Source organism: Limnohabitans sp. T6-20 (genome assembly GCF_003063505.1).
In the GTDB taxonomy this organism is placed as follows: Bacteria; Pseudomonadota; Gammaproteobacteria; order Burkholderiales; family Burkholderiaceae_C; genus Limnohabitans_A.
Window position 1 is genome coordinate 230,687 of record NZ_NERW01000003.1, and the last position, 230,686, is coordinate 461,372.

Below are 230,686 nucleotides of genomic sequence, written 5' to 3' on the forward strand. Positions count from 1 at the left end.
GTCCCATCGCTCTATGTCTTACCTCTCGGTTCAACGCTCCGCTGTTGTCGCCGCCTTGGCCCTTGTGGTCAGTGGCTGCTCCATTCTTGAAGAAGACAAGATTGACTACAAAAGCGCAGCCAAAGCCCCAACACTGGAGATTCCCCCAGACCTGAGCCAATTGCGCCGCGACTCACGCTATGCCATTGAAAGCAACTCAGCCACAGCCTCTGGCTTCAACAGCGCCAGCGCACGCGTTGCAGATGCAGGCACCGCAGCCAACAACTTGGGCGACGTGCGCATGGAGCGCCAAGGCAACCAGCGCTGGTTGGTGGTGGCACGCCCAGCCGACAAAGTGTGGGAACCCCTGAAAGAATTCTGGACCAGCAATGGTTTTGTCCTGATCACCGACTCGCCCGACGTGGGCATCATGGAAACCGACTGGGCTGAAAACCGCGCCAAGATTCCGCAAGACATCATCCGCAAAACATTGGGCAAAGTGCTCGATTCGCTTTATTCGTCAGGTGAGCGTGACAAATTCCGCACCCGCGTGGAGCGCAATGCGCAAGGCGGCGTGGAGATCTACATCACCCACCGCGGCATGGTCGAAAACTACACCAGCGCTCAAAAAGAGCAAACCATCTGGCAACCCCGCGCCAGCGACGCTGAGCTCGAAATCGAATTCTTGCGCCGCCTGATGGTGAAGCTGGGCGCCACGCCGGAAGCCGCCAAAACAGCCAGCGCCGACGCGACACCTGCGGCCTTGACTGCCGTGACAGCTGTAGACGGCCAACCAACCATTGTGCTCAACGACACCCTGGACCGCGCATGGCGCCGCACAGGCGTGGCCTTGGACCGCACGGGCTTCACTGTTGAAGACCGCGACCGCACCAAAGGCATTTATTTCGTTCGCTATGTGACACCCGGCTCCAACGACAAAGAGCCAGGCTTCTTTGCCCGCATGTTTGGCAGCAAAACAGAAGTGGCACCTTTGTCACGCTACCGCATTGCGCTGACCGACAAAGGCAACGCCAGCATGGTCCGCGTGCTGGATGCCAATGGCCAACCCGAAACCTCAGGCAATGCCGAGCGCATTTTGAAGCTGTTGGCCAACGAATTGCGTTGAACCTGGGCTGGCCTGCCAAGGCCAGCAGGGGCCAAACGCAACCCATAAAAAAACCCCGCCATGCGGGGTTTTTTTATGCGTCCCCGGCAAACACCGGGAATGCGCTGGCCAATTACTTGGCTGCAGAAGCGTCAGCAGCAGGAGCGGCTGGAGCAGCAGAAGCGTCAGCAGCAGGAGCGGCAGCAGCAGGAGCTGGAGCAGCAGGAGCAGCGGCTTCTTCTTTTTTGCCGCAAGCGGACAAAGCAGCAGCAGCGATGATGGCGGCCAAAACGAGGGACTTGTTCATGATGATTTTCCTTATAGGGGTTGAAAAACAATTTCCGGAAATTGTCGAAACAACCATGACGGTTGTTCTGACCGAGACAAAAGCACTCGAGCTCTTCTGCACTCAGCGCACGATTATAGCGTTTTCCCTAGTGAGTCCCCAAACGAGCGCACGAACCTGACGCGAAACCTTCTAACCACTGCTCAGGCAGGGAAATTCTCAAGCGGTTTTAGCCATGAAGCAGACATCCAATCGAGCAAAGCTTCACAAGCTGCATCGCTCAACATGGCGCATGAACCCGCAGAAAGAAAGCGGTTATCGGCCAATTGACGCAAGATGCGCGCATCTTTACCACCAACGCGGAAGCTTTCGCTGTTGATGAACACATGCCGATCGTCGTACATCATTTTGGTGCGTCGATCCAACTGAACACCCGCCGACAAATCAGGCTCGTTCTCTGATGTTTCAAACCAGACATTCGATTTGGGCTCGGTCAGGTATTCACCCAGCAAGCTGTCCAGCAAATGCGGATCCTTGAGTGCTTTATCGACCACTTGGCGTGCAAAGCCAGACAAAGCCTGCGGAATGGCAGCAGGAGACGACACCGCTGTTTGTTTGGGATCACGGTACAGCGCATCACCCAACCCCTCAAAAGACTCATCGGCCAGGCCCAGCAAAAGCTCCCGCGCCAACTCGCCCTCTTGGGGTGCACGAAAGCCGATGGACCACGTCATGCATTCGCCAACGGCGACGCCATCGTGTGCGTATTTGGGTGGCAAATAAAGCATGTCACCCGGATTGAGCACAAACTCTTCTTCGGCCTCGAAGTTCTGCAAGATTTTGAGCGGCACGCCCGATTGCAGCGTCAGGTCCTTGTTGCGGCCAATGCGCCAACGGCGTTGGCCATGGGCCTGGAGCAAAAACACGTCATAACTGTCAAAGTGCGGCCCCACACCACCGCCATCGGTGGCGTAGCTGATCATCAAATCATCCAGCCGCGCATCGGGCACAAAGCGAAACTGCTGCATCAGCGCATGCACGCCGTCATGGTGCAAGTCCACGCCTTGCACCAAAAAGGTCCATTTTTTCTGGCTGAACGGGGGCAAGCTGCGCTTTGCCAATGGGCCATGCTTCATCTTCCAGCCCTTGTCCGAATCCACAATCAGCCGCGACTCCACGCCTTCTTGCCCTGCCAGTGCCACCAATTCCGTGCGTCCGACACAGGGCACAAAACCGGGGATGGCATTGTGCACCAGCAAAGGTTTTTTTTGCCAATGGCGCTTCATGAATTGGCTGGCCGTCAAGCCGCCTAGCAGGGCCAAGGGTTGTTCTGTGTTCATCTCGGGTTCTCGCATCTCAAAGCCAAGGCGGCCAAAAAGTGGCCGCCAAACTGCGACAATTGTCCTATGGAAATCAAGACACCTTCTGTGGTCGCACTGACCTGGACACTCAAAGACACCCTGGGCGAAGTTCTGGACACCCTGGACGAGCCTGTGGAATTTTTCATTGGCGGCCAAGACCTGCTGCCCAAGATCGAGGAAGCCCTGCAAGGCCACGAACGTGGTGCCAAGGTCGACCTGCACCTGGAGCCTGAGGACGCCTTTGGCGACTTTGACGAAAACCTGCTGTTTTTAGAACCGCTGGCCCTGTTCCCTGAAGGGCTCGAGCCCGGCCTCACGATCGAAGGCACCGCTCTGCCCGAGGGTTGCAACCCCGACGCACCACGCAATGCCCTCTACACCGTGACCGAAATCTACCCCGAGCACGTGGTGCTGGACGCCAACCACCCGCTGTCGGGCATTGCTTTGCGTTTGCACCTGAAGGTCGAATCGGTGCGCGAGCCGACCGAGGCCGAAGTCGGCAGCGGCAGCTGCGGCACAGGCTTCTTCAAGATCGAAGTGGGCGATGAAGGCATACCCTCTGGCCCCACCTTGCACTGACCTGTCAGCCCCAAGCCCTGAGACTGCTCAAACCATGACCCAAGCCATCGAAATCAAAGTTCTGGACAAACGCCTGCACGAGTGGGGTCTGCCCAAATACCAAACCCCACTGGCCGCAGCCATTGACCTGTTTGCCTGCATCGAGCAGCCCCTGCAGCTCAAGCCCCAGGAAGCGGCCGTGCTGATCCCGTCGGGCATCGCGCTGCACATGGACTCGCGGGACTTTTGCGCCGTGATCCTGCCTCGCTCGGGGCTGGGCCACAAAAAAGGCTTGGTGTTGGGCAACAGCGTCGGCCTGATCGATGCCGACTACACCGCCCAATGCTTCATCAGCGTCTGGAACCGCAACCCCGCCAGCAGCAACGAAATCATCACCATCCAACCCGGCGAACGCATTGCCCAAATGATGTTCTTGCCCGTGGTGCGGCCCGAGTTCAAAGTTGTCGAAGCGTTCAGCACCACCAGCGAACGCGGTGGCGGCGGATTTGGCTCAACGGGCGTTTAAATGACGTCTAAAGCAAGGGGCATCTGAGCCCCCACCTACAGGCTCTGGGCATTTCAACATGCCAGCGCCCCCTCGGACATCAAATCGGGCGCAAAGCCTGTGACATCACCTTGCTGACCGGGTTAATCAGATAAGACAGCACCGAACGCTTCGCGACCACCAAGTCCACTTGCGCTGTCATGCCGGGGCGCACTTCCATGCGCTGGGCTTTTTCGCCATCAAAATCTTTGCTCCCAATCTTCACATGCACGCGGTAATACGGCTGTGGGCCACGCTGGGTTTCCTCGTTCAGCGTGTCAGGGCTGACATAAATCACCTCTCCCCGAAAGCCGCCGTACACGGTTGAATCAAACGCATCCAGCTTCACGTTCGCCGTTTGCCCCACTGTGACAAACGCAATGTCGGCCGGATACACCTTGGCCTCCAAAATCAAGCCGCTTTGTGTCGGCAGCAGCTCCATCACGATGTCACCTGCGCGCACCACACCGCCCAACGTGGTCACCCGAATGCTTTTGACCAAGCCACGGCTGGGTGCGGTCATATCGGTTTGCTCCAGCAACTGAGTGCGGTCGTTCAGTGCCTCGCTCTGCGCATTCAGGTCCTCTTGCGCTTTGGTCATTTCGGCCTGAGCATCCTGGAAAAACTTGTTGTGACGTGTCGTGATCTGGGCCTCCACATCGGCAATCTGGCGGCGTGACCGCAAGATATCGGCCTGACTCACGTCACCCGTTGCCTCCAGTTTGCGGATCATCTCGCCCTCTTCCACCAAAACAGCCCGGACCTTGCGCAGCGCCTGAATGTCCTCAATGAACGCTGTATTGCGGCGGTTGTACAGGTTGATCTGGTTTTCGATCAAGGCCGGATAAGCCTTCATCTCTGCATCAAAGCTCAATTTTTGGCCATACACCTCAGCGCGCAAACGGGCCAGCGTGATGCGCAGTGCCATCACTTTGCCCTGCGTGTCGTCCAGCGCAGCCCGTACCCGGGTTTTTTCAAAACTGGCCAGCAACTGCCCTGCTTGAACCTCGTCGCCTTCTTGAACCAGCAATTCACGCAGCACGCCACCATCCACCGCCTGAATCACCTGGGTGCGGTCACTCGCGATCACCTGACCTTGGGCACGCTTGACCTGATCGATCTCGGTCATGCCCGCCCACACCGTCATGATCACCAGCCCCACCATGGCCACCCACAAAGTCAGCCGAACCGAAGAGTTCGAGGGCATGTCCGCGTCTGATTGACTCATCATTTTTTTGTTCATACTTCCACCACTGCATTGGCCACAGCCATTTGAGCCGGCCGTTTCGACGCAGAATCCGCCTGCGCCTGAGAGTTCTGGCTCAATTGCGCCAACACCGCGTCACGCGGACCATCCATCACGATCTGACCACGCGACACCACCAAGACACGGTTCACCACAGACAACACACTGGGCTTGTGCGTCACCAACAGCAAAGTGCTGGAAGCCAACTGCGGGCTGACCAACGCATTCAGGCAGCGCATCTCAGTGCCGCCGTCCATGGACGCCGTGGGCTCATCGAGCAACATCACCTTGGGCTGCGCCAGCACCATGCGGGTAAACACCAGCAACTGTTTTTGGCCGCCAGACAAACCCCTGCCCCCCTCAGAAATGGGCAAATCAAGCCCCATGGGGTGCGATGCCACCTGGTCCAGCAAACCCGTCTGCATCATGGCCGCCTTGATCGCGTCATCGCCCGGATTGGGCAGGCCGATCAGCAAGTTCTGGCGCAATGTCCCCTCAAATAACCGGTGGTCTTGCTGCACATAGCAAACATGTCGGCTCATGGTCTCGCGCGCCACATGGGACACATCCAAACCGTCAATCAGCACACGCCCCTCGGTGGGTCGGTACAAACCAGCCACCATGCGCAGCAAAGTGGACTTGCCTGAACCCACGGTCCCCAAAATACCAATTCGCTCGCCCGGCGACACCACCAAACGCTTGATGGCCACCGCAGGCGGTGCCTTACCATAAGCAAACGACACATCCTCCAACAAGTAATTGCCGCGCAACACCGAAGGCGTCAAGGGCTGCACACCGGGCGTCGTATCGGTCTCCAGCTTGTACAAACCCTCCACCCCATTCATGGCCACACGCGCATGGGCATGCTGAACCATCAAACTCGGCAGCATCATCACAGCCGACAAAATCCGCCCACCCAAAATCGAGCAAGCAATCAAACCACCCTGCGTGATCACGCCCTCGATGACCAGCACCGCACCCAGCGAAATCAGCAACACAAAACTGAACTGCTGCATGCTGGCCATGAAGTACTGCAAACTGTCACTGGTGTGGCGCATCTTCAAGTCATTGAAGATCGTCTTGTTGCACAAATCAATCCACTTGGACAAGAACATCCAGCCACCGTGCGTGGACTTGATCGTCTCGGCACCTTCGACCGTCTCGACCAACATGCCGGTTTTCATGTTGACTTCTCGCTGCCCCTCTGCGGCCATGCGCTGCACCTTTCGGCGGAAGGCCAGACCCACCACCAAAGCCGCCACACCCAACACGAGAGGCACCACCGCCATCAAAGGCGACGCGATCCAAGAAATCACCAACAGAAAAATCACGGCAGCAGGCACGTCCACCAAGGCAAACAACGTCGAAGCGGTATAAAAACTGCGCACCTGTTCATAGCCACGCAGCTGCGAAGCCAGCGAGCCCACCGAAGCCGGCATCTGATCCAGCCTGACCGACAGCAAACGCTCAAAAATCTCGCGCCCCAAGCGAATGTCCAAGCCGACCACCGCACGGTCCATCACCTTGGAGCGGGCCCACTTCATGAGCCACTCGAACAAGATCAACATCAAGACACCGCCCAACAAAGCCACCAAGGTCTCGGTGCTGCGTGTCGGTATCACCTTGTCGTAAACCTGCATTGAAAAGAACGACACCACGACAGCCAGCAAGTTGACCATCACCGAAGCCAAAATGGACTCCGAAATCGGCCCCCTGAATGACTTGAGGCCCTTTTTCAGTTCCCCTTCAAAATTGGTGACAGCCCCTACAGCTCCAGCATCAGGCGGCAACAAACGCAACACACACGCCAGATCCGCAGCCCCCACATGCATCGCCTGCTGTCCCGGCAACTCCAGCAACCACTCATCGCCGTGCAAACCCTGGGTCAACATGCCCCAGCCGTGCGAACGGCTGAGCACCAGCAAAGGCAAGCGCTCACGCAATGGTTTGGGCAAACTGCGTGCCCCCACCCACCCGGCCTGCAAACACACCTGCTCGGCCAACTCGGGGGTCAGGGCCACTGCCTGGCCGCCCGTGACCGTCAGCAAGGCACCCTGCAACTTCACCTCATCCAGCGCAAACCGCTGCTCACGCGCCAAAGCCCCCAAGGCCTCGCGCAATTGATTCCAAGCCAATTCATCCATGATCATTGCATCCAATTTGTTTGATTTGGCAACTCTCCGCCGCGCAAACGCCAGCGGTAATAAGCCAATGTCGTTGCGTTGCCCGACTGGGCCAAACGCAACTCCGCCTGTGTCAGCTCCTGCACCGCATTGAGCACCTCCAGCCAGCTCTTGAGCCCGCCAAAATAAAGCCGCTCATAAGAGGCCAGGACATCACTCGCACTGCCGATCGTCGCCACCAAAGAAGCCCGGCGGTCAAACTCACGCTGCAAAGACGTCCAGTCCAACAGCAACTGTTCGCGTTTTTCCTGACGCAAAGTGTCCACTGCCTCCAGGCGCGCCTGCAAGCGCGCACTTTCAGCGGCGGTCTGGGTCATGCTGGCCAAGCCTGCACCCGGTGTGTAGTTGAGCCCCAGGGTCCATAAACTCCGATCGCTCGTGCTGGGCAGATCGCCCAAACGGCGCTGGTAACTCAGCACCAACTTGGGGAAACGCTCGGCCTTTTGAACAGCCAATTGATCAGCTGCGGCAGCAGCATCCAGCTCGGCTTTGCGCACAGCGGGGTGCTGATCCAGCCGCTGTGCGGACACAGCGGCCGACTGCCCACGTACCCAATCGGCCAAATGCTCTTGCATCAACGGCGTCATCAAAGCCGGCAAGGCCGCCTCTACGGGTGCACCCACAATTTGTGCCATGCGCTGGGCCGCGATCTGAGCAGACACATTGGCATCGGCCAAATCGGTCTGCGCACGCCCCACCCGCACGGCCAGCAACTTCAACTCCACATCAGAAGACAAGCCTGCCGACACACGCCGCTTCATGATCCCTTGGTAACGGTTCAGTACATCCAGCGTGCGCTGCGTGACTTGACGGTTCGCCTCAGCATCCAGCAAAGCGGCCCACACATCCACCAAACGCAAACCCAGCTCGCCCTGCACCACATGCACCTGTTCTAAGCTGGACTGGTCCAGCTTCTCGGTGGCGGCCACGCGCGATGTCAAAGCCCCACCCGACCACAGAGGCTGCTGCACGGTCAAAGTGGAGCCGTTTTGTGCTTTGCTGATCGGCCCTTCGGTGCTCTGGGTGCTGAAAGACAAAGTGGGCCAAAACGCCCACTTGGCCACATCCACATCCAGCTTGGCACCACTGGCCTGAGACTGCGCCGAACGCACCGAAGGGTGCGCCTGCAGCGCGCCCACCAAAATCTCATCAAACACCTTGTGCGCAGGTGTGGGTGCAGCAACAACCGCAGGCAACACCGCCGCCACCTGGCGCGCACCTGGCTGTGGCGCGGAGGGCTGAGCCAGAGCCAACGAGACGCCGCCCCAGCACAGCAGCGTCGCGCCCCAAGGCAGCAAGGCCCGAGACCCTTTTTGCAAATCAAACATCCTTGACCTCTCCGTCAACTCACGGCGCGCCTCGCGCTGTTTGTCTGCGCAGAAAAGCTGTCCGTCAAAAAATATCGCAAACAATCTAAACCAAAATACCGCTAATTTAGATCATTTAAAAACAATAACAACCTCTATAGTATCAAAAATAACGACACCTTCGTATGTATTTCCAACAAAATCAGCAAACCGTCTCAAAAAATGAACAAATATTGCCGAATTCAGACGCAAAAAGGCCTGCGCAAGCGAACAGGTGCAAAGCCCACTCGTGCGGGCCAACGGTGAAAGGCTCACCCGTTCGCCCGCACAGACCGGCTTACAAAGGCTTTTGCAATATCTGCTGGTCAATCAGCAACTGCGCGGCCAAACCATTGGCAGCGGCATACACGTCATAAACCTGCCCGTTGTCCGCCACCTGTTGGCCCGCCTGCTGCCACTCGTCGGCCCGCAACACCAGGGTGTCGTCGGCGTCACCCGTTACCAGCAAGCGACCTGCAACAGCACCTTGCAACACATCACTCAGCGTTACCTTCAGGCTGTTGGCACCGTGGCCAGACAAGTCCACTTGGCCAATACCCAAGTGCACCGCTGCCAAGCTGGCAAAGTCCAGGTTCAAGCCCGAGCCCCACAAATCAATGTGAGCGCCCAGGCCTGCCACGGTCTCTGCTGAATAAGCCAAGCTGCTGTACTCAAAGCCCGCATCCGACACCAGCACATTGCTGCCATCCGTGGCCGTGGCCGCGGTGCGACCGGCTTCGATCACGCCCGACGCCGGGGTGCGCACCACGCCATCGCTGACCAAGTTGATGCTGCTGATGCCCCAATCGGCCAAGCTGCGCACTTCGCCCGCATCACTCACACCGTTTTGGTTCGCGTCTTGCCACACATTGAACTCGGCAAACTTCGCGTCTTGCGCGTCAAACATGCCGTCGTGGTTGCTGTCAAACGCCTCGGCCAAGCCCGACAAGTCGGTGGGCGCTTTGCCCTGCGCGTCCAAGCCATTGGCATAGGTCGTGGCGTATTGCGCAAAGGCATATTGGCTGTTGTCGTGCACCAAGCCGTCGGCGTATTTGTCCCACACCAACACGCCGTCTTGCGCACCGGCCCACTTGGTGGTGTCCAGATGACCGTCACCGTTCACGTCCATCGTCACTTGGCCGTAGCTCAGCACGCCGTCGCGGTTCAGGTCAATGACCACGGGGAGAACTTGCAACACCAGCATCTCAGGCGAACTGTCCGCCACGTTGTAAGTCCAATCGCCAGCAATTCCAACGGCAACGTGGGTATTGGCAGAAACCAACGTAGAAGACCAATAGCGGTTGTTGTACCAACCCGTTGTCGGAATCGTGTTGGACAAGGCCACCAGCTCAGCCTGTGTGGGCAACACAAAGGTGTACCCGCCAGACAAGAAAGTTCGTGCATCGTCTACGCCTGCCGTGACCGTGGTGTCCACCGTGTCAGCGCCTCCGTTGAACAAGGTGTCCAACAAAGCGTGCGTGGTGTACATGGTGTTGTTGTTGGAATCACCTGTACCGCTGAAGTTCTTGACTGCAAAGTAGTTTTTGCCGTTTTGAACCCACTGGTAATCCAGCGACATGGTCACACCGTTGACGGTCACATTCCCGCCGGTAAAGGGCACAGGATCGTTGTTGGTCACATTCACCCCGCTTCTGACCAGAACCTGGGAATTGCCGCCTAAAGATTGTGCGTAAACGGTGTAATTGGAACTGCCATTGCTCACGGTACCCGCATTGATCCAGTCACCCAGATCAGGCGACAAAACCACTGTGTCGCTGGATAAGCCATCCACCACCAGCTGGTGCGCGTTGGTTGTCGAGCCCAGTGCCTGAGTATTGGCCGTGGCCGTCAAATCGTCCACCCAAGCACTGCCGGTGGCCTGCCCAGTCCGACCACCGTAGCCAAACATCCACCCCGCTTTGTTGGCGGTCTGCCAGCCACTGATCGTGGCTGTGGCAAAAGAGCTGCCATCGACCAGCACCGTCACCAAACCGGTATCTGACACGCTCACGTTGGTCGTGTGCTTGGCGTCCAGCGTGATGTCTGCCGTCGAAACACCAATTTGTGTGCCGTTCCAGTAAATGTGAAGTTTTTGGTCTGGCGCAAACACATTTAAGCCACCGTACTCGATCGACAAGCCTTTTGCATAGCCTTGCTCGAAATTACCCAATGAAGCCTTGTCACCAAATGAGAAATTCAGTCCATCGCCAGATTGGCTACCTACTGTGTTCATGGCGAAATTAAAGCCAGCGCTGATGGTTGTGACCGCAGTGCCCGCAGCAATGGCGGTGTAATCCAAGTTTCTGTAACGACCAGAATTCGCCGCAGAATAAAGCACATCTTCCAAATCAGCATCACCAGAGTTGCTGCCATCGGCCAATGCCCAGTCGTTTGAAGATCCAGACCAAACCCTAGAGATGCCAGCGGGCGTTGTCTCAAAACTCAACACACCAGAGGCACGCGTGCTGCCCGTCACATTGGTCCAAGTGTTGCCATCGGCACTGACTGAACCGGTGCGAATCAGGTTGAAGCCCGCCATGTCCTTCACATCGCGCCCCATCAAGGTCAAGGTGTTGGCCGCCGTGTCGGTGGCCAGGTCAATGCGCTCAATGCTCTCGATGCGGCTGTTTTCTTCCTGGCCCATCGCACCTGCATTGCTGATGGTCGTCAGGTCCAACGCTGCACCAACGCTCAGGCGGATCGTGTCAAAGCCGCCACCACCACTGACGAGGGCTTTGGGGCCGCCCGCTGTGTTGTTGGCCAGGTTGCTCACGTCGCTGGCTGTGAGCACGATGGTGTCGTTGCCCATGCCTGCATAGAAACGGTCCACACCGCCGCCACCCGTCAAGGTGTCGGCTGCCGCTGAGCCAATGACAGCCTCGGCAGACGCCGTGCCCGTCACCGTGCCGCCGCCTGACACCGCTGCGGTTTCCCACTGCGTGCCACCCAGCACGAGGCTGTAGCCCGCTGCGTTGGAGCCCACCAACAGGTCAGCCATGCCGTCACCGTTGATGTCGCCCGCGCCCGAAACCCTGTAGCTGTAGAGACCGCTGGTTGGCCCGCTGATCCGGAAACCACTGGCTGCAGCGATCGAGCCATTGCTATCTATGTTCACGGTGGTACCACTGGCATTGCCATACACCACATACGCGCCAACAGAGTTGTTGTCGTTACCAATGATGAAGTCGCCCAAACCGTCACCGTTGACGTCACCGGCACCAGAAACCCACAAGCCAAAGTTCACCAATTTGGCCGACACGATACGGAAACCAATGCCGGAAGCAATGCCCGCCGTACTGTTAATCGCCACGTCCGTGCCACTGGCGTTGCCATAAATCACATACGCCGTGTTGTCGTATTCAGAGCCCACAATCACATCCGCCAAACCGTCGCCATTGACGTCACCCGCGCTCGAGGCTCTGTTGCCAAAGTTAGAGGTGCCTTTGTCAGACGTGATCTTGAAACCTTTGCCCGCAATGGTTCCTGCACTCAGATCCACAGTGGAACCCGTCGAATTGCCGTAAACCACATAGACGATCTTGTCAGCGCCTGTCACGATCAAATCCGACAAACCATCACCATTGACATCACCAGCGGCAGAAACCGAGCGGCCTAAACCACTGGTCGAATTGCCTTTGATTTGGAAACCATCAGCTGCAGAAATAGTCCCGCTGGCCAGGCTCAGACCCGTGCTGCCCGTGCCCGCTTTGCCGTAAACCACATACGCATTGCCAGCGCCGCTTTGGTTAGTGGCACCCACAATCACGTCGGCCAAACCGTCGCCGTTCACATCGCCTGCGCCCGACACAAAACTGCCCAAATAGCTATTGGCTGCTCCTGTGATTTTGTAACCACTGCTGCTGTTGGGGATGTTGTTGCTGATATCCAGCGCCACGCCGGTTCCGCTGGCGTTGCCGTACACCACATAGGCCTCACCTGCCGAGCTGTAAGAACCCACGATCACATCGTCCAGTCCGTCACCGTTGACGTCGCCAATGCCTGAGACCGAAGAACCCAAGCTGTTGCTACCCGAGATTTTGAAGCCCTTCGTGGCAGCAATGGTGCCGTTGGGCAAGTTGATGCCCAAGCCACTGGCGTCACCATAAACCACGAAAGCCATGCCATTCGTGGCAGTCTGGGGATTCGAGCCGAGGATGTAGTCGCCATAACCGTCGCCGTTCACGTCGCCCGCACCCGACACCGAATAGCCCACATAAGTAAGCGCCGGACCGGTGTAAACCGTGGGGGCCACACTGTTGTCACCCGCAGCCGTGGTGAAGTTCAGCGTCGTCGCATCGGCAATGCCCGCAAACGTGCTGCCCGCCGCGTTTTGCACCGCGTTGTCGGTCACCTTGAGGTGGTAGCCGGTGCTCGCGGTCAAGTCTGAGGTCGGGTTGATGGTCAAGGTGCTGGTGCCCCAGCCTGTCACCAGCGTGCTGCTGGCCACATCAAAGCCTTCCACCAAAGCGCCCGTTGCGCTGTTGAACAATCGGATCGTGCCCGAGCCTTTGAGCACGACCTGGTCAAAGGTCAGCGTGAGGTCGTTGCCAAGTGACGTCAGGTAGCCATTGGCCACTGGATTGCTCGCAGCCAACATGACAGGTGCATTCGACACACTCACGCCTGCTTGCACCAAGACCTGCGTGTCGGTGGCGGTGTTTTGGTACACCGTGTAGTCGCTGGTGCCGTTGTTCACGGTGCCCGCGTTGGTCCATGTGCCTGCATGGGTGTTGAGCACCAAGCTGTCGGTGTTGCCACCGTCCACTTGCACCTGGTGGAAGGCTGTGCTGGTGCCCAAAGCCGTGCCCGACACGTTGGTCCAGGTCTTGCCGTCCGCACTGGCACTGCCGGTGTGGAACAGGTTGAAGCCTGCCATGTCTTTCACGTCTTTGGCGGCCAGCACCAGCGCGTTGGCGGTGGTGTCGGTGGCCAGGTCGATGCGCTCGATGCTTTCGATGCGGCTGTTTTCTTCCAAGCCCATCGCACCGGCGTTGCTGATGTTGCTCAGGTTCAAGCCTGCACCACCGCTCAGGCGGATCGTGTCAAAGCCGCCACCACCGCTCACAGTCGTTTTAGCGGTTTGGCCCGTTGCGTTGTTGGCCAGGTTGGTCACGTCGCTGGCCGTCAGCACGATGGTGTCGTTGCCCTGGCCTGCAAAGAAACGGTCCACACCACCGCCACCCGTCAAGGTGTCAGCAGCGGCCGAACCGATGAGGGCTTCGGCTGCGCTGGTACCTGTCAAAGTACCAGTGCCGGTCACGGCAGAGGTCACCCACTGCGTGCCGCCCAACAGCAAGCGGTATGAATCTCCGCCGTTCGAACCGAAGATCAGATCGCCCAAGCCGTCGCCATTGATATCACCCGTTGAAGCAATGACAGCCACACTGTTGGTGATCTTGAAGCCATCCGTGGCCGCAATGACACCACTGGCGTTCACATTCACAGTGGTGCCGCTGGCATTGCCATACACCACATAGGCATAGTTATTACTGCTGGACGCGCCGACGACCACATCGGCCAAACCGTCACCGTTGATGTCGCCCGCAGCCGAGACATAGGACCCCAAAGAACCCGAAGTGCCTGCAATCCGAAAGCCACTGCCCGCAGCAATACCGCCGGTGCTGTCAATGTTGACCGTGGCGCCAGTGGTGCTGCCGTACACCACATAAGCGCTGTTGGTGGCATAAGCACCAATCACCACATCACCCAGACCGTCGCCGTTCACATCGCCTGCTCCAGAAACTGCATCACTGGCAAAATAACTACCGGCTTGCGCCGTGGTGATTCTGAAACCCGCACTGGCTACGATGTTGGGGCCAATGGGGGTCGTCGTGCCAGAAGCGTTACCGTAAATCACAAACGCGCTGCTGTACCCGCCGGCTCCCACGATCACATCACCAAAGCCGTCACCGTTCATGTCGCCTGCACTGGACAAGGGTGCATAGATCAAGTCGACGTTGGTGATTTTGAAACCATCGGTCGCGGCAATGGTGCCACCGGCCAAGCTCAAACCGACACTGCTTGCACGGCCATACACCACATAGTTCACAGCGTTGCTGCCAGTACCAGGGCCATTGACCATCAAATCGGCCAAGCCGTCGCCGTTGAGGTCACCTGCCCCCGACACTGAATAACCCAACCAGTTGTTGGCAGCGCCGGTGATCTTGAACCCCTGGCTCGCCGCAATGTTTTGGCTATTGTCCAGGGCGACATTGGTGCCGGTTGAGTTGCCATACACCACATAAGCTGCGCCTGTGTTGCTGTACGAACCCACCACCACGTCAGACAAGCCGTCACCGTTGAAGTCACCCACCCCCGAAACAGAGTAGCCCAATGAGTTGCCACCCGAAATTTTGAAGCCCCTGGAGGCGGCGATGGTGCCACTGCTCAAGTCCACACCCACGCCGCTCGCATTGCCGTACACCACAAATGCACTGTTCGACACGGGAGCACCGACGATGAAGTCGTCAAAGCCGTCACCGTTCACGTCACCGGCACCCGAGACCGACTTGCCCAGGTAACTGCCAGATGAGCCGCTAAAGCCTGGACCAGCAGACACGCTGCCATCTGCCGCTGCCGTGCTGAAGTTGAAGGTGCTCTCATCGTTGATGCCGACAAAGCTGGCACCGCCTGCGCCCTTCACGGCAGTGCTGGTCACCTTGACGTAGTAGCCCGTGCTCGCATTCAAGTCGATGCTCGGGTTGATGGTCAGCTTGTTGGTGCCCCAGCCGGTGACCAGGCCACTGCTGGCCACGTCGTAAGCGGTTTCCAGCAGCGTGTTGTCGGCAGACTTGTAAATGCCGATGGTGCCCGTGCCCTGCTGCACCACCTGGTCAAACGTCAGGGTGATGTTGTTGCCCAAGGCCAGCATGTAGGCGTTGTCGCTCGGGCTGCTGTACAGCAGCACGGGCGGCACGCTGACAGCCACACCCGCTTGCACCAACACCTGCGTGTCGGTGGCGGTGTTCTGGTACACCGTGTAGTTGCTGGTGCCATTGCTCACCGAGCCCACGTTGGTCCACACACCCGCATGGGTGTTGAGCACGAGGCTGTCGGTGTTGCCGCCGTCCACTTGCAGTTGGTGGAAGGTGGTGGTGGCGCTCAGCGCCGTGCCCAACACGTTGGTCCAGGTCTTGCCGTCTGCACTGGCGCTGCCAGTGTGGAACAGGTTGAAGCCCGCCATGTCTTTGACGTCCCTGGCCGCCAAAGTCAGCGTGTTGGCTGTGCTGTCGGTGGCGAGGTCGATGCGCTCGATGCTTTCGATGCGGCTGTTTTCTTCCACACCCATGCCGCCCGCGTTGCTGATGGTGGTCAGGTCCAGCGCGGTGCCACCGGTGAGGCGCAGGGTGTCAAAACCGCCGCCACCTTGAATGGTGGCACGTGTGGCACCCGATGCGGCAGAGAGGTTGCTCACATCGCTGGCAGTCAGCACCACGGTGTCGTTGCCCATGCCTGCAAAGAAGCGGTCCACACCGCCGCCACCCGTCAAGGTGTCCGCCCCCGTCGAGCCAATGATGGCTTCGGCTGCTGTGGTGCCTGTGACCGTGCCGCTGCCGGTCACGGCAGAGGTGACCCACTGCGTGCCGCCAAGCAGAACGGCGTAGCCGGCACCCCTTGAGCCAATCAACAAATCACCCAAGCCATCGCCGTTGATGTCGCCTGCAGCCGACGCCACTTCCCCAAAATAGGTCATGGTGCCCGCCGTGATCTTGAAGCCGATGCTGGCGGCCAATGTGGCCGCTGGGTTGACCGTGATCGTGGTGTTGCTGGTGGTGCCGTAAATCACATAGGCATACCCGCTGTTGATGACGCTACTGCCAATCAGCATGTCGCCCAAACCGTCGCCGTTCACATCGCCTGCGGAGGTGGCAGACAGCCCATAGAGGCCGGCAATTTTCATACCACTGGTGGCCACGGTCAGGTTGGCATTGGCGTCGATGTTGACGGTGGTGCCGTTGGCACTGCCATAAATCACAAAGGTGTTTTCGCTTTTGAAATCGCAGATCATCACATCGCCAAAGCCATCGCCGTTCACATCACCCACACTGGAGACGGTATAACCAAACGAATTGGCTGAGGTTTCCCCCGTGACAATGCGGAAGCCATCCGTGGCTGCAATGGTGTTGCCTGCCACGCTGAAGCTGGCGCGGGTGGGCGCACCGTAGACCACATAGACATCGTTGTCAAACTTGCTGCCCACAATGACATCGCTGTAGCCATCGCCGTTCACGTCGCCCGCAGAAGCCACGGAATAGCTGAATTGCTGATTCACTGCGCCCGTGATCTTGAAGCCTGAACGCGGGTCAATCGTCCCACTGATCAAATCCACGTTGGCACCGTTGCTTGCGCCATAAATCACATACGCAGCACAGTTGTTGCTGGCGTCAGTGATGGAACTCACAATCACGTCGGCCAACCCGTCACCGTTCACGTCGCCCGCGCCGGACACACTCGACCCCAAATACGTGCCGGTTTGCCCGCTGATTTTGAAACCCACCGTCGAAGTGAAGTTGGTCGCATTCACGTCCACGTTGGACGTTCGGTTGGCGGCGCCATACACCACAAAAGCCGTGCTGTTGTTGGAAGCGCCAGCCCCGACGATCAGGTCAGCCAAGCCATCGCCGTTGACGTCACCCGCACTGGACACCGACTGCCCCATCACGGTACCGCCGCTGATTTGGAAGCCTCTGCTCGACGCAATGGTGCCGCTGACCAAGTCTGGCGGTGTGCCGGCCGCATTGCCATAGACCACATACGCCGATTGCGCGCCACTTGCACCGAGTATGAAGTCGTCATACCCGTCGCCGTTGACATCGCCCGCACTGGAGACGGCGATACCCAACAAACTGTTGGTTGCACCGCTCATCGTTGGCGTGGCAACCACACTTCCGTCGGCAGCAGTGGTGGTGAAGTTGAACGTGGTGGTGTCGGTCATGCCTGCAAAGGCGTCACCCGCTGTGTCTTTGATGGCCGTGGCGGCGATCTTGAGGTAGTAGCTGGTGCCCGCCGTCAGGTTGGCGGTCGGGTTGATGGACAGGGTGTTGCCACCCCAGCCTGTCACCAGACTGCTGCTGACCACATCAAAGCTTTCAACCAGGGAGTTGGCCGCGTTATACAACTGAATGGTGCCCGTGCCTTTGGCCGTGGCTTGGTTGAAGGTCAGCGTGAGGTTGGCCGTCAAGTCCGACAGGTAGCCGTTGTCTGCAGGACTGCTGCTGGTCAAGCCAAACACCGTCAAATTGGTCGAGGCTGTGCTGGTTACACCCGACACCGTGGTTTGCGCGGTGATGGTGCTGCTGGCTGGCAACTCGCTGCCATAGATAGAAGGCGCGCTGTTGGTGAAGGCTTGCGAGGTGGCGCTGGCGGTCAAACCGCTGATGACCACCGAGTTGACCAGTGCCGACGCGTTGAGCTGCGCATGCGTCATGCCACTCATGTCGATGGCCGAGGCGTAGATGCTCGCGCCGTTGGTTCGGTCGGTGTAGCCTGTCGCACCCGCACGTGAATTGACCACGATGCTGGACAGCGAATAGGCAGCGCCCAAGTCCAGTTGCACCCACGCATCGCCGTCGGCCGTCAGATAGGCGGTTTGAATGCCGTAGGCTTCGGCATACGTGGTGGCTAAGTCGCTGGAGCTGCCATCGTGAATGTTGCCCGCTGTGGAATAGGGACCGGCGCTCCAGTAAAACGCGTTGGCGTTGGACAGGGTCTGCGTAGCCCCCAACGCCAGGTTGGTGCCTGTGCCGGTTTGAATGGCAGACACATCGCCAATGGTCAAGAAGCCGTCTGAGGTGGCCGTGGTGTTGGCCAAGGTCTTGCGCACCATGATGTAGCGCACCTTGGTGCCGTCATACGTCCAGTTGCCCGAGCTGTCGGCCGTGACGTTGATGGTCTGACCGTTGATGCCCAGAGCCACTGTGGCATTGGCCACAGCGGTGCCGCTGACCACCAGCGCTTCGCTGCTGCCCAACACGTTGTCGGTCGACACAGCGTTGAGGGTGACGGCCTTGGACACCAGCTGAGAAACCGTGTCGGTCGCGGTCGAAAACGCGGTGGCGTTGCCGTTGGTGGAGGCGCTGACGTAGGTGCCATCAGCACCGCTGGTGCGGTCCCACGCACGCAAGGTGATGGCGTCGGTCATCGTGCCCAAGTAGGTGCCGTTGGGTTTGTAATACACACGGTTGTCGCCGTCTGCGGCCAAGAGCAAGGCATTGCTGTCGGAGGTGCCCGTGACGGTGCTCCAGTTCGTGCCGCCATCGGTGCTGACGTACAGCGTGCCGTTAGTAGTGTTCACGCCGGTGATGGCAATGCCCTTTTGCGAGGCGGCAAAGCTGTCGGTGATGCCACCCACCAGGGTGCTGACCAAGCTGCCCACAGCCCCCGTTGGCACAGCGGCGTTTTGTGCCACGCTGGACAGGCTGAGCGCTGTGTCGGCCAACACCGGCGCGGCGTTGGTGGTGTTGGTTTCAGAGGTCACTACGATGCCTTGTTGCACCAGCAGCTGGACATTCAGAACAGCGTCGGTCCAGATGTCGTAGGCAATGCCGTCGTCGTAAGCCGCACCTGTGTTGGCGGCGCTGGCACTGGTGCCTGTTTTGGTGAAGCCGGTCGTGTCAAAACCATCGCCCTTGCCCAACACCAAGGTGTCGGCACTGGTGCCTTTGATGACCATTTGATAGTTACCAGCCGCCAAGTTGGCATTGTTCAGCCAAGCGGCCTTGGTGAGCGAGGCAAAGGCTTGTGCGTTACCGATCAGGGTCTGTGCGCCGGTGTCGGTGCTCATGTCGATGAACTCCATGCCCTGAATTTTGTTCAAGGTGTAGTCGTTCATGAAGTTGAGCAAGCTCAGCGAGGTGCCTGCGCCGGTCAGGCGCAAGGTGTCGTTGCCGCCGTGGCCTTCCACATACGCCGTGGATTGGCTCAGGTAGTTGGTGATGCCGGCTTGATTCAACACAAACACGTCATCAGTTGCCGAACCAATGACCGTGTTGCCATCGCCTACCGACGGCACAGTGAACGTGCCCGCCGTGGCAGCGGCCGTGGTCAAGGCGCTGGGGGTGAAGGTTTTGGTAAGGGTCGATGACACGTTGCCCGCAATATCAACAATGCGGAAGGTGTAGGTGGTGGTCACTGTGGGCAAGCTACCTTGCATGACGGTACCCAAACCATTGGCGCCAAACAGCGACGGGCTGGTGCTGGACCAAGTGGTGCCGCCGTTGGTGCTGTATTGCACGGTTTCACCGGTGGGGCGACCGCCTGCAGTAGACACCACATAGAACGTGGTCGCACCGGCGTCACTGGTGGTGGTCCAGTCGCTGCCGCTGGTGCCGTGATCGTCACTGAAGTAGACCGCCAAAGGTGCAGCAGGCATGCCCGTATCGATTTTGATTTGCGCTGCGTTTTGGGCAGGTGTGGCCTGCACATAGCCTGCAGCATCGATCTGACGCACCTGCAGCACGCCAGCGGCATAGACGCCGTCGGCCACTGTGAAGCTGGTGCCTGTGCCCGTTGTCCAGGTCACGCCCGAATCGGTGCTGTACTGCCAGGTGGTCGTGCCGCCTTCCAGACCCGTCACGTTGATCTGGTTGTTGTTGGTGATGCCGTCAGAAGCCGTACCGGTACCAAAACCGTTGCCGGTGTCAGCCGCAAGGGCCAGGGTGCCGCCCGTAGGGGCGGTGGTGTCCACCATGTAATTCATCGGGGACAAGAACACCCGGTCAATCGCATAGTCCGAACCGCTGTTGGTCGTGCCTGCAACTTGAGAGTACAACGCCAATTTGTAGTTGCCCGCTGTGGCCACCGAGAACGTGGTGGAGAAATTTTCCCAAGTGTTGGCCGTGAGCATTCGGGCACCCTGTACAGCATCGCCCAAGCTGCTGCCCGTGCTGTACCAGCCTGTGATGTCTTGCACCACATTGTTCGAAGCATCGAGCAACTGCCACTTGAAGTTGGCCGCATTGGTGATGTTGGCGCCCAGTTGCTGTGCATCAAATGCAAAGGTGTAAGACACCCCGGTGGCAAATGCCGTGGCCGTGTTGCGGATGGCGTTGTTGCCCGTGTAGGCATCGTTGTAAACCCGGATCGCACCTGCGGTGTTGGTGTCGGTGAACACCCCCGAGGTCAATGTGGAGTTCATACCCGATTGGAAGGTCGTGCCGCCTCCTGTTGTGACCAAGGTCCAGCCAGACGAAGCTGGAACAGCCCCATCGGTGATGAGGTTTTCGGCCATGGCCGCGGTCGTCAAAGTCAAGTTGTTGCCCGTAGCGTCTTTGATGGTGCTGCCATTGAGCGACAACGCGTCAGCCGGGACGCTGATGCCATTGATGTCGGTTTGCCCTGCCAGGATGGTGTACTTGAACTTGAGCAGGGTCGAGGTCGAATTGGTTGAATCGTAAGTCGCTGTCACCAAAGTGCCGCCAATGTTCAGCGTCAGCTGTGGCGAGCCTGTCACGGTGACAGCTTCGCTCATGGTCAGTCCGATGGTGACGCCATCACCTGTATTCAAGGTGTTGTTGGACATGCCGCTGGTGCCGGTGACGGCCACAGCAGTCACGGTGGGCACCATGCTGTCGACCATCAGGCTAAAGGTGCTGGCCTCGCCCATGTTGCCACTGGCGTCCACAGCGCGCACGTTGAGGGTGTGCAGGCCTTGCGACAAGGTGTGTGCCGCGCCACTGTTTGCATAAGTGCTGACAGAGGTGCCATCTACCGCAAAGGTCCAAACGCCTGTGGTCATGTGGGCATACACAGCGCCGAGGAAAAAGTCGCCGTCGTACACATGCACCAATGAACCCGGTGTGGCTGTGCCGGTCAGTGTGGGGCGGGTGTCGTCGGTCAAACTACCGTTGGTCAGCGCCCCCGTGACCGCGCCCACGTTGTCGTTCACGTTGGTGATGGTGGCGGTGGGCAGCAACACGGTGGATTTGACCGTGGCGTTGATGGCCAAGTTGTCGATCCATGCAGACGAGGCCGTGATGCCAGCAATGTCACCGTAGAACGAGAACTTGTAATTGGCCATGGCCTGTGTGGCCCACAACGAAGTCGGAACGGTTCCGGTCACAGTGATCGGGGTATTGCCCGAACCTGAGCCATAACCCGTCAAGCCCACGCTGATGTTGCCAGCAGCGTCCATGCTGATGGTCACACGGTCTGAGCCACGCGCTGACAAAGCCGTGGCCTGTGTGACCACCTGTGCGCCGTTCCAAAAGACCGTGATGGCGCTTTCAGCAAACTTCACCGACAAGCCATCGGCAAAACCGTAGCCGTAGCGCAACTCAAAACGGTTGGTGTTGGTGCCAGAGGACACGCTGGTCATGTCCATGTCAAACGTGGTGGTGAACGCTGCCATGCGCTGGTTGGCACCAATAGCCATGACCTTGCTGAGGGCAATGTTCTCTTGGCCTACGCTGTCGATGACTTTGAATTCCAAGTCCGTATCGGACGTATCAGCATTCGTGATGGCGGTGCCTGCACCGGTGGTGGTCAATGTGGCACCAGCCCAGGGGTCGATGGCGTTGTCAAAGCTGTTGCTGTAGGTCCAGGTGCTGGTGGTGGTGTTGACCAACAGGCTCACGGTGGTGGGTTCGCCTATGTTACCGTTGGCGTCGACCGCACGCACGCTCAGGGTGTGCGCGCCGGTGGTCAATGCGGTGGACTCAACGCTCCATGCGCCCGTAGTGGCATCTGCCGTGGTGCTGGCCAACAGTTGCGTGCCTTCATACACCTTCACGGTGGCACCCGCTGTGGCTGTGCCTTTGAGCAGCGGAGTGGTGTCTGCCGAACCCGCGCCCGGGGTGACCAGGACTTCGGTGGCGGTGTTGTTGTATACGCTGATGTTGCTGACGGTGGGCAATGCCACGCTGGATGCCACGGTAGACGTGATGTTGACGTTGTCCACCCAACCCTGAGCAACGAAAGCCCCTGTCCAGCCATAAACGCCATACGCAAAACCTGTCATGTCCTGACTGGCCCATGCGCCCGATGGAATGGTGCCTGTGATCGTTTCCGTCGTGTTGCCCGCGCCCGCCAATGTGACCGTGACAACGCCAGCATCAGACACTTCGTAAGTGATGTGGTCCGGTTGACGTGACAACAAGGTGGTGGTGAGTGCCTGCGTTTTGAAGGTCGTGAGGTTCCAGCTCATCACCACGTTGGTGCCCGTGCTGGTGCTGTTGAACGAAACGATCAGACCTTTCTGGCTGGCATGCTCACGGAAGCGGAATTGGAAAACATCACCAAGACCCGTCATGTCGAAATCATGCTCGGCCTTGAAGCTGGTCACTCGCTGGTTGCTGCCCATTTTTTGATCAAGGACTTGCCACAAAGACGAGGTGTTGGCGCCATTGAGGTACTTGACCTCTTTGTCGGCATCGGTTGTGTCGGCATTCACCACATAGGCGTTGCTACCGGTGTCGGGTGATCCACTCCAGGTTGCACCTGCCATCGGGTCTGCGGCATTGTCAAAGCTGTTGCTCCAAGTCCATGTGCTGGTGCTGACCACAGCTTTGGTGGCGTTGCTGGTAGCGCCCTGCACCACTTCGGTGGCGCTGATGGTGTTGCTGCCCGCCACCAAATCGAGGCTGTTGGTGGAGATAGGAGACGTCACGGTGTACACCGTGCCATCGTTGTTGAGGGCCACCACCGAGCTGTTGACGTTGAAGGCCGCGTCCAGCTGGGCGCGGGTCATGGCCGACATGTCCTGGTTCGAGGTGTAGACCACGCTGCCGTTCAGGCGCTCAGCCCAGCCGCCTGCGCGTGCCAGCACATCGATGGACGACAAGGCATACGAAGCCCCCAAGTCGAGTTGCACCCACACATCGCGGTCGGTGCCGCCGAAAGTGCCACCCACAATTTCGATGTAAGTGGTGTTATTACCGTCGGTCAATGAGCCGCCCCCAGCTTTGGTGCCATTCGCTGAAAACGTCACGGTTGCATTGGTTGCGCGGTTGGTGGTGCCGTCCATGGCGCGCACGTCACCGATGTTCCACACAGCATTCACTTGCGTCTCGCCCAAACCCGAGCCATAAGCCATGTTTTTCAGGTCTTTGCGCACCATGATGTAGCGCACTTTGCTGCCGTCGTAGCTCCAGTTGCCGCTGGCATCGGCCACCACGTTCACGGTCTGGCCTTTGATGGTCAGGGCCACGGTCGCGTTGTTGTCGGCGGTGCCGCTGACAACCAAGGTCTCAGCGGAGCTGACCACGTTGTCGGTGGACACGGCGTTGATGGCCACTGGCTTGACCACATACTGGCTGATGGTGTCGGTGGCGGTGGAATACGAAGCGGAGGTGCCGGTGAACCATGTGACCGCACCTTCGGCTGCGCCACCAGCTTGGTCCCAAGCGCGGAATGTGAGAGCGCTCGACACCGTGCCCACATCGCCGCTGGCAGGAACAAAGTACAAACGGTTGTCGCTGTCCGACAAGATGCCCAAGGCACGGTTGCTGGTGAAGTCGGTGAACGCGGTCCAGGTGGTGCCGCCATTCAAGGTGTAGTAAAGCGTGCCCCCGGTGTTCACACCGGTGATGGCAATGCCTTTCACTGCACCGGCATCCGCATCGGTGATGCCACCCACCAGGCTGCTGACCAAGGCGCCCACAGCCGTGCCGTTGACAGGCGCAGTAGCGCCCTGCACCACAGCTGGCAAGCTCAGCACGGTATCGGCCAACACCGGCGCGTCGTTGACGGCGGTGACGGTGATGGCCACGGTGTCGGTGTCTTGCAGCGGTGTGCCTGCGCTGTCTTTGGACACCATGGTCAGGGTGTCAGCGCCGTTGTAGTTGAGTACGCCGGTGTATTTGAGGCTGGTCAGTGCCGCATTGATTTGTGTGGCTGTGCCGCTCAGGGTCAGGGTGGCTGAATCATTGGCACCGGCACTGATGGTGGCCCCGCCTGTGAGGCTCACATTCAGAGTGCCATGGCTCACGCTCAGCTGGGTGCTGGCCAGGTTGGCGTTGATGTCGCTCACGCTCAGGCCAGAGATGCTCAGAGCGGCTTCTTCGGCCACTGTCTGTGCGCCGGGCACCACGTTGACGGGTGCCGTGTTGGGCACGGCCACGGTGCTCGCCAGGCTCAGGGTGGCAGTGTCAACACCGCTGTAGAGCACACCGCCGTTGTCTTGCAGGCTGGTGAGTGTGATGACGCGGTTGCCAATGCTTTGCACGCTCGACAGATCGCTGTAGGTGATGCTGTTGACCATCGCATTGAGCAATGCGGTGGTCAGACCGGCTGAGCTGGTCAGCGTGACGGTGGCGGTGGCGCTGGTCACGCTCACCAAATACGTCATGCCGTTGGTGGCGGTGGTGCCCGTGGTGGTGTCGGTCAGGCTGAAGGTGGTGCCATCCACGGACAGTTTTTCATTCGCACCATCGATCAGACCGCTCACGGTCAGAACCAGTTTGATGAATTTTTGGGTGCCCTCCCCCATGGAGCCGCCCTGGTATGCGCTGGCACTGCCAAAGGCCGCCACGGCGGTGCCTGTGTAGTTGCCGCCCAGTGCGGTAACCGACAAGCTTGGGGCATCGTTGATGTCGGTAACCGAGAGGTTCAAGCGGTTGGACGTCGATGAATACGCCCCACTGCCGCCCAGCTTGCCCGTCAGGTCCACCAGCGAGCCCGTGGTGGCTCCGTCGGAGCCATCCCAGGTGTACTGCGTCACATAGTCGATGCTGCCGGACATGTCAGCGCCAGGCTGGAAGTAAACACGTGCGCTGCTGTCCAGCACCAGCGCGTTGGTGGCAGAGATGTTGGCGATGGTGTTCAGGTTTGTCCAGGTGGTGCCACCGTTCAGGCTGTACCAGAACGCGCCATAACCGTTTTTGAGTTGGCTGATGATGGCCAGGCCCAACACAGTGCCATCGGCGTCCAGGCCGCTCAGGCCGGACAGTGCAGAAATGGCCGTGCCGGTGGTGGTGCCGTTCACAGGTGCCGGTGACTCTTCCATGACCGTGTAGGTGATGGTGGTCGAGGTGCCCGGGGCGTCGTTGACAGCTGTGACGTTGATGGTCGAAGTCAATGCGGTCGAACTGGCGGTGCCGTCGCTGAGCACATAGCTCACGGTGCGTGCCGCCGTGGTGGGGTTTTCTGACGTGTTGCTGTACTTCACTGCACGCAGGGCCGCTTGCCAGTTGGCCAGCGTGGCGGTGCTGCCTGAAGAGGTCAGTGTCATCACACCCGTGGTGGCGTTGTAGCTGCCCGCAATGTTGCCCATGCTGGCATTGGTGAAGCTGAGCACGTCTTGCCCGGCGACGAAGCCGGCGCTGATGCTGACCGTGGCCGAAGTCAATGTGGCGTTGTCTGCATCGCTGACGGTGATGCCGGTGCTGATGGCGGTCGCCGCGTCGTTTTCAACATAGGCCAAGGTCGACCCAGTGGCCAGCACAGGCGTGTCGTTGACGGCCGTGACCGTGATGGCCACGGTGTCGCTGTCGGTCAGGCCACTGGCGTCGGTGGTGAGCACAGTTAACGTGGCCGAGCCGTTGAAGTTAGCGCTGCCGGTGTAGCTCAAGGTGGCCAAGGCCGCGTTGACTTGGGTGGCAGTGCCGCTCAAGGTGACTGTGGCCGAGCCGTTGACGCCACCACTGACGGTGGCACCACCGGCCAGGCTGACGGTCAGGCTGCCGTTGGTCACGGTGAGTTGCGTGGTGGCCACGTTGCCGTCCACGTCGGCCACGCTGATGCCGGTGATGGCCAACGCCGTGTCTTCGTTGACCGTTTGTGCGGCGGGCACGGTGTTGACCGGCGCTTCGTTCACGTTGGTCACGGTCACTGCCACGTTTTGGTTGGTGTAGGCACCGGTCACGTTGGTGGCGCGCACGGTCACGTCGTACACGTTGTTGGTGCCCGAATCAGTGGGCACCTCGAAGTTGGGCGAAGCCACAAAGGTCAGCACGCCGGTGCTGCTGTTGATGGCGAACTTGGCACCATCTGCACCCACGCCGGTGTCGATGCTGTAGGTCACGCCAGTGCCCGCTGCGGCGGTATAGACCGCTGTGCTGGTGGCGGTGTTTTCTGCAAAGCTGGCCGTGGTGGTGCTGGTAAAAACAGGTGCCGCGAGGATGGCGATGCTCAGTGCGGGACTTTGGCCGCTCTCGTTGCCTGCGGCATCGGTGAGGGTGTAGGTGAAGCTCTTGGCGGTGGCGCTGGTGGCCAGTGCGCTGTTGGGTGTCAACACGCCGGTGGTGTTGTCGTAGGTGGCAGCGGTGAGCACGCCGTCCACATACAGCTTGACGGTGGTGGTGAGGCCCGTGGGCAACTGGATGCCCGGGGTGGTGTCGTCGGTGCTGGCTGCTGTGCTGGCGGTGTTTTGCGTGCCACCCACGTTGTCCACATAGGCAGTGGGTGCTGCGGTGGGGGTGGTGGGGGCTGCGGTGTCCAACTCAAAGCTGGTGCTGCCCGTGTTGCTGGCGTTGCCCGCTGCGTCGGTGGCCACAGCGCTCACGTTGATGGTGCCGTTGCCCAAGGTGCTCAGGTCGGCATCGCTCAGTTGTACAGCCAAAGCCGTGGCACCACTGCCAATGGCGGTCTTGATCACGCTGTTGCTGCCACGGGTGAACGTCACCTTGACTGTGGCGTCTTGCTCGGCCGTGAGGGTGACCACGCCACCAGTGGCCGTGGCTTCTGACTGCGTTGCACCACCGGTCACACCGGTGCCCAAAGCCAAAACAGGCGCGGCAGGCGCGCTGGTGTCGACCTTGTTCAGGGCAATCAAACCAGTCAGGTACACCATGCCAGCGCCATCACGCTGGGTTTCGTTGCCTGCAGGGTCGAGGATGGTGCTGCCGTTCAGGCTGAGCGCGTTGTTGGGCACAACGATGCCGTCTGCGTCGGTCTGGCCAGACAGGATGGTGTATTTGAACTTGAGCGTCGAGGTGCCCGAGCCGCTGAGGTAATCGGCTTTGACGGTGGTGCTGCCAATGACCAGGTCCAGTTGCGGCCAGTTGGAGCCAGCGCCTGTGACGTTGACGATGTCATTGAAGTTGACGTCCACCGTGACCGTGTCGCCCGCATTGAGGGTGGCGTTTTGAGCGTCGGTATAGGCCACGGGGCCCACGGACGTGACGATGGGGGCGGCCACATCGACTTTGAGGTTGATGATGTCGCTGATGGCTGGGGTGCTCAGGTTGGCGTTGTTGCCTGCCGCATCCTGGATGCTGCCAGTGGCCGCGCTGAGGGCATTGACCGCCAGGCTGATGCCATTGCTGTCGTTGTCGCTGCCGCCCACGGTGTAGGTGAACGTCACGGTGTTGGTGCCCGAACCCGTGGCGTAGTTGGCGTACACGGTAGTGCCGCCAATGTTGAGCGCCACTTGCGGTGTGCCGGTGATGGTCACGGCCTCGTTGAAGGTGGCGGTGGCGGTGACCACATCGCCCGCGTTGAGCCAGCCGCCTGCGCTGGCGTCTGTGGCGCTAAGGCTCAGGTTGCTGACGGTGGCCGCCGTGTTGTCCACCATGAAGCTGGCGTTGTCCCCCACGGTGGTAGAGCCCAAGGTGGCGTTGCTGCCACCAGCATCTTTGATGGTGCCGGCGTTCAGGCTCAGCGCGTTGGCAGCGATGCTGATGCCGTTAGGGTCGTTTTGTGCCGACGTGATGGTGTAGGTGAAGGTCAGCGCAGACGTGCCCGAACCCGAGGCGTAGTTGGCCATCACGGTGGTGCCACCGATGATGAGTGCCAATTGGGGGGTTCCGGTGACGTTGACCACTTCGCTGAAGGTGGCTGTGGCCGTGACCACGTCGCCTGCATTGAGCGTGTTGTTGGCGGCATTGGTGGCGCTGGTCAGGGCCACACTGTTGACCACGGGAGGGATGGCCAGCAAGAAGGTGTCGCTGGCGTTCAGACTGCCATCGCTGGCGGTGACTCTGAGGTTCAGGTCGCTGGTGGACGTGGGTGTGCCACTGAAGGTGCGCGTGGTGGCGTTGAATGTGAGCCAGCTGGGCAAAGCTGTGCCGTCGCTCAGCGTGGCGGTGTAAGTCAGCGTGCTGTCCACATCACTGAAGCTGTTGGCAGGCACGGTGTAGCTGAAGGCAGTGCCCAAGATGGCGGTCTGATCCGGGATGGCGTTGGCCAGCACCGGGGTGTCGTTGACGGCGTTGACGGTGATGGCCACCGAGCCCGAGGTGCTTTGCGCCACACCGCCGGTGTTGCCGCCGTCGTTGACGGTGAGGGTCAGGCTGTCGCTGCCGTTGTAGTTGGCGCTGGGGTTGTAGGTCACCGCGTTGGCACTGGCCAACAAGGTGTTGATGGCGCTCAAGGTGCCGGTCAACTGCACGCTGGCGGTGCTGTTGGTGGCGATGGTCACACCGGCGCCGCTCAGCACGTTGACCGTGCCTTGCGTGACAGCCAAGGTGGCGGTGACGTTGCCTGTGCCTGCGTCCACGTCGGTGAAGCTCAGTCCTGCGATGACCAAAGCCGTGTCTTCAACGGTGGTTTGTGCTGCGGGCACGGTGATCACAGGCGCGTCATTGACGGCGGTGATGGTGATGGCCACTGTGTCGGTGTCGGTCAGTGCCGCGCCACCCGTGTTGCCGCCGTCATGGGTGAGCATGGTGAGCGTGTCGGCACCGTTGTAGTTGGCGGTGGGGGTGTAAGTCACCGCGTTGGTGGCGCTCAAGGTGGCGTTGATTTGCGTCAGCGTGCCGGTCAGGGTGACGCTGGCGGTGCCACTGCCTGCGATGGTGGCAGTGCCGCCCGTCACGGCCAGGGTGCCTTGGGCCACCGACAAGGTGACGGTCATGCTGCCCGAGAGCGCGTCGACGTCTGCAATGCTCAGACCAGTGATGACTTTGGCGGTGTCTTCGATCGTGGTTTGTGCACCAGGCACGGTGTTGACGGGTGCGTCGTTGACAGGCACCAGGGTCACGGTCAGGGTGCTGCTGGTGGAGTTGCCTGCGGCATCGGTGACCTTGTAATTGAAAACGTCGGTGACATTGGCCCCAATCGCGTTGAGGTCGGTGCTGTTGCGGGTGTAGGACCAGGTGCCATTGCTAGCCAGCGCCAGGGTGCCGTAGGTGCCCACGGTGGTGCTAGTAAGTGTGAAGCTGTCCACACTGTCCTTTCCCGTGTCGTTGGTCGAGACATCACCACTCAGGCTGGTGCTGTCTTCGGTGCCATTGGCGGTGTCGGCCACGGCGGTGGGCACGGTGGTGTCTACTTTGTAGCTGGCGTTGTCAGCCACGGCCACGCTGACCAAGTTGGCGTTGTTGCCAGCGGCATCCTTGATGCTGCCGCCGTTGAGCGTGAGCGCATTGGCAGCCAGGCTGATGCCGTTGCTGTCGTTCACCGTCGAGGTGACGGTGTAGTTGAACTTGAGCACGCGTGCGGTCGAGTTGGCCGCGTCGTACGTGGCTTGCACCACGGTGCTGCCCACGGTCAAGCCGAGTTGAGGTGCACCGGTGACGATCACGTCCTCACCCAAGTTGACGGTGGCGGTGACCACATCGCCTGTGTTGAGCCAGGTGCCCACTGCGCCACTGGCGCTGCTGACAGACAGGCTGGTCACTGCAGGCAACACGGCGTCGAGGGTGACGGTTTTGCTGGCCGTGGTGACCACGTTGTTCCCATCGGTGGCCGTGGCGGTGATGGTGTTGGCACCGGCGTTGATGACTTCTTTGTCGGCCGCGTTGGGCTGGGTAGCGGTGAAACTAGGGGCTGTACTGGTCAAGCCTGTGATGGCGTTGCTGGCGATGGTGCCTGCAGAAACAGCTGCACTCAGTTGGGCATTCGTCATGCCAGACATGTCCTGAATGGAAGCGTAGATGGTGCCGCCATTGGTACGGTCAACGTAATCCGAACGACCAGTGGCTTTGATGGTGTCGAAGCGGAAGAAACCACCTAAATCGACCTGTACCCATGCGTCAAACGAGATGCCTGTGCCAACGCCGTTGATCTCAAACGTGCCGTTGCTGCCATCGGTCACGGCCGAAGGCGAACCCTGTGCATTGGCCGATGAGGTGACGGATTTGCCCAAGGCAATGTTGTTATTGCCTTGCATGACCGTCACTTCATTGATGGTGAATACGCCGTTGCCACCCACACCCCATGAAGCGTTGCTATTGGTCAGGGTTTTACGCACCATGATGTAGCGCACCAAGGGTTCAAGTTTGAGCTCGTATGACCAGGCACCGTCAGCATCTGCAGTCAAGCTGCGCGTGGTGCCATTGATGTTGAGCGATACGCGGGCACCGGCTGCGGCCGTGCCAGTTAATGGGATGGCTTCGTTGATGAAGACCATGTTGTCTGCCGACACGGTGTTGATGGTGAGTGTGCGTCCCACCGACTGGCTGACCGTCTCGGTGAAGCTGGAGAACGCGGTGCTTGTGCCGTTGGTGGTGGTGCTGACGAACGAACCTTGGGTGCCGCTGGTTTGGTCCCACGCACGGAAGCTCAAGGCGTCTGCCGCAATGCCTTCGTAGTTGGCATTGGGCATGAAGTACACGCGGTTAGTCGCATCCGCTTTGAGCAACAAGGCATTGCTTGTGCTCAGTGCGGTGGTGTTTTCTGTCCAGGTGACGCCGCTGTCGGTGGAGATATACAGCTTGCCGTTGGCGTTGACGCCGGTGATGGCGATGCCTTGTAAAGCGCTGGCATCGACATCGCTCGCGCCACCCAGCAAGCTGCTGACGGCATAGCCCACGACACCCGAGGGTGCTGCGGAGTTTTGGGCCACCGCAGGCAAGGTGAGGATGGTGTCGGCCAACACGGGCGCGTCGTTGATCGCTGCGACGCTGAGCGCCACGGTGCTGATGGTGCTTTGCGCTGCACCGCCGGTGTTGCCACCGTCGCTGGTGGTCATGGTCAGCGTGTCTGCGCCGTTGTAGTTGAGCGCAGGGGTGTAGGTGACGGCGTTGGCCGCACTGAGCGTGGCGTTGATTTGCGCCAAGGTGCCGGTGATGGTGACGGTAGCGGTGCCGCTGTTGGCAATGCTGGCCGTGCCACCTGAGACGGCTACGGTGCCGTGGGCCACAGCCAAGGTGACGGTCAGGGTGCCGGTGCCTGCATCGACGTCGGCAATGCTTAAGCCGGTGATGACTTTGGCCGTGTCCTCGTTGGTGCTTTGCGTAGCAACGGGCACGGTGTTGACCGGTGCGTCATTGACAGCATTGACCGTGATGGCCATGGTGTCGGAGTCAGTCAAGGTGCCGCCCGTGCCGGCATTGCCGCCGTCGTTGGTGAGCATGGTGAGCGTGTCTGCGCCGTTGTAGTTGGCTGCTGGCGTGTAGCTCACGCCGCCTGCAGTCGCGAGCAAGGTATTGATGGCTGTGACGGTGCCACTGAGTTGCACGCTGGCTGTACCGTTGGTGGTGAGGGTGACGCCTGTGGCTGCCTGTGCCGTCAAGGTGCCGTGGGCCACCGTCAGGGTGACGGTGATGGTGCCTGTGCCGGCATCGACATCGGTCACGCTCAGGCCGTTGAGTGCGGTGATGGTGTCTTCGCTGGTCACCAAAGTGGCGGGCAGCGTGTTGACCGGCGCATCGTTGACCGCGCTGATGCTGATGGCCACGGTGTCGATGTCGCTTTGCGAGCCGCCCGAGCCGGTGTTGCCGTTGTCGCTGGTGGTCATGGTCAGCGTGTCGCTGCCGTTGTAATTGGCCGCTGGCGTGTAGGTGACGGCGTTGGCCGTGGCCAACAGGGTGTTGATGGCCGTGACGGTGCCGCTGAGTTGCACGCTGCCGGTGCCGTTGGTGGTCAAGGTGACGCCCGCTGTGGTGGCCGCACTGGCCAACACGGTGACGGTGCCGTGGTCTACGCCCAAGGTGACGGTGAAGGTGCCTGTGCCGCTGTCCACATCGGCGATGCTCAAGCCGCTGATGACTTTAGCGGTGTCTTCGGTTGTGGTTTGTGCCACAGGCACGGTGTTGACGGGCGCGTCGTTGACGGCGTTGACCGTCAGGGCCACGCTGCCTGAACCCGACTTGGTGCCGCCCGAGCCGGTGTTGCCACCGTCGCTGACGGTGACGTTGAGGGTGTCGCTGCCGTTGTAGTTGGCGGCAGGCGCGTAGGTCACGGCGTTGGTCGTGGCCAACAAGGTGTTGATGGCGCTGACGGTGCCGCTCAGCTGCACGCTGGCAGTGCCGTTGGTGGTGAGGGTGACACCCGCGGTGGTGGCGGCACTGGCCAACACGGTCACGCTGCCGTGACCCACAGCCAAGGTGACGGTCATGGTGCCGGTGCTGGCATCGACGTCGGCAATGCTCAAACCGGTAATGACTTTGGCCGTGTCTTCGTTGGTGCTTTGTGCCACAGGCACGGTCACGGTGGGCGCGTCGTTGACGGCGGTCACGGTGATGGCCACGGTGTCGCTGTCGGTCAGGCTGCCGTCGCTGGTGAGCACGGTCAGGGTGTCGCTGCCGTTGTAGTTGGCAGCAGGCGTGTAGGTGACGCCGTTGGCCGTGGCCAACAAGGTGTTGATGGCGCTGGCGGTGCCGCTCAGCTGCACGCTGGCGGTGCCGTTGGTGGTGATCGTCACACCTGCGCTGGCGAGCACCGTCACGGTGCCCTGCCCCACGCTGAGGGTGACCGTCATCGTGCTGCTGCCCACATCCACATCGGCAATGCTCAGGCCGGTCACGGCCAGGGCCGTGTCTTCGGCGGTGGTCTTAGCGCCAGGCACGGTGTTGACGGGTGCATCGTTGACGGCATTGACGGTGATGGCCACCGTGTCAGTGTCGGTCAAGGTGCCGCCTGAGCCGGTGTTGCCACCGTCGCTGGTGAGCAGGATCAGAGTGTCTGCGCCGTTGTAGTTGGCGCTCGGGGTGTATGTGACTGCGTTGGAGGCGCTCAGGGTGGCGTTGATTTGCGCAGCTGTGCCAGTGAGGGTCACGCTGGCGGTGCCGCTGCCCGTGATGGTGGCGGTGCCACCGATCACGGCCAAGGTACCGTGGGCCACGCTCAAAGTCACAGTCATGCTGCCGGTGCCTGCGTCCACGTCAGCGATGCTCAGGCCGGTGAGAAGCAAGGCCGTGTCTTCGTCGGTGCTCATCGCAGCAGGCACGGTGTTGACCGGCGTATCGTTGACGGCGGTGACGGTGATGGACACCGTGTCACTGTCGGTCAACACGCCACCGGTGCCGGTGTTGCCACCGTCGTTGGTGAGCAGGGTCAGCGTGTCTGCGCCGTTGTAGTTGGCAGACGGGGTGTAGGTGACCGCGCTGGTGGTGGCCAGCAAGGTGTTGATGGCGCTGACGGTGCCGCTCAGCTGGACGCTGCTGGTGCCATTGGTACTGAGGGTCACACCCGCAGAGGTGGCGGCGCTGGCGAGCACCGTCACGGTGCCCTGCACCACGCTGAGGGTGACGCTCATGCTGCCGGTGCCTGCGTCCACGTCAGCAATGCTCAAGCCGGTGATCACCAAAGCCGTGTCTTCGGCCGTGGTTTGTGCCGCGGGCACGGTGTTGACCGGCGCGTCATTGACGGCGCTGATGCTGATGGCCACGCTGTCGGACGCGCTGGAGAACGCACTGCTGCCACCGTTGGTGGCGGTGCTGACTTTGCTGCCCGTGGTGCCGCTGGTTTTGTCCCAAGCAACGAAGGTCACGGCGTCGGCTGTGCTGCCGTTGACGTTGGCCGCAGGCTTGTAGTACAGACGTGTGGTGGTGTCAGACGCCAAGAGCAAAGCACTGGTGCTGCTGACCGCGCCCACGGTTGTCCACGTGGTGCCCGAGTCGGTGCTGTAGTACAGCGTGCCGTTGGTGGTGTTGGCGCCTGTGATGGCGATGCCTTGGACAGCGCCGGTTTCGGCATCGCTGATGCCGCCCACCAGGCTGCTGACGAGGTTGCCCACCGTGCCCGCAGGGGCGGCTGCGTCTTCACTCAGACTGGTGAGGGTGAGCACGGTGTCGGTCAACACCGGGGCGTCGTTGGTGCCGGTGAGAGTTACTTCGACGATTTGGCTGGTGCCGTCGGCACTGACGGCGGTGAAGCGGTCTTTGTAAGTCTGGCCCGCCACAAACTCGTTGTGGGCGGTGCCCATGGAGTAAGTCCACGCGCCGTTGGTGGCCAGCGTGAAGGTGCCGTAGCTGTTGCTGCCCGCTGTACCCGCTTGCGCCACAAAGGTGATGGCGCTGTCGACGTCGGTGATGGTCAACGTGCCGCTGGTGTTCAGGGCTGCATCGGTTTCGGTCAATGCACCGGTGGTGACGCCGCCAATCACAGCTGCGTCGTTGGTACCCGTGATGTTGACGGTGACCGACTGGCTGGTGCCATCGGCACTCACCGCCGTGAAAGTGTCGGTGTAGACCTGACCGGCCACAAATTCGTTGTGTGCGCCGTCCATGGCGTAGGTCCACACGCCTGCGCTGCTGAGCGTGAAGGTGCCGTAGCTGCCTGCGGTGGCCGCTTGCGCGGCGAAGGTGGTGGCGCTGTCGACGTCGGCAATGCTCAAGGTGCCGCTGGTGCTGAGGGCTGCATTGGTTTCTGTCAAGGCTTTGACGATGTCGCCGGTGATGACGGCCGCGTCGTTGGTACCTGTCAGCGTGACGGTGATGGTTTGGGTCGTGCCGTCGGTGGCTTTGGCGGTGTAGCTGTCGGTGTAGGTTTGGCCGGCCACCAGCTCGTTGTGGGCCCCATTCATGGTGTAGGTCCACGCGCCTGCACTGTCGATGCTGAACAGGCCGTAGCTGTTGTTGCCCGCGATGTTGGTTTCGACCTGGAAGGTGGCTGCGCTGTCCACATCGGTGATGCTGAGCGTGCCGGTGGTGTTTTGAGCCGCATTGGTTTCGGTCAAGGCCGCCGTGCTGACGCCGGTGATGACCGCCGCGTCGTTGCTGCCGTGGAGGGTGACGGTGATGGTCTGGGTGGTGCCGTCCGCAGACACCGCTGTAAAGCTGTCGGTGTAGTCGGTGCCTGCCACGAACTCGTTGTGGGCCGAGCTCATGGCGTACGTCCATGCGCCTGCGGTGCTGAGCGTGAAGGTGCCGTAGCCGTTGTTGCCGGTTGTGCCCGCTTGCGCGGTGAAGGTGGCTGCGCTGTCCACGTCGCTGATGGTCAATGCACCGCTGGCACTTTGCACCGCATTGGTTTCGGTCAAGGTGGCGGTGGTGACGCCGCCGATCACGGCCGCATCGTTGGTACCGGTGAGGGTGACGGTGATGAGCTGGTTGGTGCCGTCGGCGCTGAGGGCAGTGAAGCTGTCGGTGTAGGTCTGGCCGCCCACGAACTGGTCTTGCGCCGAGTTCATGGTGTACGTCCACACCCCTGCGCTGGTCAGGCTGAACTTGCCCCAACCGCTGCTGCCAGCGGTGTTGGTCTGCGCTTGGAACACAGCTTGGCCGACACCGTCTTGGTCGGTTATGGTCAGCGTGCCGGTGGCGGATTGCGCGACATTGCTCTCGGTGATCGCACCGGTGATGGGGCCGCCGATGACCGCGGGGTCGTTGACGTTGGTGACGCTAACGGCCACGGTTTGGTCGCTGTAGCCGCCCGCACTGTTGGTGGCGCGCACGGTGACGTTGTAGACGTTGTCGGTGCCCGCGTCCGTAGGTGCTTCGTAATTGGGCGAGGCGATAAAAGTCAGCGCGCCGGTGCTGGCGTTGATGCTGAACCTCGCAGCGTCTGTGCCACTGAGGCTGTAGCTCAGGCTGCTGCCCGCTTGGGTGGCTTGCGCGGTGTAAACCACGGTAGCGGCGGCCGTGTTTTCAGCGAACGTGGCGGTGGCCGCACTGGTGAACACGGGCGCTGCCAAGATGTTCATGCTCAAGGCGGGGCTGGCTGCGCTTTCGTTGCCTGCGGCGTCCGTCAGGGTGTAGCTGAACGTGTGTGTACCGGTGCTCAGCGCTGCTGTGGGCGTGAGGGTGCCTGAGGTGCTGTTGTAGGTCGCGGTGGTCAACACGCCGTCCACATAGAGCTTGGGCGTGTCGGTCAGGCCCGCACCCACTTGCACGCCGGGCGTGGTGTCGTCGGTGGTGGCTGCGGTGCTGTTAGCACTCGTGATGCTGCCCACGTTGTCGTTGTAATACGCGGGGACCGAGGGTGCGGACGGCGCTTGGGTGTCGAGTGTGAACGTGGTGACCCCTGCGTTGCTGGCGTTGCCTGCGGCGTCGGTGGCCACAGCGCTGACGCTGATGCTGCCGTCCGTCAGTCTGGCGCGCTCTGCGCTGGACAAAACCACGGGCACCGCGGTGCTTCCGTTGCCGAGCACGGTTTTGGTGAAGCTGTGTGTGCCGTCACTGAAAGTGACGACCACGGTCGCGCCCTGCTCTGCCGTGAGGCTGACCACGCCGCTGCTGGCAATGGCCTCTAGCGCTGTGGCGCCGCCGGCCACGCCGGTGCCCAAGGTCAACACCGGCGCGTTAGGCGCTGCGGTGTCGAGCGTGAAACTGGTCAAACCTGCGTTGCTGGCGTTGCCGCCTGCATCGGTGGCAATGGCGCTGACGCTGATGGTGCCGTCGGTCAGTGTGGCGAGATTCGCGCTGCTCAAGTGCACAGGCACGGGCGTGCCGCCGTTGCCCGTCACCGTGACGGGCACGCTGTGCGAGCCGTTGGTGAACGTGACCACCACGGTGGCACCCGCCTCTGCAGTGACCAGCACCACGCCATCGCTGGCGGTGTTGACCGTGGCTTCAGCCGCGGTTGCGCCGTTAGCAACGCCAGTGCCCAAGGTGAGCACTGGAGCCACAGGAGCCGCGGTATCGACCACGTAGCTGGCGTTTTCGCCCATCGTGATGTGGGTCAACACAGCGGGGTTGCCAGCAGCATCTTTGAGGGTGCTGCCGTTGAGCGTCAAGGCGTTGGCTGCGACGCTGATGCCGTTGGCATCGTTCAAACCAGCCGTGATGGTGGCGGTGAAAGTGAGTGCCGCGGTGCCGGTGCCGCCTGCGTAGTTGGCTTGCACGGTGGTGCCGCCGATGTTGAGAGCGAGCTTGGGCGTGCCGCCAGTCGTGTCCACCGTGACGGCTTCGCTGAAGGTCACGGTGAAGGTGACGGTGTCGCCCTCGTTCAGCGTGGTGCCGCTGATACCGGTGTTAGCCGTGATGGCCGGCGCACCGCTGATGGTGGGCAGCGCGTTGTCGAGCGTGACGGTTTTGACGGTCGAGGTGCCTGTGTTGCCCACGCGGTCGCTCACACTGGCGGTGATGGACACGTTGCCGTTGGTGAAGGCGCTGATGTCGGCCTTTTGTGCGGTGCTCAACGCCCAGGTGTTGTTCAACACCGTGGCGGTTTTGGTCAACGTGGTGGTGCCGTCGGTGACGGTCACGGTGACGGTCTGGCCGTCTTCTGCGCCTGTGGTGGAGCCGCTGACCACGAAGTCGTTGTCTTCAGCAGCGTTGACCGTGTTGTCGCCCGCCAAGGTGGCGTCGATGGTGATGGTGGGAGCGCCCGTGTCGACCAGCGTATAAGACGTGCTAGCGATGGACGAGGTGGCGGTGCCGCCAATGTAGGTACTGGAAGTTGCATCCCAAGCGGCACCAATCACGCTGTCGAGTTGAACCACGACTTGGTAGGACTTGCCGCTCACGAGCTGGCTGGTCCAAGTGCTGCTGTTGGGCAATGTCCAAGCGTGGGTGGTCGCATCAATCGTTGGCAAACCGCTGGTCAATTCAACAGGCGTGCCGGTGGTGGGCACAAAGCTGATCTTGGCGATGTGAAGCCCAGTGACCGAGTTCCAAGCGTTGCTGGACACAGTGCCGCCTATGCTCATGGCCGCCAATTCAGCGGCGTTGATGCCGTTGGTGGCACCCACATTGGTGCCGCCGAAGTTAACCGTGGTGACGGGGTCGGCGGGGAAGAAGGTCCAGTCAGACGCGCTGGTATAGCCTGCAAATTCAACACCGCTGAGCGAGCGGAAAGCGCCCGCATCGATCTTGGCGTAGTACTGCTGACCGACCACAAAGTTGTTGGTGGGGTCAATGGTGACACTGGCATGGTCAATGGTGACGACCCCGTCGATGACAACGGTGTGATCCACATCGATGGTGGCGACAAGCACATCGTCAGCCGTGTTGTAGAGCTTAATTTTCTTGCCTGATACGGCCACCACATCTTGGTTGAAGACGAGCTTCAGATCAGCCACAGACGCGATCGCATCACTCACCTTAGTGAGCACAGTCAACGGGGTGTTGTCAAAGTGCATGGTGCTGGCGACACTCGGCGTGTCGTCGCACAAACCATAGGCGTTTTCAGCGACGGCTTGGAAGCTGAAATCGGCTTTGACGGTGTTGATGGCAGTGGGTGTGAAAGTCCATGTACCGGCCCCTGCATCAACCGTGGCAGTGCCCAAACGGGTGCCACTGACGGTGTCGTAAACGGCAATGACTTCACCTGCAGCCAGCGTGCCCGTGAAGGTGCCGCTGAGTGTGGGGGTCGCGTCATCGCTGTAACCGTTGTTGATCGAGATGTCGCCCGTCACAGTACCCACGTTGTCGGTGACGCTCGCCAGCGTGACGTGCGCTTGCGGCACATCGGCCACAGCATGCAAACCGGCCAAGGTGCTGACCACGCTGCCGTCGTCAGGGGTGCTGGCCAAAGCGGCGAGCACACGCGTCAAATTGGCGGTGGTGACGCCTGTCACGCCCAAGAGCGTGAGCTGTGCCACGGTGTCGGCATCAGGGGCGGTGGGCGCGATACCCGCAGCCATGTTCATGACCATTTTCGCGGCGTCGGCCAAGGCTTGTACCTCGGCCACCGTGTTGACATCGGCAACCGATTTGAGGTCGATCACGTCGGCCAACAAACTCACCTGAGCGGCGCTGTCCACGCCCGTCACGCCAATGGCGGCGTATTGAGCGGCGGTGGGGGCTGTGGCGTTGTTGTCGGTGCCGTCGGCGCTGGCGAGGATGGCGTTGTAAGCGTTGACCAGCGTTTGAATTTCGGCTGGTGTATCGACCGACAAACCAGTAACGTTGGCTGAGGCCAAGGCGTCGTTGATGGCATTGAGGTTGCCGGACACAAAGTCGGTCACGCCTGCGTGGGCGTAGTCGGTGGCTGTGGGTGGAGTGCCTGTGGCTGAGCTCAAACCTGCGGTGTTGGCCTGCGCAAACGTGCTGATGGCCGTGACGGCAGTGTTGATGGTGTTGACCAAGGTCTGCAGCTCGGTCTGGCTGTCCACACCGGTGCCATCGTCGTTGGTTGCCGCGATCGCGGCCTGGATGGCTGCCAGGTTTTCGGCGGTGACACCTGTCACGCCCAAGGCCTGCAACTGCGCCACAGAAACGGTGGCTGTGCCTGCGGCGTTGGCCATGACAGCTGTGACGGCGTTGGCCAGAGTTTGCACTTCGGCCACGGTGTCCACATCGGTGCTGACTTTGGTGCCGATCACGTCGCCCAACAGTGTTTCTTTGACACCTGTGGTGATACCGGTCACACCGATAGCAGTGTATTGCGCGGCCGCGGGATCGGTCACATTGGCATCTGCTGTTGCGCCGTTGGCTTCGGTCAGGATGGCGTTGTACGCATCGACGATGGTCTGCACTTCGCCACGGGTGTTGGCCGCTTCGCCGTTGACGGCGGCGCTGGCCAGCGCGTCTTGAATGGCGGCGAGGTTGTTGGCATCGACACCGGTGACGGCTGCGGCCGTGAAATGGTTGAGCGCCGGGCTGGTGCCCGTGGCGGCGACCAAACCGGAGGTGTTGGTTTCGGCAAAGGCGCTGATCACATTCAGCGCATCGCTGGCAGCATTGGCCGCTGCGGTGATGACAACCTGCACTTTGTCCAAGCTGTCGGTTTCGCTGCCGCTGTCGGTTTTGGCAGCGATAGCGGCCAACACTGCGGGCAGGTTGTCGGGCGTGACGCCGCTGAAACCGGCTTTGGCGAAGTCGCCTTCAGTCAAAGCAGGCGTACCACCGGCGGCCACGCTTTGGATGGCGTTGGCGATGCGGGCCAGATCGTTGATCTTGGCCACGGTGTCCACTTCGCTGGTTTGCAAGCCACCCACGATCTCGTTGAGCAAGGCCAGGTTGTCTGCGTCGGTGGCCGCGTTGCCGATGTTCGCGCCAATGAGGGCGTATTGCGCAGCGGTCGGATCGACAGTGGGCGTTGCGTCAGCGGTGGTGTCGCCCGCGGTGTTGGTCGTGTCGTTGGCTTCGCCCAGGATGGCGTTGTAAGCGTTGACGATGGCTTGCACCTCGGCCGAGGTGTTGGCCGCAGCACCGTTGACGACGGCACTGGCCAGCGCATCTTGAATGGATGTCAGGTTGTTGGCATCGACACCTTTCACTCCTGCCGCAACGAAGTCCGCGGTCAAAGGTGCCGTGCCGGTGGCCAAAGCTTGGCCCGTGGTGTTGGTCTCGGCATAGACCGAGATCACGTTGAGGGCAGCCGTCTGCGCAGCCGCTGCCGTGGTGATGACGGCTTGCACCTTGCTCAGACTGTCGGTTTCTGTGCCGCTGTCGGTTTTGGCTGCGATGGCGGCCAGCACGGCCGGCAAGTTGTCGGGCGTGACGCCAGACAGACCCACTTTGGCGAAGTCGGTTTCTGTGAGCGCAGGCGCAGGTGTGCCACCGGCCACCAAAGTCTGGATGGCGTTGGCAATGCGGGCGAGTTCGTTGATCTCAGCCACGGTGTCCACATCGGCGGCTTGCTTGCCCGCGACGATGTCGCTGAGCAGGCTGAAGTTGTCAGCATCGATTGCAGCGGCACCGATGTCTGCGCCCACAGCGGCGTATTGCGCTGCGGTGGCGTTGGGCGTGGTGGCTGCGGTGTTGTTGCCTGCACTGTCGGCTACATCGTTGGCTTGGGCCAGGATGACTTTGTAGGCATTGACGATGGCCTGCACTTCGGCGGTGGTGTCGGCCGCGTCTTTGTCGTTGGCGTTGCCCAAGATGGCATCGCTGCCCTTTTGGTTGTTGATGGCGTCGTTGACGGCGCTCACATTGTTGGCGTCTACACCTGCGACACCGGCAGCGGCGTAGTCGGCGTTCGTGGGTGCGGGGTTGTTCACGCCATCTTCGGCATAGGCGGCGATCTTATTGATCGCCGCAGTTTGCGCGGTGGCGGTGGCGGTGATAAGGGTTTGCAATTCACCCAAAGAATCGGTCTCGCTGCCGTCAGGATTTTTGGCAGCGATGGCCGCCAACATGGCAGGCAAGTTGTCCACGGTCACACCGCTCAGGCCTGCTTTGACGAAGTCGGCTTCGGTCAGCGCAGGCGCAGGTGTGCCACCCGCAGCCACGGTTTGGATGGCGTTGGCGATGCGGGCCAGTTCGTTGATCTCTGCCACGGTGTCGACGTTGGCGGCTTGCAAGCCACCCACGATGTCGTTGAGCAAGGCCAAGTTTTCAACATCGCTGGCCGCAGCGCCGATTTCGGCACCGATGAGGGCGTATTGCACTGCGCTGGCGTTGGACGTAGTGGCTGCGGTGTTGTTGCCTGTGGCGGCGTCTACGTCGTTGGCTTGGGCCAGGATGACTTTGTAGGCGTTGACGATGGCCTGCAGTTTGGGCGCGGTGTCAGCGGCTGCACCATTGACGGGCGCACTGGCCAAAGCGTCGTTGATGGCATCGATGTTGTTGGCGTTGACGCCAACCACACCCGCGGCCACGTAGGTGCCCAAGTTGGGCACTGTGCCCGTTGCTGTGACCAAGCCAGCGGCATTGGCACCGGCAAAGGTGCTCAAGTCGCCCAAGGCAACCACGGCTGCTTCGGCTGCGGTGGTGACGATGGTTTGCAACTCGCTCAGGCTGACGGTCTGGGTGCCGTCGTCGGCTTTGGCGGCTATGGCGGCCAGCACAGCGGGCAGGTTGTCGGTGCTCACACCGGTTAATCCAACCAAGGCGAAATCGGTCGCGCTCAGCGCGGGGTTGGGCGTGCCACCGGCGGCGATCAGTTCGATGGCGTTGGCGATGCGGGCCAAGTTATTAATCTTGACGATGGTGTTGACATCGGCGCTTTGTTGACCGCCGATGATGTCGCTCAACAGGTTGAAGTTTTCGGCATCGGTGGAGGCTGCGCCAATGTCGGCACCGATGAGCGCGTATTGCGCAGAGGTGGCGTTGGGCGTAGTAGCCGCCGTGTTGTTGCCTGCAGTGGCGTCCACATCGTTGGCTTGGGCCAGGATGGTGTTGTAGGCATCGACGATGGCTTGCACTTCGGCGGTGGTGTCGGCACCGTTTTTGTCGTTGGCGTTGCCCAAGACGAGGTCGCTGCCCTTTTGGCTGTTGATGGCGTCGTTGATGGCGCTCAGGTTGGCCGAGCTCACGCCCTTCACACCGGCGGCGGCGTAGTCGGTCGTGGCTGGTGCGGTGGCACCCGTTTCGGCATAGGCGGCGATCACGTTGATCGCGGTGCTTTGCGCAGCGGCTGTGGCGGTGATGACCGTTTGCAGCTTGCTCAGGCTGTCAGTCTCTGTGCCACTGTTGGCTTTGGCGGCGATGGCTGCAAGCACGGCGGGTAGGTTGTCGATGGTGACACCGGTCAGACCCAAAGTGACGAAATCGGCCATGCTCAATGCGGGCGTGGCTGTGCCATCGGCAGCGGTCAACTGGATGGCGTTGGCAATCCGGGCCAGGGTGTTGATCTCGGCGACAGTGTCCACATCAGCGGCTTGCTTGCCTGCGACGGCATCGTTCAAAAGGCTGAGGTTTTCAGGGTCGCTGGCGGCGGCCCCAATGTCCGAACCGATGAGTGCGTATTGCGAAGCATTGACTTTGTCTGTGGTGTCGGCGGTGTTGTTGCCTGCGCTGTTGGCCACGTCGTTGGCTTGGGCCAAAACGGTGTTGTAGGCATTGACGATGGCCTGCACTTTGGTCGTGGTGTGGGCGGCTTGGCCGTTGACGCTGGCACTGGCCAGCGCGTCTTTGATGGCGTTGAGGTTGGTGGCATCAACGCCAGTCACGCCAGCAGCGGTGAAGTCAGCCAGCACGGGCGCAGTGCCTGTGGCAGTGGCCAAACCGGTGGCGTTGGTTTCGGCGTAAGCGCTGATGGAAGTCAGTGCGCTGGCAGCGGCTTGGGCGGTGCTGCTCAAAATGGCTTGCAACTCGGCCAAAGAATCGGTGGCGCTGCCGTCGTTGTTTTGCGCGGCGATGGCTGCCAAGACAGCGGGCAGGTTGTCGGTGGTCACGCCGGACAGACCAGCTTTGGCAAAGTCTGCGGCGGTCAGCGCAGGCGTGGCTGTGCCGTTGGCGGCAACCAATTGGATGGCGTTGGCGATGCGCGCCAAGTCGTTGATGGCCGCGATGGTGTTGACGTCGGTGGTTTGCAGGCCGCCAACGATGTCGTTCAAGAGGTTGAGGTTTTCTGCATCGGTGGCAGCGCCGCCGATGTTGGCGCCGATCAAGGCGTATTGATCGGCCGTGGGGTTGACGCCCGGTGTGGCGTCGGGCGTGGTGTTGCCTGCGGCGATAGTGGTGTCGTTGGCCTCGCCAAGAATGGCGTTGTAGGCATCGACGATGGCTTGCACTTTGGCGGTGGTGTCCGCCTCAGAAAGACCCACTGACAAACTGGCCAGCGCGTCGTTGATGGCGCTCAGGTTGTTGTCGTTCACACCGGTCACACCAGCGTTGACGTAAACGCTCAGCACAGGCGCTGTGCCCGTGCTGGCGTTGACCAAGCCCGTGGTGTTTGTTTGTGCAAAACCGCTGAGTACGGTCATGGCGGTGGCCGCTGCACTGGCTGCATTGCTGACCACGGTTTGCAACTCGCTCAGGCTGTCCACGGCACTGCCATCATCTGTAGTGGCCACGATGGCGGCACGCACAGCGCTCAGGTTGTCGTCGGTCACACCAGTGATGCCCAGCGCTTCGAGTTGTGCTTTGGTGAGGGTACTGGTGGCACCCGCGCCCAAGGCCGCAGCGGCCATGACCGCAGACACGGCATCGGCCAGAGTTTGCACTTCGGTCACTTGGTCCACATCGACAGCGGCCAGCACATCGATGCGGTCGCCCAGCAAGTTGGCTTTGGCTGTGCTGTCGACACCGCTCACGCCTATGGCAGCGTAGTTGGCTTGGGTGGGGTTGGCTGTGGCTGCGGTGTCGGCGTTGTTCAGGATGGCATTGAAGCCATCGACGATGGCCTGCACTTTGGCGGCGGTGTTGGCTTGCGCGCCTGTGACGTCTGTGTCGTTCAAGGCGTCGTTGATGGCGGCCAGGTTTTGTGCAGTGACACCGGTCACGCCCATGGCTGCGTACTGCGCGGCGCTGGGAGATGAGGCCGTGGCCGTGTTGCCTTGGGCGGTGGCTTCAATGGCCGATGCGGCGTTGATGGCGTTGGTCACCACCTGTTGCAAGCCTGCTTGCGTGTTGAGTTGTGTGGCGTCTGTGGCGGCCAACAGGGCTGCTTGCACTGTGCTCAAGTTGGCACTGGTGACACCGGTCACCCCTAGGGCGGCGAGTTGCGCTTCATTGGCGTTGCCGTCCATCACGGCTTGCACTGCGTTGGCCAGCGTTTGCACTTTGAGCACGGTATTCACATCCGTCTGCCCCTTGCTGTCGATCACGTCGCCCAGCAAAGTGACCTCTTCGGGTGTGTTAACCCCCGTCACGCCGATGGCCGCGTAGTTGGTTTGCGACGGATGGGTGGCGTTGTTGGCGCTTCCCGTGGCGTTGTCCAAGATGGCATTGAAGCCGTCGACGATGGCTTGCACTTTAGCTGCGGTGTCGGCCTGGCTGCCTGTGACATCCGGGTCATTCAGTGCGTCGTTGATAGAGGCCAGGTTTTGTCCAGTCACGCCGGTCACGCCCAGGGCATCGTACTGTGCGGCGCTCGGTGTGGTGGCGGTGGCGCTATTGGCTTGTGCGGCCGCTTGAATGGCAGCCAAAGCGCTGAGGGCTTCGCTGACCACGGTTTTAAGGCCAGCCTGGGTGTTGAGTTCAGTCGCGTCAGTGGCTGCGGCCAAAGCGGCTTGCACGGTGCTCAGGTTGGCAGGCGTCACGCCGGTCACGCCCAGGGCTTCAAGTTGCGCCTGAGTGGCAGTGCCGTTCATCACGGCTTGCACGGCGTCGGCCAGGGCTTGCACTTTGGCAGTCGTGTTGACGTCAGCCTGCGTTTTACCGTCCAACACGTCGCCGAGCAAAGAGGCTTCTTGGGCGGTGTCCACACCGTTGACGCCAATGGCTTCGTAGTGGGCTTGGGTGGGGTTGGCCGCGTTGTTGGCTGTGCCGTCGGCGTTGTTCAACACGGCGTTGAAGCCGTCCACGATGGCTTGCACCTTGGCGGCCGTGTTGGCTTGCGCGCCGGTGACGTCGGGGTCGTTCAAGGCGCTGTTGATGGCGGCCAGATTTTGATCGGTCACACCGGTCACCCCCATGGCGGCGTATTGCGCAGCGGTGGGCGTGGTGCTGGTGGCGTTGTTGGCTTGTGCGGCGTTTTCAATCACCGCCAAGAAACCAATGGCATTGTTCACCACCGTCTGCAAACCTGTGGCGGTGTTGAGTTGGGTGGCGTCGTTGGCAGCAGCCAAAGCGGCTTGCACCGTGCTGAGGTTGGTACTAGTCACACCTGTCACACCCAAAGCGGCGAGTTGTGTCTCAGTGGGGTTGCCGTTCATGACGGCTTGCACCGCGTCGGCCAAAGCTTGCACTTGGCCCACGGTGTTGACATCGGTTCTGACTTTGGCGTCGATCACATCACCAAGCAAAGAGACTTCTTGCGGGCTATCGACACCGTTCACGCCGATGGCCGCGTAGTGGGCTTGGGTGGGGTTGGTCACCGCGTTGGTGCCACCGGTGGCGTTGTTCAAGATGGCGTTGAAGCCGTCCACGATGGCTTGCACTTTGGCCGCGGTGTCGGCTTGGGCGCCGGTGACGTCGGTGTCATTCAAGACATCGTTGATCGAGGCCAAGTTTTGCGCGGTCACGCCGGTCACGCCCATGGCGTCGTACTGAGCGGCACTCGGTGTGGTGGCGGTGGCGTTGTTGCTTTGCGCTGCGCCCTGAATGGCGGCCAGTGCGTTGGTGGCGTCGGTCACCACTGCTTGCAAATGCGCTTGGGTGTTGAGCTCGGTCGCTTCGGTGGCGGCCGCCAAAGCGGCTTGCACGGTGCTCAGGTTGGCGGGCGTCACTCCGCTCACGCCCAGGGCTTCAAGTTGCGCTTGCGTGGCGTTGCCGTTCATCACGGCTTGCACGGCGTCGGCCAAGGCCTGCAGCTTGGCCACGGTGTTGACGTCGGTGCTGGCTTTGCCGTCAAGCACGTCGCCCAACAGGCTGAGTTCTTGCGGGGTGTCCACACCATTGATGCCAATGGCGGTGTAGTCGCTGGCCAAAGGATCGGCCGCATTGCCCGGCACGCCGTCGGCGGTGCCCAAGATGGTGTTGTACGCATCGACGATGGTTTGCACTTTGGCCGCTGTGCTGGCTTGGGTGCCGGTGATTTCTGCGTCGTTCAAGGCGCTGTTCAAGGCGGCCAGGTTTTGTGCGTTGACACCTGTCAGCCCCAGGGCTTGGTATTGGGCCAGACCAGGATTTGTGTCGGTGGCGTTGTTGTTTTGCGCGGCCGATTGGATGGCCGACAGCGCGCTTTGGTAAGCGGTAACGGCACTGTCGACGACGCCTTGCAACTCGCTCAGCGAGTCGGTGCCCGTGCCACTGTCTGGCTGGGCCGCAATGGCGTTGAGCACCGCACGCAAGTTGTCAGTGGTGACGCCCGTCAACCCCAACGATGCCAGATTGACTTCGGTCAGTGCAGGCGTGGGTGTGCCACCGCTCGCCTGCGTTTGGATGGCGTTGGCCAAGTTCGCAAGCGTGTTGATCTCGGCGATCGTGTCCACGCCAGCGGTGGTTTTAGAGCCCACGATGTCGTTGAGCAAGGCGAGGTTTTCGGCATCGGTCGCAGCCGCGCCGATGTTGGCGCCAATGGTGGCGTATTGGGCAGCGGTGGGGTTGCTGGCGGTGTTGACGTCGCTGGCATTGCCGTTGGCTTCAGTCAGCACAGCGTTGTAGGCGTTGACGATGGCTTGCACTTTGGCCGCGCTGTTGGCCGAGACGCTGTCGTCCGCATTGCCATCGGTGGCGTCTGCCCCAGCTTGGGCTTTGATGGCGCTGTTGATGGCGTCCACATTGCCGCTGGCAGAGTTGCCCACGTTGCCGGTGACACCGGTCACGCCTGCTGCGGCGTAGTCGTCTTTTGTCGGCACGACCGTGCCCGTGGCCGCGTAGTCGGCGATTTTGGCAACAGCGGTGTCAAACGCATCAATGGCGTTTTTCACCACGCTGGCGAGTTCGGCTTGCGTGGCAATTGCAGTGCCGTCGCTGTTGGCAGCTGCAATGGCGGCTTGCACGGCAGCCGCATTATCCGGGGTGACGGCGGGCAGCGCCGTGCCGCTCACGCTCTGACCGGCAACCAAGGCGGTGATTTGGTCCACCGTGGGCGCAGTTTGGCCTGCGGCAGCGGTGTAAGCGATGGCGGCTTTGGCAGCGTCGGCCAAAGCTTGCAATTCGTCCACGGTGTCCACGGCGATGGGGGCTTTGCCGTCGATCACATCGCTGAGCAAAGCGGCCGAGGCGGTGGTCACGCCTGTCACACCTAAGTGGGTGTAGTCGGTCGCGGATGCGGTGTTGCCTGCAGAGGCGTTGCCATCGGTGCCGTCAGCGGCAGCGAGCACTTTGTTGTAAGCGTTGACGATGTCTTGCACTTTGGCCACGCTGTCGGTGGCGCTGGCGTCGACCGCCGCGCTGTTGAGCACGTTGTTGATGGCGGCCAAGTTGCCTGCGTTCACGCCGGTGATGCCTGCCAAGGTGTATGTGGTCAGGGTGGGTGAGGTGGCGGTGGCGTCGTTGGCTTGCGCGGCATCGCGCAAGGTGCTGAGCGCCGCGTTGAGCACAAATGTGGTGGTTGCGGTGTTGCCCACGTTGCCCGCGATGTCGGTGCTCTTGACGGCAACGGTGTAGGTACCGTCTTCGTTGACAAGGGTATTGGACAGGCTCAAGCTGGCGGTGCCTGCTGCAGCTTCGTCTGCGGTGACGGTGTGGCTGGTGGTGCGCTGCGTGCTATCAGGTGCCGTGAATGTGAAGTTGAGCGTGTCGCCCGCTTTGCTGCCGCTGGGCAAGGTGATTTGGTATTGCAGGCCATTGGCCAGCTCGGTCTGATTCACGCCGTTGACAGCTTCAGCCAGGGTGAGCACAGGCGCAGGAATGGCAGCAGGACTTCCGTCTGCGTTGTTGCCGGGGGCCTGGGTGTCGAGCGTGAAGCTCAAAGGCGCACTGACTTTGCTGCTGTTGCCCGCCACGTCTGAGGTCTTGGCCGTCAAGGTGTAAGAGCCGTTTTCTACGGCGCTGCTGGTGGGCAAGATCACCGCCGCGATGCCGCTGTTGATGTCGGCCTGAATGAGCGTGTGGCTGAAAATGCGCACGGTGCCATTGGGCGCAGTGACCGCGATCTCCAGTTTGTCGCCCACGACGGAACCTATGGGCAGCGTGACCACAGCTTGCATGCCATCGCTGAATTCGGCAGCGTTGATGCCCTGCGTGGCATTGACGCTTTCGGTCAGCACCACCGAAGGGACCGCGATGGTTTCGTCTGTGCCGTCGGTTTTTTGGCCGGGCGCTTGCGTATCTACTTTGAGATTGGGGCTCTGCGAGGTCACGCTGCCGTAGCGGTTGGTGACGCTCAACTGCGCAGCTTGCGTGCCATTAGCCAGACTGTGCACAGCCGTGCCGGGCACGCTGAGCAAGAAGGTGTTGGCCGCGCTAGCGCTCACGCCCGCTTGCACGTAGGCTGTGTACGTCACACCGCCCACCGTAAAGCTAACCGCTGAGCCGATTTGTGCGTCGGTGGTACCGGAGACCACCAAATCTTGGTTGCTCTCAGCCGCGTTGATGTAACCGTCGACCGCAAGCGGGTTGAGCGTGACGACAGGTGGGGTGCTGTTGATGATCAGCTCTTTGTTGCCCATGTCCGATGTAGTCACGCTGACTGCATTCACCTGGCCTGCAGTTACTGTGATAGACACGTCATAGGTGCCATCAGGCAATGGCGTGAAGCCGCTGACCAAGCTGGTGTTGAGGCTCCAGGTTTTGGCAGTCGCGTTGTAGCTCAAGCCTGCGGGCATGGCATTGATAGTGCCGGTGATGGTCTGGTTGTTGACAATGACTTTGATTTCGTCATTGCCCTCTAGGGCGATGTAGCTGCTGTCCAATGCGGGGTCTGTACCCACAACGAACTTGGCCGCCTTACCGGTGAGCGTGGGGGTCGCGGCATAAGCACCGTTGGTCATGACGCCATGCGTGAAGAGGTTGTCCACCGTGGGCACGTTGGGTCGGGCCGTGTTGACGAACAGATTGAAGTGGTCTTCGACCGTGGGGTTGCCCGCCGCGTCGGTGACCTGTACGCTCACGCCGTAAGTGTTGCCGTGGTTCAACGCGATGGCGTCGGCTGTGGGCAAGGTGATGGTCCAGGTGTTGGGCTGCGCGCCGGCACCGGCTTGCACGGTGGCGGCGTAAGTGATGCCATTGAGCGTGACTTGCACGCCCTGCCCCACTTCCGCATTGGTCGTGCCTTGAATGGCCACAGGCGTGGCCACGGTGGTGAGCACCACGCCGCGTTCAGCGGCACTGAATTCGCCTGTTGTGCTGGTCAACAAAGACACAACATCACCGGAGATGTTGGTGACAAACAAAGTAGGGGCTGTCGCGTCCAAGGTGAAGGAGCTCAGGCTGTCGGCGGTGATCAAGCCATCGCTCACGCGCGTAATGTGGCTAGTGAGGGTGTAGCTGCCGTCTTCGTCCACCGCTGTGCGGGGCACTGTCAGGGTCACGCTGCTTGCAGCGACTTCTTGCGAAGTCAAGGCATGTGTGACGCTGCGCAGGTCGCCATTGGGGTCTTTGAGCGACAGGGTCAGCACGTCGCCCACACTGGCACCGGCGGGCACACCCACCACGGTTTGCAAGCCGTCGAGCAACTCGGTGGCACTCACGCCGCTTGTGGCTTCGGCCATCACAACAGGGGCGGTGCTGGCCAGCCAGTTGACGGTGTTGACGAGGGTTTGCACTTCGCTCAGGGTGTCCACGGTGCTGGCGTCTCTGCCCAGCACGGCGGCGTCAATTGCGGCAAGCACGCGGCTCAAGTTGGCCGTGGTCACGCCCGACACGCCGATGGCCAGAAGGTCGTCAGCCGTCAAAGCAACGGAGGGGGTTTGACCCAAGCCCACTTGCACCACACGCTCTGCAATGCTGGCGAGGTTCAAAATTTTGGCGGCACTGTCTACGCCGGTGCTGCCCGACTTGTCCAAGATGTCGTTGAACAAGGCGCGGTTGAATTCCAGATCAATGACTTGGTTCAATCCCAAGGCCGTGATGTCGGCGTTGTCGAGGACCGCGCCGGTGCCAGCAGTGCCATCGGCCAATGCACGGATTTGTTGCACAGCATCCACCAGCGCCTGAATTTTGGCGGGGCTGTCAACCTCAGCGCCGTGGATGGCATCGGTGTCGAGCATGTCGTTGATGAGGGCCACGTTGTCGGCGCTCACACCCGTCACGCCTGCGGAGACGTATTCCGCCACGCTGGGGCTTGTGCTGGTGGCGGTGTTGTTTTCAGCCGCACCGGTGATGGCGTTCAAGGCTTGGATGATGTGGTCCACCAAAGCTTGCAAGCTGGCCTGGTCGACGGGTGCAGCGCTTGTGGCACTGCCGTTGGCGGCTTCGAGCGCGCGCAACACGGCGGCCAAATTGGCTTCGGTGACACCCGTAACCAGGTGGCTCAAATTGGCTACGGTGGGCACGGTGCCCGATGCGGCGGCCGCTGCGGCACTGGTGTAAGCCAGCACGACTTTGGCTGCATCGACCAGCGTTTGCAGCTCGGCCACGGTGTCCACATCGGTGGTCGTTTTGCTATCGATCACATCACCGAGCAACGCGGCAGTGGCGGCAGTGACACCAGTCACGCCAAGGTTGGCGTAGTCGGTGACGCTGGCCGCTGCGGTGGCGTCACCGTCTGTGCCGTTGGCTGCGGCCAGCACCTTGTTGAACGCGTTGACGATGGCTTGCACTTCGGCAGGCGTATCGGCTTTGGCACCGTCCACGACGGCCGAAGCCAGTGCGTCGTTGATGGCGGCGAGGTTGCCTGCGGTCACGCCGGTCACACCTGCGTTGGTGTAGGTGGCGAGGTCTGGCACAGCGCCCGAAGACAGGGCCAGGCCCAGTGTGTTGTTTTGCGCGAAGCTGCTGAGGGCGTCCAGCGCCAGGCCGACGCTGTCCACGGCGGTTTGCAGTTGGCTCAAGGAAGCGGTCTCGCTGCCGTTGTCGTTTTTGGCAGTGATAGCGGCCAGCACGGCAAACAGGTTATCGGGTGTGACACCCGTGACGCCGATCAGGCTCAGGTCTTTTTCGTTGAGCGCAGGCGTGGCTGTGCCTCCAGCCGCTAAGGTCTGAATGGCATTGGCGATTCGGGCGAGCTCGTCGAGCTTGGACACACTGTCAACGCCGACGCTGCTTTGCCCACCCACGATGCTGTTAAGCAAGGCCAGATTGTCCGGATCTGTAGCAGCTGTGCCGATGCTGGCACCAATGGCCGCATATTGGGCAACGGTTGGCTTGCTGCCGGTGTTGGCCCCATTGGCCTCGCCCAGGATGACGTTGTAGGCATCGACAATGGCTTGCACTTTGACGGCCGTATTGACTTGGTCAGCACCAATGGCCATGCTGTTGAGCGCGCTGTTGATGGCTGCCAAATTGCCACTGTTGACGCCCGTCACACCCGCTGCCGAGTAGACCCTTGCATTGGGGTTGATGTCACTTGTGTCATTGCTTTGCGCTGCAGCACTGATCGTGGCCAAGGCTGCGGTGTAGGCCGCCAGGGCATCGACGACAAGGGTTTGCAGCTCGGACTGGGCGTTCACCAGCGTGCCGTCTCCATTGGCCGCAGCCAATGCCGCCAAGACCAGTGCCAGGTTGTCGGGTGTCACGGGACTGACCGTACTGCCTGCGACCAAGGCACCCGTCAGCGCATTGATTTGCTCGGCTGTGGGCGCATTAGGGGCGTTGAGCACAGGGTCAACGTAGCCCAGCACTTGCTTGACCGCGTTGGCCAGCGTTTGCAACTCGGCCACGGTGTCCACATCGGTGGCGGCTTTGCCGTCAATCACGTCACTGAGCAAGGCCGCGGTGGCGGCGCTCACGCTTGTCACGCCCAAGCTGGCGTAGTCGGCGGCAGTGGCCGTTGCGGCGGCATCACCGTCGGTGCCGTTGGCAGCGCTCAGCACTTTGTTGTAGGCGTTAACGATGGCTTGCAGCTCGGCGGGCGTGTCGGCGGCAGCACCATCAACGGCGGCACTGGCCAAGACATCGTTGATGGCGTTGAGGTTGCTGGCTGTCACGCCTGTGATGCCTGCGGCCGTGTAGGTGCTCAGGTCAGGTGCAGCGCCTGTGGCAAGGGCCAAGCCGTTGCGCTGGGTCTGTGCAAAATCCGCAATCGCTTTGAGCGCAGATTGCGCGGGATCGATCACGGGTCCGGTTTGCCCGCCTGAGTCGGTTCCGCCCGATGTGGCTGCACCATCTGCAGCCACTGACGTTTGCCCTGCTGCAGCCACGCCCGCTGCGCCAAGCGCAGCCAAGGCCGGATTGATCGCCAAAACCCCCAGTGCCGTGCCACTGGCAACGGACACTTCTGCCGACCCCAAAACAGCCACAAGGCTGTCTTTTGATTCGAGCAAGGAGGACAAGCTCTTGCCTGCATCGCCGCCATCCACCACGTATTCGTAAAAACTGCCGTTTTCAGATTGACCCACCACGGCCGAAAACCCGTCGGGCACGACCTCGAAGTAACCATCAAGAATCAACTCACTGCTTTGCGCGCCCTCACCGATCGTGATTTGAAGGTCTTTGTTCACCCTTTTGACCTTGACCACTTGGGGGGCCGAGGCCCCGTCCTGACTTACCGTTTTGAGCTGGTATCGCAAACCCGACTGGGCCTTGATGTGCAAACTCTGCCCGCGCGCAGCACTGCCAGAGATAACTTCAAAAACTTGCCCGGCTTGGCCTTGAGCTTGCAAAACGATAACTTGGACAGAGGGTGTTGCCATGGAGATTCAATCGAGAAATTGGTGTCGTCTTGCTCGGGTGGGGTTCATGCCCGATTGCAAGATTTCAAGCTGATGAAGCCTGCCAATTGGTTAAATTAACAAGACTCATGAATACTTCTCGATTTTATCGCATTTATGTATTGAAGTTCACTTTTTTCAACTTAAACTGCTAAAACATAAGAACAAAACGCCAACAAATCGATAAATACAATTAAAACGATAATTACAATGCTGTTTTGTTTTTTATTTGAAAGCCAGACGCCAGCCTGACCATAGAGATGAGGCCTTTAAGCAACAAAAAAGGGGGAGGGATCGCCAGCCGTGCTGTGCGGCCAAGAAATAGACGTGTTCCAAAGCTCACCAAGAACCCCGGTTCATTGCGAACGCTGGGGCATGAAGCGTCTTTGTTGGCGTCAGAAAACGCCAGAATGAAAGATCAAATCCTGCTGGAAATGTCGGCGATCAAGCCCACAGCCAGCGTCTGCTTGCTGGCGTGCGGCATTTCGCGTGCGCCCGCCGCATCCACCAGCAGCAAGGCATTGTCGTCTTGGCCGAAAGTAGCTGGGCCAATATTGCCCACCAAGAGCGGCACGCCTTTGCGCAGGCGTTTGGCCGTGGCATGCGCCAGCAAATCATGGCTTTCGGCGGCGAAACCCACGCAAAACAATTGCCCCGACACGGCACGGGGCGAATGCGCCACCGTGGCCAGGATGTCTGGATTTTCAACAAAGCTCAGCTGGGGCGTCTGACCCGAGCCGTCTTTCTTGATCTTCTGATCGGCCGAATTCGCGGGGCGCCAATCGGCCACAGCGGCCGTTGAAATGAACACCTGGGCTGCACCCACATGCTGAGCCACGGCGTCCAGCATCTGTCGGGCTGATTGAACATTCACACGCTCAACACCTCGAGGGGTTGGCAAATGCACAGGCCCTGCCACCAGCGTCACCTGGGCACCCGCCATGCGCGCCGCACGGGCAATGGCAAAGCCCATCTTGCCGCTCGACAAATTGGTGATGCCGCGCACGGGGTCAATGGCCTCGTAAGTGGGACCAGCGGTCACCAGAACCCCCTTGCCCGCCATCAGCTTGGGGGTGAAAAATGATTCCAGTTCCTCGAGAATTTCTTCGGCTTCAAGCATGCGACCGTCGCCCGTTTCACCACAAGCCTGATCGCCCTGCCCCACGTCCAGCACATGAATACCGTCTGCCTTGAGCTGCGCCACATTGCGCTGGGTGGCTGGGTTGGACCACATTTCGCGGTTCATGGCCGGAGCCACAATCAGCGGCACCTTGTCCAGTGGGCGGGCCAAGCACATGAGGCTGAGCAATTCATCGGCACCGCCGTGCAACAGTTTGGACATGAAATCGGCACTGGCTGGGGCCACCACAATCGCATCGGCCTCGCGGCTCAGGTTGATGTGGGCCATGTTGTTGGCCTCACGCGGGTCCCACTGCGAGGTGTAAACAGGCCTGCCCGACAGCGCCTGCATGGTGACGGCCGTCATGAATTGCTCGGCCGCCTCGGTCATGACGACCTGCACCGTGACACCTGCCTTGACCAGGGCGCGGCAGAGTTCTGCCGACTTGAACGCGGCAATGCCGCCCGACAAACCCAAAACGATGTGCTTTCCAGCCAATGTGCTCATGCCGGGGAATGTAGCAGACCACAAAGTACCCAAGGTTGTGATGCGGGGGCCCCTGTAACCGAATGGGCTGCAGTGGCTCAACACACATTCGCGAGCAGGGGCTCGCTCCCACCAAAATTCAAGGACAGCGCAGCGCTGAGGCGTGCGCAGGCCGGATCGGGCGATTTGGCGAGCGAAGCGAGTTATGAGCACGACCGGCCTGTGCCCGCCTCAGCGCGGAAAACGACCGCAGACCCGGCGCGGAAACCCACAAGAAACGCGTACAGACCGAAAAAACCCCGAACCCGACTGTCTATAATCACGATTTCCACCTTCCGGGCGCTTCAGGCTCCCGTCTTGGACATGACCAAATTCGTCTTCGTCACCGGCGGTGTGGTGTCTTCCCTGGGCAAGGGAATCGCCTCCGCATCGCTCGCCGCACTCCTCGAATCGCGCGGCCTTTCTGTCACCCTCATCAAACTCGATCCCTACCTCAACGTGGACCCCGGCACCATGTCGCCGATCCAGCACGGCGAAGTGTTTGTGACCGACGACGGCGCAGAAACCGACCTGGACCTGGGCCACTACGAGCGCTTCATCAATACACGGATGAAGAAGGCCAACAACTTCACCACCGGCCAGATCTACAAAAGCGTGCTCGAAAAAGAGCGCCGTGGCGACTACTTGGGCAAGACCGTGCAGGTCATCCCCCACGTCACCAACGAAATCCAGGACTTCGTCAAGCGCGGTGCCGGTTTTGGCACCCCCGAAGCGGTCGATGTGGCCATCGTCGAGATCGGCGGCACTGTGGGTGACATCGAGTCTTTGCCATTTTTGGAAGCCGTGCGCCAACTCAGCCTGCGCCTGGGGCCCAACAACACCGCCTTTGTGCACCTGACTTACCTGCCCTGGATCGCCACGGCGGGTGAACTCAAGACCAAACCCACCCAGCACACCGTCCAAAAACTGCGCGAAATCGGCATCCAGCCCGACGCGCTGCTGTGCCGTGCCGACCGCTACATTCCAGACGACGAGCGCGACAAGATTTCGCTGTTCACCAACGTGCAAAGCTGGGGCGTGATTTCCATGCCTGACGTGGACACCATCTACAAAGTACCCCGCGTACTGCACGAGCAAGGCCTGGACGGCCTGATCTGCGACAAATTGCGCTTGAACACACCGCCTGCCAGCCTCAAGCGCTGGGACGATCTGGTGTACGAAACCGCCAACCCCAAGGGCGAAGTCACCATTGCCATGGTCGGCAAATACGTCGAGCTGTCGGACAGCTACAAATCGGTCAACGAAGCGCTGCGCCATGCCGGCATGCGCAACCATGTGCGTGTGAAGATCGAACACATCGACTCTGAAACCATCACCCCCGAGACCGTGGCCAGCCTGGCGCACTACGACGGCGTGCTGGTGCCCGGCGGCTTTGGCAAGCGCGGTGTCGAAGGCAAGATCGAAACCGCCCAATTCGCCCGCACCCACAAAGTGCCCTATTTAGGCATCTGCCTGGGCATGCAAGTGGCCACCATCGAATATGCCCGCCATGTGGCCGGCATGAAGGACGCCAACAGCACCGAGTTCGAGCCAGAAACACCTTTTCCCGTGATCGCCCTGATCAACGAGTGGAAAGATGCGGACGGCTCGATCCAGGTGCGCGATGCCAATTCCGATCTGGGCGGCACTATGCGTCTGGGCGCACAAAGCTCCGACGTGGCCAAAGGCACATTGGCGCACCAGATTTATGGCGACGTGGTCACCGAGCGCCACCGCCACCGTTATGAAGCCAACGTCAATTACCTGGACGACCTGCGCAAAGCGGGTCTGGTGATCTCGGCGCTGACCCAGCGCGAGCAGCTGACCGAGATCGTTGAGCTGCCGCAAACCGTGCACCCTTGGTATGTGGGTGTGCAATTCCACCCCGAATTCAAGTCCACGCCGTGGGACGGCCACCCGCTGTTCAACGCCTTCGTCAAGGCGGCGGTTGAACACAAGGCCAAAGCCTGACCCTGGGCGCTTCACAGGAGCCACACCATGAAACTCTGCGGATTTGACGTTGGCCTGAATCAACCCTTCTTTTTGATTGCGGGCACCTGCTCCATCGAAGGTCTGGAGATGTCCATCGAGGTGGCGGGTCGCCTCAAAGAAGCCTGCACGGCACTGGGCATCCCGCTGATTTACAAAGGCTCGTTCGACAAAGCCAACCGCTCCTCGGGCAGCACCCAGCGCGGTGTGGGCATCGATGCGGGCCTGAAAATTTTGGATGAAGTGCGCCGCCAGATTGGCGTGCCCATCCTCACCGATGTGCACGACGAGTCGCAGGTCAAGACCGTGGCCAGCGTGGTCGATGTGTTGCAGACCCCCGCTTTTTTATGTCGCCAGACCGATTTCATCCGCGCCGTGGCCCAGTCGGGCAAGCCGGTGAACATCAAGAAGGGCCAATTTTTGGCGCCTTGGGACATGAAGAACGTCATCGACAAGGCCCGCAGCGCTGCACGCGAAGCCGGTCTGCCCGAAGACAACTTTTTGGCCTGCGAGCGCGGTGTGAGCTTTGGCTACAACAACCTCGTGGCCGACATGACCAGCCTGGCCGAGATGCGCAAAACCGGCGCCCCGGTGGTGTTCGATGTGACCCATTCGGTGCAAAAGCCAGGTGGCCAAGGCACCAGCAGCGGCGGCGCCCGCGAGATGGTGCCCGTGCTGGCGCGCGCTGGTGTGGCCGTGGGCGTGGCCGGCCTTTTCATGGAAACCCACCCCAAGCCCGCCGAAGCCTGGTCGGACGGCCCCAACGCCGTGCCGCTGGGCCAGATGAAGGCCTTGCTGGAGACCTTGGTTCAGCTCGATTCCGTCACCAAAAAGAACCCCTTTTTAGAGGACAACTTCGCATGAGCGGCTATATCATCGCCCACGTTCAGGTGAGCAACCCTGTTCAGTACGAAGAGTACAAAAAGTGGTCCACCGCAGCCATGCAGGTTACAGGCGCTGAAGTCTGTACGCGTGGCGGCAAGGTGGAAGTGCTGGAGGGCGACTGGGCCCCGGAACGGATCGTGATTTTGAAGTTCCTGACTTTCGATGCCGCCAAGGCTTTTTACGACACCCCCGAATACCGCAAAGCCCGTGAAGCTCGCGAAGGTGCGGCCATCATGCGCATGGTGGCTGTCGAAGGCGTTTGACCCGCTGGCTTTGAAAACACGTTTTATTTTTAAATTGAGAGAGTTCAAAAATGAGTGCAATCGTTGATATCGTCGGCCGTGAAATCCTTGACAGCCGTGGCAACCCCACCGTCGAATGCGACGTGCTGCTGGAGTCCGGCGTCATGGGCCGCGCCGCTGTGCCGTCGGGTGCATCGACCGGCAGCCGCGAAGCCATCGAGCTGCGTGACGGCGACAAGAGCCGTTACCTCGGCAAAGGCGTGCTCAAGGCTGTGGAGCACATCAACACCGAAATATCCGAAGCGGTGCTGGGCCTGGACGCCTCCGAGCAAGCGTTCCTGGACCGCACCCTGATTGACCTGGACGGCACCGAGAACAAGAGCCGCCTGGGTGCCAACGCCATGCTGGCAGTGTCCATGGCCGTGGCCCGCGCCGCTGCCGAAGAATCCGGCCTGCCCCTGTACCGCTACTTTGGCGGCATGAATGGCAACCAGTTGCCTGTGCCCATGATGAACGTCATCAACGGCGGTGCACACGCCAACAACAACCTGGACCTGCAAGAGTTCATGATCATCCCGGTGGGCGCACCGTCGTTCCGCGAGGCCGTGCGTTGGGGCGCTGAAGTGTTCCATGCGCTCAAGAAAATCATCCACGACAAGGGCATGAGCATTGCTGTTGGCGACGAAGGCGGCTTTGCCCCCAACGTGGACAGCCACGAAGCGGCCATCCAGATGGTGCTCGACGCGATTGCCGCTGCCGGTTACACCGCTGGCGAGCAGATCGCCATTGGCCTGGACTGCGCAGCCAGCGAGTTCTACAAAGACGGCAAGTACGTGCTGGCCGGTGAAGGCGGCATCAGCCTGACGTCTCAGCAGTGGACCGACATGCTGGCCACCTGGTGCGACAAGTACCCCATCATCAGCATCGAAGACGGCATGGCGGAAGGCGACTGGGATGGCTGGAAAGTGCTGACCGACCGCCTGGCCAAAAACGTGCAAATCGTCGGTGACGATCTGTTCGTGACCAACACCAAGATCTTCAAGGAAGGCATTGAGAAAGGCATCGCCAACTCGATCCTGATCAAGATCAACCAGATCGGCACCCTGACCGAAACCTTCGAAGCCATCGAGATGGCCAAGCGCGCCGGTTACACCGCCGTGATCAGCCACCGCTCGGGCGAGACCGAAGACAGCACCATCGCCGACATCGCCGTCGGCCTGAACGCCGGTCAAATCAAAACCGGCTCCATGAGCCGCTCGGACCGCATGGCCAAGTACAACCAGCTGCTGCGCATCGAAGAAGACCTGGGTGACGTGGCCGTGTACCCTGGCCGCGCAGCCTTTTACAACCTGCGCTGAACGCCATGGGCAACCGCCTCGTTCCGATCGTGCTGATCGCCTTGCTGGCGATCGTGCAGGCCCAACTCTGGTTTGGTCGGGGCGGTGTGCCTACCGTTGCAGAGCTGGAGCGGGAGCTTCAGCAGCAAAAAGTGGCCAATGAAGAGGCTCGCCGCAAAATCGAACAACTCAGTGCCGAGGTCAACGACCTCAAGGAAGGTCTGAACATGGTCGAAGAGCGGGCACGCAATGAGTTGGGCATGGTCAAACCCAACGAAATACTGGTTCAAATCGCCAAATGATGTCCCCAACCGAGATCGCCGGCTTCGTGCTGGCCTTGGTGATGGTGGTCTGCAGCATCAAAGAGCTGCACTGGAGCTGGCCCTTGGCCATCATTAGCTCCGTCCTTTACTTTTTTGTGTTCAAAGACAGCCTGCTTTACGGCGAGGCCGGTTTGCAACTCGTCTTTGCGGCCCTGGCTTTTTGGGGCTGGTGGCAATGGCTGCGCAAAGGCGATGATGCGCAGCCCGCACTCGCCATCCAGCGCTTGTCGGCGCGCGGCTGGACCGTGGTGTTGGTGGCCAGCGCCGTTCTGTGGCCCGCATTGGCCTTGCTTTTGCAACACTTCACCGACAGCGATGTGGCCTGGTGGGATGCCCTGCCCACGGCCCTGAGCCTGGTTGGTCAAGCCTTGCTGGGCCGAAAATACATCGAAAACTGGCTCGTTTGGCTGGTGGTCAACACCCTAAGCGTGGCCTTGTTCGCATACAAAGGCCTGTGGCTGACCTGCGTGCTGTATGCGATGTTCACCCTCATGAGCATCTGGGGTTGGCGCGCCTGGCGTTGCAGCTTGCCCAACAAACCGGCATGAACGGCATTCGGCGCATTGCCATCCTGGGAGCAGAAAGCACCGGCAAATCCTGGCTGACGCAAGCCTTGGCCGGTGTGATTCAGATGCGTGGACAGGCCGTGAGCACGGTGGATGAAGTGTTGCGCACCTGGTGCGACCGCGAAGGCCGCACGCCGCAGCCGCACGAACAAATGGGCATTGCCCAAGCGCAAGCCCAAGCCGCAACACAAATCACCCAAGGTTGGGTCATCTCGGACACCACCCCCATCATGACGGCGGTTTACAGCCACATGCTGTTTGACGACGAGAGCCTGTACCCCATGGCGCTGGCTCACCAAGCGCTGTACGACACCACTTTGATCACGGGCCTCGATTTGGCCTGGGTTGCAGACGGCTTGCAGCGCGATGGACCCCATGTGCGCGGACCGGTGGACACGCTGGTACGCCAGGCACTCGACCGGGCGGGCATCGCCTACCGCGTGGTGTACGGACAAGGGCACCAACGCCTGAACAATGCGCTGCTGGCCCTGGGCTTGTCAGGCGAGGACGAGAGCGCCCGCGTGACCCGAGAAAACGCCCAATTCGCGATCAACGATGGCCGCACCGTCTGGCAATGCAACGAATGCAGCGACCCGGACTGCGAACACAAGCTGTTCACTGGGCTGCTGGCCAAGCGGTAGTTGCCAATATTCGCGAGCAGGGGCTCGCTCCCACAAAATGAATGGCGACCTTTAAGAAGGCCGCCCCTGAGGCCGAATGTGCGCTGTGGCGGCGCATGCATTTGCGAGCAGGGGCTCGCATCTGCCAGGATGCCCAGTTCACCTCAGTGAACCGCACCGCCCGACAAATCAGCGGGCAAACCGGTGAACAGGCCTGCTGCATCCACCGGGTCGAAGCGGTATTGCGCACCGCAAAAGTCGCAGCCCACTTCCACCTGGCCTTGCTCGGCGATGATGCCCTCGACCTCTTCGGTGCCCAGGCTGCGAATCATGTTGCCCACGCGCTCGCGGTTGCAACGGCACGCAAAGCGCGGGCCGGCCTCGCCGATGAAGGGCTCAAACCGGGCCAGCGGCTCTTCCCAATACAAACGGTGAAGAATGGTTTCGGCGTCCAGCGAGAGCAACTCTTCGCGCTTGAGGCTTTTGGTCAGGATCGAGATGCGGCTGAAGTCTTCGCTCTGGCCCAACACCGATTCGCGCATGAGTGAATCAGTCTTGCCGGCCAGATTGCCCTCGCCTTCGATGGGCAAACGCTGGATGAGCAAACCCGCCGCCACCTTGTCGTCGGCAGCCAGCACCAGCACCGTGTCGAGCTGCTCGGACTGCAGCATGTAGTGCTCCAGCACTTCGCTGATGTTCTCCAGCTTTTCACCCCGGTCACCAAACAGCGGCACCACGCCCTGGTAGGGCTGCTGACCGGGCAGGCGGTCTTGCGGGTCGAGCGTGATCGCGCAGCGACCTTCGTTGTTCACGTTGACCATCTGGCTCAGGGTGGCGTCTGCCGCCACTTCGCCCACCTGGGTGCAAGTGGCGCGCAGGCTCAGGTCGGGTTGCACCTCGACCACGCCCAACTTCACAGGGCCATCGCCAAAAATCTGCAGCACCAAAGCGCCGTTGAACTTGATGTTGCCCTGCATGAGCACGCCCGCAGCGGCCATCTCGCCGAGCAACTGACGCACCGGCGCGGGGTAGGCACCGGTTTCGGAGTTGGCGGCGCGACGCGCCAGGATGTCTTGCCAGGCATCGGTCAGGCGCACCAGCATGCCGCGCACCGGCAGGCCTTCGAAAATGAATTTATGGAGTTCGGACAAAGTTCAATCAACAGCCTCTAGGGGCCGATCCTCAAAAGTTAAATGTTGGCATGCATGAAAAACGGCTTAGCCAATTTTCTTCAAGCCTGCTTTGAATCGGTGGGCGTTTTCCACGTAGTGGCGGGCGCTTTGGCGCAAGCCTTCGATTTGCTCGGGGCTCAATTCGCGCACCACCTTGGCGGGGGTGCCCATGATCATGGAGCCATCGGGAAATTCCTTGCCCTCGGTCACCAAAGAGCCGGCACCCACCAGGCAGTTCTTGCCAATCTTCGCACCGTTGAGCACCACCGCGCCAATGCCGATCAGCGACTCGTCGCCAATGGTGCAGCCGTGCAGCATGACCATGTGGCCCACCGTCACGTTTTTGCCCACCTTGAGGGGTTTGCCGTGGTCGGCGTGCATCACGCTGCCATCCTGGATGTTGCTGCCTTCACCAATTTCGATGGTTTCGGTGTCGCCACGCACGGTGACCCCAAACCACACACTGGCGTCGGCCGCGATCTTGACCGCGCCCATGACCTGCGCAGAGTCGGCCACCCAAGCGCTGTCGGCCACTTCGGGGATGTGAGAATCGAGTTGGTAAATCGCCATGGGGTCTCCTGGATGTTGCCGGATCGGGGAAACCTACAATTGTAGGGAGGCTGGCGGTCTGCCCAAGGCCCCTGCTGCCATTTCCTGATTTCAAGCCCTTTTCTTGCTGTGACCACTTTGTCTTTGCGCGCCGCTGCCCTGATCCCTTGGGGCCAAACCGACCCTGTGCTGAAAGCCCAGGCCACTTTGGCCTTGGACCTGAGCTTGCCCGTGCACGCCGACGAAACCCTGCAAGCGCACAGCGCAGGCCCCGGCCGTGCGGCCCGCCCCGAGCTGGTGCCCCACACACAACTCAAAGCCAAGTCGATGGCCACGCCTGAAGGCCGCGCCATGCTGGTGCATTCGATTGCCCACATCGAACTCAACGCCATCGACCTGGCTCTGGACGTGGTGTGGCGCTTTGCGGGCATGCCCGAGGCGTTCTACACCGACTGGGTGCGCATCGCACAAGAAGAGGCCAAACACTTCACCCTGCTGCGCGAGCACTTGGTGAGCATGGGCTTTGACTACGGCGACTTTCCGGCCCACAACACCTTGTGGGACATGGCCGAGCGCACCCAGGGCGACTTGCTGGCCCGCATCGGCATCGTGCCGCGCACCATGGAGGCCCGGGGCCTCGACGCCTCGCCGGGCGTGAAAAACAAACTGGTCAGCGTGGGCGACCACCGGGCGGGCGAGATCCTGGACATCATCCTGGAAGAAGAAATCGGCCATGTGGCCGCTGGCAACCGCTGGTACCGCCACCTGTGCACGCAGCGCGGGCTGGACCCTGTCCGCACCTATGCCGAGTTGATTGCGCAATACGACGCGCCCAAATTGCGCCCACCGTTCAACATGGCGGCGCGGCGGTTGGCGGGGTTTGAAGAAGCGGAGCTGGCGGCGCTGAGCTGAATGCGTGCCCGCTTGTGGGAGCGAGCCCCTGCTCGCGAATGCTGGCTGAGCCACTGCACAGATTCGGCCGCAGGGGCAGCCTCCCACAAGAACATGGACTGCACATTTGGCTGCAGGGGCAAGTTCTCACAGAGAAAGTCCTCGCATCAGCCCCTGGGGTGGTGCTGCGCATGCAGCGTCTTGAGCCGCTCGCGCGCCACATGGGTGTAGATGGTGGTGGTGGAGATGTCGGCATGGCCCAGCAGCATTTGCACGGCACGCAAATTAGCCCCGTGGTTCAGCAAATGCGTGGCAAAGGCATGCCGCAAGGTGTGCGGCGACAAGGGTGCGGTGATGCCCGCTTCCATGGCATAGCGCTTGACCAGGTTCCAGAACATGACGCGTGACATGCCGGTGCCGGGCTTAGGGCCGCTGCTGGTGACAAACAGGTCTTCGGTCTGGCGCTGGCCCAGCAAGGCAGGCCTGGCACGGCCCAGGTAGCGCTGCAGCCATTCACGGGCTTCTTCGCCAAAGGGCACCAGGCGTTCTTTGCTGCCCTTGCCCATGATGCGCAGCACCCCTTCGTTGAGCGAGACATGCAGGGTTTTGAGCGTCACCAGTTCGCTCACGCGCAGGCCACTGGCGTACATCAGCTCCAGCATGGCGCGGTCGCGCAAGCCCAAATCGGTGTCCGCATCCGGGGCGCTCAGCAGCGCATCCACCTGCGCCTCACCCAGGGTTTTGGGCACGCGCAGTGCCTGTTTGGCGGCCAGCATGCGCAGTGTGGGATCGGCTTGCACCAAACGTTCGCGCAGCGCCCAGCGAAAGTACCGTTTGAAAACCGTGAGCCGCCGGTTGGCCGAGGTGGCCTTGGTCTGACCGTGGCGCTCGGCAAAATAAGCCTGCAGGTGGTGTTCTTGCGCGGCATCCAGCGCCAGCCTGTGCGTCAAGAACAGCCAGGTGGCAAACAAGCCCAGATCCCGGCGGTAGGCCGCCAAGGTGTTGGCGGCCAAGCCGTCTTCCAGCCAGAGGGCCTCGACAAAACGGTCGACAGACGTCTGGCTGGCCTCGTGCATCAGTCGAGCTTGAGCTTTTGCTGATCCACCACCTTTTTGTAGACCTCGAACTCGGCCTTCATCTGGGCCGCGAACTCTTCAGGCGTGTTGGCCACGATCAAAGAACCGGTGTCTTGAATGCGTTTGACCACCATCGGGTCTTGCAGGGCTTTTTTGACGCCTGCGCTGACTTTTTCAACCACTTCTTTGGGCAGGTTTTTGGGCCCGTAGATGCCGTAATAAGCCATGCGGTTGACTGGCTCGAGCCCGACTTCCTTGAAAGTGGGCACGTTGGGCAATTGCGGCAGGCGCTGGGGCGCGGCCACCACAATCGGAATCAGCTTGCCGGTCTGGATGAACGGCATGGCGGATGGCATGTTGTCAAAAATGATCGGCACCTGGCCGGCCACCGTGTCGTTCAAGGCCGGGCCTGCACCACGGTAAGGGATGTGGGTGATGAACACGCCCGCTAAGCTCTTCCACAGCTCGGTTTGCAGGTGGCCAATACCGCCCGTACCCGAAGAAGAATAAGAATATTTGCCCGGATTTTTCTTCAGCTCGGCAATGAAGCCTTTGTAATCCTTGGCCGGAAAGCTGGGGTGCACTGCAATCACATTGGGGGTGGCTGCAATGTTGATGATCGGGGTGAAATCGGTGGTGGGGTTGTAGGGGATCTTGGTGTTGATCGCCGGATTGGCGGCGGTGGTCGACACCGTGGCCATGCCCAAGTTGTAACCATCAGGCAGCGCGCGAGCGGTTTCGGTGGCACCCACCACGCCGCCGCCGCCCGCCTTGTTTTCAACGATCACGTTTTGGCCCAGTGCCTTGCCCAAAGACTCGGAAATGACACGCGCCACGATGTCGGTCGTGCCACCCGGGGCAAAAGGCACTTGCAACTTGATGGGCTTGTTGGGGTAGGCCTGCGCCCAGACCGAACCACTGGCCAAAACAGTTGCAGCCAGACCGGCCACCGAAATCAAATCACGACGCTTCATTCGAAAACTCCTGTAAAGAACAACCATCATAGGCAAGACCTTGGAATTTACCGCGGGGGAAAACCATAAAAGTATCAAAAAATCAGGTTTTAGGCCCCAAGGTGACAGCCGCCCCGGCTTGCACGGCAGCGGGCAGTTATCCTAGCCCGGTGAACTTTGCCCAACTCCTCTTCCCCGACTTTTCCCTGATTTTGTGCGGCTATCTGATTTGCCGATACACGGGCCTGAACCGCCCCGTTTGGCAATCGGTCGAAAGTCTCGTCTATTTCTTTCTTTTTCCAGTGCTGCTGTTTCACTCGATTGTGAAAAGCCCCATTGACCTGAATGCCGCGTCCAGCCTCATCGGCGCAGGGCTGAGCCTGGGCGTGTGCGCCATCGCCCTGTCTTACAGCTTGCCTTACTGGCCCATCCTGGGCAAACGATTGGACAAGCGCGACCATGCGGCCAGTGCCCAGGTGGGGTTTCGCTTCAACTCCTTCATTGCGCTGGCCTTGGCCGAGCGGCTGGCTGGGCCCGAGGGCTTGCTGCTGATCTCGATGCTGATTGGGGTGTGCGTGCCGCTGTTCAACATCGGCGCCGTCTGGCCCATGGCCCGGCACGCCAACACCGGTTTTTTGCGTGAACTGGTGCGCAACCCCTTGATCATTGCCACGGGTTCGGGCTTGGTCGCGAACCTGCTGGGCTTTCGCATCCCTCAATGGCTGGACCCCAGCGTCAGCCGCATCGGCGCGGCTTCTTTGGCGCTGGGCCTCATGGCGGCAGGCGCGGGCATGCAACTGGGCACCTTGCGCCAAGGCAAGCTGCTGGGGCTGAGCGTGTTGACAGTCAAACACCTGCTGCTGCCCTTGGTGGCGCTGGGCATGGCGCGGCTTTTCCAGCTCAGCCCCGTGCAAACCACGGTGTTGTTGGCGTTTTCGGCACTGCCCACGGCATCGACGTGCTATGTGCTGGCGGCGCGCATGGGCTACAACGGCCCCTATGTGGCCGGGCTGGTCACCCTGTCCACCTTGTCGGGCATGTGGAGTTTGCCCTTTGCGTTGGGCGTGCTGCGCTGAGCCCCCTCAAGCAACAAGCTTCCCCTGTAGGCGCGAGCCCCTGCTCGCGAATGCCGACTGCGCCACTGCACGCATTCGGCTGCAGGGGCAGCCTCCCACAAAGACCTCACACGCTCGGCCGCAGGGGCGGCCGCCTACAAAACCGGGGGCAACTTGGCGAGTGACCACGCCACCTGCTCTTGCACCACCGGATCGGGATGCACTGCATGTTCACGCAAGGCTTGTCGCAGGCTTTGGCGCTCTGCGGCATTGAGCGCATCCGTCGCCAGCGCATTGCCTGCAGCCAAGGCCAGATTGCGCAGCCAGCGGGCGTGGCCAATGCGGCGGATGGCGCTGCCTTCGGTGCGGCGCAAAAATTCGGCCTCGCTCCAGGCCATCAGCTGCGCAATACTGCCCGCGCTCAAGCCGTCACGCGGCTGCCAATCGGGCAAGGGGCTCACTTGTGCGAACTTGTTCCACGGGCAAGCCAGCTGGCAATCGTCGCAACCGTAAATCCGGTTGCCGATCAGGGGCCGCAAGGCTTCGTCGATCGGCCCGGCATGCTCAATCGTCAAGTAAGAAATGCAGCGCCGCGCATCCAGCTGGTACGGCCCCACAATGGCACCTGTCGGACACAGGTCCATGCAGGCCGTGCACTGGCCACAGTGCCCGGACACGGCAGGCGACTCGGGCAAGGCGAAATCGACAAACAACTCGCCCAGAAAAAACATGGACCCGGCCTCGCGTGACAGCACCAGCGTGTGTTTGCCCCGCCAGCCCAGGCCGCTGCGGGTGGCCAGCTCGGCCTCGAGCACCGGAGCCGAATCGGTGAACACCCGGTGCCCAAACGGGCCAATGGCCTGTGCGATGCGCTCTTGCAGTTTTTGCAGGCGCGAGCGCAACACCTTGTGGTAATCGCGCCCCCGGGCATAGACCGAGACCACCGCCTCGCCCGGCTGCGCGCTGCGGGCGGTCTCGTGGGCCACCCAGTCGGGCTGCGTGCTCTGCGGCAAATAATCCATGCGGGCGGTGATCACGCTCACGGTGCCCGGCACCAGCTCGGCGGGGCGCGCACGCTTCATGCCATGGCTTTGCATGTAGCCCATGCTGCCGTGAAATCCGGCCGTGAGCCAAGCCTGTAATCCAGGCTCGGCCGAGGACAAATCGATACCGGTCACGCCAATTTGGGACAATCCCAACTCACGCGCCCAGATCTGGATCTGGGGCCACAGTTCAAGAAGGTCGATTTGAGTACGTTGAGCAGTCACCCGCCGATTGTAGGAAGCCCCACCGAAGCCCCTTTGGCCGACACGGTCTGGGCCACCTTGTGGCCCGATGAGTCCGCCACCCAGGCCTTTGCATCTGCACTGGCCGATGCACTGCAAAGCTGGCCCGGTGGGCGTGATGCCTGCATCGAGTTGCGCGGCAATCTGGGCGCAGGCAAAACCACTCTGGTGCGCCACCTGCTGCGCGCGGCCGGGGTGCAAGGCCGCATCAAAAGCCCCACCTACGCTGTGGTCGAACCGCATCAGGCAGGCCATGGTGATGCCGCCTGGCCCATCTGGCATTTCGACTTTTACCGTTTCTATGACCCGCAAGAATGGGAAGACGCGGGCTTTCGGGACATCTTTGCCGGGCCGGGCCTCAAGCTCATGGAATGGCCCGACAAGGTGGCCGGGCAATTGCCACCGCCTGACTGGGTGATCGCGCTGGACGCGATCGACGAGGACCAGCGCCAGGTGCGCATCACCGCAGACACAGCACGCGGTCAACACTGGCTGACGGCCTGGGCCGCAGCACATCCGGGGGCAGCGCATGCGCTCTGACCGCCGCCGCATCGTCAAAGCGGGTCTGCTGGCACTCAGCCTGGGGGCCGCTCAGCTGGCCCGGGGTGCCAACATGCTGGCCGTGCGCATCTGGCCCGCACCCGACTACAGCCGGGTCACGCTCGAATCGGACACCGCGCTCAAAACCCGGCAAACCTTCATCGACTCGCCCCCCCGACTGGCGGTGGACATTGAAGGCATGGAACTCAACGCCGCCCTGCGCGAGCTGGTGGGCAAGGTGCAAGCCTCCGACCCCAACATTGCAGGCATCCGGGTGGGGCAGTTCAACGCCAGCACCGTGCGGCTGGTGATTGACCTCAAACGCCCCATCGCACCGCAGGTGTTCACCTTGCAACCCGTGGCCGCCTATGCCCACCGGCTGGTGCTCGACCTGTACCCTTCGCAAGCGACTGACCCGCTGGAGCAACTGATTCAGGAGCGGGCATCGGCCAAAGCCCCTACACAGTCCAGCGCCTTGCCCCCTTCCGGATCGGTGAACGACCCCTTGGGCGAATTGATCGCCAAGCAAGGCCAAGGCAGCGCCAAGCCAGCGCCAGCGGCGCCCAGCACCCGCAAGCAGGACTTTGAGCCCGCCCCCTCGGCCGTGATGGACAACCCCAATCACCCGCCGCGCCAAGCGAGCACCGGCAGCACCGACCGGCTGATCGTGATCGCACTCGACCCGGGCCATGGCGGTGAAGACCCCGGCGCAGTCGGCCCCGGCGGCACCCGCGAAAAAGACGTGGTGCTGAAAATTGCCCATTTGCTGCGCGACCGCATCAACGCCAGCAGCGTGAACGGCAGCCCCATGCGGGCCTATCTGACGCGTGATGCCGACTTTTTTGTGCCCCTGCATGTGCGGGTGCAAAAAGCCCGCCGCGTGCAGGCGGACCTGTTCGTCAGCATCCATGCCGATGCGTTTTTCACGCCCCAGGCCAGCGGCGCCAGCGTGTTTGCGCTCAGCCAGGGCGCGGCCTCCAGCAGCGCCGCCCGCTGGATGGCTCAAAAGGAAAACAAGGCCGACCTGATCGGCGGCATCAATTTGGGTAGCCAGGATGCCCAGGTGCAACGCGCTCTGCTCGACATGAGCACCGCCGCCCAAATCAAGGACAGCCTGCAGCTGGGCGGCAGCCTGCTGCGCGAGATCGGCGGTGTGGGCCGCCTGCACAAACCCCGGGTGGAGCAAGCGGGTTTTGCGGTCCTCAAAGCGCCGGACATTCCGAGCGTGCTGGTGGAAACCGCCTTCATCAGCAATCCGGAAGAAGAAGAAAAACTGCGCAGCGATGCCTACCAAAAGCAACTCACCGACGCCCTGATGCGCGGCATCCTGAATTACTTTTCGCGCAACCCGCCGTTGGCGCGCAATCGGTCCATTTAAGCGGCGAATAGACGCCAAATTTGATATCCAAAAAGACATCATATAAAATGTCTTTTGAATTCAAAGGCGGCCCCATGGACACCATCCTCAGCAAAAACAGCATCAGCGTCACCGAGCTCAAGCGCAACTACGCCAGCATCCTGGCGCAAGCCGACGACGAACCCGTGGCCGTGCTCAACCACAACCGCCCCGAAGCCTACTTGGTGCCAGCGGCTTATTTTGAGCGCCTGCTCAACCAGCTGGAAGACCTGGAAGACGCCAAACTCGTTCAAGAACGCGCCAACGGCCCCTTCATCGACATCAGCCCAGATGCCCTATAAGCTGCGTTTTCACGAACTGGCATGGGCCGAATGACAAAAGCTCGACGGCAGCATCAAAAGCCCGCTCAAGAAAAAACTGCTGGAAAGACTGCAAGAACCCCGGGTTCCATCAGCCGCTTTGTCGCAAATGCCCGACTGCTACAAGATCAAATTGCGCCAAGCAGGCTACCGATTGGTGTACCGGGTCGATGACGGCGTGGTGTACGTGACCGTCATCGCCATTGGCAAACGCGACAAAAGCGCGGTCTACGCCACCGCCATCACACGCATGCCCTGAGGCAGGTAGCCATCTCACACCGGGGTAAGCTTTTACAAAGCAGCCTACTGGCTCGCCTGCACGTCCCGATCAAACTGGTCCATGGCCGTGAGGGTCAAAGGATCGGTGACCAGACCGGCCGCGAACTCGGGGCGCACGGTCACGGCGTGGGCACCACAAGCGATCAGGCGTGACAGCACATCGGCCGATTTGATGCTGGCGGCCAGCAGTTGCAGGCCATCGGCTTGCACCGCCACACACGCCTCGATCAAAGACCAGACATCGCGCCCGTCGGCTTGCAGGCGGCCCACATAAGGCGCGACGTAATTGGCACCTTGCGCACGCGCCCACAGCAGTTGCACGGGGTTCGACAAGCCGGTCAGCAGCGTGGGCACGCCCCAGGCCTGCACCTCGCGCAGCACCGGCTGCCAGTCGGGGTGGCAAGGCAGCTTGATGGTCAGGCGCACACGCGCCTGCACGGCGGCGGGCAACAGCACTTCGAGCCATTGCGCGGTCTCGCCCACATCGGCGCGGGGCAATTGAAGCATCAGCTCGGGGATGCGGGCCTCACCGGCTTGCGTCACCAGCTTCAGATAGCCGGACAGACTGACCGGCAAACCGGCTTGCATGACCAGTGTGGGGTTGGTGGTCACACCCTGCACGGGTGGGCAACCCGCGGGCAAGGCCCACTGGCGGGCGTCGGCGGAATCGAGGTAAAACTTCATGGGTTGTCCTGTTTCAGGAAGATGTCTTTGTCCGGGAAGAACTGGCTGTGCAGGGGCAGCAATGCGCCACCCAAAGCGCGGGCATGCGCCCCCACCTGACCAGCCAGCAATTGCGGCTGGTGCATGCCGTCAAAACGGTAGCCAGCCAACGCGTCTTGTGTGGCGGCCATCAGGGCGGTCATGAGTGGCGCGCCCAGCGAGCCGTCCATTACCACCGCGTCCAGATCGAGCAAGGCGGCAGAACTCGCCACCGTCATGGCCAGCGCCTGACTGGCTTGGGCGATCCAAGGGGCGGTGAACTCGGCATAAGCCGCGTCCATGATGCCGTTCTGGTGAATCAACAAGGGATCATGACCAGCCCCCAGCAAGGCTTGCTCCAGCTGCCAGCCCGAGGCTTTTTGCAGCAGTTGCGGCGGCATGCCTGAACCGGCGGAGGCCAGGCCCACGGGCAAGGAACCAATCGCCCCGGCGTTGCCGCGCTCGCCGTTCATGATGTGGCCCGACAGCACCAGACCACCGCCGATGAAGGTGCCGACAAACACATACAAAAAGCTGCGCACGCTTCGGCCATGGCCTTGCAGCAATTCGGCCACGCAGGCGGCGGTGGTGTCTTTGGCAAACACCACCGGCAAATCGGTCAGGCGTTGCACTTCGGCGGGCAGGTCGATGTGTTCCCAGCGGGCCAACGCCTGCGCGGCTTGCCCGCCCATGAGGTCGGCCCATTTGTGCAGGGACAGGGGTGCTGTCAGGCCCACGCCCACGGTGCGTGCCCACAAATCGCCCATGCGGCTTTGCAGGGTTTGCAGGCCCTCGGCCATGGAGGCGAACAAGTGGTCCGGATCGGGGTAGTCGTAATGAACTTCGACGCGCTCCACCGGCTGGCCTGTGAAATCGGCCACCAGCAGCTCCAGATTGCGCCGCCCCACTTGAATGCCCACGCTGAACGCACCTTGCGGGTTGAGCGACAGGGGAACAGAAGGCTGGCCGATTTTGCCGCGCACCCGGTCTTGTTTGAGCAGCAAACCATCGTCGAGCAGTCGGCCCACGATGATGGCCACCGTCTGAGTGGACAGCTGGGTCAGGCGGGCCAAATCGGCCTTGGGGATGGCCCCGTGGTGGCGGATGGCCTGCAGCACGATGCGCTCGTTGAACTGGCGCATGCCCACATGGTTGGAACCACGCATGGCGGGCGATGTGGGCGCAGAGTTCATGGCGAATGTGGGCGTTAAATGCCGACAGGGGTCAGGCGTTAAAAATCAGACAAGAATCACGCCCTTGCAGAACAAGGCGTTGCCGTAGGCTGTGCCCTCGCCGCTTTGCACGATCAGGCTGGCCCCTTTGATTTTCTCGTAAAAGGCATAGCGCTCAACGGGCTCGACCTGTTCGGCTTTGAAACCTTCGGCCACCACCAGATCGACCACCGCCTGCTGGGCCGCCGTGCGGTGGCCGTCTGCGCTGCGGCACACGCGCATGAAGGCCGCAGGCTGCGCCACATCGACTGCCAGCGGAAACACCGACAACACGGCGCGGCTCACGCGCTCCAGGCTGTGCCCGGGAATGCGCACCACCGGCTTGCCCTGGCTCAAAAAGTCGGCGGTGAAGTTCGCGTCCACCACCGCCACCCATTCCCCATGGCCCATGGCACACAGGTGCATCAGCAGCTCGGGCGTGAGCAGCGGGTCGATTCCCTTCAGCATGCCACCGCCTCTTCTGAGCGCAGGCTGGCCGGGTCGATGGCACCGGTGATCAGGCCCACAATTTCCTCGGGGTTGGTTTCGCGGGTCAGGCGGCTGCAAATGATGCGGCCCTGGCGGAACACCCAGATGCGGTCCACCAGATCAAACACCTGACGCAGGTTGTGGCTGATGATGATCAGCGGGATGCCTTGCTTCTTCAAACCTTTGATGATTTCTTCCACGCGGGCCGTCTCTTGCACACCCAAGGCGGCGGTGGGCTCGTCCAGGATGATGAGTTTTTTGGCAAAACCAGCGGCGCGGGCAATCGCCACGCACTGGCGCTGGCCGCCCGACATGCCGCGCAGGCTCTCGGACATGTCCTGAATCTTCACGCCGGTGGTGGCGAGCATGCTGGCCGATTGCTCGCGCATGGCCTTGTGGTTCAGGATGGACAGCGGGCCCAGATTCAGGCGGGTGATCTCGCGGCCCAGAAAGATATTGGCCGGCACATCCAGGTCTTCGGCCAGCGCCAGCGTCTGGTACACGGTCTCGATGCCCTGCTCGCGGGCGTCCAGCGGCGACTCGAAGTTGACCTTGCCGCCGTCCAGCAGGATGTCGCCCGAGTTGGGCTGCTCGGCCCCGGTGATCAGGCGCACAAAGGTGCTTTTGCCTGCGCCGTTGTCACCCACGATGGCGGCGTGCTCGCCGGGCAACAGGCGAAATTGCGCATCGGTCAGGGCTTTGACGCCGCCGTAATGCTTGGTCAGTTTCTGGATTTCGAGAACAGGTGTGGATGACGACATGGCAACTCTTTCACATGGAATGGGAGCAAGCATCGCGCATTTATTCGTTCTTTGCATTAGTAAAACTACTAGGTTTACTTAGTCTGATTTTCAGTTTCTAATCCGTCCGCGGTCAGAAAAACGGTTTTCTGAACGAATCGAACCCCCACAACGGAGATAAGACCCATGATCACCAAACGCACATTCGGCCGCCTGGCCATCGCTGCAGCAGCGGCCACCCTGTTCACCTCGGCCATGGCCGCTGACGTGACCGTGGCCTACATCACCAACGGCAACACCAACGAAGGCTGGACCCTGATCAACGGCGGTGCCAAGAAAGCCGGTCAGGCCGCGGGCGTGAAATTCATCGAACTGGCGGCTGACAAAGGCGAGTTGTCCCGCCAGCTGGCCATCGTGGAAGACATGATCACCCGCAAGGTCAATGCCATTGCCATCGCCCCCGTCGATTCCGCCGGCATCGCCCCCGCCATCAACAAGGCATTGGCCGCGGGCATCGCCGTGGTCGCTGTGGACACGGGCATCACGGGTTCCAAGATCACCTCGTATGTGGCCACCGACAACATCAAAGCCGCCAATGTGCAGGGCAAGTGGGCGGCTGAGCAGATCAAAGACGGCGACACCGTGATTTATGTGACCGGTGACCAAGGCCAATCGACTGGCCAGGAGCGCAAAAAAGGTTTTGTGGACGCGCTGAATGCGGGCCGCAAGAACATCAAGATCGTTGAAGTGGCCACCACCTGGGACCAGACCATGGCCCAAAACGGTGTGGAAGCAGCTTTGCGCGCCAACCCCGGTGCCAAGGTGATCGCCTGCGCATGGGATGGCGGCGCTTTGGGTGCCAAGGCTGCGCTGATGGCGGCTGGCAAGAAGCCAGGCGACGTGAAGATCGCTGGTTTTGACGGCTCACCCGGAGGCCTGGACATGATGAAGCAAGGCTGGCAACAAGCCAACGCCGCGCAAATGCTGGCCAAAATCGGCCAAGTGGGCGTGGAAACCGCCATCGCTGCCGCGCAAGGCAAAAAGGTCGAAGCCCGCATCGACACCGGCTCCTTCCTGGTGCTGCCAGCCAACGTGGACAAGTTCGCTACCGACTCCGGTGTGGGCCAGTTCATGAAAGTCAAGGCCAAGTAAGCACATGCTCGGACCTGCGGGTCCGGGTTTTTATACCGAGAAAACTCATGAAATCCATCACCCGCCAAGAGTGGTACGGCGCACTGGTTGCAGTGCTTGTATTGGGCGTTTTGCTCACCTTCGCCTCACCCTACTTTCTGACCACCGGCAACCTGTCCAACATCCTGGTGCAGGCCTCGGTGATCGCCTTGCTCGCGGGTGGACAAACTTTTGTGATCCTGACGGGTGGCGTGGACCTGGCCGTGGGTGCCCTCACGGCACTGGCCGGTGCGGTGGCCGGTCACATGATGATCAAAATGGGCGTTGACCCTTACCTGGCCATGCCGGCTGCGCTGGCCATCGGTGCGGCGGTGGGCCTGTTCAACGGCTACCTGGTGGCCTTCGTCGGCATTCCGGCTTTCATCGTCACGCTGGGTGGGCTGACGCTGTGGCGCGGTCTGGCGTTTGATCTCACGGGCGGTTTTGACAATGCGGGCCTGCCCGACCCCTTCCCCTTCATCGGCTACGGTGATGTGCTGGGCGTGCCCATGCCCACGCTGATCACTGGCCTCTTCTTTGTCGTCATGGCCTTCGTGCTGTCGAGCACCAAGATCGGCCGTTATGTGTACGCCATGGGCTCCAACGAAATGGGCGCACGCCAGGTGGGCATCAACATCCGCTGGTACAAGCTGGGCGTTTATGTGATTTCAGGCCTCTGCTGCGCGCTGGCCGCCATTGTGCTGATGGCCCGCATGGATTCTTCGAGCGGCAAGATGGCGCAAATGTTTGAGCTGGACGCGATCGCCGCCGTGATTTTGGGCGGCACCTCTTTGTTTGGCGGGCGCGGTAGCATCTGGGGCAGTTTGCTGGGCGCGGTGCTGATCACCATGATCCGCAACGGCATGAACCTGATGGAAGTCTCGCAATTCAAGCAAATGATGGCCATCGGTGCCGTTGTCATTGTGGCCGTCTGGATTGACGTGGTGCGCCGCAAGCACTTGCTCAAGAAATAAGTACCACCCGCTGATATGACCACGCCAATTTTTGTATTGGGCGAAGCCCTGATGGACTGCATTGCCCAGCCCGACGGGCGGCTCTTGCCGCTCATGGGCGGCAGCCCTTTCAACATGACCCGCGCTGCCGCCCTGCGCGGGGCCCGCGTGGCTTACCTCAACCCCTTGTCTACCGACCTGTTTGGACAGGGCATGGCCCAGCTGCTGCAAAAAGACGGCGTGTCATTGCCGGGCGGCAGCTCGCGTCTGCCCACCTCACTGGCCGTGGTGCAAGTGACCGACGGGCAACCGAGCTACGGTTTTTACCGCGAAGGCATTGCCGACCGCGACTACAGCGTGGACGGCATCGTGGCCTTGCTGCGCCAGCAAGAGCGGCCAGGCATTTTGCACACCGGCTCGCTGCTGCTCATCCCGCCCGAGCACAACAAAATCGTGGCCATCCTGAAAGCCGCCCGCGAGCTGGGCTGGACCATCAGCGTGGACATCAACCTGCGCCCCAAAGTGGCGGGGGATCTCGCGCAATACGTGCAAGCCCTGCGCGACATCATCGCCCTGACCGACTGGCTCAAAGCCAGCGACGAAGACTTGGAGACCATGGGTTTTGCAAAAGTCGCCATCGGCGAATCGGCGCGTCTGGTGCGCGAGCTGCGCGCGGGAGCGCCAGCAGGCGCTTTGAGTCGGGTGGCCCTGACCTTTGGCGGCGAAGGCGCTTACCTCGACATCGAAGGCCAGCACCACAGCCTGCCAGTGCCCCGCATCACCATGGCCGACACCGTGGGCGCCGGCGACACCTTCTGGGGCAACACCCTGGCCGACTGGGCCTTGCTAGCCGACGATGCCGCTGCCCGCGTGGCTTCGACGCTGGAACACGCGATGAAAGCTGCGGCGATCAACTGCACCCGGCAGGGCTGTCAGCCGCCGAGCTGGGCGGAAGTGCAAAGTTTTCAGGGCTGAGGCAGGCACACAAGTCATTGGAGGGAGCGAGCCTCTGCTCACAAATGTGATCAGCGCCACTTCAGGCATTCGGCTGCAGGGGCAGCCTCCTACAACAGGCCAGGCAAGGCTCAATGCTTTTTCCAACGTCCCTTGTGCGCCATTCCTTGTAGGAGCGAGCCCCTGCTCGCGAATCTGTGCGAACCAGAAACGCGAGATTCAAGCCCAGAAGTCACACAACCCTTCGGTCGAAGCGGCCCCACATCGCCCTCTCATATCAAGCAGCCCTGCGGGCCTTCCAGGCGCCAAAAATCGCGATCAACCCAGGTACCAGAATGAGTGCCCAGATGATTTTGCTCAGGTGCGTCTGCACAAAAGGCAAGTTGCCAAACAGGTAGCCCGCCAGCGTCAGGCCGACCACCCAGATCACGCCGCCCACCACATTAAACAGCGTGAACTTGCTGCGCGTCATCTCAGACACGCCCGCCACAAAGGGCACAAAGGTGCGGATGAACGGCATGAAGCGGGCCAGCACGATGGTGATGCCGCCGTACTTTTCATAAAAGGCATTGGCTTGCAAAAAGGCCTGCCGGTTGAAAAACCGGGAGTTTTCCCACTGGAACACCTTGGGGCCAAAGTAGCGCCCAATCGTGTAATTGGTCTGGTCACCCAAAATGGCCGCCACCAGCAGCAAGCCCATGACCAGCGGCAGGCTCATCAAATCCGCCCCGCACATGGCCCCCACGATGAACAGCAGCGAATCACCCGGCAAAAACGGCATGACCACCAGCCCAGTTTCGACAAAGATGATCAGGAACAACAAGGCATACACCCAAGCCCCGTATTGCCCCACAAAGGCCTCCAGATGGCGGTCCACATGGAGGATGAAATCGACGAGTTGCAGCAAGATGTCCATGCGCCGATTATCCCCGGCCTCACGAACGACGATGACACGGCTTTGTGGGAGCGAGCCCCTGCTCGCGAATGCCTGCTTGGCCACCACCTGCATTCCAGGCCATGAAAGCATTCGGCCGCAGGGGCGACCTCCCACGAATACAAGGGCGCAAAAAGTCACCTGCCACAAGCCCTAAAATCAGGCGGTGACCTCTGAACAAAGCCCGGCTTCCGCGCGCCGCCCCATCCGCGAACTCCCCGATGAACTGATCAGCCAGATCGCCGCAGGCGAGGTGGTCGAACGCCCCGCCTCGGTCGTGCGCGAACTGGTGGACAACGCCATGGACGCAGGGGCGCAAAGCATCACGTTGCGCCTGATGGGCGGCGGCACGCGGCTGATCTCGGTGGAAGACGACGGCGGCGGCATTGCCCCGGACGAGCTGGCCACCGCCCTCAAACGCCACGCCACCAGCAAGATCGGCAACCTCGACGAGCTGGAGTCGGTGATGACCATGGGCTTTCGGGGCGAGGCGCTGGCGGCCATCAATTCGGTGTCTGAACTCACCTTGCTCTCGCGCATGGATGGTCAGCCCACCGCCTTTGCACTGGACGGCCGCACAGGCGAGATACGCCCGGCGGCCCGCGCCGTGGGCACCACCGTGGAAGTGAAAGAGTTGTTTTTCTCCACGCCCGCCCGCCGCAAATTTTTGAAAAGCGACAGCACCGAACTGGCACATTGCATCGAGGCCGTGCGCCGCCACGCCCTGGCCCGCCCCGATGTGGGCTTTGCCATCTGGCACGAGGGCAAGCTGGTCGAGCAGTGGCGCGTACACCCCGGCACTGCTGGCCTAGAACAGCGCCTGGCCGATGTGCTGGGCGAAGAGTTTGTGGCGCAGTCCATCGCCGTCGAATACAACGCCGGGCCGCTCAAAGTCATTGGCCGCGCGGGCTTGCCAGACGCAGCCCGCTCACGCCCCGACCACCAGTTTGCTTATGTGAATGGCCGCTTTGTGCGTGACAAGGTGGTCATGCACGGGGCGCGCAGCGCCTACGAAGACGTGCTGCACGGCCACAAGCAACCGGCCTATGCGCTCTTCATGCAGATCGACCCAACGCTGGTGGATGTGAACGTGCACCCGACCAAGATCGAGGTGCGCTTTCGCGACAGCCGGGCCGTGCACCAGGCCGTCAGGCACGCACTGGAAAACGCCCTGTCCGCGCCCCGTTCGCAAAACCTGAGCGATGCACCTGCCGACCAAGCCAGCGACTTCGACCTGAAAGCGCCCGCCTCCAAAGCACTGCCCGAATCGGCCAGCTGGCAGCAAGGCGGCATGGCTTTCGAGTCACGCCCCGGCCCGTCAACCTTTTCGGCCCCGAGCTACAAACCGGCCGATTTTGTGCGCCCACGCGTGGACGGCGAGCAGGCCATGGCCGATCTGAAGGCGCTTTGGCAGCCAGCACCGCATGCCGCAGAGGCAACAGGCATGTGGGAGGCCGCCCCTGCGGCCGAAGGAAATTCGCGAGCAGGGGCAAGCGCCCACATGGAAACGGGCTCGCCTGCTGCTGACGGGTATTCGCTTGCAGGGGCAAGCTCCCACACAAATACAAACACACCTGCAACACCCCTGCCCGCAGGCGACTGGCCGCTCGGCCGCGCCGTCGCCCAGCTGCACGGCGTCTACATCTTGGCTGAAAACAAGCAAGGCCTGGTGGTGGTGGACATGCACGCCGCGCACGAACGCATCGTGTACGAGCGCCTGAAAAACCAGCTCAACACCACCGACGGTGAAGGCCCGCGCATCGCCAGCCAGCCGCTGCTGATCCCGGCCACCTTTGCCGCCAACCCGACCGAAGTGGCCACAGCCGAAAGCTGCGCCGAGGTGCTGGCGCAACTGGGTCTGGAAATCTCACCCCTGTCGGCCAAAACCCTGGCCGTGCGTGCCGTGCCCACCAGCCTGGCGCAAGGCGATGCGGTGGAGCTGGCCCGCAGCGTGCTGGCCGAACTGGCCCAGCACGACGCCAGCACCGTGGTGCAGCGCGCCCAAAACGAGATCCTGGCGACCATGGCCTGCCATGGCGCGGTGCGCGCCAACCGCCGCCTGACACTCGACGAGATGAACGCCCTGCTGCGCCAGATGGAAGAGACCGAACGCTCCGACCAATGCAACCACGGCCGCCCGACCTGGCGTCAGATGACGATGCGGGATCTGGATGCGCTGTTCTTGCGGGGCCGGTGATGAAGGGCATGTCCCCAAAACTGATCGTCCTCATCCTGGCGCTGCTGCTCGGCCTGCAACCCGTCACCACCGACCTGTATTTGCCCGCGCTGCCCGCCATCACCCAAGGCTTTGGGGCGGGCATGGGCCAAGCCCAGCTCACCCTCACCGCGCTGCTGCTGGCCTTTGGTCTGTCGCAACTCGTTTGGGGGCCGCTGTCGGACCGCTTTGGTCGCAGGCCCATCCTGCTGTGGGGCATGGCCGCCTACACCCTCGCCTCGGTGGCCTGCGCGTTGGCACCCGACATGGCCTGGCTGATCACCGGTCGCACCGTGCAAGGCGTGGCCATGGGCGCTGGCGTCATGGCGGCACGCGCTGTGGTGCGCGATTTGTTCCAACCAGCCCAAGGGGCCACGGTCATGTCGCAAGGCCTGACGGGGTTGGGCATCATCGCCTGTGCCTGCGCGCCGCTGGGCGGCATGTTGACCGACTGGCTGGGCTGGCGCATCGCCTTGCTCATGCTCGCCGTGTTTGGCGCGGCCACCCTGGCCTTGCTGTTTTGGCGTTTTGAGGAAACCCTGGCGCGACCCGACCCCCACGCGCTGCGGGCCGGGCCACTCGTTCGCGCCAACCTCGACATCCTGCGCAACCCGGTGTTCCTCACCTGGTGCGCCCTGTCGGCAGGCTCCTATCTGGGCTTGTTCACCTTTTTGGCCAGCTCCTCGTTTGTCTTTGTCACCTTCATGGGCTACAGCAAAACGGCCTACGGCTTTCTCATGCTGAGCATGTCGCTGTCCTACATCGTGGGCACCTTCTGGTGCCGCTGGATGCTGCGGCGCACCAGCGTGCACCGCACCGTGGGCGTGGCGGCGGTGCTGACCATCACCGGGGGCGTGAGCATGGCGGCGTTGGCCTACGCAGGAGAGGGCCAAGACTGGTACGGCGCCTGGGCCGTGATGGGGCCGATGTACGTCTTCATGCTGGGCCACGGTGTGCACCAGCCTTGCGGACAAAGTGGCGCGGTCGCGCCCTTTCCTCACCGCGCGGGCACGGCCTCAGCCTTGAATGGTTTTTTGATGATGCTGGGCGCTTTCTTTATGGGCGGCTGGCTGGGCACGCACATGAACCGCCCTGTTTTTGCCTTGGCACACGGCATCTTGCTGTGGGCCGTGTTCATCACCTTGGTGGCTTGGACCGCAGTGCAACGTCATGGCCGGCCCTTGGGCACGGCCACCCAACCCACATGACAGTCATGACTGCCCGCAACCCCACGGACAGGCCTGTGGATGCCATCGCCATCGTAGGGCCCACCGCCAGCGGCAAAACCGCTGCCGCTTTGGCCTTGGCCGAGGCGTTGCAAACCCATGGTGGCGCAGAAATCATCAGCATCGACTCGGCTCTGGTTTACCGGGGCATGGACATCGGCACGGCCAAGCCCAGCCGGGAAGAATTGGCCGCCGTGCCGCACCACCTGATCAACACCCTCGACCCGCTGCAAAGCTACAGCGCGGCCGAATTTGCCAAAGACGCAACTTGGCTGATAAGCGACATTCGCGCTCGCGGCAAAACACCGCTGCTGGTGGGTGGCACCATGCTGTACCTCAAAGCACTGCTGGAAGGCCTGAACGACATGCCTGCGGCAAACACCGAGGTAAGGCAAGTGATTGCCCAACGCGCCGCACAGCTGGGTTGGCCCGCCTTGCACGCCGAGCTCGCACTAGTCGATCCAGCCACAGCCGCCCGACTGGCCCCCGCAGACAGCCAACGCATTGGACGCGCCCTGGAGATTTGGACGACCACCGGACGAAGCTTGTCGTCGTTTCACCAAAGTGCAAAAGCCTCGGCACCGGACTGGCACATTCCTGTCATCAGTCTGGAGCCCACCGACCGCCGCTGGCTGCATGCACGCATCGCTCAACGTTTTGACCAAATGATGGCGCAAGGCTTTCTGGACGAGGTCAAGCTGCTCAAGGCACGCGGCGATCTGAACCCCGACCTGCCTGCCATGCGCTGTGTGGGTTACCGCCAAGCCTGGCAAGGGCTGGACGAAGGTTGGAACGAGGCCGAAATCTGCGAACGCGGCATCTTTGCCACACGGCAATTGGCCAAAAGGCAAATCACTTGGTTGCGCAGCATGCCGCAGCGGTATGTGGTGCAGGCCGATGGCCAGCAACTGACCGCAACATGCGTGCAAACGGTGGCTTTTAACTTGCTGCAAGATTGAAAGCGGCTATTCCGCCTGTTACAACGCCCCCTGCAAATGCCTCCAGCCGGCTCATACCACTGAGATCAATGGTCCGTCACGGCAGCGTTTTGGCTACATCGAGATGGGCATATGGCGATTGCCGCCATTGCCTGGATCCGCTAACGGGCGCACCTGTGCTGGCAGGCAAAGTGTTGAGTGCACTCAAAGGTGTAGCGCTTGCCCCACCGCCACGCAGACTCAGCATCTGCGCCGTAGTAGGAACAGCTGCAGCCACGTTGGGCATGCTGTCTTGCAGTCGCTGGGCGGTCTGGATGACCGAAGTCAGTAAATTGGCGTAATTGGGTGCGGTGGCATAGCCAGCTTGCTGCAAAGAAGACGCAAACGCCTGGGGATCACCCAAGTTGCGCATGGCATTGGCATAGCGAGGGTTCTGGCTGATCATGCGGGCGTAGTCATTGAAGGATTCTTCGTAACTGCCATAAGCCCGGAACTGTCCACGCACCTTTTGCGCTGATCCGTTCACAAACTCGGTCGTCCATATCTCGGCCACAGGCCCTTTCCAATTGGCTCCGGCCTTGATTCCAAAAAGATTGTGCGAGGTCCGTCCGTCCGCAAACCGAATTTCCTGACGCCCCCAACCCGTTTCAAGGGCCGCTTGCGCCACCATGAAAGTAGCCGGGATTCCGCTGCTGGCTTGCGCCTGACGCGCAGCTTGGGCATGTTGGGCCAGAAACCCCCGAGGTCCGGTGGATGACAAGCCGTCTGATGCACCCGTCGAACGACTGGCGACCAACATGGGATTGACGGTGGCGGTGCTCACTCGCTCAACGGGTGTGTCAGGCTGCAAAGCTTCGGCCATGGCCATCGATTCGGTCGAAGACAAATCAATGCGTTGGTCAGGATAGATCAGGTTGGCATTGGGAATGCCGTTGTCTGCAGCCACCTTGAGAGCAACCCGGTACAACTGGTCAGCCGAGAGTTGCAGCGGTGAATTCGTGTCCTGTAAGCGTTTTTGAACCAACCCACTGAGCGTGTCACCCGGTCGCACCGTCACCGCTGAGCCCTGCTGTGCGAGCTTGGACAAGGTCTGGGAAAATGCCCCCCCATCTGCACCCAAACGCGCAGACGCTCTCGTGCCGCGGTCCGAAGATTCGGACGCAGTCGGAACAGAAGTCGTTACAGCGCGAAGAGTCATGGCATCAAGATGGGTCGGTCTGACAGGTTCCAAGGAACCCACAGATTGACGAAAATTCCACAGTCATAACCTTGATTAGCAATTTTCGCGCCCAAATAAAAAATGACTTCCACATGCAATTTGAATATCTAAGTGGTAAAAATTAACTTTCCAGCACTTTTGACAAGCCCATTTTTTGACAATGCTTTTTTTAGGTTCTCCGCTTGTCTGTAACAGTGTGTCGGGTATGGCCATTTAGTCGCGGGCTTGGCGTAAGGCTTTGATCTTGGATTGAATGGACTTGCCCTCCAGCCGCCTTTGCACCGAGCCATAAGTGGGTTTGGTGGCTTTGCGGGGTTTGGGGGGCTTGGCGTATTGGTCAAGGGTTTCGTACAAACGTGCCCAGGCGTCCACACGGTTGGCTTCTTGTGTGCGGTGTTTTTGGGCTTTGAGGATGAACACACCCTCTTGCGTCAAGCGGCTGTCGCCCGACTGCAACCAGCGCTGCTTGACGTCGTCGGGCAAGGACGAGCCCGCCACGTCAAAGCGCAGCTGGATGGCGCTGGAGACCTTGTTGACGTTTTGACCGCCAGGCCCTTGCGCCCGGATGGCGGTCAGCTCGACTTCGCTGTCGTCGATGTGCAGGGCGTGTTTCATTTTTGTAGTTTTTTCTCTGTAGGCGGTCGCCCCTGCGGCCGAATGCCTGCAATGGCTCTGGCTGACATTCGCGAGCAAGGGCTCGCTCCCAGATGGATTCCGGACCAAGCTAGGCCAAGGTCAGGTGTTGGGCGATTATTGCAGCGAACCTTTGAGGTTTTCCGGTACAGGCAAGGGAATGACGTCAATGCCTTCCTCAAGCAGGGCTTCGGTTTCTTCGCGGGTAGCTTGACCACGGATGTTGCGCTCTTCGCGTTCTCCATAATGGATCTTGCGCGCCTCTTCGGCAAATTGAGGGCCCACATCTTCTGTGTTGGCCATCACATGGCGCACCATGTTCAGCATGGCCGTTTGCATCTGCTGCAAGGTCTGCTTGTCTGAAGGCAATAGGCTGGGCAACGTTTGATCAAGCGATGCCGATGGGTTAGTGACACCTGCGCTTTGCGCGTCAGAGGCAGGCGCTGCTGACGGCACTGGGGCCACACCATGCCCCAGATTCAGACGCGGCGCAGACAGCATCTTCACGATGTCGCTGTCATTGCACACCGGACACGTGACCAGGCCTCGGGCACGTTGTGCGTCGTAGTCACCCTGCGAGCCAAACCAGCCTTCAAAGCTGTGGCCCTGCGCACATTGGAGGTCCAGGACTTTCATCGGAGGGGTTTCAGGGCAAGGTCTGCCAAGTCAACGGCCAATCGCCGCTGCGCATATTTTGCAACCAGAGCGCCCCGGTGAGGGTTTTGGCATCGGTCACCTGGCCATCACGACACCAAGCCATCAACTGACTGGGCGTGGCGGTGAAGACGTCCAGAAACTCTTCAGAGTCCAATTGACGTTCGCCCAAAGTCAGATCTTTGGCAAACCAGATTTCGATCACTTCGGTCGAATACGCGATCACCGGATGCAACACGCCCGCCCTCGCCCACTGGAGAGCGGTGTAACCGGTTTCTTCCATCAGCTCGCGCTGTGCGCACAACCACGGGTCTTCGCCTGCATCGAGTTTGCCTGCGGGGAATTCGATCATCACTTGTGACACCGGGTAACGGTACTGGCGCTCCAGCACCAAGCGCAAACCATCGGGGGTCTCCAGCAGCGGAATGACCATCACCGCGCCAGGATGGATCACGTATTCACGGGTGGCCAGGCTTTGGTTGGGCAAGCGAACGGTGTCGCGAAAAGCATGCAGGAAGTTGCCATGCAGCAATTCTTCCTGGCTCACCCGGTGTTCGATCAGATGATCGTCAGACATGCTAAACAGTGCGCAAGCAGGCGGTCAATGCTTGCGGTGCATCAGGTAGCGGTAAACAAAACCAGGAAACGCCAACGTCACAAACATGGTGCCGGTGATGGCATAAAACTCCCAGCCCTGCGGGGCGATCTGGCCACCATGGTTTTCAAGCGCCAAGCCCACGGTACCCACCACAAAATACAACAGCACCAACTCAGCCAGCCGAATGGCCAGTGACTTGGTGCTGCGGAAAGGGCCGACCAGCAAAATGCGCTGATTGGCAAACGGCAAGTTGGCAGCCAGCAAAGCCAGCGCAATCAACAAACCAATTTGCCAAGCCGTGATCATGGTTGCCCGATCAAACAGCCAACATGCGGGCAATGGCGTCTGCGCACAGCGCCATCAAAGCACCAGGAACGATGCCCAGCACCAGGACCAGCAAACCGTTCATGGACAAGACCACGCGCACATCAGCCGTGGCCGACACCGTGGTGGCGGTGACGGGTTCGTCAAAGTACATGACCTTGACGACGCGCAGGTAATAGAACGCACCGATCAGCGACATGATCACGGCGAAAATCGCCAACCCAATGTAGAAGCTCTGACCGGACACGATCAAGGATTGCAGCACCGACAACTTGGCATAGAAGCCAACCATGGGCGGGATACCGGCCATGGAGAACAGGCAGATCGCCATCACGCCAGCGTAGAGCGGGCTGCGTTGGTTGAGACCTGCCAAGTCGGTGATTTCTTCGCTTTCAAAGCCTTGACGGGCCAGCAACATGATCACGCCGAAGCTCGCCAATGTGGTCAACACATACGAGACCATGTAGAACATGGCCGAGCTGTAGGCGTTGGCCGCCAAAGTGGTTTGGCCGTTGATAACGCCAGCCACAAAGCCCAACAACACGAAACCCATTTGCGCAATGGTCGAATAGGCCAGCATGCGCTTGAGGTTGGTCTGAGCAATCGCGGCCAAGTTACCTATCAGCAAAGAGCCAATGGCCAGGAAAGACAGCATTTGCTGCCAGTCAAAGGCCAGCGGCAGCAAGCCTTCGACCAACAAACGGACCATGATCGCAAACGCCGCCAACTTGGGTGCGCCGCCAATCATGAGGGTGGCTGCCGTGGGGGCTCCTTGGTACACGTCAGGGATCCACATGTGGAAAGGTACGGCACCGATCTTGAACGCCAGACCGGCGACGATGAAGACCAGACCGAACACCAAGACCTGGTGGTTGACATGGCCCGAAGCCACCGCTTTGAAGACAGCCGACAGCTCAAGGCTGCCCGTGGCACCGTACATCATGGACATGCCATACAACAAAAAGCCCGAGGCCATGGCACCCAGCACAAAATACTTCATGGCGGCTTCGGTGGCTTGAGTGTGGTCACGGCGCAGCGCCACCAAGGCATAGCTCGACAAGGTCAAGAGCTCCAGACCCAAGTAGATCACGATGAAGTTCTGGCCCGAGATCATGAAGCTCATGCCGAGCAAGGCAAACATGCTCAAGCTGAACATCTCACCGCCACGCAACATGTCGCGGTCAGCGGCATAAGGTCGCGAGTAAACCAGCGTGACCATGACCGCAATGGTCGCAAAGCACTTGAGCCAATGGCCCATCGGGTCACTGACCACCAGACGGCCAAAACCGTAAAGTGTTTGACCCGCATCGGCATACATGGCGTGTAACCAGGCCACACCGCCCAATGACAGCAAGGTCACGGCGTAAGTGACTGTGCGCTTGGGGCTTTTCACGAAGAGGTCGGCCAGCGCAATCACGCAAGCCATGACCAGCAACACGATCTCCGGATAAATCGTCATCCAGCTGGAGGTGTCCATCATGTCTGTTCTCTCAATTCTTCTAATCAGGCTAAACGTTCAATGTCCGCTGCTCAAGGCAACTTGGACATGGCAACGTGCTTGAGCAAGTCGGCCACCGAGGTGTCCATCACGTCGGTGAAGGGTTTGGGGTACACGCCCATGTAGAGCACCGCTGCGGCCAACAAGGCCATCACCAGGAACTCGCGGCCGTTGATGTCGGTCAGCGCCTTGACATCGTCGTTGGCAACTGGACCCAGATACACGCGCTTGAACATCCACAAGGTGTAAGCAGCGCCGAAGATCAAGGCCGAAGCCGCCAGCAAGCCGACCCAGAAGTTGAACTTCACGGCACCCAAAATGACCATCCACTCGCCCACGAAACCGGCTGTGCCTGGCAAACCGCAGTTGGCCATGGCAAAGAACAAGGCAAAGGCGGCAAACTTGGGCATGGTGTTGACCACGCCACCGTAGCTGGAAATTTCACGCGAGTGCACGCGGTCATACAGCACGCCGATCGACAGGAACATGGCCGCCGAGACAAAGCCGTGCGCGATCATCTGGACAATGCCACCGGACACACCCAGCGGGTTGAAGATGAAGAAGCCCAGAGTCACAAAACCCATGTGCGCAACCGACGAATAAGCCACCAGCTTTTTCATGTCTTGCTGCACCATGGCGACCAGACCCACATAGACCACGGCCACCAAAGACAGCACGATGATGAACATGCCCCACTCGCGCGCCGCATCGGGTGCGATGGGCATCGAGAAACGCAAGAAACCATAGGCGCCGAGCTTGAGCATGATGGCCGCCAGCACGGCCGAGCCTCCGGTAGGCGCTTCAACGTGCACATCGGGCAGCCAGGTGTGAACAGGCCACATTGGAACCTTCACGGCAAAAGCCGCAAAGAAGGCAAAGAACAACAGCGTTTGCACGGTGCCCGACAACTGCAGCTTGTGCCAGGTCAAGATATCGAAGCTGCCGTTGGATGCGGTGTACAGGTAAATCAGGGCGATCAGTGTCAACAGCGAACCCATCAGGGTGTACAGGAAGAACTTGAACGCGGCGTAGATTTTGTTTGGACCGCCCCAGATGCCGATGATCAGGTACATCGGGATCAGCGTGGCTTCAAAGAAGACGTAGAACAAAATGCCGTCCAGTGCACTGAACACGCCAATCATCAGACCCGACAGGATCAGGAAGGCGGCCATGTACTGGTTGACTTTGCGGGTGATGACTTCCCAGCCCGCAATGACCACGATCACGTTGATGAACGCGGTCAAGAGCACCAGCCACAGCGAAATGCCGTCTACGCCCAAGTGGTAGTGCACATTGAAGCGCTCAATCCACGAGGCTTTTTCGACGAACTGCATGGCCGAGGTGCCGAGCTGAAAGCCCGAATACAAAGGCAATGTGACCAGAAAGCTGACGATGGAGCCGATGAGGGCCAACCAGCGCACGGCGCGGGCTTGGCTGTCACGACCGAAGGCCAGCAAGATGACGCCGAAAGCAATCGGCATCCAGATGGCAAGGCTTAACAATCCCATTTTTATATCGTCCTCAAAATCGTTAAGCGAGCCAGACGAAATACGTCATCAGCACAAACACACCCAGGATCATGACCAGGGCATAGTGGTAGAGGTAGCCGGACTGGAACCAGCGCACCACGCCAGACACCATGCCCACGACTTTCCAGGAACCATTGACGAAGAAGCCGTCGATGATGGCGCGATCGCCCACCTTCCACAAACCGGTACCCAGGTCACGCGCACCCTTGGCCAGGATGTTCTCGTTGATCCAGTCCATGAAGTATTTGTTTTCCATGACCACGATCAGTGGGCGCAAAGTGCGGGCAAAGAACGCAGGCACTTTGGGGTTGATCAGGTACATGTACCAGGCGGTCACCACACCGGCCAGCGCCAGCCAGAACGGTGCGGTCGTCAGGGCATGCTTGGCCATGGCAACGGGACCGTGGAAGGCTTCTGCCATTTCAACCATGACCGGGTGCTTGTCGGCATTCACAAAGATCACGTCTTTGAAGAAATCACCGTAAAGCATGGGTTCGATCGTCATGTAACCAATCAGTACTGATGGAATGGCCAGCAGGACCAAGGGCACGGTCACCACCCAAGGCGATTCATGGGGTTCGTGGTGCTCGTCGTGGCCGTGTCCGTGGTCGTCATGACCGTGGTGGGCATCGGGGTTCTGGTCGTAACGCTCTTTGCCGTGGAAAACCAGGAAATACATGCGAAACGAATAGAAAGCGGTCACAAAGACACCGGCCAGCACCGCGAAGTTGGCAAAGCCAGCGGCAGCCAAATGGCTTTCGTGCACAGCTTCGATGATGCTGTCCTTCGAGTAAAAACCCGAGAAGAACGGCGTACCGATCAAAGCCAGCGAACCCAGCAACGAGGTGATCCAGGTGATAGGCATGTACTTGCGCACGCCGCCCATCCAGCGGATGTCCTGGTTGTGGTGCATGCCCATGATGACGGAGCCGGCACCCAAGAACAGCAAGGCCTTGAAGAAGGCGTGCGTCATGAGGTGGAACACCGCGACCGAGTAGGCCGATGCGCCCAGCGCCACGGTCATGTAACCGAGCTGCGACAAAGTCGAATAAGCCACCACGCGCTTGATGTCGTTCTGGATGATGCCCAGAAAGCCCATGAACAAGGCCGTGATCGAGCCGATCACCATGATGAAGTTCAAGGCTGCGTCGGACAACTCGAACAATGGCGACATGCGAGCGACCATGAAGATACCGGCCGTCACCATGGTGGCAGCGTGGATCAGCGCAGAAATAGGCGTTGGGCCTTCCATCGAGTCAGGCAGCCACACGTGCAGCGGGAACTGAGCCGACTTACCCATGGCACCGATGAACAGGCAAATGCAGATCACGGTGATCAACATGCCGTCAAGGCCAAACACATACCAAGGGAAGTTGATCGCCGCCAGCTCATTGGCCTTGGCAAACAGCTCGGTGTAGTTGAGCGTGCCGGTATAAGCCACGATCAGGCCAATGCCCAGGATGAAACCGAAGTCACCGACACGGTTGACCAAAAAGGCCTTCATGTTGGCAAAGATCGCTGTGGGTTTGTTGTACCAAAAGCCGATCAGCAAATAGGACACCAGGCCCACCGCTTCCCAGCCAAAGAACAGCTGCAACAGGTTGTTGCTCATGACAAGCATCAACATGGAGAAAGTGAACAACGAGATGTAGGCGAAGAAACGGTTGTAGCCTTCGTCTTCTTCCATGTAGCCAATGGTGTAGATGTGCACCATGAGCGACACAAAGGTCACCACACACATCATCATGGCGGTGATGCCATCGACCAAAAAGCCGACTTCCATCTTGAGGCCACCGACCACCATCCAAGTGTAGAGGGTTTCGTTGAAGCGGGCACCGTCGATGACGCTCTTGAGCGTCATGGCCGACAGGATGAAGGCCACCAGCACACCCAGAATGGTCAGGGTATGCGACAGGCGGCGGCCAATCCAGTTGCCACCGAATTGGGTGCCCAAGACACCGGCCAGCACCGAGCCCACCAGGGGCGCGAGTGGCACAGCCAGCAGCGTGCTTGCGTTGAGGGTTTGACTCATATTCTTATTAACCCTTGAGCGAATTGAGTTCGTCCACGTTAATGCTGTTCTTGTTACGGAACAACAGCACGAGGATGGCCAGACCGATGGCCGATTCAGCAGCCGCCACCGTCAAGATGAAGAACACGAACACTTGGCCGTGCATGTCACCTAGGTAGTGAGAGAACGCCACGAAGTTCATGTTCACGGCCAGCAACATCAGTTCGATGGCCATGAGCAAAACGATCAGGTTTTTGCGGTTCAGGAAGATGCCGATCACGGCCAATGCGAAGAGCATTGCGCCGAGCGACAGAAAGTGTCCCAAGGTCAGTGTCATCATTTGCTTTGCTCCGCAGGTGCTGCATCGGTTTGGGCAACCCGTGCAGGGGCCGCCTGGGTCACATCCATCTTGACCAGCTGCATGCGGTCTGCTGCACGCACTTTGACCTGGATGGAGGGATCGATCGCCTTGCTGTCCTTGCGCTCACGCAAAGTCAGGGCAATCGCCGCGATCATGGCCACCAACAAGATGGAAGCAGCGATCTGAATCGGCATCAGGTATTCGGTGTACAGCAAGATACCCAAAGCCTTGCCGTTGTCCACAGGCAAAGCGCCAGCCACCATCGCAGGGGCCGAAGACAAACGGAAGCCTGACAACAGCACAGCGGCCATTTCAAGGGCCACGATGGTGCCCAAGGTCGCCGCCAAAGGGAAGTTTTTCCAGAAGCCCTTGCGCATCGTGTCGATGTTGATGTCCAGCATCATCACCACGAAGAGGAACAGCACCATCACCGCCCCCAAGTACACGAGCACCAACACAATGGCCAAAAATTCGGCATTGAGCAGCAGCCAGACGGCCGAGGCTTGCGAAAAGGTGAGCATGAGGTAAAGCACCGCGTGCACAGGGTTGCGCGCAGTGACCACCCGGAAGGCTGCAAACAGCAGCACCACCGAGAAGAGGTAGAAGAAACCGGTCTTGACGTCCATAGGTCTGTCTTTTTAAATGTTCAGGACTTGGCGGCGTTCAACGGTAAGGAGCATCGGCAGCCTTGTTGGCTGCGATCTCTTTTTCGTAACGGTCGCCCACGGCCAGCAACATGTCCTTGGTGAAGTACAAGTCACCGCGTTTTTCACCGTGGTATTCAAAAATATGCGTCTCGACGATCGAGTCCACCGGGCAGCTTTCTTCGCAGAAGCCGCAGAAGATGCACTTGGTCAGGTCGATGTCGTAGCGGGTCGTGCGGCGTGAGCCGTCTTCGCGCTGACCGGCCTCGATGGTGATGGCCATCGCAGGGCAGACGGCTTCGCACAGTTTGCAGGCGATGCAACGCTCTTCACCGTTGTCGTAACGGCGCAGGGCATGCAGGCCACGAAAACGTGGCGACAGCGGTGTTTTTTCTTCCGGGAATTGCACCGTCACCTTGCGGGCGAAAGCATAGCGTCCGGTCAGGGCCATGCCCTTGAGCAACTCCACGAGCATGAAGCTCTTGAAGAAGTCCTTGATCGAGAAGGAGGAAGCAGTCATTGTTGTCATGGTCGTGAGCCGCTTATTTCCAGATGTTCCAGGGTGAGAACAACCAAGCGCCCACCACCAGCAGCCACACCAGGGTGACCGGAATGAAAATCTTCCAGCCCAGACGCATGATCTGGTCGTAACGGAAGCGCGGGAAAGTGGCACGGATCCAGATGAACATGGACACGACCAGGAAAGTTTTCAGGCCCAACCAGATCCAGCCAGGAACCATGTTGAACAAAGTGCTGTCGATTGGAGACAACCAACCGCCCAGGAACATGATCACGGCCAGAATGGATACGAGCCACATGCTGGCGTATTCGGCCAGGAAGAAGATCGCGAAGCCCATGCCCGAATACTCGACCATGTGACCTGCCACGATCTCGGCTTCACCTTCGACCACGTCAAACGGGTGACGGTTGGTCTCGGCCACGCCAGAGATCAGGTAGACGATGAAGATAGGCAACAGTGGCAGCCAGTTCCAGGACAGGAAACCCAAACCCATGTGGGCCATTTGACCCTTGCCTTGTGACAAAACAATTTCGGTCAAGTTCATGCTGCCCGAAACCATCAAGACCACCAAGAAGCAAAAGCCCATGGCGATTTCGTAGCTCACCATCTGTGCCGATGCACGCAGCGCGCCCAAGAAGGCATATTTGGAGTTCGATGCCCAACCGGCAATGATCACGCCGTAGACCTCGATCGAGGTGATGGCCATCACCAGCATCAAACCGGCGTTGATGTTGGTCAGCGCCACTTCAGGGCCAAAGGGAATCGCCACCCAGGCGGCCAGTGCCGGCATGATGGCCATGATCGGGCCCAGACGGAACAGGCCCATGCTGGCGGCTGTCGGGTTGATCAATTCCTTTGTGAGCAGCTTGAGTGCGTCGGCAATCGGCTGCAACAAACCCATGGGGCCCACACGGTTGGGACCGTGGCGCACTTGCATGAAGCCCAGCAGCTTGCGCTCCCAGAGCGTCAGGTAAGCCACAGCACCCATCAGCGGAGCCAAAACGGCAACGATCTTCAGGAGTATCCACAACACGGGCCACACCATCGTGGCCCACCATGTGGCGGCCACCAGGTTCAGGCCACCGTTGTACAGAGCGTCAATCATGCTGCCACCTCCTGGCGTGCGTCTGCGGTCAACTGCAAAGACGGCGCACGGCGAACGATACCGTCCAGCTGGTAAATCGAAGCCACCACCGGTGCAGTCGCAGTGCCCGACATGCTGATCGCGGCGCGCGTGGCATTCGATGCGGCCAATGGCTTGGCTGTGGCACGGGCCAGCACGTCTTGCGATGTTTCAAAAGCCACGCCCGGGATGTCGAGCAAATTGGCCAACACGCGCAACACCTTCCACGCAGGACGGGTTTCAGCCAAAGGCTTGACCACGGCATGGAAACTTTGCAAGCGGCCTTCGGCGTTGACGAAGCTGCCCGAAGTTTCGGTGAACGGCGCAATGGGCAGCAACACATCGCTGAAAGCCATGTTGGCTTTGAACGGGCTGAGCGTCACGACCATTTCGGCCTGCCCCAGAGTTTGGGCAGCGGCAGCACCTGCGGCGCTGTCGAACTCAGGCTCGGTATTCAGCAGCACAGCGGCTTTGAGGCCGCCCGCCAGCATTTGACCTGCGTGCTTGCCGCCGGTTTGTGGCTGAGCACCCACCCACTGAGCACCCACGGTGTTGGCCGCTTCGGTCAGGTAACCGATGGTGGCACCGGTTTGCTCGGCAATCCAGTTGGCCAAGGCCAGCAGGCTCGATGCGTTGGCGTGGTGCGCTGCGGCATTGCCCAGCAACACGGCCTTGCGCTCACCGCCCAACAAAGACTTGGCGATGGCTTGGGCTTGCGCGGTGGCGTTGCCAGCAGCAGGGGCTGCAACGCCCTTCTCTGCTGCAATGGCTGCAGCCACATCTGACAAGGCTTGCGCCCAGCCCGAAGCATCGGACAGCACGGCTTGTGCCACAGGCATGGCCCAAGCATCGGCATGGCTGAATGCAGCTTGCGAGGTGATGACGTTCAGCTGAGCGCCATGGCGCACAGCGTGACGCACGCGCAAAGCAAACAAAGGATGGTCCTTGCGCAGGTTGGAACCCACAACCAGGACGCGCTGCAATGTAGACAACGATGCAATCGATGTGCCCAAAGTGCGCACGCCTTCGGCAGCGCCGAACTCGGCGTTGCGCAGTCGGTGGTCGATGTTGTCAGAGCCAAGACCACGCATCAATGCGCCAGCCAGGTACAACTCTTCCACAGTGCTGTGCGGGCTGACCAATGCGCCAATGCTGTTGGCACCGTGGTCACGCTGGATGTTGCGCAGGCCGTTGGCAATATATTCGAGGGCGGTCTGCCAATCGACTTCTTTCCATTCGCCGCCCTGCTTGAGCATGGGTTGGGTCAGGCGGTCTGTGCCGTTCAAAGCTTCGTACGAAAAACGGTCGCGGTCGGCGATCCAGCACTCGTTGACTTCTTCGTTTTCGAGGGGCACGACGCGCTGGACTTGGTTGTTCTTGACTTGAACAATCAGATTGGCACCCGACGAATCGTGCGCAGCCACAGACTTGCGGCGCGACAACTCCCATGTGCGGGCGTGGTAACGGAAAGGCTTGCTGGTCAAGGCACCCACGGGGCAGATGTCGATCATGTTGCCCGACAGTTCGGAATCGATGGTCTGACCCAGGAAGGTTTCGATCTCGGCGTGCTCACCGCGGTGGGACATGCCCAACTCCATGGCACCCGAGACTTCTTGTCCAAAGCGCACGCAGCGTGTGCAGTGGATGCAGCGGCTCATTTCTTCCATGGAGATCAGCGGACCGACTTCCTTATGGAAAACGACGCGCTTTTCTTCTTCGTAGCGCGATTGTGTGCCGCCGTAACCCACAGCCAAATCTTGCAACTGGCATTCACCGCCTTGGTCGCAGATGGGGCAATCGAGCGGGTGGTTGATCAGCAAAAACTCCATGACCGACTTCTGGGCCGCAATCGCCTTGTCGCTCTTGGTGCGCACGATCATGCCTTGCGTCACGGGCGTGGCGCAGGCGGGCATGGGCTTAGGGGCTTTTTCAACCTCGACCAGGCACATGCGGCAGTTGGCCGCGATGGAGAGTTTCTTGTGGTAACAGAAATGAGGGATGTAGGTGCCAGCTTTCTCGGCGGCATGCATCACCATGCTGCCTTCGGCAACTTCCACTTTCTGACCGTCGAGTTCTATTTCAACCATGGGTCTTCACCGTTGACACATCGGCACCGACCATGCAGGTCTTGTGTTCGATGTGGTGTACAAATTCGTGACGGAAATGCTTGAGCATGCCGCGCACCGGCATGGCCGCTGCGTCGCCCAAGGCGCAAATCGTGCGGCCCATGATGTTGCCGGCCACACTGTCGAGCATGTCGATGTCGCTGGCACGGCCCTGGCCGTTTTCAATGCGGTCTACCATGCGCCACAGCCAGCCCGTGCCTTCACGGCAAGGCGTGCACTGACCGCAGGATTCGTGCGAGTAGAAATAAGACAGTCGGGCCAAGGCCTTGACCATGCAACGGGTCTCGTCCATGACGATCACCGCGCCTGAACCCAACATCGAACCGCCTTCTTTGGCGATGCTGTCGTAGTCCATGGTCAGCGTCATCATCAGGTCGGCGGGCACCACGGGCGAAGACGAGCCGCCTGGGATCACAGCCTTGAGCTTGCGGCCACCGCGCACGCCACCGGCGAGTTCGAGCAGCTTGGCAAAGGGCGTGCCCATCGGCACTTCGTAGTTGCCGGGACGCTCCACGTCGCCACTGACCGAGAAGATCTTGGTGCCGCCGTTGTTGGGCTTGCCGCATTCGAGGTAAGCCTGACCACCGTTGCGGATGATCCAAGGCACTGCCGCGAAAGTCTCGGTGTTGTTGATGGTGGTGGGCTTGCCGTACAGGCCAAAACTGGCAGGGAACGGCGGCTTGAAACGTGGCTGGCCTTTTTTGCCTTCCAGCGATTCGAGCAAAGCGGTTTCCTCGCCGCAGATGTAAGCACCAAAACCATGCGATGCGTGCAGCTGGAAGCTGAACGTGCTGCCCAAGATGTTGTTGCCCAAATAGCCTGCTGCACGGGCTTCTTCGAGGGCCGCTTCAAAGCGCTCGTAGGTGTGGAAAATCTCGCCGTGGATGTAGTTGTAGCCCACGCTGATGCCCATGGCATAAGCGGCGATGATCATGCCTTCGATCACCGTGTGGGGGTTGTACTCCATGATGTCACGGTCTTTGCATGTGCCCGGCTCGCCTTCGTCCGAGTTGCACACCAGGTACTTTTGCCCAGGGAACTGGCGGGGCATGAAGCTCCACTTGAGGCCCGTGGGGAAGCCCGCACCGCCGCGTCCACGCAGACCGGATTCCTTCACGGTGGCAATCACCTGGTCTTGCGTCATGCCAGCGATGCCGGTTTCGGCGTTCGGTGGTGTGCCGTCTTTGCCCAGGATCTTGCGCAAGGCCGCATAGCCGCCACGCGCTTCGTAGTCTTTGATGCCCCAGTTCGTGCCATTCAGACCCGCATAGATTTGCGGGTTGATGTGGCGGTCGTGGAAGCAGGTTTCCACGCCCGTGGCCTGGAATTGGCTCAGGATTTGTTCGACTTTCATCAGGCGGCCTCGGCTTTCTTCAGGCTGTCGACGAGTTGGTCTAATTTTTCGTGGCTCATGAAGCTGCACATGTGGCGGTCGTTGACCAGCAGCACCGGCGCGTCGGCGCAAGCGCCCTGACATTCGCTGGGCTGCAAGGTGAACAGGCCGTCGGCCGTGGTCTCGCCCACGTGAACGCCCAACTTGTGTTCCAGATGGGCCAGTGCCTGGGCACCGCCGCGCAACTGGCAAGGCAGGTTGGTGCAAACGTTCAGCTTGAACTTGCCCACCGGCTTCTGGTTGTACATGTTGTAAAAGGTGGTGACTTCGTGCACCGCCATCACAGGCATACCTAACACCTCGGCAACGACTTGCTCGCTGTCAGGGCTGACCCAGCCGAGTTCTTGTTGCACGATCGACAGACAAGCCATGACGGCCGACTGCTTTTGATCTGCAGGGAACTTGGCGACTTCGCGCGCAAAGCGCGCTTTGGTTGACTCAGAGATCATCGGTCAATCTCTCCAAAAACGATGTCCATGGTCCCGATGATCGCGACCGCATCGGCCAGCATGTGGCCACGGGCCATTTCATCGAGAGTGGCCAAATGGGCAAAGCCCGGGGCACGAATTTTCAGGCGGTAAGGCTTGTTGGCCCCATCGCTGACCATGTAGATGCCGAACTCACCTTTGGGGTGTTCGACAGCGGCATAGGCCTCGCCTTCGGGGACATGGAAACCTTCGGTGAAGAGCTTGAAATGGTGGATCAAGTCTTCCATATTGGATTTCATGCCTTCACGCGAAGGCGGTGCAATCTTGTGGTTGTCGGTGATGACAGGGCCGGGGTTGGCGCGCAACCAGGCCACGCATTGCTGGATGATGCGGTTGGATTCGCGCATCTCTTGCACTCGCACCAGATAGCGGTCGTAGCTGTCACCAGTCTTGCCCACAGGCACGTCGAACTCGACTTTGTCGTAGGCGTCGTAAGGCTGCTTTTTGCGCAAATCCCAGGCGAAGCCGGAACCACGCAACATGGGGCCGGTCATGCCCAGATTCAGGGCACGCTCAGGCGGAACGACACCAATACCGACCGTGCGCTGTTTCCAGATGCGGTTGTCGGTCAGCAGGGTTTCATACTCGTCCACGCACTTGGGGAAGCGCTGCGTGAAGTCATCGATGAAATCGAGCAAAGAACCTTGGCGGTTCTTGTTGAGTTGCTCGATGGCCTTGGCATTCTTGATCTTGCTGACCTTGTACTGCGGCATGCTGTCAGGCAGGTCACGGTACACGCCACCTGGACGGAAATACGCTGCGTGCATGCGGGCGCCAGAGACAGCCTCGTACATGTCGAACAGGTCTTCACGCTCACGGAAGGTGTAAATCAGGATGGTCGAGCTGCCGCAATCGTTGCCGTGCGAACCGAGCCACATGAGGTGGTTCAGGATACGCGTGATTTCAGAAAACATCACACGGATGTACTGCGCGCGCATGGGCACTTCGAGGCCCAGCATCTTTTCGATGGCCAGGCAGTAAGCATGCTCGTTGCACATCATCGACACATAGTCCAGGCGGTCCATGTAGGGCAGCGACTGGATGTAGGTCTTGTGCTCGGCCAGTTTTTCGGTGGCGCGGTGCAACAAACCAATGTGCGGATCGGCGCGTTGCACGACCTCGCCATCAAGCTCCAGCACCAGGCGCAACACGCCGTGCGCGGCCGGGTGTTGCGGGCCAAAGTTCAGTGTGTAATTTTTGATTTCGGCCATATCAGTTCAGGCCTCCGTAGTGTTCTTCACGGATGATGCGCGGCGTGATTTCACGCGGCTCGATGCTCACGGGTTCGTACACCACACGGCGGCGCTCAGCGTCGTAACGCATTTCGACGTGACCCGACAAGGGGAAGTCTTTGCGGAACGGATGACCAATGAAACCGTAGTCGGTCAGGATGCGGCGCAGGTCGTTGTGGCCTTCAAACACGATGCCGTACAGGTCGAACGCTTCGCGCTCGTACCAGTTGGCCGAGTTCCACAGGTCGTTGACCGATTCCACCAGCGGCAGATCGTCGTCAGGGCACAGCACTTTCACGCGCACACGCTGGTTCAGGCTGACCGACAACAAGTGCACGGTCACGCCAAAACGTGGGCCATCGGTGCCCACTTCGCGGTAAGCGGAATAATCCACGCCCGCCAAGTCGATCAGTTGTTCAAATTTGCAGCCTGCAGCATCGCGCAGGGTCTGCATGACGCCGAGGTATTGGGCTGCTGCGACATGCACCGTCACCTCGCCCAAGGCAATGGTGATGCGGCTCACGCGATCACCCAAGGCAGCGGCCAGGGTGTCTTGCAGGTCTTCGGGGCGAATGGCGAAATCGGTCATCGTCTTCTTTCCCTCAAGCACGCGCAATGGTGTGAGTGCGGCGGATTTTTTGCTGCAACTGGATGATGCCGTAGATCAGTGCTTCGGCTGTAGGCGGGCAACCCGGCACATACACATCCACCGGCACGATGCGATCGCAACCGCGCACCACCGAATAGCTGTAGTGGTAGTAACCACCGCCGTTGGCGCACGAACCCATGGAAATCACCCAGCGGGGTTCCGACATCTGGTCGTAAACCTTGCGCAAAGCAGGTGCCATCTTGTTGCACAAGGTGCCTGCCACGATCATCAGGTCGGCCTGACGGGGACTGGCGCGGAAAACTTCGGCACCAAAGCGGGCCAAGTCATAACGCGCTGTCGCCGAGTGCATCATTTCGACCGCGCAGCAAGCCAGACCAAAGGTCATGGGCCACAGCGAGCCGGTTTTGGCCCAATTCACCACCGAGTCGTAACTCGTGGTGATAAAGCCTTCTTTCATCACGCCTTCAATCATCGCATCGTCCTTAGAGGCTGAATGGAGTTGTCATTGGATTTGTCATTCCCAGTCCAGAGCGCCTTTTTTCCACTCGTAGACAAAGCCCACGACCAGAATGGCCAGGAAAATCAGCACGGCCACAAAGCCAGCCAGACCTACTTCTTTGAGCGCAACCGCCCAAGGGAACAGGAAAGCGATTTCCAGATCGAACAAGATGAACAAGATGGCCACCAGGTAGTAGCGCACATCGAACTTCATGCGCGCGTCTTCGAAAGCTTCGAAGCCGCATTCATAGGGGGAATTTTTTTCCGCGTCAGGTTTGTTGGGGCCAAGGATGTAGCCCAAAACCTGGGGAATGATGCCGACAGCAATGCCGACCAAAATGAACAAGAGAATGGGAAGGTATTGTTCGAGGTTCATCTTGAGACTGACGGTATCACCGAATGAATAGCCCAGGCCTTACAGCCTGGGCTTTTCTGTTTGTCTGGTGCCGTCGGCGAGACTCGAACTCGCACAGCTTTCGCCACTACCCCCTCAAGATAGCGTGTCTACCAATTTCACCACGACGGCAGGATACTTTTGCCTAGGTTGCATGAGGCGCATCAAGTGATGCATTTTGCTCTCCGGACAATCCCGTAGTTTACTCCGAAAAACCTGCCATTTCCTTTCAGAAAACGGGAAATTTGTGCAGAGCAGCAAAGCTGAATGTCAGCTTACTTGGCAGGTGCCGGTGGCACGCTGTTGTCAGGCTTGGCTGCAGGAACATTGCCCGGGATTTGCGCTGCCGTGCTGCTGTCCACGGGCGCTGCGGGTGCGGTCACGGCTGCGCCTTCCAGTACGCTGCCTGTGGGGGCCGCTGGACGGGCGTTGCTGAAATAAGCCAACAACAAAGTGCACACAAAGAACACCGCAGCCAAAACAGCCGTGGTGCGTGACAAGAAGTTGGCACCACCGGTGGCACCAAACAGGCTGCCCGAACCGCCACTGCCAAAGGCGGCACCCATGTCAGCACCTTTGCCGTGCTGAATCAGGATCAAACCGATCATGGCCAGGGCCGACAACATCTGCACCACCAAAATCAAAGTCAACACCATGCTCATCTGTATCTCCAAGAATCAATAAAAAAGTTGGCCAAAGACTCAGCGCGAAGCCGTCTTCAACATGGACAAAAAGTCAGGCGCTTTCAACGCAGCACCACCGATCAGGCCACCATCCACATCGGGCTGGGCCAACAATTCGGCAGCGTTGGCAGCATTCATGCTGCCACCATACAAAATCGAAACACGATCGGCATGGGCTGTGGCCGCTTGCAACTGGGCCCGTAACACAGCGTGCACCTGCTGCGCTTGCTCTGGCGATGCCGTCAATCCAGTGCCAATCGCCCAAATAGGCTCATAAGCCACCACGATTTCACTGATGCAATGGCCGTTGGCATGGATCACCGCCGCCAATTGGCGCTTGACCACGGCTTCGGTCTGACCGGCTTCGCGCTCGGCCAAACTCTCGCCCACACACACGATGGGGGTGATGCCCGCAGCCAGTGCCCGTTGCGTTTTAGAGGCCACCAACTCATCCGATTCGGCATGATGTTGGCGCCGCTCTGAATGGCCCACGATGCAGTAACGCACCCCGAACTCATGCAACATGTCGGCAGACACCTCACCGGTGAAAGCGCCCGACCCGTGCGGAGACACATCTTGTGCCCCAAGGTCGATGGACGAAGCGGTCAGCAAAGCCTGCAGCTGCGCCAAATAGACGGAAGGCACACACAGCGCAGCTCGGCAATGGACAGCGGGCATGCCCGCCAAAATGTCGGCCACCAAAGACGCATTGGCAGTCAAACTGCCGTTCATCTTCCAGTTACCCACCATCAATTTGCTGCGCATCGACATCACCAAGTCACCACAATCTTGCCCACATGCTGGTTCGTTTCCATCAAGGCATGGGCTTGCGCCGCGCCGGATGGCAAACCACCGGCCGCTTCCACAGAAGCAAACACGCTGTGAATGACCGGCTTGATGCGGCCCGACTCGATCCAGGGCCAAACGGTTTGACGCAACGACTGGGCAATCGCGGCTTTGAAGGCCACCGGGCGTGGACGCAAAGTTGAACCGGTGATCGTCAAACGACGACGCAGTACCATGCCCGCATTGAACTCGCTCTTGATACCGCCTTGCACCGCGATGATGACCAGACGGCCATCTTCGGCCAAGGCCTCGACTTCACGCGCCACATAGTCGCCCGCGACCATGTCCAAAATCACGTTAACACCCACCCCATCGGTCAGGCGCTTGGCCTCAGCGACGAAATCGGTGGTTTTGTAGTTGATGGCGTGGTCCGCACCCAAAGCCAGACAAGCCTGGCATTTTTCGTCAGAACCCGCAGTGGCGATCACCTTAGCGCCAGCGGCTTTGGCCATCTGGATGGCGGTGACGCCGATGCCGCTGGTGCCGCCTTGGATCAACAAGGTCTCGCCCGCTTGCAAACGCCCGCGGTCAAACACATTGCTCCACACGGTGAAGAAGGTCTCTGGCAGCGAAGCGGCTTCAGTGTCAGTCAGGCCTTTGGGTACTGGCAAGCACTGGGCCACGGGTGCCACGCACAGGTCAGCATATCCACCACCGGACACCAAAGCGCAGACACGGTCTCCCACAGACAAGCCCGCAGCCGCCATGGCTGCCGCATCACCCGAGACGACCACACCAGCCACCTCGAGACCCGGAATGTCAGACGCTCCTGGTGGCACCGGGTAGTTGCCTGTGCGTTGAAGCACATCGGGGCGGTTGATGCCGCTGGCCGAGACGCGAATGAGCAATTCCCCTGCCCCGGCTACGGGGTCGGGACGGGAGCCGGGCACCAGCACTGCTGGCGCACCGTAGCTTTGAATTTCAATGACGTTCATGGTGAATTTACGCGATATCGGGTGATCACAGACCACCCGAAACCCGCGTTATTTAGCCCTGAGCAGGACGGTCCAACAAAGCTTTCATCGACAACTTGATGCGGCCTTTTTCGTCGGTTTCCATGACCTTGACTTTGACGATCTGACCTTCGCTCAAGTAGTCGGTGACCTTCTCAACGCGCTCGTGGGCGATCTGGCTGATGTGCAGCAGACCGTCTTTGCCAGGCAGCAAATTGATCAAAGCACCGAAGTCCAGGATCTTGGTCACTGGGCCTTCATAGACCTTGCCGATTTCAACTTCAGCGGTGATCTGCTCGATGCGCTTCTTGGCGATTTCAGCTTTGTCACCGTCGGTCGCAGCGATCGTGATCGTGCCGTCTTCGGAGATGTTGATCTGGCAGCCGGTTTCTTCGGTCAGCGCACGGATGGTGGCGCCGCCCTTGCCGATCACGTCACGGATTTTCTCGGGATTGATCTTCATGGTGAAGAGCTTGGGTGCGAAGTCCGACACTTCGGTGTTGGCTTCGCTCATCGCTTCTTGCATCTTGCCCAGAATGTGCATGCGGGCTTCTTTGGCCTGGGCCAAAGCGACTTGCATGATTTCTTTGGTGATGCCCTGGATCTTGATGTCCATCTGCAGTGCAGTGATGCCGTTGGTGGTACCGGCCACTTTGAAGTCCATATCACCCAGGTGGTCTTCGTCACCCAGGATGTCGGTCAACACCGCAAAGCGGTTGTCTTCCTTGATCAGGCCCATGGCGATACCGGCCACGTGGGCTTTCATCGGCACACCAGCGTCCATCATCGACAAGCAACCGCCGCAGACCGAAGCCATGGACGAGGAACCGTTCGATTCGGTGATTTCGGACACCACACGCAGGGTGTAGGGGAACTCTTCTTTGCTTGGCAACACAGCGGCCAAAGCACGCTTGGCCAGACGGCCGTGGCCGATTTCGCGGCGCTTGGTCGAGCCCATGCGGCCCACTTCGCCTGTGGCAAAGGGAGGCATGTTGTAGTGGAACATGAAGCGGTCTTCGAACTCGCCAGCCAACGCATCAATGCGTTGTGCATCGCGCTCGGTGCCCAGGGTGGTCACGACCAAAGCTTGCGTTTCGCCACGCGTGAACAGGGCCGAGCCGTGGGTGCGGGGCAGCACGCTGTTGCGGATTTCGATGGGGCGCACAGTGCGTGTGTCGCGGCCGTCGATGCGGGGCTCACCGGCCAAAATCTGGCTGCGCACGATGCGCGCTTCGATTTCGAACATCAGGCCGTCGAGCTTGACGCTGTCGAAGGCCACGCCCTCTTCGGCCAAAGCCACTTTGACCGAAGCGTAGGCTTCACGGCAAGCGTGTGTACGGGCTTGCTTGTTGCGGATTTGGTAAGCAGCGCGCAGTTTTTCTTCTGCGAGTGATGCCAGTTTGGCTTCGAAAGCCACGTCGCGGGCAGGCGCTTGCCAGTCCCACACGGGCTTGCCGGCTTCGCGCACCAACTCGTGGATTGCGTTGATGGCGATCGCCGATTGCTCGTGACCGTACACCACACCACCCAACATGATTTCTTCGGAAAGTTGTTGGGCTTCGGATTCGACCATCAGCACAGCGGCTTCGGTACCGGCGACCACCAGGTCCATCACGCTGTCTTTGCGCTGGGTCTGGCCGGGGTTGAGCACGTATTCGCCGTTGATGTAACCCACTCGGGCAGCGCCGATGGGGCCGTTGAAAGGGATGCCAGAGATGGACAGAGCGGCAGACACGGCGATCATCGCGGCGATGTCGGCGTCGACTTCAGGGTTCAAAGACACGGTGTGGATGACCACGTGCACGTCGTTGTAGAAACCTTCGGGGAACAGGGGACGGATCGGACGGTCGATCAGACGGCTCGTCAGGGTCTCGTGCTCGCTGGGCTTGGCTTCACGCTTGAAGAAGCTGCCGGGGATCTTGCCTGCAGCGTAGGTCTTCTCGATGTAATCGACAGTCAGCGGGAAAAAGTCTTGACCGGCTTTGGCGATCTTGGAACCCACGACGGTGGCCAGCACCACGGTGCCTTCCATGTCGAGCAGCACGGCGCCGCCGGCTTGGCGAGCGACTTCGCCAGTTTCCATCTTGACCGTGTGCTGGCCCCACTGGAAGGTTTTGGTGACTTTGTTAAAAATAGACATGTTCAGAACTCCTGAAAACAAAAGCACATGAGGCTGCACTGTGGGCCCGGAAGTTGACGCTCTGAACTCGATGCCATTCCACAAAACCTTGGGTTGAAAGCCTTGTGGAATGACACAGCGCGAGATCGCCCTGACAAATTCCGACTGAAAAAAAGAATAAAGCGCCTGAGCTAGTGAACTAACTCAGGCGCTTTTCATCTGGAGAGACGGTTATTTACGCAGGCCAAGCTTGGCGATCAGCGCAACGTAACGGTCAGCATCACGGGACTTGAGGTAGTCCAACAGTTTGCGGCGACGGCTCACCATGCGCAGCAGACCGCGGCGACCGTGATGGTCTTTGGCGTGTGTTTTGAAGTGAGGTGTCAGCTCGTTGATGCGGGCTGTCAGCAAAGCCACTTGGACTTCTGGGGACCCAGTGTCGTTGGCAGCACGTGCGTTGGCCTTTACGACCTCGGCCTTGATTGAAGATGCAATCATGGTATTTCCTTGTTTTCGCCGAATTCTTGAGGAATATCAGCGGGTTAATGACTTGCGCCAACGGCCGGAAAAGCCATTGGCGTGCGCTTTGCAAATCGCAAAACATGCGGATTATAGCCCGAAACATGGCCCATTCATGGTGATCTCTGAGTGGATGAACCCATGTGAATGGCGTTTCCAGCCTGAAAAACGGGATCTGACCCCAATTGATTTAATTGGGGTCAGATCCCAATTAATTCTTGACCAACCAAGCTTTGAGGCGTTCCACACCTTCGGTCAATCTGGACAGATCTTTGGACGCAAAGCACCAGCGCAGCCAGCCCGCGGCTTCGGGGGCAAATGCTTCACCCGGGGCGAGTCCCAGACCGGCTTCGGCCACCAGACGTTTGGCCGTGGCCACAGCGTCAGGATGCCCTTCGAGTTTGAAAAACGCGTACATGCCACCCTTGGCTGGGGCCAGCTGCACGCCGGGCACGGCCTGCAACAAGGGGACCAGGGTATCGCGGCAGGCTTTGAGGTGGGCCACCACGCGGGGCGTGATGTCGGCGGTGTTTTGCAAGGCCACCAGACCCGCCTTTTGGGTGAACACCGAGGCACACGAGGTGTTGAACTCGATCAGCTTGCCCATGTGCGGCGTCATGGCGGCGGGCATGACCAACCAGCCCAGACGCCAGCCGGTCATTAAAAAGCTCTTGGAAAAGCTGTGCACCACGACCAGGCGATCATCGGGCTCTGCCACGTCCAAGAACGATGGCGCGCAACCGTTGGCGGTGTCGATTTCGTAATAAAGCCGCTCATAGACCTCGTCGGCCAGCACCCAGGTGCCTGTTTGGCGGCAATGCGCCAGAATTTCGGCCTGCTCGGCACGGCTGAGCGTCCAGCCGGTCGGGTTGTTGGGCGAATTGACGATCAGCATGCGCGTGGCGGGCGTGATGGCGGCTTTGAGCGCCGCCATATCGAGTTGCCACTGGCCATCCACCGGGCGCAGCGACAGGCACTGCAAATTCGCGCCCATCACCAAGGCCTGCGCCGTCAGGTTGGGCCACACGGGTGTCACCGCGACCACCTCATCACCTGCATCGATCAAGGCTTGAGCGGCCAGCATCAGCGCATTCACGCCGCCCGAAGTGATGGCCAGCCGGTCAACCCCAATGGGACCGTGCAAGGCCGACATGTAATCGGAAACGGCCTCGCGCAACTCAGGCAGGCCCAGATTGTGCGAATAAAAGGTCTCGCCCTTTTGCATGGAATCGATGGCGGCCTGACGCACGATGTCGGGCGTCACCTCGTCTGACTCGCCAAACCAGAAAGCCAGCACATCGGGACGGCCCATGCCCGCGTTGGCGACTTCGCGGATGCGGGACTCTTCCAGATCCATGACGGCCTGGCGCATGAAAGGAGCGGTGTTTTTGTTCATGCCGCCATCGTAATGGCTGACGCGCAGCGGACGAGTCGCCTCTTGCACAGGGGTTTGCACCGCACTTGAATCAGCGCTTGCAGATGTGCCGGTCTTGCCTATGATGAACAGCACAACAAAAGACAGGGAGACCGCCATGACCACTCGGCATTTATCGTCAACGTTCGTCAGCGTGGCTTTGGGACTTGGCTTGCTGGCGGCACCGCCTGCCAACTGGGCTACAGACAACTTCACAGCCGTCACCGGGGCAGACAAGCCGGCCAAGGCCAAAAAGCCCAAACAAGCCAAAGCACCCAAGCCGCCCGTCAGCCCCAACACGGGCGAAAACAAAGCCGAGCGCGACAAACGGCTGTTGCGCGAATGTCGGGGCAAAACCAATGCGGGAGCTTGCGAGGGCTACGCCAGCTAATCGACTTCGGGGACAGATTTTCAGCTCTGTCTCAGGCTGGCTAAACCCACCATTGCGCCAAGCCACTGGCGCGCACGCTGGGTCGGTCAATGGCCGCTTCGAGCAAACCCGCTTCGGCTTCGATCAGGGTGAACTGCTGGCGTGCGCGGGTGATGCCCGTGTAAACCAGCTCGCGGCTGAGCACTTCGGCGCCGCCAGGCGGTAGCACCAGAGCGGTGTGCTCGAACTCCGAGCCTTGGCTCTTGTGCACCGTCATCACAAACGCGGTCTCGACCTGCGCCAGGCGCATGACACTCACCGAGCGCAAGGCATCGCCGTCGAGAAACCAGGCCTTGAGCTTGCCCTCTAGGTTGGGCAGCACCACGCCCACGTCGCCGTTGAACACGCCCAGCTGCGCGTCGTTGCGGGTGACCATGATGGGCCGCCCGGCAAACCAGTCGCCTTGGGGTTTGAGCAGACCTTGATCGGCCAGCGCCTTCTGCACAGCGGCATTGAGCCCCTGGGTGCCCCAGTCGCCTTGGTGCACGGCGCACAGAATGCGAAAACGCTCGAAAGCCTTGAGCACGCTGCGCACCCAGCTGGTGTGTGCCTCTGCGCCCAGCCCTGCCGGGCCGGCTTGCAAGAGGCGCAGGTAGTCGGCATACGACGGTTTGCCCGATGTGACCAGTGCCAGAGCGCAGATGGCCTGAGGACTGCCAGGTTGGAGCGCGAGCAGAGCACGGCTTGGGTGGCCGTCAGCGGCTTCGACATTCATTCGCGAGCTGGGGCTCGCTCCCACAGTTTTCTCGGACAGCACAGCACGGGCGGCAGCCGCGTCGCCCCGGTTCACGGCCAAGGCCAATTGGCCGATGGCACCTTTGAAGCGGCGGCTTTGGCGCAGCATCACGGTTTGCTGTGCCAGCACGGGGGCCGGATCGGACACCACAAAGTCGGCAGCCAGCGCCTGTCCGGCCGCGGCCTGCACAAACTGCGCAGTGGCGTTGCTGTAGCGGCCTGCCGCAGCGTCGCGGCACAGGTCGCCCAGCACAGCGCCCGCCTCGACCGAGGCGAGCTGGTCTTTGTCGCCCAGCAACACCAGCCGCGCTGTGGGTGGCAAAGCTTGCAACAAGGCATCCATCATTTCGAGGTGCACCATCGAGGCTTCGTCGACGATCAGCACATCCACATCGAGCGGGTTGGCCGCGTGGTGGCGGAACTGGCGTGTGTCGGGCCGGGCGCCCAGCAGCGAGTGCAGCGTGCGCGCAGGGCCCATGCGGGCGATCAGCGCGCTCAAGTCGAGCCCGGCATCGGCAGGCACAGGTAGGCGGGTCAGGGCGTCGTCGATCGACTGCTTGAGCCGCGCCGCCGCCTTGCCCGTGGGCGCGGCCAGCGCCACGCGCAGCGGGCTGCCGCCTTCGTGCAGCGCCAGCAGCAGCGCCAGAAAACGGGCTGCGGTGTAGGTTTTGCCCGTGCCGGGTCCACCCGTGATGACCGACAGCCGCGCGCGCAGCGCCACAGCGCAGGCCACCTTTTGCCAATCGGTGGCGGTGGGTTCTTCGGGGTTGGGCGCAAAGAAACGGTCCAGCCATTCGTGTGCGGCGGCCTCGGGCACGGCCAGGGGCTCGCCCGCACGCTGCAGCAGGCTCTGGCCCACGCGCTGCTCGTAGCCCGCATAGCGGCGCAGGTACAAAAGCGGCGCATGGGTCGGGCCGCCCAGCACCAGCGGCTGCCCCTGGTCGGGGGCATGGGCATCGCGCAGACAAGCGCCAGACAACTCGCCTTGCAAAGCGGTTTGCCAATCGGCCAGCGTCGCGGGCAGGTTCGCCCACAAGGCCTTGAGACCCTGAGCGCCCTCCACCGCTACCGCGGGCCAGCCCAGCAAGGCCACGGGCGGCTGGCAGAGGTCGGCCAACGGCAAACAGGTGTGGCCACGCCCCTCCATTTGGGCGAGCATGGCTGCGGCCACCAACAGCGCAGGGCTGGCTGAGGCATCGAGCCGCAGCAGCTGCGCTGCCAGTGCGCTGTCGATGTGGCGCAGCAAGCCTTGCCCGGTCCACAGGTTCAGCCACTGCAGGGTTTGCGCAGCGTTCAGGCCTTGAGCGGGCAAGTCCTTGAGCCAGTCCGTTTGCGCAGCAGGCACGGCCGTCGTGCGTGAGGTCTTGCGGATATTCATGACTTGCCCTCCGCCGGGCCGCCCCAAGGAGGGCAAAGCCCTCTCGGGGGGCAGTGAGTACACGCAGTGACGAACGTGGGGGTCAGCATGTTTTCACCTTTGCGTTCAGCATGTCGTCCAGACCATCGAGCAGCGCCAACGGCGCAGGCAAGGTGCAGCAGCCACCCGCTGGTCCGTCGATGCCGCGCAAGAACAGGTACACCGCGCCGCCGAGCTGCTGCGCCGGGTTGTAGACACTTCCCAAGCGGGCGCGCAGCAGGCGGTGCAGCGCCAGCATGTAGAGCGCGGCCTGCACCTCGTAGCGGTGATGAGCCATGGCGGCATCGAGCGCCTGCGCGGTGTAGGCCGCATCATCGGCGCCCAGGTGGTTGGATTTGTAGTCGAGCACCCAGTAACGACCTTCATGCTCGAACACCAAGTCGGCAAAGCCCATCAGCATGCCGTGCAGTTGCGCGTCGGGCAGCTGCGGGCGACTCACACCCGGCAGCAGGTGCTGCTGACACAGGGCATCGACCTCGCGCGCATGCAGCCGTTCCGCAGGCAACCAGAACTCCATCTCGGGCAGCAAAGCGCCCAAGGCGTTCAACGGCGCGTTCGGTCCACTCAAAGGCTGGGCGACCACGCGGCTGAGCCACTGCACCACGTCTTCGGCCTGGGCTTTGTAGCCTGCGTTCTCGCAACGCTGCTTGAGACGCAAGGCCTTTGGCTCATCGAGCGCAAAGCCGTCGGCTGCCAACCATTCGAACTGGTCGTGCAAGAAGTTACCGGCTGTGGGGCCTTTGGCAAAGGCGTGCCATGGCGCCAGAACGCCTGTGGCGGAGTTCGACGCGGGCAGCACTGCCGCGTCTTCGGGCGGTTCGTCGTCGGCCGGGCGTGGTGTGGCCATGTGCAAACTGATTTGAGCCAGGGGTTGCGAAGACAGGTCTCGCGTCAAGCGCGAAAAGCTCGCGATCGTCCACGACTTATCGATACGCTCCGTGCAGTTCAGGGCTTCGCGCAGTGCGGTGGTTTGTGCGGTTTTATGCCAGAGTGTCAGCGGCACCACTTCGGCGGCGACCTCCAACTGCACAGACAAGTCCTGGCCTGCTTCACTCACCTTCAACTGTTGCAACTTACTCAACCAATCTGAAGCTTCCAGTTCGTGTTCACCGCCCAGCAAATGGCCCGCAGCGCTGTGGTGGTTGACACAGGCCTTGCCATTGCCGCGCTTGACCGCACTCCAGCCCACCCACAGTGCATGGCGCGCACGCGTGAGCGCGACGTACCACAGGCGCAGGTCTTCGCGCAGGCGGTCGCGGTCGGCCACGCGGGTATCGTCTTTGTCAAAGTCCAGCGTCCAGTGGCGCTCGCCCTCGCCGTCATCGAGCTGCAGCACAGGCGTTTTGTGCGCTTCCATCATGCGATGGCTGTGCGCAAAGGGCAGGCACACCACCGGGTACTCCAGGCCTTTGCTGGCGTGGATGGTGATGACCTTGACCAGGTCCTCGTCGCTCTCCAGCCGCACGGTTTGCTCTTCGCTGCCACTGGCGTTGCCCGACTGGGCTTCGTCGATCTGCTGAACCAGCCAGCGGATCAAGGCCTGCTCGCCGTCGAGCTGGCTGCTGGCCGCTTGCAGCAGCTCGGCCAGGTGCAGCACATTGGTCAAACGCCGCTCGCCATCCGGCTCACCGCGCCAGCGCCCAGCCAGCTGCAGCACATGCAGCGACTGGCGCAGCGTGGCCAGCACGCCCTGGCTTTGCCAGGTCTGGTGCAGCTCGCGCATCTGCTCGGCGCGGGTGTCCAGCAGTTCGTCTTGTGTGGCCAGGTCGTACAGCTCGGCGAGCGACAAACCCACCGTGCGCGTGCCCAAAGCGGCGCGCACACGGCGCATGTCTTGCGGCTCGGCCACGCCACGCAGCCACAGGCACAGGTCTTGCGCTTCGTCGCTGGCGAACACCGAGTCGCGGTCCGACAGGTAAACGGAAGCCACGCCGCGCACACGCAGCGCGTCGCGCACGGCGGCGGCCTCTTTACCCGTGCGCACCAGCACGGCGATGTCTTTGGGCTGCAAAGGCTTGTCGCCCTTGTGCTCATCGGCAAAGCGGGCTTGCGGATCGCTGAGCCAGGCCACGATCTGCTCGGCGCACAGGGCCGACAAATGGGTCTGCGCGTCGCGTTGGCTGCGCAGGGTCGCGTCGTGGACCACGGTCATGGCGTTCACATCGCCCGCGCTCGTGCGGAAGACCTCATTGCGCCCCTTCGCGCCCACGGGCTGGAACGGCAGCGGGTCTTCATCGCCTTGGCGGTAACCAAAAGCGTCTTTCGGAATCTCAAACCAGCGGTTGACCACATCGACCACCGCCTGGGTCGACCGGAAGTTGGTGCCCAGCACATGGTGGCGGCCAGCGGTGGCGCGGCGGGCGTCCAGGTAGCTGTGAATGTCCGCGCCCCGAAAACCGTAGATGGACTGCTTGGGATCGCCAATCAGCAGCAGCGCGGTCTCGGGCCGGTTCTCGGCCGTGCGGTAGATGCGGTCAAAGATGCGGAACTGCAGCGGCGAGGTGTCCTGAAACTCGTCGATCATCGCCACCGGAAACTGCTCACGCAGCCGCTGGGCCAGGCGCTCGCCCGAGGCGAGGTCGGCCAGCGCCACATCGAGGCGCTGCAGCATGTCGGCAAAGCCGAACAAGCCACTGCGCCGCTTGAGTTCGGCCATGCGCTGCATGACATGGATGCGGGCGTGCAGGCGGGCAGCCTGCGCGGGTTCGGGCAAGGCTTGCAAATCGACAAGAAGTTGCGCATACGCCTTACTCTCTGGCGGCAAATCCACAATGTCACCATCTTTTCGGCACTCCAGAAGTCCTTCAGGCGTAAATCTGGACCAACCATTGCCCATCGCGTCTTTCAGTGCCTTGAAATCTCCATCGCTTTGAGCCCAGGACTTGAGCACTTCGAGCCACTTTTCGGAACGCCCCACCTGCAGCAGGCTGCCATTCCAGCCATGTTTTTTGACGGCCAGCTGTGCTTTGATCCAGCCCAGCAGGTTGTCAGCCTTCTCGACCCAGCCCTGCTTGAGCGCGGCCAGCTTGGCTTCGCGATCGGCCAATGCCGCGCCGAACACCTGCGCCAGCGTGCCGGGGGCAGCATCGGCCAAGGGCACAGCCATCAGGGCACGCATGTCCTTGTCGAGCGCGGGCACATCACGCCAAACGCGCTGCACCTGTGCCACCAACGGCGTGGCCATGGGGTAGAGCTGCTGACGCCAATAGTCCTGGACGGCTTCGAGGCGCAGGGCGGCTTCGTCACCGACCAGGTTTTCTTCAAACAGGCTGCCGCTGTCGAAAGCGTGTTCGCGCAGCATGCGCTGGCACCAGGCGTCGATGGTGTAGACGGCCGCGTCGTCCATGGCCTGCGCGGCCAGCGCCAGGCGGTGGGCCGCTTGTTCGCGGGGCTCGCCTTCGGGATACTCTTCTTTGACTTGCTTCAGGAACGCGTCATCGGTTTCGGCAATCCCTCTGAACACCTGCGCGGCCTCGGTCAGCCGGGCACGGATGCGGTCCGACAGTTCACGCGTGGCGGCGCGGGTGAAGGTCATCACCAGCACGTCTTGCGGCAGCATGGGGCGCTCGGGTGCGGTGCCATCGCTGCCGTGACCCAGCACCAGGCGCACATAGAGCGCGGCAATCGTCCAGGTCTTGCCCGTGCCTGCGCTCGCCTCGATCAGGTGACTGCCGCGCAGGGGGAAGGTGTGCGCGTTGAGGGCGTGGGGGGTGCTCATGCCAGCTCTCCCATTTCGTCGCTGCTGTCGTCTTCGGGCGCATCGGGCAGCAGCTCGATGCCGATCTGCTCTGCCCAGGCTTTCAAAGGCGCGTACACCGTTTGTGCCAAGCGCTCGAACTCGCCCGTGGCCAGCAGGTCCTCCACTGTGGGGTAGGTGCGGGCCAGCGCCGGATCTTTGCCCTTCTCGCCGCTTTTGAACTCGCTGCCTTCGTAGGCATCGGCCAGCGCGTTGAGGTTCTCTTTGTCTTTGAGCCACTGCAAGGCCACACCCGGCGGCAGGGGCAGCGGCCAGCGCATGCCTTCGGTCCAGGTGGTCAGCAGTTCGGTCAATTGGGCACGCGCCGCTTCGGGCTCCTGCTCGGGCACGCGCAGCACGGCGTTGCGCCCCACCACCACGCATGGGAAGGGCTGATCCATCGCAGCAGCGGCGAGCGACAGCAGCCAGATGTCGATCAGTTTGTCGGCATAGGCCAAGGGCTTTTTGGTCTTGAAGCTGGCCAGGTCGTTGGCACGCAGGTGCAGGGACAAGTGCCCGCCCTCACCTGTAAGCACATCGCCCAGCGCGTCTTGCAGGGCGACCTCTGCATGCGCCATGTCGACCAACACGCGTTCAGCGGCATGGGGGTAAGGCCCGCGCTCGCGCAAGGCGGCGTCCAGCATGGCTTGCAGACGGGCGCTGAGTTTTTGCGCCTCCAGCGTGCCCACACCCGCCAGCGGCAAAGCCCCGGCTTGGCGCAGGCGCTGCACCACCTGCTGCACGTGTGTGGGCAGTGCGTCGGCATTCAGTTCGGTGGGCACATGCTGCAGTTCGTGGTCAATCAACTGGTACAAGTCCAACCCGCCCAAACCAAACAGTTCTTCGTCGTGCAGCACGCTGCGCTCGTCGTCCAGATGCACCTGCAGTCGCTCTCGGAAAAACGCGCCGACCGGCTTGCGCAGGAAGCGCGCCAGTTGCAGCAAGGTGATGACGGGTACGCCGTTGGCGGATTCCAATACAGGCAACAAGCCTGCATAAGCTGTGGGAGCGAGCCCCTGCTCGCGAATGTATCCAGGGGCCACTGAAGTCATCGTTTCGGCCGCAGGGGCAGCCTCCCACAAAAGCCCCACCTGCGCTGCACGCCACTCTTTGGCATAGGTCTGCACACCACTGCCTTCTTCAAAATAAGCACGGCTGAAGGGTTGCAGCGGGTGCACGGTGGTCAGGTGCTTGGCCGTGTCCTTGCCCCAAAGCAGGTCGATCTCGTCGCGCAGTTGCGAGACCAGCACCGAGGGTGGTTGCTCGCTGTTGTCGCGCACGCTGCGTCCGCTCCAGCTGACATAGAGCACTTGGCGCGCTGAAAGCAAAGCTTCGAGCATGAGCTGGCGGTCGTCATCGCGGCGCGAGCGGTCGCCGGGGCGGGTCATGCCGGGCAAGCCCATCAGGTCAAAGTCGGCACGCGGGCTGCGGCGCGGGTAGTCGCCGTCGTTCATGCCCAGCAGGCACACCGCCTTGAACGGGATCGCCCGCATCGGCATGAGCGTGCAAAACGTCACGCCGCCTGCGCGAAAGCGTTGCTCCAAGCGCGGCGTTTTGAGCGCTTCGAGCCAGGCCGAGCGCGCCACGGCCAGCGGCACGGCTTCTGCAAAACCCGCCTCAGCGCTGGCGCGCACCCAGTCGTTCAGCGCCTGGTCTAGCGCAGACAGCGCGTTGCGGTCGTTGTCGTCACGCGGCTTGAACATCGCGGCCAGCAAGGCGCGGCCACGCTCAGCCCATTGCGCGGACGTGGCGTCTTGCGTGGCGGTTTGCCACCAGTCGATCAGCGCTTGCAACAGGTGCGCCAGCGACCCGGCCAGCTCGGCGTCGAGCCCACCGACCTCGGGGTATGGGGTGGCCCCGGGGGCGTCAGCCCCCACAGCATCGGCACTCACAGGGTCGGCACCGCAGGCGTAACCCATGAGCATGCGCTGCACGCCAAACAGCGCCGAGTTGTCGTCGCCGCACACCCCCAGGCCCAAGCCTGCGCGGTGCTGAGCCGACAGGCCCCAGCGGATGCCCGAGCCCGCCATCCAGCGCGTCAGCGTGGGCAAGCCCTCTTCGCTCAGACCAAAGCGAGCAGCGAGCGCGGGCACTTCGAGCAGCTCGACCAGCTCGCTCATGCGGCTGCGCTGCTGAGGCAAGGCCAGCAACCACTCGACCGCATGGATGAGTGGGCTGATGGCCTGCGCGCCCAGGTCGGCAATGTCAAACGGGATGTACCGTGTATCGCTGCGCTTGTACTGGCCAAACACAGCACGGATGGCCGGGGCCATGGTTTCGATGTCGGGCACCATGACCACCACGTCGCGGGGTGACACAGGCTGATCTCCCGGCGGGGTGTGAAACCACTGCAGCAGCTGGTCGTGCAGCACCTCCAGCTCACGCACCGGGCTGTGCGCGATTTTGAAAACAAGCGACTGCTCGCCCGCTGCCAGTGGCTGAGGCGCAGCACCACCACTCGATGGCTCCAGGTCGCGGATGCGCCGCTGCAACTGCGCCAGCAAACGCGTGCCGTCTTCGCCGGGCACATCGTCAAAAAAGTCCAGACGCGGCCACTGCGTGAGTTGCTGGGCCACTTGCAGATCGTCAAAGGCGTCGAGCTGGCGGATGAAGTCCCGGCCCTGCCGCCCCCAAGCGGCCAGCAGCGTGGGCGCGTGCAGGTGCATCTGCGCCAGCGGCAAACCGGCCAAAGCCTGGCCCCTGTAGGCGTGACGACGTCGCTCGGCCTGCAGCCATTCACGCCCGTCGATGATGTCGCCCCAGTGGTACTGACACGGGTTGGGCACGGCCAGCATCACCTGGCTGTGCGCGGCCAAGGCCGCCAGCATCTCCAGCAGTTGGCCCGGCATGTGGCTCATACCAAACACCGACACGCGCCGCGCCACCGGGCTAGCCAATGGCTGCCCCGACTGCAGGTGCGCCAAGGCCCGTGCATGCAGCGCCGGGCGAGTGGCCTCGCGCTGTTTGTCATCCAGCGTGGCCAGCACACGCCGCCACAGTTCGGCCTGCCAGAGTTGGTCTTCGGCCAGCTCGTCCGAACCTGCGGCCTTGCGCAAGACATTACGTCCAGCAGCCCAGTCTTGCAGCCAGTCGGGGCGGTAAATTTGGTATTGGTCAAACAAATCGGCCAGGCGGCTGGCCAGTTGCAGCAGGCGGTCGGGCTCGTCACCTCTCAAAAAACCCGCCACAGGCTTGAACACCGGGTCATTGAGGCAAATGGGCAACAAGGCCATCAGCCGCCAAGTCATGGGCAGTTTGTCGAGCGGCGAGTCGGGCGGCACGTTGTGAGGGCCCAGTACCTGCCGGTAGGTGCGCCACAAAAAGCGCGAAGGCAGCTCCACCCGCGTGGCCGCGCAGACGCCGCCTTGGCGTGCCAGTTCGATCTTGATCCACTCGGCCATGCCGTTGCTTTGCACCAGCACCACTTCGCTCTCCAGCGCGTGCAGCGGGCGCGCACGCAGCCAGCCCGTGAGGGTGTCGGCCAGCACCTCGGAGCGGTGGCTGTGCAGGGCGACGAAGCCAGGGGCGATGGGTGAAATGGTCATGCGGTGTTGTTCTAGGCAAGCGCCCGGCCAAACAAGCCTGAAACAGGCGCAAAGCCAGAGCGCGAAGCAACAAGAATAGCCGCAAAACAGGTGCACATGAGCCCAGCGGACAAGCGCGCTGCAGGCCACTGGACTGCTGCTTTTTTAGGCACATGTCGCCACACCAACAGGCATGCGCCTTGGCAAGCTTGTTCATGGACTTATCCACAGCTTTGGGCACGGTGTTTGGGGGCAAATTTCGGTCCACAATGGACGCGTTCCCGGCAAAATGCGCCAAAAGTGCACCGCTTGCATCCATTTAAATTTCAGACTATTTTTTACTTTGCCTGAGCCCGCCATGAAAAAATCGATCCAACTCACTGCAGCTTTGCTTCTTTTTGTTTTGCTCTTGCCGGCTGCCTTTGCCCAACGCATGTACGACGGCAGTGGCAGCCCCATAGGGCGCGTGGATGGTGAGCGTTATTACAACGCCTCTGGCCAACCGATTGGCCGCGTGGACGGCGAGCGGGTCTATGACGGATCGGGTCGGCCGCTGGGACGCATTGATGGTGATCGGGTTTACAACGCTTCGGGCAGCCCGATAGGTCGCATCGATGGCGACCGCCTTTACAGTGCCTCGGGCTCTCCCATGGGCCGCATGGATGGCGAACGACTCTACGATGGGTCTGGTCGTCCGATCGGCCGTGCGGATGGCCTGCGGCGCATGCAGATGGTCGTGTTCTTTTATTTCTTCATGTGAGCACTCCGGGGGCTTTGTCATGCGAATGACTGGCCCCGCGCCTGCCTGGCCTTAAAGTGCCCTCATGATGCATTTTTACGAACCCCACTTGGGCCACGGCCTCAAACACGACCCGTTCAATTCGATCGTGGGTCCCCGCCCCATTGGCTGGGTGTCGAGCCGCAGCGCCAGCGGGGTGTTGAATCTGGCACCCTACAGTTTCTTCAGCGCCTTCAATTACGTGCCGCCAGTCATTGGTTTTTCGAGCATCGGGCGCAAGGATTCGCTCAACAACATCGAAGCCACGGGCGAATTTGTCTGGAACCTGGTCACGCGTGAGCTGGCCGAGGTGATGAACCAGACCTGCGAGGCGGTACCGCCCGAGGTGAGCGAATTCGACCTGGCGGGCCTGACGCCCGAGCCTTCGCGCATCGTGGGCGTGCCACGTGTGGCGCAAAGCCCGGTGAGCTTTGAATGCCGCTGCACGCAAATCCTGCAGCTCGAAGACCTGGATGGCAAAAAGATCGAAACCTGGATGATTTTTGGCCAAGTGGTGGGTATCCACATCGACCAGCGTTTGGTACCCGACGGGGTGTATGACACGGCCCGTGCGGGGCACATTTTGCGCGGCGGCGGCCCGGCCGATTACTTCACCATCGGACCAGAACAGTTGTTCAAGATGTACCGCCCCGAAAGCGGTGCACGCGACCTGCCCAAATAAGGGTTTGCAGGTTCGAACGCCAGACTTGAGGCAAGGCTAGCGGGTGTCACCTGAGGCGCAGGCCAGTCGGCAGAGGCTGCTTTAATTTGGCCATCGGCCATACACACCCACCTTTCGGCTGTTGGCCTCAACCCCGAACTCAGGACAAACACATGGCCCACCCACTCACAGGACAAGTCGCATGGATCACCGGCGGCGGCAGTGGCATTGGGCTGGCTGGCGCGATGGCGCTGGCCAAGGCCGGGGCCAATGTGGTGATTTCGGGCCGCAACGCCGCCACCAACAACAGTGCTTTGGCCTCTTTGCAGGCCCTGGGCAGTGCAGAGGCTTTGCTGCTGGATGTCGCCGACAAACACGCTGTCAAGGCGGCTGCGCAGCAGATCCTCGATCGCCATGGCCGCATCGACATCCTGGTGACCAGCGCGGGCACCAATGCCACGCAGCGCAACTTCGACGTGGTCACGCCCGAGGCCTGGGACGATGTGGTGGCCATCAACTTATCGGGCCTGTTTTATTGCGTGCACGCGGTTCTGCCTGCCATGCGCCGGCAGCAAAGCGGCTTGATCATCAACGTGTCTTCGTGGGCAGGGCTTTACGCGTCCAAGCTCACCGGTCCGGCTTACAACGCCACCAAACGCGCCGTGCTGGCCCTGACCGAATCCATCAACATGGAAGAGTGCACGCATGGCATCCGCGCCACGTCGCTCTTGCCCGGCGAAGTGGCCACGCCCATTCTGGACAAACGTCCCGTGCCGCCTTCTGCCGAGCAGCGCGAATTGATGGTGCAAGCCGAGGACATGGGTCAGGCCATCTTGTTTGTGGCGCAAATGCCTGAGCGCACCTGCATCAACGAGTTGGTCATCTCCCCTACCTTCAACCGCTTTTACACAGGCGGGCTGGAGACGCCTGCCCAGCGTTGAACGCTCAAGTTACAGACATTGGCCATCATCACAGGAGTCCTGCATGTTTTCTTCTCAACGCTGGAAACAACGCCCACCTGGCTCGAACTGGGGCGACTTCGGGCCTGACGACCAATGCGGTCGCATGAACCTCTTGACGCCCGGCAAAGTGCTGCAAGGCATCGCCGAAGTGCGCACGGGGCAGACCTTTAACCTTAGCCTGCCACTGGATTTCCCGGGTGGCAACGTGCTCAACCCCAGGCGTCAGCCGCCCGTGCTGCGCCCCACCTTGCGCGGCGACAAGCCCAATATGAACTACCAGCTGTGGTGCGATGACCCGGTTTGCACCGATGTGGTGTGCGACGACTTGGTGATCATGCACTTGCAGTACAGCACCCAGTGGGACAGCCTGGCGCATGTGGGCTCGATGTTCGACGCCAATGGCGACGGCGTGCCCGAGCCGGTGTATTACAACGGCTTTCGCGCCGGCACCGATGTGGTCGGGCCCAGCAGTGGATCAGGGGCTGGTATTTTTGGCTTTCCGGAGATCACCCGCGAATCCACATCGGCAGCCAAGGCCTTGGGCATCGAGAAGATGTCAGAGCGCTGCGTGCAAGGCCGCGCCGTGATGATCGACCTGCATGCCCATTTGGGGCGCGATCGGGTGCGGGTGGGCTACGACCTGCTGATGGACATCATGCGCCAAGACAGCGTGGTGGTAGAGCCGGGCGACATGGTGTGCCTGCACACAGGTTTTGCGCAGATGCTGCTGGAGATGAACAAACACCCTGACCCGCACGCAGTTGAAAATTCTTGCGCCGTGCTGGAGGGGCGTGACGAGCGGCTGCTGCAGTGGATCACTGATTCCGGTCTGGTCGCCCTGATCGCCGACAACTACGCGGTCGAAGGCCTGCCCGCCTCACCCCGCCCCGGCAGCTGCGCAGCGTTGCCTTTGCACGAACACTGCCTGTTCAAGCTGGGCGTGCACTTGGGCGAGATCTGGCACTTGACCCCCCTAGCCAACTGGCTCCGCGACAACGGCCGTCACCGCTTTTTACTCACTGCCCCGCCCTTGCGTCTGCCCGGGGCCATTGGCTCACCCGCCACGCCGATTGCCACGGTGTGAGGGTCCGCCGCGTGATCGAAGCTGCCCATCGAGACCAATACAGGCTCAGCCTTGAATGGACTTAGCCCCGTCATGCATGAGCTGTGCGATGTTGGCAGGCCCCAAGAGCTGGATGGGGCTTTGGTGGGCCAGGTCCAAAGCGGCCTGGCTGAATTGGCCCAAGCTGATGCAGGTACAAGAAAAGGCTTGCTGGCTTTCCCGGGCATCCAGCAGTTCACGTACGGTCTCAACGCCCACGGAGGCGGCTTTCCAGCGTTTGGCACTGACCAGTGTGACGCGCCCATTTTTTTCGATTTGAAAGTCAAACGGGCCGCTGGCAAGGCGACTCACCTCGAAGCCTTGTTGGCGCAAGGCCTCTTCGACCAGGATGGAGAAATCTCGCCAACCCATGCTACGGGCTTGTTCGGTCAATTCGCTGATGCGGTCTGCCGAGATGGCGTTTCTTTGCCGCCATGCCGCCATGATACCGATCACCAAAAACGGAAAAGCGCCCAGCATGCCTGCTGTTTTGTAGGCATCGGGCAGCAAAGCCCCTGCCACCAAGGCCACGGCCAACATCACCAAAAAACTCACCCACCAAGGGGCGCGCAACAAAGCCGCAAACAGCGACCTTTCAGACATTTTGAATTTCATGGGCAATAAAATTGAAGTGCACCCCGACCAAACGGGGAACGCACAATGGACTTGAAGTCTGCGGTCGCCAGTGTAGTGGTTCACACCAACCGGGCAGCGCAGGGTGCGCAAAGCACCCCGCTTTTGACTGTCATGCCGCTACCGCAGCCCCTGACGCTTTACGAACCGCCCACTGGTTCACCAAAACAGGCAGCATCAACACCACGCCCAACAAACTGATCTTCAGCCCGGGGGCAATCAGGCACAGTGCCCCCAGGGCACAGAGCGTGCGCTCCCAGCGCTTCATCTCGGCCATGAGGTAACCACTGAGCGCTGCAGCCAGCGCCACAATGCCCAGCACGCAGCCGGTGAAAGTGACCGCAAAATCACCCCAATTGAAGCCTTTGGCCACCAGCAGCAGCGATGGCGAAAACACGAACACAAACGGCACCAGGGCCTTGGCCAGTCCGAGCCGGAAGGCCATGTTGCCGGTCTTGAACGGATCGCTGCCCGCCATGCCCGCCGCCGCATAAGCCGCCAGTGCCACCGGTGGCGTGATGTCGGCCAGCACGCCGTAATAAAACACAAAGAAGTGCGCCACCAAAGGCTCCACGCCCAGCTGCACCAAAGTCGGCGCAGCCACGGTCACCATGATGATGTAGTTGGCCGTGGTCGGGATGCCACAGCCCATCAAAATGCAGACGATGCCAGTCATGAACAACGCCGCCAACAGCGTCAACGATTTGGCATCGGCCATGAAGGCAGGCAACCAATCCATCATGAATGCAGCGATGATTTGCGCCCAGCCGGTGATGATGAAGCTGATCTTGAAGCCCACGCCGGTGAGTGTGACCACACCAATCACAATGCCCACGGTGGCTGCCGCAGCGCCCACGGCCAGCGCATATTTGGCACCTGTCTCAAACGCTTCGAGCAGCACGGCGTTGTCGATGCGGCCGATCACGCCCATCCACTTTTGCCCGACCCAGATCAGAACCACACCCAAGGCCAAAAGACCCAGCTTGATGGTCTCGCCATCACCACCCCAATCCACAAAAGCGATCAGCGCCAACAGCACATGCAGTGCAAGCAAGAGCACCCAATTGACACCCCGGTTGCCGCGCACCGAAGTGCACAGACCCACAATCATGCAAGAAGTGATGCCAGTGAATGCGGCCAAATAAGGTGTGCGGCCCGACACCAAAATGGTGATCAACAAGAACAGGGGAATCAACGTGGGCCAGCGCTGCTGAAACGATTCACGCAACTTGGGCATTTCCTCCTCTGTCAGCCCCCGCAATCCGTAGCGCTTGGCCTCGAAGTGCACCTGCATGAACACGCCAAAGAAGTGCATGAAGGCCGGAACAATGGCGGCCGCCACAATGGTCTGGTAGGACACATTCAAAAACTCGACCATCAAGAAAGCGGCAGCGCCCAACACCGGCGGCGTGATCTGCCCACCGGTGGATGAAGCGGCCTCAACCGCGCCCGCAAACTCGCGGCGATAGCCCACCCGGATCATGGCCGGGATGGTGAGCGAGCCCACCGTGACGGCATTGGCCACCGACGAGCCACTGAGCATGCCGAACATGGCCGAGCCAAACACACTGACCTTGGCAGGACCACCGGCATAACGCCCCGCCAAAGTCGAGGCGATGTCCAGGAACAACTGACCCAGACCAATGCGCGTGGCCAGCACGCCAAACAGCACAAAGTGAAACACATAGGTGGCCACCACGCCCACCGCCACACCATAAATGCCTTGGCTGGTCAGGTACTGGTGGTTGATCATCTGGCTCCAGCTCGCGCCCGCATGCTTGAGCAAGCCCGGAAAGTAAGGCCCTGCCAGCGCATAGGCTGTGAAGCCCAGGGCAATCAGCGGCAAAGGCCAGCCCATGGAGCGGCGGGTGGCTTCGAGCAGAGTGATGAACAGAACGGAGCCCATGACCACGTCCATGGTGTCCGGGTTGCCGACCCGAAAAGCCAAATCGTCAAAAACATACGGGATGTACATGACGCTGGCGGCACAGGCCAGGCCCAGCAGCCAGTCCACCAGTGGCACGCCGCCAATGCTCAAGCGACTTTTGGAAACGGTGGTGTCCGCGTCAGATTTGAAGGCCGCAAACACCAAAAAAATCAGCCCCAGCACAAAGGCCAGGTGCACACCCCGGTGGGTGGTTTCGCGCAACAGGCCAAAACCCGCCGTGTAGTAATGAAAACCCGACAGAATGATGAGCAACCATTTCACGATCACCGACGCCGGGGGCAGCGTGGGCCGAAAACGCATCTCGGGGTCGAACTTTTCTTCCAGTTCCTGCAAATCGCGCATGTCGCGCTCACGGGCTTCCGTCATAACTTTCCTTAACAGCACAGGGCGCACACGCGCCCTGTTTCAAATTCGGGGTGCACCGCACCCTGCTCAAACAACACGGGGCACAGATGCGCTCCGTGCAGCCCTTGTCACTTCAGCACGCCAGCTTCTTTGTAGAACTTTTCGGCACCGGGGTGGAAAGGAATGCCCACGCCCTTGACGGCGTTTTCCTTGGTGATGAATTTGCCTTTGGCGTGGCCCGCAGCCAGCGCATCCTGGGCGGCTTTGCTGTAAAGCGCCTTGGTGATCTGGTACACGGTCTCGGTGTCGGCCTTGGCACTGGTCACCCACTGCGCGCCCATGGCCATGGTCTGCACAGCAGGCACGTCCTTGTAAGTGCCAGCAGGAATGGTGTCGACCGCCAGGTATGGGTTGCTTTTGCGCAAGGCTTCGGCTTGTGGGCCTGCCAATGGCACCAGCTCGATGCCTGCGCCGCTCGATGCCAGCTCGGCAATGGCTCCAGCAGGTGCACCACCCACAAAGAAGAAGGCATCCAACGCACCATCCTTGAGCTTGTCACCAGCTTGGTTGGGTTTGATGTACTCGGGTTTGATGTCGCTTTCTTTCACGCCATAGGCCGCCAGCACCGTGCGCGCATTGACCAGCGTGCCAGAACCTGGCTCGTCCAAGGCCACGCGCTTGCCCTTGAGGTCAGCCACGGACTTGATGCCCGAACCTTTTTTGACCACCAGGTGGATGCTCTCGGGGTACAAATTGGCAATCATGCGCAGGTCGGTGACCTTGGGTTTGCCTTCATACACGCCCGTGCCGGTGTAAGCCCAAGTGGCCACATCCGACTGAGAAAAACCCGACTCCATGGCACCACCGGCCACGCCGTTGACGTTGGCCACAGAGCCGTTGGTGGCTTGGGCTGTAGCCACGATCTTGCCGGGCTGGCTGACCGCGTTGGCGATCATGCCGCCCACGGGGTAATAAGTGCCTGCGGTACCACCAGTGCCGATGCGGAAAAATTGCTGTGCTTGAACAGGTGCGCTCATCGCAGCAGCCAAACCCAAGACCCAAAACAGATTGCGACGCTTCATGTGATTCCTCTTTCGAGAGTTAAAGAAACTGAGAACTCAGGTGTAGCACAACTTGTGCCCGATATGATCAAAAAACAGGTGGGCATCAGGGTAGACTCTCATATCGATGCCCCTAACCCTTGAGGTCTCCCTCCTTCACTGCGGGCATTTATCGGCATAAAGGAAACCCATGCATGTGTGCGTATTGGGTGCAGGCATCACCGGCCTGAGCACCGCCTATGAGCTGACACAACGGGGTCATCGAGTCACCGTGGTTGACCGTGCGGTACCGGCAGCAGGCGCCAGTGGCGGCAACGGAGCGCAATTGAGTTACGACTACGTACAACCTTTGGCCGATCCTGGCATTTGGGCCCAATTGCCCAAACTGCTGCTATCGCCCTCTTCTGCCCTCAAGATCAGGCCCCAATGGGATATGCACCAATGGACGTGGGTGCTGCAGTTCTTGCGCGCTTGCAATGCGCAACAGTCACAACAAACCACATCACAGTTGCTCACCTTGGCTGCGCAAAGTCGGGAGGTGTTTGATGCGCTGCGCGCACGCGAAAACATCGCCTGTGACTTTTCGGCATCGGGCAAACTTGTTTTATTCAGATCAGACGCGTCCTTTGCAGCCGCACGGCAGCAAATGGTGCTGCAAAAGCAATTGGGAGGTGCCGCGCAATCGGCAGTCACAGCAGCTGAGGCGTGTGCCATCGAGCCCGCTTTGGTGCATCACCGCGAACCTTTTTCAGGCGCCATCTACACCGAAAGCGAATGCGCCGCCGATTGCAAAAAAGTCTGCGAAGCTTTGGCGCGAATTCTGACGGCCCGTGGCATCGATCTGCGCTTGGGTCAAGACTTCAAACGCTGGGTGACCTCAGGCAACCAAGTGACGGCTGTGGGCCTGGGCGATGGCGAAGAAATCACCGCCGATGCGTTCGTGCTGTGCACAGGTCATACGGTTGCAGCGCTGGCGGCCTCTGCGGGTGTGCGCTTGCCGGTGTACCCGCTCAAGGGTTACAGCATCACGGTCGCCACCGATGGGCAGGGCTTGGCACCGCAGGTCAGCATCACCGACAGCGCCCGCAAAATTGTCTTTGCACGGCTGGGGCAACGGCTGCGCGCAGCGGGCATGGTGGAGCTGGTTGGGCAGGATGCACTCGTTCAAGCCCGCCAAATTCAGACTTTGCAACAAGCCACACAAGCGCTGTTCCCGGATTGTTCGCGCTATGCAGACATCCAGCCCTGGGCTGGTATGCGCCCAGCCACACCGACGGGCTTGCCCATCATCGGCCGCCAAGCCACAGGACCGAGCAACCTCTTCATCAACGCCGGGCAAGGCGCTTTGGGCTTTACCTTGGCGTTTGGGTCTGCCGTTCAGCTGGCGAACTCGCTCAGCTGAACCGCCGCCTTGCGGGCGTCATCAATCCACGGTGACACCCGCGTTTTTGACCACCTGACCCAAGCGTGTTGTTTCTTTGCGGATCAACTCGCCAAACTGCTGAGACGTGCCGCCCACCACCGGTGTGCCAATGGCTTCCCACTTTTTCTTGAACTCGGGTTCGTTGAAGATGGCATTCAGGGTCGTGTTGAGTTTTTGCACAATGGGTGCGGGTGTGCCTGCACGCACGGCAATGCCATGCCAGCCGGTCAACTCGTAACCGGCAATGCCCGCTTCCATCATGGTCGGGACATTGGGCAACGAGGGATGCCGTTTGGCCGAAGTCACAGCAAGGGCCTTCAACTTACCGCCCTGAATGTGCGGCAAAGAGCTGCCCAGAATGTCGAACATGACCTGCACCTGACCACCGATCAAGTCGTTGAGCGCAGGGCCTGCACCACGGTAAGGAATGTGCGCAATCTTGGTGCCCATTTGGGTGTTGAAAATTTCACCCGCCAAGTGCTGTGGCGTGCCATTGCCAGCCGATGCAAAAGCGAGTTTGCTGTCCGACTTCTGGGCCATGGCAACCAGCTCCTTGACGTTGTTCACCGGCACGCTGGGGTGGACTTCGAGCACCAAGGGGAATGACGAGATCTGAATCACGGGCGCCAGATCGGTCATGGGCACAAAAGGCATGCTGCGGTAAAGCGTGGGGTTGACCGCCATGGGGCCGCTGGCCGCCAGCAGCAAGGTGTAACCATCGGCCGGGGCTTGCTTGGCCACATCGGCACTGCCCAGGTTACCGCCTGCGCCGCCTTTGTTGTCCACGATCACATTCACGGCCAAGCGTGTGCTCAGTTCGCTTTGCAGCATGCGTGCCATCAAGTCGGTTGGGCCGCCCGGTGGATAAGGCACCACGAAGCGGATGGTTTTGCTGGGGTAATTGTCCTGTGCCAGAGCGGGTAACGCGGTGGCGGCCAGCAAGGCGGTGGACAGTGCGGCTAAAAATGTGCTGCGTTTCATGGTGGGTCTCCTGTAGAAATGAGATTGCTCAAGCGGCGAAAAAAGCTTCACGCGCCTGGGCTGCGGTGCAGAGGCTGCGGCCCAGCACGCGAGCCGAATCGGCCACTTGGCGCACCAGGGCAGCGTTGTCGGGGGCGACTTGCCCGTTGTTGAGCAAGAGGTTGTTTTCAAAGCCTACACGCACATGGCCGCCCAATGCAGCAGCGGTGGTGGCGCAAGCATGCTCACCTGCGCCAAAGGCGCACATGGACCACGGCTCCTTGCCTGTGTGGGCCATGACAAAGGGCAACAGGTCTTTGGGCTCGGAGGTTTGGCCCACCGAATAACGGCCCAGCACAAACAACAGGGACCAAGGCGCATCAGGGATCACACCCTGTGCACGCAGGGCTTGCCAGCGTTGCAGATCGGCCACGTCGTACACGATGACCTGTGTCATCACGCGCTCTTGGGCCAACCAGCCAAAGAACTGCGCCAGACCGGCTTCCCTGATCTCGGGCTGATCCACTTCGCGCAGGCCCACCGACACAGCTTCGGGCTTGAGTGCGGTGACCATGGCGATTTGCTCAGGTGCCTTGTACACACGCGCCGCTTCGCTGGTGACTTGGATGATGAGTTCATCGCCCACGGCCGCCTTGACCGCTTGCTGTGCATCGCGGTAGCCCTGCACGTCCAGGCTGTGGCCCCCTTGCGCATCGCGGATGTGCATGTGCATCATGCCCGCGCCCGCATCGAGGCACAGCTTGGCGGCTTGACCCAACTCGGCCGTGGTGATGGGCAGGGCCGGGTGGTCAGGCCGCTGCTTGTAAGCGCCATTGGGCGCGACGGTGATCAACAGGGGATGCGAAAAAACAGCCATGTTTGTGCCTTATCAAGAACTTGCGGGGGAAATCAATCTTGTGCGTTCAGCGGTGGCAACTCGCCTGCCAACAGGTCCAAGCCCTGACGCAACAAACAGTCGTAGCGCTCGCGCTCGGCTTTTTGCGTTTCAGGCGTCCAGGTGAAAAAGCCCTGGCCCGTCTTCATGCCCAAGTCGCCACGGGCCACGCGCTCTTGCAGCACACGGGCGGGCTCGGCGTTCACGGCCAGGCTGGGGTACATGCTGGCCGCCGCAGCGGTGTGCACTTCCAGGCCCGCATGGTCGCGCTGCATGACCGGGCCCGCCGCCAGAAAGCGAAAACCAAAGCCAAAGCGCACCGCCGCGTCCACGTCTTCGGGCGAGGCCACGCCTTCGTCGATCAGGGCGAAGGCCTCACGCGCCAAGGCGTGCTGCATGCGGTTGGCCAAAAAGCCGGGCTTGTCCTTGCGCACCAGCACCGGCACGCTGCCACAGCCGCGCATGAAGTCGCACAGCTGCTCGGCTTCTTGCACATTCGACTGAGGGCCGAGCACCACCTCCACCAGAGGTACCAAATGCGCGGGCATGAAAAAGTGCAGGCCTAGCATGCGCTCGGCGGTAGGCAAGCCCTCTGCGATGGCGCTGATCGGGAAGCTGGAGCTGTTGCTGCACAGCAGGGTCTCGGGTGCGGCCAGCTGGGCCAAGCGAGCAAACAGCGCTTGCTTGAGCGGCAATTTTTCGGGAATGCACTCGATCAGCAGACTCACGCCGGGCCAGCTCACGTCAGCCAAATCCGCCACAGCTTGCACGCGTTCGGTGCGGTGTGCCATGCCCAAGGGCTCCAGGTTGTGGCGCACATGCGCAGCCAGGGCTTGGCGCTTAACCGGATCGGGTTCGATGACGGTGACTTGGCTGCCACCACGGGCCAGCACGATGGCCACATCCATGCCCATGGTGCCGCCGCCCACAACCACGGTGCGTGCTTGATGAGGTTTTGAAGAAAACATGAAAAGGTCGTGATCAAAAAGAAAACGCCAGTCTAGAAAGACCTCATTGCTTCGTCCAGCCGTATTTTTCTATAAACTGATCAGCTATGCTGATCAATGCACAACCCAACTGGACGCCCCGCGATCTGGACATCTTTCTGGTGCTGGCCGAAACCGGCAGCTTCAGACGCACCGCCGCGCAGGTGCATTTGTCGCAATCGGCCGTGTCGGGCGTGATTGCGCGGCTCGAAGAAGCCTTGACCACGCGCCTGTTTGACCGCACCACCCGCAGCGTGCACCTGACGGCTGCAGGCCAGGTGTTTGTCGAGCAGGCCCGTTTGCTCAGCGTACAAACGCAAGAAGCCTTGCAACGCGTGCAACACATCACGCAAATTCAGTCGGGCAAAGTCAGCCTGGCCGCCCTTCCCTCGCTGGCGGCCACGGTGGTGCCACAGGTCATGGCCCGCTTTGCCCAGCAATATCCGGACATCGAACTCCAGCTGCACGACACTTTGTCGGGCCCGGCTTTTGATTTGGTCAGAGCGGGCACGGTGGACTTTGCACTGACAGCAGCCAACCCCGACTACGCCGACCTGGACTACACCCCCTTGTCGGCCGATGGCTTTGTGTTGCTGATGCCCCTGGGCCATCGCCTGGCCAAAAGCCAAAGCCCCCTGAACTGGCTGCAGGTGACCGAGTTGACCCACATTTCGATGCCACTGCCCACCAGCGTTCGGCAATACGCCAACGCCGCCTTCATGGAGCATCGCTTGGCTTTCAAGCCCCGCTATGAGGTCGAGCACATCGCCACCATCCACGCCATGGTCAAAGCCGGGCTGGGTGTGGCGGCCCTTCCCGAATTGGCGGCGGCTTTTGTGCAACAAAGTGGTGTGGCAACACGGCGTCTGACAGGCCCTGACATCCAGCGCCCCTTGGGCGTGGTCACCCGGCGCAACCGAAGCTTGTCACCTGCCGCACAAGAGATGGTGCGCATGCTGCGGCAAGAAACCACGGCCTTGCTGCCATGAACTCACAAGACAAAGAACACAACATGCTGTCTGAAGCCGACATCTCCAACATCATCGCCATGGCTTGGCAAGACGACACCCCGTTTGAAGCCATTGCCTTGCAATTTACATTGAGCGAAACCGAAGTGATCGCCTTGATGCGGGAAAACCTGAAAGCACGCTCGTTCAGGGTGTGGCGCGTGCGGGTTCGGGGTCGTGCGGCCAAGCACCAATCCAGACAACTCAACAAAGACCGGGTGTTCAGCCATCAGGCATCGGCTGCGGCCATGGACCAGGCATTGGCGGAGGCCGACAAGGAGGTGTTCCCACTGCCCCCCTCTGCCCTCACACGCGAGTCATTGCGCTGAAAAACAAGACAGCAGGACACCCAGAACCATCAAGCCCTTTGCTGTAGCCCCGACGCATTCGGGGGATGCTGCGCATCTGCCGGGGTGGAATGTGCTTGAAAAGCAGACGAGGCCAATGGGGCGCTGGAAAGCGTTTGCACGGGTGATGAGGCGTTTTCAAACCCCGAAGGCGTGGGCAAGATCGACTGCAACACACTCAGCACATTTTGCAAGCGCGGGTCGTTGGTGTGCGCATCGTCGGTGGTGTCGTTGATACAAAAAAACTCCAACGAACCGAACTCGGCCACCAAAGCCTGCAACTGCGCTTGCTGATCACCCTCGCCAGTGGATACATACCGGTGGCGATAAGGCCGGATGCTTGCCACCCCATGCGCCAAGGCCCAGCGCAGCACAAAATCCGACACGATGGTGGGTTTGTCCCAACTGCGAAACACGGTCGACCTGACGGCTGCGAACAATTCTGGCGCCGTCTCTTCCAGTTCCAGCAAGATCGACTTGAGCATGGGACGAGGTGAATGCGCAAAAGTGCGGAAGGTGCTCTGGTACAGAGGGTCTTGCTCGCGCAGCGCAGGCGTGCCCGAGCGGGCTTTCTCGGTGAGCCACTGGATCGACAGGCGGCAGGCGTTTTCGAGCGAGGTGGCGTCCATGCGCATGGCCTCGTCAGTGACCATCGGGTCGTCAGACCAGGTCACATGAAAACCGTCAGGGTGAAACCAGTCATCGAGCTGCACCGGGGCACCGAAGAACACGTCGTCGTTGAAGTAAAAGTAGCGCTCGGACAGACCCGGAATGTGGTGAATCCAGGACTCGATGTGCCCCGAGTCAAAGGTGGGCAAAGACGCCTCGGGCATCAGGTCGCGGTGGTCCACCAGCGTCAGGCGGTCCGAGGGGCGCAACCAGTCGGGCGCCTGCGCGTCGGTGACGATGTAGACATGCCCGTGATCGGGGAAAAACTTCTCCAGCGCACGCAGGCTGTAACGCAGCTCGTGGTTGTCCCGAAAGCGCCCTTCCACATTGCTGTAGCGGGCCATGGCGGCACTGGAATCGCTGGGGAGTTGCTGCAGGGCCGCTTGGCGTTTGGCGCGCCAGTTCGAATCGTTCCCGTCAACCCACAAGTAAACGATGTCGATGGGCGAATCGTGGGGCATGTCTGCGTTGAATTTTTTGAAGTGGCTGAGTCTAGCAGTGGGGCTCAGGCGATCCGCAATGCCCTTGCTAAAGCCGTGGTTGCTCTCCATCTTTTCCCGAGCCCACCACCGCCAACCCTGCCCAATCCGTCGTAAACAGCGACGACAGCCTCTCTTGTTTCATCGCCCACAACTTGATGGCCTTGGGTGCTCCAGCGCTGGCGAGCTTGAGCGTTCCGCGTCCGTAGCGTTGATTCACCTGGTCCATCGCGTCCATCAGGCGCACGCGGTTTTCGGGCATGGTCTCGTCAAAGTCCAGCGTCAATTGTTGGTGTGTTGCGGGTTGCAGGTCCATCAGCATCACGCCCGCTTTGGCGTACTTGAAACCGGGGCGGTAGATGTGTTTCAGAATGGCGCAGGCCGCTTGGGTGATGTGGGCGCTGTCGCTGGTGGGGCTGGGCAGGGGGATGCTCGCGCTGCGGCTGTATTGGGGGTCTTTTTCTCGGAAGGGGCTGGTGCGGATGAAGGCCGAGATGAAAGCCGTGTGGCTGTTTTGGCGGCGCAGTTTTTCGGCGGCGCGGCATGCGAATTCGGTGATGGCTTCTTGCAGGTCTTGCAGTTCGGTGATGGGCTGGCCGAAGCTCCGGGTGCAGGCAATTTGTTGTTTGGCCGGGGGTTCGTCTTCAAACTCAATGCAGGGCACGCCATTGAGTTCGCGCACTGTTTTTTCCAACACCACCGACCAGCCCGCTTTCGATGCGGCCGGGTTCATGCGTTGCAGGTCGAGCGCGGTGTGCACGCCTTGCGCTCGCAGTTGTGCGCCGATCTTGCGGCCCACGCCCCAAACGTCGCCCACGTCGGTGGCTTGCAACAGGGCTGCCAGTTCTTGCGCGTTGCACGCGCCCAGGTGACAGATTTGCGCATGGTGGGCGGGGTAGCTGCCGAGCTTGCGTTCGGCGCTCTTGGCGATGGCGTTGGCCAACTTGGCCAGGGTCTTGGTGGGGCCGATGCCGATGCAGGTCGGGATGCCGATCCATTGGTGAATGCGCCTGCGAATCTTGCGCGCACGCAACACCAAGTCACCGGGGATGCCGCTCAGGTCGATGAAACTTTCATCAATGGAATAGACCTCCTGCATGTGGCCCAGGCCTGCGGCCAGCGTCATCATGCGGTCGCTCATGTCGCCGTAAAGGGCAAAGTTGGCCGAGAGGGCGACGAGTCCGACTTCTTCTTCAAAGTGCCGGATCTTGAACCACGGTGCGCCCATCTTGATGCCGAGCGCTTTGGCTTCGTCGCTGCGCGCAATGGCGCAACCGTCGTTGTTGCTCAGGACGACGAGCGGGCGGTTTTGCAGCTTGGGTTGGAACACGCGTTCGCAGCTGCAGTAGAAGTTGTTGCCGTCGATGAGGGCAAACATGGCTTGGCGCATAAAGTACTGTACAAATGAACAGTATACAGATAACCCACCCCAAAAAATCCTACCTTAGCCGTTTGAGCAGCTGCAGGCAGCTTGCGTGCGGTAGAGGACTGACGCAACTACGATGAATTTGATTCAATGCACCGATCCCAACACCGACTTGTCCCACGATGCTCTGGCCTTTCCCCTTCTTGTCGCCTTTTTTATTACCCGTCTTGTTCCTTTTTTGTGGAGCCGCCATGGCCGTTGAAGAACCGCGTTACACCGTGCTGGTCTCAGACCCACCTTTTGAGGTGCGACGCTACGCCGCCTTCACGGTGGCCCAAACGCAAATCCAGGGCGACTTCGATGCCGCCAGCCGCAGCGGCTTTCGGCGCATCGCGTCTTACATCTTTGGCGACAACCTGCAAGCCGGGCTGGGCGCGCAGCGCAAGATTTCGATGACCGCACCCGTCACCGTGGTGCCCGAAACCGAAGGTTGGCGCGTGCATTTTGTGATGCCGTCTGCCGAAAGCGTGCAGACCCTGCCCCAGCCGCTCAACCCGCAAATCGAGCTGCGCCCCGTGCCCGAGCACGACACGGTGGCGGTGCGTTTCAGCGGCTTCACCACGCAGACCAGCATTCAAGAGCAGACCGAGCGCCTGCGGGCTTGGGCCAAAACCAAAAACCTCAAGCTCAGTCCCACAGCCCAAATCGCCCGCTACGACGATCCCTTCACCTTGCCGTGGAACCGCCGCAACGAGATATTGATTGACCTGATGCACTGAAAGCGACTGGGATCAATCGCCCGGTGCGGCATGCCCCGCTGGCCGCCTGTTGTAGCCTTGGGAGATGGTCAACACAGTCTTGCAGCCGTGACAGGGCGCATTCGCAAAAAACTCATTCAAGCCCAGCTTGGAGCCTTGCCCGCACCGCGCACTGGCGACGTGCTGTGCCCTCTGTGCGAGCGCGCCATTCCGCACAGCCAACAAGACGCGCACCATCTGGTGCCCAAGTCACATGGGGGCGCGGACACCGTGCTGCTGCACCGCATTTGCCACCGCCAGATCCATGCGCTGTTCACCGAGACCGAATTGGCCCGCACCTATGCCACGGTCGAAGCCTTGAAGCAGCCCGAAGAGATGGCCCGCTTCATCTGTTGGGTGCAAACCAAACCCGACGCATTTTTTGAAAAAAGCCGCAAGAGCCAACGGCTCCAAAACCGGCGCTGAAACCTGCCCACCACCATGCCTTTATCCATGCCCACACAGCCCACGACCAGCCGGATCGAGCTGAAAGACTTTCACTTGGCGACCCGCATTGGCACCTATGCGCCCAGCGACACCGTGCCCGATTACCACGCGCTCGACTTGACCCTGTGGATCGATCCCGCTCTGGTGCTGATTGCCCAAGACGGCATGGCGCATGTGTTCGATTACGACCCGCTGGTGATCGAGATCGAACGGCTGGCGGCCGATGGGCTGTATGAAACCCAAGAGCGGCTGATGACGCGCATCGTGCAAGCCTGCGCGGCTTGCCCAGCCATCGAGGCGCTCGAGATGGCTCTGCGCAAATTCCCGGTGCGTGCGGGCAGCGGTTCTTTGGGTGTGCGTTTGGCGGTGGACAGCGCACAACTGCAGCGCATGCGAGACACCGCGCTCAGGGCGTGAGCCACTCCCAAGTGTTGGCGCTCAGCTGCGCCCTGCGATGCCCGTCGCGCGACAGCGCCAGCCAGTCCATCTGAAGCACCTGCGCACGCAGCAAGGTAAAGCTGTGTGTAGGCGCGGGGGCATTGGCCTTGGGTGCATCAGCCATGCCACTGCTTTGTGGCAACACCGCACCCGGCGGCAGTGGTGACAAATAATCACCCGCAGCCGCCGACTGTTTGACCCCTTGCCAAAGCGCCTCGACCTCGGGGCCAGAGGTGATGACCGAGCAAGTCACCCGCACCCGCAATTGCCAGCTCAAACGCGCACTCCAAAACACCAGCACCGCTGAGGCTTGAGCCTGCAGTTGGGCCACTTTGGGGCTGCGGCTGTCCGTGTAAAAAGTCAGTTGCCCGGCTACGGCATCCACCTGCCGCAGCACCACGGTGCGAGCATCGGGCAAACCGTCTGCATCGGCAGAGGCCAGCACCGGCGTGCGCCATTCGTGGTGCCGGTCCAGACTGGCTCGGCCTAGCTCTTTCCAAATTTGCGGGCCAATTTCTTCGGGCGTTTGCAGGTGAATTTTCATGATGCTGGGGTTGCGTTGGGTGGGAGCTTCAACCGAATGGTCTGACGTGTCATGCGGGCTCACAACAACACAATCTCCACAGTTCCTGTGAGCACCGGGCGGCACAAAATCTTGTAGCCATCGGCATCAAAGTTGGCGGCCACTTGGCTGGCCGTTTGGCTCAGTTGGCGGGCCGCTTCGGGTGTGGGGGCGCTGCCCAGATAGCACCAGTGCTTCACAACGTGGATTTGCGTGAGTTCACCATCGCGCTCGACCAAACCCACCGCGCCCGGGTACGGCCAGCACTCCACGCGCAGCGCCAGCAGGCTGCTGAACAGGCGTTCGCGGTGCACTTCGGGGGTTTCGTCGCCCCGGCACACACCCGCACATTGGCGAATGGCGGCCCTGAAGCAGGCTTTGCCGGTGGACAATTTTTCGAGGCCCAGTGGGCCGTAGCACAGCTTGTTTTGGTCAGCGATGGCGCGCAGCGCACCGAGTGCGGCGTGGCGGCTGGCGTACAGGCCATACAGCTCGGGCTGGCTGGCAAAGTCGATGTCACGGGCATAGACCACTTGCGGCACTTCGCCCGTCAGTTGCAGGCTGCACAGCTGTTGATTGCGGCGCAGTTTTTGGTTGAACAAGGGGTGCTGGGCCTTGATCATTTGCGCCTCCAACAGCAGCGCGCCGATCTCGCCCGCCGTGCGGATGTGGCTGATGCGCTGGGTTTGGCGCAGCATGCGCGCCTCGTCGGGCGTGCGCAGGTGCGACAGCAATCGCGCACGGATGTTGATGCTTTTGCCGATGTACAGCGGCAAGTCGCCTTCCTCGCCATGAAAAATGTAAACACCCGCCCCGGTGGGCGCGTCTTCGATGGCGCCCCGCAGGTGCTGGGGGTATTCGTAAACGCGCTCGGCCTCGAAGTCGTCGCGGCGGCGGCGTGGGGAAATGCTGGCCATGTCAGGTTCGATCAGATCAGGTGGCGTGTTGGTGGATGGTCGCCACCACCACGCCCCAGATATCCACGCTTTGGCCGTCTTTGGGCACGATGTCGGGGTAGTCAGGGTGGGCCGCTTGCAGGCGCAGGCCCTGCGGGTTCAGGCGCAGGGTTTTGCAGGTGAAGTCGCCATCGACCACGGCCAACACGATCTGGCCGTCGGCCGGTGTGATGGCGCGGTCCACCAGCACCACCGAGCCATCCAGGATGCCCACATCGCGCATGCTTTCGCCGCGCACGCGGATGTAAAACGTGGCCTGTGGGTGCTTGACCAGTTGCTGCATCAGGTCGATGCGCTCGACCTGGTGGTCTTCGGCGGGTGACGGAAAACCCGCCGCAATGCAGGCGGGCAAGGCCTGCAGCCACCAGTTTCCGGGGGGCAGGGCTTGTGGGGTGTCTGGGGCGTGCATGGTGTGGGCGACTTAAAATACTGTTTATATTTACAGTATACTGACCTCGTCATGCTTCCTGCAGTTGCCTGACATTTTTGTTGATTGACGCCCCGGGCTTTGCGGCTCGGGGCTTTTTTTGGGTCTGTCCCTTACGCCAAGTCAAAGCGCCACATACCGGCCATCGCCTTGCCAAGCAATTTGCCCCTGCGCGTGCAGCTCGGCCAGGTGCATGCCGATGGTGTTGCGCTCTGCGCAGGGCACAAAGGGCACGTCGTAGCCTTGCGGGTACAGCAGGCGGCGGCTGACCAGCTCGTCCAGGCTGTGCGGCGTTTGTAAATATCCCAGCAGTTGCGCGCTGCGCTCGTCGATCTTGCTGGCAAAGCGCTCCAAATCGGCCAAAAACTGCGCCCGATCGGTGATGACCGCTTTGTGGTGCGAGGTGGCCCAGATGCGGGCGTCCAGCTCTGCCACTTTCTTCAAGGTTTGCCGAAAGTCGCTCAGACTGGAGGTGGCGTCGCCGTAATACGGGCCAAAGCCGCTCAGGTCGATGTCGCCAATGAAGGCCAGACCTTCGCTCTCGACCACCAAGGCGCAGTGCCCCGCCGTGTGGCCCGGCAGGTGGTGCGCCCGCACCCGCACGCCGCCGCCCAGGTCCCAGACCGCGCCGTCGCTGTAAGCCGTGGCGTCGGGTCGGGGCTGGTAATGAAAATCCTTTTGCACGATGGCGTGCATGGCGTCCAGCACCTCTGCGGGGTAACCGTAGTGTTGGCACAAACCGTCCCACGATTGGGCCGCCGCCAAGTCGGCCTCGTGCACCTGCACGCGGGCTTGGGGCAGGCGGTGCAGCCCCGCCATGTGGTCTTCGTGCACATGGCCCAGGATGACCAGGTCCACCGTGTCCAGTTCGGGGCCGATGCGGTTGGCCACCTCGGGCGTGTCAAAGGCCACGCGCGTGTCAGCGCCCTGCACGATGAGCTGGTTGCCATCGGGGTATTTGCCCGATTTTTCTCCCAGGTGCACACGCACCGCTCCGAAATTCAACACCGAAGCCATGAGGGCCTTTCATGAACAGCGCCCCACCCAGAGCGCGACGAGCCACTATAGCCAGCGTGACACCCCAGTGCTGCCGCGCACGCTACAGTGAACCGCATGACCGACCTGCCCTCCCCCGCCACGCTGGCCGCCACGGCCTTGATCGACAGCGACCACCCGGACGTGATCGCTTTGGCGCGCCAGCACGCGCAAGGCGCCACCGACCGCGAACGCGCGGTGTCGCTGTACCTGGCGGTGCGCGACCAGTTTCGTTATGACCCGTACCGCATCGAGCTGTCCACCGAGGGCATGCGCGCCAGCTCGGTGATTGCCCAGGGCTCGGGTTGGTGTGTGCCCAAAGCGGCCTTGATGGCGGCGGCTTGCCGCGCCGCCGGACTGCACGCCCGGCTGGGTTACGCCGATGTGCGCAACCACCTGAGCACCGAGCGTTTGCGCCAGACCATGCAGACCGATGTGTTCATCTGGCACGGCTATGCCGAAATCTGGCTGGACGGTCAATGGGTCAAGGCCACACCCGCCTTCAACATCGAGCTGTGCGACAAGTTCGGCCTGTTGCCGCTGGAGTTTGACGGGCGAAACGATTCGATTTACCACCCGTTTGACAAAGCAGGAAACCGGCACATGGAGTACGTGAAGCAGCGCGGCACCTTTGACGACATGCCGCTGAACCAAATCGTGCACGATTTCAAAACCGTCTACCGCAGCTGGATGGCCGAGCACGACCACCTGCGAAACGCCAGTTTCCAGCAAGACGTGGAACGGGAAACCCGCTGAGGTCCAACCGTTTTCCCTCGTACAAAGGGTTAAACCACATTTGCCAATACAAATAATGGATATGATTTTGATGAATTACTCATCAAAGTCATCATGCCTAAACTATTTGCAATTTTCACTTTGGCTTTGTTGTGCTCCGCTGCTGATGCACAAAACACCAGCTGCTCGGCTGAGGCCTGTGAGGAAAAATGGGCAGGCGCTGCCACAAACAGCAACCTCAAAAATTGCGTCAAAGACGCCGTGGGTGAAGCCATTTGATGGGGCCATGGCACAACCTGCCACTGCTTCGACCAACACTGGGCATCGCTTGGCTGGCACTGGGGATTTTTTCGCAGGCTTGGGCCGATCAGCTGCAAGGCCGTGTGGTCAAAGTGGCCGACGGGGACACCGTCACAGTGCTGGATGGCCAGCGCCAACAGCACGTGATTCGGCTAGGCGGCATTGATGCGCCCGAAAAAACCCAGCCTTATGGACAAAAGTCAAAGGCCCACTTGTCACAGGCGGTGTTTGACCAAGCCGTGACCGTGGAATTTGACAAACGCGATCGCTATGGCCGCATCGTTGGCAAAATTCTTATCGGCGAGAAAGACATCAACTTGCAACAAGTGCAAGCGGGTTGGGCTTGGCATTACAAACAGTACCAGCGCGAACAGCGCCCTGAAGACCGCGTCATTTATGAAGAAGCTGAGCGCCAAGCGCGTCAAACACACGGGGGTCTGTGGCAAGGACAAGGCCCCACCCGCCCGGAGCCACCGTGGGAATACCGCGCACGCCTGAAGTCAGAACGGCAGACGGTACAAACCAGCACACCCCAGCTTGCCAGCAGCGCTCAATAGCCGCCCTACAGCGCGTCACTGCATCACAGCGCCCCCAAGATCAGCCGGGGCGAACCATCTTGCAGCTGCTGGGCAGACGGGCCTGCTCAGCCTTGATCTGCCGCACCACCTTGAAGCCATAGCCTGAGCCTTCGACATCAAAGGGCACGCCGGGTTCACCTTGGCGCTGCATCACGCCCACCACCAGCGGCTGCTGAAACTGGTGGTCTTCGGCGCGCATGAAACCGGTCTGTCCGGCCATGCTGACGCGGGCTTTTTCAAGGGCCAGCGCCACGGCCACCGGTTCGGTGCTGCCCGCTTTTTCGACCGCCTGCGCCAGCGCCTCCACCATCAGCTGCATGCGCACGTGCACATAGTCTTCGGAAGGTTTGGCAAAGCGCTGGCGGAAGGACTGGTAAAACGCCTCGCTGGCCTTGCCCGGCACATTGGGTAGCCAGTCGGCCACCGCGATCACGCGGTCTACGCCCGCATCGCCCAGTGCAGCAGGTGCGCCCAAGGCGTTGCCATAAAAGGTGAAGAACTTGCCTTCGTAACCCGCTTCTCTCGCGGCCTTGACCAGGAGCGTCAGATCATTGCCCCAGTTACCCGTGATGACCGCTTGCGCGCCACTGGCCTTGATCTTGGCAGCGTAGGGCAAAAAGTCTTTCACCCGACCCATGGGGTGTAGCTCGTCACCCACCACCTTCACATCGGGACGCTTGTCGGCCAGCTGGCGTTTGGCTTCGCGCAGCACGGCCTGGCCAAAGCTGTAGTCCTGGCCAATCAGGTAAACCGACTTGAGTTTTTTGTCGCTCTGCAAGACCTGCATCAAAGCCGTCATGCGCATGTCGGCGTGCGCGTCAAAACGGAAGTGCCAGAAGCTGCACTTTTCGTTGGTCAGCGCCGGGTCGACCGCTGAATAATTCAAGAACAGCACGCGCTTGGCCGGCTCGCGTTCATTGTGTTTGTTGATGGCATCGATCAAGGCGGCGGCATTGGCCGACGAGTTGCCTTGCAAGACCACCTGCGCACCATCGTCGACGGCCGATTTGAGGGCCGACAAAGCCTCTTCGCTTTGGCCTTTGCTGTCGTAGCGCTCCAGCACCATGGGGCGCATGCCCTGCGCGGTCTTGACCCCACCACGCGCATTGACGCGCTCCACCGCCCAGGCGATGTTGCGCACCACCGCCTCGCCCGTGTTGCCAAATGGGCCGCTCAGGCCCTCGATGAGGGCCAGCTTGATGGGGGCTGGCGATTGCGCCCAAGCAGGTGCAAAGCACAAGGCTGCAGCCAGAGAAACCAGCGCACGGCGGGAAGACATAAAGGACAAAAGCATATGAAAAACAGAACCCGCTCAAAGCGAGTTGAGACCAGAAAGGCGCGAAGTGTAACTGTCTGAAGGATGAGCGACCGTCAGAGGTATTTCCCGCCAGATGTGGGCCCTGTGAAAGGAGCTCCCTCTGAGAGGTATTTCCGTGGGGGTGTTCCCTGTGGAGAGGCAGCCCCTGCGGAGAGGCTGCCACTGTGGGAGGCCGCCCCTGCGGCCGAATGCCTGCTTGCCCTTTGCCCTTGAATGAACGTTGTGGTCAGCACACCTTCGCGAGCAGGGGCTCTCTCCCACAAGGACAGCTCAGCGAACGCGCACGCAGACGCAGACGCACGGTGGCTTAAACCAGTTCGTGCAAAGGCCAGCGCGGTTTCACATCGAAGCTGTAACGCGCCTCGGCCGTCTGCGCGCCCGACTGCAAACGCATGGCAGCCGCCATGGCGATCATGGCGCCGTTGTCGGTGCACAGGTGCAGCTCGGGGTAATGCACACGCACTTGGGCTTTGGCGCAGGCGGCATTCAGCTGAGCCCTCAACTCGCGGTTGGCCCCCACGCCTCCGGCCACCACCAAACGCTTCATGCCCGTAGCCTTGAGCGCATTCATGGATTTTTTGAGCAGCACTTCCACAATCGCGGCCTGCGTCGATGCGGCCAAGTCGGCCCGCTCGGGCGCGCCTTCGGTGTGGGCGGCGGGGCCGATCTTCTGGCTTTGGGTCAGCACGGCTGTCTTGAGGCCCGCGAAAGAAAAATCAAAGTCACCGCTGTGCAGCAAGGGGCGGGGCAACTTGTAAGCCGCAGGATTGCCCTGCTCGGCCAGGCGCGAGAGGCCTGGGCCACCCGGGTAAGGCAGTCCCATCAGCTTGGCCGACTTGTCAAAGGCTTCGCCTGCGGCGTCGTCAATCGTTTCACCCAGCAGTTCGTAGCGACCCACGCCGTCCACCCGCATCAGCTGGGTGTGCCCACCCGACACCAGCAAGGCAATGAAGGGGAACTCGGGCGGGTCGGCACTCAAAAACGGTGAAAGCAAATGGCCTTCGAGGTGGTGCACGCCCAGCACGGGCTTGCCCAAAGACGCGGCCAGCGCGCAGGCCACGCCCGAGCCCACCAGCAAGGCCCCAGCCAAGCCGGGGCCACGCGTGTAGGCCACCACGTCGATGTCACTCAATGTGGCCCCGGCCTCAGCCAGCACTTGGCGCGTGAGGGGCAACACCCGGCGGATGTGGTCGCGGCTGGCCAGCTCGGGCACGACGCCACCATAGGCTTGGTGCATCTCGATCTGGCTGTACAAAGCGTGCGAGAGCAGGCGCGGCAAAGCCTCACCCGTGGTCTCCACCAGCGCCACGCCCGTTTCATCACAAGAAGATTCGATACCCAAAATTCGCATAACAGGTAGTTTAAGCGGGGCATGGGCCATTGCTGGGGGCTTGGCGATAATCCATTGTAGGAGCGACGCCCTCGTCGCGAATGGTTTTTTGAGCCTTTCGCAACGCACGAGGAAGCTTTCGCGACGAGGGCGTCGCTCCCACATCAGCCCGACCTATCTCAAAGCCCCGACATGACCACACTCCGACTGATTTCATCCATGGCCACCAAGCCGCTGCTGGCCGATCTGGTGGCTCTGTACCAAGCGCAGACCCCTCACTTTCAAGTGCAGGTCGAGTCGGTCGGCGGCGTCGATGCGGCCAAGCGCGTGCAGGCAGGCGAAGCCTTTGACGGCGTGGTTTTGGCCAGCGACGCCATCGACAAACTGATCGGCAGCGGCCATGTGCTGACGGGCAGCCGCGCCGACCTGGTGCGCTCGGGTGTGGCGGTGGCCGTGCCTGAGGGCCAGCCCGTGCCCGACATCTCGACCGAAGCCGCGCTCAAAGCCGCTGTTCTGGCCGCGCCCACGCTGGGCTATTCCACCGGCCCGAGCGGCGTGCAACTGGCCAAGCAATTCGAAGCCTGGGGCATCGCGCACGAAATCGCCCCGCGCATCGTGCAGGCCAAGCCGGGCGTGCCCGTGGGCTCCTTGGTGGCGCTGGGCGAAGTGGCGCTGGGTTTTCAGCAACTGAGCGAAATGCTGGGTGTGCAGGGCATCACCATCGTGGGCGGCCTGCCCCCGGCGGTGGAGATCATCACCACGTTTTCAGGTTCAGTGGCTGCCACCAGCAGCCAAGCCGATGCGATGCGTACGCTGCTGGCCTTCTGGCAGTCGCCAGCCTGCGACCTACTCAAGCGCCAGCACGGTATGGCACCAGCCTGAACGCCATACCCATATAACCAGCGGTTATCTGGTTTCCAGCACAATCTCGCGCATGGGAATCAGCCACTACATCAAGGACATCGGGCGCGGCAAAGACGGGGCGCGTGCGCTCAGCCGCGAGCAAGCTGCCGACCTGATGGGCCAGGTTCTGGACCAGCAAGTGAGCGATCTGGAGCTTGGCGCGTTTTGCATCGCCATGCGCATCAAGGGCGAAACGCCCGAAGAGATGGCGGGTTTTCTGGACGCCACCCATGCCCGGCTGAACAAGGTCCGCATTGGCCAGACACCGACCGTGGTGCTGCCCAGCTACAACGGGGCCCGCAAGCTGCCGGTGCTCACGCCACTCTTGGCCCTGCTGCTGGCACGCGAGGGCGTGGCTGTGGTCGTGCACGGCGCGGCCACCGAAGACAAACGCGTGAGCAGCCAAGCGGTGTTCGCGCATCTGGGCGTAACCCCTGTGGATCGTGTGGGCCCTGCTGAGGCCGGACAAGTGCAGTTCATCCCCACCGGCGTTTTGAACGCTGGACTGGACCGCCTGCTGGCCGTGCGCCGCGTGGTCGGTCTGCGCAACCCCGGGCACAGCCTGGTGAAACTGATGAAACCCTGTGATGGCCCCGCACTGGTGGTCAGCAGCTACACCCACCCCGAATATTTGCTGTCGATGTCGGCCACCTTTGCCCTGACGGGCCAGCATGCCCTGCTGCTGCGCGGCACCGAAGGCGAGCCCGTGGCCGATGCCCGCCGCACCCCGGCCATGGATGTTTTCAAAAATGGCCAGACGGTGCGCGTGCAAAACCAACAAGAAGGCTCACTCGTGCAAGTGCCCGAACTGCCCACGACCGACGCTGCGGCCACCGCCCTTTACACCGAACATGTGCTGCAAGGCCTTTTGCCGGTGCCGGGGGCCATTGCCTTGCAAGTTCAACACATCCTGCGCGAGGTGAGCCCATGAACCATGTCCTGCCCCCCTGTGGGAGCGAGCCCCTGCTCGCGAATGGATGCGCTGACACGGCAAGCTTTCGGCCGCTGGGGCAGCCTCCCACAGAACACAAAAGCACTTCAAGCCCCATCCCCCGTGGGAGCGAGCCCCTGCTCGCGAATGACCGCACAGCAACAGCACTTCATCAAGGCCGCTGCACGCTGGTGGGCGCAGGCCCCGGCGACCCGGAGCTGCTCACGCTCAAAGCCGTGAAAGCCATTGCCAGCGCCACCGTGCTGCTGGTGGACGACTTGGTCAACGACGCGGTGCTCGAACACGCCTCGCCCAGCGCCCGCATCGTGAATGTGGGCAAGCGCGGCGGCTGCAAGAGCACGCCTCAGGCCTTCATCGACAAGCTGATGATCACCGCCGTGCAAGAAGGTGAGCATGTGGTGCGCCTCAAAGGCGGCGACCCCTTCATCTTTGGCCGGGGCGGCGAAGAAGTCGAACACCTGCGCGCAGCGGGCATTGACGTCGAGGTGGTCAACGGCATCACCTCGGGCCTGGCGGGCATGAGCAGCCTGGGCGCACCGCTCACCCACCGCGAACATGCACATGGCGTGGTGTTTGTGACCGGCCACGCCAAGCCCGGCGACACCGGCACCGACTGGGCGCAACTGGCCACCACCGCCCACCAGTCCAAGCTGACGTTGGTAATTTACATGGGCGTGAGCAGCCTGGATCACATCAGCCAAGGCTTGCTGCAAGGCCTGCCAACCCACACTCCCGTGGCCGTGGTGCAGCACGTCAGCTTGCCTGCACAGCGCCAAGCGTTGACCACGTTGGGTGAACTGGTGAGCACGGTGCAGCGCAAAGGCCTGCAAAGCCCCAGCATCATTGTGGTGGGCGATGTGGTGCAGGGGGCACGGGCTTGGCAACAGGCTAAGCCATACACAGAGGCTCAGCGAACCGCTTGACCTGATGCCGCCCTGTGGGAGCGAGCCCCTGCTCGCGGATGGTGGTTGAAGCATTTTCCCTTGATCCATTAGACATTCGGTCGCAGGGGCGACCTCCCACACAAGACAAGTACCCCACACAAGACGATCTCCGCCCCAAACGGCATCGGCAACGGGCATTCTCAACCCCGCCGCTTACACTCCTGACCCATGAATACATGGGATGCTGTGATCGTGGGTGCCGGGGCTGCCGGTTTGTTTTGCGCCGGTCAGGCAGGCCAGCGCGGCCTCAAGGTGCTGGTCATCGACCACAGCGACAAGATGGCGGAAAAAATCCGCATCTCGGGTGGCGGACGTTGCAACTTCACCAACCGTTTGCTCGACGCATCGGCACCGCAAAAGCACTTCATCAGCCAGAACCCGCACTTTTGCCGCTCGGCCCTGTCGCGCTACACCCCGCAGGACTTCATCGATCTGGTGCAAAAGCACGGCATCGCTTTCCATGAAAAGCACAAAGGTCAGCTGTTTTGCGACCACTCGGCCGAAGACATCATCCGCATGCTGCTGGCCGAGTGCGAAGCCGGGGGCGTGACGCTATGGAGCGCTTGCGCAGTGAAGTCTGTGCGGCACCACACACAAGACGCTCAAACCACGCACTACGTGCTGGAAACCGACAAAGGCCCGGTGCAAACCACCTCGCTGGTGGTGGCCACGGGCGGCTTGTCCATCCCCAAGATCGGCGCCACGGGCTGGGGCTACGAGGTGGCCACCCAGTTTGGCCTGCGCCTGGTCGAGCGCCGCCCGGGCCTGGTTCCTTTGACGTTTGACGGCGATGCCTGGGCACCTTATGCCCAACTGGCGGGCCTGGCTTTGCCAGTGGGCATTGAGACGGGTGAGAAAAAAACCCGCATGCACTTTGACGAAGACCTGCTGTTCACCCACCGCGGGCTGTCAGGCCCCGGCGTGCTGCAAATCTCGAGCTACTGGCAAGAAGGCACACCCATCCGACTGAATCTGGCACCCGACGTCAAGCTGCCCGAACGTTTGCAAGACGCCAAGCTGCGCTCCAAAAAATTACTGGGCAACGAATTGGCCACCTTGGTACCCAGCCGCTTGGCCGAAGCCTGGGTCAGCCAGGACCCGGCCTTGCAACGCACCTCAGCCGAAGTGCCCGACAAAGCCTTGAACAAATTGGCCGAAGCGCTGTCGAACTGGACTCTTACGCCCACGGGCAGCGAAGGCTACAAAAAAGCAGAAGTGACCTTGGGCGGCGTCGACACCCGCGACCTGTCTTCGCAAACCATGGAGTCCAAACAGCCCGGCTTGTATTTCATTGGCGAAGTGGTGGACGTGACCGGCTGGCTGGGGGGTTACAACTTCCAGTGGGCGTGGGCCAGCGCCCATGCCTGTGCGCAGGCTTTGCCTGCACACATCAAGACCTGAATTCAGGCCATCGCTGACACGGGTTTTGTGATGGGCTGCTTGAAGGCTTCAGCGCTCTCTGAGGCCAGCGGCAGGCCTTCGGCGCGAAAGCGCATGCAAATGTCGAACATCAATTCCGAGACCAGGCGTTTTTGACCGTTCTGCAGATCGTTGATCCAAAAACTGGTCTCCAGCGTCACCTCACTGGCTGCAACAGAGGCGATCAGCACATCTCCTGGCGGCTCTGGCAAGACGCGAGCAGACGTCTGGAGTGATTGAAAAATCAACTCCCGAGCCCGGGGGTAGTCGGCCACATCGGCAATTTTCAAAACGAAGGACACCCGAAAATCGTCGTTGCTCAGGGTGTGGTTTTGCAACACGCCCTTGATCACACTGCTGTTGGGGATCAAGCTTTCAGTGCCCACGGCGTCACGCACTACCACGGCGCGGCTACTCATCTGCACCACCCGCCCGGTGATCTTGTCGATGGTCACGTAATCGCCCACCTTGAGCGCACGCTCAAGCAGCACGTACAAGCCACTCACGAAATTGACAACAAACTCCTGCAAGCCAAAACCCAAGCCAATGCCCATGGCCCCGGCAAATGCTGCCAGTGTGGTCAGATCCACGCCTGAGCTGACCAGCACCCCCACCAGAGTGAACACAAAGAGACCCACACTGAAGAGGCGCGTCAGAATCAAGGCGTCATTGCCCTGTATCGTGCTCTGTCGTGCATAGCGCTTGAGCAAGCGGTCCACCAAGTCGGCAATTTGCCCTGCCACCGTGAGCGCCACCACGCCCATGAGCACGCCGGTGACGATGTTGGCACCCTTGAACACCTGCTCGCCAATGGAAAATTCAATGGCCTGTATCAGGGTGGTGATGGGTTGAAACAATCCAAAAAATGTCAGTACAACCACCGCGACAGCCGACCACTCAATCAGGTGCAAAAAAATTCGCAGGACCTCATGTGGGTGAAGAACATGACGGAAAAACCAACCCACCGTGCGAATGACCAGCACCCACAAAGTCAGTGAAAGCACCTTCCACAACACCATCAATTCATATGCAGTCAGGCCACGAAGCCAGCCCACACCAAAAAAACCCGACAGAGTCAGCACCGCCACCACAGCAGGGCCCATGACTTGAACAGCATGATGGACATAGCCCGACCAGCGGCCTGTCACAGTGAAACGCCCCATTGCCACATGGCGTGCGGCATAACCTGCTGCAATACTCAGCACGCACAAAATGCACTGCAAGGCAAAACTTCCCAAGGGCAAGCTCTGGTAAGCGTGATAGGCCATGGATTGGTAAAACCCGTCACCGCTCATCACCACCTGATCTATCTTCATGAAGTTCATGTCCATACGCAACGATCCAATCAGTCAATAAGTGAAGCGTCTGCCCAACTGCACAAACACGTTGTAGACATTGCCTGAGCCCCGTGCTGCACCCAGATAGATGTCACCGATCTTGCTGTCGACCGCAACGAAGGCTGTCGCGCTGTAACGAGTTCGCATCGCCTCGCCCTGAAGCCAGGCATCACCCGCTTCCAAGACGGCTCCCACGTAGGTTTTTTGCTTAAGCAAGCCTCCTTCGGTCAACCGATACATGTAAGTGCCCTGCGCATGGGCCAGCTGGTTGCCTGCCAGCTGCCCCATTCGATAGGCCCCCATGAGCTGAAAGCCTCCCAAAAACAGGAGCGTAGGAGACTGACACTTTTGGCAATCCTGGATCAGCCTCTCTTGGGCCAAATTCAAACCAAGATTAAAAAAATGCGGTCCAAAGCCGTAAGCCACTTTGGCACTCAAACGCCCTGTTGCATAAGAGTTACCTGAAATTCCTTGCTCAACACTGGCGTTCAAGTAATAACCCCGAGTGGGAAAACTCAACGAATCCAGTTGGTCGACTTGCAATTGGGTCTTCAGCCCGTTGTAACTGAAGTCACTGACTGACGCACCAGAAGAAGCCAGTATTTCGTTGTAGGTGTCCATGGTTCGGCGTATACGACCAGAAGTCAGACCCACTTTGATATTCGCTTTTCTCTCCCAGTCATAGACCAGCTGCGCATCCCAAGTCTGAAGCGTTTGGTTGAAGTAAGTGAGTTTTTGGGTGCTCAAATCGTCACGATCAATTGCAGTGCCGTAAATAGGCAACTGGTTACGGTCCCAAGCGACTCCAGTTTCCACACTCCAGCGGCTGGACAAGCGCTGGTACAAACGAGCTGCAAATTCAGACTGAGTCCCCACTCGGGCATCCAGAGAAAACTCAAGACCTGACGGGGTCAACCAAGGGCGTCGGTAGCCTAATCCCATCGTAAATTGCGTCACACCGTTGGCCTCTGCGGAAAAGCCCAAAGTGGTTTTCATGAAGTGTGGGCTGTAAGGTTTTTCCCGAACCTGAACGATCAACTTGTACTGATCACCTTGCTGCTGCTCCAAAGCGTAACTGACCAGGTCAAAGTAACCACTGGTATACAGCTCATCTATGAAGCGCTCAGTTTCGCGCACAGAAAACTCTTGCTCCAGCAGCGGTGACAACACCGAGCGAATGTAAGTCTCCGGCACATCTTTTTGACCTTTGGCTTCAATCAGCACAATGCGCTTTTCTCGCTGATCAAATGACAGTTGGTTGGCCTGTGGTTTGGCTGTGGTTTGCGCAAAATGCGATTTCAAGCCAGCCCAACGCTCGCTGACATTGGACAGCGCAGCCTGGCCGCGTTGCACGATCTCGGCAGAACGGTTGAAATCAGCAAACCCCACATCTTGCAAGGACGGTTTGACCAGCACATCCTGCGGCCGCAGCAAGTCCAGATTTCTCTTTTCATTCTGACGGATCATGATGTCGATCATCCGGTTGGCTACCTCCAGCGCATGGTTAGCCTGCTCGTTGTTGCGGTCATCCGCGCCCCCCGCCAGAAACGACGCAACGATCACGTCTGCGCCTTCCTGCAAAGCAACCTCAACAGGCAAGTTGGCCACCAGACCACCATCCACATAAGTCTCACCCTCGATCTCCACAGGTGCAAACACGGCCGGGGCGGCCATGCTGGCCCGGATGGCCAAATGCAAAGCCCCGTGGTCAAAAACCTTCATCTCTCCATCGCGATAACGGGTCGCCACAGCGCGAAACGGAATCTTCAAATCATTGAAATTGACCTGTGGCGGTACATGTGCGGTCAGGTCCTGCAGCAATGCAAGAAAGCGTTGGCCATCACTGACGCCTCGGGCAAAGTTGAGCCCGCCGTTCTTGATCCCGAACTCCAGCTCAACCGGGTATTTCTGCTGATACGCACGGGTACTCGACGGCAGCTCCAGACGATTGAGCTGATCAAGCGCAACTTTCGCGGGGTCCAGCCCACCAATCACGCGTTCAATTTCATTCGTTGATAAACCACTGGCGTATAAACCGCCGATGACAGCCCCCATGCTGGTCCCCACAATGCGTGCAATCGGAATGTGGTCGTTTTCCAATTGACGCAGAACAGCCAAATGTGCAAAACCTTTGGCCCCGCCCCCGGCAAGAACAACGACAACCGATGGTGTGGCGGAGCGCACAGAAGGTGGCGCGGCAAACGCCACTTGCCCCCAACACCAAGGGGCGATCAAACTCAAAACAAGCGCTGCAAAGCGTTGGGCACGGCTCATCCGACGATCTAAATGGTCAAAAAATGTTTTCATTTGTGTTGCATTTTAGATACTCAGACTTTTTTGCAAGACTGAGGGCACGAGGACGGCCTGCAGGACCGTTTCAACATTTGCCCAAAGATGTGCTTTTGGGCACACAAAGTCGGCAAGTCACCGTTTTGCAGGCGCTATAATCTCAGGCTTTGCTGGCAAACCCCCGTCTGCCAAATACTAGTTCGTGACGGGGAACCGCCGAAACTGGGTTTCAAGGGCCCGATCTCCCTTGTTGCTACAGCCGGCACATTTTTGGAAAATTGATTCAATGACCACCATCCGCGTGAAAGAAAACGAGCCGTTTGACGTTGCCCTGCGTCGCTTCAAGCGCACCATCGAAAAACTCGGCCTGCTGACAGACCTGCGTGCCCGCGAGTTCTACGAGAAGCCCACCACAGAGCGCAAGCGCAAAAAAGCGGCTGCTGTGAAGCGTCATTACAAACGCGTTCGCAGCATGCAATTGCCCAAGAAGATGTATTGATCTTCTTTTGCATGGCCTGAAAAGGTCTGCAAACAAGCCCGCTGGAGGACGCTCAGGCGGGCTTTGTCGTTTATGCCTCCCCACTTTCGAACATCCAGGAGCCTCTCATGAGCCTGAAAGAACAGATCACCGAAGACATGAAGAACGCCATGCGGGCCAAAGACGCTGAGCGTCTTGGCACCATCCGCTTGCTGTTGTCGGCCATGAAGCAAAAAGAAGTCGACGAGCGCATTGAGCTGGACGACGTGGCCGTGGTGGCCATCGTGGACAAGCTCATCAAGCAACGCAAAGACTCGATCGCCGCTTTTGAACAAGCCGCCCGCCAAGACCTGGCCGACAAGGAAAAAGCCGAAATGGCGGTGTTGCTGGCGTACCTGCCCGAGCGCATGTCGGCCGAAGAAGTCACAGCGGCCGTTCAGGCCATCGTGACCGAACTGGGCGCCAAAGGCCCCGGCGACATGGGCAAAGTGATGGGCGCTGTGAAAGCCAAACTGGCCGGTAAAGCCGACATGGGCCAAGTGTCTGCCGCGGTCAAAGCCGCTTTGGCAGGCTGACAGCTTGCTGCCTTATCCAGCGATCAGGCAGCCAGGATCATGGCGGAGCCCAGCACCGCCATGACCGCACCGCCCCAAGCCCCCCAAGCGGGGCTGCGGCGGTAAACCACCCACAGCAGCGGCAGCAGCAAGATGGGGGTGAGTGACGAAAAAATCCCCACAAGATTGGCCTGCCCGGTTTTCAGCGCCTGCAAGATCAAGGTCATGCCCAAAGCCATCGCCACAGCGGCACTGGCCCAGGTGTTCAACAGGGTTTTGACAACCAACGGGTTTTGCACCCGCGCCACCTGCGCACCCGCCCAAAGCAACACAAGATGCGCCAGAAAGCTGGCCGAGGTGCGCACCGCAGACGCCGCCACAGCATCCACCCCTGAAGTCATCAAGGGCTTGATCATCAAGGTCGCCACCGACTGACACAGGGCAGCCAACAGGCCCAGCAAGACACCGACCATCAAAGTGCCCTGCGTTTTCTCCCACGCGTGGGTTTCGCTCTCGCGGCGGCCCCAGACGATGGCCACCATCACGCCCGAGACCAGCAAACTGCCGCCCAGCAAGGTCCAGCCCCACAGGGTTTCGCCCAAAAAAAGCCAGGCCAAAAAGGTGGAAAAAATGGCATGCGTGGCAAACAGCACCCCACTGCGGCGCGGCCCCAAGCGGTTCATGCAAGCAAACAGTGCCGTGTCGCCGATAAAAATGCCGATGAAGCCCGACAAGGCCAGCAACGCGACGTTGGCAGCATCCAGGCTGCGCCATTGCCCGGTGAACAGCGCCAGCGCCCAGAGCAGGGTCAGCGCAAAAAACAAGCGCCAGCGGGTGAATGCGAATGCGCCCATCTGACTGGCCGCTGCGGCAGAAAACAAACTGCCCACCGCCCATGACAAGGCGGCCAGCGCCGCCAGGAGTTCAGCCTGCACAGCGCTGCGGGCCTCAGCTGCCCGCCAGCTTCATGCGGTTGACCAGAATGGAGCCCGTGGTTTTGGCCCCCATGTTGTAGGTGTCTGCGCCCACGGCCTCGATGCCCATCAGCATGTCTTTGAGGTTGCCCGCGATGGTGATCTCGTGCACCGGGTAGGCGATCTCACCGTTTTCGACCCAGAAACCGCTGGCCCCGCGTGAATAGTCACCGGTCACATAGTTCACGCCCTGCCCCATCAGCTCGATCACAAACAGGCCTGTGCCCAATTTTTTGAGCATTTCGTCCAGGTTGTCGCCCGCTTGCGTCAGGCGCGAGGTCAGCGTCAGGTTGTGCGAGCCGCCGGCATTGCCGGTGGTCTTCATGCCCAGTTTGCGGGCCGAATAGCTGGACAGGAAATAGCCCTCCACACGCCCGCCCTTGACCACCTTGCGGCGTACCGAGCGCACACCTTCGTCGTCAAAAGGTGAGCTGCCCTTGCCGCGCAGCAAGAAGGGGTCTTCTTCGATGTCGATGTGCTTGGGGAACACTTTTTTACCCAGCGAGTCGAGCAAAAAGCTGCTCTTGCGGTAGAGCGCGCCACCACTCACGGCCTGCACAAAACCACCCAACAGGCCTGCAGCCACGGGCGACTCAAACAACACAGGGCACTCGGTGGTCGCGATCTTGCGCGCACCCAGGCGCGACAAGGCACGCTCTGCGGCATAACGGCCCACGGCTTCGGGCGAAGCCAGTTCATTGGCCGATCGCATCGAGGTGTACCAGGCATCGCGTTGCATTTCGGCGTTGCGACCGGGCAGTTTGGCAATCGGTGCCACCGAGATGCTGTGGCGCGAGCTGGCATAGCCGCCCCGAAAGCCGTGCGTGTGGGCACTGAAAAAGTGGCTTTGCTGGGCCGACACCGCCGCGCCGTCGCTGTTGGTGATGCGGCGGCTGGTTTTCAGGGCCGCAGCTTCGCATTCCAGCGCCAATTTGGCCGCCTCTTCGCTGTTGATGGACCAGGGGTGGAACAAATCCAGATCGCGGTGGTTCGTTTCGATGTCGGCCTCGTCGGGCAAACCGGCTGTGGGGTCTTCGGCCGTGAAACGGGCGATGTCATAAGCGGCCTGCACGGTGCGCTCAATCGCCGCTTTTGAAAAGTCTGAAGTGCTGGCATTGCCCCGACGGTGGTCCACATAGACCGTCACGCCCAGGGATTTGTCGCGGTTGCGTTCCACATTTTCCAACTCGCCTTTGCGCACGCTGACCGACAAGCCGCAGCCCTCGGAGGCTTCGGCACCGGCGTTGGTCGCGCCCAGCTTTTTCGCGTGATGCAGGGCGATGTCCACCAAGCCTTCAAAATGGTCACGCGAATAACTGAAGCCGTCATGCGGCTGTGACGCAATAGCGGTCGATGCGGAGGCTTTTTTGGCGGTGGGTGTTTTCACGGGAATGGTCTCAAAGCAGATGGCGAACGCGCAGCTCGCAGTGGCCGCTATGATACTTGCCACCCAGCCTCTGCGCTGTCCTTGAGAACGAGTTCCCCCAGTCATGTCCCGTAAACCCAAAAAAGGCTATTTCGTCCGCGGTCAATTTGTTGCCGAAGGCAGCGAACTCGACCTGGAGTACAAGCGCGAGCTCAAAGGCGGCCTGGACGGCCCCAGCCGCACCGAACTCAAGCGCGAAAGCACCGAACTGCAAGAACTCGGCACCGCCTTGCTGACCCTGCGCAAAGACCTCATGGAAGGCTTGAACCTGCCCGACAAACTGGTCGATGGCCTGGCCGAAGCCAAACGCATCACCAACTTTGAAGGCAAGCGCCGCCAGATGCAATTCATCGGCAAGCAAATGCGTTTGCTCAGCCCCGAAACCCTGCAAGCCGTGCGCGAAGCCCTGGACATTCAGCGCCTGGGCAGCGCCAAAGACACCCAGGCCCTGCACCTGGCCGAAGCCTGGCGCGACCGCCTGATCGCTGACGATGCCGCTGTGGGCGAATGGATTGCACATTACCCGCAAACCGACATTCAGCAGCTGCGTGCCCTGGTGCGCCAGGCCCGCAAAGATGCCGTGCCGGTGACCAACACGGCGGTGTCGCAAGGCTTGGCCCCGCGCCAAAGCCGAGCCTACCGTGAGATGTTCAAACTGGTCCGCAGCATCCTGACGGACGGTGCCAGCGATGAGTCCCCTGAAAGCGAAGACGATGAGTGAAAGCCTGCATGACCCCGTCAAAATCGGCATCGTGTCGATCAGCGACCGCGCCAGCACAGGGGTTTACGAAGACAAGGGCCTGCCAGCCTTGCAAGAATGGCTCACCCGCGCCCTGCTCAACCCCATCACGTTTGAGCCGCGCCTGATCCCCGACGAAAAGGACCGCATCAGCGCCACCCTGATCGAACTGGTCGATGCCGGTTGCAGCCTGGTGCTGACCACCGGGGGCACAGGCCCCGCCCTGCGCGATGTGACCCCCGAGGCGACGCTGGCTGTGGCCGACAAAGAGATGCCTGGATTTGGCGAACAAATGCGCCAGATCAGCCTGAAATTTGTGCCCACTGCCATCTTGTCGCGCCAGGTGGCCGTGATCCGGGGCCAAAGCCTGATCATCAACCTGCCGGGACAGCCCAAATCGATTGCGGAAACACTCGAAGGCCTGAAGGATGCCGACGGCAAACCGGTGGTGCACGGCATTTTTGCGGCCGTGCCCTATTGCGTGGACCTGATCGGCGGCCCCTACATGGAAACACGCGACGAGGTCTGCAAGGCCTTCCGCCCCAAAACCGCGATCCGACCTGCACGCTGAGTCAAGGCCTGTCCGGTGAAGAAGTCCAAAGCGAACGTGCCCACACCTGTCCACCAACCAGCGCTGTCAGGCTGGCGTTTGCGCTGGTACACCGTCATTTTTGAAGCCGACACGGCCGCTGGCCGAAGCTTTGATCTGATGCTGATTGCGCTGATCCTGTGCAGCATCGGCGTGGTCATGGCCGACAGCGTGACCCACATCCATGTCCAATACAGTTTCGCTTTTGCATCGGCCGAGTGGCTGTTCACCGTCTTGTTCACGCTGGAATATCTGGCACGGCTGGCCTGCAGTCCCAAGCCATGGCGTTATGCCACCAGTTTTTTTGGTGTGGTCGATCTGGTCTCGGTGTTGCCCACCTATCTGGCGCTGTTCTTTCCGGAGTTGTATGCCCTGATCGATGTGCGGGTGCTGCGGCTTTTGCGGGTGTTTCGCGTGCTCAAACTGGCCGCTTACGTCAGCGAATACCAGTCACTGGCCAACGCCTTGGTGGCCAGCCGTCGCAAGATATTGGTGTTTTTGTCGGCTGTGCTCATGCTGGTGGTGGTCATGGGCACCATCATGTATGTGGTCGAAGGCCCTGCCAACGGCTTCACCAGCATCCCCACCTCGGTTTACTGGGCCATCACCACCATGACCACCGTGGGCTTTGGCGACATCACCCCTAAAACCGATCTGGGTCGGCTGATTTCCTCGGCCATGATGCTGCTCGGCTGGGGCACATTGGCGGTGCCGACCGGCATTGTGACGGCTGAAATGACCAGCCACAAGCTGGGCCACAGAGGCCAGCCCACCACACGAACTTGTCACCAATGCCTGAGCGAAGGCCACTTGGTCAACGCGCAATATTGCTTCCAATGCGGGGCCCCCTTGCCCGACTACCTGCACGAAGAACAGGACTGACAGCCGCTCCACTAGAAGCCTTTTGGCAGGGGGCCGCCTTTATCTTTGGGTATAATCCATTTTTCGGCAAGAGCGACAGCAGCACCTCCGGCTAGACCACCGCCATCAGCGCGACGCCCCCATGCGGGCCGGTCACCGTTCCGCAAGGACTGCATTCCAAATGTTCGCCCACCATCTTGCCATTGCAAATTTGACGCCCATATAGGGTGTTGATTTGTGTCCTACAAGCCCGCGCCGGGATGTATTTGGCGCTGACTGTGTCCGTTTCCTTGTCTGTTTTGATGTTCTGAGGTGTTCATGCCTGCTCAAAAGTCGAAGAAGCCTGCCCAGGCCCCTGCCAAATCCAAAATCGTTGCCAAAACCGCCGCTGCCAAAAAAGCCCCCGCGCCCGTCGCCAAGGCCAAAGCAGCAAGCAAAGTGACTGCCAAAGCACCCGCCAAAAAGCCCGCCCCCGTGGTGAGCAAGGCCAAAGTGCCAACCCCTGTGGCTGCCAAACCGGCAACCAAGGCAGTTTCCAGCACGGTCAAAGCAACGGCCACCCGGGCGACTCCTGTCCTGCCTGTGAAGAAAGCCGCCTCCGTGCCCGCCAAGAAATCTGAAGTGATCGTTAAAAAACCCGCCGCCAAAGCCAAAGAGGCCGTGGCTGAAGTGGAAGTGAAGAAAACCGCCAAAGCTGCCGCACCGGCGGCAGACAAAAAGCCTGCGGCGAAAAAAGCCGTGACCGGGGCCAAGCGCGGCCCCAAGAAAAAAGGCAGCATCGCCGAGCCCAGCATGGACGATGATCTGGACATCGAAGCCGACCTCGAAGGCGAGCCGGTCGTCGAAGCGGGCTCCGAGACCGCTGAAAAGGTCAAGCCCCTGCGCATGAAGATCAGCAAGGCCAAAGAACGCGCCTTGATGAAGGAATTTGGCCTGGACGAAACCGTCCTGACCGAAGCCGAAATGAAGCAGCGCCGCGACCGCCTGAAAGCCCTGATCAAGCTGGGCAAGACCCGTGGCTACCTGACGAATGGCGAAATCAGCGACCACTTGCCCGACAAGCTGGTCGATGCCGAAACCCTTGAAGTGGTGATCGCCACCCTGAACGACCTGGGTGTGGCTGTGTACGAGCAAACGCCTGACGCCGAGAGCCTGATCATCACGGACAACGCGCCCACCGGCTCGACCGAAGAAGAAGCCGAAGAAGCCGCCGAAGCCGCCCTGTCTACCGTGGACAGCGAATTCGGCCGCACCACCGACCCCGTGCGCATGTACATGCGCGAGATGGGCACCGTGGAACTGCTGACCCGCGAAGGCGAGATCGAGATTGCCAAGCGCATCGAAGGCGGCTTGATGGACATGATGGCTGCGATCAGCGCATCGCCCGCCACCATCGCCGAAATTCTGCGCATGGCCAACGAAATCCGTGAAGGCAAAGTCGTCATCTCCACCGTGGTGGATGGTTTCGCCAACCTGAACGAAGCCGACGACTACGTGGCCGAAGAAGACTTCGATGAATTCGACGAAGCCGACGACGACGATGGCAAAGGCGGCTCCAAAGCCCTGACCAAGAAGCTCGAAGAGCTGAAAAATCAGGCCCTGGAACGCTTTGACCGCATCACCGAATACTTCGAAAAAGTGCACAAGGTGTACGACAAGGAAGGCTGGGGCACGCCGGCCTACGTCAAGGTTCAAACCGCCTTGTCCGAAGAGCTGATGACCATCCGCTTCACCGCCAAGACCATCGAAAAGCTGTGCGACATGGTGCGCGGCCAGGTGGACGATGTGCGCAAGAAAGAGCGCGAACTGCGCCGCATCATCGTGGACAAATGTGGTTACCCGCAAGAGCAGTTTATTGCCGACTTCAGCGGTCGTGACAAAAACGGCAAGCGCGTGGAGTCGCAGTTGCTCAACCTCAAGTGGATTGAGAAACAAGCTGCGGCAGGCAAGAGCTGGAGCGCCGTCATGGGTCGCAACATCCCGCCTGTGCAAGACCTGCAGCAAAAACTGATGGACCTGCAATCGCAAGTGGTGGTGCCACTCGACGAGCTGAAAGACATCAACAAGCGCATGAACGCCGGTGAGCGCTCGTCACGCGATGCCAAGAAAGAGATGATCGAGGCCAACTTGCGCCTGGTGATCTCGATCGCCAAAAAGTACACCAACCGCGGTCTGCAATTCCTCGACTTGATCCAGGAAGGCAACATCGGCCTGATGAAGGCGGTAGACAAGTTCGAATACCGCCGTGGCTACAAGTTCTCGACCTACGCCACCTGGTGGATTCGTCAGGCGATCACCCGCTCGATCGCGGACCAGGCCCGCACGATCCGTATCCCGGTGCACATGATCGAAACGATCAACAAGATGAACCGCATCTCGCGTCAGCACTTGCAGGAATTCGGCTTCGAGCCCGATGCCTCCATCCTGGCCGAGAAGATGGAAATCCCGGAAGACAAGATCCGCAAGATCATGAAGATCGCCAAAGAGCCGATCTCCATGGAAACGCCGATCGGTGACGACGACGACAGCCACCTGGGTGACTTCATCGAAGACAGCACGCACACTGCGCCCATCGATGCGGCCCTGCAAGCCGGTCTGCGCGACGTGGTCAAGGACATCCTGGACAGCCTGACGCCCCGCGAAGCCAAAGTGCTGCGCATGCGTTTCGGCATCGAGATGTCCACTGACCACACGCTGGAAGAAGTGGGCAAGCAGTTCGACGTGACCCGCGAACGCATCCGCCAGATCGAAGCCAAGGCGCTGCGCAAGCTCAAGCACCCCAGCCGCAGCGACAAGCTGCGCAGCTTCATCGACACGATGTAAATCCCTCAGCCTCCACAAGCTGCAAAGCCTCCCGACTGCAAAGTCGGGAGGCTGTTTTCATTCTGACAACCCAATGATTGTCAACATCAACAGACAAATGAGCATGACATTTCTTAATTAAAAAAATCATCAAATGCCCCCGGTGGCGAACATCACGTCCATAATGTTCGATAACGAACACAAAAAATAGTGATGAAAAATTACAGTAAACATCAGTTGTAACAAAGGACGCAAAAATGCTAAGTCCATCAAATAACCTGATGATAGAAAAGTTAAGTCACGAAAAGTACGAAAAACTGGCTTCGTACTTTCAGCTTATTTGCCTTGAGGCCGGGCAATTGATTTTCAGGCCTCATGAAACGATCCAATTCGTGTTTTTCCCGGTGAGTGCCATCATCGCCATGCAAATAGACATCTCGGATGGTTCGTCGGCCGATATCGTGCTGATCGGCAAAGAAGGCATGGTCGGCAGTGGGGTGATGGGTGGTAACCAGAATTTCAGCAGAGCTCATGTGAAATTTTCAGGTTTTGCCTACAAATTGCCGCTGGAAGTTTTTCAGTCCGAGTTGGCACAGGACCGTGAATTCCTCAAAATCTGGATGGCAAGCACGCGTCAGATGATTTTGCAAATTGCCATGCCGACCGTGTGCAGCAGCAAGCACAGCAATGAGCAGCAAATCATTCGCTGGATCATGAACACCCTGGACAAGACCCAAGGCAATGTCTTGCAAATCACACACCAGGAAATTGCCGACATTCTGGGCATACGCCGTGAATCGGTCACTTTAGCCGCTGGAAAACTGAGTCACGAAGGATTGATAGAAGTCTCACGAGGTCAATTGAGCGTCTTGAACAGACACATGCTAGAGGCAAGGGCATGCGAGTGCTACCGGGTCATGAATCCGGCCAAAAAGCATTGACAAGCAAGAACCCAACACTTCACACCATCGGCATGTACACCTCATTCAAAAATTCCAAACGTGCCATCGGCTTGGGCATCGCCCTCGTCATTGCCGTAGTGCTCGTGCCCGCGTTGGCCAGCTTTCAAAGCATCAACGCCATCGTGAATACCCACTATGTGGTGGTCAAGTCGCCTATCGAAGGCACCTTGGACGGATTTTCAAAAATGCCCGGTCAGCCCATCGAACAAGGGGAGGAATTGGTCCGGATCAACAATACCCGCTTCAAGGAAAGTGCTGTCAACGAGCTGGCGGTGGAACAAAAAACTCTGGCCGAAAGAAGCCTGGGCTTGCAGCTGCACCTTAAAAATCTGCAGCAACTGCAAAAGGATTTGCAAAACCGGGTCTCTGTCCACCGCACGCACGAGTTTCTCCGACTGGAGGAACAACTGGCCCAGGCCAAATCCGAGAAAAAAGCCCAGGAAAGCCTGATCCGCGAACAACAATTGCTGGCGCAGCGCAATGCACTGCTTTTGAAAGAGAACTTCATCTCTGCAGCCCAAAACGAAGCCGCGCAATACGCGCTCGAAGTCACACAAAGCCGGCTCGACATTTTCCAGGCGCGAATTCGGCTTCTTGAAACCGAAAAACAAGCAGTCACGCAATTTGTCTACTTGGGTGAAGGACGAAACGACGTTCCGTATACACAGCAACGGCTCGATGACGTTCGCCTGCAAATCACCGACGTTGCTGCACGCCTGGGCGAAAATGAGCAACGCAGTTCAGATGTTCAATGGCAGATCAGCAAGGAGCGGGACAACATGGCCATGTCCCGCGAGGTGCGCATGCATGTCCCCAGCCAAGGGGTCTTGTGGCGCAAATTTGGCAGCAATGGCACCGAGGTCGTGATCGGCACGGACCTGGCCCATTTGATCAACTGCGACAACCTGTTCCTCGATGTGGCCGTGCCGGAATCATCGCTTGAGTCCTTTCAAATCGGTAAACCGGTGCAGTACCGCCTGATTGGCAGTACCCCATGGCTCACGGGTCAAATCCATGCCGTCACAGGCAGTGGCAACAACTTGCAGGACACGACATTGGTCGCTCAACTGCAACGGGAAAAGAAAGACGCCCGGATTTTCGTCAAAATCAATGCGGCGGACCTCGTCAAACCCCAAGAGAATTTGTGCTTTGCAGGCCGCAAAGTGGACGTCAAAGTGCCCCGTGAATGGCGTCCCTCGGTGTGGCTGAGCCGACTCAGCTCTTTCCTCATGTGACACCCACATGGATTACATCCCCCTGTTGCTGGTCGCCGCATTCTTCCTGCTGGTTTGGGACACGCCACGCCACGAAATCAAAACTCGGCAAATGGTGTGCCTCATCCCCGCGCTCCTGTGCCTGCAGTACCTGTCCTGGCGTTTGTTCAGCACCGTCTGGCCCGACAACGAAGACAGCGCTTGGGCTCAGACCTGGATTTGGGGCGTTTGGGGCATTGAAGTTTTGGCCTTCATCGAGGTGGCGGTTTTCTTGCTGATCATGAGCCGCACCAACACGCGAAGCGAAGAAGCCGACCAACACCAGATGCCCAGCCCTTTGCCTGAGGTGGACATTTTCATTCCCACTTACAACGAGCCCTTGGACGTTCTGGAAAAAACCATTGTGGCCGCCGCCGCCGTGGACTACCCGAACAAAACCGTCTGGGTGCTGGACGATGGCAAGCGCGATTGGTTACGGACGTTTTGCGAAGACACGGGTGTGCGCTACCTGACCCGAGCCGACAACGCGCACGCCAAGGCCGGGAACATGAACCACGCATTGGCGCATGCCAAGGGCCAGTTCATTGCCGTGTTCGACGCGGACTTTGTGCCCTCCAAGAACTTCATCCGGCGCACCTTGGGCTTTTTCAGCGACACGACCATTGGCATCGTGCAAACGCCCCAACACTTCTACAACAAGGACCCGATTCAAACCAACCTGGGCTTGATGCAAATCTACCCTGACGAGCAGCGCTTGTTTTTTGACCAAATGGCGGCTTCACGCGACGCGTGGCAAGCCGCCTTTTGCTGCGGCTCTTGCAGCATCATGCGTCGCCAAGCAGTCGATGCCGTTGGCGGCATTCCCACGCAAAGCATCACAGAGGATCTGCTGACCACCTTGGTCATGTTGCGCAAGGGGTACCAAACGATTTACCTCAACGAACGCTTGAGCATGGGTTTGGCAGCCGAATCGATCGAAGGCTTCTTCGTCCAGCGTGAGCGCTGGTGCCGCGGGGCCATTCAGTCCCTGTTCCTCAAAGCAGGCCCTCTCGGTCCGGGGCTGAGTGTCATCCAAAGGATCCTGTTTTTCCCCACCAGCTGGCTCACGCAATACGCCGTCCGCCTGATGCTGATCGCCATTCCTCTGGCGTATTTGCTTTTGGGCTGGCTGCCTTTTCACTTCACAGACGCGGCAGACATGGTGTTTTACCAGCTGCCTGTTTTCCTGTCGTTTTTTCTGGCCATGCGCTGGCTGGTCGGTGGCCATTTTTCGCCGCTGGTCTCCGGGCCCGCGGGTGTGTTCGCCAGTTTCAGGTTGGGACCAACGGTGGTGGCATCACTGATCAAACCTTTTGGCAAACCCTTCAAAGTCACACCCAAGGGCTCGGACGCAGTTCATGGTCGCCAGGTGGATTTTTTCAGTCTGGGCATGATTTTGGTGTGCATGGCATTGACCTTGTTCGGCTTGCTGCTGAATGTCGTGCCCGAACTGGCGGTGGTGCCCCACGACGAATTTTTCCCGATTGCCCTGTTTTGGTCGCTGTTGAACATCGTCACCTTGGGTCTGGCAGCCTTGCTTTGCTTTGAAGGCCCGCGGGTGAGAAAGGAAGAGCGCTTCTTGCTGGCTGAATCGGCAACGGCCCACGATGGCGAATTCGACATCACCGTTGACATCGTCGATGCCAGCGTCGATGGCTGCAAATTGGCCCTGCCGCCATCCAGCCATCACATTTTTAAAAAGGGAACGACCAGCTTGACCGTGCCAGGCGTTGGCCGCGTGATGCTCCATCCCGTGCGGCAAAACCACGGCCATCTGGCGGCCACGTTTGAATACAGCGGCAAGGCACAGCGCCACGCCATGATCTGCAAACTTTTTTCTGGGTGCTACACCACAGCGCCCCCAGCGAGCAGCTCTACCCGAGAGTTAATTTCATCTTTATGGAAGAAAACGTTTCATGGCTAAACATGCTTTGACATCATGGGGCGCTTGCCCTGGCAGCTTTCAACCCGCGATCAACACCCTCGCAGGCATCCTCTTTGCCTGTACCCCTCAGGCATTCGCACAACCCCCTGCCAACCCACAACTCGAACCCGTGTGGATCGGCTTCGATGATGCTTATGGTTTAAAAACCAACACCTCAGCCACCGCCACAGAATGGGGCATCAGGGCTGCCATGGAAGAAGTCAACACCAAGGGCGGCGTTCTGAATGGACGCCCCTTGAAACTGCTGACCACCGACAACAAGGGGGTTTCTGCCAGAGGGAAAGACAATTTTGTCCAACTGGCCGGCACAAAAGACCTGGTTGCCGTTTTAAGTGGCAAATACAGCCCCATCAGTGTGGAGATGCTGCCTGAGGCGCACCGACTGAATATGCCGTTGATCAGCGTCTGGGGTTCAGCGGACCCCATCACCGAGCACGATTACAAACCCTCTTACTCATTTCGCGTTTCACTCAAAGACGACTGGGGTGTCGAAGCGATGATGAAACGACTGTCTACAAAATACAGGGTTAAGCAAGCTTGTGCCATCTTGCCCAATACGTCCTGGGGCCGCTCCGCTGAGAAGGTGATACAGGCGAAATCTGGGGCACAGACAACCCAATTTACGGTGGTACGTTGGTACAACTGGGGAGACACTTCTTTAAAAGACCACTACAGGGCTTGCGTGGACGCGCGCACACAAGGTTTGTTGTTTGTGGGCAACGAGAAAGAAGGCGCCATTTTGGTCAAGGAAATCGCAGCTCAGGCCCAGCCCATGCGCATGCCTGTGGTGGCGCATTGGGGTGCGGTGGGCGGCACCTTACACGAGTTGGCAAATGAAGAACTCGCGATGGTTCGGATGGATTTCATCCAGACCTTCACGTTCATCAACAACAAGCGACCTCGCGCCGTTTATCTCGCCGAGTGGATCTTGAAAAACAATGGCCTGAAAAGCACAAGCGACATTCCCAGTCCTGTCGGAGCCGCGCATGCTTATGACACGGTCCATCTTCTGGCCAAGGCTATCGAGCTCGCGCAGACCACATCGCCCCCCAAAATCAGGGATGCCTTGGAGAAATTACCGGCGTTCAACGGTGCCGTCAGGCACTACCCCAAGCCCTTCACGAATCAGCGGCATGACGCCCTGGACAAATCGCAAGTCCTTTTTGTCAAATTAACGCCTTCGGGGCAGTTGATTCCGCAAGACTGACATGGGCCGATTGAAATCGCTCAAAGCCCAGATCAGCCATGACGTTTTCAGGTTGTTCAGCACCTACATCCTTGGCGTCACATCCATCAGCGTGCTCTTGGCCATCTACGGGATTTTTTTCTACCAGCAAGAAGAATTCAAGCACTACAAGGCGCTGCTATCCACCCGACTGGACGCTGAACTCAGTGCTTCATTCAGACAAGCCAATGATTTGGCACATTCGCCCGAGGTCTGGACCGGTCTGACAGACTCGGAGGGACGGGGATCGTATCTCCTGCCTCTTTTAGAAAAAGCCAACCAGAATAAACATTACCAATTTGAACTGCTGGATTATCTCGGTCGATTTTTCATCCAAAGCGGCAACACTTCGGGCTTGCTTTTAGGTTTGCTTTCGAACATCGAGAAAACAATTGAAGACAGTCAGACCCACTTGGGACTGGCGACCATTGAACAATCCTATTTCCTGACAACCAGCGTGCCTGTCATGGCCAATTTCTCGGACAGCGCCATCGGCGTGGTTTTGCTCTACCTCGATCTGGACAAGATCATCGCCACACTGGATTTTCCTGATGATCTCAAAGTCAATTACAGCCTGACCCCGTTTGTCGAAACTGCGTCTGATCTTTACCAACACAACGAAACATTCAAATTTGCATGGACCGATGCCGGCAAGAACTACGCCATTCACATCCAACTTCAGCAAAGCTATTTATCGGCCTTTGTGTTCGTCATGTCTGGGCTGGCGGTTTCCTTGGTATCCGGTGTCTTGCTTTTTGTCGGTCTAAAGCGCTGGACAAGAGTTTTTTCCGAACGCACCACTCAGCGGCTCAACGACCTTGTGCAACTGGCCTCGGATACTGTTCAAGGGCGCGGCGATGAATCACGTATTGACAAAACCGGAGATGAAATTTCCAAGGTTTCAAACGCCTTGCAAAGCATGCTGCAAAAACAAAGACTCGCGACGCAAAAACAGGCTATCTTCTCCAGGGTGTTCGAGACCGCTGCCGAAGCCATTCTGATCACGAACAAGCAGGGTCTGGTGGTGGATGTCAATGCTGCATTGACAGACATGACCGGTTACACCCGAGATGAGCTGATCAACCAACCGGCTGGCCGACTCTACATTTACGACTCGACAGGCGTCGATTTGTCGATCATTGCCGAAACCGTGCGCAAACAAGGATCCTGGCGCGGTGAAACCTACTTTTTAAGCAAGCAGAAAACACAGCTGCCGGTTCTTCTGTCAGTGTCCACTTTGCTGGACGCCCAGGGCATGAGACAAGGCCATGTTTCTGTTTTTTCTGACATCAGGGCGATTCGTGAAGCCGAGAAAAAACTCAAGGATCTTCTCCACGAAGACCAATTGACAGGTCTGCCCAATTACAGAGGATTTCTAGAGTACATCAAGCAAAAAGTGGCAGACGCCCACTTTGCCATCTTGTTCATCGATTTGGATAACTTCAAAAACATCAACGACACATTTGGGCATGATCAAGGCGATGAGGTGATTCGGCAAATCGCACAACATCTCAAGGCCACATTACCCGCTGACAATTTTTTATGTCGACGCTCAGGGGATGAATTCATTGCCGTTCTGGATGTTCATGAACCGATCGCTGATTTCCAAAACAAGCTAAAGTTGGTATTCAAACCTGCTGTTTTCACCGTCAACCACATGGGCACTGTGCAAATCACTGCCACATTCAGCGCTGGTGCGGCCTTGTTTCCCGATCACTCAGAATCAATCAATGAGCTTCTCGTTTATGCCGATACAGCGCTGCTTAGCGCCAAAGACTCCGGGCGCAATCAGATCAAATGGCTCAATGCGCAGATGATGTCGGCCACTTCTCGAAAAACGAAAGTCGACAGCAAGCTGGCCATAGCCATTCGAGAAGGTCGAATCTTCCCGCATTACCAACCTGAAGTGGATCTTCGGACCGGAAAAATCATCGGTTTTGAAGCTCTGGCACGTTGGCAGGACGAAGAACTGGGCATGGTCAGCCCTGCTGAATTCATACCTCTGGCAGAGCAATCGGGGGCCATAGACCCACTGACACAGAGCTTGTTCAGCCAAGTGGTCAAAGACAGTCAAACGATCCGATCCCACTTCCCAAACGCGACGATCGCCTTGAATTCATCGCCTCAGTTGCTGTCTGGAAAGCGTCTGTTCACGATGCTTTCGCATCTGTCATCTGAACTTGAGAACGGATTGGAGGGCTTTGTTCTGGAAATCACCGAAACAGATTTCTCTCTCAGTCCGGAGGAGCTGGCCAGTCAACTTCAAGCGATCATGGGTTTAGGCGTTCGAATCGCCATTGATGATTTCGGCAAGTCCTATTCTTCGCTTTCCCGCCTTGCCAGCATGCCCCTTCAAAAATTGAAAATCGACATGTCTTTCATTGCGGGGATGAAGCGTGAAGAAAACACCAAGATCATCTCCGGCATTCTCGCATTGGCGCGATCTCTGGGGTTGGAAGTGACAGCAGAAGGCGTCGAAAACCGATACCAGAAAGATGTACTGGTCAGCCTGGGTTGTGAACAAGCACAGGGTTATTTTTATTCAAAGCCTTTGAATCTTAGGGAAGTGATCAAATTGCCAACCCATTTGGTTCCCGAGAAAGCTTGTGAAGCAGGCTTCTGAAACGTCTACGCGTGGAGGTACCGGTCAAAGAAAGAACAGCTTTTCAGTCTGGCCGCTTGCGACGCAGGCAGATCGTGCTGTCGGCTGCCAGCATGATCAAACCCATATGCCGCATCGTACCGCTCGATTTGAACCAGCGGACTTATGTGACCAGGGCGTGTCAGTTGGTGAGACTCAAACTGATCGCGCTGTACAGCCACAAATTCATCCATGGACTCTTGCGTCATCAACGTGCCTTTTGAGGGCAGATGAACCAGAACCGGACACATGGGCTGCCAACTGCGCACCTCCGGATGAGTCATCCCTCCACCATAAAACGAAGCAGCCGCAGAAACTTGCGGCAAGGTGCATGCTGCATGCCATGCGAGCAAGCCACCCCAGCAAAAACCCATGATGCCCACTCTGCCCTGAGGCATCTGGGCTTGTACCCAAGCCACCACGGTCTGAATATCCGCCATCGCGCGGCTTGAATCAACGGGCTGCAAAGGTTTCAACAATTGCTCGCCTGTGGAAGTCATCTGGTATTTGTACCCATGGTCCTGGCCTGCCCGGCCCCGTCCAAACAGCGAGGGCGCAACGACAAGATAGCCCCTGGCGGCATGCTCATTGACCAACCCCCTGATGCGCTGGCTCAGCCCGGGCATGGGGTTGTGGTGTGCGACCGAGTGAACTCGATTGACCGATCTTGCATCCATCTCATGCAAGAGGACCAAGGCACCTCGGGGTGGTCTTGATGGGTGTGCAACAAACGCCCGGAATCGGTGCTTGTCTGGAGATATGAACTCGGCGTATTGACCGGTGCGGGTTGTCATCGATCAACGCGACTGCGCCTTGTTTCCGTAAGGGCAATGGTTGGGGCGCGGCCCGACTTGCGGGTGCAAGCGACAGGTGTTGGGACGCTTGTCATAGACCGTGCAACGGCGCGTCTTGGCATCGAGAAACTGGCAGTCACCACTGGCGCGACGCGCCAGGCTGAAGATGCTGTTCTTGAAGTTGAAATGGTCGATATGGCCCGCTTTGGACAAGCGTTTGGCGATTTGCTTGGGGTCTTCGTTCTCGGCTTCAAACGGGTCCACCAGCCCCAAGCGCACCAGGTCGGCCATCTTGACCTCGACCGGCATGGTGCAGCAGTTGGCCGCACAGCTGTCGCACAACCCGGCCTTGTAACGGGTCCAGGTTTCGCAACGGTCAACATCTACAACGGCAATAGGAGATCTCATGCCGAAGATTATCCCCGGATGTGCCTCAGCCCTTTTTGGCGACCAGCGTCAGGATGTCGTAGCTGGCCACCACTTCGCCCAGCTGGTTGGTGACTTCCACGTCCCAAGCGACCACGCCCTGACCCACGCCATTGGCGTCTTTCTTGTTGCGGTCGATCTTGCGCTTGGCGGTCAGGCGCGCCCGGATGGTGTCGCCAATGCCCACGGGCTTGACGAAGCGCAGCGTGTCCAGACCATAGTTGGCCAGCACCGGGCCGGGCGCGGGCGACACGAACAAGCCAGCGGCGGCCGACAGCACAAAGTAGCCGTGTGCGATGCGCTTGCCGAATGGGGAGTCCTTGGCGGCGATCTCGTCGAAATGCATGTAGAAATAGTCACCCGACAGGCCACCAAAGGCAACGATGTCGGCCTCGCCCACGGTGCGGCGGTGGGTGAGCAAGCTCTCGCCAATTTGCAGCTCTTCAAAGTAGCGGCGGAAGGGGTGAACCTCGGTCTCGATCAACTTGGCCCCGCGCATGTACTCGCCGGTGACGGCGGCAATCATGGTGGGCGAGCCTTGCAGCGCAGTGCGTTGCATCAGGTGCTTGACAGCGCGGATGCCGCCCAGCTCTTCACCACCACCCGCGCGGCCAGGGCCGCCGTGTTTGAGCGGTGGCAGCGGCGAGCCGTGACCGGTGGATTCGACCGCCGATTCGCGGTCGAGGATGTGCAGACGGCCATGCAGCGCGGCGACCACGGGAATGACGCGGGCGGCGATTTGCGGGTCTTTGGTGACCAGCGTGCCCACCAGGCTGCCCTGCCCGCGTGCGGCCAGTTGCAGGGCTTCGTCGATGCCGTCGTAAGGCATGAGGGTGCTGACCGGGCCAAAGGCTTCCACATCGTGCACGCTGTCGGTTTGCAAGGGCTTTTGGCACAGCAGCAGAGTGGGTTGGAAGAAGGCACCGCCTTCGACGCCCTGCCCCACCGGATTGAAATCGGCACCGCCGCCGAACACCAACTCGGCGCTTTGGCGCAGCAAGGCCACGCGCTCGGCCACGTCGGCTAGCTGCGCATGCGAGGCCAATGCGCCCATCTTCACGCCCTCGACGGACGGATCACCCACCACCACTTTGGCCAGACGCGCTTTGAGTTTTTCGGCGACGGCGTCCAGGTACTGGCGTGGCACGATAGCGCGGCGGATCGCCGTGCACTTCTGGCCCGCCTTGACGGTCATCTCGCGCGCGACTTCTTTGACGAACAGGTCGAACTCTTCGTCATCGGGCGTCACATCGGGCGCGAGGATGGCGCAGTTGAGCGAATCGGCTTCGGCGTTGAAGGGGATGCTGTGCTTGACCACATTGGGGTGCACACGCAGCATGGCGGCAGTGTCGGCCGAGCCGGTAAACGTCACCACGTCCTGGCCGTTCAGGCGGTCGAGCAGGTCGCCGGTGGAGCCAATCACCAGCTGCAACGCGCCTGCAGGCAAGATGCCCGATTGCTCCACCAAGCGCACCATGGCCTCGGTCAGGTAGCTGGTGGACGAAGCGGGTTTTCCGATGCAGGGCATGCCCGCCAAAAAGCTGGGCGCGAATTTTTCGAGCAGGCCCCAGATGGGGAAGTTGAAGGCGTTGATGTGCACCGCGATGCCGCCGCGCGGCACCAGAATGTGCGTGCCTGCAAAGCCGCCCTTCTTGCCCAAGGGGAACGCCGGGCCTTCGTGGATCAGGTTGCCGCTGGGCAGCTCGTTGCTGCCCATGCCCGAATAGGCGAACAGCGTGCCTGCGCCGCCTTCGATGTCCACCCAGCTGTCGGCACGCGTGGCACCGGTGTGGGCCGAGATGGCATAGAGCTGCTCCTTGTGCTCACCCAAGTACTTGGCCAAGGCCTTGAGGCGCTGGGCGCGCTCCTGAAAGTCGAGCTTGAGCAGATTGGGCAAGCCCACGGTGCGGGCGTAATGCACCGCATCGCCAAAGTCGATGGCCTCGGCATGGGTTTGGGCCACGGTCTGGCCGTTGATGGCACTGCGCAGATTTTGTGCGCCTTGCTGGCCGATCCATTGGCCACCGATGAAACTTTGCAGGACTTGGGACATGAGCAGGAGCTTTCTGAAAAGAACAAAGCCCGGCGCAATGGAATTAACCAACCGGGCGGTCGGGAAATTCTAGTCGCTTTGGGTGCTTTCCAAAAGTCAAACAAGACAGAGGTTTCCCTGTGTCCCGGCCAAGCAGTGGCTGCGCCAGCAGCTGGATGCTGTGGCGCATCCTTTGTCTTGCCAAAGAATATAGGGTTTACCCCAATAAATTGAGGCAACAAGACAGTTTCGCGAAATTAATATGCATGCTTATAATCTCGCCACTTTCTTCATGTTCACAGGTTGGAGCCCCCATGAGTACAGCGACATCTCAACTTCCCGTCATCGTTGCTGGCGGTGGCATTGGCGGTCTGGCGGCCGCACTGGCGCTGGTGCGTCAGGGTTTTCAGGTCACGGTGCTGGAACAAGCCCCCGAGATCGGCGAGATCGGCGCGGGCATCCAGTTGGGCCCCAACGCCTTCCACGCCTTTGACGCTTTAGGCATTGGTGACAAGGCCCGGGGCCGCGCTGTGTATACCGACTACATGGTCATGCACGACGCTGTTGATGAATACCAGGTAGGCAAGATCCCGACGGATGAAAAATTTCGCCAGCGCTTTGGCAACCCTTACGCCGTGATTCACCGCGCCGATGTGCATTTGTCATTGCTCGAAGGTGCACAGGAAACGGGGCAAGTTGAATTTCACACCAACACCCGCGCGGTGCGCATCGAACAAGACGAACACAGCGTGACCGTGTGGGACCAAAACGGCAACGCCTTCAAAGGCGTGGCGCTGATTGGTGCCGATGGCGTGAAATCGGTGGTGCGCGAGCAGTTCGTGGGCGACCCGGCCCGCGTCACCGGCCATGTGGTGTACCGCGCCGTGGTGGACAAAAAAGACTTTCCAGCCGACTTGCAATGGAACGCCGCCGCCATCTGGGTCGGCCCTAACTGCCATTTGGTGCATTACCCCCTGCGCGGCGGTGAGCAATACAACGTGGTCGTGACGTTCCACAGCCGCCAGCAAGAAGAATGGGGCGTCACCGAGGGCAGCAAGGAAGAAGTGCAAAGCTACTTCCAAGGCATATGCCCCAAAGCGCGCCAGCTGATCGATCTGCCCAAGACCTGGAAACGCTGGGCCACCGCCGACCGCGAGCCGATCGGCCAGTGGACCTATGGCCGCGTGAGCTTGCTGGGTGACGCCGCGCACCCCACCACCCAATACATGGCCCAAGGCGCCTGCATGGCCATGGAAGACGCCGTCACTTTGGGCGAAGCCCTGCGCACGCACCAGAACGACTGGCCGAAAGCGCTGGACATGTACCAGCGCGCCCGCGTGGCCCGCACGGCCCGCATTGTGCTGTCGAGCCGCGAGATGGGCCGCATCTACCACGCAAAAGGCGTGGAGCGATTGGTGCGCAATGACCTGTGGCGCGGCCGGGGCGCAGAGCGCTTTTATGATGCCATGGAATGGCTGTACGGCTGGAACGTGGGCAACTGCCTCGATGCAGCGAAACACAACGCATAAACAGGAGACACATTCATGAACGATCTCGGACGACTCGAAGACCTGCCCAAAGACTATGTGCAGGACCTGCGCAACCTGAACCTGGTGCCCCTGTGGCCCAGCTTGCGTGGCGTGCTGCCCCCCAAGGTGCCCACCCGCCAGACCCAACCGACCTGCTGGGCCTACAAGGACATCAAGCCCCTGCTGCTCAAGGCGGGCGAGCTGACCCCGATTGAAAAAGCCGAGCGCCGCGTGCTGGTGCTGGCCAACCCGGGCCACGGCCTTGACAAGATGCAGGCCTCAGCCGCCATGTATTTGGGCATGCAACTGCTCATGCCCGGCGAGTGGGCACCCAGCCACCGCCACACCCCCAACGCGGTGCGCATGGTGGTGGAAGGGGAAGGTGCCTGGACCACGGTGGACGGCGAAAAATGCCCGATGAGCCGGGGCGACTTGATCCTCACGCCCACCGGTCTGTGGCACGAGCACGGCCACGATGGCACCGAGCCCGTCATCTGGCTCGATGTGCTGGACTTGCCGCTGGTCTATTACATGGAAGCCAGCTACCACATCAACGGCGACCGCCAGACCGTGCAGCCTGGCCGCAGCGACCAGCAATACGCCCGTGGCGGCGTGGTGCCCTCGCATGTGTTTGACCGCAGCAAGAAGGCCTACCCCATGCTGCGCTACGCCTGGAAAGACGCCAAAGCGGCTTTGGAGGCGCTGGCCGCTGACGATGCCGGTCTGGAACAGGTGCAAGTCACCTACACCAACCCCGAAACCGGTGGCGACGCTGAAAACATCCTGGGCTTTTACGCCCTGATGTTGCGCCCCGGCCAGACGCTGCGCCTGCCTGCACGCTCGCCCGCTCAGGTGTTCCACGTCATCGAAGGCGCTGTGCAAGCGCAGATCGTGGCCAGCACCTTCACGCTGAACGAAGCCGACACCTGCTGCGCGCCTGGCTACGAGGCCGTGACGCTGACCAACCTGAACGACGGTCAGCCGGCCTTCGTGTTCATCGCCGACGAATCCCCGCTGCACCGCAAGCTGGGTGTTTACGAAAACCGGGGCTAAACCGCCTGCCAGTTTGGCCCTTCGGGGCATGCTGATGCTTGACTTCTGTGGGAGGTCGCCCCTGCGGCCGAATGGTGATTTGACTCAGCCTTTTGCAAAGGTTCAAAGTAATTCAACCATTCGCGAGCAGGGGCTCGCTCCCACACAAAAACCACATTGCCTTTTCACCATTTGAACCCCTCATGACCTCCTACCTCTTCACCCCCCCCGCCGTCCAGTCCCTGCCCATCCGTGGCAAAACCGAGCGTTTCCCGATCAACCGCATCTTCTGCGTGGGCCGCAACTACCACGCGCACGCCGTCGAGATGGGCCGTCCTGTCGACAAGAGCGTCGAGCAGGCGTTCTACTTCACCAAGTCGCCCCAGACCCTGGTGGAAAGCGGCGCGACGGTGGCTTACCCACCGCGCACCAGCAACTACCACTTTGAGATGGAACTGGTGCTGGCCATTGGCAAAGAAGGTTTCCGCGTGAGCAAGGCCAACGCGCATGAGCTGGTTTACGGCTACGCCGCAGGTCTGGACATGACCCGCCGCGACCTGCAACTGGTGGCGCGTGACAAGGGCCGTCCTTGGGACACGGGCAAGGACATCGAAGAAGGTTCGGTGTGCTCCGAGATCGTGCCCATGCCGGGCGTGGTGATTGAGAACGGCGCCATTGCCCTCGAAGTCAACGGTGCCACCAAGCAGTCGTCCGATGTGGACAAGCTGATCTGGAACATCCGCGAAATCATCGCCGACCTGTCCACCTATTACCACCTGCAACCCGGCGACCTGATCTACACCGGCACGCCCGAAGGCGTGGGCGCGGTACTGCCCGGCGACAAGATCACCGGCAGGGTGCATGGCGTGGCTGAAATTGCGCTGACCATCGGCGCTGCAGAATAATTCAGCCCAACCGCAGACGCCCTGCCCTCCAGCATCGGCCCCAACAGGAAACCAGACCATGAAGCTCTACAACTTTTTCCGCAGCGGCACTTCGCACCGCCTGCGCATCGCACTCAACCTCAAGGGCATCGCCACCGACTATGTGGCGGTGGACCTGCGCGCAGAGGAACACCTGAAAGACGCGTTCAAGGCGGTCAACCCGCAGCAGCTGGTGCCTGCGCTCGACACGGGCGAACAGGTGCTGATCCAGTCGCCCGCCATCATCGAATGGCTGGAAGAAAAGTACCCTACGCCCGCGCTGCTGCCCACCGATGTCACCCAACGCGCCCATGTGCGTGCCCTGGCCGCCATTGTCGGCTGCGACATCCACCCCATCAACAACCGTCGCATTCTGGAAACCCTGCGCAAACAGTTCGGGGCAAATGAAGACGCGATCAACGCCTGGTGCGCCACCTGGATCAGCGCAGGCTTTGACGCCTACGAAGCCCTGATCGCGGCCGACACACAGCGTGGCCGCTTCAGTTTTGGCGACACGCCCACCATCGCCGATGTGTACCTGATCCCACAGGTCGAAAGCGCTCGGCGCTTTAAAGTGGATCTGACGCAATGGCCGAAGATCATGGCGGTAGAAAAGGCTTGCATGACACTGGAGGCCTTTCAAAAGGCTGCGCCGGGTCAACAACCGGATGCTGGCTGATCAACACCCGCAAAAGTCAAGGGCCCTTCGGGGCCCTTTTGGATGGTTGCACTGCGAACTCCCCTTAGCCTGCAGCAGCCTTGTCAATACAAGCAGTTGGTGACAAGCAGTCGCCAAGGCTTAGCTACTGCCATGTGGCAACCCACTCTGTCTGCTTGTCCGCTTGGCTTCAAAAGTAGCCGCAACACTTCCGATGGCATCCCTCCGTAGAGTTCGAAAACGTGAACCCCAAGAGTTCGTCAGTGTTAATTCGATCCGGTTTGGTTGTTTAACTTTTATCAGGGTAAAAACTTAGAGTGTCTTGACGTTTATCAATTACACTGCAAACCTGCAGGAGAGTGGATTTCAATCCTACCGAAGGCGCAAACTCCCATAAACGCTCAGGTTCAATACTGCACTTCATTAACAGCCGTCTGGAGAGACGCTGCCGCAAAGGCAGCGCACCGAAGGAGCAAGCGAGCCGCCCTCAGCGCTCGTGAATCTCTCAGGTATCAGGGACAGGGGGAGCGGCAATACCCACGCAATCGATGTTGATTGGCTTGATCGCCAATGCATCGTCGTTTCCGTGGGTGACGCTTCGGGTCCGCATTTGAGAATGCGGCTTGCACGTCGCCGCCATCCAACTGAGAAAAATATGGACGAATTGCTACAGCAGGTCATCAACGGCCTGGTCATGGGCAGCATGTACGCCTTGGTGGCCTTGGGCTACACCATGGTCTACGGCATCATCAACCTGATCAACTTTGCACACGGTGAAGTGCTGATGGTGGGGGCTCTGACGAGCTGGACTGCCATTGGCATGATGCAAGAAGCCATGCCAGGCGCACCAGGTTGGATCATCCTGATCTTGGCCACACTGATCGCCTGTGTGGTGGCCGTGGCCTTGAACTTCTCGATCGAAAAGATCGCCTACCGGCCGCTGCGCAACAGCCCCAAGCTGGCCCCCCTGATCACCGCCATCGGCATGAGCATCTTGCTACAGACCCTGGCCATGATCATCTGGAAGCCCAATTACAAGGCTTACCCCACATTGCTGTCCAGCACCCCGATCAACATGGGTGGCGTGGTGATCACGCCGACGCAGATCATGATTTTGGGCGTGACTGCCGTCTCATTGGCCGTGCTGATGTGGCTGGTGAACTACACCCGCCTGGGTCGCGCCATGCGCGCCACAGCCGAGAATCCCCGCGTGGCGGGCCTGATGGGTGTCAAGCCCGACATGGTGATTTCGGCCACCTTTGTGATTGGTGCTATTTTGGCGGCCATTGCCGGCGTCATGTACGCGTCCAACTACGGCACTGCGCAACACGCCATGGGCTTTTTGCCTGGCCTGAAGGCTTTCACCGCTGCGGTGTTTGGCGGCATCGGCAACTTGTCCGGTGCTGTGATTGGTGGCATTTTGCTGGGCCTCATCGAAGCCATTGGCTCGGGCTACATCGGTCACCTCACTGGCGGTGTTTTGGGCAGCCATTACACCGACATTTTTGCGTTCATTGTGTTGATCATCGTGTTGACCCTGCGCCCCTCGGGCCTGATGGGTGAGCGCGTGGCTGACCGTGCTTGATGGAGGCGAACATGAAAAACAACAAAACACTTCAATTCCTTCTGACGGGCTTGCTGCTGATTGCCTTGCCTTTGGTCCTCCAGAATTTTGGCAACGCCTGGGTGCGTATCGCCGACATGGCCTTGCTCTACATCTTGTTGGCCATTGGTCTCAACATCGTGGTGGGCTATGCCGGTTTGCTTGACCTCGGTTATGTGGCCTTCTTTGCAGTAGGGGCCTACATGTATGGCCTGCTGTCATCACCACACTTGACCAACACCTTCGAATGGATCGCTGCCGCATTCCCTGCCGGCATGCACATGCCCATCTGGCTGATCGTGCCTGTGGGTGCGGGTCTGGCAGGCTTGTTTGGCATGTTGCTGGGGGCGCCCACGCTCAAGTTGCGTGGCGATTACCTGGCGATCGTGACCTTGGGCTTTGGCGAAATCATCCGTGTGTTCATGAACAACCTGGACCACCCCGTCAACATCACCAACGGCCCCAAAGGTCTGGACCAAATCGATCCGATTTCGATCTTTGGCCTGAACCTGGGCAAGAAGCTGATGATCGGCGACTTCGAAATCGCCTCGGTCTCGCTTTATTACTACCTGTTCCTGAGTTTGGTGCTGGTGACGATTTTGATTTCCCACCGCCTGGAGATTTCCCGCATCGGTCGCGCCTGGATGGCGATCCGTGAAGACGAAATCGCTGCCAAAGCCATGGGCCTGAACACCCGCAACCTGAAGCTGCTGGCTTTTGGCATGGGCGCTACTTTCGGTGGCGTTTCGGGTGCGATGTTTGCCGGCTTCCAGGGTTTCATCTCGCCCGAGTCCTTCAGCCTGATGGAGTCGGTGATGATCGTGGCCATGGTGGTGCTGGGTGGCCTCGGCTATTTGCCGGGCGTGATTCTGGGCGCCATCTTGTTGTCGGCCTTGCCCGAAGTGCTGCGCTACGTGGCAGGCCCCTTGCAGGAGATGACCGGGGGCCGCCTGGACTCGGCCATTTTGCGCCAGCTGCTGGTGGCGCTGGCCATGATCGTGATCATGTTGATGCGTCCCCGTGGGCTGTGGCCTTCGCCTGAGCATGGCAAATCGCTCAAGACGAAATGAAGGAGCAGAACATGAACCCAACAGCCAACCAAGACACCGTCCTCAACGTCTCGGGCATTTCCAAGCGATTTGGCGGTCTGCAAGCCCTCACCGACGTGGGCATGACCATTCAACGCGGGCAGGTCTATGGCCTGATCGGCCCCAACGGCGCAGGCAAGACCACGTTCTTCAACGTGATCACGGGCCTCTACACGCCCGACAGCGGCACCTTTGAGCTGGCCGGCAAGCCCTACCAGCCCACAGCCGTGCACGAAGTGGCCAAGGCGGGCATTGCCCGCACCTTCCAGAACATCCGCTTGTTCGCCGAAATGACGGCGCTCGAAAACGTGATGGTGGGCCGCCATGTGCGCACCCACTCGGGTTTGCTGGGTGCGATTTTCCGCACCTCCGGCTTCAAGGCCGAAGAAGCCGCGATTGCAAAGCGTGCGCAAGAACTGCTCGACTATGTGGGCATCGGCAAATATGCCGATTACAAGGCCCGCACGCTGTCGTACGGCGACCAGCGTCGACTGGAAATTGCCCGCGCCTTGGCCACCGACCCGCAGTTGATCGCGCTGGACGAGCCCGCTGCCGGCATGAACGCCACTGAAAAAGTGCAGCTGCGCGAGTTGATCGACCAGATCCGCAAGGACAACCGCACCATCTTGCTGATCGAGCACGATGTGAAGCTGGTCATGGGCTTGTGTGACCGGGTCACGGTGCTGGACTACGGCAAACAGATTGCCGAGGGCACGCCTGCTGAAGTGCAGAAAAACGAAAAAGTGATTGAAGCCTATCTGGGCACAGGAGGGCACTGAGATGGCCAATGTTCTTTTGAAAGTCAAAGACCTGCAGGTCGGCTACGGCGGCATTCAGGCCGTGAAGGGCGTGAGCCTGGAGGTGCGCGAGGGCGAACTGGTGTCGCTGATCGGCTCCAACGGTGCGGGCAAAACCACCACCATGAAAGCCATCACAGGCACATTGCCTTTGCAAGCAGGCGACATCGAATACCTGGGCAAGAGCATCAAGGGCCAAGGCCCTTGGGATTTGGTCAAGCAAGGCCTGGCCATGGTGCCAGAAGGCCGTGGCGTGTTCACCCGCATGACCATCACCGAGAACCTGCAAATGGGCGCTTACATCCGTTCAGACGCGGCAGGCATTGCGGATGACATCGAGAAGATGTTCACCATTTTCCCGCGTCTGCGTGAGCGCAAGGACCAGCTGGCGGGCACCATGTCCGGTGGTGAGCAGCAGATGCTGGCCATGGGCCGCGCCCTGATGAGCCGTCCCAAGGTCTTGCTGCTGGACGAGCCGTCCATGGGCTTGTCGCCCATCATGGTCGACAAGATCTTCGAGGTGGTGCGCGACGTTTACGCCCAAGGCGTGACGGTGCTGCTGGTGGAGCAAAACGCCAGCCGTGCGCTGGCCATTGCCGATCGGGGCTATGTGATGGACTCCGGTCTCATCACCATGACCGGTGTGGGCAAGGACATGCTCGAAGACCCTAAAGTGCGTGCAGCTTACTTGGGCGAATGATTTCAACGGGCTTTTGCTGCAAGTGACCTGGCCCGGGGACTGATTTTGGGATTTTCCAAGACAGACCGCTTGCTCATCAACATTTTGGGAGATTCTCTTGAACATCAATATGAAACACATCTCAACTGTCGTGCTGGCACTTTGCGCATCACAAGCGATGGCGCAACAAGTGGTCAAAATCGGCCACGTCGGGCCCCTCAGCGGTGCCATTGCCCACCTGGGCAAAGACAACGAAAATGGCGCACGTCTGGCGGTGGAAGAACTCAATGCCAAGGGCATCAAAATTGGCGGTCAGCTTGTGAAGTTTGAGTTGGTACCCGAAGACGATGCAGGGGATCCAAAGCAAGGCACCGCCACCGCCCAGAAGCTGGCCGACTCCAAGGTCAACGGCGTGGTCGGTCACCTGAACTCGGGCACCTCCATTCCTGCTTCCAAAATCTACAGCGACGCAGGTATTCCCCAGATTTCTCCTTCCGCCACCAACCCCAAGTTCACCCGCAACGGCTACAAAACCGCCTTCCGTATGGTGGCTGACGACGTGCACCTGGGCGGCACGCTGGGGCGTTATGCGGTGAACACCGTCAAGGGCAAATCGATTGCCGTGATCGACGATCGCACCGCTTACGGTCAGGGCGTGGCTGATGAATTCGAAAAAGCCGTGAAAGCCGCTGGCGGCAAGGTGGTGGGCCGCGAGTTCACCAACGACAAAGCCTCTGACTTCATGGCCATCCTGACCACCTTGAAGGCCAAGAAGCCTGATGTGGTCTTCTTCGGTGGCATGGACGCCGTGGCAGGCCCCATGATGCGCCAGATGAAGTCGCTGGGCATCAACGCCAAGTTCATGGGCGGTGACGGCATCTGCACAGGCGAGCTGGCGAAACTGGCAGGTGATGCCATGGCCGATGGCCAAGTGGTGTGCGCTGAAGCCGGTGGAGTGGAAGGCCAGCAGAAAAAAGGCATGGAAGAGTTCTCGGCGCGCTTCAAAAAGCGCTTCAATGCAGACGTGCAGGTCTATTCCCCCTACACGTATGACGCCGTCAACGTGATGGTCGATGCCATGGTGCGCGCCAAGTCGTCCGACCCCGCCAAGTACCTGCCTGAGCTGGCCAAAACCAACTACAAAGGCGTGACCGGCACCATCGCTTTTGACGCCAAGGGCGATATCAAGAACGGTGCACTGACCCTGTACACCTTCAATGCCGGCAAGCGCAGCGCCATCGCTGTGGTTCGTTGAGATCAGGGGGCTTTGGCCCCTTGTGCCTAACGACCATCACCTGGCAGCAGCCTAGCCTGCGTTCAGACAGAGGGGTGGCCGGGCCTATTAAACGTCAACAGCACGACCGCAGAGTCGTGCTGTTGGTGCATAAAAGTGATTGCAGCTGTCCATCTGTGAACAACGCAATCCGGCACAATAAGGTACTCCGGACTCATCCCCGAACACACCCGCTCGCTCAGGCAAACACCTCGGTATCCACCTCGCTGTTGGCCTGCGCGTTGTAGCGGTTACCCGCCACGGTGCGCTGGTTGATCAGGGCGTCAAGCCGTGCCAGCAGACCGGCGTCGAGCTGCACATCCACCGCCGCCAGGTCATCCAGCAAATGGTCAACCGAGGTGGTGCCGGGGATCGGGATGATGTCATCGCCTTGGTGCAGCAGCCAGGCCAGAGCCAGCTGCGACGGGCTGCAACCGGCTTCTTGTGCCAGCGCGTTGTAGGCGGGCAAAAGCCACTGGTTGGCAGCAAAGTTGTCGGGCGCAAAGCGCGGCATGGTGCGGCGGATGTCTTTCGCATCAAAACTTGCCACATCCAGCGGACCGCACAAAAAACCCCGAGCCACCGGACTGAAAGCCACAAAGGCCGCACCCAATTCACGGCAGGCTTGCAGCACCGCGATTTCGGGGTTGCGCGTCCAGAGCGAATACTCGGTTTGCACGGCAGCAATCGGGTGCACCGCATGCGCTTTGCGCAGTGTGCTGGCCGACACTTCAGACAGGCCAATGGTCTGGATCTTGCCCTCACGCACCAAGTCGCTCAACGCGCCCACGCTGTCTTCAATCGGCACCTTTTTGTCCCAGCGGTGCAGGTAATACAGGTCAATCACATCGGTCTGCAGGCGGCGCAGCGCGTCCTCGCAGGTCTTTTTGATGGTTTCGGGCCGACCGTCGATCACGCGCACCTTGCTGCCATCGTTTTGCTCGACCCCTTGCATGCCGCATTTGCTGGCCAGGGTGAATTTCCGGCGGTGAGGCTTCATGACTTTGCCGACCAAGGTCTCGTTGGCTCCAAAGCCATACAAAGCGGCGGTGTCGAAAAAGGTCACGCCATGGTCGAGGGCAGCCAACAACACGCGTTCGCCTTGTTCGGCCGACACGGGCGCACCATAAGCGTGGCTGAGGTTCATGCAGCCCAAACCAATGGCGCTGACGTTGAAAGAGGCAATTTGTCGGGTTTTCATGCCGGTATCTTAGACGCTTGCGCCGGCGTCCTGGCCACCTCAGGCAGGGGACGCTAGGGCGTCAATCGGTGGACACCACCAAGCCCACCTTGGGCACAAACGGCGCTGCGGGCGTGGTCTTGCTCACCACAGGAGCCCCCAGAAACAACTGCGAAGTCGGCACCTTCAGGGACACCAAAACCTCACGGACCTGCTGGGCGCGGGCTTGGGCCAGCGCGCGCATGTCAGTCTCATCCACCGACACGGCCGCCAGCAGCAAGGCCTCCATGTCAGCGGGTGGCAGGTCCTTGACCAAGCCCAACACATTGCGCGGCTTGGGAATCGGCGAGCGTCGGTACACCGACTGGAGCAAGGCGGGGTATTCCTCCGGGCTCACATCGGGCACAGACACATCGCCCTGCGCGTCTCGGGTCATGCGTCGGCGTTTTTCGGTCACGACCGACTCGCGCAATTTGGCTTTCCGCCAAGCGTCGCGCTCGCTGTCCAGGTTCGCTTCACCCGACAGCGTCAATCTCAGCGCGGGCTTGTCGATCATCAACTGGGCCACGCTCTGCAGTTTTTGCCTGGATGCCGCATCCAGATCGGCACGGCCGAGCGGGAAATCAATTTGCTGCAACTGCTCTTCGCCCGAAAAAGCGCCTGCGATCAAGCTGAAAGGCGACAGGATGGCTTTGCCAATCAGGTTGAGAACCATTTTCCAGACAATCGGTCCCACCCGAAACTCGGGGTCATTGATGGAGCCACTCACAGGCAGGTTGATGTCGATCACACCATTGCGGTCGGCAAGCAAAGCCACCGCCAGCTTGACCGGTAAGTTGGGGGCATCCGGGCTGTCCGAGCGCTCGCCAAAACGCAACTGGTTCAGCACAATTTGATGCGTGGCCTGCAGCTGGCCATCGGCACCGATCCGGTAATTAAGCTCGGCCGAGAGCTTGCCTCGTTCAATGCCATAGCCCGCATATTTGCTGCTGTAAGGGGACAGTTGGGGCAACTCCAAGTCACGTACCTGACCTCGCACATCCAGCGCCACGGGCCGCGTGAGCGGGTTGATGCGGCCAGACACCTCCAGACGGCCCGAGCCCGCCACCCGCCCCCGCAAGGCCAAGTCGGCGAGCGCCGTATCGGCCTGCCGCGCCTGGTTGGACAAGGCCCCCAAACTCCCCGCCAGCTCGGTGATTTCTGCCGAATAGTTCGGCTTGATGAAATGGTCCGAGAACAGCACCCGACCATTGACCAAACCGATGGGCCCCAAGGCCATCACGGCCGGGGCATTGGCTGATGCAGAAGGGGCAGAAGGGGCAGAGGCCGAAGAAGAGGCAGACGATGCAGGGGTGGATGCATCGGTCTTGACCAGGTTTTGCAAGTTCAGATGGCCTTGGGCATCGATGGCCACGCGGGCAAAGAAATCACTCAGGGCTGTTTCCGCAATTTTCAAGTGCTTCAGCGCACCTGCGTCCACCCCCAAGTCGATGCCACGCAGGTTCAGAGCCTGGATGTCCAGCAAGGCCTCCCCATCGGCGCGGTTCAGCGCACGCAAGTTGTCAACCGCCAGGTTGCCTTGCAATTGCAGGCCCAGCCCCGCCTCGGGCATGGTCACGTCCAAGCCGCCGACATAGCTCAGTTCAGCGCGTCTCAAATCGAAATTGACCCGGTCTGACCAATAAGACCGCAAACGTTGCACAGGAAAACGGGTCAGCTGCAAGCGCCCCTTGAGCGCCAGCGGACTGGCCTGGCCCTGCACAGCGGCCACTGAAGGCAAGCGAAACGCCCCTTCAAAACCCAACTTGCCCGGCTCACGGCGCTGGGTCTGGGCCCCGATGTTGACATCCACCTTCACCGAGGTCATCTGTGGCGATGCCGCCAAAGGCTGCCAAGCGCCCACGCTGGCGTTGAAGTCCCGCGCCTCCAACTTGGCACCGCCGGGCACAAAACGGTCATCCAGAGTCAGCACACCTTCGGCGATCTGCAAGGGCCCCATGTCCAGCTGCCACGGGTTGGGCGCAGTCTCTGGTGCAGGTGTTGATGCCACTTGGGCGAGCCAGTCATCGAACATCCAGCGGCCTTGCGGGTTGCGGGACACGTTCAACACAGGCCGGTTCAACCCTAGCCGGCCCACACGCGCCAGTTGTTTGGAGACATCCACCTCGACCTCCTCAAACTTGAGTTCGGTCCAAGAGACGTCAGGCATACCGGTCGAGCCCAGCGACACGTCGGTCACACGGATCTGCGGTGACTTGAGCACACCGTCCAAGGGTTTCAGGTCCTCGATCTTCCAATCCACTGCGCCCAGTTGCAGCAAGGGCACGTTGCTGCGGTTCGGATTGACCTGGAGTTTCAAGCTGCGCAAAGCCACATGGCCAGACACCGACAGCTCGGGGGCGGTCTGCTGACGAAAGTCCACGCGCATGTCCAACTCAAGCTGCCCCTCTGTCAGTCGCACGGGCCAGGCGGCAGGCCAATAAGGCAAGTACGGCTTGACATCAAAGTCCTTGATCTGAAAGTGCGCTTGCGTGTGACGGTCTGCGGCAAAAGGGGTTGTTTCTGCGTCGGTGTCAAAGTCAGCGCCGTCAAAAATAAAGGCCAGGCGCGGATGGGTGGCCACCTCGCGTCGGCCACCGATGTTGCTCAAAAAAGGAATATCCAAGCGCACATCGCTCAGCGTGTGGGTCACGCCTTTGGGCGCATCGCGAAATTGCACACCACCGCCTGTCACCTGAATATTGAACAGGGACAAACGGGGAACCCCTGCGCTTTTGGGCTCAGTGGAGGCAAAACGGGCCAAGACATCGTCGATGTCAAAACGGCCTTGCCCCCGGTGGCTCAGCTGCAGCTGTGGATTGCGCACAATCACAGCATCGGCAACAGGTGCCCACAAGACCAGGGACTGCAGCGACGCATTGACTTCGACTTCATCGATGCTCAACTGGGCAGGCTGGGCCGCCGCACCCGCACCCGCATCCGTAGCAGACCCGTCATGGGCTACCCGCAAACCGCGGATGATCAAACGCATCGACCAGGGCCGGAAAATCACTTGCTCCACAGTGACCGCACGCCCCAGTGCCTGAGTGCCCTGCTTTTCAATTTGCCACTGAAGCAGCACTGGCAGTGCGGCCCAGCTGATCGCCCACATCGCCAGCACACCGAGCACAAAAATCAAAACCCAACGTTGCCAGCGCTTGAGGAGGCCCAAATACATGATCGACTCTCGGTAAAGAACAAGAAGGCTGATTTTCGGTGATCTGAAAGCGCACATGTAACGCCCTCGATACAAATCCACCGAAATGGCCCCCATTCTCTTTCAAAGCAGCCAGACCAAGCTGCCCTGAACGGTCCCACCCACTGCAGCTTCACCGCGCCGCACCGGGGTAACTGGCCTACCCTGCGGCGAACCCTGGACCCGTCTGATGGGAAAACTGCATGGGCATGTTTTGAAAGTCAATTTTTTCCAATGCCGCGTCCTGTGCAAGATGCCGCCAATCCTGCACCAAACTCGCATTGGCCGAGATCAAACGCCCTTGAGAGTCCTTGAACCAGAGCATGTATGGCTGCGTGGCCAGCAGCTCCTGCTGCTGCCGTTCCATGGCCAGCGCTTGGGCGGCGATTTTTTTCTCTTCCGTCACATCGATCAGCACCAGCCTGCACTCATCTCCCAAGTCGTCCAGCGTGGCATCCACCCTCACCACCATCGCCGACCGATGCGCCGTTGCACGCAGGGTCACCTCGCAATAACGACGGCATTTGCCACTCAGGACCTCCTGATGAAAATCCAGAAACACGCCCTGATCCGAGGGTTCGATGAAATCCACCAAGGGACTCAGCGTGCGATGCGAGCGCTGGATGTCCAGCATGATGGCCCCAGCCAGATTGGTTTGAAGTACCCGCCCTTGCTTATCGAGGCTAACGAAGCCGACCGGCGCAAAATCATAGGCATCCTGGTACTTGTGCAAAAGCGCGTCATCTGGCCCGGCATGTTCGACGACCTCCATCCCCTCATCTTCTCCCGCCTGGGATGAACGCAAAGCGGCTTCGTACAAACGTTGGTTCTCGACAGAAACCAATGAAAAACACTCACAAACCGAGTCGCTCAAGCCATCCCGATTCAGAATTTGAATCTTGCCTCGACCGCTGGACACCAGACCTGCTGACTGCAATTTGCCCAAAGCCTGCGTGATCGATTCACGGCGCACACCCAACATGTTGGCAATCGTTTCATGGGTGACTTTCAACTGGTCTGTGGACAAGGCATCCCGATTGAACAAAAGCCAATAACAAAGGCGTTCACTCACACTGTGGTGGCCAATGCACACAATGCTTTGGGCCATTTGTGTGATCAAGCTCTGGACGTAACACAAGGCCAGCTGCTGCAATTCACGACAACGCCCCATCTCCCGTTGAAAGACGTCTGCTGGCATTCTGAAAGCTTGGCCTGCACACTGGACCACCGCACGGTGGTTCATGGAGTCACTGCCCAACACCAAAGAAACACCCACCATGCCGTCACGCCCCGTCATGGCCAATTCAGAACTGTCGCCGTCTGCCGTATGCGACACCAATGACGTTGTGCACGTGGTCGGAAAATAGACAAAATCCAGCGATTCACCCGCCTCGCAAATCACTTGGCCCGCCGCCAAATCAACCGGCTTGAGGTGTTCAGACAGCCGTGCATAGTGACTCAACGGAACAGCCGCCAAGATTCTGTTACGGCGGGCACCTTCAACCATAGGGTAAGACATAGCAATCCTTTCTTGCGCTTGGGCGCTTCAATCGGTCAAGCCATCAAATGGCAATAAATTGAGAATGCGGAGCTTGTGAAGGCTTGCCCGGAAAATGGTGATCAAGTCTTTGATCGTCAGCGCCCTGTCCTGAATCGAACGCGATAGCATTGCAATCCGCTGCGGATTCAGGAAATACCCCATGCAAAAGGGCCTGCAGCTCTGCGGCACTCAACAAGGGTTCAGGCAAGCGCTGTGTCGAATGAATTAGGTTTTGAGGCATGGTCAATCCAATCATGGAAATGTTGAAACATGGCGTTAAAAACAGAACCGCCAACTGCTGGATTCCATGTTGTTTGAATTGAATTGCAACAACCACTGATCAAACGATTTGATTGCATATGCATGCCGACATATACCTTTTGATCAACCACACATGCGTGGCATTTCGTACCTGTAAATACCCATCAATAAACGGTAATGACTGCCTGAGAACAGGTGGATGCAGAGTTCCTGAAAAATCACTTTGCACGAAACACAATCAAATGGTGGGCGATATCTTTCCATCGACATACGCATGCACTGCAGTCGATGCATACCCACAGAGCTACAACATTTGTTGACCCAAAACACGCCAAATGCTGGATGGTCATGTGACACCAGCGCAATGAACATGTTGGCACTGCAAATCAGAAGCTTGCAGTTCCCTGATCTGGAAACAGATCAAGATTTGTCGACTTGAGAAAACTCGACACAACAAGGAGTTCATGATGACCAAGCCAAAACCCTTTGCATTGCAATCTGATGGCCCCAGCAAAGAACACATCGCACATCGGCTGCATGGCTGAACATTCACGGTGGGCTCAATTTTTGACCAAGGGGAACAGATGCTGCGTGATGCTGATCACCACCGGGCCCAGCAGCACGGTCATCAACGCTGGAAAAACGCAGAAGATCAAAGGGATCAACAATTTGATGGGCAATTTGGCTGCAGCCTCTTCGGCAATCAATCGACGTTTAGTCCTGAGTGCATCCGAATGAACCTCCAATGACTCCCCAATGCTGGTGCCAAATCGATCGGCCTGAATCAGCATCGACACCAAACCTTCAATGTCTGACAAGCCCATGCGAAGGGACAGGTGCCGCAAAGCTTGTGCGCGTGAAGAGCCGGCACGCAGCTCCAGCCCCGTCAAGGCAAACTCATCCGAGAGCTGGGGATAAGACAAGCGCATTTCCCGCCCCACCCTTTCGATGGCTGCATCCAGCCCCAAGCCGGCTTGCACACACAAACGCATCAAATCCAGCGCATCCGGCACGGCATGAAACAAAATTTTCTGCTGCTTCTTGACCAGATAGTGCAACACCAGATCAGGCGTGTAATACCCTGCGGCAGCCGAAGCCATGAGCCCCGTCCAAAACATCAGATCCGGCCATGTCACCTGGAACAACCACATCAGCGCCGCGAAACACGCTGGCAGCAAAAATGTGAGCAAGGTTTTGAAACCCAGAAAGACCGAGATGGCCAGGCCGGACCGAATGCCTGCATTGAGCAGTTTGATTTGTAAGGCGCTGGGCTGCGAGGCATCTTCCGACGTGGCCGAACCCGCCCAAGGCCCCAGCGATAAAAGCCATGCCGTCATCTTCGACTGCATGCGTTGGAGCCATGCATTCGCTGCAGGTCGACTTGGCTCCATCAATCCCAAGCGGCGCTTTTCGAAATCACTCGGAATCCATTGATTCAAGGCGAGATAAACCAAAGAAGCCACCAACAGCAACAAAGACCCCAGAACAACAAAATTCAAAGTGGACATGACAGACTTTCAAACTTTGATTTGAACCAAACGGGACATCCAGAAGACCCCCACCAGCATCAAGCCCAAAGAGACGCCCAGCATGGCAACCCCCATCGGGTCTTTCCAGAGCGCCGAGATGAACTCGGGATTGATGAGGTACAAGAAAAATGCCAACAAAAATGGCATGACCGACAAGATCCATGCCGAGATGCGACCTTCGGCAGACAAGACCCGAACCACGCCAGCAATTTTTTGACGCTCACGGATCAAGGTCGCCGTCTTGCGCAGCACATCGGCCAAATTCCCGCCGGTCTCGTTCTGGATCAATACGGCCACCACAAAATAACGAATTTCCTTGCTGTCAATGCGTGCGGCCAGGTGGTTCATGGCAGCCTGCACACTCATGCCCAGATTGATTTCATCGAACACCTTGCGCAGCTCAAGCGCAATGGGGGCACGCGACTCAGACGCCGTGATCTGCAGAGCGCTGATGAAGGCATGTCCCGATTGCTGCGCACGAACCATGAGATCCAGCGCATCGGGCAATTGCTTTTCAATGGCCTCAATCCTTTGCACACATCGGTGCTTGAGGTAGTAAATGCCACAGCCCAAAGTGGCCAGCATCATCATGCCTGTGACAAGCGCCGGAAAATGCAAGGCCATGCCCGCCACACCCGACACCATCACCAGCGCCACACCCAAGAACAGGGTTTGCGAGACATCCAAGGGCCAATCGGCTTGCAATAGGAAGCGGTCAAAACCCTGAATTCCCGGCACCCGATTCAGGTAACGGTCAAGCACGCCGAAACGGCTCAATGCGCGTTTTTGCAAAATTTCTGTATGCACATGGCGCTGCTCGTTCATGAACATCTGGTGCATGCGCTGATCGAGCAACTTTTGCCGTGGACTCCAGTAAACACGCCAAACCTCGTACAAGCCCACCGGCATCAAGAAGCTGGCGACACCACACGCGCCCAATATGAGCCAATAAGTGACATCCATCATGCACCCCGAAATTTCAAAGGATCAAACAGGTCATCACGCAGTGCGATGCCACGTGTTTTCAGCCGCTGCACAAACTTGGGACGAATCCCGGAGGCCACAAATCGGCCTTGCACCTGACCATCAGCAGCGATACCCGTTTGGTCAAACCTGAAAATCTCCTGCATGGTGATCACATCGCCTTCAATGCCTGTGATTTCCTGCAGGCTGGTCACCTTGCGCCGACCATCGGACAAACGAGACACCTGGATGATCACTGTCAAAGCCGCGCTGATTTGTTGGCGCATTGAGCGGACATCCACGTTCAGGCCAGCCATGCCCAACATGTGCTCCAAGCGGGTGATGGCATCGCGTGGCGAGTTGGCATGGATGGTGGTCATGGAGCCGTCGTGCCCGGTGTTCATGGCCTGCAACATGTCCAGCACTTCGGCACCGCGCACCTCCCCCAAAATGATGCGGTCTGGCCGCATGCGCAAACTGTTTCGCAGCAGAGCGCGCTGGGTGATTTCGCCTTTGCCCTCGATGTTTTGCGGTCGGGTTTCCATGCGCACCACATGGGGCTGTTGCAATTGCAGCTCGGCTGCATCTTCAATGGTCACAATCCGCTCATCTTGGGGGATGCTGGCTGAAATCACGTTGAGCAAGGTGGTCTTGCCGCTGCCTGTACCCCCCGAAACGAGCAAATTGATCTTGGCCTTGACCAGGCCATTGATGAGTTCGGCCATCTCTGCATTGAGGGTGTGAAAGCCCAGCAGGTCCATCATGGTGTAAGGCACCACGGAGAAACGCCTGATGGACAACACGGGGCCGTCCAAGGCCAAAGGCGGAATCACCGCATTGACACGGGAGCCGTCTGGCAAACGGGCATCGACCATGGGGTTCATTTCATCCACACGGCGACCGATCCGGGAGACGATGCGGTCAATCACACGCATCAAATGGGACTCGCTGTCGAACTCAATATTGGTCAACTCGATCTTGCCTTTGCGCTCTACATACACACTGTGCGGACCGTTGACCAAAATATCCGAAACGCTGGGATCTGCCAACAAGGGCTCGATGGGGCCCAGGCCCAGCATTTCGTCTTGAATGCCTTGAACAATCTGGCGACGCTCCGCTTCGTTGATGGCCAGACCGCTTTCATCCAGAAGCCTTTGTGTCAGTGCCTTGAGCTCCAAGCGCAAGGCTTCGGGTGACATCGTCTCCATGCGGCGCAAATCCACCTGCGCCAAAATTTCGCGGTGTATCTGTGACTTGATGGTTTCAAGCCGAACCGCTGTCACCCTGTTGGCAGAAAGGGTGGAGCCCAGAGCGATCGGAATCGGAGTTTGGGACTCTAAATGCTGGCGGATGTCCAATTTCAAAGCAATCTCCTTATTTTGCAAGCCAGCGATCAGGCGGCTTTGCGCATCCAACGATCCATCCAACCACGGGCTTTGGGCAAAGGGGTATGCAAGAGCGAAGCCGTGATGTCACGCAAGGCTGTGAGCACGCCGTTCTGTGGGTGCAGCAACTCAAGCGGCTTGCCCAGATTGAACGCTTCGTTCACGGCAGCGAACTGATTGGGAATGGTGTGGTGAACTTTGATTCCCACGGCTTGCTCAATGCTCTTGACATCCAGCAGACCATCCTCTTGGTATTTATTGACCAGCAAGCGCAGCTTGTCATCGCCATAACCCAGGGAACGGAACAGCTTGACCAGCCGTTTGGCGTTGCGCACCACAGGCAAATTGCACTCCATCGCCACATACACGACATCCGCCATGTCCAGCGCTTTGAGCGTGAGCGCATCGATGGTGCTGTCCAGATCCAGCAACACGAACTCGTGCATGCGCTTGGCCAAGGTCAAGACCTGCTCCAGTTGATTCGCCGTGATGGCCAAAGCGACGCCCGCTTCATCCGGGGCCGCCAACAAATTGAGTCGTGGACTGATGCTGTGCATGCAGCTGTTCAACAGTTGCGCATCCAGGCGGTCAATTTGCTGTGTCAGGTCACTGATGTTGTTCTTCACCCCGTCCTGGCTCATGTAATACGACGCATCGCCATACTGCAAATCCAAATCCACCAAGACACACCTTCGGTTGAAGGTGTCTGCGATCAAATGCGCCGTGTTGGCCGCCAAAAAAGTGGAGCCACTGCCGCCTTTGCATGAAATGAAGGCCACGATTTTTCCGGATCCCACATACCCATCTTCGGACGTTCGGATTTTTTCGTGGTGTGCCACGACACGGCTCAAGGCCGCGATCAAATCATTTTGTGCAGGCGGTGAAGCCACCACCTCACGAACCCCCGATCGCATGGCGCGCACCAGATCCTCTTTGGTGTCGCTGTCGCTGATCAGGATCACACTGATTTTTGGATTGGCCCAAGTCATGGATTCCAGCGCATCCAGATCTTCTGTCTTTTGCGCCTGGCCACTGCACACCACCAAAATTCCAACCTCCAAATTTTGGAGCAGTGGCATCAAGAGCTGTCCTTCAGCGCGCACCAGCGCCGACTTCACGGTCAGACTCTGCGATTGAACCGTGCTGCGCAACAGCTCCAGCGTGGTGGCATCCGATGCGATCAAATAAGTGTTCATGGCTTTGCCCTTTCAACGGCCAACCGACCCAGCCACGCCACCCAAGCCAATGTTCATCACATTCACGGGTGCCGGTGGTTTGTCAAAGGAACTTTGGTAACGGTCAACGGCCGACTTCATGACCGCACCATCAGCGCCCGGTGGGGGCAAATTTTTCTGCCCCGCGTCCGGGTTCATGGTTTGCGCCTTCACGGCATGGCGCACCGATTGACCCCATTGCGGTGCATCTGCATAAGGCGTGTTGGCACAACCCGTTGCCGACAAAATCACCAGCAACCATGCACCCCAGTGTGGGACCTTGCGTGTGTTCATTTGGGACATTTCAATACTCCTGGCGTCAAGGTTTGGGGGTCACGGAGGGTGCCGCTTCGGCTTGGCTATCCGATGGTGTTTCTGTGGGTGTCGAAGGGGGTTTTTCCATCAACCCCTCCACCATGAATTCGGCACGGGTCGGCGGCTTGAAATTGTCTATGGGCAATGCCAGGGCTACGTCGGATGTTTTGGCTAACCGGGGGGTCACCACAAAAAGCAATTCAGACTTTTCGGTTTGGAACGCATTGCTGCGAAACAAGGCCCCCAAGACAGGCAGCTCGCCCAACAACGGCAAGGCCCGAATCGCCTCGGTGACATTGCTCTTGATCAGACCGCCAATGGCAAAACTCTCGCCATCGCGGAGTTGAACGGTGGTGGAAGCCCTTCGGGTGGTGATGGAAGGCAAGACACTGACTTGCCCATTGAGGGCTTTGACCGTGGCACCCAACTGCGACAGTTCTGAGACTTCAGGTGTCACTTTCAGATTGATCAGCCCGTCCTCCAGAACTGTCGGTGTAAAGCTCAAGCCCACCCCAAACTCTTTTTCTTCCAGGGTGATGCTGTTGCTGGAGCCGCCTTGGGGAACCGGTATGAATATTTTTCCACCGGCCAGAAACGAGCCTTCTTGGCCACTGATGGCCGTGATGGTGGGCTCGGCCAGAATTTTGACCAGGCCTTTCTTCATTTCAGCCGTCAGTGTGATGGTGGTCATGCCATTGGCACGGGCGGTGGTCAATGCCGTTGCGCCATTGGACAAAAATTGAGACAACAAAGACACAGACGTACTGCCGGCTGTGCGGGTGAGGTTGATGTCCACACCCAGCTCATCGAGCAGGGTTCGCGAAACTTCGGCCACCTTAACTTCCAGCATGACTTGCTGCGAGCCTTCAACCCGCAGCATGTTGATGACTTTTTTACCACCTGTATAAGCCTCTGCCAAACTCACAATGCGGTGCACTTTGGTGGCATCGGGCACGCGACCACGCAGCACCACCGTGTCTGCCATCACATCGACCATCAGGGGTTCCTTGGTGGGCACCCATTTCTCTAATCTGGACTGCAGCATCGCGGTGTCCAGCCCCACAGAAACATCGCGCAGCGTGGTTTTTCCGCTGGCAGACCAAACGATCAAATTGGTCACGCCGTTTTTTTTGCCCAGCACATACACCTCTTTGGCATTGATCAGTGTGACGTCAGCCACATCCGGGTTACCAATCGAGATACGCAGTGCTGGCTCGAAAAGCTTCAGCAGCGTGGACTTGCCATTGCTCAACTCGACGCCCGGCAACAGTTCTACCGGCCCCTGAGACGCCAGAGAATTTTCAGCAGAGACAGCGGCAACGGGTTTCGTTGTTTTTTTAGGCGCTGGTAATTCTTTTTCGGCGGCCAACAAGGGAAAGGAGAAGCTCAATGCGATGAACAGTCCATGGGCTGTCAAGGTTTGGATTGTTTTTTTCATGCTGATGTGATCCATGTGCAAAAGTGATTTATTCGGTCGGCTCTTGGGACTTGGTCATCCCGCGAATAACTTCCAATTTCTCTGTCTGTTTGGGCGGCAGACTCTGGCTCACGCGCCTGATCGGTCGCGAACCGGCGGGGCGCTGAGCGTCGTTTTGCGCCACCACCATAGCCGCGTTCGTTGACAGTGAATTCAGTTGACTGGACCTTTGCAATAAATCTGCCTTGCGCGAACCTGGTGTGTCCACGCTGGCCACGTCCACCTGACTTCTCAGGACCAGCGACAAGGCACCAACACTTCGGGCCAAATCGATGATTTCAGCCTCCTGTGGTGTGGCCTCGAGGGTGACAGCACTCACCACACGCGGTTTGTTTTCGGTGCTGGCCACATCTTGTGCCACCGCCAGCACCTGAATCCTTTCCAGCACGATTTTGGAAACCGGGTTGTTGTCTTTGTCGGGGATGTTGGCCATGACATCCACAAAATTTCCCGGCAAGGCGAATCCGGCCACACCGACGATCTCGTTGACTTTCACCGTGACCGCACGTTTGCCTTCTTTCAACACCGAAGACAGCCCCCCCTGCTGCCCCAGCGCCGCCAATTTGGTGTCCAGAATCGGCTCCCCCCGCAAGATGGGCATGTTGATCACGCGGTCATACGCCTGTTCGCTTGAGTGCAAGGGGGATTGGATGGGTGCAGAAGTGGGCCAACTGACGGTCTCCAGCATGGATGGCTGCAGGCGGGTGCCGATTTGAAGATCCCGGGTGGCCACCACCACCTTGATGGTGCTGCCTTCATCTCTTTGCTTCAACCAGATGGCCGCCATCGACACTGTGGCCAGCGACACAGCGGCCGCCACAGCAATGATCAAAACCGGACGTTTGTTCATCATGTATTTCCTATTCCAAATCCTGTGACGCCAGACTCACGGTGTCACGACGTAATACGCAACCGTGCCCAGCCCAACGGCCAAGGCATAAGGAACACGCTCGGATGTCACTTGGTGGATCAAGGGTTGACCAATGGATGGCCATTGCCCCGCCCCGATGTGCTGCATCAATCCGGCACGCAAATTTTTTAAAACTGTGGCCATGTTCGATGCCCAGAGGCCCCAGCCAATGGCCAGCAAGCCCCCTGCGAGCAAGATCGCCACGCAGACATTGGCCATGTCAGGCCATCCAACGAACAGGCCGACGGCGGCGATCAATTTGACGTCGCCGGCACCGACCATCTTGAACAGATACAAAAGCAAGAACACCAGAAAACCGGTCATGCCACCGAGCAATGCGGCCTCAATCCCGATGCCCCGAGGGGTGAGCGACAGGCACAAAGCCGTGAGCCCGCCCCAGAGCACCAAGGTGTTGGGTATTTTTCGCATGCGCCAATCGTGCCAAATGGCCAACGACAGCAGCACGCTCAAAGCCAAAACACTGACAAGCTCTAGGGGCAGGATCAACATGGTCGGTTTCTGGGTTCTGGCAATGCGAATCAAAATACGGCTGCAGCCAGTCGTACCGAGATTCGGGTGAACAAAGCACCCAATTGCGTGCCCAGCGCTGTGGCGCCTGCCGCAATGCCCAAGGCGACCAAGGCGGCCAGCAGGCCATATTCAATGGCAGTGGCACCCGATTCGTCGTTGATGAATTTTTGAATTTGATTTTTCATGATCACGGACTCCAGATAAAGATGGATGAACTTCAAGCTGCATGGATTTGCTCACGAACAGCCTTGCGCTGGCATCGGGAGCTGACTCGCAACAGCTTTGCAACGGTGAGGTTTTTTTGATCACCGTGAACTGACTTTAAGAGTCGGTCATCGGTTCGTCTGTTAGCCCTCGTACACACCAACCGACATAGACGAATAGACGGCAAACAAACGCGTTCGACCGCTCAGGCAGCGGTGGAGAGTCGGGTCGCGATGCGGCCAAAGAACAATCCCAACTCAGTGCCCAATGCGGTTGCACCCACAGTGATCCCCAAGGCCACCAAGGCAGCGAGCAATCCATATTCAATGGCGGTGGCACCACTCTCATCAAGGGTGAAATGTTTCAATTCACGGATGACATGCTTCATGACAAAAACTCCTGTTAAATGAAAAAAATAACCCCTGATCCCGCCTGCCGAACGCACCGTTTGAAAGGTGAAAAAACCAAACGGGGGGCTTTGCCCACACAAACGTTTGCAAACGCTGTGTGCTCTTCAATGTATGAACTTGAGATGTGGCGGTCGGTGTGACGGACCACCAACCTGAATGATTTATTCAAAATCAATCTTCTTGACTTGGTGCGCTGTCCAACGGTTCCTGAACAGCTCATCTCCTATGGTTGGAATCGGGCATGCCAACCATCCGGTCGCATGCGACCCGACATTGATCCGAAGGATTTCACCAATGACTCATACCATGGTTGATGTACCTGTGCATTCAGGAAACCACCCACCATCCGTCCAATGCAAGATGACCTGCCACGGCCAAAGAGGCACAGCCACTGTTGAATTCGGTTTGCTCTTGCCTTTGCTGCTGTTGATCGTCTCGGGCATCATCGAATTCGGCATGGCGCTTTTCGACAAAGCCGTGATCACCAACGCCAGCCGTGAAGGGGCGCGTGCTGGCATTGTGCTGCGCGTGCCCGCAGTCAGCGCCACCGAGATCACCACGCGCGTGACCACCTACACGGGCAACGCCTTGCTGGGTCTGGGCGCAGCCAGTCCTGTCACCGTAGACTTCCCCGTTCAAACCAACCCCGGGCATCTGGCGGTGCGCGTGAGCTACACCTTCAGGGGTTTGGCTTTGGGCAATCTTTTGAGCGCCATGGGTTCGCCTCTGGTTTTGACATCCACCACAGTCATGGTGAGGGAATGATGAAAACACACACGAACTCTGAACACGGCGCAGTCACCTTGCTGGTGGCCTTGATGATTCCCGTCTTATTGGGCATTGCGGCCTTGGTGATCGACGTGGCCTATGTGCAGGTCGTTCGCAATGAACTTCAAAACGATGCCGATGCCGCCGCACTGGCCGGGGCTAAGCAGCTGCGCAGCAGCGCCTCAGCCACGCCGCAATGGTCTGTCGCTGAAAGGGTGGCATTCGATGCCATTGCCCTCAATGCGGCCGATAGCAAAAAACTTTCCACGGGTACGGTGCAATCGGGCTACTGGAACCCCACACAAGTCAATGCCCTCTTGCAGATGCTGCCGATGACGCCAACCGCCAACGATGTCCCAGCGGTGCAGGTCACATTGATTAAAGGCAATGGGCAAAACGATGGTGAAGTGCCCACTTTTTTTGCGCGTCTTTGGAATATTGTGTCCACCCCCGTGACCGTCACGGCAGTTGCTGGCATGACCAGCCCTGGCACCATCGAGCCGGGCGGCTTGTTTCCTTTGGTGGCGAGCCAATGCATTTACGACACCTACTGGAACAACAAGGCCACACCGCCAGGGCCCACACTGGATTCAAAGGGCAAGCCTTTTGAACTGGTGCTGGAGGCTTACGATGACAAGCCGAAAGATCCTTGCCAAACTTTTCAGTGGTCCTCTCTGTTGACCGGTAATAACGACGTCACGACCTTCAGAAAATTGGTTAAAGAGCGAAATCCTGTTGCATTGAGCATCGGTCAAAAAATCTGGATAGAGCCCGGCTCCAAAACCACCTTGTACGACACGGTAGACAACTGCAGCGCCGCCAACGACAAGACCTGCGAGTACGTGACTTTGCCCATGGTGAGCAACATTGCGGGCCATTCAGAACAGCCCATCACAAGTTTTGCCTGCGCGCGCATTGTTGACGCGTCCAAAAAGGACAAAACCATCACCATTCAGCTGAGCACGCAGTGCCCGCAGCCACCTTCTGGCGGTATCGGTCCCAACTTTGGCGCGATCTCTCCGCCCAGTTTGTTCCGATAAGCAAGCCGTCTGCCTGTGTGAGCCGGGCAGCCGTCAACTGCGTTGACGTGTCCACGCGGGCAGTGGGGCCGATTTGTGCAGCACATCCTGGTGCAGCCAGGTCGCGCTCTTGCGGGCGCGCTCGGCCACGGTCTCAAGAGGCAGCTGCTGGTAGTCGTCATTGAACACCTCAAAGCTGTAATCGCCCTGGTAACCGATGCGGTCCAGGCGCAGCACCAGATCGGCCAGTTGCTCGCTGTGCACGCCCTCGCCCGGGAACACGCGGAAAGTGCGGGCGGTGGTCATGCGCTCTTCAAAGGTGGGGGTTTCCTGCCACATGAAGTCAGACAGTTGCACCAGAAAGATTTTGGAAGGGTCCAGCTCTTCGATGGCGTCCAACGAGGTCTTGGCCGCGAAGATGTGGAAGGAGTCGATGCCGATACCGAGGTTAGGACAATCGGCGCGACACACCACATCCCAGCTGGTGGTGATTTCGTTGACGGTGCGGCCCCAGGACAGCGCTTCATAAGCCACCTTGATGCCCAGCGGCACCGCCAGCATGGCGAGTTTTTTCAGGTCGGCCGCAATTTGGTCCAGGTCTTGGGTGGCGTGGCGCGAGGTGGACGAGCAGGCCAGCAAGACCTTGCTGCCGGTGGCCGCACACATCTCGAGCATCGATTTGGCGATGTCGAGCTTGTAGCTGTGCAGGTGGCCCGACAAGCCCTCAAAATCGCGCAGCACCTGAAAGCCGGTGGGCCGCATGCCGCTTTGGCGCACAGCCTCCACCGCAGCGGTCACGCCGCCCGGGTGCGTGACCAGATCACGCGCCATCAGCATCACCTGAGAAAAGCCAGCACCCTTCATGGCGGCCAGCTTGGCCTCCAGCGTGCCCGCCATGGTGATGGTGTCCATGCCATAGCCGTCGAGCAAGTTCATCGCAGATCTCCCGCAGGGCCGCCCCAAGGGAGGGCGAAGCCCCCTTGGGGGGCAGTGAATACACGAAGTGATGAACGTGGGGGCTTCATATTTTTCACTTGTGAACGAGTTCAAAAGCCACCGAACCCAGCGCAGCGCGGGTCAGGGCGCCACGGTCTTCGGGGTGCAGCCGGGTCGATTCGACAAACTCAACGCCTCGGGCCTTGAGGGCAGCCACCGCTTGTCCCACATCGGGCACGCCAAAGCCCATGCGTTGCAAGCATTCTGGGCTGTCGTCGGCATCCATCCAGGGCTCGGGCTCCACCAGTTGCCACAAGAAGCTGCCACAAGGGCTCTTCATCAGCTTGCCCTTGGGCAAGATGCCAAAGCGTTCCTCATCGGGGATGGATGTGAAATCGAACATGTGTTCGTAATAGGTTTGCCAGTCGGCACTGCGAGCAGCACCGATGTACTGCACCACGCCGAAATAGCTCATGCCCGCCAGCGCAGGGGGGTTGGGGTCGACAGTCGGGATGGGCTTGAAATCGATGTCGTAGATCGAAAATTCTTGCCAGCGGTCGACAAAGTAAAAACGGCTGCCGCCCGGACCATGGATGGCGGGGATGTGCAGCTCCATCGCCTGCGCATGGCTGCCCACGCTCCAGGCCCCCAGCTCCATGCAACGGTTGTGCGCCTTGAGCGCATCCTGCACGCGAAACGCCACGGCCGAGATCACCGGCTGGCCATCCACCGTGCCGCTGACACGGGCGTCGTCGGGGTTGGCATTGACCACCAGGTTCATCGTGCCCTGGCGATACAGCGTCACTTCACGCGAACGGTGGCGGGCCACCGGACGAAAGCCCATGTTTTCGAGCACCTGGCCCAAAGCCTGAGGGCGGCTGGTGGCGTATTCGATGAATTCAATGCCCGCAATGCCCAAACGGTTGGGCATTTCAGGGACGGCTTCGCGGTGCACTTTGTTCAGGGTCATCTCAGGGCTCCAGTCAGGCATTCAATCGCCAAGTGACAAAGGTTCAGTAGCTCAGTTTGGCCACACGGCGCAGCACATCGGCGGTGGTTGTCGGCAGGCCGAAATATTCCAGATAAGCGGGAATTTGCTCGTAGAGCATGTCCGTGCCCACCTGCGTGCGGCAGCCGCGTGCTTGAGCGGCAGCCAAAAATGCCGTAGTTTCGGCCTTCATCACCACTTCGCCCACAAAGGTGCCGGGCGACAGGCGAGACACGTCCATGGGCAACGGATCGCCTTCGTTCATGCCCATGGGGGTGGCGTTGACCACCAGATCATGCGCTGCGGGGTCGTTGGAGCCTGTGCGCACATCGATCTGCGGGTAGTTGTCTTTCAGGCGTTTGGCCAAGGCTTCGCAGCCCACCGTGTTCACATCGAACAGGCTGATGGCCGCAATGCCTGCGCCTGCCAGTGACGCTGCAATGGCACAGCCCACGCCCCCTGTGCCCACCACCAGCACGCGTTTGCCCGTGAGATCGAACCCCTTGCGCTGCACGCCACGCACAAAACCGGCACCGTCAAACATGTCGCCCACCAAGCGACCATCGGCCAAGCGTTTGACGGCGTTGCAGGCCCCAGCCACGCGCACGGTGGCTGTGACTTCATCGAGCAAGCCCACAGTGGTGACCTTGTGCGGCATGGTGATCAGGGCGCCCCGGATGTTCTCCAGCGTGAACACCGACTTCAAAAAAGTGGGGTAATTTTCGCTTTTGCAACCCATGGGTACCACCACCGCATTGATGCCCGCTTCTTCGAAGTACGGGTTGTAGATCATCGGCGACTTGAAGGTGTGCGTGGGGTAGCCGATGTGGGCGATGATTTCGGTGTTGCCGTTGATCATGGGTGGAGATTCAAAAAACTCAGGTCAAACCGCTTGAGCGGCCGACACGCCAGCACGCAGCGCCAGCAAATAGCTGTCAGCGCCGAAGCCACAAATCTGACCTTTGACGATCTCGGCAAACACCGAGTGATGACGGAATGCTTCACGCGCGTGGATATTGGACATGTGCAACTCCACGATGGGACAAGTGAGCACCGCCAATGCATCGCGAATGGCGTAGCTGTAATGGGTCCAGGCACCAGCATTGATCAGCACGGCATCGACTTTGTCGAAATAAGCTTGGTGGATGCGCTCGCACATGTCACCTTCGTGGTTGGTCTGATAGCACTCGACTTCAGCACCCAACTCTTTGCCCAGCTTGTGCAGGCTAGCATTGATCTCATCAAGGGTGATGGTGCCGTATTGCTTGGGGTCGCGTTTGCCAAACATGTTGTGGTTCACGCCGTGCAGCATCAAGACTTTCATGACAAATCCTTTCGTTAAACAAACAAGGCTCCGCCGCACACACGGCGAAGCCTCAGACCGGGAAATTACTTGCCCGACTTCTTGACTGGTGTGGCAGCCGCAGTGCGCACTTTGTCGATTTCAGCTTGCAGTTCCTTGACCAGGTCCTGGCCCACAGTCACGCCGTACTTGGCGGTCACAGGGCGCATTTTGTCGCGCAGCTTGGCCATTTCAGCCTCTGGCAACTGGGACACTTGCATGCCGTTCTTCTTCAGGTTGTCCAGAATGCTGGCTTCCAGAGCGCGTGCTTTCTCACGCTGGAATTTGGCCGATTCGATGGCTGCATCGCCCACAATTTTTTTCTCAGCAGCCGAGAGCTTGTCCCAGAACTTCTTGCTGATGATGACCGACTGGGGGTTGTACTGGTGACCTGTCAGAGCCAAGTGCTTTTGCACTTCGTAAAGCTTGGCGCTGTTGATGGTGGCCACTGGGTTTTCCTGGCCGTCCACGGCTTTTTGCTCCAGAGCAGCGTACAGCTCAGGAAATGGCAGGGGTGTGGGGTTGGCACCCAAAGCCTTGACCCAGTCCACGTTGATCGGGTTGGGGATCACGCGCAGCTTCAGGCCTTCCAGGTCTTCCACCTTGTTGATGGCGCGCTTGCTGTTGGTGATGTTGCGGAAACCCAGCTCGTAATAAGCCAGACCGATGATGCCCTTGTCTTCCAATTTGGCGTGCAGTTTCTTGCCGAAGGCTCCATCCACAGCCGCATCGGCTTCTTTGCCAGAGGCGAACATGAAGGGGAAGTCGAAAATCGCAAATTCCTTGACCTGCGCCGCAAAGATGCCGGAGTTCATGGATGCCATCTCCAATGTACCGCCCTGAATGGCGGACACGTTGGCTTGGTCGCTGCCCAAAGTGCCACCAGGGAACACATTCACCTTGATCTTGCCGCCGGAATTCTTCTCAACGATTTCCTTGAACTTTTCCATGCCCAACACGATGGGGTGCCCCGCCGAGTTCTGGTTGGCGAACTTGATGGTCTTGTCTTGAGCCGATGTCAGACCCATGGCTGCCAGGGCCAGCGTTGCGATCACGGACTTGATAAATACACGTTTCATGAAATGTCTCCAGAAAAATAAATGGGGTCGGACGTACGCAACCATCACGAAGTTTGTCGTCTGGCGTACCCGGTCAGACGACAAAGCCAGGAATCAATAGAACCAGCGCGCAGGCACCATCACCAGTTCCGGGAAAGCCACCATGGCAAACATGATGATGAACTGGGCCACCATGAAGGGCATCACGCCCCGGGTGACCTCGTCCATGCTCACTTTACCCACACCGGCCACAGCGTTGAGCACTGTACCCACAGGCGGCGTGATCAGGCCAATCGCATTGTTGATGATAAACAGCACACCAAAATAAACCGGGTCAATACCAGCCGCCTTGATCACAGGCATCAACACGGGGGTCAGCAGCAAAATGGTCGGTGTCATGTCCAGCGCTGTGCCCACCACCATGGTGATGACCATAATGGCCAGCATCAGCAATTTAGGGCTGTCCAGCATGGGCTGCAAAAGCGCTACCAACTCACCGGGCAAGTTGGCCACCGTGATCAACCATGCCGACACCATGGCAGCTGCCACCAGAAACATCACCACGGCACTGGTCTTGGCCGCGGTCATGAACAAAGGCACCAGTGTTTTAAAGCTCAATTCGCGGTAGACGAAAGTCGAGATGATCAAAGCGTAGGTGGCGGCGACCACGGCCGCCTCGGTGGGCGTGAACACACCAAACTTCAGACCAAACACCACGATCACAGGCAACACCAGCGCCCAGGTCGCCTCCTGCAAAGCCTTTGCGATTTCACCGGCCGACTTGCGAGGTGGCACTTGCACCACTTCGCTTCGGGCGAGCCACCACCAGGTGATCCACAGCGATGCCCCGAGCAATATGCCCGGCACGATACCCGCCATGAACAATTTGGAAATGGACACGTTGCCCGCCACGCCAAAGATCACAAAGCCAATGCTGGGTGGAATCACCGGTGCAATGATGCCCGCAGAGGCAATCAAACCCGCTGAACGTGCTTTGTCATGACCCGCTGCCACCATCATGGGCAACAGCAACGATGCCAGTGCAGCCGCATCGGCCACAGCCGAACCAGACAATGCCGCCATGATCACGGCGGCCATGATGGTCACATAACCCAGCCCGCCTTTGATGTGGCCCACACAGGCCATAGCGAAATTCACAATACGGCGCGACAGGCCGCCCGCATTCATGATTTCACCGGCCAGCATGAAAAAAGGCACCGCCAGCAAAGGGAAGCTGTTGGAACCCTCAATCAGGTTCTGCGCCAATATCTGCGCGTCGAACATGTTCAGATGCCACATCAACGCGACACCGCACAACAACAGGGAAAACGCAATCGGAATGCCCAACGCCATCGCACCGAGCAGGGAACATAAAAATACAACAATCGTCATTTTTCTCTCCTAGGCGCTCAGGCTTTGTCAGTGGCGCCATGGGGCGACTCTTCAGATTCTTGAATCATGACCAAATCCTCATCGCGGATTTGCCCCGTCAAAAGACGCACAAACTCGTTCAAGATGATCAAGCCACCCAACACGGCAAACACCACACCGGGCATGTAAATCCAGGCCATGGACACTTCCATCACGGCGCTGGTGGTGTCCCAGTTGATCATGGCTTGGTCATATGCGCCGCTGAAAAGCAACCAGCAAGTGAACAACATCAACAAATGCGACAAACCCAAACAAACTTTTTTGCCGACAGGGCCCAATTTGCCAATCAGCATGTCGGTGCCCAGGTGACCATGCTCCTTGAGCGCAATGATCGCGCCCATGAAGGTCAACCAAATGAACAACCAACGTGATAGCTCTTCAGACAAAGTGATGCCTGAATTGAAGGCGTAACGCATCACCACGTTGCCGAACACCAGCACCACCATCACGGCCAGGCTCATGGCGATCAGCCAGTTGAGCAACCAGCAATAGCCATCAATGAATTTCTTGACCACTTGTATCTCCTGAAATGGGTTAGCAATAATGTACGAACCAGTTAGTTTTTCACGGCTAGTAATTACCCTTACGCCAAAATTCCATAAACAGCTACCTGCTATGCCGAAATTGAATGGCTTACAAATCTCAAAATCAATTCCACCACATGCTCACGCTTGAGTGTGTCGGCCTTGTCGGTGCTGGCACGGCCCTGAAAAATCACCCCGAAGGTGTGGCGGTTGGACACGTTGAAAAAGGTGAACGCTGAAATGGCCGAGTGGATGTCCACCGGGTCCAGCCCTTGCCTGAAAACGCCCTGCGCCACACCACGGTCGTACACCGCCTGCACGGACCGAATGGCGTTGGAGTTCAGCTGCTGGATGTTGGCGCTTTGGCGCAGGTAGTCGCCACGCTGGATGTTCTCGCTCATCACCAGCCGGATGAAGTCTTCATTGTCCCGGTGGTGGTCGTAAGTGAACTCCACCAGCCTTTTCAAAGCATCGATCGGCGGCAAATCATCCAGATGCAGATCGGACTCGATGGCTCGCATGCGCCGGTAGGCCTCTTCGAGCACGGCCAGATACAAACCATCCTTGCTGCCGAAGTAGTAATAGATCATGCGCTTGCTGGTGCGCGTGGCCGCTGCAATCTCGTCAATGCGAGCGCCGGTCAAACCCTTGTCAGCGAATTCGTGCGTGGCCACCGCCAGGATCTCGGCCATGGTGCGGGCCGGGTCGTTGGTGCGCCCTGTCTCACGGGCAGTGGGCACCTCGGTTGGCTTGAGCTTTGCAGAATGTACCAGTTGGTTCATTTTGTAAGTATAGGCGGCGCGCACTCATGTTCTTATCAGGACAAGCCCTGATAGGGCCGCTGCGGCAAAGTTCACAGTCTGCCGATACAAAACGCCCCAGCACTCACGCTTCAGACGACTCTTCCTCAGGGGCAACACGGTCAATTTTTTCCATGTTGTCCAAGAGCTTCAAGAAGTAATGCAGGGTGTGGGCCATGTCGCCCATCGAGAAATCCTGCAAGACCAGTTCGTAATAAGCCTTGATCTTGGGCTGGGCCTGGTCCAGCCAGACATGCCGGCCTGTCTCGGTCATCACCACCAGACGCGAGCGGCGATCACGCCCGTCTGTGCTCATCTCGATGTGCCCATCACGCGTCATGCGGGTGATCAAGCCAGAGAGGTTCTGGCGACTGACCATGAGGTAGCGCGCCAACTCACCCACGCCCATGCCCTGCGCAGCTTCGGGGCGAGACAAGGCCCCCAGCACGGCCCACTGCTGGGTGGTCAGCCCTTCATCCTGCACCGCCCTGCTGCCGGTTTTATGCAACATGTTGGCACATTGGTAGAGCTTGAAGAAAATCCGGTTGGCCAGTTCCATGCGTGCGTCTCTTGTTTGCGACATAGGGTAAACGATAGGTTATTGAACACGAAAAAGACTTGAAACGAAATATGGGGAAACCCTAGAATACGTCAACATATTGTCATATGTGCGGCATTCCTAAATTCCCAATTCATTTCAAATCACGGAGAAAGACATGAAAGACCTCAAAGGCAAAACAGCGATTGTGACCGGTGGCGGTGGCGGCATTGGCGGGGCCACCAGCCGCCGTTTTGCCGAAGAAGGCACCAAAGTGGCCGTCTTCGACATGAACCTCGAAGCCGCCCAGAAAGTGGCCGATGGCATTGTGGCCGCTGGCGGCCAAGCCAAGGCTTTTGCATGCAACATCACCGACCGCACCCAAGTTGATGCTGCCGTAGCGGCCGCTGAGGCTCAGTTGGGGCCCATTGACATTTTGGTCAACAACGCTGGCTGGGACATCTTCAAGCCCTTCACCAAAACCGTGCCCGCCGAGTGGGACAAACTGATCGCCATCAACCTGACGGGCGCTTTGCACATGCACCACGCCGTCTTGCCCGGCATGGCTGCGCGTGGCGGTGGTCGCATCGTCAACATCGCGTCTGACGCAGCACGTGGCGGCTCGTCTGGCGAAGCCGTTTACGCCGCTTGCAAGGGCGGTTTGGTCGCCCTGTCCAAAACCCTGGCACGCGAGCACGCCCGCCACAACATCACCGTCAATGTGGTCTGCCCCGGCCCGACCGACACCGCTTTGCTGGCCGGTTTCGCCGAAGGTGCTTCCAACCCCGAAAAACTCATGGACGCCTTCAAGAAGGCCATCCCGCTGGGCCGCATTGGCCAGCCGGACGACCTCGCGGGCGCCATCGTCTTCCTGAGCAGCGCCGACGCTTCCTTCATCACCGGTCAAGTCCTCAGCGTGTCTGGTGGCTTGACCATGCACGGCTGATCCATCACCCCCATTCAACCGGAGAAACACATGCAATTCGAAGACATCCTGTACGAAAACCGCAACGGCGTGGCCTGGATCACGATCAACCGCCCCGACAAGATGAACGCCTTTCGCGGCACCACCTGCGACGAGATCATCAAGGCCTTGAACAAGGCGGGTTACGACCGCGACATCGGCTGCATCGTGCTGGCCGGTGCGGGTGACCGCGCCTTCTGCACGGGCGGCGACCAGTCGGCCCACGACGGCAACTACGACGGCCGTGGCACGATTGGCCTGCCCATGGAGGAGCTGCACACCGCGATTCGCGACGTGCCCAAGCCTGTCATTGCACGCGTGCAAGGCTTTGCGATTGGCGGTGGCAACGTGTTGTGCACCATCTGCGACCTGACGATTTGCTCCGAAAAAGCCATCTTCGGCCAGGTCGGCCCCAAGATGGGCTCGGTCGATCCCGGCTACGGCACCGCTTTCTTGGCCCGCGTGGTCGGCGAGAAGAAGGCCCGCGAAATTTGGTACCTCAACAAGCGCTACTCCGGCCAAGAGGCCGTGGACATGGGCCTGGCCAACATCTGCGTGCCACACGAGCAGCTCGACGCCACCGTGCAGGAGTGGGCCGAGACCATCTGCGAGCGCAGCCCCACCGCGATTGCCATTGCCAAGCGCAGCTTCAACATGGACACCGCGCACCAGTCGGGCATTGCGGGCATGGGCATGTACGCGCTCAAGCTGTACTACGACACGGAAGAGTCGCGCGAAGGCGTGAAGGCTTTGCAAGAAAAACGCAAGCCCGAGTTCCGCAAATACGCCAAGTAAACGCACCGACCGAGGACGACAGATGAACCCCAATCCCTACATCAACGAAGACCTGCAGGCGTTGGCCGAAACCGTGCGCCGCTTTGCCGATGAAAAAATCAAGCCCGGCTTTCTGGAGCGTGACAAGACGCGCGAGTTTGACCTCGCCTTGCTGCGAGAGATGGGCGAGTTGGGCTTCATCTGCCCCGAAGTGCCCGAAGAATTTGGTGGCTTGGGCATGGGTTGTGTGGCCGCAGGCGTGATCCACGAGGAAATCGCCCGCGCCGACCTGAGCTTTTCTTACCTGAACCTGTTGGCCTCGCTGAACAGCCAGATTCTCTACAAGTACGGCAATCCCGAAGTGGTGCGCCCCTGGCTCGACAAGATCCGCGAAGGTCGTGCCATTTGCGCCATTGCCCTGACCGAGCCGCGCGGGGGCTCGGATGCGGCCAACCTGCGTTTGCGAGTGGAGCGCGACGGCGACTTCTACGTCATCAACGGCGAGAAAACCTCCATCTCGGCCGCTGACCAGGCCGACATCACCGTGGTGTTTGGCCGCACCGGCAAGCCCGAAGACGGCGCGCACGGCGTGACCGCACTCTTGGTGCCCATGGACACCCCGGGCCTGACCACCAGCCGCTTTGACTGCCACGGCCAGCGCGCCATCGGCCGCGGCTCCATCTTTTTCGAAAATGTGCGCGTGCCCGTCAGCCACCGCTTGGGGGACGAAAACAAGGGCTTTGTGCAGGTCATGCACGGTTTTGATTACTCGCGCTCGCTGATTGGTCTGCAGTGCTTGGCCGTGGCACGCGCTGCGCTCGATGAAACCTGGGAATACATCACCCAGCGCAAGGCTTTTGGCCAGCCGCTGTCGGCCTTCCAGGGCGTGACCCACCCTCTGGCCCAGTACGACACCGAGGTCGAAGGCGCACGACTGGTGTGCCTGCAAGGCCTGTGGCTCAAGGACCAAGGTCTGCCCCATTCCGCAGAGGCCGGCATGGCCAAGTGGTGGGGCCCCAAGCTGGCCTACGACGTGATCCACCAGTGCCTGCTGTGCTTTGGCCACGGCGGCTACGACCGCGGCCTGATGGAGCAGCGCCTGCGCGATGTGCTGGGCTTCCAGATCGGCGATGGCACGGCCCAGATCATGAAAACCATCATTGCGCGCACCCGTGCGGGGCGCAAAAACGTGCCTGCCTGACGGGCGCACCCAGAGGCCGCCCCTAAGAGAACAAACAAGAGGAGACAAACATGGAATTTGACGCTGTACTGCTGGCCCCGCGCCGTGCCCGCATGATCGAGCAAGGTTTTTGGCACGACCGCACCATCAACGATGAGCTCGACGCCTGTGTCGCGGCTTGCCCCGAAAAACTGGCTCTGACCGCGTACCGCTTGGAAGCAGGTGATGTGCGCCGCTTCAGCTACCGCGAGCTGGCGCAAATGGCCGACCGCGTGGCGGTGGGCCTGAGCCGTCTGGGGGTGCAAAAAAATGACATCGTGGCATGCCAGTTACCCAACTGGTGGCAGTTCACCGTGACCTACCTAGCGTGCTCGCGCATCGGCGCAGTGATCAACCCGCTGATGCACATTTTCCGTGAGCGCGAACTGAACTTCATGCTCAAGCACGGTGAAGCCAAGGTCATCATCGCACCCAAGAGTTTCCGGGGTTTTGACTTCGAGCAGATGATCACGGCCATTCAGCCGGGCCTGCCCGACCTGAAGCACGTCGTCGTGATCGACGGACAAGACGCCAACAGCTTTGAAGCTCTTCTCAGCGGCCCCGAATGGGAAAAGGAAGCCGATGCAGCCGCCATTTTGAGCGCGCACCGCCCCGGCCCCGACGACATCACCCAATTGATCTACACCTCGGGCACTACCGGAGAGCCCAAGGGCGTGATGCACTCGGCCAACACCGTGATGGCCAACATCGTTCCTTATGCACAGCGCCTGCAACTCGATGCAGAAGATGTGGTGCTGATGGCCTCGCCCATGGCTCACCAAACCGGCTTCATGTACGGCCTGATGATGCCGATCATGCTCAAGGCCAGCGTGGTCCTGCAGGACATCTGGGAGGCCAAGAAGGCAGTTGAGATCATCAGCGCCGAAAAAATCAGCTTCACCATGGCCTCTACCCCCTTCCTGACCGACCTGACCAAAGGCGTGGTCGAGAGCAAGACCCCCGTGCCCACGCTCAAAACATTCCTGTGCGCTGGTGCACCCATACCCGGCCCGCTGGTCGAGCAGGCCCGTGCTGCGCTCGGCACCAAGATCGTGTCCGCATGGGGGATGAGCGAAAACGGTGCCGTGACCCTCATCCAGCTGAACGACCCGGACGAGCGGGCTTTCACCACGGATGGCCTCGCATTGCCTGGTGTGGAACTCAAAGTGGTGGAGGTCGACGCATCCGGCCCCGCGGTGCCTGCAGGCACCGCCGGCAAGCTGTATGTGCGTTCATGCTCCAACTTTGGCGGTTACCTCAAGCGACCGCACCTGAACGGCACCGATGCCGAAGGCTGGTTCGATACCGGCGACCTGGCGCGGATGGACGCGCAGGGCTACATCCGCATCACCGGCCGCAGCAAGGACGTGATCATCCGTGGTGGTGAAAACATCCCGGTGGTCGAGATCGAATCGCTGCTGTACCGCCACCCCGCCGTGGCCATGGCGGCCATCGTGGCCTACCCCGATGAACGCCTGGGCGAGCGCGCCTGCGCGGTGGTGGTGACCAAGCCCGGTCAGAGCTTTGACATGCCCACCCTGGTGGCCTACCTCAAAGAGCAAAAGGTCGCGGTCCAGTACATCCCAGAACGCCTCGAAGTGCGCGAGAGCATGCCGTCGACCCCTTCCGGAAAGATTCAGAAATTCAAGCTGCGCGAGGATTTGCGCGACGGTGCAGCTTAAGTTCAAGCGCAAGACAGCCCCATTTACAACAGGAGACAACCCATGACATCCACACCACGCTTCCAATTGCGCCGCACCCTGACGGTAGCGGCCTTATCCTTGCTGGGCCTTGGCACCGGCTTCAACAGCCATGCCCAAAGCTGGCCAAACAAACCCATCCGCATCGTGGTAGGTTTTGCCCCGGGCGGCACCACCGACGTGATGGCACGCTTGGTGGCGCAAGGCCTGACAGAAAGTCTGGGCCAATCCGTGGTGATCGACAACAAGCCCGGCGCGAGCGGCAACATCGCCGCTGCTGAAGTCGCACGCGCTTCACCCGATGGCTACACCCTCTTGATCGCACCGACCTCGGTCGAAACCGTCAACCCGCATCTGTTCAAGTCCCCTCTGCTGCCTTCGCGTGACCTCACCCCCGTGGCGGGCGTGGGCAAGTCGCAGATGTATCTGGTGACCAAGCCCCAGAGCGCCGCCAAGGATGTACGCGAACTGGTGGGTCAGGCCAAAGCCAATAAGCTGTCCTACGCCTCGGCTGGTGCAGGCACCCCGCCCCACCTGGCTTGCGAGTTGTTCAAACAGGCCACCGGCACCGACATCCTGCACGTGCCTTACCGGGGTGCAGCCCCGGCGCTGCAAGACGTGCTGTCCGGTCAGGCCGACATGGTGTGCGACCCCGGCATTTCTTTCCCGCACATCCGAACCGGCAAGGTCAAGCTGCTGGCGGTGGTGAGCGAGAAGCGTTCACCTTTCTTTCCAGATGTGCCCACCGTGGGCGAGCAAGGCTTCAAGGGTGCCAACCTGGACATCTGGTTCGGCATGTGGACACCCAACAACACCCCGACCGAAGTCGTTGGTCGTCTGAACCGCGAGATCGCCAAGGCCCTGGCCTCCCCAACACTGAAGGCCCGCTACGCCGACCTGGGTGGTGAAAACATCGCTTTGGATACTGCTGAGTTCAAGGCCCTGCTGGCCAACGAAGGCAAGGTGCTGGGCAATTTGATCCACGATCAGAAAATCACTGTCGAGTAAGCAGGAACGAACGATGTCCGAGTCCCCCATCCTGACCGCACGGCACGGCCGTGTCGGGTTCATCAACCTCAATCGCCCGGCGCAACTCAATGCCCTCAACGACGCCCTGATGGACGCGCTGGGTGAGGCCCTGCTGAGCCTAGACCAAGACCCGGACATCGGTGCCATTGTCATCACTGGCAGTGACAAGGCTTTTGCCGCCGGTGCCGACATCGCCGTGATGGCCGACTGGACCTATATGGACGTGTACCAGAGCGGCTTCATCACCCGCAACTGGGAAACCATCCGTCAGGTGCGCAAGCCGGTGATTGCAGCCGTGGCCGGTTACGCCATGGGCGGCGGCTGCGAGCTGGCCCTGGCCTGCGACATCATCATCGCAGCCGAATCGGCCAAATTTGCCCTGCCCGAGATCAAGCTGGCCATGCTGCCCGGTGCAGGAGGCACGCAACGTCTTCCCCGCGCCGTGGGCAAAGCCAAGGCCATGGACATGTGCCTGTCGGCGCGCATGTTGAACGCCGAAGAAGCCGACCGCTACGGACTGGTTTCCCGTGTGGTGCCAGATGCCGAGTTGCAAACAAGCGCCCTGAAACTGGCCAGCCAAGTGGCCAGTTATTCCCTGCCAGCGCTGATGGCCATCAAGGAATCGCTGAACCGCGCTTTTGAAGGCAACTTGAGCGAAGGCATTTTGTTCGAGCGGCGCGAGCTGCATGCCCGCTTTGCCAGTGAAGACGCGCATGAGGGCATGCATGCCTTTTTGGACAAGCGTCCACCCGAGTTCACTCACCGGTAAGGCCGAAGCTAGCGTTCAGCTGAACTGTGCTGCACGGGTCAGGAGGTGCTGACCGAAATCGGTATATTGCGGATTTCGGCATTTCCTATTTCGAGAGCACCCATGAAAACAATCGGCATGATCGGCATCGGCATGATGGGCCACGGCATCGCAAGCAATTTGCTCAAGCACGGGCAAAACCTGACAGTGCTGGAACACCCAGGCAACCAGCCGCTGGACGCCTTGCTGGCGGCCGGCGCACGAACCTGCACCACGCCCCAGGCCCTCGCCGCGCAATCGGATGTGATCATTCTGTGCGTGACCGGCACGCCACAGGTGGAAGCCGTTCTGACTGGCGAAGACGGTGTGTTGAAAGGCATGCGCCCCGGCACCATCGTGATCGACTGCTCCACCGCTGTGCCCGCCTCGACTGAAAAAGTCGCGGCCATGGTCATCGCACAAGGGGGGCAGTTTCTCGACTCACCCATGACGCGCACCCCCAAGGAAGCGGCCGAAGGCCGTCTGAATTTGCTGGTGGGGGGCGATGCGGCCTTGTTTGAAACCTGCAAACCCATCCTGTCGTGTTTTGCAGAAAACATCGTGCACACCGGCCCGATCGGCTCGGGCCACCGCATGAAGCTCTTGCACAACTACGTGTCGCTGGGCACTGTCACCTTGCTGGCCGAGGCCGCAGCGTGTGCGCAATTGTCGGGCGTGAACGCACAAACTTTCGTGGATGTGCTCGCCATGGGCGGCGGCTGGGGTGCGGCACTCGAACGCCTCAAACCCACCCTGGCCACAGGCGACACCTCGGGCCTGCGCTTTTCGATGAGCAACGCGCTCAAAGACCTGAGCTACTACAACCAGATGGCCATTGACACGCACGCCGACCACACCGTGGCACAAGCCGTCAAGAACACGCTAGAAACCGCTTGCCAGGAAGGTGATCCACAAGCCTTGGTGCCAGAGCTGATCGGGCTGCTGGTCAAACGCAAAGGCGTTTAACCATGCAAGGCCAGTGAAGCCACACGCTGCACAAACTCTGCCGGCACAGCCGTCACTTTGCGTGTCTCTCGCCCAATGAAGACGATGCCGATCTTGCCGCGCGCCACTTCACGGGCGGTGTCCAGGCACTCCATACGGTAGACCAAGTCAAAGCCGTATTTGTTGTAGTCCTGCGGCACCATGCTCACGCGCATGGTTTCGCCATGAAAGCCCTCTGACTTGTATTGCGCGACCATGTCGCCCACCACGATGGGGTGACCGGCGACGTTGCCTTCGGTGTAGCCCAACGATTTGAAGAAGCGCACACGCGCCTCGGACACCAAGGTGAGCAACTGTGCGTTGTCAAGATGACCGCCCTGGTTGACATGGCTGATGTAGATCTGGATGTCCGTGGCAAAAACAAATCGTTCAGGAAGAGAAAACTGGATACGCGGCATGTGACGCTCAACCCATGCCTTCGGGTTTGATCTGCGCGCGGGCAATCACTTGCTTCCAGCGGGCTTGTTCAACCTTGATGAACGCCTCAAACTCAGCGCCGGTATTGCCCACGGCCAGCGCTGTTTCATTGGCCAGCTTTTCTTTCACCAAAGCGCTGCGGGCGGCTTTCATCGACTCCAGCTCCAGCTTGGCAATGTTGGGCTTGGCCCACTTGGCGGGTGCCAACAAGCCATACCACTGGGTCATCTCAAAGCCTTTAAAGCCTTGCTCGGCCACCGTGGGCACATCGGGCAACTGCGGCAGACGCTGCGAAGTGCCTGTGGCAATGCAGCGCAACTTGCCTGCCTTGATGAATTGCAACAAGGCTGGCGCCCCCACAGAGGCCGCCTGCAAACGGCCCGCCATCAAGTCGGTCAGCATGGGCCCTGTGCCGCGATAAGGCACATGCAACACAAAGGTTTCGGTGGCCATTTTGAGGTATTCAAAAGCCAGGTGCCCTGCACTGCCGTTGCCCGCTGAACCATAGTTCATCTGGCCGGGACGGGCTTTCGCATAGGCCACGAATTCTTTGAGGTTCTTCACCGGCAAGTCAGGGTGAACCACATACAGGCTTGGCACCTTGGCCACCAAGGTGATCGGTGCGAAGTCGCGGTTGGCGTCGTAGGGCAATTTCGGAAAGATGTACGGATTCACCGCCAAGGTGCCGATGTGGCCCAGGATCAGGGTGTGCTCGTCGGTGCTGCCCGCCACTTCCTGCATGGCGATGTTGCCTGCCGCACCGGGCTTGTTGTCCACAAACACGCTTTGGCCCATGGTTTTGGCCAGCTCACCCACCACCGCACGGGCCACGATCTCCGAGCTGCCGCCCGTGGCAAATGGCACCACCAAGCGCAAAGGCTTGTTGGGCCAAGCCGACTGAGCTTGCGCCTGCGGCAAGCACAAACCTGCTGCAGAGGCGGTGCCTGCAGCCAAGAGATCACGACGGTTGAAATTGAAAGTGTTCATGGTGTTTGGTCTGACTTGTATGGATCAAGGTTCAGTGCCGCTCAAACCAGCGGTACGGTGAGTTTTTCAATGACGGCGGCAGTATCCGGGCGCACGCCGCGCCACCACACAAACGCCTCGGCGGCTTGTTCTGCCAGCATGCCCACGCCATCGGCCAGGCGCGTCACACCGGCTTGGCTGGCCAGCTTGAGAAAAGGCGTCAGGCCCTTGCCGTATGTGAGGTCATAGGCTAGGCAGCCCGGCGCGAATGCAGACAAAGGCAAAGGCGGCAGCTCGGCGCTCAGGCTGGCCGATGTGGCGTTGAGCACCACATCAAACCCACCCGTCACTTCGGCATAACCCAAGCCAGACACGGGCACAGTGCCGCTTTGGTGCTGGCGCGCCAAATCGGCCAACTCTTGCGCTTTGGCCACAGTGCGGTTGACGATCACCACCTCGGCAGGCCCTTGGGCCAGCAACGGCAGCAAGGCCCCGCGTGTGGCACCGCCCGCGCCCAAAATCAGCACCCGCCGCCCTTGCACCGCACAACCCAGGTTGTGCACCAAATCGCGCACGAGGCCAATGCCGTCAAAGTTTTCGGCATAGACCTTGCCGCCCTCGAACTTCATTGCGTTGACGGCACCGGCCATTTGGGCACTGGGGGCCAGATCGGTCGCGTAGGCAAACGCATCCAGCTTGAAAGGCGCGGTCACGTTCATGCCCCGGCCACCCGCTAACCTGAAAGCGTCAACCGCTTGCGCAAAACCACCCAAGGGGCCCAACACCTTGGTGTATTCAATGTCTTGCCCGGTCACTTGCGCAAAAGCGGTGTGGATGAGCGGCGACTTGCTCTGCTCGATGGGGTTGCCGATGACGGCGTAACGGTCTGTCATGAAATTTCCAGCAAACAATGCACCGATCTTATCGCCTCGGCATGCGGAAAATCAGACAGAAAATAAGTCCAGCACCGTTTATCGGACAAACCTTGATCAGGGGAGCAGCGCCGCAATGGCTTTGACTCAGTGCCGCCCCACCAACCGGTTCACAAAATAGCCCAACAGGGCAACACCCACCGCCGCCAGGCTCAGGGTGTAGGGCAACCAGTCGCGGTCCACACTTTCGGCCATGAGCAGCACACCGGTGGATTGCCCAAAAAACAGCAAGCAGGCAAACAAGGTGACGGCTGTACCGCGTGAGGCGGGAGCCATTTGGGTGGCCTGCACCTGCAGCGTGTTGTGCAGCATGTAAAACCCGAACCCTGTGGCAAAGCAGCCCAACATGCCCAACACAGGCTGATGTGACCAGGCCAGCAGCAACAGTCCGCCAAAAATGCATGCCACACCGGTCTTGACCAGTCCACGCTCACCGCCGAGCCAACCCAGCCAACGGCGCGCGAACTGGCTGTAAAGCAAGCCACCCACGCCATACAACATCATGACCGAGCCTGCGAAGACCACGCTCATGTCGAACTGCTGGTGCAAATGTGTGGGGATGAAGGCCATCGCACCGAAGACCAAAGCGCCTTCAATGGCTGTAACGATCAGCACCTGGCGCACGCGTGCCGTGCGCAACATCTCGAAAGTGTTGGCAAAGTAGGCTGCAAAACTGCTGGTGCTGGCTGCCGAGGGTGTTGCGGGCATGCTGCGCAATTTGCGCCAAAGCATCAGCGCCGTCACAGCAAAGAGTGCAGACACCACAGCAAAAGCTGTGCGCCAGCCCAGGTGCTCTGCCGCAAAGCCACCAAACCACAAGCCCACCATCATGCCGCTGACGGTGTAGCCCATCAGCTTGGCCAAGGTTTCCTGCCTGCGGTCGTAAGCGACCTGGTCTCCGATCCAGGCCATGGACAAGGGGATGATGCCCGCCGCCGCAGCGCCCATGAAAGCGCGCATGACCACCAACAAGGTCAGGTCAGAAGCCATGCTGGTGATGGCACTGAACACCGCACAGGCCAGCACGGCCAAAGAGATGACGCGCAATTTTCCAAAGCGGTCGCCCAGCGGACCATAAAACAACTGCAGCACGCCATAGGCGACGGCAAATGACGACACCACGCGCGAAGCCTCTCCGGTGGTGACCTGGAACTCTTGCCCCAACACGACCAACATCGGGTCGCACAGGCGCATGGAAGCCATGCTGGCAAAACCCGCCAGCCCCATCACGCGCAAGCTGTTGCGCTCAGCTTGTGCTGTGGTCATGGATCAGCCTTTCAGCTGCTGTTCCAGGTCGTGCAGCACCTGGTAGCAAGGCAGCACTTGGGCGATCGAGCTGTTGGGCTCTCGGCCTTCGCGGATGGCGGCGAAGAATTCGCGGTCTTGCAGCTCGATGCCGTTCATCGACACTGCCACCTGGGACACGTCGATCTGCTCTTCCTTGCCGGTGTAGAGGTCGTCATAACGGGCCAGGTAGGTGCCGGTGTCGCCGATGTAGCGGAAGTAAGTGCCCAAGGGGCCATCGTTGTTGAACGACAGGCTCAGCGTACAGATCGCGCCGTTGGCGGCCTTGAGCTGGATGCTCATGTCCATCGCGATGCCCAGCGTGGGGTGGATCGGACCTTGCACCGCATTGGCTTTGACGATGGGGCTGCCGCACTGGTAGGCAAACAGGTCAACAGTGTGGGCAGCGTGGTGCCACAGCAGGTGGTCGGTCCAGCTGCGGGCCTGGCCCAGTGCGTTCATGTTGGTGCGGCGGAAGAAATAGGTCTGCACATCCATTTGCTGGATGTTGAACTCACCGGCTTTGATCTTGTGGTTGACCCATTGGTGGCTGGGGTTGAAGCGGCGGGTGTGGCCCACCATGGCCACCAGACCGGTTTCCTTTTGAACGCGCAAAACCTCCTGGCCTTCTTTGTACACATCGCACAGCGGAATCTCGACCTGCACATGCTTGCCTGCCTTCAGGCAAGCCAGGGTCTGGCTGGCGTGCATCTGGGTGGGCGTGCACAGGATGACGGCATCGACTTCTTTCAAAGCCAGGGCTTCGTCCAGCTCTGTCGTGGCATGGGCGATGCCGTATTTGGCGGCGACTTCTTTGGTTTTTTCAATGTCACGGCTGATCAGCGAGACGACTTCCACGCCGTCGATGTTCTTGATGCCGTCCAGGTGTTTGATGCCGAAGGCACCAGCGCCCGCCAGGGCGACTTTGATGGTTTTGCTCATATTTTTTCCTAGGTATCGGATTGTATGTAGGCGGTCTGCGCAGCGCTCGGTGTTTTGTAGGAGGCTGCCCCTGCGGCCGAAAGTTGCTGGTCCGCAAGCATTCGGCCGCAGGGGCGACCTCCCACACTGCATCAGCTCAACTCAAGTTCAGGTGTTTTCCAAAATGACATGGCCCACTGCCGTATTCGACGCAGGCACATGGTAGAAGCGGTGACGCAGCTTGGGCGCAGGGCCGGTGGCTTTGCCGTCGTTGATGTCACTCATGGCGCCACGGGCGATAAGCCACATGACCAGCTCGATGCCTTCGCTGCCCGCTTCGCGCACGTAGTCGATGTGCGGCGTGGCGGCTGCAGCCACCGGGTCGTTGATCAGCTGGTCCAGCCAAGCGTTGTCCCACTCGCGGTTGATCAGGCCCGCACGCGCACCCTGCAGCTGGTGGCTCATGCCGCCCGTGCCCCAGATGTGCACGTTGATGTCTTCGTCGTAGCTCTCCACTGCTTTGCGAATCGACTGACCCAAGTTGAAGCAGCGCTGGCCGCTGGGCACGGGGTACTGCACCACGTTGACCGCAAACGGGATCACCGGGCAAGGCCAGGCGTCTTTGATCGGGTCCAGCTCGCCGCACATCAGCGACAAAGGCACCGTCAGGCCGTGGTCCACGTCCATCTTGTTGACGATGGTCAGGTCAAAGTCTTGCTGAATGACCGACTGCGCGATGTGGCTGGCCAGTTCGGGGTGGCCTTTCACAACCGGCACCGGGCGGGGGCCCCAGCCTTCGTCTGCGGGTTGGTATTCAGCAGCGGTGCCAATGGCAAACGTAGGGATCATGTCCAGGCTGAAGGCCGTGGCGTGGTCATTGAAGACCAGAAAGATGACATCGGGTTTGTTGTCCTTCATCCATTGTTTGGAGAATTCATAGCCCGCGAACAGCGGCTTCCAGTAGTCTTCTTGCGTTTTGCCCAAATCCATGGCCGCGCCGATGGCGGGCACATGCGAGGTGAAAACGGATGCGGTGATTTTGGCCATGTGTAGCTTTCACAAAACAATTGGGATCTGACCCCAATTAAAAATAAGGTGGACCCCAATTAAGGTTTTTTGCCGGCTGCGCCCTGGGGCTGGTTGTGCGCCTGGGCAGTGCCGTTTTCGCCGATATTGCGGTTGCCTTCCACGCTGCGGCCACCACCGATCATCATGTTGCGGTATTCCTCTTCGGTCATGCCGGTCATGGAGCCTGCCATTTGCTGGAAGCTCTTGCCGTCGGTCGCACCGATCTTGGCCAAGAAGTAGATGTTGCCGCCTGTGCGCATGCACCAGTTCAGATCGCGCGCCAGCACGGCCTGCTTTTGCTCTTCGGTCATTTGCCACTCGTCCAGATAAGCCCGTTCATCGGCTTTGAAGCGTTCACGGTTTTCGGCCTTCATCAGCGACATGCAAAACTGGTTGAGCCAGTAGCCTTTGCGCGATTGCTCGGCATCAAAAATGATGGTGCCGGGCACGTCTTTGTAGGGTTTGTCTAAAGCCATTTTTTACCTTTCAGGTGAATGGATTTTTTGTAGGAGTCCGCCCCTGCGGCCGAATCATTCGCGAGCAGGGGCTCGCTCCCACAGGAGTCAGCGTTTACGCCTGCTCTTCAGGCCAATAAAGCCGCATCGGGTTGTCCACCAGCAGTTTCTGTTGCAGCTCGGCAGTCGTTGCGATGTGAGGGATGAAGTCCACCAGCAGACCGTCGTCGGGCATGTGGTCTTTCAGGTTGGGGTGAGGCCAGTCGGTGCCCCACAACACACGGTCTGGGAACTCTTCCACGATGCGTTGGGCAAACGGGATCACGTCCTGATACGCGTTTTGCTCACCATCCAAGGCCTTGGGGCCGGTCACCGACAAACGCTCAGGGCACGACACTTTGCTCCACACATTGGTGTGCTCGCGCATGAACTTCTGGAACAACGCGAACTGAGGACCGTCCACAGGCAGCGACACATCGGGGCGGCCCATGTGGTCCACCACCACAGTGGTGGGCAATGCGGTGAAGAAGTCCCACAGCTCGGGCAGATCGACCGCCTCGAAATAAATCACCACATGCCAGCCCCACTTGGCGATTCGGCTGGCGATTTCCATCAGCTCGTCCTTGGGCGTGAAGTCCACCAGACGCTTGACGAAGTTGAAGCGCACACCGCGCACACCGGCGTCGTGCATGGCTTGAATTTCCTGGTCGGTCACGCTGCGCTTGACGGTGGCCACGCCACGCGCTTTGCCGCCCGAGTTGATCAGCGCATCGACCATGGCGCGGTTGTCTGCGCCGTGGCAAGTGGCTTGCACCACCACGTTGCGCGCAAAGCCCAAATGGTCACGCAGCGCATAGAGCTGGTGCTTGCTGGCATCGCAAGGTGTGTACTTGCGCTCGGGCGCATAAGGGAACTCTGCGCCGGGGCCAAACACATGGCAATGCGCGTCCACCGCGCCTGCGGGCAGTTGGAATCGGGGTTTGCTGGGGCCGGTATACCAGTCCATCCAGCCTGCGGTTTTGGTGAAATCACCGGTTGTCGGTTGGGTCAATTTCAATCTCCGTTCCATGAATTTTTGAAGGCCGCTTGCCCCTTGTGGGATCTCATCCCTTGTGGGAGCGAGCCCCTGCTCGCGAAATGTGCACACTCTTAGCAAGCATTCGGCAGCAGGGGCTGCCTCCCACAAAAAGCTGGGCTGCAGCGTCACACCAGCAAGCCATCAGTCGATGTATTTCAAGCCCGCAGCCGCCAGCGGCTCGCGCATCTTGTACATGTCAAGCCCCAGCACGCCCGAGGCCAGCTTGGCGCGTTTTTCGCCTTCGAAGCTTTCGCGCTTCTGGGCCGCTTCCAGCGTTTGTGCGGCACGGGCAGCAGGCACACACACCACGCCATCGTCATCGGCCACGATCACGTCGCCGGGGTTCACGATCATGCCTGCGCACACCACGGGAATGTTCACCGAGCCCAGAGTGGCCTTGATCGTGCCCTTGCTGCTGATGGCCTTGCTCCACACCGGGAAGTTCATTTTTTGCAGCTCTTTCACATCGCGGACACCGCCATCGATGATCAAGGCACGCGCTCCACGGGCCTGAAACGACGTGGCCAGCAAGTCACCGAAGTAACCATCGGTGCATTCGGCGGTAATGGCTGCAACCACGATGTCGCCGGGCTGAATCTGCTCTGCGGCCACGTGCATCATCCAGTTGTCACCCGGCTGCAGCAAGACCGTGACAGCTGTGCCAGAAACTTGCACGCCGGGATAGATGGGGCGCATGTAGGGCTTCATGAGGCCGACGCGGCCCATGGCCTCGTGCACGGTGGCCGAGCCCAGAGCAGCCAAACCATCGGTGGCTGCGCGGTCCGCGCGGGTGATGTTGCGGTAAACAACGCCGAGTTCGTACATGGTGTTCTCCAAATTTTCTTTGTGTGGCTTGGTGGGAGGTCGCCCCCGCGACCGAATGGCGGTGGTCCATTGGCATTCGGCTGCAGGGGCAGCCTCCCAAAAAATAGAGCTGTTTACTGGCCTTTGGCCTTGAGCTGGTCGTCCAGCCGCTTGAACACGCGGCGGGCATTACCTTCGTAGACCATGTAACGCTCTTCGTCGTTCAGGTTGGCCGTGGCTTGCACATAGCGCTTGGTGTCATCAAAGTAGTGACCAGTCTCGGGGTCGATGCCGCGCACTGCGCCGATCATCTCGGACGCAAACAGGATGTTCTTGACCGGAATGACTTTGGTCAGCAGGTCGATGCCGGGCTGGTGGTACACGCAGGTGTCAAAGAAGATGTTGTTCAGCAGGTGCTCCGACAGCAAAGGCTTTTTGAGCTCTTGCGCCAAACCCCGGAAACGCCCCCAGTGGTAAGGCACCGCACCGCCGCCGTGCGGGATCAGGAACTTCAGCGTCGGGAAGTCCTTGAACAGATCGCTGGTCAGGCACTGCATGAAGGCGGTGGTGTCGGCGTTCAGGTAGTGCGCGCCGGTGGTGTGAAAGCAGCTGTTGCAGCTGGTCGAGACGTGGATCATCGCGGGGATGTCGTACTCCACCATCTTTTCGTAAATGGGGTACCAGGCCTTGTCAGACAGCGGTGGCGAAGTCCAGTGGCCGCCCGATGGGTCGGGGTTCAGGTTGATGCCCACATTGCCGTATTGCTCCACGCACTTGACCAGCTCGGGGATGCAGGTGGCGGGGTCCACGCCAGGCGACTGGGGCAGCATGGCCGCAGGCACGAAGTGGTCGGGGAAGAGTTGCGCCACGCGGAAGCACAGCTCGTTGCAGATGGCGGCCCAGGTGGACGAGACGTTGAAGTCGCCAATGTGGTGGGCCATGAAGCTGGCGCGGGGGCTGAAGATGGTGATGTCCGAGCCGCGCTCTTTCATCTTCGCCAGCTGGTTGGTCTCGATGGTCTCGCGCAGTTCATCGTCGCTGATTTTCAGCTCGGAGACTTTGGGCATGGACGCGGGGTCCTTGATGCCGGCGATCTGGCGGTTGCGCCAATCTTCCAGCGCCTTGGGGGCGGTGGTGTAGTGCCCGTGCACATCAATGATCAAGGGATTGCTTTTGCTCATGGGAGTTCCTAGGGTGACCGTGTTTCTGCCAGCGATTGTGCAGGCACACTCGCGCACAACCCAGCCCCTAGGTCAACTAGCAGATAGAACAAATACGCATAACCAAGCCATCGATATGACAAAATCACACCAACGGAGTGGATTTCCATGGACCTCAAACAGCTCGAATACTTTGTGCGCGTGGCAGAACTGGGCAGTTTCACCCGCGCAGCCCAAGCTCTGAACATCGCGCAGCCCGCGCTCAGCCGCCAGGTGCGCCTGCTCGAAGTCGAGCTGAGGCAAAACCTGCTGGTGCGCAATGGGCGGGGGGCCACGCCCACCCAGGCGGGGCAGTTGCTGCTGGAGCATGGCCGGGGCATCTTGCACCAGGTCGAGCGGGCGCGCGAAGAACTGGGCCGGGTGCGCAGCGGCCTGTCGGGCCGCGTGGCGCTGGGCCTGCCGCCCAGCGTGGCGCGCATGCTGACGGTGCCTTTGACGCGTGCTTTCAGGCAGCGCATGCCCGAGGCCCAGCTGTCCATCAGCGAAGGGCTGTCGACGGCCATGCAAGAGAACCTGCAAAACGGCCGCCTAGACATTGCCGTGCTCTACAACCCCAACCAAGTCGCAGGCATTGAGCACACGCCGCTGGTGCAGGAAGAATTGCTGCTGGTGCAGCCGCGCCCACCGGGCCTGCAAGAAGACCCGCCACCGCCGCCCATCGCTTTGAGGGATGTTGCAAATTTGCCGCTGGTCATCCCCACCCGCCCGAACGCGATTCGCATGCACGTCGAATCTGAAATGGCCGCGATTGGGTGTCGTCCACAGATTGCACTGGAGATTGACGGTGTGAGCGCGATCCTCGACTTGGTGGCCGATGGTGCGGGTTGCGCCATCCTGTCGCGCAATGCGGTCATGCGCTCGGTGCGTCCCTCGGCGTTTGCGGTGCGACAAGTGTCAGACCCTGCACTGACCATCCAGCTGACCACGGCAGTCAGCTCGCTGCGACCAACCACCTTGACCCAGCAAGCCACCTTGGCACTGATCAACGAGGTGGCACAAAACTGGTTGCAAGCAGGTTGAACACGTCAAAAATGTGATCCTGAATCCATTCAGTCAGATGGCTGCTGGGTGGACCGGTTGAATCCAGCTTGTTCGTCGGGTGTTTTTCACGTTCAGAATGAAGCGTGCTGCAACACCCACAACAAGGCACTTAGGCTAAAGAACGACACCACAGTCGTCACCAGCAAAGTGGCCGCGCTGATGGCGCCGTGGCCATGGCGCTGGCTCAGGATGGTGTAAATGCCCAGCATCGGCAAAGCACCGGTGAGCAAGGCCGCCGAGCGCAAGGCGGGGTCGTTGACCGGCACCACCCAGGTCAGCACGCCCCACATGGCCAGCGGGTGCAACAGCAATTTGCCGAACACGATTTGAGAGACCGTGCCTTTGAGGCCTTCGACCTTCAAGCCCACCAAGGAGCCGCCGATCACAAACAAGGACAAAGCCGCACTGGCCTGCGCAAACAAATTCACCGTGCGTCCCAGTGGTGCAGGCATGGCCCAGCCCGACAAGGAAAAGAGAAAACCACCCAAGATGCCCCAAATCATCGGGTTTTTGAGCAAGTTCTTGAGCGTTTGCCACAAGGCCTGCTTCCACTGGCCAGGCTGGCCGCCCTCCGAGTCAGCCACCGCCAGCAAAAAGGGAATCATCAACAGGTTTTCGACCACCATGTTGAGCGCCAAAGCCACGCCTGCGACCGGCCCCAAGGTCAACAACATGATGGGGTACCCCACAAAACCACTGTTGGGGCAAGACATGCCCATGACCATCATGCTGCTGTAACTCAGGCTGTGGCCTTTGACCTTGCGGGCCCAGAACAGCCCACCCAAGATCACCACCATCGAGCCCAAGGCATAGGCCAGCAGGTAGTGGGCATTGAGGATTTCACCGATGCTGCGCTGCGACAAGGCATTGAACAGCAGAGCGGGCAAGGCCAAGTTGATGGTGAATTTGCCGAACACTTGCATGTCGGCTTTGGCGAACAGCCCTTGGCGGGTGGAAAGGTAGCCCAGCGCAATGGCCAGGTAGATCGGGCCGGTGATGCCCAGGATTTCAAGCGTGGCGTTCATTCGAATGTGTTGGCAGAAATGCGCAAAATTTTCACCCGATTGTCCGCCATCGCTGGCATCTACTGCCGCAAGGCAGATGGTGCTTTACAAATCCAGCACCAGGCGCGCCGTCTGGCTGCGTGAGCAGCACACCATGATGCAGTCGCCTTTTTCCTGCTCCTCGGGGGTCAGGTACATGTCCCAGTGGTCGGGCGTGCCGGCCACCACTTTGGTCAGGCAAGTGCCGCAAATGCCTTCCGAGCAGGAAAACGGCACATCGTGTCCAGCGTCTTGCAGCACTTTGAGGATGGACTGGTCTTTGGTGACTTGCAGGATTTGCCCACTTTTTTGCAGTTGCACTTCAAAAGTGCCATCGGCCGCGATCGGGGTCTGGCTCAGGTCGAGGGTGTTCATGCGGTGACTCCGGGGTTGTTTTCTTCGGCCAGCAAGCGGTCAATGATGCGGCGCGATTGCACACCGCCTGAATCGATGTTGAGCATGAGCAGTTTGCGCTCGGGCCACTTGCTGATATTGGCCTGCTGCAATTGCAGCATCTCCATGTCTTCATTGAAGATGCCGCCCTGCCCTGTGCGGATTTTGTCGGTCAGCTCAGCGTCGTGAGGTTTGAACTGGCGCGCCATGCCCCAGTGGTACCAGTGCGAGGTTTCGGTCTCGGGTGTGATGAAGTCCACCACCACGCTGTAGGCCTTGTGCTCGGGGGCCGCGTCAAAGCCCCCCTTGCCCGCCAGCGCCACGCCCACGTCGATCATGACGTGGCTGGGCGGCGAAAAGCGGCAAATCTGCCAGCGGTCCACTTTGGCCTGTGGGTCCAGGCCGTTGGCACTCATGGCCATTTGCCAAAACGGGGGCGCCTGAATGCCCTCCATGTGACGCTGCAAGATGACTTTGTCGCCGTCCACCTTGGTCTCGCAAGGCGTCTCGTCGATCTCGGGCTGGCCGATGCTGTTGGCGTGCACATAGGTTTCGTGCGTCAGGTCCATCAGGTTGTCGATCATCAGGCGGTAATCGGCCTTGACGTGGTACAGCCCGCCGCCATAGGCCCAGGCCGGGTTGTCAAAAAACTCGAACACCGGCATCTGCGATTCATCCACCTTGGCCTGGTCGCCGGGCCAGACCCAGACAAAGCCATAACGCTCGACCACGGCGTAGCTCTTGACGGCCGGAAAGCCGCGCACGCGTTGCCCCGGCATGTGCACGGTTTTGCCCTCACAGCCCATCTCCAGGCCGTGGTAGCCGCACACCAGCTTGCCGTTGCAGACTTTGCCCAGCGACAAAGGCGCACCACGGTGCGGGCAAAAATCTTCGACCGCCGCCACTTTGCCCTCGGGGCCTTTGAAGAACGCCATCTGCTCGTTGCAAATGGTGCGGCCCAGCGGCTTGTCGCCCAGAGCATTCAGGTCGGCCAAGGAGCAGGCCACATACCAGGTGTTTTTGATGAACATGTTGTCCTCTCTCATCCAATTCAAAGCTTGCGGGCCACGCCCAGCAGGCTGTCCAGCAGTTCGGGGTTTTGGCGCAGCGTGTCGGCATCGCTGGCATGCACCACGTTGCCGTGGTCCAGCACCACAGCGCGGTGGCTGATCTTCAAAATCGCTTGCGGGTGCTGCTCCACGATGATGGCCGACAAGCCTTCTTCGCGGGTGATGCGGGCAATCGCACGCAACAGCTCTTCCACGATGATCGGGGCCAGGCCTTCGAGCGGCTCGTCGAGCAAGAGCAAGCGCGGGTTGAGCACCAGCGCCCGGCCCACAGCCAGCATTTGCTGCTCGCCGCCCGACAGCTGCGTGCCCAGATTGGTTTTGCGCTCGGCCAGGCGCGGGAACATCTCGTACACCCGCTCAGGCGTCCAGGCTCGGCTGGCCCGACCGGGGCGTGCGACGGCGGTCAGGTTTTCGTGCACCGTGAGCGATTTGAAGATGTTGCGCTCTTGCGGCACCCAGCCGATACCGGCCGCCGCCCGCTCGTGCGAGGGCAAGGTGTGCAGCGGCTGGCCGCCCAAAAAGATTTGCCCGCCATGCTGGCGCGTGGCCCCGGCCAGCGTGTCCATCAACGTGGTCTTGCCGGTGCCGTTGCGGCCCAGCAGGGCCAGGGTTTCGCCTTCGCCCAGCGACAGGCTCACGTCATTGAGGACCACCGCTTCGCCATAACCGGCACGCAGGTTGTCCACCTTCAACAATTCAGCCATGGGCCACCTCCTCGCCATGCCCCAGATACACCGCCTTGACTTGCGGGTCGGCCGCAATCGTCTCGGGTGTGCCCTCGGTCAGCACCGCGCCATTGACCAGCACGGTGATGCGGTCGGCAAATTCAAACACCAGGTCCATGTCGTGCTCGATCAGCAAAACAGACACTTCGGCGGGCAGAGCGGCCACGGTCTGCAACAGTTCTTCACGCTCGCCCGCAGGCACCCCAGCCACCGGCTCGTCGAGCAGCAGCACTTTAGGCTCGCAGGCCAGCGCAATCGCCATCTCCAGCAAACGGCGCTTGCCATAAGCCAGGTGCTCGGTACGCTGGTGCATGACTTCGGTCAGGCGAAAGAGTTCCAGCAACTGTTCACAACGCGTGACCACGGCGGTGTCTTGCCCAAGCTTTTGCCACCATCGCCCGCCCAGGCCGCGCTGCTGCGAGACCACCATGGCCAGGGTTTGCAGCGGCGTCATGCTGGCAAACAGCTGGTTGATCTGGAAGGTGCGCACCAGGCCGCGCCGTACACGCTGGTGCGGTGCCAACTGGCTGATGTCTTCGCCCAGCAGTTCGATGCGGCCCGAGGTGGGCGGCAACACGCCGGTCAGCAGGTTGATCAACGTGGTTTTGCCTGCGCCGTTGGGCCCGATCAGCGCATGGCGTGCGCCCAGACGCAAGTCCAGGTTCACGTGGTCGGTGGCGGTGATGCCACCGAACTGTTTAACGAGGCCCTGGGCCTTCAAGACAACAGGCTGGTTCATGACAACTTGATTCATTGGGCACCGCCTTTGGGGTCTGCAGCGCGTCCAAACCACTGCCAGGGCCGGATGAGACGTTCGCGACCGACCATGACCAACACCACCAAAAACAGACCAATCCAGAAAGTCCAGTACTGCGGGGTGATGCCCGAAATCACGTCGTGCATGAGCTTGAACACCACCGCACCGACCACGCCGCCGTAGAGCCAGCCCACACCACCGATGACCAGCATCAGCATCACGTCGGCAGAGCGCTCCAAAGCAAACACATCCAGCGAGGCGAAGCCAGTGGTTTGCGCCATCAGGGCACCCGCCGCACCGGCCAAGGTTGCAGCCAAGGTATAGACCACCGCCAAACGGTTGTGCACCGGAATGCCAATGGCCATGGCGCGCAGCGGGTTGTCGCGAACGGCCATGAGCGTGGCGCCCCAGGGCGAATTCACCCAACGCCGCGCCAGCACAAACAAGAGCAGCAAGATCGTCAACGAATACCAGGCAGCTGTCTGACCATACAGATCAAACTCAAAGCGCCCCAGCAACGGGCCCATCATCACGCCCTGTAAACCGTCTGAACCACCCGTGAGCCAATCCAGCTTGTTGGCCAATTCCATCAGGATCAGCGCCATGCCCAACGTGACCATCAGGCGCGTCAAGTCGGTGCCGCGCAAGATGGTGAGCGAACACAGCGCGCCCAACAACGTGGCGCAGCCCATGCCAAACATCAGGCCCACCAGCGGGTCGGGCATGACGTGTTTGGCAAACAGGGCCGAGGCATACGCGCCAAAACCCAAAAACGCGGCGTGCCCCAGCGACACGATGCCGGTGTAGCCCAGCACCAGGTCCAGAGAGATCGCGAACAAGGCGACGATGGCCACCTCATTAACGATCAGCGCATGACCTGGAAAAGCGAAAGGCATGGCAAAGACCAACAGCCAGACCAGGGGTTCCCAGCCGCGCATGCGGGCTGCCGATAAAAGTTGCGTACGCGCATCCATTGAATTGCTCATGTCAGCGGCCTCCCTTGCGCACAAACAGCCCTTGCGGACGCCAGATCAAAATCGCGATCATCAGTGAATAGACGATGAACGAACCGAGCTTGGGCATGTAGTACTTGCCCGCCACATCGGCAATGCCCAGCAGCAACGCCGCCCACAGTGGCCCGGTGATCGACGAGGTGCCACCCACTGCCACCACGATCAAAAAGTACACCATGAACTTGAGCGGAAAGGTCGGGTCCAAGCCCAGCACTTCAGCACCCAGCGCCCCGCCCAAACCGGCCAGACCCGAGCCCATGGCAAAGGTGGCGGCAAAGATCAGGTTCACGCGGATGCCCAAGCCCGCAGCCACACGCGCATCGTCCACGCTGGCGCGCAAGCGGCTGCCAAAGCGGGTTTTGGCCAGCACAAACTGCAGGCCCACCGTGAGCGCCGCGCACACCGCGATGATGAACAGACGGTAGTGGCCCATGCCTAATTCAAAGACTTCGCCCGCCCACAGCTCGGTGCGACCACGCAGCCATTCGGGCAGCTGCATGATCTGTTGCTGCGAGCCCATGAAGTAATCGACACTGGCCACCGACATGAACGTCAGACCGATGGAGAACAACACCTGATCCAGGTGCGGCTTGCGGTACATGTGCCGGTAAAGCGTTCGCTCCAGCACCGCGCCCAGCAAGGCTGCACCGGCAAAAGCGATGGGCAGGCACCACAAAAAGGGCACATCCCAGCGCTGCATCAGCATCACCGTCAAATACCCACCCACCATGGCAAAGGCCCCGTGCGCCAGGTTGATGAAGTTCATCAAACCCATGGTCACAGACAGGCCCACGGCCAATATGAAAAGCAGCATGCCGTAGGCAATGCCGTCGAAAAGAATGGTCAGCATGTGATGGGTACAGATTGTTTTGGGTAGGGGTGCGCTCCTACAAAGGAAACGACTTACTTGGCCTTGCCTGGGTCTTTCACGTCCTTGATGGTCGCGAATTCCTGGTTGTAAAGCTGGCCATTGACCTTCTCCACTTTGCGGATGTAGATGTTGTGCACCACGTCACGGGTTTGCGCGTCGATGAACATCGGGCCACGGGGGCTTTCAAACACCTGACCTTTCATCGCGTCGAGCAGGGCCTGACCGCCTGTACCTTTGGTGGCCTTGGCGGCTTCGTAGATCACGCGCATGCCGTCATAGCCGCCCACGGCCATGAAGTTGGGACGCAAGCCGTTGTTGGCTTTTTCAAAAGCAGCCACAAACTTTTTGTTCAGTGCCGAGTTGTGCGATGCCGAATAGTGGTGTGAGGTCACCACGCCATTGGCCACTTCGCCCATGCCGTTCAAGATGTCGTCGTCGGTGATGTCACCGGTGCCAATCAGCTTGATGCCCGCTTTGTCCAAGCCCCGCTCGGCGAACTGCTTCATCAAAGGCGCGCCAATGCCCGAGGGCACGAACACATAGACCGCATCAGGCTTGAGGTCGCGCACTTTTTGCAGGAAGGGCGCGAAGTCAGGGTTGCGCATGGGCACGCGCAGGGTGTCGAGCACCTGCCCCCCGTTGAAGATCAAGCGGTCCTTGAAGTACTTTTCAGCATCGATACCGGGGCCGTAATCGGCGACCAAGGTCACGACTTTCTTGATGCCGTTGTTGGGTGCCCAGTCGGCAATGGCCACTGCCGCTTGAGGCAGCGTGAAGCTGGTGCGGATGATGAAAGGCGAGGCTTCGGTGATGCTCGATGTGGCCGCCGCCATCACCACCAGCGGGGTTTTGGACTGGGTGGCAATGGGTGCTGTGGCCAGCGCCAGCGGGGTCAGGCCAAAACCGGCCAGCACGCTGACTTTTTCGTTCACGACCAACTCTTGCGCGATGCGCTTGGTCACGTCCGGCGCGCTGGTGTCGTCTTTCACGATCAGCTCGACTTTTTTGCCCGCCACGGTGTCGCCGTTCTGCGCGATGTACAGGCGGGCGGCCGCTTCGATCTGCTTGCCGGTGGAGGCAAACGGGCCGGTCATCGGCAGGATCAGGCCGATCTTGAACTTGTCTTGCGCCATGGCGGTGGTGGCGCTGGCGGCCAGGGCAGCGCAGGCGATGGCGCGAAGGAAAAACCGTTTTTGCATGCTTGTCTCCTGAAAGGAAAGGTGGGTAAAAAAGATCACAGAGGAAGAAATCATGGCGATCCGAGCTCAGTCATGACGGGTCAGTCGCTGCGGATCAGTTGCACGCCCGGCGTGCCGGCCAGGGCCGGGTTTTGCCGCGCCAGGCGCATGTTGTTCTGAGCGATGCGCGAGTGCTCGCGCATCAGCGCTTCGGCGCGGCCTGCTTCACGCCGCTCAATGGCGTCGAGCACCTGCCGGTGCTGGTGCTGCGCCACCACCAGCATGTCACGGGCACCCGGGTGGTGCGCCTGCACCCCCACAAAACCCGAAGCCGAGGCAAACGGCAAACTGGCTGCCCGTTCGATCTCGCGGGCCAGCACATCGCTGTCGGCCATGCTGGCCAGCTGCTTGTGAAACCGCCCGTTCAAAACCACATAAGCCGAAAACATCTCGTCGTTGAATGCCGCATCACGCAGCGCCAGATCGATCTGATCCAGGCATTCACGGGCTTCTTTGAGCAAACGGGCCTTGACGCCCCGCTCTGCGGCCAGCCGGGCGGCCAAACCCTCCAGTGTGCCACGCAGCTCGATCGCATCGGCCACTTCGCGCTCGGAAAAGGTGCGCACCGCATAACCGCCGCCGGGCAGCGGCTCCAGCAAGCCTTCCTGGCCCAAGCGCATCAGGGCAGCGCGGATCGGTGTGCGCGACATGCCAAGGCGCTCCACCAGCGCCAGCTCGGCAATCCGCGCCCCGGCAGGCAGGTCGCCCGCCAGAATCAGTTCGCGCAAGCGCTGCTGGGCCTTGACGGCTTGGGAGCCGCCTTCTTCAGCGGTTTCTGAATCGGCGAGACGAACGGGGGTGGCAGACATGGCGCAATCGATAAAAACGCGATTAGAACATCCAGGACCGGTTCGCTGTATACAGGGAAGCCCTTAAAACCCCATTATTTGGTCAAATATTGGGCATTCAGATGTTTTTTGTATTCAATGAATGCCTCCGATACTTTGGCAACAGCAAGCGACAATCGGAAACCCGATGGAAAACCACGATGAATTTGCACCTGCTGGACTTTGATTGCAGCGAAGACGCCGACGGCGTAACCTGCTGGGACGCGCTGGCACACCCCCAGGGCACGCACACTTCTGCACTGTTGCAAGAGGCCGAGCAAGTGCTGACCTGGGCCCACCATTGGGGCCGCCAATTCAGTGCCACAGGCCCCGGCCCGCTTGAAGACGGTGCCGACTGGGACTTTGACCTGCAAGTCAAGCTGCACTCCGGCACACAAAACACCTCTGCCAGCGCGACCTTCCATGCAGGCCAAAGCACTTTGCAGCTTTGCCCTGAACCCCGGGCCGATCAAACCCTGGAATTGAGCCTGAGCATCAGCGGCACACCCGGTTTTGCCGACGCCTTTCGCCAACACTGGGGCGCCCCCTGAAAGACACCATGCACCACGACACCCCAGCCCCGGTCAGCTTCCGCGAGGCCCTGAAATTCTGGTTCCGGCTCGGCTGCATCAGCTTTGGCGGCCCGGCCGGGCAGATCGCCCTGATGCACACGGAACTGGTCGAACGCCGCCGATGGATTTCAGAAAAACGCTACCTGCACGCCTTGCAATACTGCATGCTGCTACCGGGCCCTGAGGCACAGCAACTGGCCACCTACATGGGCTGGTTGATGCACGGCACACGTGGCGGCATTGCCGCAGGCGCACTGTTTGTGTTGCCATCGCTGTTGCTGATGATCTTGCTGGCCTGGGCCTACAGCGCCTGGGGGCAACACCCCTGGGGCCAAGCCATCCTGTGGGGGCTCAAGCCTGCGGTGACAGCGCTGGTGATCCAGGCGGTGCACCGCATTGGCATGCGCACACTCAAGGCCCGCTGGCTGTGGTGGGTGGCCGGCCTGTCACTGCTGGGCATGATCTGGAACGTGCCTTTCCCGCTCATCGTGGCGGCAGCCGCCTTCACGGGTTGGCAAATGCAAAAACAACACGCTTTGCCTGCAGCTGGGGCCTCGCACGGTGTGTCTCAACCCAACACAGCGTCAGAAGGCCCGGCTTGGCTGGACGACCACAGCCCAGCGCCCGCACACACCCTCTACAGCCATGACCGCCTGATCAAGAAAAGCGCCTTCGGGGTGGGCCTGTGGGTGCTCACGCTGGGCGCGCTCGCCTTGCTGCTCGGCGGTCATCACACACTCACCCGCATGGGCGGCTTTTTCACACAGGCCGCGCTGCTGACCTTCGGCGGCGCTTATGCCGTGCTGCCTTTCGTGACGCATGCGGCTGTCACGCAATACGGCTGGGTCACAGCGGCCCAAATGATGGACGGCTTGGCACTGGGCGAGACCACGCCGGGTCCGCTCATCATGGTCGTGGCTTTCGTCGGCTTTCTGGGCGGACACAGCCAAGCCATCACGGGCTCCCCCCTGCTGGGCGGGATCATCGCGGCTTGTGTGGTGACCTGGTTCACGTTTTTGCCTTCGTTCTTGTTCATCCTGGCAGGTGGTCCCTTTGTCGAATCAACCCGACAGATGCCATCCCTGCAGGGACCGCTCCAAGCCATCACGGCAGCGGTGATCGGCGTCATGGTGCAGCTGGCTGGCGTCTTTGCCCGACAGACCTGGCTGCCCGGCGGCTGGCACATGCTGCCCGACTTCTGGGCCTTTGTGATCACCGGCGTTGCCGCATGGCTGTTGATCAAGCAACAACGCACTGTGGTGCAGGTCATGGGGCTGTGTGTGGTGGTGGGCTTGGCGGTGCAGGCACTTCACTGATTCGATGCGGAGAATCTGCCCTGCACCGACCGTTTCAAAGACTGAAAGCAAAAAACACCATGCTCAATCCACCCGCATCCCCCTTGAAGTTTCCCCGCCTGCTGCTCACGGGCGCGGGCGGCAATCTCGGCCAGAAGCTGCGCCCCCGCCTGAAAGCCTATTGCGACGTGCTGCGCGTGAGCGACCGCCTTGATCTGGGCGCGGCCGCCGCTGGCGAAGAGGTGCACACCGCCGCGCTGGAAGACGCCGATCAGATGATGGCTTTGCTCGACGGCGTGAGCGCCGTGGTGCACATGGGCGGTGTGTCCACCGAGCAACCCTGGGCCCCCATCCTGACGGGCAACATCGTGGGCATGGTCAACCTGTACGAGGCTGCACGCCTGAAGGGTGTCAAGCGCATCGTGTTCGCCAGCTCCAACCATGTGACCGGCTTTTACCGCCAGGACGAGGTGATCAACACCAGCATGCCACCTAAGCCCGATGGCTTTTACGGCCTGTCCAAAGCCTTTGGCGAAGACCTGGCCCAGATGTACTGGGACCGTTGGGGCATAGAGACCGTGAGCATCCGCATTGGTTCCT

Annotated in this window: 181 protein-coding genes, 1 tRNA gene and 1 riboswitch (1 of these 183 only partly in view); of the genes, 72 read left to right on the plus strand and 110 right to left on the minus strand. The window is 59.9% G+C overall.

Translation table 11 applies throughout. The annotated features are described in order from the left end of the window. The first annotated feature begins 13 nt into the window (after positions 1 to 13). Positions 14 to 1,105 (plus strand): outer membrane protein assembly factor BamC, encoded by a 1,092-nt coding sequence (gene bamC, locus B9Z33_RS12015; RefSeq protein ID WP_108287282.1) that lies wholly within the window; start codon positions 14 to 16, stop codon positions 1,103 to 1,105. 112 nt (positions 1,106 to 1,217) lie between these two features. Here bamC and B9Z33_RS15630 read toward each other — a convergent pair whose 3' ends face one another. Both B9Z33_RS15630 and B9Z33_RS12020 read right to left on the minus strand, forming a co-directional pair. Further along, positions 1,218 to 1,391, minus strand: coding sequence for a hypothetical protein (locus tag B9Z33_RS15630; protein WP_167394373.1), 174 nt, complete (start codon positions 1,389 to 1,391; stop codon positions 1,218 to 1,220). Between the two features lie 182 nt (positions 1,392 to 1,573). Then, positions 1,574 to 2,710 carry a JmjC domain-containing protein gene (locus B9Z33_RS12020; RefSeq protein ID WP_108287283.1) on the minus strand — a complete coding sequence of 379 codons (1,137 nt, stop codon included), beginning with the start codon at positions 2,708 to 2,710 and terminating at the stop codon, positions 1,574 to 1,576. Between the two features lie 66 nt (positions 2,711 to 2,776). On the opposite strand from B9Z33_RS12020, the gene B9Z33_RS12025 reads away from it, so the two are divergent. Both B9Z33_RS12025 and dut read left to right on the plus strand, forming a co-directional pair. Continuing rightward, positions 2,777 to 3,310, plus strand: coding sequence for a peptidylprolyl isomerase (locus tag B9Z33_RS12025; RefSeq protein WP_108287284.1), 534 nt, complete (start codon positions 2,777 to 2,779; stop codon positions 3,308 to 3,310). A gap of 34 nt (positions 3,311 to 3,344) precedes the next feature. Then, entirely contained in the window at positions 3,345 to 3,815 is a 471-nt protein-coding gene (dut, locus tag B9Z33_RS12030) for a dUTP diphosphatase (protein WP_108287285.1), read from the plus strand. Positions 3,816 to 3,894: 79 nt separating this feature from the next. On the opposite strand, the gene B9Z33_RS12035 is transcribed toward dut, so the two are convergent. The 5 genes from B9Z33_RS12035 to coaBC all read right to left on the minus strand — a co-directional run bounded on the left by B9Z33_RS12035 (position 3,895) and on the right by coaBC (position 55,128). Then, positions 3,895 to 5,064: an HlyD family efflux transporter periplasmic adaptor subunit gene (locus B9Z33_RS12035; protein WP_233252814.1), complete on the minus strand. Its 1,170-nt coding sequence runs from the start codon at positions 5,062 to 5,064 to the stop codon at positions 3,895 to 3,897. An 8-nt stretch (positions 5,065 to 5,072) separates the two neighbouring features. Beyond that, a complete protein-coding gene (locus B9Z33_RS12040; protein ID WP_158270212.1) occupies positions 5,073 to 7,223 on the minus strand; it encodes an ATP-binding cassette domain-containing protein in 2,151 nt (716 codons plus the stop codon). A gap of 2 nt (positions 7,224 to 7,225) precedes the next feature. Then, entirely contained in the window at positions 7,226 to 8,590 is a 1,365-nt protein-coding gene (locus B9Z33_RS12045) for a TolC family protein (protein ID WP_108287287.1), read from the minus strand. Between the two features lie 316 nt (positions 8,591 to 8,906). Further along, on the minus strand, positions 8,907 to 53,483 hold the full coding sequence (locus tag B9Z33_RS12050) for a VCBS domain-containing protein (RefSeq protein WP_146183866.1): 44,577 nt from the start codon (positions 53,481 to 53,483) through the stop codon (positions 8,907 to 8,909). Between the two features lie 436 nt (positions 53,484 to 53,919). Beyond that, entirely contained in the window at positions 53,920 to 55,128 is a 1,209-nt protein-coding gene (gene coaBC, locus B9Z33_RS12055) for a bifunctional phosphopantothenoylcysteine decarboxylase/phosphopantothenate--cysteine ligase CoaBC (RefSeq protein ID WP_108287289.1), read from the minus strand. A 342-nt stretch (positions 55,129 to 55,470) separates the two neighbouring features. Here coaBC and B9Z33_RS12060 point away from each other — a divergent pair, with 342 nt between their 5' ends. Genes B9Z33_RS12060 through B9Z33_RS12085 form a run of 7 tightly spaced genes read left to right on the plus strand, consistent with a single transcriptional unit; the run spans position 55,471 to position 61,129 of the window. Further along, on the plus strand, positions 55,471 to 57,117 hold the full coding sequence (locus B9Z33_RS12060) for a CTP synthase (protein ID WP_108287290.1): 1,647 nt from the start codon (positions 55,471 to 55,473) through the stop codon (positions 57,115 to 57,117). A gap of 27 nt (positions 57,118 to 57,144) precedes the next feature. Continuing rightward, the gene (gene kdsA, locus B9Z33_RS12065) at positions 57,145 to 57,999 is read left to right on the plus strand and encodes a 3-deoxy-8-phosphooctulonate synthase (RefSeq protein ID WP_108287291.1); all 855 of its coding nucleotides are present in this window, start codon (positions 57,145 to 57,147) and stop codon (positions 57,997 to 57,999) included. Then, complete coding sequence (locus tag B9Z33_RS12070) at positions 57,996 to 58,283, plus strand: DUF1330 domain-containing protein (protein ID WP_108287292.1); 288 nt, start codon at positions 57,996 to 57,998, stop codon at positions 58,281 to 58,283. Before kdsA ends, B9Z33_RS12070 begins: the two co-directional genes overlap by 4 nt. 50 nt (positions 58,284 to 58,333) lie before the next feature. Beyond that, entirely contained in the window at positions 58,334 to 59,620 is a 1,287-nt protein-coding gene (eno, locus tag B9Z33_RS12075; RefSeq protein ID WP_108287293.1) for a phosphopyruvate hydratase, read from the plus strand. A 5-nt stretch (positions 59,621 to 59,625) separates the two neighbouring features. Further along, a complete protein-coding gene (locus B9Z33_RS15635) occupies positions 59,626 to 59,901 on the plus strand; it encodes a septum formation initiator family protein (protein WP_199220346.1) in 276 nt (91 codons plus the stop codon). After that, on the plus strand, positions 59,898 to 60,470 hold the full coding sequence (gene pnuC / locus B9Z33_RS12080) for a nicotinamide riboside transporter PnuC (protein ID WP_199220347.1): 573 nt from the start codon (positions 59,898 to 59,900) through the stop codon (positions 60,468 to 60,470). The genes B9Z33_RS15635 and pnuC overlap by 4 nt, the downstream gene beginning before the upstream one ends. After that, the gene (locus B9Z33_RS12085; RefSeq protein ID WP_108287854.1) at positions 60,467 to 61,129 is read left to right on the plus strand and encodes an AAA family ATPase; all 663 of its coding nucleotides are present in this window, start codon (positions 60,467 to 60,469) and stop codon (positions 61,127 to 61,129) included. Before pnuC ends, B9Z33_RS12085 begins: the two co-directional genes overlap by 4 nt. Positions 61,130 to 61,272: 143 nt before the next feature. Here the strand turns inward: B9Z33_RS12085 and B9Z33_RS12090 are convergent, their stop codons facing one another. Together B9Z33_RS12090 and B9Z33_RS12095 are read right to left on the minus strand one after the other, a co-directional pair. After that, the gene (locus B9Z33_RS12090; RefSeq protein ID WP_108287294.1) at positions 61,273 to 62,259 is read right to left on the minus strand and encodes an Hsp33 family molecular chaperone HslO; all 987 of its coding nucleotides are present in this window, start codon (positions 62,257 to 62,259) and stop codon (positions 61,273 to 61,275) included. Between the two features lie 66 nt (positions 62,260 to 62,325). Further along, on the minus strand, positions 62,326 to 62,850 hold the full coding sequence (locus tag B9Z33_RS12095) for a gamma carbonic anhydrase family protein (protein ID WP_108287295.1): 525 nt from the start codon (positions 62,848 to 62,850) through the stop codon (positions 62,326 to 62,328). 108 nt (positions 62,851 to 62,958) lie between these two features. Here B9Z33_RS12095 and B9Z33_RS12100 point away from each other — a divergent pair, with 108 nt between their 5' ends. Beyond that, entirely contained in the window at positions 62,959 to 63,741 is a 783-nt protein-coding gene (locus B9Z33_RS12100; RefSeq protein WP_108287296.1) for a ferritin-like domain-containing protein, read from the plus strand. A 146-nt stretch (positions 63,742 to 63,887) separates the two neighbouring features. Here the strand turns inward: B9Z33_RS12100 and xerD are convergent, their stop codons facing one another. Both xerD and B9Z33_RS12110 read right to left on the minus strand, forming a co-directional pair. Further along, entirely contained in the window at positions 63,888 to 64,796 is a 909-nt protein-coding gene (gene xerD, locus B9Z33_RS12105) for a site-specific tyrosine recombinase XerD (protein WP_108287297.1), read from the minus strand. Further along, positions 64,796 to 65,770: a tripartite tricarboxylate transporter substrate binding protein BugE gene (locus tag B9Z33_RS12110; RefSeq protein ID WP_108287298.1), complete on the minus strand. Its 975-nt coding sequence runs from the start codon at positions 65,768 to 65,770 to the stop codon at positions 64,796 to 64,798. The genes xerD and B9Z33_RS12110 overlap by 1 nt, the downstream gene beginning before the upstream one ends. A 149-nt stretch (positions 65,771 to 65,919) precedes the next feature. Between B9Z33_RS12110 and B9Z33_RS12115 the strand changes: the two genes are divergently transcribed. Then, a complete protein-coding gene (locus tag B9Z33_RS12115; RefSeq protein WP_108287299.1) occupies positions 65,920 to 66,825 on the plus strand; it encodes an AEC family transporter in 906 nt (301 codons plus the stop codon). 134 nt (positions 66,826 to 66,959) lie between these two features. Here B9Z33_RS12115 and queG read toward each other — a convergent pair whose 3' ends face one another. Next, complete coding sequence (gene queG, locus B9Z33_RS12120; RefSeq protein WP_369916741.1) at positions 66,960 to 68,072, minus strand: tRNA epoxyqueuosine(34) reductase QueG; 1,113 nt, start codon at positions 68,070 to 68,072, stop codon at positions 66,960 to 66,962. Here queG and tsaE point away from each other — a divergent pair. From tsaE to B9Z33_RS12140, 4 genes are all read left to right on the plus strand, one after another. Next, positions 68,061 to 68,630: a tRNA (adenosine(37)-N6)-threonylcarbamoyltransferase complex ATPase subunit type 1 TsaE gene (gene tsaE, locus B9Z33_RS12125; RefSeq protein ID WP_369916742.1), complete on the plus strand. Its 570-nt coding sequence runs from the start codon at positions 68,061 to 68,063 to the stop codon at positions 68,628 to 68,630. The genes queG and tsaE overlap by 12 nt on opposite strands. Next, the gene (locus B9Z33_RS12130; protein WP_108287300.1) at positions 68,620 to 70,008 is read left to right on the plus strand and encodes an N-acetylmuramoyl-L-alanine amidase; all 1,389 of its coding nucleotides are present in this window, start codon (positions 68,620 to 68,622) and stop codon (positions 70,006 to 70,008) included. The genes tsaE and B9Z33_RS12130 overlap by 11 nt, the downstream gene beginning before the upstream one ends. Positions 70,009 to 70,082: 74 nt before the next feature. Next, on the plus strand, positions 70,083 to 70,328 hold the full coding sequence (locus B9Z33_RS12135) for a type II toxin-antitoxin system Phd/YefM family antitoxin (protein ID WP_108287857.1): 246 nt from the start codon (positions 70,083 to 70,085) through the stop codon (positions 70,326 to 70,328). Between the two features lie 52 nt (positions 70,329 to 70,380). After that, positions 70,381 to 70,605, plus strand: a complete 225-nt coding sequence (locus tag B9Z33_RS12140; RefSeq protein ID WP_233252860.1) for a type II toxin-antitoxin system RelE/ParE family toxin — start codon at positions 70,381 to 70,383, stop codon at positions 70,603 to 70,605. Between the two features lie 44 nt (positions 70,606 to 70,649). Here the strand turns inward: B9Z33_RS12140 and B9Z33_RS12145 are convergent, their stop codons facing one another. Genes B9Z33_RS12145 through B9Z33_RS12160 form a run of 4 tightly spaced genes read right to left on the minus strand, consistent with a single transcriptional unit; the run spans position 70,650 to position 73,788 of the window. Beyond that, positions 70,650 to 71,309, minus strand: coding sequence for a transaldolase family protein (locus B9Z33_RS12145; RefSeq protein ID WP_108287301.1), 660 nt, complete (start codon positions 71,307 to 71,309; stop codon positions 70,650 to 70,652). Then, on the minus strand, positions 71,306 to 72,520 hold the full coding sequence (locus B9Z33_RS12150; RefSeq protein WP_108287302.1) for an ROK family protein: 1,215 nt from the start codon (positions 72,518 to 72,520) through the stop codon (positions 71,306 to 71,308). The genes B9Z33_RS12145 and B9Z33_RS12150 overlap by 4 nt, the downstream gene beginning before the upstream one ends. A gap of 45 nt (positions 72,521 to 72,565) precedes the next feature. Then, complete coding sequence (locus B9Z33_RS12155; RefSeq protein WP_108287303.1) at positions 72,566 to 73,006, minus strand: RbsD/FucU family protein; 441 nt, start codon at positions 73,004 to 73,006, stop codon at positions 72,566 to 72,568. Continuing rightward, on the minus strand, positions 73,000 to 73,788 hold the full coding sequence (locus tag B9Z33_RS12160; protein WP_233252815.1) for an ATP-binding cassette domain-containing protein: 789 nt from the start codon (positions 73,786 to 73,788) through the stop codon (positions 73,000 to 73,002). Before B9Z33_RS12160 ends, B9Z33_RS12155 begins: the two co-directional genes overlap by 7 nt. Positions 73,789 to 73,953: 165 nt before the next feature. On the opposite strand from B9Z33_RS12160, the gene B9Z33_RS12165 reads away from it, so the two are divergent. From B9Z33_RS12165 to B9Z33_RS12175, 3 genes are read left to right on the plus strand one after another with little or no spacing between them, the layout of a single operon-like run. Next, complete coding sequence (locus B9Z33_RS12165; RefSeq protein WP_108287305.1) at positions 73,954 to 74,919, plus strand: sugar ABC transporter substrate-binding protein; 966 nt, start codon at positions 73,954 to 73,956, stop codon at positions 74,917 to 74,919. A gap of 47 nt (positions 74,920 to 74,966) precedes the next feature. After that, a complete protein-coding gene (locus tag B9Z33_RS12170) occupies positions 74,967 to 75,911 on the plus strand; it encodes an ABC transporter permease (RefSeq protein WP_108287306.1) in 945 nt (314 codons plus the stop codon). 15 nt (positions 75,912 to 75,926) lie between these two features. Next, entirely contained in the window at positions 75,927 to 76,865 is a 939-nt protein-coding gene (locus B9Z33_RS12175) for a PfkB family carbohydrate kinase (RefSeq protein WP_108287307.1), read from the plus strand. Between the two features lie 256 nt (positions 76,866 to 77,121). Here the strand turns inward: B9Z33_RS12175 and B9Z33_RS12180 are convergent, their stop codons facing one another. Then, a complete protein-coding gene (locus tag B9Z33_RS12180) occupies positions 77,122 to 77,760 on the minus strand; it encodes a DedA family protein (RefSeq protein ID WP_108287858.1) in 639 nt (212 codons plus the stop codon). A gap of 184 nt (positions 77,761 to 77,944) precedes the next feature. Here B9Z33_RS12180 and mutL point away from each other — a divergent pair, with 184 nt between their 5' ends. The 3 genes from mutL to miaA are packed head-to-tail and all read left to right on the plus strand — an operon-like array spanning position 77,945 to position 82,178. Beyond that, entirely contained in the window at positions 77,945 to 79,975 is a 2,031-nt protein-coding gene (gene mutL / locus B9Z33_RS12185) for a DNA mismatch repair endonuclease MutL (protein ID WP_108287308.1), read from the plus strand. Positions 79,976 to 79,983: 8 nt separating this feature from the next. Then, positions 79,984 to 81,201: a multidrug effflux MFS transporter gene (locus B9Z33_RS12190; RefSeq protein ID WP_108287859.1), complete on the plus strand. Its 1,218-nt coding sequence runs from the start codon at positions 79,984 to 79,986 to the stop codon at positions 81,199 to 81,201. 5 nt (positions 81,202 to 81,206) lie between these two features. Then, positions 81,207 to 82,178 carry a tRNA (adenosine(37)-N6)-dimethylallyltransferase MiaA gene (miaA, locus tag B9Z33_RS12195; RefSeq protein WP_233252816.1) on the plus strand — a complete coding sequence of 324 codons (972 nt, stop codon included), beginning with the start codon at positions 81,207 to 81,209 and terminating at the stop codon, positions 82,176 to 82,178. Between the two features lie 76 nt (positions 82,179 to 82,254). Here the strand turns inward: miaA and flgJ are convergent, their stop codons facing one another. The 26 genes from flgJ to B9Z33_RS12325 all read right to left on the minus strand — a co-directional run bounded on the left by flgJ (position 82,255) and on the right by B9Z33_RS12325 (position 106,528). Beyond that, positions 82,255 to 83,355 carry a flagellar assembly peptidoglycan hydrolase FlgJ gene (gene flgJ, locus B9Z33_RS12200; RefSeq protein WP_233252817.1) on the minus strand — a complete coding sequence of 367 codons (1,101 nt, stop codon included), beginning with the start codon at positions 83,353 to 83,355 and terminating at the stop codon, positions 82,255 to 82,257. 234 nt (positions 83,356 to 83,589) lie between these two features. Continuing rightward, positions 83,590 to 83,991, minus strand: coding sequence for an alternative ribosome rescue aminoacyl-tRNA hydrolase ArfB (gene arfB, locus B9Z33_RS12205; RefSeq protein ID WP_108287310.1), 402 nt, complete (start codon positions 83,989 to 83,991; stop codon positions 83,590 to 83,592). 135 nt (positions 83,992 to 84,126) lie between these two features. Beyond that, entirely contained in the window at positions 84,127 to 84,645 is a 519-nt protein-coding gene (locus B9Z33_RS12210; protein WP_108287311.1) for a DUF1178 family protein, read from the minus strand. 10 nt (positions 84,646 to 84,655) lie between these two features. Next, positions 84,656 to 85,240, minus strand: a complete 585-nt coding sequence (locus B9Z33_RS12215; RefSeq protein WP_108287312.1) for an NUDIX domain-containing protein — start codon at positions 85,238 to 85,240, stop codon at positions 84,656 to 84,658. A 24-nt stretch (positions 85,241 to 85,264) separates the two neighbouring features. Continuing rightward, entirely contained in the window at positions 85,265 to 85,567 is a 303-nt protein-coding gene (locus tag B9Z33_RS12220) for a DUF2818 family protein (protein ID WP_108287313.1), read from the minus strand. Between the two features lie 10 nt (positions 85,568 to 85,577). Beyond that, complete coding sequence (gene nuoN / locus B9Z33_RS12225; protein ID WP_108287314.1) at positions 85,578 to 87,065, minus strand: NADH-quinone oxidoreductase subunit NuoN; 1,488 nt, start codon at positions 87,063 to 87,065, stop codon at positions 85,578 to 85,580. A gap of 50 nt (positions 87,066 to 87,115) precedes the next feature. Further along, on the minus strand, positions 87,116 to 88,591 hold the full coding sequence (locus B9Z33_RS12230) for an NADH-quinone oxidoreductase subunit M (protein ID WP_108287315.1): 1,476 nt from the start codon (positions 88,589 to 88,591) through the stop codon (positions 87,116 to 87,118). A gap of 22 nt (positions 88,592 to 88,613) precedes the next feature. After that, positions 88,614 to 90,644: an NADH-quinone oxidoreductase subunit L gene (nuoL, locus tag B9Z33_RS12235; RefSeq protein WP_108287316.1), complete on the minus strand. Its 2,031-nt coding sequence runs from the start codon at positions 90,642 to 90,644 to the stop codon at positions 88,614 to 88,616. A gap of 7 nt (positions 90,645 to 90,651) precedes the next feature. Next, positions 90,652 to 90,960: an NADH-quinone oxidoreductase subunit NuoK gene (nuoK, locus tag B9Z33_RS12240; protein WP_108287861.1), complete on the minus strand. Its 309-nt coding sequence runs from the start codon at positions 90,958 to 90,960 to the stop codon at positions 90,652 to 90,654. Beyond that, positions 90,960 to 91,610: an NADH-quinone oxidoreductase subunit J gene (locus B9Z33_RS12245; protein ID WP_108287317.1), complete on the minus strand. Its 651-nt coding sequence runs from the start codon at positions 91,608 to 91,610 to the stop codon at positions 90,960 to 90,962. Before B9Z33_RS12245 ends, nuoK begins: the two co-directional genes overlap by 1 nt. Positions 91,611 to 91,647: 37 nt before the next feature. Then, the gene (gene nuoI, locus B9Z33_RS12250; RefSeq protein ID WP_369916743.1) at positions 91,648 to 92,148 is read right to left on the minus strand and encodes an NADH-quinone oxidoreductase subunit NuoI; all 501 of its coding nucleotides are present in this window, start codon (positions 92,146 to 92,148) and stop codon (positions 91,648 to 91,650) included. Between the two features lie 22 nt (positions 92,149 to 92,170). Beyond that, the gene (nuoH, locus tag B9Z33_RS12255) at positions 92,171 to 93,253 is read right to left on the minus strand and encodes an NADH-quinone oxidoreductase subunit NuoH (protein ID WP_108287319.1); all 1,083 of its coding nucleotides are present in this window, start codon (positions 93,251 to 93,253) and stop codon (positions 92,171 to 92,173) included. Further along, positions 93,250 to 95,358, minus strand: coding sequence for an NADH-quinone oxidoreductase subunit NuoG (gene nuoG, locus B9Z33_RS12260; protein WP_108287320.1), 2,109 nt, complete (start codon positions 95,356 to 95,358; stop codon positions 93,250 to 93,252). The genes nuoH and nuoG overlap by 4 nt, the downstream gene beginning before the upstream one ends. After that, positions 95,351 to 96,751 carry an NADH-quinone oxidoreductase subunit NuoF gene (gene nuoF / locus B9Z33_RS12265; RefSeq protein WP_108287321.1) on the minus strand — a complete coding sequence of 467 codons (1,401 nt, stop codon included), beginning with the start codon at positions 96,749 to 96,751 and terminating at the stop codon, positions 95,351 to 95,353. Before nuoF ends, nuoG begins: the two co-directional genes overlap by 8 nt. Continuing rightward, complete coding sequence (gene nuoE, locus B9Z33_RS12270) at positions 96,751 to 97,239, minus strand: NADH-quinone oxidoreductase subunit NuoE (RefSeq protein ID WP_108287322.1); 489 nt, start codon at positions 97,237 to 97,239, stop codon at positions 96,751 to 96,753. Before nuoE ends, nuoF begins: the two co-directional genes overlap by 1 nt. Further along, the gene (locus tag B9Z33_RS12275; RefSeq protein WP_108287323.1) at positions 97,236 to 98,489 is read right to left on the minus strand and encodes an NADH-quinone oxidoreductase subunit D; all 1,254 of its coding nucleotides are present in this window, start codon (positions 98,487 to 98,489) and stop codon (positions 97,236 to 97,238) included. Before B9Z33_RS12275 ends, nuoE begins: the two co-directional genes overlap by 4 nt. A gap of 1 nt (position 98,490) precedes the next feature. Further along, positions 98,491 to 99,099, minus strand: coding sequence for an NADH-quinone oxidoreductase subunit C (locus B9Z33_RS12280; protein ID WP_108287324.1), 609 nt, complete (start codon positions 99,097 to 99,099; stop codon positions 98,491 to 98,493). Positions 99,100 to 99,112: 13 nt separating this feature from the next. Then, complete coding sequence (locus B9Z33_RS12285; RefSeq protein ID WP_019428571.1) at positions 99,113 to 99,592, minus strand: NADH-quinone oxidoreductase subunit B family protein; 480 nt, start codon at positions 99,590 to 99,592, stop codon at positions 99,113 to 99,115. A 42-nt stretch (positions 99,593 to 99,634) separates the two neighbouring features. Beyond that, positions 99,635 to 99,994 (minus strand): NADH-quinone oxidoreductase subunit A, encoded by a 360-nt coding sequence (locus B9Z33_RS12290; RefSeq protein ID WP_108287325.1) that lies wholly within the window; start codon positions 99,992 to 99,994, stop codon positions 99,635 to 99,637. Between the two features lie 65 nt (positions 99,995 to 100,059). Continuing rightward, positions 100,060 to 100,144 (minus strand) — tRNA-Leu (locus B9Z33_RS12295). 143 nt (positions 100,145 to 100,287) lie between these two features. Continuing rightward, the gene (gene secG, locus B9Z33_RS12300; protein WP_108287326.1) at positions 100,288 to 100,674 is read right to left on the minus strand and encodes a preprotein translocase subunit SecG; all 387 of its coding nucleotides are present in this window, start codon (positions 100,672 to 100,674) and stop codon (positions 100,288 to 100,290) included. Between the two features lie 39 nt (positions 100,675 to 100,713). Next, on the minus strand, positions 100,714 to 101,466 hold the full coding sequence (gene tpiA / locus B9Z33_RS12305; protein ID WP_108287327.1) for a triose-phosphate isomerase: 753 nt from the start codon (positions 101,464 to 101,466) through the stop codon (positions 100,714 to 100,716). Then, on the minus strand, positions 101,466 to 102,476 hold the full coding sequence (locus B9Z33_RS12310) for an NAD(P)H-quinone oxidoreductase (protein ID WP_108287328.1): 1,011 nt from the start codon (positions 102,474 to 102,476) through the stop codon (positions 101,466 to 101,468). The genes tpiA and B9Z33_RS12310 overlap by 1 nt, the downstream gene beginning before the upstream one ends. A gap of 52 nt (positions 102,477 to 102,528) precedes the next feature. Continuing rightward, positions 102,529 to 104,634 carry a polyribonucleotide nucleotidyltransferase gene (pnp, locus tag B9Z33_RS12315; protein WP_108287329.1) on the minus strand — a complete coding sequence of 702 codons (2,106 nt, stop codon included), beginning with the start codon at positions 104,632 to 104,634 and terminating at the stop codon, positions 102,529 to 102,531. 210 nt (positions 104,635 to 104,844) lie between these two features. After that, on the minus strand, positions 104,845 to 105,111 hold the full coding sequence (gene rpsO, locus B9Z33_RS12320) for a 30S ribosomal protein S15 (RefSeq protein ID WP_019428565.1): 267 nt from the start codon (positions 105,109 to 105,111) through the stop codon (positions 104,845 to 104,847). Positions 105,112 to 105,343: 232 nt separating this feature from the next. Continuing rightward, entirely contained in the window at positions 105,344 to 106,528 is a 1,185-nt protein-coding gene (locus B9Z33_RS12325) for a pyridoxal phosphate-dependent aminotransferase (protein WP_108287862.1), read from the minus strand. A 136-nt stretch (positions 106,529 to 106,664) separates the two neighbouring features. Between B9Z33_RS12325 and B9Z33_RS12330 the strand changes: the two genes are divergently transcribed. Further along, positions 106,665 to 106,937, plus strand: a complete 273-nt coding sequence (locus B9Z33_RS12330) for a hypothetical protein (protein ID WP_233252818.1) — start codon at positions 106,665 to 106,667, stop codon at positions 106,935 to 106,937. 40 nt (positions 106,938 to 106,977) lie between these two features. On the opposite strand, the gene recD is transcribed toward B9Z33_RS12330, so the two are convergent. From recD to recC, 3 genes are all read right to left on the minus strand, one after another. Then, positions 106,978 to 109,089, minus strand: a complete 2,112-nt coding sequence (recD, locus tag B9Z33_RS12335; protein ID WP_108287331.1) for an exodeoxyribonuclease V subunit alpha — start codon at positions 109,087 to 109,089, stop codon at positions 106,978 to 106,980. Positions 109,090 to 109,171: 82 nt separating this feature from the next. Then, the gene (gene recB, locus B9Z33_RS12340) at positions 109,172 to 112,846 is read right to left on the minus strand and encodes an exodeoxyribonuclease V subunit beta (protein WP_108287332.1); all 3,675 of its coding nucleotides are present in this window, start codon (positions 112,844 to 112,846) and stop codon (positions 109,172 to 109,174) included. Next, positions 112,843 to 116,409: an exodeoxyribonuclease V subunit gamma gene (gene recC / locus B9Z33_RS12345; protein ID WP_108287333.1), complete on the minus strand. Its 3,567-nt coding sequence runs from the start codon at positions 116,407 to 116,409 to the stop codon at positions 112,843 to 112,845. The genes recB and recC overlap by 4 nt, the downstream gene beginning before the upstream one ends. 337 nt (positions 116,410 to 116,746) lie before the next feature. Here recC and B9Z33_RS12350 point away from each other — a divergent pair, with 337 nt between their 5' ends. The 4 genes from B9Z33_RS12350 (at position 116,747) to B9Z33_RS12365 (ending at position 119,873) form a co-directional block, all read left to right on the plus strand. Then, positions 116,747 to 117,148, plus strand: a complete 402-nt coding sequence (locus B9Z33_RS12350) for a 5-fold beta-flower protein (RefSeq protein ID WP_108287334.1) — start codon at positions 116,747 to 116,749, stop codon at positions 117,146 to 117,148. A gap of 64 nt (positions 117,149 to 117,212) precedes the next feature. Then, a complete protein-coding gene (locus B9Z33_RS12355) occupies positions 117,213 to 117,848 on the plus strand; it encodes a flavin reductase family protein (protein WP_108287335.1) in 636 nt (211 codons plus the stop codon). A 152-nt stretch (positions 117,849 to 118,000) separates the two neighbouring features. Further along, positions 118,001 to 118,768 (plus strand): SDR family oxidoreductase, encoded by a 768-nt coding sequence (locus tag B9Z33_RS12360; protein WP_108287336.1) that lies wholly within the window; start codon positions 118,001 to 118,003, stop codon positions 118,766 to 118,768. Between the two features lie 43 nt (positions 118,769 to 118,811). Then, positions 118,812 to 119,873 carry a cyclase family protein gene (locus B9Z33_RS12365; RefSeq protein WP_108287337.1) on the plus strand — a complete coding sequence of 354 codons (1,062 nt, stop codon included), beginning with the start codon at positions 118,812 to 118,814 and terminating at the stop codon, positions 119,871 to 119,873. A gap of 45 nt (positions 119,874 to 119,918) precedes the next feature. On the opposite strand, the gene B9Z33_RS12370 is transcribed toward B9Z33_RS12365, so the two are convergent. The 3 genes from B9Z33_RS12370 to B9Z33_RS12380 form a co-directional block, all read right to left on the minus strand. Further along, complete coding sequence (locus B9Z33_RS12370) at positions 119,919 to 120,494, minus strand: restriction endonuclease (RefSeq protein ID WP_233252819.1); 576 nt, start codon at positions 120,492 to 120,494, stop codon at positions 119,919 to 119,921. Between the two features lie 142 nt (positions 120,495 to 120,636). Next, entirely contained in the window at positions 120,637 to 122,838 is a 2,202-nt protein-coding gene (locus tag B9Z33_RS12375) for a TRAP transporter permease (RefSeq protein ID WP_233252820.1), read from the minus strand. Between the two features lie 107 nt (positions 122,839 to 122,945). After that, complete coding sequence (locus B9Z33_RS12380; RefSeq protein WP_108287339.1) at positions 122,946 to 123,899, minus strand: TAXI family TRAP transporter solute-binding subunit; 954 nt, start codon at positions 123,897 to 123,899, stop codon at positions 122,946 to 122,948. Between the two features lie 169 nt (positions 123,900 to 124,068). Between B9Z33_RS12380 and B9Z33_RS12385 the strand changes: the two genes are divergently transcribed. Continuing rightward, a complete protein-coding gene (locus B9Z33_RS12385; protein WP_108287340.1) occupies positions 124,069 to 125,280 on the plus strand; it encodes a D-amino acid dehydrogenase in 1,212 nt (403 codons plus the stop codon). 21 nt (positions 125,281 to 125,301) lie between these two features. Here B9Z33_RS12385 and B9Z33_RS12390 read toward each other — a convergent pair whose 3' ends face one another. The 3 genes from B9Z33_RS12390 to B9Z33_RS12400 are packed head-to-tail and all read right to left on the minus strand — an operon-like array spanning position 125,302 to position 128,124. Beyond that, complete coding sequence (locus B9Z33_RS12390; protein WP_108287341.1) at positions 125,302 to 126,282, minus strand: tripartite tricarboxylate transporter substrate binding protein; 981 nt, start codon at positions 126,280 to 126,282, stop codon at positions 125,302 to 125,304. A 28-nt stretch (positions 126,283 to 126,310) separates the two neighbouring features. Next, positions 126,311 to 127,138: a 3-keto-5-aminohexanoate cleavage protein gene (locus tag B9Z33_RS12395; RefSeq protein ID WP_108287342.1), complete on the minus strand. Its 828-nt coding sequence runs from the start codon at positions 127,136 to 127,138 to the stop codon at positions 126,311 to 126,313. Positions 127,139 to 127,170: 32 nt separating this feature from the next. After that, complete coding sequence (locus B9Z33_RS12400) at positions 127,171 to 128,124, minus strand: 3-hydroxyacyl-CoA dehydrogenase family protein (RefSeq protein WP_108287343.1); 954 nt, start codon at positions 128,122 to 128,124, stop codon at positions 127,171 to 127,173. Between the two features lie 86 nt (positions 128,125 to 128,210). Between B9Z33_RS12400 and B9Z33_RS12405 the strand changes: the two genes are divergently transcribed. Both B9Z33_RS12405 and B9Z33_RS12410 read left to right on the plus strand, forming a co-directional pair. Then, positions 128,211 to 129,131, plus strand: a complete 921-nt coding sequence (locus B9Z33_RS12405) for a LysR family transcriptional regulator (protein ID WP_108287344.1) — start codon at positions 128,211 to 128,213, stop codon at positions 129,129 to 129,131. After that, entirely contained in the window at positions 129,128 to 129,478 is a 351-nt protein-coding gene (locus B9Z33_RS12410) for a TIGR03643 family protein (protein WP_108287345.1), read from the plus strand. The genes B9Z33_RS12405 and B9Z33_RS12410 overlap by 4 nt, the downstream gene beginning before the upstream one ends. Positions 129,479 to 129,507: 29 nt before the next feature. On the opposite strand, the gene B9Z33_RS12415 is transcribed toward B9Z33_RS12410, so the two are convergent. Both B9Z33_RS12415 and B9Z33_RS12420 read right to left on the minus strand, forming a co-directional pair. Then, the gene (locus B9Z33_RS12415; protein ID WP_233252821.1) at positions 129,508 to 130,626 is read right to left on the minus strand and encodes a stealth family protein; all 1,119 of its coding nucleotides are present in this window, start codon (positions 130,624 to 130,626) and stop codon (positions 129,508 to 129,510) included. Positions 130,627 to 130,693: 67 nt separating this feature from the next. Beyond that, entirely contained in the window at positions 130,694 to 132,022 is a 1,329-nt protein-coding gene (locus B9Z33_RS12420; protein WP_108287864.1) for a Y-family DNA polymerase, read from the minus strand. Positions 132,023 to 132,261: 239 nt separating this feature from the next. Here B9Z33_RS12420 and B9Z33_RS12425 point away from each other — a divergent pair, with 239 nt between their 5' ends. Genes B9Z33_RS12425 through B9Z33_RS12435 form a run of 3 tightly spaced genes read left to right on the plus strand, consistent with a single transcriptional unit; the run spans position 132,262 to position 133,671 of the window. Continuing rightward, entirely contained in the window at positions 132,262 to 132,789 is a 528-nt protein-coding gene (locus B9Z33_RS12425; RefSeq protein WP_158270213.1) for a heme-binding protein, read from the plus strand. Between the two features lie 30 nt (positions 132,790 to 132,819). Further along, positions 132,820 to 133,233 carry an HNH endonuclease gene (locus B9Z33_RS12430; protein ID WP_233252822.1) on the plus strand — a complete coding sequence of 138 codons (414 nt, stop codon included), beginning with the start codon at positions 132,820 to 132,822 and terminating at the stop codon, positions 133,231 to 133,233. A gap of 15 nt (positions 133,234 to 133,248) precedes the next feature. Continuing rightward, entirely contained in the window at positions 133,249 to 133,671 is a 423-nt protein-coding gene (locus B9Z33_RS12435; protein ID WP_233252823.1) for a dihydroneopterin aldolase, read from the plus strand. Here B9Z33_RS12435 and B9Z33_RS12440 read toward each other — a convergent pair. The 4 genes from B9Z33_RS12440 to B9Z33_RS12455 all read right to left on the minus strand — a co-directional run bounded on the left by B9Z33_RS12440 (position 133,661) and on the right by B9Z33_RS12455 (position 136,654). Then, positions 133,661 to 134,236: a pyridoxamine 5'-phosphate oxidase family protein gene (locus tag B9Z33_RS12440; protein ID WP_108287866.1), complete on the minus strand. Its 576-nt coding sequence runs from the start codon at positions 134,234 to 134,236 to the stop codon at positions 133,661 to 133,663. The genes B9Z33_RS12435 and B9Z33_RS12440 overlap by 11 nt on opposite strands. A 59-nt stretch (positions 134,237 to 134,295) precedes the next feature. Beyond that, complete coding sequence (gene cho, locus B9Z33_RS12445) at positions 134,296 to 135,171, minus strand: excinuclease Cho (protein WP_108287348.1); 876 nt, start codon at positions 135,169 to 135,171, stop codon at positions 134,296 to 134,298. 16 nt (positions 135,172 to 135,187) lie between these two features. Next, positions 135,188 to 135,619: a LexA family transcriptional regulator gene (locus B9Z33_RS12450; RefSeq protein WP_108287349.1), complete on the minus strand. Its 432-nt coding sequence runs from the start codon at positions 135,617 to 135,619 to the stop codon at positions 135,188 to 135,190. Positions 135,620 to 135,760: 141 nt separating this feature from the next. After that, on the minus strand, positions 135,761 to 136,654 hold the full coding sequence (locus B9Z33_RS12455; RefSeq protein WP_108287350.1) for an MBL fold metallo-hydrolase: 894 nt from the start codon (positions 136,652 to 136,654) through the stop codon (positions 135,761 to 135,763). A gap of 96 nt (positions 136,655 to 136,750) precedes the next feature. Between B9Z33_RS12455 and B9Z33_RS12460 the strand changes: the two genes are divergently transcribed. Continuing rightward, on the plus strand, positions 136,751 to 137,428 hold the full coding sequence (locus B9Z33_RS12460; protein ID WP_108287351.1) for a transglutaminase family protein: 678 nt from the start codon (positions 136,751 to 136,753) through the stop codon (positions 137,426 to 137,428). Between the two features lie 29 nt (positions 137,429 to 137,457). Here B9Z33_RS12460 and B9Z33_RS15470 read toward each other — a convergent pair whose 3' ends face one another. Then, positions 137,458 to 137,682, minus strand: a complete 225-nt coding sequence (locus B9Z33_RS15470; protein ID WP_146183867.1) for a hypothetical protein — start codon at positions 137,680 to 137,682, stop codon at positions 137,458 to 137,460. A gap of 3 nt (positions 137,683 to 137,685) precedes the next feature. Between B9Z33_RS15470 and B9Z33_RS12465 the strand changes: the two genes are divergently transcribed. Continuing rightward, entirely contained in the window at positions 137,686 to 138,264 is a 579-nt protein-coding gene (locus tag B9Z33_RS12465) for a thermonuclease family protein (protein WP_108287352.1), read from the plus strand. Between the two features lie 40 nt (positions 138,265 to 138,304). On the opposite strand, the gene B9Z33_RS12470 is transcribed toward B9Z33_RS12465, so the two are convergent. Together B9Z33_RS12470 and tsaD are read right to left on the minus strand one after the other, a co-directional pair. Next, entirely contained in the window at positions 138,305 to 139,564 is a 1,260-nt protein-coding gene (locus tag B9Z33_RS12470; RefSeq protein WP_369916744.1) for a branched-chain amino acid ABC transporter substrate-binding protein, read from the minus strand. Between the two features lie 346 nt (positions 139,565 to 139,910). Continuing rightward, complete coding sequence (gene tsaD, locus B9Z33_RS12475; RefSeq protein WP_108287354.1) at positions 139,911 to 140,954, minus strand: tRNA (adenosine(37)-N6)-threonylcarbamoyltransferase complex transferase subunit TsaD; 1,044 nt, start codon at positions 140,952 to 140,954, stop codon at positions 139,911 to 139,913. A 171-nt stretch (positions 140,955 to 141,125) separates the two neighbouring features. Between tsaD and B9Z33_RS12480 the strand changes: the two genes are divergently transcribed. The 4 genes from B9Z33_RS12480 to B9Z33_RS12495 all read left to right on the plus strand — a co-directional run bounded on the left by B9Z33_RS12480 (position 141,126) and on the right by B9Z33_RS12495 (position 145,133). Beyond that, on the plus strand, positions 141,126 to 141,815 hold the full coding sequence (locus B9Z33_RS12480) for a substrate-binding domain-containing protein (RefSeq protein ID WP_108287355.1): 690 nt from the start codon (positions 141,126 to 141,128) through the stop codon (positions 141,813 to 141,815). Between the two features lie 52 nt (positions 141,816 to 141,867). Then, positions 141,868 to 142,767 carry a DNA-binding protein YbiB gene (ybiB, locus tag B9Z33_RS12485; protein ID WP_108287356.1) on the plus strand — a complete coding sequence of 300 codons (900 nt, stop codon included), beginning with the start codon at positions 141,868 to 141,870 and terminating at the stop codon, positions 142,765 to 142,767. A 137-nt stretch (positions 142,768 to 142,904) separates the two neighbouring features. Continuing rightward, a complete protein-coding gene (gene cobA, locus B9Z33_RS12490; RefSeq protein ID WP_108287867.1) occupies positions 142,905 to 143,711 on the plus strand; it encodes a uroporphyrinogen-III C-methyltransferase in 807 nt (268 codons plus the stop codon). A 189-nt stretch (positions 143,712 to 143,900) separates the two neighbouring features. After that, on the plus strand, positions 143,901 to 145,133 hold the full coding sequence (locus B9Z33_RS12495; RefSeq protein WP_108287357.1) for an NAD(P)/FAD-dependent oxidoreductase: 1,233 nt from the start codon (positions 143,901 to 143,903) through the stop codon (positions 145,131 to 145,133). Between the two features lie 2 nt (positions 145,134 to 145,135). On the opposite strand, the gene B9Z33_RS12500 is transcribed toward B9Z33_RS12495, so the two are convergent. Together B9Z33_RS12500 and B9Z33_RS12505 are read right to left on the minus strand one after the other, a co-directional pair. Further along, positions 145,136 to 146,467, minus strand: a complete 1,332-nt coding sequence (locus tag B9Z33_RS12500) for a mechanosensitive ion channel family protein (RefSeq protein WP_158270214.1) — start codon at positions 146,465 to 146,467, stop codon at positions 145,136 to 145,138. A 33-nt stretch (positions 146,468 to 146,500) separates the two neighbouring features. Then, complete coding sequence (locus B9Z33_RS12505) at positions 146,501 to 148,795, minus strand: patatin-like phospholipase family protein (protein ID WP_108287359.1); 2,295 nt, start codon at positions 148,793 to 148,795, stop codon at positions 146,501 to 146,503. 268 nt (positions 148,796 to 149,063) lie between these two features. Here B9Z33_RS12505 and rpsU point away from each other — a divergent pair, with 268 nt between their 5' ends. Both rpsU and B9Z33_RS12515 read left to right on the plus strand, forming a co-directional pair. Then, positions 149,064 to 149,276 carry a 30S ribosomal protein S21 gene (rpsU, locus tag B9Z33_RS12510; protein WP_108287360.1) on the plus strand — a complete coding sequence of 71 codons (213 nt, stop codon included), beginning with the start codon at positions 149,064 to 149,066 and terminating at the stop codon, positions 149,274 to 149,276. 107 nt (positions 149,277 to 149,383) lie between these two features. Next, on the plus strand, positions 149,384 to 149,830 hold the full coding sequence (locus B9Z33_RS12515; RefSeq protein WP_108287361.1) for a GatB/YqeY domain-containing protein: 447 nt from the start codon (positions 149,384 to 149,386) through the stop codon (positions 149,828 to 149,830). A gap of 23 nt (positions 149,831 to 149,853) precedes the next feature. On the opposite strand, the gene B9Z33_RS12520 is transcribed toward B9Z33_RS12515, so the two are convergent. Both B9Z33_RS12520 and pmbA read right to left on the minus strand, forming a co-directional pair. Further along, on the minus strand, positions 149,854 to 150,744 hold the full coding sequence (locus tag B9Z33_RS12520; RefSeq protein ID WP_108287362.1) for a DMT family transporter: 891 nt from the start codon (positions 150,742 to 150,744) through the stop codon (positions 149,854 to 149,856). A 13-nt stretch (positions 150,745 to 150,757) separates the two neighbouring features. Next, the gene (pmbA, locus tag B9Z33_RS12525; RefSeq protein ID WP_369916745.1) at positions 150,758 to 152,275 is read right to left on the minus strand and encodes a metalloprotease PmbA; all 1,518 of its coding nucleotides are present in this window, start codon (positions 152,273 to 152,275) and stop codon (positions 150,758 to 150,760) included. Here pmbA and yjgA point away from each other — a divergent pair. From yjgA to B9Z33_RS12570, 9 genes are all read left to right on the plus strand, one after another. Then, positions 152,274 to 152,930, plus strand: a complete 657-nt coding sequence (yjgA, locus tag B9Z33_RS12530; RefSeq protein WP_108287364.1) for a ribosome biogenesis factor YjgA — start codon at positions 152,274 to 152,276, stop codon at positions 152,928 to 152,930. The genes pmbA and yjgA overlap by 2 nt on opposite strands. Beyond that, the gene (mog, locus tag B9Z33_RS12535) at positions 152,923 to 153,519 is read left to right on the plus strand and encodes a molybdopterin adenylyltransferase (protein WP_108287365.1); all 597 of its coding nucleotides are present in this window, start codon (positions 152,923 to 152,925) and stop codon (positions 153,517 to 153,519) included. Before yjgA ends, mog begins: the two co-directional genes overlap by 8 nt. Before the next feature lie 15 nt (positions 153,520 to 153,534). Further along, positions 153,535 to 154,419: an ion transporter gene (locus B9Z33_RS12540; protein ID WP_233252824.1), complete on the plus strand. Its 885-nt coding sequence runs from the start codon at positions 153,535 to 153,537 to the stop codon at positions 154,417 to 154,419. 297 nt (positions 154,420 to 154,716) lie between these two features. Continuing rightward, the gene (gene rpoD, locus B9Z33_RS12545; RefSeq protein WP_199220348.1) at positions 154,717 to 157,221 is read left to right on the plus strand and encodes an RNA polymerase sigma factor RpoD; all 2,505 of its coding nucleotides are present in this window, start codon (positions 154,717 to 154,719) and stop codon (positions 157,219 to 157,221) included. A 236-nt stretch (positions 157,222 to 157,457) separates the two neighbouring features. Next, positions 157,458 to 158,141, plus strand: coding sequence for a Crp/Fnr family transcriptional regulator (locus tag B9Z33_RS12550; protein WP_108287366.1), 684 nt, complete (start codon positions 157,458 to 157,460; stop codon positions 158,139 to 158,141). Positions 158,142 to 158,173: 32 nt separating this feature from the next. Next, positions 158,174 to 159,397: an HlyD family efflux transporter periplasmic adaptor subunit gene (locus B9Z33_RS12555; RefSeq protein WP_108287367.1), complete on the plus strand. Its 1,224-nt coding sequence runs from the start codon at positions 158,174 to 158,176 to the stop codon at positions 159,395 to 159,397. A 7-nt stretch (positions 159,398 to 159,404) separates the two neighbouring features. Further along, entirely contained in the window at positions 159,405 to 161,339 is a 1,935-nt protein-coding gene (locus tag B9Z33_RS12560; protein WP_108287368.1) for a glycosyltransferase, read from the plus strand. After that, positions 161,332 to 162,567 (plus strand): ABC transporter substrate-binding protein, encoded by a 1,236-nt coding sequence (locus tag B9Z33_RS12565; RefSeq protein ID WP_108287369.1) that lies wholly within the window; start codon positions 161,332 to 161,334, stop codon positions 162,565 to 162,567. The genes B9Z33_RS12560 and B9Z33_RS12565 overlap by 8 nt, the downstream gene beginning before the upstream one ends. Position 162,568: 1 nt before the next feature. After that, positions 162,569 to 165,208, plus strand: a complete 2,640-nt coding sequence (locus B9Z33_RS12570; protein WP_108287370.1) for a bifunctional diguanylate cyclase/phosphodiesterase — start codon at positions 162,569 to 162,571, stop codon at positions 165,206 to 165,208. A gap of 5 nt (positions 165,209 to 165,213) precedes the next feature. Here the strand turns inward: B9Z33_RS12570 and B9Z33_RS12575 are convergent, their stop codons facing one another. The 3 genes from B9Z33_RS12575 to paaZ form a co-directional block, all read right to left on the minus strand. Then, positions 165,214 to 165,852, minus strand: coding sequence for a dienelactone hydrolase family protein (locus B9Z33_RS12575; protein WP_233252825.1), 639 nt, complete (start codon positions 165,850 to 165,852; stop codon positions 165,214 to 165,216). Between the two features lie 171 nt (positions 165,853 to 166,023). Next, complete coding sequence (locus B9Z33_RS12580) at positions 166,024 to 166,428, minus strand: YkgJ family cysteine cluster protein (RefSeq protein ID WP_108287372.1); 405 nt, start codon at positions 166,426 to 166,428, stop codon at positions 166,024 to 166,026. Positions 166,429 to 166,453: 25 nt separating this feature from the next. Further along, positions 166,454 to 168,499, minus strand: coding sequence for a phenylacetic acid degradation bifunctional protein PaaZ (gene paaZ, locus B9Z33_RS12585; protein ID WP_108287373.1), 2,046 nt, complete (start codon positions 168,497 to 168,499; stop codon positions 166,454 to 166,456). A gap of 293 nt (positions 168,500 to 168,792) precedes the next feature. Between paaZ and B9Z33_RS12590 the strand changes: the two genes are divergently transcribed. The 9 genes from B9Z33_RS12590 to B9Z33_RS12630 all read left to right on the plus strand — a co-directional run bounded on the left by B9Z33_RS12590 (position 168,793) and on the right by B9Z33_RS12630 (position 178,042). Beyond that, entirely contained in the window at positions 168,793 to 170,007 is a 1,215-nt protein-coding gene (locus B9Z33_RS12590) for a 3-hydroxybenzoate 6-monooxygenase (RefSeq protein ID WP_108287374.1), read from the plus strand. A 15-nt stretch (positions 170,008 to 170,022) separates the two neighbouring features. After that, positions 170,023 to 171,060, plus strand: coding sequence for a cupin domain-containing protein (locus B9Z33_RS12595; protein WP_108287375.1), 1,038 nt, complete (start codon positions 170,023 to 170,025; stop codon positions 171,058 to 171,060). 182 nt (positions 171,061 to 171,242) lie between these two features. After that, a complete protein-coding gene (locus tag B9Z33_RS12600) occupies positions 171,243 to 171,944 on the plus strand; it encodes a fumarylacetoacetate hydrolase family protein (RefSeq protein WP_108287376.1) in 702 nt (233 codons plus the stop codon). 58 nt (positions 171,945 to 172,002) lie between these two features. Continuing rightward, on the plus strand, positions 172,003 to 172,641 hold the full coding sequence (gene maiA / locus B9Z33_RS12605; RefSeq protein WP_108287377.1) for a maleylacetoacetate isomerase: 639 nt from the start codon (positions 172,003 to 172,005) through the stop codon (positions 172,639 to 172,641). Between the two features lie 403 nt (positions 172,642 to 173,044). Continuing rightward, positions 173,045 to 173,152: riboswitch (glycine riboswitch) on the plus strand. Between the two features lie 123 nt (positions 173,153 to 173,275). Further along, a complete protein-coding gene (locus B9Z33_RS12610) occupies positions 173,276 to 174,205 on the plus strand; it encodes a branched-chain amino acid ABC transporter permease (protein ID WP_108287378.1) in 930 nt (309 codons plus the stop codon). Positions 174,206 to 174,216: 11 nt separating this feature from the next. Then, positions 174,217 to 175,293, plus strand: coding sequence for a branched-chain amino acid ABC transporter permease (locus B9Z33_RS12615; RefSeq protein WP_108287379.1), 1,077 nt, complete (start codon positions 174,217 to 174,219; stop codon positions 175,291 to 175,293). Positions 175,294 to 175,304: 11 nt separating this feature from the next. Beyond that, positions 175,305 to 176,090 carry an ABC transporter ATP-binding protein gene (locus B9Z33_RS12620; RefSeq protein WP_233252826.1) on the plus strand — a complete coding sequence of 262 codons (786 nt, stop codon included), beginning with the start codon at positions 175,305 to 175,307 and terminating at the stop codon, positions 176,088 to 176,090. A gap of 1 nt (position 176,091) precedes the next feature. Beyond that, positions 176,092 to 176,808 (plus strand): ABC transporter ATP-binding protein, encoded by a 717-nt coding sequence (locus B9Z33_RS12625; RefSeq protein WP_108287381.1) that lies wholly within the window; start codon positions 176,092 to 176,094, stop codon positions 176,806 to 176,808. Positions 176,809 to 176,917: 109 nt separating this feature from the next. Next, on the plus strand, positions 176,918 to 178,042 hold the full coding sequence (locus B9Z33_RS12630) for a branched-chain amino acid ABC transporter substrate-binding protein (RefSeq protein WP_108287382.1): 1,125 nt from the start codon (positions 176,918 to 176,920) through the stop codon (positions 178,040 to 178,042). A gap of 217 nt (positions 178,043 to 178,259) precedes the next feature. Here the strand turns inward: B9Z33_RS12630 and B9Z33_RS12635 are convergent, their stop codons facing one another. From B9Z33_RS12635 to B9Z33_RS12695, 14 genes are all read right to left on the minus strand, one after another. Beyond that, positions 178,260 to 179,261 (minus strand): aldo/keto reductase, encoded by a 1,002-nt coding sequence (locus B9Z33_RS12635; protein WP_108287383.1) that lies wholly within the window; start codon positions 179,259 to 179,261, stop codon positions 178,260 to 178,262. 61 nt (positions 179,262 to 179,322) lie between these two features. Next, positions 179,323 to 182,457 (minus strand): DUF748 domain-containing protein, encoded by a 3,135-nt coding sequence (locus tag B9Z33_RS12640; RefSeq protein WP_158270215.1) that lies wholly within the window; start codon positions 182,455 to 182,457, stop codon positions 179,323 to 179,325. A 178-nt stretch (positions 182,458 to 182,635) separates the two neighbouring features. After that, the gene (locus B9Z33_RS12645; RefSeq protein WP_108287385.1) at positions 182,636 to 183,994 is read right to left on the minus strand and encodes a helix-turn-helix domain-containing protein; all 1,359 of its coding nucleotides are present in this window, start codon (positions 183,992 to 183,994) and stop codon (positions 182,636 to 182,638) included. Positions 183,995 to 184,037: 43 nt separating this feature from the next. Next, on the minus strand, positions 184,038 to 184,271 hold the full coding sequence (locus B9Z33_RS15475) for a hypothetical protein (protein WP_158270216.1): 234 nt from the start codon (positions 184,269 to 184,271) through the stop codon (positions 184,038 to 184,040). Positions 184,272 to 184,836: 565 nt separating this feature from the next. Next, entirely contained in the window at positions 184,837 to 185,784 is a 948-nt protein-coding gene (locus B9Z33_RS12650) for a type II secretion system F family protein (protein ID WP_108287386.1), read from the minus strand. Between the two features lie 9 nt (positions 185,785 to 185,793). Further along, positions 185,794 to 186,771: a type II secretion system F family protein gene (locus tag B9Z33_RS12655; RefSeq protein ID WP_108287387.1), complete on the minus strand. Its 978-nt coding sequence runs from the start codon at positions 186,769 to 186,771 to the stop codon at positions 185,794 to 185,796. Next, the gene (locus B9Z33_RS12660) at positions 186,768 to 188,126 is read right to left on the minus strand and encodes a CpaF family protein (RefSeq protein WP_108287870.1); all 1,359 of its coding nucleotides are present in this window, start codon (positions 188,124 to 188,126) and stop codon (positions 186,768 to 186,770) included. Before B9Z33_RS12660 ends, B9Z33_RS12655 begins: the two co-directional genes overlap by 4 nt. A gap of 35 nt (positions 188,127 to 188,161) precedes the next feature. Continuing rightward, on the minus strand, positions 188,162 to 189,349 hold the full coding sequence (locus B9Z33_RS12665; RefSeq protein WP_108287388.1) for an AAA family ATPase: 1,188 nt from the start codon (positions 189,347 to 189,349) through the stop codon (positions 188,162 to 188,164). A 12-nt stretch (positions 189,350 to 189,361) separates the two neighbouring features. Next, positions 189,362 to 189,670 carry a hypothetical protein gene (locus B9Z33_RS12670; protein ID WP_146183869.1) on the minus strand — a complete coding sequence of 103 codons (309 nt, stop codon included), beginning with the start codon at positions 189,668 to 189,670 and terminating at the stop codon, positions 189,362 to 189,364. A 16-nt stretch (positions 189,671 to 189,686) separates the two neighbouring features. Further along, the gene (locus B9Z33_RS12675) at positions 189,687 to 191,120 is read right to left on the minus strand and encodes a type II and III secretion system protein family protein (protein WP_108287871.1); all 1,434 of its coding nucleotides are present in this window, start codon (positions 191,118 to 191,120) and stop codon (positions 189,687 to 189,689) included. A gap of 28 nt (positions 191,121 to 191,148) precedes the next feature. Then, positions 191,149 to 192,009 (minus strand): Flp pilus assembly protein CpaB, encoded by an 861-nt coding sequence (gene cpaB / locus B9Z33_RS12680; protein ID WP_108287872.1) that lies wholly within the window; start codon positions 192,007 to 192,009, stop codon positions 191,149 to 191,151. 36 nt (positions 192,010 to 192,045) lie between these two features. After that, complete coding sequence (locus tag B9Z33_RS12685) at positions 192,046 to 192,579, minus strand: prepilin peptidase (protein WP_108287390.1); 534 nt, start codon at positions 192,577 to 192,579, stop codon at positions 192,046 to 192,048. Between the two features lie 29 nt (positions 192,580 to 192,608). Next, positions 192,609 to 192,785: a Flp family type IVb pilin gene (locus B9Z33_RS12690; RefSeq protein WP_108287391.1), complete on the minus strand. Its 177-nt coding sequence runs from the start codon at positions 192,783 to 192,785 to the stop codon at positions 192,609 to 192,611. A 224-nt stretch (positions 192,786 to 193,009) separates the two neighbouring features. Further along, positions 193,010 to 193,192: a Flp family type IVb pilin gene (locus B9Z33_RS12695; RefSeq protein WP_108287392.1), complete on the minus strand. Its 183-nt coding sequence runs from the start codon at positions 193,190 to 193,192 to the stop codon at positions 193,010 to 193,012. Positions 193,193 to 193,520: 328 nt separating this feature from the next. On the opposite strand from B9Z33_RS12695, the gene B9Z33_RS12700 reads away from it, so the two are divergent. Both B9Z33_RS12700 and B9Z33_RS12705 read left to right on the plus strand, forming a co-directional pair. Then, positions 193,521 to 193,979, plus strand: a complete 459-nt coding sequence (locus B9Z33_RS12700; protein WP_233252827.1) for a TadE/TadG family type IV pilus assembly protein — start codon at positions 193,521 to 193,523, stop codon at positions 193,977 to 193,979. Continuing rightward, positions 193,979 to 195,022: a TadG family pilus assembly protein gene (locus tag B9Z33_RS12705; RefSeq protein ID WP_158270217.1), complete on the plus strand. Its 1,044-nt coding sequence runs from the start codon at positions 193,979 to 193,981 to the stop codon at positions 195,020 to 195,022. The genes B9Z33_RS12700 and B9Z33_RS12705 overlap by 1 nt, the downstream gene beginning before the upstream one ends. Before the next feature lie 33 nt (positions 195,023 to 195,055). Here B9Z33_RS12705 and B9Z33_RS12710 read toward each other — a convergent pair whose 3' ends face one another. The 9 genes from B9Z33_RS12710 to B9Z33_RS12750 form a co-directional block, all read right to left on the minus strand. Next, a complete protein-coding gene (locus B9Z33_RS12710) occupies positions 195,056 to 195,937 on the minus strand; it encodes a sugar phosphate isomerase/epimerase (RefSeq protein ID WP_108287395.1) in 882 nt (293 codons plus the stop codon). A 94-nt stretch (positions 195,938 to 196,031) separates the two neighbouring features. Continuing rightward, the gene (locus B9Z33_RS12715) at positions 196,032 to 196,907 is read right to left on the minus strand and encodes a 4-hydroxyphenylpyruvate dioxygenase (RefSeq protein ID WP_108287396.1); all 876 of its coding nucleotides are present in this window, start codon (positions 196,905 to 196,907) and stop codon (positions 196,032 to 196,034) included. 43 nt (positions 196,908 to 196,950) lie between these two features. Beyond that, the gene (locus B9Z33_RS12720) at positions 196,951 to 197,784 is read right to left on the minus strand and encodes a shikimate dehydrogenase (protein ID WP_108287397.1); all 834 of its coding nucleotides are present in this window, start codon (positions 197,782 to 197,784) and stop codon (positions 196,951 to 196,953) included. Positions 197,785 to 197,808: 24 nt separating this feature from the next. Beyond that, positions 197,809 to 198,249, minus strand: coding sequence for a type II 3-dehydroquinate dehydratase (gene aroQ / locus B9Z33_RS12725; protein ID WP_108287398.1), 441 nt, complete (start codon positions 198,247 to 198,249; stop codon positions 197,809 to 197,811). A gap of 65 nt (positions 198,250 to 198,314) precedes the next feature. Beyond that, positions 198,315 to 199,346, minus strand: a complete 1,032-nt coding sequence (locus tag B9Z33_RS12730; protein ID WP_108287399.1) for a TRAP transporter substrate-binding protein — start codon at positions 199,344 to 199,346, stop codon at positions 198,315 to 198,317. A 93-nt stretch (positions 199,347 to 199,439) separates the two neighbouring features. Further along, a complete protein-coding gene (locus tag B9Z33_RS12735; protein ID WP_108287400.1) occupies positions 199,440 to 200,717 on the minus strand; it encodes a TRAP transporter large permease subunit in 1,278 nt (425 codons plus the stop codon). Between the two features lie 17 nt (positions 200,718 to 200,734). After that, positions 200,735 to 201,271 (minus strand): TRAP transporter small permease, encoded by a 537-nt coding sequence (locus B9Z33_RS12740; protein WP_199220349.1) that lies wholly within the window; start codon positions 201,269 to 201,271, stop codon positions 200,735 to 200,737. Between the two features lie 98 nt (positions 201,272 to 201,369). Further along, positions 201,370 to 202,062, minus strand: coding sequence for a TetR/AcrR family transcriptional regulator (locus B9Z33_RS12745; protein ID WP_108287401.1), 693 nt, complete (start codon positions 202,060 to 202,062; stop codon positions 201,370 to 201,372). Between the two features lie 103 nt (positions 202,063 to 202,165). After that, on the minus strand, positions 202,166 to 202,663 hold the full coding sequence (locus tag B9Z33_RS12750; RefSeq protein ID WP_233252828.1) for a MarR family winged helix-turn-helix transcriptional regulator: 498 nt from the start codon (positions 202,661 to 202,663) through the stop codon (positions 202,166 to 202,168). A gap of 133 nt (positions 202,664 to 202,796) precedes the next feature. Between B9Z33_RS12750 and badH the strand changes: the two genes are divergently transcribed. From badH to B9Z33_RS12785, 7 genes are all read left to right on the plus strand, one after another. Continuing rightward, entirely contained in the window at positions 202,797 to 203,564 is a 768-nt protein-coding gene (gene badH, locus B9Z33_RS12755) for a 2-hydroxycyclohexanecarboxyl-CoA dehydrogenase (RefSeq protein WP_108287403.1), read from the plus strand. A 30-nt stretch (positions 203,565 to 203,594) separates the two neighbouring features. Continuing rightward, on the plus strand, positions 203,595 to 204,377 hold the full coding sequence (gene badI, locus B9Z33_RS12760; RefSeq protein WP_108287404.1) for a 2-ketocyclohexanecarboxyl-CoA hydrolase: 783 nt from the start codon (positions 203,595 to 203,597) through the stop codon (positions 204,375 to 204,377). Positions 204,378 to 204,399: 22 nt separating this feature from the next. After that, positions 204,400 to 205,557 (plus strand): cyclohexanecarboxyl-CoA dehydrogenase, encoded by a 1,158-nt coding sequence (aliB, locus tag B9Z33_RS12765; RefSeq protein WP_108287405.1) that lies wholly within the window; start codon positions 204,400 to 204,402, stop codon positions 205,555 to 205,557. Between the two features lie 50 nt (positions 205,558 to 205,607). Beyond that, positions 205,608 to 207,257 (plus strand): cyclohexanecarboxylate-CoA ligase, encoded by a 1,650-nt coding sequence (aliA, locus tag B9Z33_RS12770; protein ID WP_108287406.1) that lies wholly within the window; start codon positions 205,608 to 205,610, stop codon positions 207,255 to 207,257. 42 nt (positions 207,258 to 207,299) lie between these two features. Continuing rightward, positions 207,300 to 208,283, plus strand: coding sequence for a tripartite tricarboxylate transporter substrate binding protein (locus B9Z33_RS12775; protein WP_108287407.1), 984 nt, complete (start codon positions 207,300 to 207,302; stop codon positions 208,281 to 208,283). Between the two features lie 13 nt (positions 208,284 to 208,296). After that, entirely contained in the window at positions 208,297 to 209,073 is a 777-nt protein-coding gene (locus B9Z33_RS12780) for an enoyl-CoA hydratase (protein WP_108287408.1), read from the plus strand. Between the two features lie 87 nt (positions 209,074 to 209,160). Then, positions 209,161 to 210,057: an NAD(P)-dependent oxidoreductase gene (locus B9Z33_RS12785; RefSeq protein ID WP_255418222.1), complete on the plus strand. Its 897-nt coding sequence runs from the start codon at positions 209,161 to 209,163 to the stop codon at positions 210,055 to 210,057. Here the strand turns inward: B9Z33_RS12785 and B9Z33_RS12790 are convergent. From B9Z33_RS12790 to B9Z33_RS12835, 10 genes are all read right to left on the minus strand, one after another. Continuing rightward, complete coding sequence (locus B9Z33_RS12790; RefSeq protein ID WP_108287410.1) at positions 210,054 to 210,494, minus strand: thioesterase family protein; 441 nt, start codon at positions 210,492 to 210,494, stop codon at positions 210,054 to 210,056. The two genes, B9Z33_RS12785 and B9Z33_RS12790, sit on opposite strands and share 4 nt — an antisense overlap. A gap of 7 nt (positions 210,495 to 210,501) precedes the next feature. Beyond that, positions 210,502 to 211,500, minus strand: a complete 999-nt coding sequence (locus B9Z33_RS12795) for a tripartite tricarboxylate transporter substrate binding protein (protein ID WP_108287411.1) — start codon at positions 211,498 to 211,500, stop codon at positions 210,502 to 210,504. Between the two features lie 41 nt (positions 211,501 to 211,541). Continuing rightward, positions 211,542 to 212,372 carry a shikimate dehydrogenase gene (gene aroE / locus B9Z33_RS12800; protein ID WP_108287412.1) on the minus strand — a complete coding sequence of 277 codons (831 nt, stop codon included), beginning with the start codon at positions 212,370 to 212,372 and terminating at the stop codon, positions 211,542 to 211,544. A gap of 126 nt (positions 212,373 to 212,498) precedes the next feature. After that, positions 212,499 to 213,677 carry an MFS transporter gene (locus B9Z33_RS12805; RefSeq protein ID WP_108287413.1) on the minus strand — a complete coding sequence of 393 codons (1,179 nt, stop codon included), beginning with the start codon at positions 213,675 to 213,677 and terminating at the stop codon, positions 212,499 to 212,501. A 3-nt stretch (positions 213,678 to 213,680) separates the two neighbouring features. Further along, positions 213,681 to 214,637, minus strand: coding sequence for a Gfo/Idh/MocA family oxidoreductase (locus B9Z33_RS12810; protein WP_108287414.1), 957 nt, complete (start codon positions 214,635 to 214,637; stop codon positions 213,681 to 213,683). A gap of 147 nt (positions 214,638 to 214,784) precedes the next feature. Continuing rightward, positions 214,785 to 215,663, minus strand: a complete 879-nt coding sequence (locus tag B9Z33_RS12815) for a class III extradiol dioxygenase subunit beta (protein WP_108287415.1) — start codon at positions 215,661 to 215,663, stop codon at positions 214,785 to 214,787. Between the two features lie 59 nt (positions 215,664 to 215,722). Next, positions 215,723 to 216,160 carry a protocatechuate 4,5-dioxygenase subunit alpha gene (ligA, locus tag B9Z33_RS12820; RefSeq protein ID WP_108287416.1) on the minus strand — a complete coding sequence of 146 codons (438 nt, stop codon included), beginning with the start codon at positions 216,158 to 216,160 and terminating at the stop codon, positions 215,723 to 215,725. A 94-nt stretch (positions 216,161 to 216,254) separates the two neighbouring features. Beyond that, the gene (locus B9Z33_RS12825; RefSeq protein WP_304598397.1) at positions 216,255 to 217,190 is read right to left on the minus strand and encodes an amidohydrolase family protein; all 936 of its coding nucleotides are present in this window, start codon (positions 217,188 to 217,190) and stop codon (positions 216,255 to 216,257) included. 168 nt (positions 217,191 to 217,358) lie between these two features. Next, complete coding sequence (ligK, locus tag B9Z33_RS12830) at positions 217,359 to 218,042, minus strand: 4-carboxy-4-hydroxy-2-oxoadipate aldolase/oxaloacetate decarboxylase (protein WP_108287417.1); 684 nt, start codon at positions 218,040 to 218,042, stop codon at positions 217,359 to 217,361. Between the two features lie 113 nt (positions 218,043 to 218,155). Beyond that, on the minus strand, positions 218,156 to 219,184 hold the full coding sequence (locus tag B9Z33_RS12835; RefSeq protein WP_108287875.1) for an amidohydrolase family protein: 1,029 nt from the start codon (positions 219,182 to 219,184) through the stop codon (positions 218,156 to 218,158). Positions 219,185 to 219,349: 165 nt separating this feature from the next. On the opposite strand from B9Z33_RS12835, the gene B9Z33_RS12840 reads away from it, so the two are divergent. After that, on the plus strand, positions 219,350 to 220,261 hold the full coding sequence (locus tag B9Z33_RS12840) for a LysR substrate-binding domain-containing protein (protein WP_108287418.1): 912 nt from the start codon (positions 219,350 to 219,352) through the stop codon (positions 220,259 to 220,261). Positions 220,262 to 220,353: 92 nt separating this feature from the next. Here the strand turns inward: B9Z33_RS12840 and B9Z33_RS12845 are convergent, their stop codons facing one another. The 9 genes from B9Z33_RS12845 to B9Z33_RS12885 form a co-directional block, all read right to left on the minus strand. Continuing rightward, positions 220,354 to 221,307 carry an AEC family transporter gene (locus B9Z33_RS12845; RefSeq protein ID WP_108287419.1) on the minus strand — a complete coding sequence of 318 codons (954 nt, stop codon included), beginning with the start codon at positions 221,305 to 221,307 and terminating at the stop codon, positions 220,354 to 220,356. Positions 221,308 to 221,391: 84 nt separating this feature from the next. Further along, entirely contained in the window at positions 221,392 to 221,700 is a 309-nt protein-coding gene (locus B9Z33_RS12850) for a 2Fe-2S iron-sulfur cluster binding domain-containing protein (protein ID WP_108287420.1), read from the minus strand. Then, a complete protein-coding gene (locus B9Z33_RS12855; RefSeq protein ID WP_108287421.1) occupies positions 221,697 to 222,749 on the minus strand; it encodes an aromatic ring-hydroxylating dioxygenase subunit alpha in 1,053 nt (350 codons plus the stop codon). Before B9Z33_RS12855 ends, B9Z33_RS12850 begins: the two co-directional genes overlap by 4 nt. Positions 222,750 to 222,769: 20 nt before the next feature. Continuing rightward, positions 222,770 to 223,492: an ABC transporter ATP-binding protein gene (locus tag B9Z33_RS12860; RefSeq protein ID WP_108287422.1), complete on the minus strand. Its 723-nt coding sequence runs from the start codon at positions 223,490 to 223,492 to the stop codon at positions 222,770 to 222,772. Further along, positions 223,485 to 224,252, minus strand: coding sequence for an ABC transporter ATP-binding protein (locus tag B9Z33_RS12865; RefSeq protein WP_233252829.1), 768 nt, complete (start codon positions 224,250 to 224,252; stop codon positions 223,485 to 223,487). Before B9Z33_RS12865 ends, B9Z33_RS12860 begins: the two co-directional genes overlap by 8 nt. A gap of 11 nt (positions 224,253 to 224,263) precedes the next feature. Beyond that, a complete protein-coding gene (locus tag B9Z33_RS12870) occupies positions 224,264 to 225,256 on the minus strand; it encodes a branched-chain amino acid ABC transporter permease (protein WP_233252830.1) in 993 nt (330 codons plus the stop codon). Between the two features lies 1 nt (position 225,257). After that, the gene (locus B9Z33_RS12875) at positions 225,258 to 226,133 is read right to left on the minus strand and encodes a branched-chain amino acid ABC transporter permease (protein ID WP_108287424.1); all 876 of its coding nucleotides are present in this window, start codon (positions 226,131 to 226,133) and stop codon (positions 225,258 to 225,260) included. A gap of 53 nt (positions 226,134 to 226,186) precedes the next feature. Further along, positions 226,187 to 227,353, minus strand: a complete 1,167-nt coding sequence (locus B9Z33_RS12880) for an ABC transporter substrate-binding protein (protein WP_108287425.1) — start codon at positions 227,351 to 227,353, stop codon at positions 226,187 to 226,189. An 80-nt stretch (positions 227,354 to 227,433) separates the two neighbouring features. Beyond that, on the minus strand, positions 227,434 to 228,201 hold the full coding sequence (locus tag B9Z33_RS12885; RefSeq protein ID WP_108287426.1) for a GntR family transcriptional regulator: 768 nt from the start codon (positions 228,199 to 228,201) through the stop codon (positions 227,434 to 227,436). A gap of 179 nt (positions 228,202 to 228,380) precedes the next feature. On the opposite strand from B9Z33_RS12885, the gene B9Z33_RS12890 reads away from it, so the two are divergent. The 3 genes in view from B9Z33_RS12890 to B9Z33_RS12900 are tightly spaced (at most 59 nt apart) and all read left to right on the plus strand, a layout consistent with a single transcriptional unit that may run on beyond the window. Then, positions 228,381 to 228,770, plus strand: a complete 390-nt coding sequence (locus B9Z33_RS12890; RefSeq protein WP_108287877.1) for a hypothetical protein — start codon at positions 228,381 to 228,383, stop codon at positions 228,768 to 228,770. Between the two features lie 8 nt (positions 228,771 to 228,778). Continuing rightward, on the plus strand, positions 228,779 to 230,107 hold the full coding sequence (gene chrA / locus B9Z33_RS12895) for a chromate efflux transporter (RefSeq protein ID WP_108287427.1): 1,329 nt from the start codon (positions 228,779 to 228,781) through the stop codon (positions 230,105 to 230,107). A 59-nt stretch (positions 230,108 to 230,166) separates the two neighbouring features. Then, on the plus strand, positions 230,167 to 230,686 hold the 5' portion of the coding sequence (locus B9Z33_RS12900; RefSeq protein ID WP_108287428.1) for an NAD(P)-dependent oxidoreductase. It continues 302 nt past the right edge of the window; only the first 520 of its 822 coding nucleotides appear in the window; it begins with the start codon at positions 230,167 to 230,169; the stop codon falls past the right edge of the window.

What these genes read in the sequence shown, in the direction of transcription:
- bamC (WP_108287282.1), top strand. Translation starts at nt 14, where the DNA reads ATGTCTTACCTCTCGGTTCAACGCTCCGCTGTTGTCGCCGCCTTGGCC.
- B9Z33_RS15630 (WP_167394373.1), bottom strand. Translation starts at nt 1,391, where the DNA reads ATGAACAAGTCCCTCGTTTTGGCCGCCATCATCGCTGCTGCTGCTTTG.
- B9Z33_RS12020 (WP_108287283.1), bottom strand. Translation starts at nt 2,710, where the DNA reads ATGAACACAGAACAACCCTTGGCCCTGCTAGGCGGCTTGACGGCCAGC.
- B9Z33_RS12025 (WP_108287284.1), top strand. Translation starts at nt 2,777, where the DNA reads ATGGAAATCAAGACACCTTCTGTGGTCGCACTGACCTGGACACTCAAA.
- dut (WP_108287285.1), top strand. Translation starts at nt 3,345, where the DNA reads ATGACCCAAGCCATCGAAATCAAAGTTCTGGACAAACGCCTGCACGAG.
- B9Z33_RS12035 (WP_233252814.1), bottom strand. Translation starts at nt 5,064, where the DNA reads ATGATGAGTCAATCAGACGCGGACATGCCCTCGAACTCTTCGGTTCGG.
- B9Z33_RS12040 (WP_158270212.1), bottom strand. Translation starts at nt 7,223, where the DNA reads ATGGATGAATTGGCTTGGAATCAATTGCGCGAGGCCTTGGGGGCTTTG.
- B9Z33_RS12045 (WP_108287287.1), bottom strand. Translation starts at nt 8,590, where the DNA reads ATGTTTGATTTGCAAAAAGGGTCTCGGGCCTTGCTGCCTTGGGGCGCG.
- B9Z33_RS12050 (WP_146183866.1), bottom strand. Translation starts at nt 53,483, where the DNA reads ATGGCAACACCCTCTGTCCAAGTTATCGTTTTGCAAGCTCAAGGCCAA.
- coaBC (WP_108287289.1), bottom strand. Translation starts at nt 55,128, where the DNA reads ATGAGCACATTGGCTGGAAAGCACATCGTTTTGGGTTTGTCGGGCGGC.
- B9Z33_RS12060 (WP_108287290.1), top strand. Translation starts at nt 55,471, where the DNA reads ATGACCAAATTCGTCTTCGTCACCGGCGGTGTGGTGTCTTCCCTGGGC.
- kdsA (WP_108287291.1), top strand. Translation starts at nt 57,145, where the DNA reads ATGAAACTCTGCGGATTTGACGTTGGCCTGAATCAACCCTTCTTTTTG.
- B9Z33_RS12070 (WP_108287292.1), top strand. Translation starts at nt 57,996, where the DNA reads ATGAGCGGCTATATCATCGCCCACGTTCAGGTGAGCAACCCTGTTCAG.
- eno (WP_108287293.1), top strand. Translation starts at nt 58,334, where the DNA reads ATGAGTGCAATCGTTGATATCGTCGGCCGTGAAATCCTTGACAGCCGT.
- B9Z33_RS15635 (WP_199220346.1), top strand. Translation starts at nt 59,626, where the DNA reads ATGGGCAACCGCCTCGTTCCGATCGTGCTGATCGCCTTGCTGGCGATC.
- pnuC (WP_199220347.1), top strand. Translation starts at nt 59,898, where the DNA reads ATGATGTCCCCAACCGAGATCGCCGGCTTCGTGCTGGCCTTGGTGATG.
- B9Z33_RS12085 (WP_108287854.1), top strand. Translation starts at nt 60,467, where the DNA reads ATGAACGGCATTCGGCGCATTGCCATCCTGGGAGCAGAAAGCACCGGC.
- B9Z33_RS12095 (WP_108287295.1), bottom strand. Translation starts at nt 62,850, where the DNA reads ATGGCGATTTACCAACTCGATTCTCACATCCCCGAAGTGGCCGACAGC.
- xerD (WP_108287297.1), bottom strand. Translation starts at nt 64,796, where the DNA reads ATGCACGAGGCCAGCCAGACGTCTGTCGACCGTTTTGTCGAGGCCCTC.
- B9Z33_RS12110 (WP_108287298.1), bottom strand. Translation starts at nt 65,770, where the DNA reads ATGAAGCGTCGTGATTTGATTTCGGTGGCCGGTCTGGCTGCAACTGTT.
- B9Z33_RS12130 (WP_108287300.1), top strand. Translation starts at nt 68,620, where the DNA reads ATGCGCTCTGACCGCCGCCGCATCGTCAAAGCGGGTCTGCTGGCACTC.
- B9Z33_RS12135 (WP_108287857.1), top strand. Translation starts at nt 70,083, where the DNA reads ATGGACACCATCCTCAGCAAAAACAGCATCAGCGTCACCGAGCTCAAG.
- B9Z33_RS12145 (WP_108287301.1), bottom strand. Translation starts at nt 71,309, where the DNA reads ATGAAGTTTTACCTCGATTCCGCCGACGCCCGCCAGTGGGCCTTGCCC.
- B9Z33_RS12150 (WP_108287302.1), bottom strand. Translation starts at nt 72,520, where the DNA reads ATGAACTCTGCGCCCACATCGCCCGCCATGCGTGGTTCCAACCATGTG.
- B9Z33_RS12155 (WP_108287303.1), bottom strand. Translation starts at nt 73,006, where the DNA reads ATGCTGAAGGGAATCGACCCGCTGCTCACGCCCGAGCTGCTGATGCAC.
- B9Z33_RS12160 (WP_233252815.1), bottom strand. Translation starts at nt 73,788, where the DNA reads ATGTCGTCATCCACACCTGTTCTCGAAATCCAGAAACTGACCAAGCAT.
- B9Z33_RS12165 (WP_108287305.1), top strand. Translation starts at nt 73,954, where the DNA reads ATGATCACCAAACGCACATTCGGCCGCCTGGCCATCGCTGCAGCAGCG.
- B9Z33_RS12170 (WP_108287306.1), top strand. Translation starts at nt 74,967, where the DNA reads ATGAAATCCATCACCCGCCAAGAGTGGTACGGCGCACTGGTTGCAGTG.
- B9Z33_RS12175 (WP_108287307.1), top strand. Translation starts at nt 75,927, where the DNA reads ATGACCACGCCAATTTTTGTATTGGGCGAAGCCCTGATGGACTGCATT.
- B9Z33_RS12180 (WP_108287858.1), bottom strand. Translation starts at nt 77,760, where the DNA reads ATGGACATCTTGCTGCAACTCGTCGATTTCATCCTCCATGTGGACCGC.
- B9Z33_RS12190 (WP_108287859.1), top strand. Translation starts at nt 79,984, where the DNA reads ATGTCCCCAAAACTGATCGTCCTCATCCTGGCGCTGCTGCTCGGCCTG.
- miaA (WP_233252816.1), top strand. Translation starts at nt 81,207, where the DNA reads ATGACTGCCCGCAACCCCACGGACAGGCCTGTGGATGCCATCGCCATC.
- flgJ (WP_233252817.1), bottom strand. Translation starts at nt 83,355, where the DNA reads ATGACTCTTCGCGCTGTAACGACTTCTGTTCCGACTGCGTCCGAATCT.
- arfB (WP_108287310.1), bottom strand. Translation starts at nt 83,991, where the DNA reads ATGAAACACGCCCTGCACATCGACGACAGCGAAGTCGAGCTGACCGCC.
- B9Z33_RS12210 (WP_108287311.1), bottom strand. Translation starts at nt 84,645, where the DNA reads ATGAAAGTCCTGGACCTCCAATGTGCGCAGGGCCACAGCTTTGAAGGC.
- B9Z33_RS12215 (WP_108287312.1), bottom strand. Translation starts at nt 85,240, where the DNA reads ATGTCTGACGATCATCTGATCGAACACCGGGTGAGCCAGGAAGAATTG.
- B9Z33_RS12220 (WP_108287313.1), bottom strand. Translation starts at nt 85,567, where the DNA reads ATGATCACGGCTTGGCAAATTGGTTTGTTGATTGCGCTGGCTTTGCTG.
- nuoN (WP_108287314.1), bottom strand. Translation starts at nt 87,065, where the DNA reads ATGATGGACACCTCCAGCTGGATGACGATTTATCCGGAGATCGTGTTG.
- B9Z33_RS12230 (WP_108287315.1), bottom strand. Translation starts at nt 88,591, where the DNA reads ATGGGATTGTTAAGCCTTGCCATCTGGATGCCGATTGCTTTCGGCGTC.
- nuoL (WP_108287316.1), bottom strand. Translation starts at nt 90,644, where the DNA reads ATGAGTCAAACCCTCAACGCAAGCACGCTGCTGGCTGTGCCACTCGCG.
- nuoK (WP_108287861.1), bottom strand. Translation starts at nt 90,960, where the DNA reads ATGACACTGACCTTGGGACACTTTCTGTCGCTCGGCGCAATGCTCTTC.
- B9Z33_RS12245 (WP_108287317.1), bottom strand. Translation starts at nt 91,610, where the DNA reads ATGGACGTCAAGACCGGTTTCTTCTACCTCTTCTCGGTGGTGCTGCTG.
- nuoI (WP_369916743.1), bottom strand. Translation starts at nt 92,148, where the DNA reads ATGACTGCTTCCTCCTTCTCGATCAAGGACTTCTTCAAGAGCTTCATG.
- nuoH (WP_108287319.1), bottom strand. Translation starts at nt 93,253, where the DNA reads ATGATTGACGCTCTGTACAACGGTGGCCTGAACCTGGTGGCCGCCACA.
- nuoG (WP_108287320.1), bottom strand. Translation starts at nt 95,358, where the DNA reads ATGGTTGAAATAGAACTCGACGGTCAGAAAGTGGAAGTTGCCGAAGGC.
- nuoF (WP_108287321.1), bottom strand. Translation starts at nt 96,751, where the DNA reads ATGAAAGTCGAACAAATCCTGAGCCAATTCCAGGCCACGGGCGTGGAA.
- nuoE (WP_108287322.1), bottom strand. Translation starts at nt 97,239, where the DNA reads ATGATCTCTGAGTCAACCAAAGCGCGCTTTGCGCGCGAAGTCGCCAAG.
- B9Z33_RS12275 (WP_108287323.1), bottom strand. Translation starts at nt 98,489, where the DNA reads ATGGCCGAAATCAAAAATTACACACTGAACTTTGGCCCGCAACACCCG.
- B9Z33_RS12280 (WP_108287324.1), bottom strand. Translation starts at nt 99,099, where the DNA reads ATGACCGATTTCGCCATTCGCCCCGAAGACCTGCAAGACACCCTGGCC.
- B9Z33_RS12285 (WP_019428571.1), bottom strand. Translation starts at nt 99,592, where the DNA reads ATGATTGAAGGCGTGATGAAAGAAGGCTTTATCACCACGAGTTACGAC.
- B9Z33_RS12290 (WP_108287325.1), bottom strand. Translation starts at nt 99,994, where the DNA reads ATGAACCTCGAACAATACCTTCCCATTCTCTTGTTCATTTTGGTCGGC.
- secG (WP_108287326.1), bottom strand. Translation starts at nt 100,674, where the DNA reads ATGAGCATGGTGTTGACTTTGATTTTGGTGGTGCAGATGTTGTCGGCC.
- tpiA (WP_108287327.1), bottom strand. Translation starts at nt 101,466, where the DNA reads ATGTCGATGCGCAGCAAATTGATGGTGGGTAACTGGAAGATGAACGGC.
- B9Z33_RS12310 (WP_108287328.1), bottom strand. Translation starts at nt 102,476, where the DNA reads ATGAACGTCATTGAAATTCAAAGCTACGGTGCGCCAGCAGTGCTGGTG.
- pnp (WP_108287329.1), bottom strand. Translation starts at nt 104,634, where the DNA reads ATGTCTATTTTTAACAAAGTCACCAAAACCTTCCAGTGGGGCCAGCAC.
- rpsO (WP_019428565.1), bottom strand. Translation starts at nt 105,111, where the DNA reads ATGATTGCATCTTCAATCAAGGCCGAGGTCGTAAAGGCCAACGCACGT.
- B9Z33_RS12325 (WP_108287862.1), bottom strand. Translation starts at nt 106,528, where the DNA reads ATGAACAAAAACACCGCTCCTTTCATGCGCCAGGCCGTCATGGATCTG.
- B9Z33_RS12330 (WP_233252818.1), top strand. Translation starts at nt 106,665, where the DNA reads ATGACCACTCGGCATTTATCGTCAACGTTCGTCAGCGTGGCTTTGGGA.
- recD (WP_108287331.1), bottom strand. Translation starts at nt 109,089, where the DNA reads ATGAATATCCGCAAGACCTCACGCACGACGGCCGTGCCTGCTGCGCAA.
- recB (WP_108287332.1), bottom strand. Translation starts at nt 112,846, where the DNA reads ATGAGCACCCCCCACGCCCTCAACGCGCACACCTTCCCCCTGCGCGGC.
- recC (WP_108287333.1), bottom strand. Translation starts at nt 116,409, where the DNA reads ATGACCATTTCACCCATCGCCCCTGGCTTCGTCGCCCTGCACAGCCAC.
- B9Z33_RS12350 (WP_108287334.1), top strand. Translation starts at nt 116,747, where the DNA reads ATGAAAAAATCGATCCAACTCACTGCAGCTTTGCTTCTTTTTGTTTTG.
- B9Z33_RS12355 (WP_108287335.1), top strand. Translation starts at nt 117,213, where the DNA reads ATGATGCATTTTTACGAACCCCACTTGGGCCACGGCCTCAAACACGAC.
- B9Z33_RS12360 (WP_108287336.1), top strand. Translation starts at nt 118,001, where the DNA reads ATGGCCCACCCACTCACAGGACAAGTCGCATGGATCACCGGCGGCGGC.
- B9Z33_RS12365 (WP_108287337.1), top strand. Translation starts at nt 118,812, where the DNA reads ATGTTTTCTTCTCAACGCTGGAAACAACGCCCACCTGGCTCGAACTGG.
- B9Z33_RS12370 (WP_233252819.1), bottom strand. Translation starts at nt 120,494, where the DNA reads ATGTCTGAAAGGTCGCTGTTTGCGGCTTTGTTGCGCGCCCCTTGGTGG.
- B9Z33_RS12375 (WP_233252820.1), bottom strand. Translation starts at nt 122,838, where the DNA reads ATGACGGAAGCCCGTGAGCGCGACATGCGCGATTTGCAGGAACTGGAA.
- B9Z33_RS12380 (WP_108287339.1), bottom strand. Translation starts at nt 123,899, where the DNA reads ATGAAGCGTCGCAATCTGTTTTGGGTCTTGGGTTTGGCTGCTGCGATG.
- B9Z33_RS12385 (WP_108287340.1), top strand. Translation starts at nt 124,069, where the DNA reads ATGCATGTGTGCGTATTGGGTGCAGGCATCACCGGCCTGAGCACCGCC.
- B9Z33_RS12390 (WP_108287341.1), bottom strand. Translation starts at nt 126,282, where the DNA reads ATGAAACGCAGCACATTTTTAGCCGCACTGTCCACCGCCTTGCTGGCC.
- B9Z33_RS12395 (WP_108287342.1), bottom strand. Translation starts at nt 127,138, where the DNA reads ATGGCTGTTTTTTCGCATCCCCTGTTGATCACCGTCGCGCCCAATGGC.
- B9Z33_RS12400 (WP_108287343.1), bottom strand. Translation starts at nt 128,124, where the DNA reads ATGTTTTCTTCAAAACCTCATCAAGCACGCACCGTGGTTGTGGGCGGC.
- B9Z33_RS12405 (WP_108287344.1), top strand. Translation starts at nt 128,211, where the DNA reads ATGCTGATCAATGCACAACCCAACTGGACGCCCCGCGATCTGGACATC.
- B9Z33_RS12410 (WP_108287345.1), top strand. Translation starts at nt 129,128, where the DNA reads ATGAACTCACAAGACAAAGAACACAACATGCTGTCTGAAGCCGACATC.
- B9Z33_RS12415 (WP_233252821.1), bottom strand. Translation starts at nt 130,626, where the DNA reads ATGCCCCACGATTCGCCCATCGACATCGTTTACTTGTGGGTTGACGGG.
- B9Z33_RS12420 (WP_108287864.1), bottom strand. Translation starts at nt 132,022, where the DNA reads ATGTTTGCCCTCATCGACGGCAACAACTTCTACTGCAGCTGCGAACGC.
- B9Z33_RS12425 (WP_158270213.1), top strand. Translation starts at nt 132,262, where the DNA reads ATGGCCGTTGAAGAACCGCGTTACACCGTGCTGGTCTCAGACCCACCT.
- B9Z33_RS12430 (WP_233252822.1), top strand. Translation starts at nt 132,820, where the DNA reads ATGCCCCGCTGGCCGCCTGTTGTAGCCTTGGGAGATGGTCAACACAGT.
- B9Z33_RS12435 (WP_233252823.1), top strand. Translation starts at nt 133,249, where the DNA reads ATGCCTTTATCCATGCCCACACAGCCCACGACCAGCCGGATCGAGCTG.
- B9Z33_RS12440 (WP_108287866.1), bottom strand. Translation starts at nt 134,236, where the DNA reads ATGAAAATTCACCTGCAAACGCCCGAAGAAATTGGCCCGCAAATTTGG.
- cho (WP_108287348.1), bottom strand. Translation starts at nt 135,171, where the DNA reads ATGGCCAGCATTTCCCCACGCCGCCGCCGCGACGACTTCGAGGCCGAG.
- B9Z33_RS12450 (WP_108287349.1), bottom strand. Translation starts at nt 135,619, where the DNA reads ATGCACGCCCCAGACACCCCACAAGCCCTGCCCCCCGGAAACTGGTGG.
- B9Z33_RS12455 (WP_108287350.1), bottom strand. Translation starts at nt 136,654, where the DNA reads ATGGCTTCGGTGTTGAATTTCGGAGCGGTGCGTGTGCACCTGGGAGAA.
- B9Z33_RS12460 (WP_108287351.1), top strand. Translation starts at nt 136,751, where the DNA reads ATGACCGACCTGCCCTCCCCCGCCACGCTGGCCGCCACGGCCTTGATC.
- B9Z33_RS15470 (WP_146183867.1), bottom strand. Translation starts at nt 137,682, where the DNA reads ATGGCTTCACCCACGGCGTCTTTGACGCAATTTTTGAGGTTGCTGTTT.
- B9Z33_RS12465 (WP_108287352.1), top strand. Translation starts at nt 137,686, where the DNA reads ATGGGGCCATGGCACAACCTGCCACTGCTTCGACCAACACTGGGCATC.
- B9Z33_RS12470 (WP_369916744.1), bottom strand. Translation starts at nt 139,564, where the DNA reads ATGTCTTCCCGCCGTGCGCTGGTTTCTCTGGCTGCAGCCTTGTGCTTT.
- tsaD (WP_108287354.1), bottom strand. Translation starts at nt 140,954, where the DNA reads ATGCGAATTTTGGGTATCGAATCTTCTTGTGATGAAACGGGCGTGGCG.
- B9Z33_RS12480 (WP_108287355.1), top strand. Translation starts at nt 141,126, where the DNA reads ATGACCACACTCCGACTGATTTCATCCATGGCCACCAAGCCGCTGCTG.
- ybiB (WP_108287356.1), top strand. Translation starts at nt 141,868, where the DNA reads ATGGGAATCAGCCACTACATCAAGGACATCGGGCGCGGCAAAGACGGG.
- B9Z33_RS12495 (WP_108287357.1), top strand. Translation starts at nt 143,901, where the DNA reads ATGAATACATGGGATGCTGTGATCGTGGGTGCCGGGGCTGCCGGTTTG.
- B9Z33_RS12500 (WP_158270214.1), bottom strand. Translation starts at nt 146,467, where the DNA reads ATGAAGATAGATCAGGTGGTGATGAGCGGTGACGGGTTTTACCAATCC.
- B9Z33_RS12505 (WP_108287359.1), bottom strand. Translation starts at nt 148,795, where the DNA reads ATGAAAACATTTTTTGACCATTTAGATCGTCGGATGAGCCGTGCCCAA.
- rpsU (WP_108287360.1), top strand. Translation starts at nt 149,064, where the DNA reads ATGACCACCATCCGCGTGAAAGAAAACGAGCCGTTTGACGTTGCCCTG.
- B9Z33_RS12515 (WP_108287361.1), top strand. Translation starts at nt 149,384, where the DNA reads ATGAGCCTGAAAGAACAGATCACCGAAGACATGAAGAACGCCATGCGG.
- yjgA (WP_108287364.1), top strand. Translation starts at nt 152,274, where the DNA reads ATGTCCCGTAAACCCAAAAAAGGCTATTTCGTCCGCGGTCAATTTGTT.
- pmbA (WP_369916745.1), bottom strand. Translation starts at nt 152,275, where the DNA reads ATGACTGGGGGAACTCGTTCTCAAGGACAGCGCAGAGGCTGGGTGGCA.
- mog (WP_108287365.1), top strand. Translation starts at nt 152,923, where the DNA reads ATGAGTGAAAGCCTGCATGACCCCGTCAAAATCGGCATCGTGTCGATC.
- rpoD (WP_199220348.1), top strand. Translation starts at nt 154,717, where the DNA reads ATGCCTGCTCAAAAGTCGAAGAAGCCTGCCCAGGCCCCTGCCAAATCC.
- B9Z33_RS12550 (WP_108287366.1), top strand. Translation starts at nt 157,458, where the DNA reads ATGCTAAGTCCATCAAATAACCTGATGATAGAAAAGTTAAGTCACGAA.
- B9Z33_RS12555 (WP_108287367.1), top strand. Translation starts at nt 158,174, where the DNA reads ATGTACACCTCATTCAAAAATTCCAAACGTGCCATCGGCTTGGGCATC.
- B9Z33_RS12560 (WP_108287368.1), top strand. Translation starts at nt 159,405, where the DNA reads ATGGATTACATCCCCCTGTTGCTGGTCGCCGCATTCTTCCTGCTGGTT.
- B9Z33_RS12565 (WP_108287369.1), top strand. Translation starts at nt 161,332, where the DNA reads ATGGCTAAACATGCTTTGACATCATGGGGCGCTTGCCCTGGCAGCTTT.
- B9Z33_RS12570 (WP_108287370.1), top strand. Translation starts at nt 162,569, where the DNA reads ATGGGCCGATTGAAATCGCTCAAAGCCCAGATCAGCCATGACGTTTTC.
- B9Z33_RS12575 (WP_233252825.1), bottom strand. Translation starts at nt 165,852, where the DNA reads ATGCCCGGGCTGAGCCAGCGCATCAGGGGGTTGGTCAATGAGCATGCC.
- B9Z33_RS12580 (WP_108287372.1), bottom strand. Translation starts at nt 166,428, where the DNA reads ATGAGATCTCCTATTGCCGTTGTAGATGTTGACCGTTGCGAAACCTGG.
- paaZ (WP_108287373.1), bottom strand. Translation starts at nt 168,499, where the DNA reads ATGTCCCAAGTCCTGCAAAGTTTCATCGGTGGCCAATGGATCGGCCAG.
- B9Z33_RS12590 (WP_108287374.1), top strand. Translation starts at nt 168,793, where the DNA reads ATGAGTACAGCGACATCTCAACTTCCCGTCATCGTTGCTGGCGGTGGC.
- B9Z33_RS12595 (WP_108287375.1), top strand. Translation starts at nt 170,023, where the DNA reads ATGAACGATCTCGGACGACTCGAAGACCTGCCCAAAGACTATGTGCAG.
- B9Z33_RS12600 (WP_108287376.1), top strand. Translation starts at nt 171,243, where the DNA reads ATGACCTCCTACCTCTTCACCCCCCCCGCCGTCCAGTCCCTGCCCATC.
- maiA (WP_108287377.1), top strand. Translation starts at nt 172,003, where the DNA reads ATGAAGCTCTACAACTTTTTCCGCAGCGGCACTTCGCACCGCCTGCGC.
- B9Z33_RS12610 (WP_108287378.1), top strand. Translation starts at nt 173,276, where the DNA reads ATGGACGAATTGCTACAGCAGGTCATCAACGGCCTGGTCATGGGCAGC.
- B9Z33_RS12615 (WP_108287379.1), top strand. Translation starts at nt 174,217, where the DNA reads ATGAAAAACAACAAAACACTTCAATTCCTTCTGACGGGCTTGCTGCTG.
- B9Z33_RS12620 (WP_233252826.1), top strand. Translation starts at nt 175,305, where the DNA reads ATGAACCCAACAGCCAACCAAGACACCGTCCTCAACGTCTCGGGCATT.
- B9Z33_RS12625 (WP_108287381.1), top strand. Translation starts at nt 176,092, where the DNA reads ATGGCCAATGTTCTTTTGAAAGTCAAAGACCTGCAGGTCGGCTACGGC.
- B9Z33_RS12630 (WP_108287382.1), top strand. Translation starts at nt 176,918, where the DNA reads ATGAAACACATCTCAACTGTCGTGCTGGCACTTTGCGCATCACAAGCG.
- B9Z33_RS12635 (WP_108287383.1), bottom strand. Translation starts at nt 179,261, where the DNA reads ATGAAAACCCGACAAATTGCCTCTTTCAACGTCAGCGCCATTGGTTTG.
- B9Z33_RS12640 (WP_158270215.1), bottom strand. Translation starts at nt 182,457, where the DNA reads ATGTATTTGGGCCTCCTCAAGCGCTGGCAACGTTGGGTTTTGATTTTT.
- B9Z33_RS12645 (WP_108287385.1), bottom strand. Translation starts at nt 183,994, where the DNA reads ATGTCTTACCCTATGGTTGAAGGTGCCCGCCGTAACAGAATCTTGGCG.
- B9Z33_RS15475 (WP_158270216.1), bottom strand. Translation starts at nt 184,271, where the DNA reads ATGATTGGATTGACCATGCCTCAAAACCTAATTCATTCGACACAGCGC.
- B9Z33_RS12650 (WP_108287386.1), bottom strand. Translation starts at nt 185,784, where the DNA reads ATGTCCACTTTGAATTTTGTTGTTCTGGGGTCTTTGTTGCTGTTGGTG.
- B9Z33_RS12655 (WP_108287387.1), bottom strand. Translation starts at nt 186,771, where the DNA reads ATGATGGATGTCACTTATTGGCTCATATTGGGCGCGTGTGGTGTCGCC.
- B9Z33_RS12665 (WP_108287388.1), bottom strand. Translation starts at nt 189,349, where the DNA reads ATGAACACTTATTTGATCGCATCGGATGCCACCACGCTGGAGCTGTTG.
- B9Z33_RS12670 (WP_146183869.1), bottom strand. Translation starts at nt 189,670, where the DNA reads ATGTCCCAAATGAACACACGCAAGGTCCCACACTGGGGTGCATGGTTG.
- B9Z33_RS12675 (WP_108287871.1), bottom strand. Translation starts at nt 191,120, where the DNA reads ATGAAAAAAACAATCCAAACCTTGACAGCCCATGGACTGTTCATCGCA.
- cpaB (WP_108287872.1), bottom strand. Translation starts at nt 192,009, where the DNA reads ATGAACAAACGTCCGGTTTTGATCATTGCTGTGGCGGCCGCTGTGTCG.
- B9Z33_RS12685 (WP_108287390.1), bottom strand. Translation starts at nt 192,579, where the DNA reads ATGTTGATCCTGCCCCTAGAGCTTGTCAGTGTTTTGGCTTTGAGCGTG.
- B9Z33_RS12690 (WP_108287391.1), bottom strand. Translation starts at nt 192,785, where the DNA reads ATGAAAAATCAAATTCAAAAATTCATCAACGACGAATCGGGTGCCACT.
- B9Z33_RS12695 (WP_108287392.1), bottom strand. Translation starts at nt 193,192, where the DNA reads ATGAAGCATGTCATCCGTGAATTGAAACATTTCACCCTTGATGAGAGT.
- B9Z33_RS12700 (WP_233252827.1), top strand. Translation starts at nt 193,521, where the DNA reads ATGGTTGATGTACCTGTGCATTCAGGAAACCACCCACCATCCGTCCAA.
- B9Z33_RS12705 (WP_158270217.1), top strand. Translation starts at nt 193,979, where the DNA reads ATGAAAACACACACGAACTCTGAACACGGCGCAGTCACCTTGCTGGTG.
- B9Z33_RS12710 (WP_108287395.1), bottom strand. Translation starts at nt 195,937, where the DNA reads ATGAACTTGCTCGACGGCTATGGCATGGACACCATCACCATGGCGGGC.
- B9Z33_RS12715 (WP_108287396.1), bottom strand. Translation starts at nt 196,907, where the DNA reads ATGACCCTGAACAAAGTGCACCGCGAAGCCGTCCCTGAAATGCCCAAC.
- B9Z33_RS12720 (WP_108287397.1), bottom strand. Translation starts at nt 197,784, where the DNA reads ATGATCAACGGCAACACCGAAATCATCGCCCACATCGGCTACCCCACG.
- aroQ (WP_108287398.1), bottom strand. Translation starts at nt 198,249, where the DNA reads ATGAAAGTCTTGATGCTGCACGGCGTGAACCACAACATGTTTGGCAAA.
- B9Z33_RS12730 (WP_108287399.1), bottom strand. Translation starts at nt 199,346, where the DNA reads ATGAAACGTGTATTTATCAAGTCCGTGATCGCAACGCTGGCCCTGGCA.
- B9Z33_RS12735 (WP_108287400.1), bottom strand. Translation starts at nt 200,717, where the DNA reads ATGACGATTGTTGTATTTTTATGTTCCCTGCTCGGTGCGATGGCGTTG.
- B9Z33_RS12745 (WP_108287401.1), bottom strand. Translation starts at nt 202,062, where the DNA reads ATGAACCAACTGGTACATTCTGCAAAGCTCAAGCCAACCGAGGTGCCC.
- B9Z33_RS12750 (WP_233252828.1), bottom strand. Translation starts at nt 202,663, where the DNA reads ATGTCGCAAACAAGAGACGCACGCATGGAACTGGCCAACCGGATTTTC.
- badH (WP_108287403.1), top strand. Translation starts at nt 202,797, where the DNA reads ATGAAAGACCTCAAAGGCAAAACAGCGATTGTGACCGGTGGCGGTGGC.
- badI (WP_108287404.1), top strand. Translation starts at nt 203,595, where the DNA reads ATGCAATTCGAAGACATCCTGTACGAAAACCGCAACGGCGTGGCCTGG.
- aliB (WP_108287405.1), top strand. Translation starts at nt 204,400, where the DNA reads ATGAACCCCAATCCCTACATCAACGAAGACCTGCAGGCGTTGGCCGAA.
- aliA (WP_108287406.1), top strand. Translation starts at nt 205,608, where the DNA reads ATGGAATTTGACGCTGTACTGCTGGCCCCGCGCCGTGCCCGCATGATC.
- B9Z33_RS12775 (WP_108287407.1), top strand. Translation starts at nt 207,300, where the DNA reads ATGACATCCACACCACGCTTCCAATTGCGCCGCACCCTGACGGTAGCG.
- B9Z33_RS12780 (WP_108287408.1), top strand. Translation starts at nt 208,297, where the DNA reads ATGTCCGAGTCCCCCATCCTGACCGCACGGCACGGCCGTGTCGGGTTC.
- B9Z33_RS12790 (WP_108287410.1), bottom strand. Translation starts at nt 210,494, where the DNA reads ATGCCGCGTATCCAGTTTTCTCTTCCTGAACGATTTGTTTTTGCCACG.
- B9Z33_RS12795 (WP_108287411.1), bottom strand. Translation starts at nt 211,500, where the DNA reads ATGAACACTTTCAATTTCAACCGTCGTGATCTCTTGGCTGCAGGCACC.
- aroE (WP_108287412.1), bottom strand. Translation starts at nt 212,372, where the DNA reads ATGACAGACCGTTACGCCGTCATCGGCAACCCCATCGAGCAGAGCAAG.
- B9Z33_RS12805 (WP_108287413.1), bottom strand. Translation starts at nt 213,677, where the DNA reads ATGACCACAGCACAAGCTGAGCGCAACAGCTTGCGCGTGATGGGGCTG.
- B9Z33_RS12810 (WP_108287414.1), bottom strand. Translation starts at nt 214,637, where the DNA reads ATGAGCAAAACCATCAAAGTCGCCCTGGCGGGCGCTGGTGCCTTCGGC.
- B9Z33_RS12815 (WP_108287415.1), bottom strand. Translation starts at nt 215,663, where the DNA reads ATGGCCAAAATCACCGCATCCGTTTTCACCTCGCATGTGCCCGCCATC.
- ligA (WP_108287416.1), bottom strand. Translation starts at nt 216,160, where the DNA reads ATGGCTTTAGACAAACCCTACAAAGACGTGCCCGGCACCATCATTTTT.
- ligK (WP_108287417.1), bottom strand. Translation starts at nt 218,042, where the DNA reads ATGTACGAACTCGGCGTTGTTTACCGCAACATCACCCGCGCGGACCGC.
- B9Z33_RS12840 (WP_108287418.1), top strand. Translation starts at nt 219,350, where the DNA reads ATGGACCTCAAACAGCTCGAATACTTTGTGCGCGTGGCAGAACTGGGC.
- B9Z33_RS12845 (WP_108287419.1), bottom strand. Translation starts at nt 221,307, where the DNA reads ATGAACGCCACGCTTGAAATCCTGGGCATCACCGGCCCGATCTACCTG.
- B9Z33_RS12850 (WP_108287420.1), bottom strand. Translation starts at nt 221,700, where the DNA reads ATGAACACCCTCGACCTGAGCCAGACCCCGATCGCGGCCGATGGCACT.
- B9Z33_RS12855 (WP_108287421.1), bottom strand. Translation starts at nt 222,749, where the DNA reads ATGTTCATCAAAAACACCTGGTATGTGGCCTGCTCCTTGGCCGACCTG.
- B9Z33_RS12860 (WP_108287422.1), bottom strand. Translation starts at nt 223,492, where the DNA reads ATGGCTGAATTGTTGAAGGTGGACAACCTGCGTGCCGGTTATGGCGAA.
- B9Z33_RS12865 (WP_233252829.1), bottom strand. Translation starts at nt 224,252, where the DNA reads ATGAACCAGCCTGTTGTCTTGAAGGCCCAGGGCCTCGTTAAACAGTTC.
- B9Z33_RS12870 (WP_233252830.1), bottom strand. Translation starts at nt 225,256, where the DNA reads ATGAGCAATTCAATGGATGCGCGTACGCAACTTTTATCGGCAGCCCGC.
- B9Z33_RS12875 (WP_108287424.1), bottom strand. Translation starts at nt 226,133, where the DNA reads ATGCTGACCATTCTTTTCGACGGCATTGCCTACGGCATGCTGCTTTTC.
- B9Z33_RS12880 (WP_108287425.1), bottom strand. Translation starts at nt 227,353, where the DNA reads ATGCAAAAACGGTTTTTCCTTCGCGCCATCGCCTGCGCTGCCCTGGCC.
- B9Z33_RS12885 (WP_108287426.1), bottom strand. Translation starts at nt 228,201, where the DNA reads ATGTCTGCCACCCCCGTTCGTCTCGCCGATTCAGAAACCGCTGAAGAA.
- B9Z33_RS12890 (WP_108287877.1), top strand. Translation starts at nt 228,381, where the DNA reads ATGAATTTGCACCTGCTGGACTTTGATTGCAGCGAAGACGCCGACGGC.
- chrA (WP_108287427.1), top strand. Translation starts at nt 228,779, where the DNA reads ATGCACCACGACACCCCAGCCCCGGTCAGCTTCCGCGAGGCCCTGAAA.